Source organism: Salinicoccus halitifaciens, from assembly GCF_021026095.1.
GTDB lineage: Bacteria > Bacillota > Bacilli > Staphylococcales > Salinicoccaceae > Lacicoccus > Lacicoccus halitifaciens.
This window is the reverse complement of sequence record NZ_JAJNCU010000001.1, coordinates 690544-918502: the sequence shown is the minus strand read 5'-3', so window position 1 is coordinate 918502 and position 227959 is coordinate 690544. Positions and strand designations below refer to the sequence as shown.

226 protein-coding genes, 11 tRNA genes, 5 pseudogenes and 1 riboswitch (1 of these 243 cut by a window edge) are annotated in these 227959 nt (G+C 47.0%); of the genes and pseudogenes, 178 read left to right on the top strand and 64 right to left on the bottom strand.

Annotated elements, in window-relative coordinates; all coding sequences use genetic code 11:
• Positions 1–55: 55 nt before the first annotated feature.
• The 4 genes from LPW40_RS04690 to LPW40_RS04675 form a co-directional block, all read right to left on the bottom strand.
• Positions 56–1348, bottom strand: a complete 1293-nt coding sequence (locus LPW40_RS04690) for a dicarboxylate/amino acid:cation symporter (RefSeq protein WP_230821033.1) — start codon at positions 1346–1348, stop codon at positions 56–58.
• Between the two features lie 451 nt (positions 1349–1799).
• On the bottom strand, positions 1800–2843 hold the full coding sequence (locus tag LPW40_RS04685) for a peptidylprolyl isomerase (protein WP_230821032.1): 1044 nt from the start codon (positions 2841–2843) through the stop codon (positions 1800–1802).
• A gap of 95 nt (positions 2844–2938) precedes the next feature.
• Complete coding sequence (locus LPW40_RS04680; RefSeq protein ID WP_230821031.1) at positions 2939–3313, bottom strand: YtxH domain-containing protein; 375 nt, start codon at positions 3311–3313, stop codon at positions 2939–2941.
• Between the two features lie 56 nt (positions 3314–3369).
• Positions 3370–3798, bottom strand: a complete 429-nt coding sequence (locus tag LPW40_RS04675) for an HIT family protein (RefSeq protein WP_230821030.1) — start codon at positions 3796–3798, stop codon at positions 3370–3372.
• 87 nt (positions 3799–3885) lie between these two features.
• On the opposite strand from LPW40_RS04675, the gene LPW40_RS04670 reads away from it, so the two are divergent.
• Complete coding sequence (locus LPW40_RS04670; protein WP_230821029.1) at positions 3886–4638, top strand: ABC transporter ATP-binding protein; 753 nt, start codon at positions 3886–3888, stop codon at positions 4636–4638.
• The gene (locus LPW40_RS04665) at positions 4619–5821 is read left to right on the top strand and encodes an ABC transporter permease (protein ID WP_230821028.1); all 1203 of its coding nucleotides are present in this window, start codon (positions 4619–4621) and stop codon (positions 5819–5821) included. Before LPW40_RS04670 ends, LPW40_RS04665 begins: the two co-directional genes overlap by 20 nt.
• 5 nt (positions 5822–5826) lie before the next feature.
• Here the strand turns inward: LPW40_RS04665 and LPW40_RS04660 are convergent, their stop codons facing one another.
• A complete protein-coding gene (locus LPW40_RS04660; protein WP_230821027.1) occupies positions 5827–6369 on the bottom strand; it encodes a hypothetical protein in 543 nt (180 codons plus the stop codon).
• A gap of 167 nt (positions 6370–6536) precedes the next feature.
• On the opposite strand from LPW40_RS04660, the gene hemE reads away from it, so the two are divergent.
• The 4 genes from hemE to LPW40_RS04640 all read left to right on the top strand — a co-directional run bounded on the left by hemE (position 6537) and on the right by LPW40_RS04640 (position 10937).
• A complete protein-coding gene (gene hemE / locus LPW40_RS04655) occupies positions 6537–7562 on the top strand; it encodes a uroporphyrinogen decarboxylase (protein ID WP_230821026.1) in 1026 nt (341 codons plus the stop codon).
• A gap of 5 nt (positions 7563–7567) precedes the next feature.
• Entirely contained in the window at positions 7568–8482 is a 915-nt protein-coding gene (gene hemH, locus LPW40_RS04650) for a ferrochelatase (RefSeq protein ID WP_230821025.1), read from the top strand.
• Positions 8483–8504: 22 nt separating this feature from the next.
• On the top strand, positions 8505–9881 hold the full coding sequence (gene hemY, locus LPW40_RS04645; RefSeq protein WP_230821024.1) for a protoporphyrinogen oxidase: 1377 nt from the start codon (positions 8505–8507) through the stop codon (positions 9879–9881).
• A gap of 66 nt (positions 9882–9947) precedes the next feature.
• Positions 9948–10937 (top strand): lipoate--protein ligase, encoded by a 990-nt coding sequence (locus tag LPW40_RS04640; protein WP_230821023.1) that lies wholly within the window; start codon positions 9948–9950, stop codon positions 10935–10937.
• A gap of 77 nt (positions 10938–11014) precedes the next feature.
• Here LPW40_RS04640 and LPW40_RS04635 read toward each other — a convergent pair whose 3' ends face one another.
• On the bottom strand, positions 11015–11227 hold the full coding sequence (locus LPW40_RS04635) for an IDEAL domain-containing protein (protein WP_230821022.1): 213 nt from the start codon (positions 11225–11227) through the stop codon (positions 11015–11017).
• A gap of 208 nt (positions 11228–11435) precedes the next feature.
• On the opposite strand from LPW40_RS04635, the gene LPW40_RS04630 reads away from it, so the two are divergent.
• Both LPW40_RS04630 and LPW40_RS04625 read left to right on the top strand, forming a co-directional pair.
• Entirely contained in the window at positions 11436–12047 is a 612-nt protein-coding gene (locus LPW40_RS04630; protein WP_230821021.1) for a competence protein ComK, read from the top strand.
• A 39-nt stretch (positions 12048–12086) separates the two neighbouring features.
• Positions 12087–12260 (top strand): tautomerase family protein, encoded by a 174-nt coding sequence (locus LPW40_RS04625; RefSeq protein WP_230821020.1) that lies wholly within the window; start codon positions 12087–12089, stop codon positions 12258–12260.
• 53 nt (positions 12261–12313) lie between these two features.
• On the opposite strand, the gene LPW40_RS04620 is transcribed toward LPW40_RS04625, so the two are convergent.
• Positions 12314–13027, bottom strand: coding sequence for an MgtC/SapB family protein (locus LPW40_RS04620; protein WP_230821019.1), 714 nt, complete (start codon positions 13025–13027; stop codon positions 12314–12316).
• Positions 13028–13309: 282 nt separating this feature from the next.
• Between LPW40_RS04620 and LPW40_RS04615 the strand changes: the two genes are divergently transcribed.
• The 4 genes from LPW40_RS04615 to LPW40_RS04600 all read left to right on the top strand — a co-directional run bounded on the left by LPW40_RS04615 (position 13310) and on the right by LPW40_RS04600 (position 16554).
• Positions 13310–14521, top strand: a complete 1212-nt coding sequence (locus LPW40_RS04615; protein WP_230821018.1) for a CaiB/BaiF CoA transferase family protein — start codon at positions 13310–13312, stop codon at positions 14519–14521.
• Between the two features lie 16 nt (positions 14522–14537).
• Positions 14538–15443: a hydroxymethylglutaryl-CoA lyase gene (locus tag LPW40_RS04610; protein ID WP_230821017.1), complete on the top strand. Its 906-nt coding sequence runs from the start codon at positions 14538–14540 to the stop codon at positions 15441–15443.
• 160 nt (positions 15444–15603) lie between these two features.
• Positions 15604–15873 (top strand): hypothetical protein, encoded by a 270-nt coding sequence (locus LPW40_RS04605; RefSeq protein ID WP_230821016.1) that lies wholly within the window; start codon positions 15604–15606, stop codon positions 15871–15873.
• A gap of 39 nt (positions 15874–15912) precedes the next feature.
• Positions 15913–16554 carry a GH25 family lysozyme gene (locus tag LPW40_RS04600; RefSeq protein ID WP_230821015.1) on the top strand — a complete coding sequence of 214 codons (642 nt, stop codon included), beginning with the start codon at positions 15913–15915 and terminating at the stop codon, positions 16552–16554.
• Positions 16555–16607: 53 nt separating this feature from the next.
• Here LPW40_RS04600 and LPW40_RS04595 read toward each other — a convergent pair whose 3' ends face one another.
• Complete coding sequence (locus LPW40_RS04595; protein WP_230821014.1) at positions 16608–17549, bottom strand: aldo/keto reductase; 942 nt, start codon at positions 17547–17549, stop codon at positions 16608–16610.
• A 291-nt stretch (positions 17550–17840) separates the two neighbouring features.
• Here LPW40_RS04595 and LPW40_RS04590 point away from each other — a divergent pair, with 291 nt between their 5' ends.
• Entirely contained in the window at positions 17841–19226 is a 1386-nt protein-coding gene (locus LPW40_RS04590) for a PQQ-dependent sugar dehydrogenase (protein ID WP_230821013.1), read from the top strand.
• A 147-nt stretch (positions 19227–19373) separates the two neighbouring features.
• Here the strand turns inward: LPW40_RS04590 and LPW40_RS04585 are convergent.
• Positions 19374–19462 (bottom strand) — tRNA-Ser (locus LPW40_RS04585).
• A gap of 3 nt (positions 19463–19465) precedes the next feature.
• A tRNA-Asn gene (locus LPW40_RS04580) sits at positions 19466–19540 on the bottom strand.
• A gap of 118 nt (positions 19541–19658) precedes the next feature.
• On the opposite strand from LPW40_RS04580, the gene LPW40_RS04575 reads away from it, so the two are divergent.
• On the top strand, positions 19659–19814 hold the full coding sequence (locus LPW40_RS04575; protein ID WP_230821012.1) for a hypothetical protein: 156 nt from the start codon (positions 19659–19661) through the stop codon (positions 19812–19814).
• A 196-nt stretch (positions 19815–20010) separates the two neighbouring features.
• Here LPW40_RS04575 and LPW40_RS04570 read toward each other — a convergent pair whose 3' ends face one another.
• Positions 20011–20856 carry a VOC family protein gene (locus LPW40_RS04570; protein WP_230821011.1) on the bottom strand — a complete coding sequence of 282 codons (846 nt, stop codon included), beginning with the start codon at positions 20854–20856 and terminating at the stop codon, positions 20011–20013.
• Positions 20857–20985: 129 nt separating this feature from the next.
• Between LPW40_RS04570 and LPW40_RS04565 the strand changes: the two genes are divergently transcribed.
• Positions 20986–21333: a winged helix-turn-helix transcriptional regulator gene (locus LPW40_RS04565; RefSeq protein ID WP_230821010.1), complete on the top strand. Its 348-nt coding sequence runs from the start codon at positions 20986–20988 to the stop codon at positions 21331–21333.
• 50 nt (positions 21334–21383) lie between these two features.
• Here the strand turns inward: LPW40_RS04565 and LPW40_RS04560 are convergent, their stop codons facing one another.
• Positions 21384–21956 (bottom strand): thermonuclease family protein, encoded by a 573-nt coding sequence (locus tag LPW40_RS04560; protein WP_230821009.1) that lies wholly within the window; start codon positions 21954–21956, stop codon positions 21384–21386.
• Positions 21957–22077: 121 nt separating this feature from the next.
• Here LPW40_RS04560 and LPW40_RS04555 point away from each other — a divergent pair, with 121 nt between their 5' ends.
• Positions 22078–22806: a MerR family transcriptional regulator gene (locus tag LPW40_RS04555; RefSeq protein WP_230821008.1), complete on the top strand. Its 729-nt coding sequence runs from the start codon at positions 22078–22080 to the stop codon at positions 22804–22806.
• Between the two features lie 12 nt (positions 22807–22818).
• Here LPW40_RS04555 and LPW40_RS04550 read toward each other — a convergent pair whose 3' ends face one another.
• From LPW40_RS04550 to LPW40_RS04540, 3 genes are all read right to left on the bottom strand, one after another.
• Positions 22819–23358 (bottom strand): DUF1697 domain-containing protein, encoded by a 540-nt coding sequence (locus tag LPW40_RS04550; protein ID WP_230821007.1) that lies wholly within the window; start codon positions 23356–23358, stop codon positions 22819–22821.
• A gap of 21 nt (positions 23359–23379) precedes the next feature.
• Positions 23380–24351: a tRNA dihydrouridine synthase gene (locus tag LPW40_RS04545; protein WP_230821006.1), complete on the bottom strand. Its 972-nt coding sequence runs from the start codon at positions 24349–24351 to the stop codon at positions 23380–23382.
• 132 nt (positions 24352–24483) lie between these two features.
• Entirely contained in the window at positions 24484–26019 is a 1536-nt protein-coding gene (locus tag LPW40_RS04540; RefSeq protein ID WP_230821005.1) for an FAD-dependent oxidoreductase, read from the bottom strand.
• Between the two features lie 179 nt (positions 26020–26198).
• Here LPW40_RS04540 and LPW40_RS04535 point away from each other — a divergent pair.
• The 11 genes from LPW40_RS04535 to LPW40_RS04485 all read left to right on the top strand — a co-directional run bounded on the left by LPW40_RS04535 (position 26199) and on the right by LPW40_RS04485 (position 29194).
• Positions 26199–26270: transfer RNA gene (locus tag LPW40_RS04535), tRNA-Met, on the top strand.
• A 16-nt stretch (positions 26271–26286) separates the two neighbouring features.
• Positions 26287–26362 (top strand) — tRNA-Asp (locus LPW40_RS04530).
• A gap of 22 nt (positions 26363–26384) precedes the next feature.
• Positions 26385–26457: transfer RNA gene (locus LPW40_RS04525), tRNA-Phe, on the top strand.
• 9 nt (positions 26458–26466) lie between these two features.
• Positions 26467–26539: transfer RNA gene (locus tag LPW40_RS04520), tRNA-His, on the top strand.
• A gap of 13 nt (positions 26540–26552) precedes the next feature.
• Positions 26553–26623, top strand: a tRNA-Gly gene (locus LPW40_RS04515).
• Between the two features lie 11 nt (positions 26624–26634).
• Positions 26635–26709 (top strand) — tRNA-Asn (locus LPW40_RS04510).
• 1 nt (position 26710) lies between these two features.
• A tRNA-Glu gene (locus tag LPW40_RS04505) sits at positions 26711–26782 on the top strand.
• A 36-nt stretch (positions 26783–26818) separates the two neighbouring features.
• Positions 26819–26906, top strand: a tRNA-Ser gene (locus LPW40_RS04500).
• Between the two features lie 163 nt (positions 26907–27069).
• Positions 27070–27438: a hypothetical protein gene (locus LPW40_RS04495; protein WP_230821004.1), complete on the top strand. Its 369-nt coding sequence runs from the start codon at positions 27070–27072 to the stop codon at positions 27436–27438.
• A gap of 166 nt (positions 27439–27604) precedes the next feature.
• Positions 27605–28945: an MATE family efflux transporter gene (locus LPW40_RS04490; protein ID WP_230821003.1), complete on the top strand. Its 1341-nt coding sequence runs from the start codon at positions 27605–27607 to the stop codon at positions 28943–28945.
• A 178-nt stretch (positions 28946–29123) separates the two neighbouring features.
• Positions 29124–29194, top strand: a tRNA-Thr gene (locus LPW40_RS04485).
• 111 nt (positions 29195–29305) lie between these two features.
• Here LPW40_RS04485 and LPW40_RS13580 read toward each other — a convergent pair.
• Both LPW40_RS13580 and LPW40_RS04480 read right to left on the bottom strand, forming a co-directional pair.
• Complete coding sequence (locus LPW40_RS13580; RefSeq protein WP_269063201.1) at positions 29306–29440, bottom strand: hypothetical protein; 135 nt, start codon at positions 29438–29440, stop codon at positions 29306–29308.
• Positions 29441–29455: 15 nt separating this feature from the next.
• Entirely contained in the window at positions 29456–29746 is a 291-nt protein-coding gene (locus LPW40_RS04480) for a hypothetical protein (protein WP_230821002.1), read from the bottom strand.
• Positions 29747–30062: 316 nt separating this feature from the next.
• Here LPW40_RS04480 and LPW40_RS13675 point away from each other — a divergent pair.
• Positions 30063–31190 (top strand): annotated as a pseudogene (locus LPW40_RS13675) (thermonuclease family protein); the annotation flags it as partial.
• An 81-nt stretch (positions 31191–31271) separates the two neighbouring features.
• Positions 31272–31388: pseudogene (locus LPW40_RS13740) on the top strand (excalibur calcium-binding domain-containing protein); the annotation flags it as partial.
• Between the two features lie 42 nt (positions 31389–31430).
• Here LPW40_RS13740 and LPW40_RS04465 read toward each other — a convergent pair.
• The 4 genes from LPW40_RS04465 to LPW40_RS04450 are packed head-to-tail and all read right to left on the bottom strand — an operon-like array spanning position 31431 to position 34860.
• Positions 31431–32126 (bottom strand): ABC transporter permease, encoded by a 696-nt coding sequence (locus LPW40_RS04465; RefSeq protein ID WP_230821001.1) that lies wholly within the window; start codon positions 32124–32126, stop codon positions 31431–31433.
• Positions 32123–33064, bottom strand: coding sequence for an osmoprotectant ABC transporter substrate-binding protein (locus tag LPW40_RS04460; RefSeq protein ID WP_230821000.1), 942 nt, complete (start codon positions 33062–33064; stop codon positions 32123–32125). The genes LPW40_RS04465 and LPW40_RS04460 overlap by 4 nt, the downstream gene beginning before the upstream one ends.
• A gap of 21 nt (positions 33065–33085) precedes the next feature.
• Positions 33086–33721: an ABC transporter permease gene (locus LPW40_RS04455; RefSeq protein WP_230820999.1), complete on the bottom strand. Its 636-nt coding sequence runs from the start codon at positions 33719–33721 to the stop codon at positions 33086–33088.
• Complete coding sequence (locus tag LPW40_RS04450) at positions 33718–34860, bottom strand: betaine/proline/choline family ABC transporter ATP-binding protein (protein WP_230820998.1); 1143 nt, start codon at positions 34858–34860, stop codon at positions 33718–33720. Before LPW40_RS04450 ends, LPW40_RS04455 begins: the two co-directional genes overlap by 4 nt.
• A gap of 223 nt (positions 34861–35083) precedes the next feature.
• Between LPW40_RS04450 and LPW40_RS04445 the strand changes: the two genes are divergently transcribed.
• Together LPW40_RS04445 and LPW40_RS04440 are read left to right on the top strand one after the other, a co-directional pair.
• Positions 35084–36190: an alanine racemase gene (locus LPW40_RS04445; protein ID WP_230820997.1), complete on the top strand. Its 1107-nt coding sequence runs from the start codon at positions 35084–35086 to the stop codon at positions 36188–36190.
• A 20-nt stretch (positions 36191–36210) separates the two neighbouring features.
• Positions 36211–36696 carry a hypothetical protein gene (locus tag LPW40_RS04440; protein WP_230820996.1) on the top strand — a complete coding sequence of 162 codons (486 nt, stop codon included), beginning with the start codon at positions 36211–36213 and terminating at the stop codon, positions 36694–36696.
• Positions 36697–36783: 87 nt separating this feature from the next.
• On the opposite strand, the gene LPW40_RS04435 is transcribed toward LPW40_RS04440, so the two are convergent.
• From LPW40_RS04435 to LPW40_RS04420, 4 genes are all read right to left on the bottom strand, one after another.
• A complete protein-coding gene (locus LPW40_RS04435) occupies positions 36784–37047 on the bottom strand; it encodes a hypothetical protein (protein WP_230820995.1) in 264 nt (87 codons plus the stop codon).
• Positions 37034–37216 carry a hypothetical protein gene (locus LPW40_RS04430; RefSeq protein WP_230820994.1) on the bottom strand — a complete coding sequence of 61 codons (183 nt, stop codon included), beginning with the start codon at positions 37214–37216 and terminating at the stop codon, positions 37034–37036. The genes LPW40_RS04435 and LPW40_RS04430 overlap by 14 nt, the downstream gene beginning before the upstream one ends.
• Positions 37176–37934 carry a DUF5067 domain-containing protein gene (locus LPW40_RS04425; RefSeq protein ID WP_230820993.1) on the bottom strand — a complete coding sequence of 253 codons (759 nt, stop codon included), beginning with the start codon at positions 37932–37934 and terminating at the stop codon, positions 37176–37178. The genes LPW40_RS04430 and LPW40_RS04425 overlap by 41 nt, the downstream gene beginning before the upstream one ends.
• Positions 37935–38146: 212 nt before the next feature.
• On the bottom strand, positions 38147–39070 hold the full coding sequence (locus LPW40_RS04420) for a 1,4-dihydroxy-2-naphthoate polyprenyltransferase (protein WP_230820992.1): 924 nt from the start codon (positions 39068–39070) through the stop codon (positions 38147–38149).
• Between the two features lie 127 nt (positions 39071–39197).
• Here LPW40_RS04420 and LPW40_RS04415 point away from each other — a divergent pair, with 127 nt between their 5' ends.
• The 5 genes from LPW40_RS04415 to menE are packed head-to-tail and all read left to right on the top strand — an operon-like array spanning position 39198 to position 45268.
• Positions 39198–40559, top strand: coding sequence for an isochorismate synthase (locus LPW40_RS04415; protein WP_230820991.1), 1362 nt, complete (start codon positions 39198–39200; stop codon positions 40557–40559).
• The gene (gene menD / locus LPW40_RS04410; protein WP_230820990.1) at positions 40556–42217 is read left to right on the top strand and encodes a 2-succinyl-5-enolpyruvyl-6-hydroxy-3-cyclohexene-1-carboxylic-acid synthase; all 1662 of its coding nucleotides are present in this window, start codon (positions 40556–40558) and stop codon (positions 42215–42217) included. The genes LPW40_RS04415 and menD overlap by 4 nt, the downstream gene beginning before the upstream one ends.
• Entirely contained in the window at positions 42207–42992 is a 786-nt protein-coding gene (menH, locus tag LPW40_RS04405) for a 2-succinyl-6-hydroxy-2,4-cyclohexadiene-1-carboxylate synthase (RefSeq protein WP_230820989.1), read from the top strand. The genes menD and menH overlap by 11 nt, the downstream gene beginning before the upstream one ends.
• Positions 42993–43005: 13 nt before the next feature.
• Positions 43006–43824 carry a 1,4-dihydroxy-2-naphthoyl-CoA synthase gene (gene menB, locus LPW40_RS04400; RefSeq protein ID WP_269063200.1) on the top strand — a complete coding sequence of 273 codons (819 nt, stop codon included), beginning with the start codon at positions 43006–43008 and terminating at the stop codon, positions 43822–43824.
• 43 nt (positions 43825–43867) lie between these two features.
• Positions 43868–45268: an o-succinylbenzoate--CoA ligase gene (menE, locus tag LPW40_RS04395; RefSeq protein ID WP_230820988.1), complete on the top strand. Its 1401-nt coding sequence runs from the start codon at positions 43868–43870 to the stop codon at positions 45266–45268.
• A 2-nt stretch (positions 45269–45270) separates the two neighbouring features.
• Here menE and yidD read toward each other — a convergent pair whose 3' ends face one another.
• Positions 45271–45510 carry a membrane protein insertion efficiency factor YidD gene (yidD, locus tag LPW40_RS04390; protein ID WP_230820987.1) on the bottom strand — a complete coding sequence of 80 codons (240 nt, stop codon included), beginning with the start codon at positions 45508–45510 and terminating at the stop codon, positions 45271–45273.
• 83 nt (positions 45511–45593) lie between these two features.
• Here yidD and LPW40_RS04385 point away from each other — a divergent pair, with 83 nt between their 5' ends.
• Positions 45594–46052: an NUDIX domain-containing protein gene (locus tag LPW40_RS04385; RefSeq protein ID WP_230820986.1), complete on the top strand. Its 459-nt coding sequence runs from the start codon at positions 45594–45596 to the stop codon at positions 46050–46052.
• A 307-nt stretch (positions 46053–46359) separates the two neighbouring features.
• Here LPW40_RS04385 and LPW40_RS04380 read toward each other — a convergent pair whose 3' ends face one another.
• The 4 genes from LPW40_RS04380 to pckA all read right to left on the bottom strand — a co-directional run bounded on the left by LPW40_RS04380 (position 46360) and on the right by pckA (position 50966).
• The gene (locus LPW40_RS04380; RefSeq protein ID WP_230820985.1) at positions 46360–47277 is read right to left on the bottom strand and encodes a glycine betaine ABC transporter substrate-binding protein; all 918 of its coding nucleotides are present in this window, start codon (positions 47275–47277) and stop codon (positions 46360–46362) included.
• A 22-nt stretch (positions 47278–47299) separates the two neighbouring features.
• Positions 47300–48139: an ABC transporter permease gene (locus tag LPW40_RS04375; protein WP_230820984.1), complete on the bottom strand. Its 840-nt coding sequence runs from the start codon at positions 48137–48139 to the stop codon at positions 47300–47302.
• Positions 48129–49169 carry a quaternary amine ABC transporter ATP-binding protein gene (locus LPW40_RS04370; protein WP_330166171.1) on the bottom strand — a complete coding sequence of 347 codons (1041 nt, stop codon included), beginning with the start codon at positions 49167–49169 and terminating at the stop codon, positions 48129–48131. The genes LPW40_RS04375 and LPW40_RS04370 overlap by 11 nt, the downstream gene beginning before the upstream one ends.
• Positions 49170–49388: 219 nt before the next feature.
• Entirely contained in the window at positions 49389–50966 is a 1578-nt protein-coding gene (pckA, locus tag LPW40_RS04365) for a phosphoenolpyruvate carboxykinase (ATP) (RefSeq protein WP_230820982.1), read from the bottom strand.
• A 285-nt stretch (positions 50967–51251) separates the two neighbouring features.
• On the opposite strand from pckA, the gene LPW40_RS04360 reads away from it, so the two are divergent.
• Together LPW40_RS04360 and metK are read left to right on the top strand one after the other, a co-directional pair.
• On the top strand, positions 51252–52031 hold the full coding sequence (locus LPW40_RS04360) for an Ltp family lipoprotein (RefSeq protein WP_230820981.1): 780 nt from the start codon (positions 51252–51254) through the stop codon (positions 52029–52031).
• Positions 52032–52089: 58 nt separating this feature from the next.
• Positions 52090–52193: riboswitch (SAM riboswitch) on the top strand.
• An 88-nt stretch (positions 52194–52281) separates the two neighbouring features.
• Complete coding sequence (gene metK / locus LPW40_RS04355; RefSeq protein ID WP_230820980.1) at positions 52282–53475, top strand: methionine adenosyltransferase; 1194 nt, start codon at positions 52282–52284, stop codon at positions 53473–53475.
• Between the two features lie 41 nt (positions 53476–53516).
• On the opposite strand, the gene LPW40_RS04350 is transcribed toward metK, so the two are convergent.
• Positions 53517–53726, bottom strand: a complete 210-nt coding sequence (locus LPW40_RS04350; protein ID WP_230820979.1) for a hypothetical protein — start codon at positions 53724–53726, stop codon at positions 53517–53519.
• Positions 53727–54053: 327 nt separating this feature from the next.
• Between LPW40_RS04350 and LPW40_RS04345 the strand changes: the two genes are divergently transcribed.
• Both LPW40_RS04345 and LPW40_RS04340 read left to right on the top strand, forming a co-directional pair.
• A complete protein-coding gene (locus tag LPW40_RS04345; protein WP_230820978.1) occupies positions 54054–54962 on the top strand; it encodes a nuclease-related domain-containing protein in 909 nt (302 codons plus the stop codon).
• A gap of 118 nt (positions 54963–55080) precedes the next feature.
• The gene (locus tag LPW40_RS04340) at positions 55081–56493 is read left to right on the top strand and encodes an FAD/NAD(P)-binding protein (RefSeq protein WP_230820977.1); all 1413 of its coding nucleotides are present in this window, start codon (positions 55081–55083) and stop codon (positions 56491–56493) included.
• A gap of 26 nt (positions 56494–56519) precedes the next feature.
• On the opposite strand, the gene LPW40_RS04335 is transcribed toward LPW40_RS04340, so the two are convergent.
• A complete protein-coding gene (locus LPW40_RS04335) occupies positions 56520–57509 on the bottom strand; it encodes a proline dehydrogenase family protein (RefSeq protein ID WP_230820976.1) in 990 nt (329 codons plus the stop codon).
• 123 nt (positions 57510–57632) lie between these two features.
• Positions 57633–58136: a gamma carbonic anhydrase gene (locus LPW40_RS04330; protein ID WP_230820975.1), complete on the bottom strand. Its 504-nt coding sequence runs from the start codon at positions 58134–58136 to the stop codon at positions 57633–57635.
• An 82-nt stretch (positions 58137–58218) separates the two neighbouring features.
• On the opposite strand from LPW40_RS04330, the gene LPW40_RS04325 reads away from it, so the two are divergent.
• A complete protein-coding gene (locus tag LPW40_RS04325; RefSeq protein ID WP_230820974.1) occupies positions 58219–59019 on the top strand; it encodes an alpha/beta fold hydrolase in 801 nt (266 codons plus the stop codon).
• 12 nt (positions 59020–59031) lie between these two features.
• On the opposite strand, the gene mnmM is transcribed toward LPW40_RS04325, so the two are convergent.
• Complete coding sequence (mnmM, locus tag LPW40_RS04320) at positions 59032–59589, bottom strand: tRNA 5-(aminomethyl)-2-thiouridylate-methyltransferase MnmM (protein ID WP_230820973.1); 558 nt, start codon at positions 59587–59589, stop codon at positions 59032–59034.
• Between the two features lie 104 nt (positions 59590–59693).
• Between mnmM and LPW40_RS04315 the strand changes: the two genes are divergently transcribed.
• Together LPW40_RS04315 and leuS are read left to right on the top strand one after the other, a co-directional pair.
• Entirely contained in the window at positions 59694–60161 is a 468-nt protein-coding gene (locus tag LPW40_RS04315; RefSeq protein WP_230820972.1) for a methylated-DNA--[protein]-cysteine S-methyltransferase, read from the top strand.
• A 267-nt stretch (positions 60162–60428) separates the two neighbouring features.
• Positions 60429–62843, top strand: coding sequence for a leucine--tRNA ligase (gene leuS, locus LPW40_RS04310; RefSeq protein ID WP_230820971.1), 2415 nt, complete (start codon positions 60429–60431; stop codon positions 62841–62843).
• Positions 62844–62875: 32 nt separating this feature from the next.
• On the opposite strand, the gene LPW40_RS04305 is transcribed toward leuS, so the two are convergent.
• A complete protein-coding gene (locus LPW40_RS04305; protein ID WP_230820970.1) occupies positions 62876–63409 on the bottom strand; it encodes a DUF421 domain-containing protein in 534 nt (177 codons plus the stop codon).
• Positions 63410–63577: 168 nt separating this feature from the next.
• Here LPW40_RS04305 and LPW40_RS04300 point away from each other — a divergent pair, with 168 nt between their 5' ends.
• Positions 63578–63901: an antibiotic biosynthesis monooxygenase gene (locus tag LPW40_RS04300; RefSeq protein WP_230820969.1), complete on the top strand. Its 324-nt coding sequence runs from the start codon at positions 63578–63580 to the stop codon at positions 63899–63901.
• A 345-nt stretch (positions 63902–64246) separates the two neighbouring features.
• Here the strand turns inward: LPW40_RS04300 and LPW40_RS04295 are convergent, their stop codons facing one another.
• Positions 64247–65500, bottom strand: coding sequence for a BaiN/RdsA family NAD(P)/FAD-dependent oxidoreductase (locus tag LPW40_RS04295; RefSeq protein ID WP_230820968.1), 1254 nt, complete (start codon positions 65498–65500; stop codon positions 64247–64249).
• 78 nt (positions 65501–65578) lie between these two features.
• Between LPW40_RS04295 and LPW40_RS04290 the strand changes: the two genes are divergently transcribed.
• From LPW40_RS04290 to LPW40_RS04255, 8 genes are all read left to right on the top strand, one after another.
• Complete coding sequence (locus tag LPW40_RS04290; protein ID WP_230820967.1) at positions 65579–67213, top strand: putative polysaccharide biosynthesis protein; 1635 nt, start codon at positions 65579–65581, stop codon at positions 67211–67213.
• Positions 67213–67908, top strand: a complete 696-nt coding sequence (locus LPW40_RS04285) for a pseudouridine synthase (RefSeq protein WP_230820966.1) — start codon at positions 67213–67215, stop codon at positions 67906–67908. Before LPW40_RS04290 ends, LPW40_RS04285 begins: the two co-directional genes overlap by 1 nt.
• Positions 67909–67976: 68 nt before the next feature.
• Positions 67977–68627, top strand: a complete 651-nt coding sequence (locus tag LPW40_RS04280) for a hypothetical protein (protein ID WP_230820965.1) — start codon at positions 67977–67979, stop codon at positions 68625–68627.
• Positions 68628–68772: 145 nt separating this feature from the next.
• Positions 68773–70203 (top strand): dipeptidase PepV, encoded by a 1431-nt coding sequence (pepV, locus tag LPW40_RS04275; RefSeq protein WP_230821076.1) that lies wholly within the window; start codon positions 68773–68775, stop codon positions 70201–70203.
• The gene (gene dat, locus LPW40_RS04270) at positions 70184–71038 is read left to right on the top strand and encodes a D-amino-acid transaminase (protein WP_230820964.1); all 855 of its coding nucleotides are present in this window, start codon (positions 70184–70186) and stop codon (positions 71036–71038) included. Before pepV ends, dat begins: the two co-directional genes overlap by 20 nt.
• Before the next feature lie 214 nt (positions 71039–71252).
• Positions 71253–72044, top strand: coding sequence for a phosphotransferase family protein (locus LPW40_RS04265; RefSeq protein ID WP_097039387.1), 792 nt, complete (start codon positions 71253–71255; stop codon positions 72042–72044).
• Between the two features lie 26 nt (positions 72045–72070).
• On the top strand, positions 72071–72703 hold the full coding sequence (gene trmB, locus LPW40_RS04260; protein ID WP_230820963.1) for a tRNA (guanosine(46)-N7)-methyltransferase TrmB: 633 nt from the start codon (positions 72071–72073) through the stop codon (positions 72701–72703).
• Between the two features lie 83 nt (positions 72704–72786).
• The gene (locus tag LPW40_RS04255) at positions 72787–73986 is read left to right on the top strand and encodes a MalY/PatB family protein (protein WP_230820962.1); all 1200 of its coding nucleotides are present in this window, start codon (positions 72787–72789) and stop codon (positions 73984–73986) included.
• Between the two features lie 10 nt (positions 73987–73996).
• On the opposite strand, the gene LPW40_RS04250 is transcribed toward LPW40_RS04255, so the two are convergent.
• A complete protein-coding gene (locus LPW40_RS04250; protein ID WP_097039382.1) occupies positions 73997–74293 on the bottom strand; it encodes a hypothetical protein in 297 nt (98 codons plus the stop codon).
• A gap of 98 nt (positions 74294–74391) precedes the next feature.
• Between LPW40_RS04250 and LPW40_RS04245 the strand changes: the two genes are divergently transcribed.
• From LPW40_RS04245 to ccpA, 9 genes are all read left to right on the top strand, one after another.
• The gene (locus LPW40_RS04245) at positions 74392–75441 is read left to right on the top strand and encodes a M42 family metallopeptidase (RefSeq protein ID WP_413775983.1); all 1050 of its coding nucleotides are present in this window, start codon (positions 74392–74394) and stop codon (positions 75439–75441) included.
• A gap of 16 nt (positions 75442–75457) precedes the next feature.
• Positions 75458–76447: a PTS transporter subunit IIC gene (locus LPW40_RS04240; protein ID WP_230820960.1), complete on the top strand. Its 990-nt coding sequence runs from the start codon at positions 75458–75460 to the stop codon at positions 76445–76447.
• A gap of 20 nt (positions 76448–76467) precedes the next feature.
• Entirely contained in the window at positions 76468–77274 is an 807-nt protein-coding gene (locus LPW40_RS04235; protein ID WP_230820959.1) for a DUF1444 family protein, read from the top strand.
• Positions 77275–77868, top strand: coding sequence for a YtpR family tRNA-binding protein (ytpR, locus tag LPW40_RS04230; RefSeq protein WP_230820958.1), 594 nt, complete (start codon positions 77275–77277; stop codon positions 77866–77868).
• Positions 77869–77877: 9 nt separating this feature from the next.
• Complete coding sequence (locus LPW40_RS04225) at positions 77878–79575, top strand: DNA translocase FtsK (RefSeq protein WP_230820957.1); 1698 nt, start codon at positions 77878–77880, stop codon at positions 79573–79575.
• A gap of 25 nt (positions 79576–79600) precedes the next feature.
• A complete protein-coding gene (gene murC / locus LPW40_RS04220) occupies positions 79601–80899 on the top strand; it encodes a UDP-N-acetylmuramate--L-alanine ligase (protein WP_230820956.1) in 1299 nt (432 codons plus the stop codon).
• An 89-nt stretch (positions 80900–80988) separates the two neighbouring features.
• Positions 80989–81510 (top strand): DUF948 domain-containing protein, encoded by a 522-nt coding sequence (locus LPW40_RS04215; protein ID WP_230820955.1) that lies wholly within the window; start codon positions 80989–80991, stop codon positions 81508–81510.
• A gap of 39 nt (positions 81511–81549) precedes the next feature.
• Positions 81550–82032, top strand: a complete 483-nt coding sequence (locus tag LPW40_RS04210; RefSeq protein WP_230820954.1) for a YtxH domain-containing protein — start codon at positions 81550–81552, stop codon at positions 82030–82032.
• A 152-nt stretch (positions 82033–82184) separates the two neighbouring features.
• Complete coding sequence (gene ccpA, locus LPW40_RS04205; RefSeq protein WP_097039364.1) at positions 82185–83180, top strand: catabolite control protein A; 996 nt, start codon at positions 82185–82187, stop codon at positions 83178–83180.
• Between the two features lie 48 nt (positions 83181–83228).
• On the opposite strand, the gene LPW40_RS04200 is transcribed toward ccpA, so the two are convergent.
• Genes LPW40_RS04200 through LPW40_RS04190 form a run of 3 tightly spaced genes read right to left on the bottom strand, consistent with a single transcriptional unit; the run spans position 83229 to position 85671 of the window.
• Complete coding sequence (locus tag LPW40_RS04200) at positions 83229–84377, bottom strand: acetoin utilization protein AcuC (RefSeq protein ID WP_230820953.1); 1149 nt, start codon at positions 84375–84377, stop codon at positions 83229–83231.
• Entirely contained in the window at positions 84374–85018 is a 645-nt protein-coding gene (locus tag LPW40_RS04195; RefSeq protein WP_230820952.1) for a CBS and ACT domain-containing protein, read from the bottom strand. Before LPW40_RS04195 ends, LPW40_RS04200 begins: the two co-directional genes overlap by 4 nt.
• A gap of 20 nt (positions 85019–85038) precedes the next feature.
• Entirely contained in the window at positions 85039–85671 is a 633-nt protein-coding gene (locus tag LPW40_RS04190) for a GNAT family N-acetyltransferase (RefSeq protein ID WP_413775982.1), read from the bottom strand.
• 101 nt (positions 85672–85772) lie between these two features.
• On the opposite strand from LPW40_RS04190, the gene acsA reads away from it, so the two are divergent.
• Complete coding sequence (gene acsA / locus LPW40_RS04185; protein ID WP_230820951.1) at positions 85773–87485, top strand: acetate--CoA ligase; 1713 nt, start codon at positions 85773–85775, stop codon at positions 87483–87485.
• A gap of 203 nt (positions 87486–87688) precedes the next feature.
• Positions 87689–89356 (top strand): formate--tetrahydrofolate ligase, encoded by a 1668-nt coding sequence (locus tag LPW40_RS04180; protein WP_230820950.1) that lies wholly within the window; start codon positions 87689–87691, stop codon positions 89354–89356.
• 59 nt (positions 89357–89415) lie between these two features.
• Here LPW40_RS04180 and LPW40_RS04175 read toward each other — a convergent pair whose 3' ends face one another.
• The gene (locus LPW40_RS04175; RefSeq protein ID WP_230820949.1) at positions 89416–91935 is read right to left on the bottom strand and encodes a transglycosylase domain-containing protein; all 2520 of its coding nucleotides are present in this window, start codon (positions 91933–91935) and stop codon (positions 89416–89418) included.
• A 386-nt stretch (positions 91936–92321) separates the two neighbouring features.
• Between LPW40_RS04175 and tyrS the strand changes: the two genes are divergently transcribed.
• Positions 92322–93584, top strand: coding sequence for a tyrosine--tRNA ligase (gene tyrS / locus LPW40_RS04170; protein ID WP_330166170.1), 1263 nt, complete (start codon positions 92322–92324; stop codon positions 93582–93584).
• A 45-nt stretch (positions 93585–93629) separates the two neighbouring features.
• Here tyrS and LPW40_RS04165 read toward each other — a convergent pair whose 3' ends face one another.
• On the bottom strand, positions 93630–95120 hold the full coding sequence (locus LPW40_RS04165; protein ID WP_230820948.1) for an SLC13 family permease: 1491 nt from the start codon (positions 95118–95120) through the stop codon (positions 93630–93632).
• 123 nt (positions 95121–95243) lie between these two features.
• Positions 95244–96575 carry a YjiH family protein gene (locus tag LPW40_RS04160; RefSeq protein ID WP_230820947.1) on the bottom strand — a complete coding sequence of 444 codons (1332 nt, stop codon included), beginning with the start codon at positions 96573–96575 and terminating at the stop codon, positions 95244–95246.
• Between the two features lie 205 nt (positions 96576–96780).
• Here LPW40_RS04160 and LPW40_RS04155 point away from each other — a divergent pair, with 205 nt between their 5' ends.
• Positions 96781–97731: a dipeptidase gene (locus LPW40_RS04155; protein WP_230820946.1), complete on the top strand. Its 951-nt coding sequence runs from the start codon at positions 96781–96783 to the stop codon at positions 97729–97731.
• A gap of 21 nt (positions 97732–97752) precedes the next feature.
• Here LPW40_RS04155 and LPW40_RS04150 read toward each other — a convergent pair whose 3' ends face one another.
• Positions 97753–98244 carry a hypothetical protein gene (locus tag LPW40_RS04150; RefSeq protein ID WP_230820945.1) on the bottom strand — a complete coding sequence of 164 codons (492 nt, stop codon included), beginning with the start codon at positions 98242–98244 and terminating at the stop codon, positions 97753–97755.
• A gap of 125 nt (positions 98245–98369) precedes the next feature.
• Between LPW40_RS04150 and LPW40_RS04145 the strand changes: the two genes are divergently transcribed.
• From LPW40_RS04145 to LPW40_RS13670, 3 genes are all read left to right on the top strand, one after another.
• On the top strand, positions 98370–99515 hold the full coding sequence (locus tag LPW40_RS04145; protein ID WP_230820944.1) for an MFS transporter: 1146 nt from the start codon (positions 98370–98372) through the stop codon (positions 99513–99515).
• 34 nt (positions 99516–99549) lie between these two features.
• Positions 99550–99819, top strand: a complete 270-nt coding sequence (locus tag LPW40_RS04140) for a hypothetical protein (protein WP_230820943.1) — start codon at positions 99550–99552, stop codon at positions 99817–99819.
• A gap of 92 nt (positions 99820–99911) precedes the next feature.
• Positions 99912–101099 carry a DUF418 domain-containing protein gene (locus LPW40_RS13670; RefSeq protein WP_230820942.1) on the top strand — a complete coding sequence of 396 codons (1188 nt, stop codon included), beginning with the start codon at positions 99912–99914 and terminating at the stop codon, positions 101097–101099.
• A gap of 60 nt (positions 101100–101159) precedes the next feature.
• On the opposite strand, the gene LPW40_RS04130 is transcribed toward LPW40_RS13670, so the two are convergent.
• Entirely contained in the window at positions 101160–101723 is a 564-nt protein-coding gene (locus LPW40_RS04130) for a histidine phosphatase family protein (protein ID WP_230820941.1), read from the bottom strand.
• A gap of 94 nt (positions 101724–101817) precedes the next feature.
• On the opposite strand from LPW40_RS04130, the gene LPW40_RS04125 reads away from it, so the two are divergent.
• From LPW40_RS04125 to LPW40_RS04110, 4 genes are all read left to right on the top strand, one after another.
• Entirely contained in the window at positions 101818–102726 is a 909-nt protein-coding gene (locus LPW40_RS04125) for an alpha/beta hydrolase (RefSeq protein ID WP_230820940.1), read from the top strand.
• A 395-nt stretch (positions 102727–103121) separates the two neighbouring features.
• Positions 103122–103715, top strand: a complete 594-nt coding sequence (locus tag LPW40_RS04120; protein WP_230820939.1) for a GNAT family N-acetyltransferase — start codon at positions 103122–103124, stop codon at positions 103713–103715.
• A 19-nt stretch (positions 103716–103734) separates the two neighbouring features.
• Entirely contained in the window at positions 103735–104910 is a 1176-nt protein-coding gene (locus LPW40_RS04115) for a M20 metallopeptidase family protein (RefSeq protein WP_230820938.1), read from the top strand.
• 68 nt (positions 104911–104978) lie between these two features.
• Entirely contained in the window at positions 104979–105161 is a 183-nt protein-coding gene (locus LPW40_RS04110; RefSeq protein ID WP_097039331.1) for a hypothetical protein, read from the top strand.
• Positions 105162–105193: 32 nt separating this feature from the next.
• Here the strand turns inward: LPW40_RS04110 and LPW40_RS04105 are convergent, their stop codons facing one another.
• The 3 genes from LPW40_RS04105 to LPW40_RS04095 form a co-directional block, all read right to left on the bottom strand.
• Positions 105194–105562, bottom strand: coding sequence for a c-type cytochrome (locus tag LPW40_RS04105; protein WP_230820937.1), 369 nt, complete (start codon positions 105560–105562; stop codon positions 105194–105196).
• 176 nt (positions 105563–105738) lie between these two features.
• Positions 105739–106341 carry a 30S ribosomal protein S4 gene (gene rpsD, locus LPW40_RS04100; RefSeq protein WP_097039326.1) on the bottom strand — a complete coding sequence of 201 codons (603 nt, stop codon included), beginning with the start codon at positions 106339–106341 and terminating at the stop codon, positions 105739–105741.
• Positions 106342–106563: 222 nt separating this feature from the next.
• Positions 106564–107034, bottom strand: a complete 471-nt coding sequence (locus tag LPW40_RS04095; protein ID WP_230820936.1) for a GAF domain-containing protein — start codon at positions 107032–107034, stop codon at positions 106564–106566.
• Positions 107035–107139: 105 nt separating this feature from the next.
• Here LPW40_RS04095 and LPW40_RS04090 point away from each other — a divergent pair, with 105 nt between their 5' ends.
• From LPW40_RS04090 to thiI, 3 genes are all read left to right on the top strand, one after another.
• Complete coding sequence (locus LPW40_RS04090; protein WP_230820935.1) at positions 107140–108834, top strand: septation ring formation regulator EzrA; 1695 nt, start codon at positions 107140–107142, stop codon at positions 108832–108834.
• A gap of 71 nt (positions 108835–108905) precedes the next feature.
• Positions 108906–110033 (top strand): cysteine desulfurase family protein, encoded by a 1128-nt coding sequence (locus LPW40_RS04085; RefSeq protein ID WP_230820934.1) that lies wholly within the window; start codon positions 108906–108908, stop codon positions 110031–110033.
• On the top strand, positions 110030–111226 hold the full coding sequence (thiI, locus tag LPW40_RS04080) for a tRNA uracil 4-sulfurtransferase ThiI (RefSeq protein ID WP_230820933.1): 1197 nt from the start codon (positions 110030–110032) through the stop codon (positions 111224–111226). Before LPW40_RS04085 ends, thiI begins: the two co-directional genes overlap by 4 nt.
• 17 nt (positions 111227–111243) lie before the next feature.
• Here thiI and LPW40_RS04075 read toward each other — a convergent pair whose 3' ends face one another.
• Positions 111244–112044, bottom strand: coding sequence for an NAD kinase (locus tag LPW40_RS04075; protein ID WP_230820932.1), 801 nt, complete (start codon positions 112042–112044; stop codon positions 111244–111246).
• Positions 112045–112131: 87 nt separating this feature from the next.
• On the opposite strand from LPW40_RS04075, the gene sppA reads away from it, so the two are divergent.
• The 49 genes and pseudogenes from sppA to LPW40_RS03825 all read left to right on the top strand — a co-directional run bounded on the left by sppA (position 112132) and on the right by LPW40_RS03825 (position 156129).
• Entirely contained in the window at positions 112132–113136 is a 1005-nt protein-coding gene (sppA, locus tag LPW40_RS04070) for a signal peptide peptidase SppA (RefSeq protein WP_230820931.1), read from the top strand.
• Between the two features lie 11 nt (positions 113137–113147).
• The gene (locus tag LPW40_RS04065; RefSeq protein WP_230820930.1) at positions 113148–113735 is read left to right on the top strand and encodes an RDD family protein; all 588 of its coding nucleotides are present in this window, start codon (positions 113148–113150) and stop codon (positions 113733–113735) included.
• Positions 113716–114213 carry a thiol peroxidase gene (gene tpx / locus LPW40_RS04060; protein ID WP_230820929.1) on the top strand — a complete coding sequence of 166 codons (498 nt, stop codon included), beginning with the start codon at positions 113716–113718 and terminating at the stop codon, positions 114211–114213. Before LPW40_RS04065 ends, tpx begins: the two co-directional genes overlap by 20 nt.
• Positions 114214–114283: 70 nt before the next feature.
• Complete coding sequence (locus tag LPW40_RS04055; protein ID WP_230820928.1) at positions 114284–115198, top strand: class I SAM-dependent methyltransferase; 915 nt, start codon at positions 114284–114286, stop codon at positions 115196–115198.
• Between the two features lie 8 nt (positions 115199–115206).
• Complete coding sequence (locus tag LPW40_RS04050) at positions 115207–116406, top strand: acetate kinase (protein ID WP_230820927.1); 1200 nt, start codon at positions 115207–115209, stop codon at positions 116404–116406.
• A 134-nt stretch (positions 116407–116540) separates the two neighbouring features.
• Positions 116541–117563, top strand: coding sequence for a tyrosine-type recombinase/integrase (locus LPW40_RS04045; RefSeq protein WP_230820926.1), 1023 nt, complete (start codon positions 116541–116543; stop codon positions 117561–117563).
• A gap of 119 nt (positions 117564–117682) precedes the next feature.
• Positions 117683–118483, top strand: coding sequence for a helix-turn-helix domain-containing protein (locus tag LPW40_RS04040; RefSeq protein WP_230820925.1), 801 nt, complete (start codon positions 117683–117685; stop codon positions 118481–118483).
• Between the two features lie 221 nt (positions 118484–118704).
• Entirely contained in the window at positions 118705–119487 is a 783-nt protein-coding gene (locus LPW40_RS04035; protein ID WP_230820924.1) for a bZIP transcription factor, read from the top strand.
• A 1147-nt stretch (positions 119488–120634) separates the two neighbouring features.
• Positions 120635–120796 (top strand): hypothetical protein, encoded by a 162-nt coding sequence (locus tag LPW40_RS04030; RefSeq protein WP_230820923.1) that lies wholly within the window; start codon positions 120635–120637, stop codon positions 120794–120796.
• A 399-nt stretch (positions 120797–121195) separates the two neighbouring features.
• Positions 121196–121696 carry a hypothetical protein gene (locus tag LPW40_RS04025; RefSeq protein ID WP_230820922.1) on the top strand — a complete coding sequence of 167 codons (501 nt, stop codon included), beginning with the start codon at positions 121196–121198 and terminating at the stop codon, positions 121694–121696.
• A 2-nt stretch (positions 121697–121698) separates the two neighbouring features.
• Positions 121699–122535, top strand: coding sequence for a hypothetical protein (locus tag LPW40_RS04020; RefSeq protein ID WP_230820921.1), 837 nt, complete (start codon positions 121699–121701; stop codon positions 122533–122535).
• 77 nt (positions 122536–122612) lie between these two features.
• A complete protein-coding gene (locus tag LPW40_RS04015; RefSeq protein ID WP_230820920.1) occupies positions 122613–123470 on the top strand; it encodes a hypothetical protein in 858 nt (285 codons plus the stop codon).
• A gap of 208 nt (positions 123471–123678) precedes the next feature.
• Positions 123679–124911, top strand: coding sequence for a hypothetical protein (locus tag LPW40_RS04010; RefSeq protein WP_230820919.1), 1233 nt, complete (start codon positions 123679–123681; stop codon positions 124909–124911).
• Entirely contained in the window at positions 124889–125242 is a 354-nt protein-coding gene (locus LPW40_RS04005; protein WP_230820918.1) for an HNH endonuclease, read from the top strand. The genes LPW40_RS04010 and LPW40_RS04005 overlap by 23 nt, the downstream gene beginning before the upstream one ends.
• A gap of 55 nt (positions 125243–125297) precedes the next feature.
• Complete coding sequence (locus tag LPW40_RS04000; RefSeq protein WP_230820917.1) at positions 125298–125489, top strand: hypothetical protein; 192 nt, start codon at positions 125298–125300, stop codon at positions 125487–125489.
• 239 nt (positions 125490–125728) lie between these two features.
• A complete protein-coding gene (locus LPW40_RS03995) occupies positions 125729–126148 on the top strand; it encodes a hypothetical protein (RefSeq protein WP_230820916.1) in 420 nt (139 codons plus the stop codon).
• A gap of 86 nt (positions 126149–126234) precedes the next feature.
• Positions 126235–126804, top strand: a complete 570-nt coding sequence (locus tag LPW40_RS03990; protein ID WP_230820915.1) for a hypothetical protein — start codon at positions 126235–126237, stop codon at positions 126802–126804.
• A 107-nt stretch (positions 126805–126911) separates the two neighbouring features.
• Positions 126912–127304: a hypothetical protein gene (locus tag LPW40_RS03985; RefSeq protein ID WP_230820914.1), complete on the top strand. Its 393-nt coding sequence runs from the start codon at positions 126912–126914 to the stop codon at positions 127302–127304.
• A 21-nt stretch (positions 127305–127325) separates the two neighbouring features.
• Positions 127326–127568: a hypothetical protein gene (locus LPW40_RS03980; RefSeq protein WP_230820913.1), complete on the top strand. Its 243-nt coding sequence runs from the start codon at positions 127326–127328 to the stop codon at positions 127566–127568.
• Between the two features lie 29 nt (positions 127569–127597).
• Positions 127598–128047, top strand: coding sequence for a hypothetical protein (locus LPW40_RS03975; protein ID WP_230820912.1), 450 nt, complete (start codon positions 127598–127600; stop codon positions 128045–128047).
• A gap of 322 nt (positions 128048–128369) precedes the next feature.
• Positions 128370–128849 carry a phage terminase small subunit P27 family gene (locus LPW40_RS03970; RefSeq protein ID WP_230820911.1) on the top strand — a complete coding sequence of 160 codons (480 nt, stop codon included), beginning with the start codon at positions 128370–128372 and terminating at the stop codon, positions 128847–128849.
• A gap of 2 nt (positions 128850–128851) precedes the next feature.
• Entirely contained in the window at positions 128852–129049 is a 198-nt protein-coding gene (locus tag LPW40_RS03965; RefSeq protein ID WP_230820910.1) for a hypothetical protein, read from the top strand.
• A gap of 2 nt (positions 129050–129051) precedes the next feature.
• Positions 129052–130791 carry a terminase large subunit gene (locus LPW40_RS03960; protein WP_230820909.1) on the top strand — a complete coding sequence of 580 codons (1740 nt, stop codon included), beginning with the start codon at positions 129052–129054 and terminating at the stop codon, positions 130789–130791.
• Between the two features lie 13 nt (positions 130792–130804).
• A complete protein-coding gene (locus LPW40_RS03955) occupies positions 130805–131014 on the top strand; it encodes a hypothetical protein (protein ID WP_230820908.1) in 210 nt (69 codons plus the stop codon).
• Between the two features lie 82 nt (positions 131015–131096).
• Positions 131097–132368, top strand: a complete 1272-nt coding sequence (locus LPW40_RS03950; RefSeq protein ID WP_230820907.1) for a phage portal protein — start codon at positions 131097–131099, stop codon at positions 132366–132368.
• Positions 132361–132978 (top strand): HK97 family phage prohead protease, encoded by a 618-nt coding sequence (locus LPW40_RS03945; RefSeq protein WP_230820906.1) that lies wholly within the window; start codon positions 132361–132363, stop codon positions 132976–132978. The genes LPW40_RS03950 and LPW40_RS03945 overlap by 8 nt, the downstream gene beginning before the upstream one ends.
• The gene (locus LPW40_RS03940) at positions 132978–134171 is read left to right on the top strand and encodes a phage major capsid protein (protein WP_230820905.1); all 1194 of its coding nucleotides are present in this window, start codon (positions 132978–132980) and stop codon (positions 134169–134171) included. Before LPW40_RS03945 ends, LPW40_RS03940 begins: the two co-directional genes overlap by 1 nt.
• 103 nt (positions 134172–134274) lie before the next feature.
• Positions 134275–134481, top strand: a complete 207-nt coding sequence (locus LPW40_RS03935) for a hypothetical protein (protein ID WP_230820904.1) — start codon at positions 134275–134277, stop codon at positions 134479–134481.
• A gap of 2 nt (positions 134482–134483) precedes the next feature.
• Positions 134484–134810, top strand: coding sequence for a head-tail connector protein (locus LPW40_RS03930; RefSeq protein WP_230820903.1), 327 nt, complete (start codon positions 134484–134486; stop codon positions 134808–134810).
• On the top strand, positions 134800–135120 hold the full coding sequence (locus LPW40_RS03925) for a phage head closure protein (protein ID WP_230820902.1): 321 nt from the start codon (positions 134800–134802) through the stop codon (positions 135118–135120). Before LPW40_RS03930 ends, LPW40_RS03925 begins: the two co-directional genes overlap by 11 nt.
• Positions 135120–135524: an HK97-gp10 family putative phage morphogenesis protein gene (locus tag LPW40_RS03920; protein ID WP_230820901.1), complete on the top strand. Its 405-nt coding sequence runs from the start codon at positions 135120–135122 to the stop codon at positions 135522–135524. Before LPW40_RS03925 ends, LPW40_RS03920 begins: the two co-directional genes overlap by 1 nt.
• Positions 135521–135910, top strand: coding sequence for a hypothetical protein (locus tag LPW40_RS03915; protein ID WP_230820900.1), 390 nt, complete (start codon positions 135521–135523; stop codon positions 135908–135910). Before LPW40_RS03920 ends, LPW40_RS03915 begins: the two co-directional genes overlap by 4 nt.
• Before the next feature lie 22 nt (positions 135911–135932).
• Positions 135933–136523, top strand: coding sequence for a major tail protein (locus LPW40_RS03910; RefSeq protein WP_230820899.1), 591 nt, complete (start codon positions 135933–135935; stop codon positions 136521–136523).
• A 112-nt stretch (positions 136524–136635) separates the two neighbouring features.
• The gene (gene gpG, locus LPW40_RS03905) at positions 136636–136965 is read left to right on the top strand and encodes a phage tail assembly chaperone G (RefSeq protein ID WP_230820898.1); all 330 of its coding nucleotides are present in this window, start codon (positions 136636–136638) and stop codon (positions 136963–136965) included.
• A 338-nt stretch (positions 136966–137303) separates the two neighbouring features.
• Positions 137304–141752 (top strand): phage tail tape measure protein, encoded by a 4449-nt coding sequence (locus tag LPW40_RS03900; protein ID WP_230820897.1) that lies wholly within the window; start codon positions 137304–137306, stop codon positions 141750–141752.
• A 59-nt stretch (positions 141753–141811) separates the two neighbouring features.
• Positions 141812–143251, top strand: coding sequence for a distal tail protein Dit (locus tag LPW40_RS03895; RefSeq protein ID WP_230820896.1), 1440 nt, complete (start codon positions 141812–141814; stop codon positions 143249–143251).
• Between the two features lie 21 nt (positions 143252–143272).
• On the top strand, positions 143273–149683 hold the full coding sequence (locus LPW40_RS03890; protein WP_230820895.1) for a phage tail spike protein: 6411 nt from the start codon (positions 143273–143275) through the stop codon (positions 149681–149683).
• Entirely contained in the window at positions 149683–150063 is a 381-nt protein-coding gene (locus tag LPW40_RS03885; RefSeq protein ID WP_230820894.1) for a hypothetical protein, read from the top strand. The genes LPW40_RS03890 and LPW40_RS03885 overlap by 1 nt, the downstream gene beginning before the upstream one ends.
• Positions 150056–150223, top strand: coding sequence for a hypothetical protein (locus LPW40_RS03880; RefSeq protein WP_230820893.1), 168 nt, complete (start codon positions 150056–150058; stop codon positions 150221–150223). The genes LPW40_RS03885 and LPW40_RS03880 overlap by 8 nt, the downstream gene beginning before the upstream one ends.
• Before the next feature lie 19 nt (positions 150224–150242).
• Positions 150243–150512 carry a hypothetical protein gene (locus LPW40_RS03875; RefSeq protein WP_230820892.1) on the top strand — a complete coding sequence of 90 codons (270 nt, stop codon included), beginning with the start codon at positions 150243–150245 and terminating at the stop codon, positions 150510–150512.
• A 16-nt stretch (positions 150513–150528) separates the two neighbouring features.
• On the top strand, positions 150529–150954 hold the full coding sequence (locus LPW40_RS03870; RefSeq protein ID WP_230820891.1) for a hypothetical protein: 426 nt from the start codon (positions 150529–150531) through the stop codon (positions 150952–150954).
• A gap of 4 nt (positions 150955–150958) precedes the next feature.
• The gene (locus LPW40_RS03865) at positions 150959–151264 is read left to right on the top strand and encodes a hypothetical protein (RefSeq protein ID WP_230820890.1); all 306 of its coding nucleotides are present in this window, start codon (positions 150959–150961) and stop codon (positions 151262–151264) included.
• Positions 151265–151319: 55 nt separating this feature from the next.
• Positions 151320–151583 carry a hypothetical protein gene (locus tag LPW40_RS03860; RefSeq protein WP_230820889.1) on the top strand — a complete coding sequence of 88 codons (264 nt, stop codon included), beginning with the start codon at positions 151320–151322 and terminating at the stop codon, positions 151581–151583.
• Between the two features lies 1 nt (position 151584).
• On the top strand, positions 151585–152682 hold the full coding sequence (locus LPW40_RS13665; protein ID WP_330166169.1) for an N-acetylmuramoyl-L-alanine amidase: 1098 nt from the start codon (positions 151585–151587) through the stop codon (positions 152680–152682).
• A gap of 439 nt (positions 152683–153121) precedes the next feature.
• Positions 153122–153706, top strand: coding sequence for a PBECR4 domain-containing protein (locus tag LPW40_RS03845; RefSeq protein ID WP_230820888.1), 585 nt, complete (start codon positions 153122–153124; stop codon positions 153704–153706).
• Between the two features lie 458 nt (positions 153707–154164).
• Positions 154165–155049, top strand: a complete 885-nt coding sequence (locus LPW40_RS03840) for a hypothetical protein (protein ID WP_230820887.1) — start codon at positions 154165–154167, stop codon at positions 155047–155049.
• Between the two features lie 34 nt (positions 155050–155083).
• Positions 155084–155230 carry a hypothetical protein gene (locus LPW40_RS03835; RefSeq protein ID WP_230820886.1) on the top strand — a complete coding sequence of 49 codons (147 nt, stop codon included), beginning with the start codon at positions 155084–155086 and terminating at the stop codon, positions 155228–155230.
• A 191-nt stretch (positions 155231–155421) separates the two neighbouring features.
• Positions 155422–155538, top strand: a pseudogene (locus LPW40_RS03830) (hypothetical protein); the annotation flags it as partial.
• 135 nt (positions 155539–155673) lie between these two features.
• Positions 155674–156129 (top strand): hypothetical protein, encoded by a 456-nt coding sequence (locus tag LPW40_RS03825; RefSeq protein ID WP_230820885.1) that lies wholly within the window; start codon positions 155674–155676, stop codon positions 156127–156129.
• Between the two features lie 49 nt (positions 156130–156178).
• Here LPW40_RS03825 and LPW40_RS03820 read toward each other — a convergent pair whose 3' ends face one another.
• Complete coding sequence (locus LPW40_RS03820) at positions 156179–156700, bottom strand: universal stress protein (RefSeq protein ID WP_230820884.1); 522 nt, start codon at positions 156698–156700, stop codon at positions 156179–156181.
• A 159-nt stretch (positions 156701–156859) separates the two neighbouring features.
• Here LPW40_RS03820 and ald point away from each other — a divergent pair, with 159 nt between their 5' ends.
• Positions 156860–157972: an alanine dehydrogenase gene (ald, locus tag LPW40_RS03815; RefSeq protein ID WP_230820883.1), complete on the top strand. Its 1113-nt coding sequence runs from the start codon at positions 156860–156862 to the stop codon at positions 157970–157972.
• 36 nt (positions 157973–158008) lie between these two features.
• Here the strand turns inward: ald and LPW40_RS03810 are convergent, their stop codons facing one another.
• Positions 158009–158587 carry a hypothetical protein gene (locus LPW40_RS03810; protein WP_230820882.1) on the bottom strand — a complete coding sequence of 193 codons (579 nt, stop codon included), beginning with the start codon at positions 158585–158587 and terminating at the stop codon, positions 158009–158011.
• 125 nt (positions 158588–158712) lie between these two features.
• Here LPW40_RS03810 and cysK point away from each other — a divergent pair, with 125 nt between their 5' ends.
• The 4 genes from cysK to LPW40_RS03790 all read left to right on the top strand — a co-directional run bounded on the left by cysK (position 158713) and on the right by LPW40_RS03790 (position 162446).
• Complete coding sequence (cysK, locus tag LPW40_RS03805) at positions 158713–159630, top strand: cysteine synthase A (RefSeq protein WP_230820881.1); 918 nt, start codon at positions 158713–158715, stop codon at positions 159628–159630.
• A gap of 216 nt (positions 159631–159846) precedes the next feature.
• Positions 159847–160359 (top strand): GNAT family N-acetyltransferase, encoded by a 513-nt coding sequence (locus LPW40_RS03800; RefSeq protein WP_230820880.1) that lies wholly within the window; start codon positions 159847–159849, stop codon positions 160357–160359.
• Between the two features lie 57 nt (positions 160360–160416).
• On the top strand, positions 160417–161100 hold the full coding sequence (locus LPW40_RS03795) for a metal-dependent hydrolase (RefSeq protein ID WP_230820879.1): 684 nt from the start codon (positions 160417–160419) through the stop codon (positions 161098–161100).
• 80 nt (positions 161101–161180) lie between these two features.
• Entirely contained in the window at positions 161181–162446 is a 1266-nt protein-coding gene (locus tag LPW40_RS03790) for a DRTGG domain-containing protein (RefSeq protein WP_230820878.1), read from the top strand.
• A 191-nt stretch (positions 162447–162637) separates the two neighbouring features.
• On the opposite strand, the gene LPW40_RS03785 is transcribed toward LPW40_RS03790, so the two are convergent.
• Positions 162638–162994, bottom strand: a complete 357-nt coding sequence (locus tag LPW40_RS03785; RefSeq protein WP_230820877.1) for a YtpI family protein — start codon at positions 162992–162994, stop codon at positions 162638–162640.
• Positions 162995–163096: 102 nt separating this feature from the next.
• Between LPW40_RS03785 and LPW40_RS03780 the strand changes: the two genes are divergently transcribed.
• The 26 genes from LPW40_RS03780 to LPW40_RS03655 all read left to right on the top strand — a co-directional run bounded on the left by LPW40_RS03780 (position 163097) and on the right by LPW40_RS03655 (position 195667).
• Complete coding sequence (locus tag LPW40_RS03780; RefSeq protein ID WP_230820876.1) at positions 163097–164044, top strand: DHH family phosphoesterase; 948 nt, start codon at positions 163097–163099, stop codon at positions 164042–164044.
• Between the two features lie 15 nt (positions 164045–164059).
• The gene (locus tag LPW40_RS03775) at positions 164060–167200 is read left to right on the top strand and encodes a DNA polymerase III subunit alpha (protein ID WP_230820875.1); all 3141 of its coding nucleotides are present in this window, start codon (positions 164060–164062) and stop codon (positions 167198–167200) included.
• Positions 167201–167271: 71 nt separating this feature from the next.
• Complete coding sequence (ystJ, locus tag LPW40_RS03770) at positions 167272–168501, top strand: NADP-dependent malic enzyme (protein WP_230820874.1); 1230 nt, start codon at positions 167272–167274, stop codon at positions 168499–168501.
• Between the two features lie 3 nt (positions 168502–168504).
• On the top strand, positions 168505–168918 hold the full coding sequence (locus LPW40_RS03765; RefSeq protein WP_097039287.1) for a FadR/GntR family transcriptional regulator: 414 nt from the start codon (positions 168505–168507) through the stop codon (positions 168916–168918).
• A gap of 27 nt (positions 168919–168945) precedes the next feature.
• Positions 168946–169800, top strand: coding sequence for an acetyl-CoA carboxylase, carboxyltransferase subunit beta (gene accD, locus LPW40_RS03760; protein ID WP_230820873.1), 855 nt, complete (start codon positions 168946–168948; stop codon positions 169798–169800).
• On the top strand, positions 169800–170753 hold the full coding sequence (locus tag LPW40_RS03755; protein WP_230820872.1) for an acetyl-CoA carboxylase carboxyltransferase subunit alpha: 954 nt from the start codon (positions 169800–169802) through the stop codon (positions 170751–170753). The genes accD and LPW40_RS03755 overlap by 1 nt, the downstream gene beginning before the upstream one ends.
• 111 nt (positions 170754–170864) lie before the next feature.
• A complete protein-coding gene (gene pfkA / locus LPW40_RS03750) occupies positions 170865–171824 on the top strand; it encodes a 6-phosphofructokinase (protein ID WP_230820871.1) in 960 nt (319 codons plus the stop codon).
• 12 nt (positions 171825–171836) lie between these two features.
• Positions 171837–173597 (top strand): pyruvate kinase, encoded by a 1761-nt coding sequence (pyk, locus tag LPW40_RS03745; RefSeq protein WP_230820870.1) that lies wholly within the window; start codon positions 171837–171839, stop codon positions 173595–173597.
• A 107-nt stretch (positions 173598–173704) separates the two neighbouring features.
• Entirely contained in the window at positions 173705–174472 is a 768-nt protein-coding gene (locus LPW40_RS03740; protein WP_230820869.1) for a hypothetical protein, read from the top strand.
• 255 nt (positions 174473–174727) lie between these two features.
• Entirely contained in the window at positions 174728–175843 is a 1116-nt protein-coding gene (locus tag LPW40_RS03735) for a citrate synthase (RefSeq protein ID WP_230820868.1), read from the top strand.
• 33 nt (positions 175844–175876) lie between these two features.
• Positions 175877–177148, top strand: coding sequence for an NADP-dependent isocitrate dehydrogenase (gene icd, locus LPW40_RS03730; RefSeq protein ID WP_230821073.1), 1272 nt, complete (start codon positions 175877–175879; stop codon positions 177146–177148).
• A gap of 163 nt (positions 177149–177311) precedes the next feature.
• Positions 177312–178877: an AbgT family transporter gene (locus tag LPW40_RS03725; protein ID WP_230820867.1), complete on the top strand. Its 1566-nt coding sequence runs from the start codon at positions 177312–177314 to the stop codon at positions 178875–178877.
• A gap of 106 nt (positions 178878–178983) precedes the next feature.
• Positions 178984–181584, top strand: coding sequence for a DNA polymerase I (polA, locus tag LPW40_RS03720; protein WP_230820866.1), 2601 nt, complete (start codon positions 178984–178986; stop codon positions 181582–181584).
• Between the two features lie 8 nt (positions 181585–181592).
• Positions 181593–182456 (top strand): DNA-formamidopyrimidine glycosylase, encoded by an 864-nt coding sequence (gene mutM / locus LPW40_RS03715; RefSeq protein WP_230820865.1) that lies wholly within the window; start codon positions 181593–181595, stop codon positions 182454–182456.
• 21 nt (positions 182457–182477) lie between these two features.
• Positions 182478–183077 carry a dephospho-CoA kinase gene (gene coaE / locus LPW40_RS03710; RefSeq protein WP_230820864.1) on the top strand — a complete coding sequence of 200 codons (600 nt, stop codon included), beginning with the start codon at positions 182478–182480 and terminating at the stop codon, positions 183075–183077.
• A gap of 70 nt (positions 183078–183147) precedes the next feature.
• On the top strand, positions 183148–184155 hold the full coding sequence (locus LPW40_RS03705) for a glyceraldehyde-3-phosphate dehydrogenase (RefSeq protein WP_230821072.1): 1008 nt from the start codon (positions 183148–183150) through the stop codon (positions 184153–184155).
• 112 nt (positions 184156–184267) lie between these two features.
• Positions 184268–184741, top strand: a complete 474-nt coding sequence (gene nrdR / locus LPW40_RS03700) for a transcriptional regulator NrdR (RefSeq protein WP_097039260.1) — start codon at positions 184268–184270, stop codon at positions 184739–184741.
• Positions 184728–186071, top strand: a complete 1344-nt coding sequence (locus LPW40_RS03695; RefSeq protein ID WP_230820863.1) for a replication initiation and membrane attachment family protein — start codon at positions 184728–184730, stop codon at positions 186069–186071. Before nrdR ends, LPW40_RS03695 begins: the two co-directional genes overlap by 14 nt.
• Before the next feature lie 4 nt (positions 186072–186075).
• Positions 186076–187002 (top strand): primosomal protein DnaI, encoded by a 927-nt coding sequence (dnaI, locus tag LPW40_RS03690; RefSeq protein ID WP_230820862.1) that lies wholly within the window; start codon positions 186076–186078, stop codon positions 187000–187002.
• 302 nt (positions 187003–187304) lie between these two features.
• A complete protein-coding gene (gene thrS, locus LPW40_RS03685; RefSeq protein WP_230821071.1) occupies positions 187305–189239 on the top strand; it encodes a threonine--tRNA ligase in 1935 nt (644 codons plus the stop codon).
• 217 nt (positions 189240–189456) lie between these two features.
• Positions 189457–189987, top strand: a complete 531-nt coding sequence (infC, locus tag LPW40_RS03680) for a translation initiation factor IF-3 (RefSeq protein ID WP_230821070.1) — start codon at positions 189457–189459, stop codon at positions 189985–189987.
• A 24-nt stretch (positions 189988–190011) separates the two neighbouring features.
• Positions 190012–190212, top strand: a complete 201-nt coding sequence (gene rpmI, locus LPW40_RS03675; RefSeq protein ID WP_230820861.1) for a 50S ribosomal protein L35 — start codon at positions 190012–190014, stop codon at positions 190210–190212.
• 26 nt (positions 190213–190238) lie between these two features.
• Positions 190239–190598 (top strand): 50S ribosomal protein L20, encoded by a 360-nt coding sequence (gene rplT, locus LPW40_RS03670; RefSeq protein WP_097039250.1) that lies wholly within the window; start codon positions 190239–190241, stop codon positions 190596–190598.
• A gap of 456 nt (positions 190599–191054) precedes the next feature.
• Positions 191055–192158, top strand: a complete 1104-nt coding sequence (locus tag LPW40_RS03665; RefSeq protein ID WP_230820860.1) for a 5-methyltetrahydropteroyltriglutamate--homocysteine S-methyltransferase — start codon at positions 191055–191057, stop codon at positions 192156–192158.
• Between the two features lie 43 nt (positions 192159–192201).
• A complete protein-coding gene (locus tag LPW40_RS03660; RefSeq protein WP_230820859.1) occupies positions 192202–193545 on the top strand; it encodes an MFS transporter in 1344 nt (447 codons plus the stop codon).
• A gap of 451 nt (positions 193546–193996) precedes the next feature.
• Positions 193997–195667 (top strand): glutathione ABC transporter substrate-binding protein, encoded by a 1671-nt coding sequence (locus tag LPW40_RS03655; RefSeq protein ID WP_230820858.1) that lies wholly within the window; start codon positions 193997–193999, stop codon positions 195665–195667.
• Positions 195668–195748: 81 nt separating this feature from the next.
• Here LPW40_RS03655 and LPW40_RS03650 read toward each other — a convergent pair whose 3' ends face one another.
• Positions 195749–196756 (bottom strand): NADP-dependent oxidoreductase, encoded by a 1008-nt coding sequence (locus tag LPW40_RS03650; protein WP_230820857.1) that lies wholly within the window; start codon positions 196754–196756, stop codon positions 195749–195751.
• 90 nt (positions 196757–196846) lie between these two features.
• Complete coding sequence (locus LPW40_RS03645) at positions 196847–197167, bottom strand: four-helix bundle copper-binding protein (RefSeq protein ID WP_230820856.1); 321 nt, start codon at positions 197165–197167, stop codon at positions 196847–196849.
• 214 nt (positions 197168–197381) lie between these two features.
• On the opposite strand from LPW40_RS03645, the gene LPW40_RS03640 reads away from it, so the two are divergent.
• Positions 197382–198260, top strand: coding sequence for a DMT family transporter (locus LPW40_RS03640; RefSeq protein ID WP_097039229.1), 879 nt, complete (start codon positions 197382–197384; stop codon positions 198258–198260).
• 106 nt (positions 198261–198366) lie between these two features.
• The gene (locus LPW40_RS03635; RefSeq protein WP_230820855.1) at positions 198367–199551 is read left to right on the top strand and encodes an NAD(P)/FAD-dependent oxidoreductase; all 1185 of its coding nucleotides are present in this window, start codon (positions 198367–198369) and stop codon (positions 199549–199551) included.
• Between the two features lie 122 nt (positions 199552–199673).
• Here the strand turns inward: LPW40_RS03635 and LPW40_RS13715 are convergent, their stop codons facing one another.
• The gene (locus tag LPW40_RS13715) at positions 199674–200189 is read right to left on the bottom strand and encodes a DUF378 domain-containing protein (RefSeq protein ID WP_097039225.1); all 516 of its coding nucleotides are present in this window, start codon (positions 200187–200189) and stop codon (positions 199674–199676) included.
• A 133-nt stretch (positions 200190–200322) separates the two neighbouring features.
• Complete coding sequence (locus LPW40_RS03625; RefSeq protein WP_230820854.1) at positions 200323–201567, bottom strand: glycosyltransferase family 2 protein; 1245 nt, start codon at positions 201565–201567, stop codon at positions 200323–200325.
• Positions 201568–201958: 391 nt separating this feature from the next.
• Here LPW40_RS03625 and LPW40_RS03620 point away from each other — a divergent pair, with 391 nt between their 5' ends.
• The 3 genes from LPW40_RS03620 (at position 201959) to LPW40_RS03610 (ending at position 206408) form a co-directional block, all read left to right on the top strand.
• Positions 201959–203518 carry a flotillin family protein gene (locus LPW40_RS03620; RefSeq protein WP_230820853.1) on the top strand — a complete coding sequence of 520 codons (1560 nt, stop codon included), beginning with the start codon at positions 201959–201961 and terminating at the stop codon, positions 203516–203518.
• A gap of 136 nt (positions 203519–203654) precedes the next feature.
• Complete coding sequence (locus LPW40_RS03615; protein ID WP_230821069.1) at positions 203655–204698, top strand: C45 family autoproteolytic acyltransferase/hydolase; 1044 nt, start codon at positions 203655–203657, stop codon at positions 204696–204698.
• 72 nt (positions 204699–204770) lie between these two features.
• Positions 204771–206408, top strand: a complete 1638-nt coding sequence (locus LPW40_RS03610) for an alpha-keto acid decarboxylase family protein (RefSeq protein WP_230820852.1) — start codon at positions 204771–204773, stop codon at positions 206406–206408.
• A 57-nt stretch (positions 206409–206465) separates the two neighbouring features.
• On the opposite strand, the gene LPW40_RS03605 is transcribed toward LPW40_RS03610, so the two are convergent.
• Positions 206466–206888, bottom strand: coding sequence for a universal stress protein (locus tag LPW40_RS03605; protein ID WP_230820851.1), 423 nt, complete (start codon positions 206886–206888; stop codon positions 206466–206468).
• 197 nt (positions 206889–207085) lie between these two features.
• Between LPW40_RS03605 and LPW40_RS03600 the strand changes: the two genes are divergently transcribed.
• Complete coding sequence (locus LPW40_RS03600) at positions 207086–207283, top strand: hypothetical protein (RefSeq protein ID WP_230820850.1); 198 nt, start codon at positions 207086–207088, stop codon at positions 207281–207283.
• 25 nt (positions 207284–207308) lie between these two features.
• Here the strand turns inward: LPW40_RS03600 and LPW40_RS03595 are convergent, their stop codons facing one another.
• Positions 207309–208280 carry a sensor domain-containing diguanylate cyclase gene (locus tag LPW40_RS03595; RefSeq protein WP_230820849.1) on the bottom strand — a complete coding sequence of 324 codons (972 nt, stop codon included), beginning with the start codon at positions 208278–208280 and terminating at the stop codon, positions 207309–207311.
• Between the two features lie 170 nt (positions 208281–208450).
• Positions 208451–208687: a hypothetical protein gene (locus LPW40_RS03590; RefSeq protein ID WP_230820848.1), complete on the bottom strand. Its 237-nt coding sequence runs from the start codon at positions 208685–208687 to the stop codon at positions 208451–208453.
• A gap of 248 nt (positions 208688–208935) precedes the next feature.
• Here LPW40_RS03590 and LPW40_RS03585 point away from each other — a divergent pair, with 248 nt between their 5' ends.
• From LPW40_RS03585 to LPW40_RS03565, 5 genes and pseudogenes are all read left to right on the top strand, one after another.
• On the top strand, positions 208936–209496 hold the full coding sequence (locus LPW40_RS03585; protein ID WP_230820847.1) for a TetR/AcrR family transcriptional regulator C-terminal domain-containing protein: 561 nt from the start codon (positions 208936–208938) through the stop codon (positions 209494–209496).
• 64 nt (positions 209497–209560) lie between these two features.
• Complete coding sequence (locus LPW40_RS03580) at positions 209561–210025, top strand: thioesterase family protein (protein ID WP_230820846.1); 465 nt, start codon at positions 209561–209563, stop codon at positions 210023–210025.
• Positions 210026–210230: 205 nt separating this feature from the next.
• On the top strand, positions 210231–210728 hold the full coding sequence (locus LPW40_RS03575; protein WP_230820845.1) for a CopD family protein: 498 nt from the start codon (positions 210231–210233) through the stop codon (positions 210726–210728).
• Between the two features lie 15 nt (positions 210729–210743).
• Positions 210744–211625 (top strand): prenyltransferase, encoded by an 882-nt coding sequence (locus LPW40_RS03570; protein WP_230820844.1) that lies wholly within the window; start codon positions 210744–210746, stop codon positions 211623–211625.
• Between the two features lie 106 nt (positions 211626–211731).
• Positions 211732–211945 (top strand): annotated as a pseudogene (locus LPW40_RS03565) (fructosamine kinase family protein); the annotation flags it as partial.
• 2 nt (positions 211946–211947) lie between these two features.
• Here the strand turns inward: LPW40_RS03565 and LPW40_RS03560 are convergent.
• The 3 genes from LPW40_RS03560 to LPW40_RS03550 form a co-directional block, all read right to left on the bottom strand.
• Complete coding sequence (locus LPW40_RS03560; protein ID WP_230820843.1) at positions 211948–212841, bottom strand: RluA family pseudouridine synthase; 894 nt, start codon at positions 212839–212841, stop codon at positions 211948–211950.
• A 161-nt stretch (positions 212842–213002) separates the two neighbouring features.
• Positions 213003–213830, bottom strand: a complete 828-nt coding sequence (locus tag LPW40_RS03555) for an SDR family NAD(P)-dependent oxidoreductase (protein WP_230820842.1) — start codon at positions 213828–213830, stop codon at positions 213003–213005.
• Positions 213831–213866: 36 nt separating this feature from the next.
• On the bottom strand, positions 213867–214703 hold the full coding sequence (locus tag LPW40_RS03550) for a hypothetical protein (RefSeq protein ID WP_230820841.1): 837 nt from the start codon (positions 214701–214703) through the stop codon (positions 213867–213869).
• A gap of 350 nt (positions 214704–215053) precedes the next feature.
• Between LPW40_RS03550 and LPW40_RS03545 the strand changes: the two genes are divergently transcribed.
• Positions 215054–215557 (top strand): universal stress protein, encoded by a 504-nt coding sequence (locus LPW40_RS03545; RefSeq protein ID WP_230820840.1) that lies wholly within the window; start codon positions 215054–215056, stop codon positions 215555–215557.
• A gap of 313 nt (positions 215558–215870) precedes the next feature.
• Here LPW40_RS03545 and LPW40_RS03540 read toward each other — a convergent pair whose 3' ends face one another.
• Positions 215871–216947, bottom strand: coding sequence for an NAD(P)H-dependent flavin oxidoreductase (locus tag LPW40_RS03540; RefSeq protein WP_230820839.1), 1077 nt, complete (start codon positions 216945–216947; stop codon positions 215871–215873).
• A gap of 147 nt (positions 216948–217094) precedes the next feature.
• Here LPW40_RS03540 and LPW40_RS03535 point away from each other — a divergent pair, with 147 nt between their 5' ends.
• The 6 genes and pseudogenes from LPW40_RS03535 (at position 217095) to pheT (ending at position 223321) form a co-directional block, all read left to right on the top strand.
• Complete coding sequence (locus LPW40_RS03535) at positions 217095–218165, top strand: M42 family metallopeptidase (protein ID WP_230820838.1); 1071 nt, start codon at positions 217095–217097, stop codon at positions 218163–218165.
• Complete coding sequence (locus LPW40_RS03530; protein ID WP_230820837.1) at positions 218159–218902, top strand: TrmH family RNA methyltransferase; 744 nt, start codon at positions 218159–218161, stop codon at positions 218900–218902. Before LPW40_RS03535 ends, LPW40_RS03530 begins: the two co-directional genes overlap by 7 nt.
• 132 nt (positions 218903–219034) lie before the next feature.
• Positions 219035–219268: a hypothetical protein gene (locus LPW40_RS03525; protein ID WP_230820836.1), complete on the top strand. Its 234-nt coding sequence runs from the start codon at positions 219035–219037 to the stop codon at positions 219266–219268.
• Positions 219269–219306: 38 nt separating this feature from the next.
• Entirely contained in the window at positions 219307–219552 is a 246-nt protein-coding gene (locus LPW40_RS03520; protein WP_230820835.1) for a DNA polymerase V family protein, read from the top strand.
• 375 nt (positions 219553–219927) lie between these two features.
• A pseudogene (gene pheS / locus LPW40_RS03515) lies at positions 219928–220932 on the top strand (phenylalanine--tRNA ligase subunit alpha); the annotation flags it as partial.
• On the top strand, positions 220919–223321 hold the full coding sequence (gene pheT, locus LPW40_RS03510) for a phenylalanine--tRNA ligase subunit beta (RefSeq protein WP_230820834.1): 2403 nt from the start codon (positions 220919–220921) through the stop codon (positions 223319–223321). The pseudogene pheS and the gene pheT, both read left to right, overlap by 14 nt.
• Positions 223322–223600: 279 nt before the next feature.
• Here the strand turns inward: pheT and rnhC are convergent, their stop codons facing one another.
• On the bottom strand, positions 223601–224272 hold the full coding sequence (rnhC, locus tag LPW40_RS03505; RefSeq protein WP_230820833.1) for a ribonuclease HIII: 672 nt from the start codon (positions 224270–224272) through the stop codon (positions 223601–223603).
• A 119-nt stretch (positions 224273–224391) separates the two neighbouring features.
• On the opposite strand from rnhC, the gene zapA reads away from it, so the two are divergent.
• The 4 genes in view from zapA to LPW40_RS03485 are tightly spaced (at most 28 nt apart) and all read left to right on the top strand, a layout consistent with a single transcriptional unit that may run on beyond the window.
• Positions 224392–224667: a cell division protein ZapA gene (gene zapA / locus LPW40_RS03500; RefSeq protein ID WP_097039178.1), complete on the top strand. Its 276-nt coding sequence runs from the start codon at positions 224392–224394 to the stop codon at positions 224665–224667.
• A complete protein-coding gene (locus LPW40_RS03495; protein ID WP_230820832.1) occupies positions 224664–225197 on the top strand; it encodes a CvpA family protein in 534 nt (177 codons plus the stop codon). The genes zapA and LPW40_RS03495 overlap by 4 nt, the downstream gene beginning before the upstream one ends.
• A 28-nt stretch (positions 225198–225225) precedes the next feature.
• On the top strand, positions 225226–226920 hold the full coding sequence (gene polX / locus LPW40_RS03490; protein WP_230820831.1) for a DNA polymerase/3'-5' exonuclease PolX: 1695 nt from the start codon (positions 225226–225228) through the stop codon (positions 226918–226920).
• A gap of 10 nt (positions 226921–226930) precedes the next feature.
• On the top strand, positions 226931–227959 hold the beginning of the coding sequence (locus tag LPW40_RS03485; protein ID WP_230820830.1) for an endonuclease MutS2. Its footprint extends 1302 nt past the window's final position; the window shows 1029 of its 2331 coding nt (coding positions 1–1029); it begins with the start codon at positions 226931–226933; the stop codon falls past the right edge of the window.

Below are 227959 nucleotides of genomic sequence, written 5' to 3'. Positions count from 1 at the left end.
CCGCTTTTTTTACCTGTCGAAGGGCTTTATGTCCCAGCCCCGTTTTTTTGTTGGATCATTCAGCCTGGTGTGCGTTGCCGTCCGCCTCTTTTCTCACCTGCTGTTCATTCAGTACGACCGAGATTGCAGCATCCCCCGTGATGTTCACGGCTGTACGGGTCATATCGAGCAGCCGGTCGATGCCGAGGATGATGCCGATGGCTGCAGGGTCGAGGCCGACCGCAGTGAGCACCATCGCAAGCATGACCAGGCCGACACCCGGTACGCCTGCCGTACCGATGCTCGCCACCACGGCGATGAGGACGACCGTGATCATCTGTGTGACGGTGAGGTCAATTCCCGTGAGCTGAGCGATGAAGACCGTCGCAACACCCTGCATGATCGCGGTGCCATCCATGTTGATCGTCGCTCCGAGCGGCTGGACGAAGCTCGAGATGCTCTTCCTCACTCCGAGGTTATTCTGTGCGGTCTCCATCGAAACCGGAAGTGTTGCACTGGATGAGGATGTACTGAAGGCGACACCCATCGCAGGGAGGAACCCTTTAATGAACCAGATGAAGCTCCGCTTACCGAGGAACTGGATGACAGCCCCGTAAACGAATATCAGATGTATGAACAATGCAAGCAGCACACAGACGAAATACATGCCGAGCTGCTGGATGGCACCGAATCCGGCCTGGACGAAAGCTGTCGCCACAAGGCCGAACGCACCGATCGCTGCGAAGTATTTCATGATTGCAAGCACGATCCACATGATGACTTCATTCGCCTCTTCAAATATTCTAATCAACCCTTTTGCCTTATCCCCCACGGCGATGATCCCTATGCCGATGAAGACAGCGAATGCGATGATCTGAAGCATATTGGCCGTCGCCATGGCATCGATCACATTATCCGGGATGATATTGATGATCGTCTGGTCGAAAGTCTGCTCGACAGCTTCGCCTGTATCACCTTCAAGTTCGGTTTCACGGTATTCCTCCACCTCCGAGGAATTGAGCAGTTCCGACTGACCTTCACCCGGCTGCAGCACGAGTGCAATGATAAGCGCGAGGGTGATCGCGATTGCAGTTGTGGCCAGATAAAATGCCAGTGTCTTGATGCCGAGGCTTCCCAGCTTTTTCGGGTCCCCGACACCGACGACCCCCAGTACAATTGAAATGAATACGACAGGTACGACGACCATGAAAATCAGACTGAGGAAAATCTGACCGACGAGGTTGAAGACATACTGATCGAGCCATTGCACCCATGCCTGGTCAGATATCGGGTTCAGCACCGACCCGATGATGATACCTGCGATTAGACCGATGACGATATAGAGTGTTAAACGATTACCGACTTTCATATTACTCCCCCCTTGGATCAAAATAATAACGCTTTCATAAAACTTTGCAAATCCCCTTTAAACTTGAGCAGCTGGTTAACTTTATATGATTTTATTATATCACCAAAAGACAGAAAATTGAGAAAAGAATAAGAGTATTTGCTTTTTTTATTTTTTTGGAGGATTTGGGGGAAGATTTTAATAAAGTCCGATTTGAAAGGGTGGAAATCGTTGTCCAAATCGGAATAGGGGGTGGAATCCGATTTGAAGCAGCAGAAATCGTCATCCAAATCGGAATAGGAGAGGGAATCCGATTTGGGGCAGTAAAAATCGTCCTCGAGATCGGAATATAGAGGTGAATCCGATTTGGGGGACCGGAAATCGCAATCCAAATCGGCATCAACAACCTCTGGACAGAATAAACGCCATAAAAAAATCTGCACCGGGGTGCAGATCTCAAGTTAAATGAATTTTATTCTTCGTCTTCTTCCTCTGTATCCTCATCAGCATCTTCTTCTGCATCTTCTGCAGATGCTTCTTCAGCATCTTCAGCTTCTTCTTCCTCAGCAGCTTCTTCTTCGCCGTCCGTCATGTAAGTTTCCTGAATATATGATTCGATTTCATCATTTTCAAAGGAGACATTGTACTCGTCAAGGAGATCCTGGTAGAAAGTCAGGACCTGGCCCGGATCTTCCTGGATTCTCTGGTTGACCATCTGGCTCTTTACAGCATCAAGTTCCTCATCAAGGTTTTCTTCCTCGCCTCTTTGGATGATATGATAACCGAAGTCTGATTCTACAGGCTCGCTCGTCATTTCACCAGGTTCAAGTTCGAAGAGTGCTTCTTCAAATTCAGGCACCATCTGTCCTTCAGTGACAAGACCGAGTGAACCCTGTTCTGCGGCACTGCCCGGATCATCCGACTCTTCTTCGGCGACTTCACCGAAGTCTGCGCCGTCTTCGATTTCAGAAATCAGATCTTCAGCTTTTTCTTCAGCTTCTTCATCTGATAAACCGTCCTCATCCTCTTCATCCACCGCAATGAGGATATGTGCGCCTTCTGCTGCATTTTCCATAGCTTCTTCATCGGTGATGTCGAATCTTTCAGCGAAGAAGAGGTCATGGTATGTACTCGCTATACGCTGTTCCCTGTAATTTTCCGCTGTCATGCCCGGCTGCTGCTGGGCCATCATCATTTCGAACTGTTCCTCGCCGCCGTACTGCTTCATTTCGGCATCGACCTGTTCGTTGATTTCACTTTCATCAACTTCATCGCTGTATTTATCCTGCAGTATCTGGTCGAGCACAAGCTGGAAAGTTTGGTTTGCGACCTGGGTCGTACCCATTTCATTCAATATATCATCAACAGTGACGTCTCCTGCATCACTTGTTGCCAATACTTCCCCAAATTGTGTTTCGCCGTCCCCGCCGTTCGAACTGCTGTCTTCGCCGTTCCCGCATCCTGCGAGTCCGATCAGGCCCAGTCCGATAAGAACAGGCATCAATTTTTTCTTCATAAACACTTCTCCTTTAGTCATCCTACAAGTGATAATATCATACAAAAATGGCGGAACACAAATAGTATTGCGTTCCGCCATCAATCAGCATCATATTATTTTTTCTTCCTGCTCGTTATGTTGCCCGCAGTTTTACTGATTTCTTCCCCGCGGTTCGAGAGGTTATCCACATGGTTCTGGATGTTCTCGATATTGGGATTGATGTCCGCCTGGAAGTTGCTGATCATCGTCTTGATTTCATCACCCAGACTGCTGAATACTTCCTGGGACTCGTGTTTAGTCTTTAAAAATGAGGATTTGACAGCATTGGCTTCAATTTTCACCTGGTTCATCTGGGATTTGAAGTTGCCTGATTCCTCCTTTAAAGACTGCTGCAATTCCGAACCGGATTTCGGTGCATTCAGCATGGATACGAGCGCACCGCCGGTCACTCCGACAAGAAAACCGACTGCTATATTCTTAAGCTTCATTCATGACACGTCCTTTTAGCGAGTTTATATAAACCATTACCCATTAAGAATGAGTCCTACTCATCGAGCTCGGATTTGATGCGGTCTTCGAGTTCCTTGCGCTCATCATCCGAGCCGGGTTCCGAGACCGGGTCCCATTTGTAGGCGAAGCCGTCGTATTCATCGTCATATCTCGGTATGAGGTGGAAGTGCAGGTGGAATACGGACTGTGAGGCATAAGAGCCGTTATTTTGAACGACGTTCAGGCCCTTCGGATTGAAAGCGGCCCGGAGTGCCCTGGCGACTTTTGTCACTGCAGCCATCACTTCAGCACCGGTCTCATCATCCAGGTTATAGATGTTTTCAATCGGGCGCTTCGGAATGACGAGTGTATGGCCTTTCGACAAAGGAAATGCATCCATGAAGGCGAGGACCGTTTCATCTTCATAGACGATGTTTGCCGGGATTTCCCTGTCGACGATCTGTTCAAAAATTGTTTTACTCATTCATTGTACCTCCGTAGTTTTATTATGATATATTGTAACTTAGTATCAGTATACAAATAATTTTATTTAAATTAAAGGAAGTCGAATATGGTTCTGAATATAGAGAAATTGACAGGCGGTTATTCCAGGACCGCCGTCATCCATGATATCAGTTTCAATATCAAGGCAGGCGAGATCGTCGGCCTGATCGGGCTGAACGGCGCAGGCAAGAGTACGACGATCAAACATATACTGGGCCTTTTAAACCCGCAGTCCGGGCGCATCGAAGTCAACGGTATGGAGATCGCAGAAGATACGGAAGAGTACAGGCGCGCGCTCGCCTATATCCCCGAGTCACCGATATTGTATGAGGAATTGACGTTGAACGAGCATATCGATATGACCATCATGGCCTACGGGCTGGAGGAGGGGGCAGCGTGGGAACGTGCCGAAAAGCTTTTGAAAGTCTTCAGGCTGGATGAGAAAGGCGAAATGTTCCCGACGCATTTCTCGAAGGGGATGAAGCAGAAAGTGATGCTCATCTGTGCATTCATCGTCGAGCCGGACCTCTACATCATTGATGAACCTTTCCTTGGCCTCGATCCCCTGGGCATCGAATCACTGATCGAACTGATGGTGTCTGAAAGGGCGGAAGGCCGCTCGATCCTGATGAGCACACATATTTTATCCACGGCTGAACGTTACTGTGACCGCTATGTGATACTGGATGACGGCAGGCTGCTGGTCTCCGGTACGATTGATGAACTGAGGTCGGAACTCGGCATGCCGGGGGCTTCACTCGACGAGTTGTATTTGTCACTGACGGGGGGCGCGGGTTCCAATGAAAGCACCCCTTCATAAGAGCAGGATAGAAGATGACATCAGGACCCGTGCATATTACGGCAAATATATATTCAACAGCCACTTTTTGATATTCCTGACGATTGCGGCAGGGGTATTCCTGTATTCGCTCCTCGGGATGCTGTCGGTGATGGAGCCGAACATCTACCTGGACATCATCGCGGCACTGCTCATGAGCTTCACGCTGCTGCCGAAGTACCGCCCGCTTTTGAAGGAGGCGGACGTGCTGTTCCTGCCACCTTACGAAAAGCATATGAAAAGCTACTTTTCATCCATGGACAGGTATTCAATCTGGCTCGGAATCTACCTCCCGGTGATCGGGCTCGTCATATCGCTGCTGCTGCTCCGGGTCGGCCATCCGGGCTGGGTGATGGTTTTATTTGCAGGGATGTCAGTACTCTTATACATCATGGCATTTTTGATCAGGCGGGATGCAGTGAATTCGCCGGTGTCCCGGAACACTGTAATATCGCTGCTGATCATCATCCACTTTGCATCGCTTCTTTCACTGCTCATCCATCCGGCATTCATCATCCTCGGTCTTCTGCTGATCGGCGGCCTGTATCTCTGGATTCAGAAGAAGCAATATAAAAATCTGGACTGGCCGGAAATCATCGATTATGAAGCATCGATGAGGCAGAAATATTACCAGTATGTGTCGATGTTCACCAATGTCCGGCAGGCGTCGAAGCAGTATAAGAGGCGGAAGTACTTCGATTTTCTCCTGAGGCGGCCGAAGGCGGGCCGTTTCAATAAAGATCATATGTATGAATACCTCTTCAGAAGGACATTCTTAAGGGACAATGATCTGCCGATGATCATCCTGAGGCTTCTGGTGATATTCTCTATCGTCATCATATGGGTGGATCAGCTTGTATTATCGGTGATCGTCCTGCTGTTCGCACTTTATGTCATCGTCCTTCAGATGTCACAGCTCTACACCGCGCAGGCGTATTTGCTTTGGCCCAAAGTATGGCCGGTGAAAAGGGAGTATATACAGGACGGGTACATCCGCTTTTCCCATAAGATGATTTTCATGATTGCGCTGCTCCTTGCAGCCTTATTCATCCTTCTGCATCCTGTATATTTCTACATTGCGGCGGTCTTCCCCTTGTGGGGCTATATGCTGAACAGCTACTTCAGCAAAAATGTATATAAAAAAGAAAGATTACTGAGTGATTGAACCGCTCAGTAATCTTCTTCGTCTTCAGGCTGGTTTTTCAGCGCTTCTTCATTCTCCTGGACAGGCAAATAAATCTTTGATGCACTGTAGCTGTGGAACATGGCACCTGCATCACGGAATTTCTTCAGGACATCGGTCGTCAGGTAGTCCCTGTAGACGTCGGACGTTTTGAAGTCCCTTATCGTCGAGCTGGCCGGCCACTGCGTGAAGACGATGAAAGTATCCCTGTCATCGGAATGGCCGATGCGGTATGCAAGGAGCCCTTTCACATTCTGCAGCTTCTGATTCAGATCCGACAGATGCCCCAAAATGGACGCATTGCCGCTTCCCGAAACAGGTATATATTGTATATGGACAGTGCTTTCCTCATTCAATGAACCGCCGCTGTGCAAAATTTCATAGTCATACCCTGAAGCAAAAAGTGTTGCATCTTCGTCCTCAGTGTACAGCATGGCTTCCCGATCCCTGGCATTCATCATCAGCTCGGGGTTTTTTTCTTTCATGGAAGTCATATAGTCGAGAGTGCCTGTTGTCACGTGTAATTTCATTATGTTCACCTCTTATCATGTCTTATATCTACTATACCTTTCACTGTGCCGATTTAAACTTGAGCGCCCGGCAAATATCATTTTTTTGTCATTAATTTATCTGTTATGACACTGAATGTAAGGTATGATATTATAGTATGGGAAATTATGAGACGGAGGCTTTTGAATTGTTTAATGATACTTTGATTAGAGCGGCAAAAGGTGAGAAGACAGAATATACACCTGTATGGTTCATGAGGCAGGTGGGGCGCAGCCAGCCTGAGTATTTGAAGGTCAAGGAAAAGTATTCTTTGATTGAAATCACGAAGCAGCCTGAGCTGACAGCTTACTTAACGGCGACCCCGGTGGAGAATTACAATGTTGATGCGGCGGTACTTTACAAGGACATCATCACACCGCTGGCACCGATTGGCATCGATGTGGAGATCAAGGCGGGCGTCGGGCCGGTCATCCATAATCCGATCAAGGATATTAAAGATGTCGAGAAACTCGGGGAACTGGACCCTTATAAGGATCTCGACTACATTTATAAAACGATCGAAATATTGACGAAGGAAAAACTCAATGTACCTTTGATCGGCTTCTGCGGTGCGCCGTTTACAGTGGCGAGCTACATGATCGAAGGCGGGCCGACAAAAAATTTCCATAAAACCAAGCAGCTGCTCTACAACGAGCCTGAAACATGGCATAAGTTGATGGAGAAACTGACGGATATGAGCATCACTTATCTGGATGCCCAGATCGATTCGGGTGCAAGCATCATCCAAATATTCGATTCATGGAGCGGTGCGTTGAGCAGACCTGTCTATGCTGAACATTTGTCACCTTACATGAACAGGATCGCGGCCCACGTGAGGTCGAAAGGTGTGCCTGTCATCGTCTTCGGCATCGGCGCTTCCCATCTCATACCTGAATGGAACACGCTTGATGTTGATGTGATCGGACTTGACTGGAGGACATCCATCAACGAAGCGAGGGAGATGGGTGTCAAAAAAGCACTGCAGGGGAACCTTGAACCGGCATTGCTGCTGACAGACTGGGAAATCATCGAAGCGAAAGCCAAGGAAATCGTGGATCAGGGCAACAGGACCGGACATATATTCAACCTTGGACACGGCGTGTTCCCTGAAGTGGAACCCGACACTCTTAAGAGATTGACAGAATTAGTTCATACTTACAGTAAAGGATTGTGATTTTAGTGGCACAGAAAAAAGGATTATTGGTAATGGCATACGGAACGCCTTATAAAGAAGAGGATATCGAGCCTTATTACACCCATATCAGACATGGCAGGCCGCCAAGCGAAGAGGCACTTCAGGACTTGAAGGACCGTTACGAGGCGATTGGCGGAATCTCCCCTTTGGCTGATACGACTGAGAGGCAGGCGGAAGCACTGCTGCAGCAATATAATTCAAAATCTGAAGATGAATACCAGCTCTACATCGGCCTGAAGCATATCGATCCGTTCATCGAAGATGCAGTGAAGCAGATGTCGGAAGACGGTATAAAAGAAGCCGAGTCCGTCGTGCTGGCACCGCATTATTCCAATTTCTCCGTCGGCACCTACAACCAGCGTGCCCAGGAAGAGTGCGAAAAATACGGCATCGAGCTGAAATCCGTTGAGTCATTTTATGATGAGCAGCCGTTCCTGGATTTCTGGACGGAAGCGGTCAAATCTTCACTGAGTGAAATCGATGAAGCGGAGCACGGTGAGACGGCGATCATCGTGAGCGCACACAGCCTTCCGGAGAAGATCAAAGAACAGAACGACCCTTATCCGGGACAGCTCGAAGAAACTGCACAGCTGCTGAAAGAGCAGGCGGATCTTCAGAACGTCTTCGTCGGCTGGCAGTCCGAGGGCAACACGCCGGAACCATGGCTTGGACCCGATGTGCAGGATCTGACGCGTGATTTGTATAATGAGCATGGATTCAAACACTTCATCTACCTGCCGCTCGGATTTGTCTGTGAGCACCTGGAAGTACTTTATGACAACGACTATGAGTGTAAAGTGGTGTGTGACGAAGTTGGAGCCGGCTACCACAGGCCGACAATGCCGAACACAGATGAAAGATTCATCCAGGCGATGATCAATCAGCTCGAGAGACTATAATAGTAGCAAAGAAGGGTTTTAAATGACGAAAGTTGCCATTATCGGTGCAGGCATCACAGGACTGTCTGCAGGTTTCTATCTCACCAGGGACGGCCAGGATATTGAAGTGGACATCTACGAGAAAGCGGACCATGCGGGCGGCAAGATCAAGACATACCGTAAGGACGGCTTTGTCATCGAGCTCGGGCCCGAATCTTATTTGAGCCGCAAAGAAGCGTTGACGGACCTTGCAAAGGAAATCGGGCTTGAAGGCGATCTCGTGAGGAATGAAACAGGTCAGGCGTACATTTATGCCAGACACCAGCTGCATCCGGTGCCGCCCGGCACGATGCTCGGTGTTCCGACGGAGATCATGCCTTTCCTGACATCGAGCCTGATCTCTGTTCCGGGCAAGCTGCGTGCGTTGATGGATCTTGCGAAAGGCAGGACACCTTTATACACGGATGTCTCCGCTGGCAGCTTCTTCAGGGAGAGGCTCGGCGATGAGGTTCTTGAGAACCTCATCGACCCCCTGTTGTCCGGCGTATACAGCACGCCGATCGACAAACTCAGCCTGATGTCGACCTACCCTGATTTCAAGCATCAGGAACAGAAGTACGGCAGCCTGATCAAAGGCATGATCAAAGCGAAACAGCCTAAGAAGAACACAAAAAAAGTCGGGCAGTTCTTCCAGTTCAAAAATGGATTGAGCTCATTCATCGAAAGGCTCCAGGAGAGGGTGGCGTCACAGAATGCCAACCTGCACTTCAACAGTGACGTCGAAGCGATAGTGAAATCCGGTGAAGGTTACAAAGTGACGGTCAACGGCAAAGAAGCACATTATGACCAGGTGATCATCACGACCCCGCATTTCCAGTACAAGCGCTGGTTCGACGATAAAGAACTCGAGTATTTCAAGCATATGCCTGCAACGAGTGTGGCGACGGTCGTCATGTCCTTTGATGCCGATCAGGTGAAGAATGATATAGATGGAACCGGTTTTGTGGTCAGCCGCAATATGGATACTTCAATCACCGCCTGCACGTGGACCAATAAGAAGTGGAAGCATTCCACTCCCGAGGGCAAAGTGCTGCTCAGGGCATATGTCGGCAAACCGGGTGATTTCATCGTCGAAGAGAAGTCTGAAGAAGACATCCTCCGTCTCGCCCGTAAAGATCTGGACAGGATCATGGACATCGAGGGAGAGCCTGAACTGAAGATCGTCACCAAGCTCAAGAACTCGATGCCGAATTACAACGTCGGCCATAAAGAAATGATCGACGGCATCCATGAACATATGGAAGAGACGTACCCCGGCATACAGCTGATCGGAGCATCACACTATGCCGTCGGTCTGCCGGACTGTGTGAAAGGCGGCAGGGAAGCTGCTGAAAATGTTCTTTCCGGTTCAAGATCATAATGGACGCCATATGCCACCTGATTGATATATAATGGTCTCAGATCATTATTTATAGGAGGTCATACCGTGAAATTCATATCCAACAACAACATTACAGATCCCATGGTCAACCTGGCGATGGAGGAGTACGTACTGAGGGAAATCCCCACTGATGACTCATACTTTTTATTTTATGTGAATCAGCCGTCCATCATCATCGGCAAAAACCAGAACACCATCGAGGAGATCAATGAACCCTACATCCGTGAGCACGGCATCAAAGTGGTGCGGCGTGTTTCCGGAGGCGGTGCTGTATACCATGATGAAGGCAACTTGAATTTCAGCTTCATCACCGAGGACGACGGCGACAGTTTCCATAACTTCAAAAAGTTCACGCAGCCGATCGTCGATGCACTTCAGGATATGGGCGTCAATGCGGAACTGTCAGGCAGGAACGACATTGAAGTCGACGGAAAGAAGGTTTCCGGAAACGCGATGTTCACCCAGAAAGGCAGAATGTTCTCCCACGGTACTGTCATGCTCGACAGTGATATCAATGAAGTCCAGAATGCACTTAAAGTGAACCCAAAAAAAATTGAATCCAAAGGCATCAAATCAGTGAGCGCAAGAGTCGGCAACATCAATGACTTCCTGGATGAAAAGATAGATATAGAAGAATTCAAACGCCGTATACTGATTAAAATATTCGGTTCTCTGGAAGAAGTCGAAGAATACAAACTGACTGATGAAGACTGGGAAAAGATCAACAAGTTATCCGAGGAAAAGTACCAGACATGGGAGTGGAACTACGGCAGAAACCCCAAGTATAACTTCAATGCCTCCCATAAATTCCCGGCAGGACTTTTGGATATAAGATTCGAAGTCAATCAGGGCAGGATTGAACAGGCTAAGATCTTCGGGGACTTTTTCGGTGTAGGAGAAGTGGTGGATATCGAGGAGCGTCTTGAAGGTGTGGAACACAGCTATGAGGCGATCGACAATGCACTGAAAGATATCGACATCAGCCATTATCTTGGCAGGATCACGAGGGAAGAGTTCCTGGAACTTGCCGTATAAAATAAAATTAGCTGACTTTACTTATGTATGTTTATGATACAAAGTAAAGTCAGCTATTTTTTGTTGACGGGTGTAATTTATTCTTCATCTTCAGTGATCTCTCTCAACAGTTTAGTATAGGTATTGAACTTCTCTTCATCTCTTTCGATCAATGCTTCTTCAATCTTCTCTCTGTAAAGCTTAGTGTTGAAATCATCAAGCGCTTCCTGAAGCAGGATGTCCGCAGACAGGTCATTGATTGTGTTGATGAAAACGCGCAACTGGTTTACGGGATAGACTTGTTTACTCATAGTATTCCGCCCCCTTAATTTATCTTGTATAGAATTATAAAGGGTGCAATAAAGATTGTCAAATACGTTTTGAATATTTTGACAATTAAATATTGTAAAAATACTCTGTACAATATGTATTACAAATTTAATATAAATAGTCATTAAAAGTTAACAACTTAGTTAACATATGTTATATTATATTCATCAAACATAAAGGGGCAGGGCAATGAAACAATTTTATCACATCCACGATGAGACCATGTATATGTTGTCTGTAGGAAACAAAGGTTTGACTGAAACAAGGATAGGGGAGTTATTCGGCGGCGAAAGCGCCTTGTGTCTATCATCACCGAATAAGATCATGGAAAGGAACTGTAAGCAGTACTCTCAGAGCTACCCGGCCAGAAAAGAATTGACGAGGAAACTGACGGGGCTCAGTGCGAAATTGCCGATCATCATCGACCTTTTCGGTTCCATCATTTTCTTCTGCACACATTCGGACAGAGTGAATGAGAACAGCTGGTTCAATATAAAGCACATACATTCTTACAGGGACTATAATGGGAATACGAGGGTCAGATTCAATAATAATGAGGAAATCGAAGTCGATATATCATTCACTTCCTTCAACAACCAGTACCTCAATGCCCTGAAGCTGCATTATAAATTCAATCTGGAAAAAGAGAAGTATGAATTCAGTGAGATGGCGAAATATAAGAACAACAGCGCCGGCTATTACAGGGACGCTGCAGGGGACAGAGTCAGCGATGTTTCATACAAGGCTTACCTGCAGTATATAAAGGACGGCGAACCTCATAAGATGGACCACATTACATAAACAGCGTATAATGGACTTAAAACTACAGGAGTGGAAAGCATGCCATTTGTAAGAATCCAGCTGAAAGAAGGCCGTACGGCTGAACAGAAAGAAGCACTCGCACAAGAAATCATCAAAACGATGGATGCATCGAAATTTGCACCGAAAGAATCCGTCAGCGTCATTTTTGAAGACATGAAGCAGGAAGACTTTTATTCCGGTAAAAATATGTAATAAAGAACCCCTCATTTGAGGGGTTTTATTTTCCGATTTTCTGCAGTGAATGCTTACAGGCTTTGTATATCGAGCGCCAATACGCCGTCTATTTCCTTGGTCAGCTCATAGATTTCAGTCGTATACTGGCTCTCCGGCACCAACAGCCTCAGGTCGATCTTCTGGCTGCCACTTTCATAGCTTTTTATCTTAACATCCAAAATGGTGATATCCTTGCTCTCCTGTTGATTCTTCTCGTGCAATTTCTCCTCGACAATTTTAAGCACATCCGTCACCTTCAAGTTCTCATCGACATTCATTTTTAAAGACATCTCTTTATTCTGCAGTTTCTCAGGGCCGATCAACCTGAATATCCTCGGTATGAAATTGACGGCGATGATGAGGAAAAATACCGCAAAAGCAGCTTCAAAATAAAACCCGGCGCCCACAGCGATACCAAGCCCTGATGCGGCCCAGATCAAGGCTGCACTGGTCAAGCCTGATATGACATCATTTTTCCTGTGGAGGATGACACCTGCGCCAAGGAAACCGACCCCGCTTACAATCTGTGCCGCAAGACGCATTGGATCTATCGCATGGTAGGTTGGAGTGGCGAACTGCTCGAAGGACTGGATGGAAACGATTGTAACAAGACAGCTTGCTATACTGATCACCGAGCATGTCTTAAGGCCAAGCGGCTTATGTTTAAGCTTCCGGTCTATGCCGATCAGCATGCCGAAGATCAAGGCAAGGAATAATTTTAAAAGGACTTCCGAGTCAAAAAACATATGACTACCTCCTTCCGGCAGTGAAATACGAATAAACTCTCCAGGCACGATGTATGATGATAGAAACTGTAATCAGTCACTGTTTTAGTTTAATAATTATACCACTGCAGGAATCGACAGGGCAAAATGTAACCATCCTCAAATATATATAAAAGCTTTCCCCGTTGGTCATTGACAAAGAATTTTCTGAAATCCATACTATTATTAATAGTCAGCATTATTGGAGATGAAATCTTAAAAGCTTTGTTAGCAGCAGGAAAATAACTTTGTGGAGTGGATGAAATGTTTGATGAGAAATCAAAGGAATTACTGAGCGGCCTGCGTGTTCTGGAGATGGGGTCGCTGATCGCCGGTCCTTTCGCAGGCCGGCTGTTCGCAGACTTCGGGGCCGAGGTCATAAAAGTTGAAACGCCGGGTTCGGGTGATCCGATCAGGAAATGGCGGATGATGCACGAAGACACTTCACTGTGGTGGTACGTGCAGTCGAGGAACAAGAAGTCAGTGACGGTCGACTTGAAGTCGGAGGAAGGACAGGACATCATCAAAGACCTCATCAAGAGAACGGATATACTGATTGAAAACTTCCGTCCGGGCAAGCTTGAAGAATGGGGTCTCGGATATGAGGATCTTAAGAAAATCAATCCCAAAATCATCATGGTCAGAATATCGGGCTACGGACAGGACGGCCCTTACAGTAAGAAGCCTGGTTTCGGCAGTGTCGGCGAATCGATCGGCGGGATACGTAATATCACAGGGTATGAAGACAGGCCGCCGGTCAGGGTCGGCATCAGCCTCGGTGATTCAATTTCTTCATTATATGCGGTGATCAGCGCGATGATGGCAGTCTACAACAGAGACGTTGCAGGCACCGGAACCGGCCAGTTCATTGATGTGGCACTGTATGAAGCTGTGTTCAGCCTGATGGAGAGCATGGTGCCGGAATATGATTACTACAACTTCATCAGGGAACGCACCGGGAGTGCGCTGCCGGGCATCGTCCCATCAAATACATATCAGTGCAAGGACGGGAAGTATATTGTGATCGGCGGCAACGGCGACAGCATCTTCAAAAGGCTGATGACGGCGATAGGCAGGGAGGACATTAAAGAAGATCCGAAGTACCGCTCAAACGACGACCGGGCAAAATATCCGGAATTCCTGGACGGCGTCATTACGGAATGGACGCTTCAGCACACGCTCTCCGAAGCCCAGCAGAGGCTGGATGAATTCGACGTGCCGAACGGCCCGATCTACAGCATTGCGGATATTTTCGAGGATGCCCATTACCAGGCGAGGAACATGATTGAAGATGTGGAAGTCGAAGGCCTCGGGCAGTTGAAGATGCCCGGCATCATGCCGAAATTTTCCGAAACACCGGGTGAGATAAAGTGGGCGGGACCGAAGCTCGGTGAACATAATGAGGAAGTCTACAGGGACATCCTGAACTATTCTGATGAACATATGGATTATTTAACGGAGAAGGGGATCATTTGATGAGGAGTGAAAAAGCATGACCATACACATTCAGGAAGTCATACCGCGTGACGGTTTCCAGATGGAAAAAAAGTTCATAACGACGGAAGACAAGATAAAGACCATCAACCGGATCAACAGGACGGGGGTTTCGAAAATCGAGGTGACATCGTTCGTCTCCCCGAAGGCTGTCCCTCAACTGAGTGATGCCGAGGAAGTGGCGAAAAATATAGAAAGAAATGATGACGTCACTTACGTCGGGCTGGTGGCGAACCTGAGGGGCGCCGAGCGTGCTGCGGATGCCCGACTGGATGAAATCAACCTCGTCATGTCGGCAAGCGCCAGCCATAACAAAAAGAATGTAAACAAGACGCATGAAGAATCCTTAGCGGAATTCTCAAAAATAGCGGATTTCGTCAAAGGCAGCGGCATGAAGATCAATGGCACCGTTGCGACTGCATTCGGCTGCCCGTTTGAAGGTGCGATTTCAGAAGAAGCCGTGATGGACTTTATTAGGAAATACATTGACCTCGGCATGGACAGCATCACATTGGCGGATACGACCGGCATGGCCAACCCGAACCAGATCAAAAGGTTCATCACTGACGTGAAGGCGCATTTCGAAGACACGCCGCTGACGCTGCATCTCCATGATACACGCGGCATGGGCCTTGCCAATCTGCTTGCGGGCATAGAAGCGGGCGTGACCCGGTTCGATTCCGCCATCGGCGGCATCGGGGGTTGCCCGTTCGCCCCGGGAGCGAGCGGCAACATCTGCACAGAAGATGTAGTCCATATGCTCGGTGAAATGGGCATCCCGCACAATGTGGATTTGGATGAATTGATAGCCATCTCAAAAGATCTGCCGGATATCATAGGCAGATCGGACTATCCCGGGCAAGTCGTCAAAGCGGGCAAGGTGTCCGATCTCCATGAATTTTAAGTGAATTAAAGTTAAACTTATCAATATCTCAATCCCGCAGTGACGATACCATTGCGGGAGTTTTCATCTTCGGCGAAGGTTAAATATATGCAATGCAGGCTATTGATTATAAAGAGGCAGACCTTGGGATTCTCTCAATAGAAGTGAAGGGGATGGTATGATGCCTGATAAAAAACGTAATGAAGATATCGAATATATCATCGACAGGATAAGGAAACGAGAAAAAGAAAGGGCGGAGAATAAAGCTGCGAAAATGAAATCCCCAGGCCAGAAGCCAAAGGAAAGTGTATCCTCAAGTCAGCAGGTGCACAAAAGCAGTACTGAGAAAGAAGAAATACCGGATATGGAACTCGGATGTTACTTTTTCCTTATACTCCCTTTCGTCGCTTCCATATTATTTTTAATCATCTTGATCGCCCTGTTGAGATGAGCATCAAAGATCACCCAGTACAATAAAAGGAGTGGAATAATGGATTCAGGAAATTCATCAGTGGTGAAAGGGGAGGAGGCGATGATCATCGATGTCTCCCATCATCAACCCTCTGACTCGATTAATTATGAAGAATTGTCAAAACATGTGGATCACGTCATAATCAGAACGATGGACGCGGATGTTATTGACAGAGAATATGTAACACATCACAAAAATTTCAGGGCGCAAGGTGTACCGACGGCAGCCTATGCGTTTGTCCGCGGCCAGAATGACACCCATATGATCAATGAAGCAAAGATGTTCTGGGACAGGACTAAAGACCTCGAACCGACCTTCTGGTGGCTGGATGTGGAAGCCGTCACACATCCCGATATGAGAAAAGGCGTGAGCATCTATGTAAATGAAATGCGGAAACACGGGGCTGAAAAGATCGGCCTCTATATCGCCCATCATCTGTATGAACGGCTGAATCTGGATACCGGTGAAGCGGATGCCGTATGGATTCCGCACTACGGATCCGGCAGTGCATCAGCAGACAGCACCCCGAAATTTCCGGCGGATATCCATCAGTATACCGACCAGGGGAAGCTGCCGGGTTATATGGGGAATCTTGATTTGAACAGGATCATCAGTGATAAGCCGCTTGAGTACTTTACAGGAACCAAAAGGAATATTTAAAAAACACTTTAAAATAAAAACCTCCTGCCAATATCGGCGGGAGGTTCTTCTGGTTACGGCAGTATATGACCTGCAGCTTTATAGATCCGGTACCATTCTTCGCGGGTGAGTTTAGTATCGGCAGCTTTCGCGATGTCTTCAAGCCTCGATGTATCCGTCGTGCCGACGATGGTCTGCATATCGGCAGGGTGTCTGAGTATCCATGCGACTGCCACCGCATTTTTGGTGATGCCGTGGGACTGTCCGATGTCTTCCAGTACATCATTTAACACTTTGTATTTTGGATCATCCATGATGATGCCGTCGAAGTATCCGTAATGGAACGGTGACCACGCCTGCAGTGTAACATCATGCAGGCGGGCATGATCGAGCAGGCCGCCGTCACGATCTGCAGCACTCTCAAATGGCGTATTGGTCTGCATGCGGCTGTTGATCATATGCGGTGCACCGGCGCCGAACTGGACCTGGTTCGTGATGAGTTTATGGTCCGTGTGCTTCTGGACGAAGTCGAACTGAGCAGCATGGAAGTTGCTGAGGCCGAAATGCCTCACTTTTCCGCTGTCGTGCAGGTGGTCGAAAGCTTCTGCAATTTCCCTCAGCTCCATCAACGCGTCCGGACGGTGGAGCATGAGAATATCCAGGTAGTCCGTACCGAGACGCTCGAGGATGCCGTCGACGGAATCCAGTATATGTGATTTTGAAAGGTCGTAGTACTGATCTTCTTTCCTGGTACTGTTGCCGGCATGACGGATGCCGCATTTACTCTGTATCAATATATCTTCACGGTTCACTTCTGAAGCGAGAATTTTACCGAACTTGCGCTCACACTCACCGTCGCCGTAAATGTCTGCGTGGTCGAACAGGTTGATGCCGAGTTCAATCGCCCTGTTAACATGGGTGGCGAGTGCTTTATCTTCCATATCAGCGATGCGCATGCAACCGAGTACGATCTTTGAAGCTTCAAGTGTTGAACCGCCGAGCCTGATTTTTTCCATTTGTCTATCACCTCGGAATTATTCTATCATAGTTTGCCTGAGAGCAAATCGTAGAATGGAGAAGGTCTGTACAAGACCAATGACGGTGGATTTAAGCGCAGCAATCAGGGTATGTCAAAGATGAAAAAACAGATAGCTATTATGTTTTCAGATAATTATGATAAAATTACTTTAAGGATTTTTACATTTTGATTCAAGATTTGAAAGTCTCATTTGATTTTTGATTCTGGGTTTCAACGGCTGAATTTTAACATATTCAGTTCAATATCTTATAAAAGGGGAGGAAAAACAATGGAGAAAGTTTCGTGGTCAAGGGTAATGTTCATATTGATGCTGGTCTTTGTACTGGCTTTGGCGGCATGCGGCAATGATGAGGCGTCAGATGAACCAACCGATGAACCGGACGCTGCAACAGAAGAAACCGATGACTCGGATAACGCAACAGAGGAAACTGATGATTCGGTTGCTGAAACAGAGGAAAGTGCTGACGAGGGCGCTGATGAAAGTGCAGATACGGACGCACAAGCTGAACCGGCAGAAACTGAACCACAAGTGACTGATTTTGAACCGGCATTTCTAGAACAGACAAGAGCACCTGAAGTGGTGACTGAAGCAGAACTTGATGTGGAAGTGGTTGTTGAGGATCTTGGTGTGTCCTGGGGTATGGAGGAGTTTGATACAAACCGCTTACTTGTTACACAAAGGGATTCAGCAGAACTTCTTATTGTAAACCTTGAAGACGGTTCTGTTTCAGATCCAATCGAAGGTACGCCGGAAGTGAATAACGAAGACCAGGGTGGCTTGCTTGATGTAGCCATTGCACCTGATTTTGAGGAATCAAGGTTGGTATTTTTGACGTTTTCTCAAGATATTGAAGGTGGTACTGTTACTTCTGTCGGTAAAGGTGCTTTATCAGAAGACGAAGCCTCACTTGAAGATTTTGAAGTGATTTTCCAGGCAACACCGGCATATGATGGTACCTTGCACTATGGCGGACGTATCATCTTTGATGATGATGAGAATTTATTCTTAACAACTGGTGAACGTTCAGATGACCCGATCCGCGAACGTGCACAAGACTTGGATGCATACTTAGGTAAAGTCATTCACATTACACAAGATGGGGAACCAGTGGATACGAATCCATTCATCGAAGATGAAGACGCACTGGACGGGATTTACAGTTACGGTCACCGTAATACTCAAGGGGTGGACTTCCATCCTGAAACAGGGGACTTATGGATTGTTGAATTCGGTCCACAGGCCGGGGATGAACTGAATATCATTGAACCGGGTAATAACTATGGATGGCCGGTTGTTTCCTACGGTATCGAGTACACCGGTGAACTGGTCAATGAGGGCATTTCAGAACACGAGGCGCAGGGCTTTGTTGAACCAAGATATTATTGGGATCCGACAAGTGCACCAAGCGGTATGTCATTCTATGATAACGACGCAATTCCTGAATGGGAGAACAACTTGTTCATCGGTGGACTGGCGCCGAACTATATTGTACGTGTCATTATTGAAGATGACCTCATCGTTGGGGAAGAACGTCTTTTAACTGAAGAAGGCGAACGTTTCCGTGATATTCTAGTAACTGAGGATGGCGCGCTTGTTGCTAGCACTGATGGCGGGCTGATCTACAGAATTACTGCAGCAGGTGAAGGTGAATAATTTATTATTTTATTAATGCACTTTACAATATTAAAAAAGCAGGCATCCATGGAAATCCAGGAATGCCTGCTTCTTTTGCTGCCTGTGCAGAGCCAGGAAAAATAAAAAAGCCGCTAAACTTATCGTTTAGCGGGTATAAATTAGGAGCGGAGATGGAGGGATTTGAACCCTCGCGCCGCGCAATGCGACCTATACCCTTAGCAGGGGTACCTCTTCAGCCACTTGAGTACATCTCCATATGGCTCCACAGGTAGGATTCGAACCTACGACCGATCGGTTAACAGCCGATAGCTCTACCACTGAGCTACTGTGGAATAATAAATGTTTTTCAATCGAACATTATTAATTATAGCAACATGACCCTGCCTTTTCAATGGCAAATGCGCATTTATTAAGAGAAATTTACACCTTGTTAATAAAAGGAGGGGTTTTATGGATAATGGCAAGTCCGTCGTGAAAACGGGTGTGGGGTTCGGCACTGTGCTGGCGATCACGATATCATGGAGCCTGCACCAGTCGATCCTTTGGGCGATCATCCACGGTCTGCTGAGCTGGATTTACGTTATATATTATATACTGACGAGATGATGGGAATAAAAAAAGACCGGGAGTCCCGGTCTCAAGTTTCGAATATATTTTCTCGTAGTTGAAAATGATTTGATACAGTACTCAAGCGTACTAATTTTGGGGGGCCAATAATTATTAACTGATAATCATTTTCAATTAGAATTATATTATAAATGAGAATCGTTGTCAATTGAATATATAAAAATCCATAGGGAAATTATACACTAATCTTGACTCTGTTGCCTGCAGGGTCTTCGGAGAAGGTGCCTTCAGGTGTTTCTTCAACAATATAACCGAGGGATTTCAGATTGTTCACGGTCTCTTCAACCGCTTCCTCAGTATGGTACTTTATAATATAATGATTCAGTCCGACGCTGTTTTTGGCGGGTTTCGGTGCACCCACGCCATTCCATACGTTCACTGCGATATGGTGATGGTACTTGCTGAAGCCGAGGAACGCTGCCTGAGGGCCGAATCTTAAAATCATCTCGAGGCCGAGTCCTTCAGTATAGAATTTCACGGCATCTTCAATGCTGGAAACATGAAGGTGCAGGTGACCCATGACGGTTTCTTCAGGCAGGCCGTTGAAAGGCTGTCCTTTATAAGTCGACATCACGTCCTGTACATCCAATGGTTCCGTGACCATGTGGACTTCGCCATTGTTCCAGGACCATTCTTCCGGTGCACGGTCGCGGTAAACTTCAATGCCGTTGCCATCCGGATCATCAAGGTAGAGTGCCTCACTGACGGCATGGTCGGAAGCGCCGAGTCGGACATCCTTTTCCGCCAGGTGTTTGATGAAAGCCGCAAGGTCGGAGCGGTCGGGCAGAAGGATCGCAAAATGGTACAGCCCACTTGTACGGTGTCTGTTTATAGGGTTTGAAGGCTCAACCAGTCTGAGCAGTGTAGTTTTGCCGTCTGCAGTCAGCTCTGCCTCTTTACCCGTCTGGGACTTCACCTTGAAGCCGATTACCTCCTGATAGAAATCGAGGGATTTCTTTAGATCACTTACATTTATCGTTACTTCAGAAACATAATTTACAGGTGCTTTATGGAAATTCATTTATATCCTCCTCATTAACTTACTATACGTTAGTAAGTATAATATAAACAACAGATATAATCAAGTTATGTATTTATCTTTTAAAAGAAAGGTGCATATGATATAATACTTGAAAAGGAAGTGATAGCTATGAGGCAAGTTAAAAGTGAAATGTGCCCTCGTTTTGAAAAGGCTGTTAATATTTTAAGTCAGCGCTGGACGGCGCTCGTCATATATCAGATGCTGGACGCACCAAGGCGCTTCGGTGAAATACAGTCGGCAATCGGCGTAAGCGGTAAAGTTTTATCTGACAGACTGAAGCATATGGAGCAGGAAGGCCTGATCAAAAGGGACGTTTATCCTGAAACGCCTGTGGTCATTGAATATTCATTGACTGAAAAAGGTGAATCACTGGAGCCTGTACTGAGGGATATTGAGAACTGGTCGCAGGAATGGATCGAGACGCCGGACACTGAAAAAGAAACTGTCGAAAAGTGAAGATTTGTGAAATGAAAGAGCACCCGGGAGTGATTTCCCTGGTGCTCTTTTCATTCCGCCCATATGCCGGCATTCTCCAGCTGAGCGGCTGCTTCCGCCGCCTCCAGGCGATCCAGATAGCTCGTATTCGGCGGGTGTACATATCTCACCTCGGCGAGCCCTTCCCGGATGAGTATTTCATTGACCATCTCACCGTCTGCGTAGATGTAAGCCAAATATCTGCCGTAATCATCCGTCAGGGGACCGACATCAAATTCGACCTCCACAGTATCCGCGTCAGTCAGAAGTTCCCGCACCCTCTCCGACGCTTCGACGGCGTAGGGCTCGGGCATGCCGGAATTTGTCCGCACTTCAGGCGTGTCGATAATCAAATACCGGAAGCTTTCACTGCTGCCGTTGAAATTGAAACGCGTCGTATCACCGTCGATGAATTGATCGACAGTCACTTCATGGAATACACCGAGTGTATATTCCTCCGCATCATTCTCCGCCCCTGAAAAGAGATAGGTGATGCCGGCGATGACAAGGACCAGGATGAGTCCCGGCCAGCCGAGCTTTTTGATCATCCGCCGGTTCCTTTTATTATCGAGTGCGCTGACATCGAATTTTCGGTTCTGCCTCATATTGAACATCCTTCGTATGAAATCATTGCTTTTCATTATACTACATATACTTACAGTAAATAAAAAGTGTTGACCCTGACGCAGCGTCATAGTTTAAATTGTAATTAAGGGAGGTGCGGACATGAAAATAAAGGAAGCAGCGGCACTGACGGGGGTGAGCGTCAGGACCCTGCACCATTATGATGATATCGGTCTGATCAGTCCGGAGCGGTCGGGGGAGAATGCCTACCGTGAATACACGGATGCGGACCTTGCCAGGCTGCAGCAGGTTTTATTCTTCAAAAAGCTGGGTTTCAAGCTCTCCCACGTAAAAGAGATCCTCAGCCGGCCGGACTATGACCAGGAAGAGGCGCTGAGGATGCAGAAGGAAATGCTGCAGGAAGAGCAAGCGCGCATTACTGAGATGATTGAAACAATTGATCTGACGATCAGAGACTTGAAAGGAGAGATTGAAATGACGAGTGCGGATAAATTTAAAGGCATCGACTTCAGCCGCAACCCTTATGAAGCGGAGGCGAGGGAGCGCTGGGGAGATGAAGCGGTGAACCGGGCCGGGGAAAAGCTCGAACAGATGGGTCCGGAACATGCGAAGGAACGGTTTGATGAAATATATTCGAGGCTGGCCGAAATCAGGCATATGGATCCTGCATCGGTTGAGGCGCAGGGCAGGATAGGGGAGTGGTATCATTTCCTTAATGAAATGGGCGACTATACGCCGGAAATGTTCAAAGGACTCGGGGATATGTATGTCGAAGATGAGAGGTTTAAAAAGAAAATTGATCAATATGGCAGCGGCCTCGCTCGATTCATGCGGGATGCCATGGCTGAATTTTATGACCAAAATAAATAACCCCGTAAGGGGTTATTTTTCTGCCATCATACTGTGGATTTTTCGGAACGTGTTCACATTCCGTACTGTCATATGCTTGTAGATGTCGGTGCCGACCATTTTGGAGATGCCGCTCCTGCCCGCATCCCGCTTCCAGACGGACCAGAGCACTGCACCGGGGCTGTATATGACGGTGTCGATGCCCGGGCGTATCTTCAGGCTGTCCATAATGGAGGCGTCGTCTATCTCCTCCCATAAGAACATGACATCACTTTTCATCTCTTTATCATTTTGCCATGAATCAGGAAGGACTTCACCGATCGCCTCGATTTCCGGCCTGCTGCGCACGAGCACTTTGATATCCAGGCTGAAGTCCTCCTGGATCGCCGTTTCAAGTAGGCCGGGGAGTGCTCCTTTCGGTGTGCTGTCATCGGTGAAGATGATATTGCCGGAATTGATGTAGGTGACGACATCTTTCATGCCGGAATTCTCGAAAGTGGTTTTAAGGGTTTTCATATCAATCTTATTTCTTCCGCCGATGTTGATGCCGCGGAGGAGGGCCACATATCTCATGCACATCGCTCCTTTTAAGGTTTAAATGTCTGCAGATTCATGCTGGAAACTGTCGAGCAGTGCCCTTGCCTCGTCGGTCGACCGGGTATTCATGAGTGCATTCCTCAGTTCCGCAGCACCCCTGAACCCTTTGACATAAATCTTGAAGAAGCGGTGGAGCGGTGTGTATTTGCGCGGTTCGATCTCGGAGTACTCATCGAACAGATCGAGGTGGACACGGAGCAGGTTCAAGAGCTCCTCACTCGTATGCTCTTTTGCCTCATGCTCGAATGCGTAGGGATTTTTGAAGATACCCCGGCCGATCATGACGCCGTCCACGCCGTATTTCTCCGCAAGCTCAAGCCCTTTGGCGCGGTCGGGGATGTCCCCGTTGATTGTCAGAAGTGTGTCTGGTGCGACTTCATCACGCAGTTTCTTGATCTCCGGAATGAGCTCCCAGTGTGCGTCCGCCTTGCTCATTTCCTTCCTTGTCCTGAGGTGGATGGAGAGGTTCACGATATCCTGCTCCAGTATATGCTTAAGCCAGTCATGCCACTCGTCCACGTCGGTCATTCCGAGGCGTGTCTTCACGCTGACGGGGAGTCCGCCTGCTTTCGCAGCTTCAATCAGTTCCGCGGCGACGTCCGGACGCCGGATCAGGCCGCAGCCTTTTCCATCTCCGACGACGTTCGGCACCGGGCAGCCCATATTGATGTCGAGCCCTTTGAATCCGGCCTCGGCCATGCCGATGCTCATTTCACGGAAATGATCCGGGTTGTCCCCCCATATATGTGCAACGATCGGCTGCTCGTCTTCTGTAAACGTCAGGCGCCCGCGCACACTCGCTTTCCCTTCCGGGTGGCAGTAGCTTTCAGAGTTCGTGAACTCGGTGAAGTAGACATCCGGTGCCGCAGCTTCGGCCACGACATGGCGGAATACGACGTCCGTCACATCCTCCATCGGCGCCAGCACGAAGAACGGGCGGGGGAGCGCATGCCAAAAATTCTCTTTCATAATAGTACAATCCTCTCAATGGCTCCTTATATCCAATGATATACCAGCCTGTAAAATAACATATATATTATACCAGAATTTTGAAAGGAGAAAAATGACTTAACATAAAAATCCCCCGTAAAGGGGGATTGTTTATGAATCCAACCGTCTGATCTCCATATCGAGATCGTCGACGGCCGGTCCTTCGATCACTTTGCCGTCGTAGTTGAAGCGGGAGCCGTGGCAAGGGCAGTCCCAAGTCTTGTCTTCGCCGTTCCAGCCGAGGCTGCATCCCATATGGGTACAGCGGTTGGAGACGACGTAGTAGGAATCGTCTTCGCGGTAGACGCCTTTTTTCTTCATGCCTTCGCTGGCAACGGTGCCCTGGCCGCTGTCGAGCTCGATCGATTCGATGTCCGGATGGGAATCCGTCATCTTCTTCGCTTCAGATTCGATGATATGCAGAGGATTCGTGATGTGCTGCTTCAGATGCTGGAAGGCGGTCTGCTTCCTGTGCGGATCGAGCAAGTCTGCATACTCATTATCATCCCCGGTCATCAAATCTTTGATGATCATCGATGACAACACGCCGTTCGTCATCCCGAATTTATTGAAGCCGGTCGCGACGAAGCGGTTATCGTGCGATTTCTGGAACTTGCCGATGAAAGGCAGTGAATCCCCCGTCATCAGATCCTGCGCACGGTAGGCGTACAGGGTTTCTTCATTCATCGTCAGCTGATCTGCATACAATTTCAATATTTCAAGCTGCTTGTCCATATCTTTATCTTCATATGACATATGGCCGGCTCCGCCGAAGAGCACCGTCGGTGTCTCCTTCGATGGGTTGACGATATTACGTAAGGAAAGCCCCGGACCGTCATGACCGCTCATATTGATGTCTTCGGGCGGCGGGGTGGTGGTTGTGGTGACCAGGCCGTAACCGTAGCTGATTTTGAAACTGTTGAAATAAAAACCATCGAAATCAAGGAACGGGAAGTGGGTGGCAATCACAAGATTTTCAAAATTGATCTTTTGACCGTTTTCAGTATGGAGGGTGTTTTCGTCGACAGATTTTGCGCGTGTATGTTCATATACTTTAACGCCGCTGTCCACTGCGACATCCAGCACGCCCTTTAAGAATTTCAATGGATGGAATTCCGCCTGGTTCTTCATCACCAGTTCAGCAACGGTTTCAAACGGCAGTTTGAGCTCTCCTTTGGAGAGGTGGCCCTCGATGCCGAGTGAGTCATACATCTCCGCTTCCTTTTCCAGCTCTTTTATGGATTCTTCATGGACCGCATATATTACAGTGTCCACACGTTTGAAGTCGCAGTCGATATCGTGCTTCACAGCCACGTTTTCCATCTCGGTGATGGCCGCCATCTGGGAGTCGTAATATTTACGGGCGGACGCTTCATCCATCTGTTTTGCCAGCTGTCCGTAAAGCACCCCCTGCTGTGCAGTGACCCTCGCGGTGGTGTTCGCTGTCGTGCCGCTTAAGATTTCATTACCTTCAATGATAGTCACGTCATAACCTTTCAGCATGAGCTGATAGGCATTCATGATACCGGTGATGCCGGCACCGACGACAAGCACCTCGGTGTCGATATCCTCCTTCAGTTCCGGGAATTCGGGGAGATCAACAGAAGCACTCCAAAAAGACATTTTGACATCCTGATTCTTTTCCATTCTCATCCTCCTAACATTTTTATATATGCAATACCCATAATGGCGGTTGGATAATTATCACCGGCAATAATTAAGAAAGTGTAAATTTGTTATTAAAACATGGTGAATAACACTTGAAAATCCGCCTGAGAAAGTATAATATAATATTCAGGCGTTAAATAACGCATTAATAATATTACCGCGGGATGGAGCAGTGGTAGCTCGTCGGGCTCATAACCCGGAGGTCGTTGGTTCAAATCCAACTCCCGCAATTTTTTTATTTTCAGTGGTCCCGTGGTGTAGCGGTTAACATGCCTGCCTGTCACGCAGGAGATCGCGGGTTCAATTCCCGTCGGGACCGCCATATTTTTTTGAGTACATATGCTGGTCCAGTAGCTCAGTCGGTAGAGCAAAGGATTGAAAATCCTTGTGTCGGCGGTTCGATTCCGTCCTGGACCATTCAGAATGGCGGTTGTGGTGAAGTGGTTAACACACCGGATTGTGGTTCCGGCATTCGTGGGTTCGATCCCCATCAGCCGCCCTTAAAGCACCATGCGGGTGTAGTTAAATGGTATAACCTCAGCCTTCCAAGCTGATGTTGTCGGTTCGATTCCGATCACCCGCTTTTGTTACTATTCCACAGTAGCTCAGTGGTAGAGCTATCGGCTGTTAACCGATCGGTCGTAGGTTCGAATCCTACCTGTGGAGCCATGGCCCCTTGGTCAAGCGGTTAAGACACCGCCCTTTCACGGCGGTAACACGGGTTCGAATCCCGTAGGGGTCATATTAGAAGTGTACATCACACTTCTATTTTTATTGTGGACAGCTGGCCGAGCGGCTTAAGGCGCACGCCTGGAACGCGTGTATACGGCAACCCCGTATCGAGGGTTCAAATCCCTCGCTGTCCGTACTTTTTCTTGAAACCATCCGATCTTAGGTGATCGGATGGTTTTTTGTATATTAGAGAGTGAATCCTACTTTAAGGTCCCGCTGGGGTACACGCAAACCATAAAAGCCTCTTTTGTATCATTATTTGATATACTTGATAAGTATGATACTAGGAGGAGACTAATGGAGAGATCGACTCATAAAAGCAACTTGGACCGTATAATAGAACTCGCGAAGGATATGAAGGGGAACGAGAAGTCGAATGCGCTCGTTGAAATGGTGAATGAAGCGGATCTGCATCAATATGATCTGATGCGGGATCACGGGCTCGCTGAATTTGAGTGCAGCGCCGCCGGCGGAAACTGGCATTTCCTGAGCCAGGCACATCTCACCGAAAGGGGACAGCTGTTCATCAACATATTCGGTGACGAGGAGAATCATGCCGGTGTCAAAAAGTTGGCCAAAGCGCAGGATGAGAGGCTGAATGATCTGTCCCTCGATGATGTGATGGAACTGGGGACAGCTCATCTGGAAGATAAATCAGAAACGTGAAATTGATATTTTAGGTTTCACATGATTAATAAATGGAGGTGCAGGCCATGCACTTCTATTTTTATTGAGAAGAATCGCATTTTATATATAAACCGGTTCTTTAGCATTAAATGGCTGAAGGTCTTATAATATAACATTGTACTTAAAAGTTTTTGTGGGTGAAAAGATGAAAAAGAACCAATATGACTTTACGACAGGGCCGATTTTAAAGCCCTTGATTTTATTCTCAGGGCCTATAATGCTGACGAACCTTCTGCAGACATCATTCCAGATCGTCGACAGCCTTTGGGTCGGGAACATCCTCGGAGCGGAAGCGCTGGGGGCCGTGGCGGTGGCGACGACGATTCTTGTGACGGTGCTGTCGTTCATACTCGGTCTGAACAATGCGGCCCTCACCATATTGTCCCAGCAGTACGGACGGCGGGATGATGCGGGGCTCCGGAATTATTTGAATGCTTTCATCGTCATCATGTCGATGATGTCGGTGGGCTTCGGGATTGCCGGCTACATATCTGCAGAACCTCTGCTGCGCCTGATCGGCACGCCGGAAGCCATCATGGACATGGCCGTTACATATTTGCAGATCAGTTTCCTCGGCATGTTCTTCCTGTTCGGATATAACTTCATCAATACGGTGCTCCGCGCACTCGGCGACAGCAAGACGCCGATGAGGATCGTCCTGATTGCGGTCATCATGAATGCTGTACTCGCACCGCTCTTCATGTTCGTGCTTGACCTTGGCATCGTCGGTGCGGCGCTTGCGACCGTCATTTCCCAGGGGCTCGCCTTCCTATACAGCATCCAGCATTCATTCAGGCACAGGCTGATTCCGTTCAGCCGTCCAACACTGCCGAAGAAGCACGAGGTCAGCCTCATACTCTCACTAGGCATACCGGGCGGCCTGCAAATGGCCGTCATCCATGCCGGCATTGCCGCGATACTCAGCGTTGTGACAGGCTTCGGCAGCGACACCGTCGCCGGCTTCAGTGCAGCACAGAGACTGGACAGTCTGATCATGCTGCCGGCGATGGCACTCGGCACCGCAGTGAACAGTATGGCGGGGCAGAATATCGGCGTCGGCAACTGGTCGCGGGTGAAGAAGATCGCAAGATATGCATCACTGTACAACTTCGGCCTGATGGTCAGTGTCGCCATCCTCGCAATCATATTTGCAGAGCATGCCATCCGGCTGTTCATCCAGGATGAAGCGGCTGTGGCATTCGGCACGACCTACTTGAGGACAGTGGCACTGTGTTATCCGTTCCTCGGTTTGAATTTCGTGCTGAACGGCATCGTGCGGGCATCCGGTGCGATGTATCAGGTGCTGATACTCAACATCATTTCATTCTGGATACTGAGGTTCCCGCTCGCTGACATCTTCTCCTCATTATATGGGGAGACCGGCATCGGGATCGGCATGGGCGTCAGTTTCATCATCAGCAGCGGATTTGCATATCTGTATTATAAATTCGGCGGCTGGAAGAGGAAAGTTCTGTTCAAAAATTGACAGATGCACCGGTCCCCATGTCCACTGGAGGAGGGGTCCGGTGCTTCTGTACTTTGCCGCCAAGGATTTCGTGGATTTTTACCATATTATTTAATGAAAAATTGCAAAAAGGTATTTATGATTTTGACATTCACTGCTATAATGTATAAGTAATGCAATCAAGCCATTGCAACTTTTCGCCGACATAGTTTAATGGTAGAACACAGCCATGGTAAGGCTGCGATGCGAGTTCGATTCTCGCTGTCGGCTTATCTTAAAATCAGAGCGCTATTCATTCCATATGGAACGAGTAGCGCTTTTTTGATATCGTTATGAGTACAAAGAAGCCCGGGAGAATGTCACTTCCGGGCACTGATGGTTTTATACCAGCAGCCATATGAAGCCGCCGACCAATACAGCAATACTTACAATGAGTACAATCCAACTGAAACCCACTGCATTTTTCTTCTCATCTTTTTCAGGGTGGACTTTTCGCTTCTCGGCCAATATCATCAACCCCTTATGATTTTATCACTCCGAGTCTTCTTCATCCGGATTTTCATCACCGGCATCTTCTACAGTATTATCCGCTTCAGTTTCCGTCTCTGTGCTGTCATGGTCTATCTCATCTTCGTCAACACTTTCACCTGAATCCTGGATGGTATCAAGAGCGTCCTCTGAACGATCAGCATCATCCACTTCGGTGCCGCCTTCAGTATCGGTTGTTTCCTCAGTTTCATCCGGCGCGTCATCTCCACCGCAGGCACCTAATACCAATACGGAAGCCAAGCCGCCGGCAAGTAAATATTTCTTGAAGTTCATTTATAAATCCTCCCATTATTAATAGATTTATATCTACTATACCCATTGCCGGGGATATTAAAAACGTATTACATACCAAAACCATGTAATAGGACACTGTATCATTTTGACAATTATATTTAATTTTACTCAATCATCACTATAATATATGCTGTATAATTATATTAATAACATATTATAGGAGGCGGGAGCAGTGGGTATTATTTTTTTACCTTTAATAATCATCGGGGTGCTGGTCACTTTCGGGATTTATCTGGGGGCGCTTTACAGAAGAAGCGTGGACGGTGACTCGCAGAATGATTTATGGAAAGGCACCATGATATCTGCATCGGTGACAATCTTGCTTATGCTCTTATATGCTGCAATGAGCAGCAGTGTCGGAATGGCGGATATATTCACCGGCATACTTTTATTGGCGTCTGCCGGCCTGGTACTGTCTCTTTTGTTCAACAAGAACTATAAAAATAAATATAATGAAAGAGGCAAATTCAACCGTACGACGGGCATCACGCTCGGTTTGATGGTGTTGTCATTTGCCGTGATTGGTCTGTCTGCAGATCCGGAGGGAAGAGAAGAGCACCTGGACAGTGGGGAAATCGCTGTTGAGGCGGGCATCGATGAAATGACTGAGGAAGAAGAGGCTGAAACCGAGCAGCCGGCCGAGGAAGAGCAAGCTGCAGAAGAAGCCGAAGCCGAGAAACAGGCAGAGGAAGAAAAAGCTGCAGAAGAGGCCGAAGCCGAGAAACAGGCTGAGGAAGAGCAGGCTGCAGAAGAAGCCGAATCTGAGAAACAGGCGGAGGAAGAGCAAGCGGCCGAGGAAGAAGATGCCGTCAAAGATGGTTTGATACCTGTTCAGCTGTACCGTGTAGTGGACGGCGATACGGTTCATGTCATCGACGAGGATGGCAATAATCTGAACTTGAGGTTACTGTTGATCGACACACCGGAGACCGTCCATCCGAATGAGCCTGTGCAGCCATACGGTCCGGAGGCTTCTGAAAGGCTCACGGATCTCCTGAGTGGGGCGGATCAGCTGTATATAGAATACGATGAGGGCGATAAACAGGACCATTATGGAAGGGAGCTTGTCTATCTTTATGCAGACGATGTGAATGTCCATGAAGTACTGCTTGAAGAGGGGCTGGCCAGGGTCGGTTACATCTATGAGCAGCAGCGGTATCTGGATGATTTCAGGGCTGCCGAGCAGTATGCGAAAGATAACGGACTCGGCATCTGGTCCATTCCGGGTTATGTGAATGAAGACGGTGAAGGGTTCAACTACGAAGAGGAACCGGCCGCAGAAGAGCCTGCTGATGATGGAGCGGGCACCGGCACGGGATCCTATAATTTCGCCAACTGCACCGAGCTGCGTGAAGTCTTCCCGGACGGCGTGGCATCCGACCATCCGGCATATCAACCGCAGATGGACAGGGATAACGACGGTCATGCATGTGAGACAAGTTCTTCCAGTCCGGCGGAATCTTCCGTTGAAGAGCCTGCCGATACTCCGGCAGATTCAGGGAATTATAACTTCGCCAACTGCACCGAGCTGCGTGAAGTCTTCCCGGACGGTGTGGCATCCGACCATCCGGCATATCAGCCGAAGATGGACAGGGACAATGACGGTCATGCATGTGAATAAATAAAAGGGCTGACGGATTATTTTCCGTCAGCCCTTTTCCATTTAATTGATGGTCTGCACGCGATGGTTCGTCTCACTCGGAGCTTTCTTCCTTCTTGTGGGATCGAGTCTTCTTTCAATGAGTCTCAGGATGATATCCACAATCACTGCAATGATTGCAATCGGGACCGCACCGGCGAGTATGAAGACCGTACCGTCGGAAGCATTCGTTCCGCGGATGATGACGTCTGAGAGGGTGGTCGCACCGATGAATGAACCGACAGCAACAACACCGATTGCGACGACAAGTGCAATCCTTAAGCCGCCGATGATGACCGACAGTGCAAGCGGCAGCTCCACCATGGTCAGCACCTGGTTGCGTGTCATGCCCATACTTTTACCGGCATCCTTGATGTTCGAATCGACGTTCGATATGCCGGTGTATGTGTTCTTGATGATGGGCAGGAGGGCATAGAAGAATACGGTGACCACTACCGTGGTGCTGCCGAGCCCCATCACGAGCATCATGATGGCGAGCATCGCGATGACGGGGATCGTCTGAATGATGTTTGTCAATGTGATGACCAGTCCGGAGAGCTTTGAAAAGCGTGCGATCAGTATCCCGACGGGTATGCCGACTATGGAAGCGAAAATCACTCCGTATACTGACATCAGCAGATGATTGAAAAACAGCTCAAACATGTATCCGCCGTTCACGATATAGTAATTGAAAAAGTCCGTAATGATATTTCCAGTCATGAATGATCCTCACTTTCCAGATTCTCGAAATAATCGTTTGCTTCCAAAAATTCCTCGGCGACGATCGCAGGCTCTTTGCCCTGGCCGTCTGCTTCATAATTCAGCTGCTGCATCACGTCCGTCGTGATGATGCCATCAAGCTTGCCCATGGTATCCGTCAGTTCCGGATATTCATCGAGCAGCTCTTTTGTGGCAAGGGGTGCAGCGTCATAAGGCGGGAAGAACTGTTTGTCATCTTCCAGGACGACGAGATCGTAAGCTGCGATGCGGCCGTCGGATGTATAGCCGAGTGCCACTTCCAGGCTTCCGGTGTCAAGTGCATCATACACGAGGCCGATCTGCATCGGGCTGATACTGCCGAATGAAAAGCCATAATGCTCCGTAAACCCCTCATAACCGTCACCGGGGCGGTTCAGCCATGTGGTATCCACGCCGAAACGCAGTTCATCGTTGTATTCCTCGAGGTCGGAAGTCGTCTCGAGGTCATATTCCTCGGCTGTCTCCTTCGTCACCATGAAAGCGTAGGAATTATCAAAACCGTATGAATCGAAATATATCTGATCGAACTCTTCTGCGAATATTTCTTTTGCAGTCTGCATCGCAAGCTCAGGGTCATTGATCGGTTCCTGACCGAGCGGGCCGGTCATTTCCGTCCCCGAATACCTGATTGCAGACATATTGGCATCACCATTCAATACTGCGTTATGCTGCAGTGTGGATGCACCGAGGTTGTTGATGATCGTCGGGTTCAATTCACCATCCGAATCATGTTCAATCATGAGTCTCACGATATGTGCCATAATCTGCGATTCACTTGTATCGAGTGAAGTGATCCTAATCGGGTCATCCGCGCCTCCGCCGAGACCCGGCAGGCTGCATCCGGACAATACCAGCAAAGCGGTCAGCACCATGATGAAAACTTTCTTGAATTGTTCCACTGTAATAAAACTCCTTCCTTTTTATCTGGATACTTTAAGACCTTTCGGTACCGACCATTTTTCAACGAATGACAAAACCACATCTGTAATGAGTGCAATGGATGTAACCAGTACGGCGGCGACGATGATCATCATCGGCTCATATAAGTTCAGCCCCTGGAAAACATAGTCACCGAGCCCGCCTGCACCGATATAGCTTGCGAGTGTCGCCCAGCTGATGACATACACGCTCGATAAGCGCACGCCAGACATGATATAGGGCAGGGCCAGCGGGAAATCGACGGAACGCATGAGCTGCATGTTCGTCATGCCCATGCTTTTTGCGGCCTCCTTCACTTCACCTGAGATGCTCTGCACACCGATGATGGTGTTGTTCAGCATAGGGAGGAGGATATATGCCGCAAGCGCAATGATCGCAGGTGTTTTTCCGATGCCGAATAAAGGTATCATCAAAGCGAGCAGGGCAAGTGTCGGGATCGTCTGCAGGACGCCTGCGGTCGTCAGTATGATGCCGGCAAGCCTTTTATTCTTCGCGATCAGTATGCCGAGCGGCACCGCTATGACAATTCCGATCACAAGCGCAAAAATTGAAATGTAGAAGTGCTCCAAAGTCTTCTCAAGCAGTTCAGTCCTGTTTTCCATTATGAAATCCATCATCGGCTATCAGCTCCAATGATTTCATCTTCTCCCCATATGGATTCATAAACGATGTCGACCAGGTTGGAGCGGGTGATGAGCCCTTTAAGTATATTATTTTCATCCACGACTGGTATGTTGCGCACGTTCCGCTTCAGGATGGTGCGGATGGAATCCTGGAGTTTGGAATCCAGTCTCACCCTGTAAACATCGCGTTCCATGATGTCGATCAGCTCCGTGTTTTTGCGTACGCCTTCCTGGATGTCCTCTATATCCAAATAGCCCAGGAGCTTCTGCTCGTTATTCACCACGAAAATCGTGTCGATCCGCTTATCCCGCATGATTTTGACCGTGCTGCTTAATGACTCGTCGACTTTGACGGTGACCGGCACTTTCATCACTTCTTTTACTGTACGTATATTAGGACGGTCCTGCAGCAGGCGGTTCTCACCGATGAAGTCCCGGACGAAGTCATTGGCGGGGGCCCGCAGTATATTGTCCGGCGTGTCGAACTGCAGCACTTTGCCTTCAGACATGATGCATATCCTGTCTGCCAGTTTGATTGCCTCATCCATATCGTGGGTGACGAAGATGAATGTCTTGTTCAGTTTTTTCTGAAGTTCTTTGACGAGATCCTGAAGCGTGTCACGTGTAATTGGATCGAGGGCGCCGAAAGGCTCATCCATCAGGATGATATCCTGTTCCGCTGCGAGGGCGCGTACAACGCCGATGCGCTGCTGCTGGCCGCCTGACAGCTCGGATGGATACCTGTCCAGGAATTCTTCCGGGAGATCGACCAGCTTGATCAGTTCCCTCGCTTTTGCCTCTTTCTTCTCCTCGGGCCATTTCAATAATTTCGGCACGAGTACGATATTTTCCTTGATCGTCATATGGGGCATCAGGCCGATCTGCTGCAGCACATAACCGATCTTCCTGCGCAGCTCCACCGGATTCATCTTACTGGCATCCTTGCCGTTGATCATGATGGTGCCTGAGGTGGGCTCTATCATCCTGTTAAGCATTCTTAAGGCAGTCGTTTTACCGCTGCTTGATGTACCGATGAAGGCAATGAATTCCCCATGTTTAATATCCAGGGAAAGATTATCCACAGCTTTTGTGCTCCCCTGGTAAACTTTTGTTAATCCTTTAATACTTAACATATGCTTTCTCCTTTTAGTGAAATTTGTTACATTCTTCTTATTATACCAAATATACGCTCAATTTTGAAATTCGCTTACAAATAATGTGTATGTGAAATGCAACTAAATGGATGTTTATTTCAGCTGATGCCGTTCTTTGAAATGACAGAAATGGCCGTATGGATTTTTCAGCCGAATAAATATATAGTGGAAGTATGTAATCAATGGACAGGAGAGAATGAGGATGAGAAACATTCAAGTGGATACGCCCGCACTGTTGATCGACCGTGAAATCTTGAAGCAGAACATCACTTCCATGCAGGAGTATGCCGACCGGAAGGGTGTTAATTTAAGGCCGCATACCAAAACCCATAAGATGCCGAAGTTAGCCAAAATGCAGATGGAGGCGGGTGCAACCGGCATCACGGTGGCAAAAGTCGGGGAAGCGGAAGTCATGGCCGAATCCGGCATTCGTGACATCTTCATCGCGAATCAGATCATCGGCAGATCGAAGGTGGAGCGGATACGTAAGTTATCCGAATCCGTCAGCATCTCCTTCGGTGTGGACAGCAACTACAGTGTGAAGGAGATCGATGAAGTATTCGAAGGTGCGGATGAAAAAGCGAATGTTCTGATTGAAATCGAAGTGGGGGAGAAGCGTTCGGGCATCATTCAGCCGGATGATTTCACCGCCCTGCTGGATGAAATAAAAAACAGCCGGAATGTGAGCTTTAAAGGAGTCTTCTCGCATGACGGCCATACGTATAAAGCAGCCACAATCGACATCCTGAAGGAACTGTACGATGACAGCACGGCCAGGACACTGCACTTTGCAGGTCTTGCACGTAATCATGGGATGGCATGTGAGGTGGTGAGCATCGGTTCCACGCCGCCGTTCGTACTCGGATTCGACATCCCGGAAGGCATCACTGAAATCCGTCCGGGCACTTATATACTGATGGATGGCTCCCAGGCCAATGTACTCGGCCATAATGACACGTGTGCCGCAACAATCCTCACGACCATCATCAGCAAACCGACAGATAAACGTGTGATCACCGATGTCGGAGCAAAGGGCATCACCCAGCAGCACAGGAAGGTCGGGCTGACCGCAACGAAGGGGCTCGGTAAAATCGTCGGATTCGATGATGTACATGTCGACAGTGTCTTTGATGAACATGCTATCATCTATGATAAGAATTTCAGTGATGCAGTGGAAATCGGCGAAAAAGTCGAGATCATAATGAATCACATCTGTCCGGTCTCGAACCTTTACGAAAAAGCATATATTGTGGAAAATGGTGAAGTGGTGGATGAAGCTGAAGTTTCTGCGAGAGGGAAGCTGCAGTAGTCTGGAAGAAAAGGCAGTCGATGCTTATGGATATTGGTTCTGTAATTTTAATCATCGCCGCAGCGGTGCTGATTGGAATCCTGATGCAGATATTCCTTGTAAAACGGAAGTCGGAAGTGAAGCTCAAACTGAAGGATGAGCAGATCACAGAAGATGAGATGGACGGTGAGAAATTGTACCGCTTCAAAGTTTTAAACGACTCGGACCAGTCTGTGGTCATGACAGATGTCAGATTATATTCGAACGGCACGGAAATTTTCGACAACGGACACCACCCGAGCTTCAAGGCACCTGAAGAGGCGGACGGTGATGTCGTCCGGATTGATTCAAAGCGCATCCGCGACGTCAGTCATCTGCTCAGCATGAATTTCCTCGGCACGACCGTGGTGCAGCCGAAAGAAGAGATGACTTATTCATATTACCTGGATGAAATGCCGGACGAGATCAAAATCACCGTGAGGGAAAACAAGGATGTCGACATCATATTGAAGCCGGTGTTTGAATGACCGGTCATATAAAAGGCATGAAAAATGGCGTCTCATCGGATATCACGATGAGACGCCATTTTTGGTTTCAGAAGGCCGGGGCCATATTCATATTCTTTCGCTCAGGCTGTGGAGCAGCTCTCTGCTGTACTCCAAATAGCATTCTGAATCCATTTCTTCCGAATCTTTTTTCACCAGTTCGATTTTGATCAGTTTTTCGTCTTTTTCAAAGAAAGGCACGGATTGTTCCGCATACTCCTCGGTCAATTTATAATACAGATCTTTCGCTTCTCCCTCATCCTGGAAAGAATGATTCTTCACGATGACTTCTTTCTCAGATTCATCAATTGTCTTAAGATTAATATCCACCATCTTTTACCCCTCCAATTAGCTCTGAATTCATTATAACAACATGTGAGGTGTAAAAATCAAGCAGAACGATATTGGAAAAAGGCCCGGGTTCACAAACCCGGGCCTGGAGGATGACTGCAAATTCAATTTTACTCTTCGGAATCCTCTTCTTCCTCTTCTTCTTCGTCATCGGTGTCTTCATCAGTGGCGTCAGCTGCATCCGACTCTGCTGGGTCGCTCTCGATATCTTCAGACTCTTCAAGTTCGATCGTCTCATCCAGCTCATCGTCATTACGGCTCTGGATGACCAGCTCCTGTGATGTATCCACCGGTCCGTAGGCGACCACGGCTGATGCAGACTCTCCAGGCTCAAGCAATTCCGTGGAGGCTTCGACAAGATCAGCATGCTCATGGTCCTCAGGCAGATCCATCGTCAGGTTGTCCAAAGTGACCTCGCCATCTTCAGTCATATGTCTGACAGCAAGCTCCAGGCCAAATGCTTCTTCAGCAGAAGTCGGCACATCACCGTTGTTGGTATATACGAATTCGATCAATACCAGCTCCGTCGGCTCCGCTTCCTCAGCCTCCTCAGCTTCTTCCTCCTCTTCCTCTTCTTCGGCTTCCTCAGGTTCTAAAGTATATTGTCCAAATGATTCTATTGAGAATTCACCATATTCACCCGAGTAATAAACTTCTTCATCCCCAGTTCCTTCGCCGCCTTCTGTATCTTCGGCTTCGCTTTCTTCTTCCTCTTCTTCCTCGTCGTCAGCAGTGTCTTCTCCAGTTTCCCCGGATTCTTCTGTTGCAGCATCATCAGTTTCTTCTTCGGTGGTGTCGTCCCCGTTACACGCTCCAAGAAGCAGAACTGTGGAAAGTCCGCCCGCGAGCAAATATTTTTTTAGACTCATCTTTAGTTTCCCCCTAATTTATAGATACATCACAATTATAATAATATTGCGACAAATAATCAATTTTTATTCCGGAATTTGAAGTAATGAAGCGGGATTCCCCTTAATTCATAGGGAATCAGCCATTTCCAGCAGCTTTTCATATGCTCCGGCCAGGATTTCTGATATGTTGGGGGAAATGAAGAACCCTCTTCATTTAAAGAGGGTTTTCATCATATGCCGGTGATGCCGTAGATCAGGAGACCAATCGACAGCAGCAGTCCGAACATCGTATTCAATTTGCCCATGGAGGCCATTGCCGGAATCAGCTCTGCCGGAGTATCGCCATTTTTCCACTTCACGACGGTCTTGATGGCGAGCGGTATGGACAGCAGCGGCAGAAGCAGGAATATCGAGCCGAAGGATTCGAAAAGCGCAATCCATATCAAAAAGACGTAGCAGAAGGCGAGCAGTGCCGCAGACGTGAGTACCGCGACCGGCTTGCCGACGAGGATGACGAATGTTTTACGTCCGCTTTCCTTATCTTTTTTACGGTCCCTGATGTTATTTGCCATATTGAGGAGCCCGATGGTGATCGCGACCGGTATGGACATCAGCAGCGGGAAGTAGTGGAGCGTGCCCGTATGGATGAAAAACGTGATCATGATGATGACGGTGCCCATGAAGAGCCCGGCAAAGACTTCCCCGAAAGGTGTCCAGGAAATCGGGACTGGGCCGCCGGTGTAAAAATAGCCGACTGCCATCGAAATCACCCCGATGACGAGTATCCACAACGATGAATTGAATGCGATGTAGAGCCCGATCGCTGCAGCGATGATGTAGAATATGACCGCGATATTGAAGACGGACCGCGGGGACATGCCGTTCCTGACGATTGCACCTGCGATGCCGACGGAATCACTGGTGTCGAGCCCGCGCTTGTAATCGAAGTATTCGTTGAACATATTGGTTGCGGACTGTATCAGCAGCGTTGCAATCAGCATGGCTATGAACATGTCCCACCTTATCGGACCGAACAGCAGAACGCTGAATGTACCGACGAGGACGGGGACGAAACTTGCAGTCAGCGTATGGGGCCTCGTTAAGCTTATGTATTTTTTAATGCCTGTATGAGTATCTGGACCTTGCACATTCATCTTCCTTTACCTTTAAGTTGACGAGTTAATATTATCATATTTGTCGCCTTAAATGATAACTCTGGATACACAGTATAGGCAATAAATGATAAAATATGAGTATCTATGGAGAAAGAAGTGTAAAAGAATGAATTTGGTAGAATATGAAGATTTAGTCGAGGAAGTGATTATAGATTCTGATTCAAAATACATCACTTTACATATACCGATTCACGAATATGATATCAGACATGCCCAGTTGTTCACTTATTTCAAGGATTATGCGGGCGAGCGCTACTGGTTCCAGTCGAAAGACGGCGGATTTGACAATATCGGTATAGGATACAGGAAGAGTATCTCCAGAGACAAATTCAAAGCGGCATCCTTAACTTCCGAGAAAAATGAACTTTACAACAGTATACAGATGGTACCGGTCAATGATGATTTATCATCACGCCTGAGCTTATTCGGCGGGGTGAAGTTTGATGATAAAGACACAAATGATGAATGGTCGGATTTCCAGATGGTCGAATTCCATCTGCCGGTCTATCAGTTCGACCTGGTGCGTCAGGAAGTTTTTTATACCATCCCGCAGCATTCGCAGAAGCTGACGGACGCATTGGCGGATTTGTCGGAGGTCCTGAGTGGGCTATCACAGACGGAACCCGACGCTTATGAAAAGGCCGAAGTCAGCATCATCAAGGACATCTTCCCGGATGAATGGAAAGAACTCGTTGATGAGGCGGTGGAAGTGCTGGATGAGGAGACTTTCATGAAGGTCGTCCTTGCCAGGCAGCGCCTGATCACATTCAAATCCGGCATCGATCCGCTGTTCATACTGGACCGTTTGAAGGATGAGAAAGAAACCTACACCGTCTACTATGAAAAGGGCACCAGCGCCTTCGTATCTAAATCGCCCGAGCGCCTGTTTGAAATAGAAGACAACCAGCTCTGGACGAATGCGATTGCGGGTTCTGCGCCGAGGACGGATGATGAGGATGATAATACGTACCAGCAGAATTTTCTCCTGCACGATGAGAAGAACCGATATGAGCATGAACTGGTGAGGCAGTCGATTGTTGAAGACTTAAAGCCTTTCAGTTACATCATCGAGTACGATGAAGTGCCCCATATATTGAAAAATAAATATATATACCACCTGCACACCCCGATCAAAGTCAGCCTGAACGACGGCATTGAAGTATTCGATATACTGCAGGCGATCCATCCGACACCTGCGGTCGGCGGGCTGCCGAAAAAAATCGCAAAAGACTACATCAAGGAGCAGGAATACGGCACACGGGGGCTGTATGCGGCACCGATCGGGCTCATCCATGACAATAATGACTCGGAGTTTGTCGTGAGCCTGCGCTCGATGCTCGTGTCGAGGACAAGTGCGACCCTTTTTGCCGGATGCGGCATTGTGAAAGGTTCGTCATCGGAAAAGGAATTCCAGGAAACGGACGTGAAATTCACACCGATGATGAATGTTTTGGAGGTGGAGAATTGAATCACCAGGAAGCATTGACTACGCAGGTCTTCACTCTGATCGACTGCCTTTACGCACGTGGCATGGAAGAAGTCGTCATCTCACCGGGCTCAAGGTCCACGCCGCTCGCGCTGGCTGCAGAGATCCATCCGGGGATCACAACTTACATTCATCCGGATGAGCGGAGCGCCGCGTTTTTCGGCCTCGGGCTCGGGAAGAAAGACAGGAAGCCGGTGGGGCTGATATGCACTTCAGGGACTGCTGCTGCAAACTATACGCCGGCGGTCGCGGAAGCGGGCCTCAGCCGATCACCGCTCGTGCTCCTGACTTCGGACAGGCCTGCAGAACTTCAAAACATCGGTGCGCCCCAGGCGATCGACCAGGCGGATATGTACAGCAATTATGTATCATACTACACGGAGCTGCCGGTTGCCGAGGGGACGCAGGATTATACGGGCCTCGTAGAGACGAAAGTGATGCAAGCTGCACAGTTCTTTACAGGTACGAATACAGGACCGGTCCATTTCAACATACCGATCCGTGAGCCGCTGATGCCGGACTTGAGCCGGACGGATTTATTCCACAGGGAAAAGAACGAAACGGCGGAACGGACGATCCATAACAATGTTGAAAAACTGACGGGTGACATAATGATCATACTCGGTGAGACGTCACGCCCACTTGATGATTTGGAGGCGGTCTTCAGCCAGGAAAATGTAACAGTGATCGCAGATCCGAGGCAGCATGCACGCCTCGGCAGTGAACATATCGTCACGACGCACGACCTGATGTTTTCAACTTTTTCAGAAGAACAGCTGCAGCAGCTCGAAAACGCACTCGATTACATCGTGCGTGTCGGGGAGCCCGTCACATCGAAACTGACGAACCGTTTCCTGAGCAATGCTTCAGTTCCACAGATACTGGTCAGTGAATACGACGGCCTGAAAACATTCCCGGTGCCGCCAGGCGCGGCTTACACGGGGGATGCCGGTGAGATACTTAAAGACCTGATCGGAGCGGGTGAAGCGTCACCCGTGAAGGAGATGTTCACCCGGCTCGACCGGGAGATAAAGAATCATATCGAAGAGAAAATCGGGGACTACGATGATGAAGGGCGTTTCATGCATGAAGTCCTCAGGCGTTCACCGGACGAGATCGTCTTCGCCTCGAGCAGCATGCCGATTCGGGATGTCGAGCGTTATGACACGCGGCTCAAGCACAAAATCTATGCCAACCGCGGTGCGAACGGGATCGACGGCGTGGTTTCAACTGCGATTGCGATGGCTGCGAGTGACAGCGTCACGCTCGTCATCGGGGACATTGCACTTTATCATGATATGAACGGGCTCGTCATGGCTAAATTGAATGATATCGACATCAACATCGTCGTGTTCAACAATGACGGCGGCGGCATATTCAACTTTTTGCCGCAGTACGAAAATAAAGACCATTTTGAGCGGCTGTTCGGCACACCGCTCGGCCTGGACTTTGAACATACCGCAAAACTTTATGACTTCAATTACTCCAAGATCGAATCGACGGCCGACCTTGATGAATTGGTGATTCCGCAATCCGGTAGGAACCTGATTGAAATCATGACGGACCGCACCGATAACCTGAACTCACATCAGGCACTCAAAAAAGAAATCGGACAGCTGGTGAAAAAATTTGAAATTTAAATTGCATCATCACTTCATCGGTAACGGCCGTGACGAAACCGTGCTGCTGCTGCACGGCTTCATGGCCGACTCAGGCAGTCTTGCAGGTGTCGGTGCCGGCCTCGGCGGGCGGTTCAATATACTCTATGTTGACCTGCCGGGTTTCGGGGGCACGCAGAGCACGGGACATGACTATGATATGGAAGTGCTCTCCGGCGCCCTTGAAAATAAGCTGGATGAGCTTGAACTCCAAAAAGTGCATGTCTTCGGTTACTCCATGGGCGGCAGAGTCGCCTTATCGTTCGCGATATACCATCCGGAGCGTGTCCGTTCATTGATACTGGAAAGTGCATCCCCTGGACTCAGGACCGCGTCTGACAGGGAAGCGCGACAGGAGATTGATGAAGCGCGTGCAGTGAAGATCACGGATGATTACCGGGCTTTCCTCGATGAATGGGAGAGCATGGGTTTATTCCAGTCGCAGCAGTCCCTGCCGAAAGGGACATTCCAAAAACAGCGGAAGATGCGCGAATCGCAGATACCGGAAGAAGTGGCGGACAGTCTCAGGAAATACGGCACAGGCGTCCAGCCGGCGTATTGGGACAGGCTGTCAGAACTCAAGATGCCGGTGCTGCTGATCGCCGGGGAGCGGGACTCTAAGTTCGTCTCCATCAACGAAGAAATGCAGGAAAGCATACCCCATGCAAGATTTGAGGTCGTGGAAGGTGCCGGACACAACATTCATTTAGAATCACAGGAAAAATTTGATACAATGATATCAGAGTTTTTAACTTAGGAGGCAAATGATTATGGCAGTAGAATGGCAAACGTTAAAAGAATACAGAGAGATAAAATATGAGTATTACAACGGCATCGGCAAGATCACGATCAACCGTCCGGAAGTGCGCAATGCATTCACGCCGCTCACGGTCCAGGAGATGATCGACGCATTCACCCGTGCACGCGACAATCAGGATATCAGCGTCATCGTTTTGACGGGTGAGGGCGACCTTGCATTTTGTTCAGGCGGAGACCAGAAAGTGCGCGGTCACGGCGGTTACGTCGGGGAAGATGAGATTCCGAGACTGAACGTGCTCGACCTTCAAAGGCTGATCCGCGTCATTCCTAAACCGGTTGTGGCAATGGTTGCAGGTTATGCGATCGGCGGCGGTCATGTGCTGCATGTCGTCTGTGACCTGACGATTGCTGCTGACAATGCGAGATTCGGACAGACCGGTCCAAAAGTCGGTTCATTCGATGCAGGCTACGGTTCAGGGTATCTTGCAAGGATCGTCGGCCATAAGAAAGCACGTGAAATCTGGTACTTATGCCGCCAGTACAATGCGGACGAGGCGCTTGAAATGGGTCTTGTCAACACGGTGGTGCCGCTTGAGAGCCTGGAAGACGAAACGATCAAGTGGTGTGAGCAGATGATGGAACACTCACCGACCGCACTCCGTTTCCTGAAAGCTGCCATGAACGCCGACACGGACGGCCTCGCCGGTCTCCAGCAGATGGCGGGCGATGCGACGCTTCTATACTACACGACAGAAGAAGCGAAAGAAGGCCGCGATGCATTCAAAGAGAAAAGGAAACCGGATTTCGATCAATTCCCGAAATTCCCGTAAAAATCAAACCCATCCGAGTGATGGGTTTTTTGAGGTGTCAAATATGGAGAACTGGCTGAAAACAGCAAGTGAAGCGGCGCCGGAGAAAACCGCCGTCAAGTTCAATTCCGAAACGATCACATATTCAGAACTGTACAGGGAGGCCCGCACGCTTGCCGGGAAGATAAAGTCCCTCGGCGTGGACAGGATCGGCGTCTTCATCTACAACTCATCCGAATCGTTGAAGCTCATCCATGCAATGATGCAGGCCCGCATCGAAATGGTCCTCATCAATACAAGGCTCACGCCCCATGAAATCGAGCAGCAATTGAATGATGTCGGGGTCACGATGATCATAACGACAAAACCGCTTGAAATGGACGGCTTTGAAGTGGTCCGTTTCAAGGCGTTGTATGATCTGAAGCCTGTCCCGCTGGAAGAGCGTCCCATCAACGGGGATGATATACTCTCCATCATGTTCACATCCGGGACGACCGGCCGTGCAAAGGCCGTCAAGCAGACGTATGCCAATCATTACGCTTCCGCCGAAGGCTGTGAGAAGCGGTTCGGTTACGGTACAGACAGTGTATGGCTGCAGGTGAACCCGATCTTTCATATATCCGGTCTGTCGATCGTTTTGAGGTGCGTCATCGCACAGTGCACGAATATCCTCGTGGATAAATTTGATGAGGAAAAGATATTTGGACTTATGAAAGAGGAAAAGGTCACCCATACGAGCCTCGTCCCCATAATGCTGCAGCGGCTGCTGAAAGTCGGCAGCGATTTCGGGACGCACCTTGAAGGGATACTGCTCGGCGGGGCGGGCGTCACGAAAAAGGTGCTCAAGGAAGCGCTCGATAACGGACTTCCGGTATACAACTCATTCGGCATGACAGAGACATGCTCGCAGATTGTCTCAATTCCATATACTGATGGCAAGATTCTGGACGGCACCGTCGGAAAGGCGCTCCACAATGTCGAGTTGAAAGTGGATGCAGGCGGTGAACTGCTGGTAAGGGCGGAAAATGTCACCCCGGGATATTTGAATGCGGAGATGGAAATCATAGACGGTTATTTCAGGACCGGTGATCTCGCCCGGCTGGATGAGGAAGGCTACCTTTATATACTGGACCGGCGCAGGGATCTGATCATCAGCGGCGGTGAAAACATCTATCCAAAAGAGATAGAGGACAGGGTACATGAAGTGGACGGCGTGGAAAATTGTGTCGTCATCAAGGCGAGTGACGCGCAGTGGGGCGAGACCCCGGTCCTCCTGGTCCAGGGTGATGCCGGAATCAGAGAAGATATCCTGAAGCATCTCACTGAGACGCTCGCAAGATACAAGATGCCGAGGGAAATCCATTTCGTGGATGAAGTCATCATGACATCGACGGGCAAAGTCTCGCGGCAGAAAAATTATAAAAAGTATATAAAAAATCACCAGTCCGGGATTCCGGACCAGTGATTTTATTTTCCATCAGGATAGTTTTTGGGATTCAGGGGTACAGGATCATAACCGCCCGGGTGGAACGGATGGCATTTCAATATACGCTTTACAGCCATCCAGCTCCCCTTCAGCGCCCCGTGCTCCTGAACCGCTTCTATGCCGTAATTGCTGCATGTCGGGTTGAACCTGCATGAAGGCGGGAACATCGGCGAAATGGCTTTTTGATAGAAACGGAATATATATATGACGATCTTTTTCATGATTTCACCAGATTTTTTATTATTTTATACATAATAATGATAAAGGGTATACCGAGATTAGGCAAATAAAGGATGCTGATGATATGAAGGAATTTACGGATTTTGAAGGCAGAAGAGTGACGTTCACTGAAGACCGGCTGGATGATACGAAACATGTGCTTGCAATACCGAAGTTCAATCATAAGTACTTGTTCACACGCCATAAAGTCCGCGGCGTGGAATTCCCCGGCGGAAAAGTCGAAGCGGGGGAGACGCTGGAAGAAGCGGTGCAGAGGGAACTGTTCGAAGAGACCGGCGCCTCCGTGGAGGACTTGAAGTTCGTCGGCACCTACACGGTGCATGCGGAAAAGCCGTTCAACAAGGCTGTCTTCCATGTTGAAGTGCGCGATCTCACCTTCAGGTGTGAGTATATGGAGACACACGGACCTGAGATGTTTGATGCCGTCGACGACATCCCGGGTGAGGAGAGAAGCGTGCTGCTGGAGGATGAGTGCATCCTTTATTTATATGAGGAGAGCAGGGGAGATGCGTTCTTCGGATAATGAGTTTTCCGATTTGAATGGGAATAAATACCCTCGCCAAATCGGAAAGTCGTTCGAAAAGCGATCTGGGCGCCCATATTTTGTGGCTCAAATCGGATATGCTTATTCAAACCGATCTCAGGCAGCAAATCAGGCTCTGCAAATCGGATAAGCTTGCGAAAAACGATCACACGGGATAAATAAAGGCCTGCAAATCGGATTTACCTGCAAAAACCGATCAAACGCGATGGAAATCTCCGTTCAAATCGAATTACTGTAGAAACAAAAATCCCCTGACATCTCAAAAAGATGCCAGGGGGTCTTTGTTTTACTCAGTCCACTCTGATACTAAATCGGCGTTGTCTTCAACCCAAGTTTCAGCAGCTTCCTGTGGAGAAGCGCCCTGCTCGATTTCAAGCATCACTTCTTCCATGTGGTCGGTTTCCCAATAGAAATTATCGAGTACACTGTATGCATGCGGGCTGTCCGCTTCAAGGTCCTGTCTTACGATCGTGTTGATCGTCTCAGCTTCCCCGAAGGAACCTTCCGGATCTTCAAGATATTTGAGGTCGAATTCCTGGAACTTCCAGTGCGGTGACCATCCGGTCACGACGATTTCTTCACCGTTCTCGACGGCACTTCTGAGTTCAGTCGCCATGGCGCCTGATGAGGAAGTCTGTACTTCCCAGTCACTCAAGTTTTCATAATCTTCGTCAACAGCTCTTTCAGCTGCCTGGACGACGCCTGCACCCGGTTCGATGCCCGTCACCGTCTGGTTCGCTTCATCGCCGAGGTCGGCGATTGAATCGACAGGGAAGTCTTCAGGGACGACCATGCCGATTGCGGCACCTTCAAGGTTCGGCCCGAGGTCGACAATGTCGCCTTCGTATTCATCGTACAGGTTACCGTGTGTCAGCGGCAGCCATGCACTGACCATCGCATCCGCCTCATCCGTTGCGATGGACTGCCACATTACGGCGTTGTCCAAAGGTGTGATTTCAACGTTGTAACCTTCATCCTGCAGGACTTTCTGAATCACGTGTGTGGACGCGATCTCCGAATCCCACTCCACATATGAAAGTGTGAGGTCTTCCTCACCAAGGTCGCCTGTTGCTTCAGAACCTTCTTCTCCGGTGCTGTCTGCACTGTCTTCTTCGCCAGTGTCTGTTTCTGCACCCTCATCACCACATGCAGCAAGCACGAGTGTCAGAGCGGCTGTAAGAAATAAAAGATGCCATTTCTTCATAATAAATCCTCCTGTATATATTTTATTTATTTGTACTGCCGGACTGGGTGAATCGGTCAATGATGATTGCCAATATGACGATTCCAAGTCCCGCAACAAATCCTGGTCCAACTTGAGCCCTTTGGAGCGAGCTCAATACTTCTGTACCCAATCCCGGCGCGCCGATCATGGATGCGATGACGACCATCGAAAGTGCAAGCATGATCGTCTGGTTGATGCCTGCCATGATGGACGGTCTTGCCAGGGGCAGCTGCACTTTGAGCAGTTTCTGCATCGGTGTCGTACCGAATGAGTCACTCGCTTCAATCAATTCTGTAGAAATTTGCCTGATGCCGAGGTTGGTCAATCTGATCGTCGGTGGTGAGGCAAAAATCACCGATGCAAATACACCCGGCACCATACCGATCCCGAAAAATGCCACTGCCGGTATCAGATAGACGAAAGCCGGCATCGTCTGCATCAGATCGAGTATCGGCTTCATGATCGTTTCAAAAACATCGCTCTTCGACATCAATATGCCGAGCGGCACACCGATCACAATCGATATCAATCCACTGATGATGACGAGCGTCGTCGTATCAATAAAGTTCTCCCATAAGCCCTGGTTCTGTATGAACAAAAGGCCGATGCCTATAAGTATTGGGGAGAGGATCTTCTTCTTCATGAAGATGACCGACAGGCCCATCACGATCAGTATGAATATTAAAGGCGGTATAAACTCCAGTATATTGATGATCCAATTCATCAAAGTGCCGAGATAATTGTTGATCGGATCGAAAATGAAGTCGAAGGCGCTGGTGACCCATCTGACAAAGTCCGAAGTCCATTCAGAAAGGGGGAGGCGGGGGAGATTATCTAACATCTTCTTCCACCTCATTTCCTATGGATAAGACTTCGAATACATGCTCGAACTCCACGATGCCGGCGACTTCGCCCTTATCTTTTACAGTGAGCTCCCTCACGCCGTTCTTGAATGAATAGTATGATTCATATAAGAGCGCCTCTGCATCTATCGCCGGATTGGCATCGGTGTTTTCCTGCGGATTCGCCGGACGCATGATGTGTTTGACTTTCAGCACTTTCGAACGGTCGATGTCCTTCACGAAGGCCTTGACGTAGTCATTGGCCGGATTGGTCACAATCTCCTCAGGTGTGCCGACCTGTGCGATCTCCCCGTCCTTCATCAGGGCGATCCGGTCCCCGATGCTCAATGCTTCATCGAGGTCATGGGTGATGAAGACGATGGTCTTCTGCATCTTCTGCTGGAGCTGGAGCAATTCCTGCTGCATTTCTTTCCGAATCAGGGGATCGAGGGCTGAGAATGCTTCGTCCATCAGCAGAATGTCGGTGTCGCTTGCGAGCGCACGGGCGAGCCCCACACGTTGCTGCATGCCGCCCGACAGCTGATTCGGCTTTTGATTCTCATAACCGCCGAGGCCGACCAGTTCAAGCGCATGCCGCGCTTTTTCAAGACGGTCTTTTTTAGGGATGCTGCGCACTTCAAGGCCGAATGCGGCATTCTCCAATATAGTCTTGAAAGGGAAGAGGGCGAAGTTCTGGAAGACCATGCTCAGGTTTTCCCGTCTGAAGTTCCTCAGTTCCCCGGCGCTCAGTTTCGCAACATTTTTCCCTTTGATCATCAGATCACCGACGGTCGGTTCGATCAGCCGGTTGATCAGCCGGATCAAAGTAGACTTGCCGCTGCCTGAAAGGCCCATGACGACGAAAACCTCACCTTGTTCAATCTTCAGGTTTGCGGATTTTACGGCGACGGTGGCGCCGGTCGCATCCAGTATTTCATCTTTGGATGCATTATTATGTAATAATTGTTCCACTTCTTTGGTGTATGTCCCAAACACTTTGGTGACATCTTTAATTTCTATCACACTCAAAATACCCATTCCTTAATTAAGCTTTTATGTGCTTTATTTTTAATACGACATTATCAACGTTAACATAACGGAATATATTAAGCAAACCACCTAATATATGGTTCTATAATATTTATATGTAATAGACTTAGTAAAAGTAACCAAAGATGATGGATTTCCACATGTAATGTAAAAACCCATCTGAGAAAACTCAGATGGGTTTCATATTCTTGAAAAGTATTATTGGAATCCGCCTTTTTCAGCGATTTCTTTTGATTCTTCACCGAATTTGGAGAAGTTTTCTTTAAACAGTTCTTTCAGTTTATTCGCACGCTCGTCGTAGCCGTCTTCATCCAGCCATGTATTTTTAGGCATGAGGAGTTCGTCGGGTACACCTGTGATCGTGACAGGTACATTCAGGCCGAATACTTCATCCTTTTCAAATTCGCCGAGTTCGAGCTCTCCGCTGATTGCGCGGCGGATCATCGTGCGTGTATGTTTGAGGTCCATGCGGCGTCCGACACCGTAACCGCCGCCGGTCCATCCGGTGTTCACCAGGTAGACGTTCACGTCATGTTTTTCAATCAGACGGCCGAGCATCTTCGCATAGACGGTCGCTTCCAATGGAAGGAACGGGGAACCGAAGCAGGAAGAGAATACCGGCTGCGGCTCTGTGACGCCTCTTTCAGTACCTGCGAGCTTGGAAGTGAAGCCGCTTAAGAAATGGTACATCGACTGATCCCGGTCGAGTTTGCTGATCGGGGGAAGTACGCCGAACGCATCTGCCGTCAGGAAGATGATCGTCTGCGGGTGGCCGGCCACTGAAGGGATGCGTGCATTGTCGATATGGTGGAGCGGGTAGGCTGCACGTGTGTTTTCAGTCAGTGAATTATCTTCATAGTCCGGTGTACCGTCTTCATCGAGCACGACGTTTTCAAGAACGGCACCGAAACGGATTGCACCGTGAATCTCAGGTTCTTTTTCCGCTGAGAGGTCGATGGTCTTCGCATAACAGCCGCCTTCGATGTTGAAGACGCCTTCGTCGTTCCAGCCGTGCTCATCATCACCGATGAGGTCACGGTGGGGATCGGCTGACAATGTCGTCTTGCCTGTTCCGGACAAGCCGAAGAAGAGGGCGACATCCTTGTTCTCACCGACGTTTGCAGAGCAGTGCATGCTCATGACACCCTGTTCCGGAAGCAGGTAGTTCATGATCGAGAAGATGGATTTCTTCATTTCTCCTGCATATTCGGTACCGCCGATCAGGATGATACCTTTCTTAAGGGAAACGATGACGAATGCCTCTGAGTTTGTACCGTCCGTTTCAGGATCGGCCTTGAAATTCGGGGCGGAGACGATGGTGAATTCAGGATCGATGTTCAAAGCTTCCTCTTTGGTCTCTGGTCGGATGAAGAGGTTCTGCACGAAAAGGTTGTGCCAGCTGAACTCATTGATGACCTGCAGGTTCAGGCGTGTGCTTTCATCGGCACCCGCATAACCTTTGAATACGAACGTCTCATCTTGACTGTTCAGGTGGTCGATCACTTTTTCGAAGAGGTTGTCGAATACTTCTTCGGAGATCGGCTGGTTCACTTCACCCCAGTCGACCTTATGGTCCGAAACGTTATCTTCAACGATGAAGCGGTCTTTGGGACTGCGCCCGGTGTACTTTCCAGTTTCTGCCCTGAGTGCGCCTGTGTCCGTCAGTGCGCCTTCGCCTCTTCTGAGTGAAGCGGTGACGAGATGGGGAGTGGAAAGTTGAACTTTTGTGGTATCTTTGGATACCAGCTTGGAAATTAATTCAGAATGGTTGACCATATGTATGCCTCCAGGAGTAGAATTTGATGACTATTCGCAAGTAGTATAACACATTATCAAATGATGTAACACATTAAAAATGGGACTATTCGCGTTTACCTTTCATCATACTATCTGTGAAATAAAATGTTAAGACAACCTTTCATAAAAGGTACATTTTACACTTATTATATAATATTATTTATAGACTATTCGTAATATTTGAAATAAAACGTTTTTTACCCTTACTTTACGAAAGAAATGTTATATACTTATATGTAAATATTTAGAAGGGGAGTAAAAGTCATGAAAAAATTCTTTATAGGGTCCGGCCTTGGAATAATGATGATTTTAAGCGGCTGCAGCCCCGAAGCAGAATCGGATACCGCAGCTGACGAACTATCTGAGGCACTCGCCGAGACCGAAGCTGAAAACGAGCAGTTGAATGAGGCGATTGGAAGCCTGGAAGAGGAAAATCAGGAATTGAGGGAACAGGCTGAAGAAGCTGCCGGCGGTGAAGGGGATGATGAGGAAATTGATGAACTGAAGAATGAGAATGAAGAACTTCAAGGCATGAATGCCGAACTGCAGGAAGAAAATGAGGGCCTGGCATCTGAAGTTGAAGCACTGGAAGCGAAAAATGATGAATTGAATGGTGAAATCGCGTCACTTGAAGATGACATATCTTCCCTGCGTGCAGAAGATGATGAAGCCGAGACTGAGGCGGACCTCGGCACCGGTGATATCGGTGACAGTGAGGATGCGGCATCCGGGGACGATGTACCGGCGGAATGGCGGGCGGCGCTGGACAGTGCCTACACTTATGCCGAAGTCCTGCATATGTCAAAGGCTGGCATCTACGATCAGCTTGTCTCTGAATACGGAGAGAATTTCCCGGCTGACGCAGCACAGTATGCTGTGGATACCATGGAGTGGGACTGGAATGCGAATGCGCTGGAGTCTGCGAAGACTTACCGTGAAGTCATGAGCATGTCGAATGCCGCAATATATGACCAGCTGATATCAGAGTACGGGGAGCAGTTCACGGCGGAAGAGGCGCAGTACGCAGTGGATAACCTGGACTGATAAAAACGGAACCTCTTGTATTGTCGCAGCCATTCTAGTATATTATAACCTGAGTTATCTCTTATCCAGAGCAGGTGGAGGGAACAGACCCGTTGAAGCCCAGCAACCTCTTTTTATTAAAGAAAGGTGCTAAAGAACGCAGAGTATTCTGAGCGATAAGGGGAAGAGCGGAGTCTTTTCTCTATGTTTGAGAAAAGACTTTATTTTGTTTTAAGAGATAGCCAATAACTTAAAGGAGCAATATACAAAAATGGGCGAAAGAATTTTATTTACATCGGAATCGGTGACCGAAGGTCATCCTGATAAGATAGCGGACCAGATTTCGGATGCGATTCTGGATGAAATCCTCACACGGGATAAGGATGCACGTGTGGCATGTGAGACAGTGGTCAACACAGGTCTTGCATTGATCGTCGGTGAAATCAGCACAGAGACTTACGTGGATATCCCCAAAATTGTGAGGGAGACGGTGAAGGGCATCGGCTACATCGATGCAAAATACGGTTATGACTACAAGACGATGTCGGTCCTGACAGGCATTGATGAGCAGTCTGAAGATATCGCAGTCGGCGTGGACAACGCGATAGAGACGCGGAAGACCGATGAAGTGACGACAGGGGCGGGGGATCAGGGCCTCATGTTCGGGTATGCTTCAAATGAAACGGCTGAACTGATGCCGCTGCCGATCTCCCTTGCACATAAGCTGTCGAAACAGCTGGCTGAAGTGAGGAAGAACGGCGCACTGGATTACTTGAGGCCGGACGGCAAAACGCAGGTGACGGTCGAGTATGACGAGGAGGATAATGTGAAGCGGGTGGACACCATCGTCATTTCCACGCAGCACAGTGAAGGCGTCTCGACCCAGCAGATCTACGATGACCTGCTTGAGCACGTGATCGAAGCGGTGGTGCCGCAGCATCTTCTCGACTCGGAAACACGTTACTTCATCAACCCGACCGGCAGGTTCGTCATCGGCGGACCGCAGGGTGACGCAGGCCTGACCGGCCGGAAGATCATCGTGGACACTTACGGCGGGTATGCACGCCATGGCGGCGGTGCCTTCAGCGGAAAAGACCCGACGAAAGTCGACCGCTCGGCTGCCTATGCTGCAAGGTACATCGCGAAAAACATCGTGGCAAGCGGCATATGCGATAAATGTGAGATACAGCTCGCATACGCGATCGGCGTCAGCCAGCCTGTATCCATTGCAGTCGACACCTTCGGCACTTCGGAGGTCAGTGAAACGGAAATCGTCGAGGCGATCCGGGCATTGTTCGACTTATCACCCGACGGCATCATCAGGATGCTGGACTTGAAGCGGCCGATCTATAAGGACACGGCAAGCTACGGCCACTTTGGTCGTGAAGATCTGGACGCACCGTGGGAAGCAGTGGATAAGGTCGCGTATATAAAAGAATATTTAAACCATCCAATACAAAAATAAACCCGGGGGAATTCCCCCGGGTTTTAATTTCATGAAAGAGATTAAACTTCGTCGTCTTCCTCTTCCTCTTCTTCTTCATCTTCTTCAAGTGGATCTTCAGCTGCTGGATCCTCTGCACCTTCTTCTTCAGTGCCTTCTTCCATTGCCGGATCTTCGGCTGCTGGATCTTCTTCAGTTTCACCTTCGCCACATGCTCCAAGTACGAGTACTGACGCCAGTCCGCCTGCCATTAGATACTTCTTCAAGTCCATAGTAAAAGCCTCCTAATTTAATTTCCTAATATATTTTATGGGTAATACCTGCTAACTCTCTTTGTCTATGCAGCAAGTCATACTCTCTATTACCCATGTTGCATTCATTAAAACATATATCCATATAAATGTTAAACGAAAAGGTGGAAAAATCAGATTTTTAAAGTGAAAACTTTCAATTTATTAAGTGTATTCTGTCAACATAGAGGAACATTGAGGGAGATCCCCAGTGAGGATTTTTATCTTTTCTGTCGAAAACCATTTACAGTATTGTTATAATATCAATGGAAAGATTTGTGGAACTATAATCGGATAGGAGATATGCGAATGAACACAGAAATTTTTACAGACCCGGTCTTTATAGCGGTTGCTGCATTGCTGGTGATTCTGGCAATCGTGTTTCTGGTCTATTATTTAAAGCACCGTAATGATATCAGCAAAGTCCAGAATTCATATGAAGATCAGAAAAAATCACTGGTCGATAAATATGAAAGTGAACTTGAAGAAGAGCATCTGACTCGTAAAAAAGAAGTTTCGACGCTCAATGAGAAATATCATAATGATACGAGTCTCTTGAACAATAAACTTACGAGCCTCCACCAGTTCACGGTGGATAAAGGAGAATATCTGACGGATCTGGCTTTGTTCCAGCTGAAGGAGAAACTGGTCAGGGAAGAAAAGATCCGCAGCTCGGATATGCTGATTTTATCGAATGTCTTCCTCCCGAGCCGTAACTACACCAACACCCGCAAGATCGATCATCTCGTGCTGACCCGTACCGGGCTGTACCTGATCGACTCCAGGTACTGGAGCGGGCATATCCTTCACGGTGTGAACGAGAATAACTTCGAAGAATTACCATATATTGAATCTTTCTTCGAGCTCCTCGACCTTGATAAGAAGCAGGAACAGACCCTCATCTTCGATAAGTCGGATGATAAGAACATTTCGGTGAATCACTATAATCAGGTGATTGATGAAACGAAGGTCTCTGCCGAGAAACTTCGGAACATCCTGAAGCTCCAGTATGATGTGGTGCCGATGATATACTTCAATCCAAAGGATGGCGGCGGATATTCCATCGCGAATTATTCGGAGGATGACAGTGTGAAAGTTCTGGTCGGAAAAGAGGAATTGGAGGAATTCTTCCTCAAATATATTTTCCATGGCAGATTCCAGTATACTGTGAAGGAACTGGCAGAAATTGAAGATGCAATCCTGTCACTGAACCCTTGATCTTCGCAGATGGACTAAAACCCTGTACTTCATGTACAGGGTTTTGTCAATATATGAAAGCTTTCAGGGTGATGCTCCAACGCTATTCACCCGGCGGTTTTCGCAGGGAGGCAAAAAGATGAATCTGAGAATAGCGATCATAGGCGGGGGTGTCGCCGGTGTCAATATCACCCGGCGCCTCATTTCACATCATGGCTGCCATGATGGCTGGAAGATCGACATTTATGATACGGAGGAGAAGATGGGGCGGGGCAAGCCGTATATGGATGACAATGAACATCTTCTACTCAATATACCGACTGATGAGATGAGAATCACCGGTGACGGTGATTTCACTGACTGGCTGAAAGCCCGGTCGATTCCTGTCCATGACTACAATCCGAGGAAGCATTTCGGGGCATACTCTTTGGACATATTGCGGGGGCTCATGGCTTCAAACGAAGGCGTCCGACCGGTCTATAGGGAAGTCACAGATATCGTATATGATGCCGAAGAGGCTTCCTACAGGGTCGATACAGACACCTCTTCTGAAAAATATGAACTCGTATTTCTGGCAATGGGACAGATGGACTACGCAGACCCTTACAGCCTGGAAGGCATGGAAAAATTCGTCCATAATCCTTATCCCGTCAGGGAGCACCTGAAAGATGCCGATGGAAAAATCGGCATCCTCGGCACCGGGTTGTCGGCGATCGACTGCGTCAGATACCTGCTGCTGGAAAGGGGGAAGGATCAGGTCCATCTCTTTTCAAGAAGCGGGGAAATGCCTTCCGTACGAGGAAAGAGTCATCAATTTAAAATCCGGCATTTCACGGAAGAAGCGCTGGATGCCTTGATAAAAGATGATCTGATTCCATTAGAGGAGGTCGTCACATTATTCAGAAGGGAAATGGCTGCACAAAACATCGGAGAATCCCTTTTCTACAGGCAGTCCGGCAATACGCTTGAAGATTTGAAGTATGACATTGCCAACAGCGGCCAAGTAGGGAAGCTGCAGTATCTCATCATTGCGCTGAATCCTTTATTCAGCAGGGTTTTTCCTTACTTTTCCAAAAAAGATAAAGAGCTTTTCATGGAGGAGATCCATCCTTACATCGATAAAAATCATTCACCCATGCCCGCAGAAGTTGCGGAGCAGCTTGTGGAGTGGGCCGATGCAGGGCGGATTATAATCATAGACGATATTGAGGAAGTGCAGCCGGGCAGCGGCTTCACTGTCAGGACAGATGATGCATCATACGAAATCGACTGGCTGATCAACGCAACAGGGCCCGAAAAAGACATCACCAAAGAAGATTCGCCCATCATCGTCAATATGCTGGACCGTATGCTGATCGCCCCCGGCAGCCTCGGCGGCATACTGGTCGACAGGGCACACCGGGTGATCAGCCCGAGATACGGCACTTTGAAGGGCATGTATGCCATCGGCCACCTGACATTCGATTCGGACTATCTGTCAAATACGGTCCGCATCCTCGTTGAAAACATCAACAGGATGGTGGACGGGGCGATGAAAGATCTGAACGAATAAAACCCCCGCAGATGCGGGGGTTTCTTCTATTGATTTTTGACGAGCCTGTAGGCGGCAAGGAGTGCGCCGGAAGCGGCAAGCACTGCAGCACCGGTCTGGATCCGCTTGTCTCTCGTCACACCTTTTACGACAAGGTTGATGTTCTGCGGCCTTTCCGCAAGACGTCGCATGAAGTAGGCATACCAGTCCTTGCCGAACGGCAGGTAGACCACCGTCCTGTAGCCGCGGGACACTAGATTCCTCTGATAGTCCTTCCTGAATCCATACAGCATCTGGAATTCAAAAGAGTCATCGGGGATATCATTTTCCTTGATGAAGTCGATCGTCTCTTCTATTATATTGTGGTCATGCGTCGCGATTGAAGTATAGCCGCTGCCTTCCAGCAGGTGGGTCTTGATCAGCCTCATATACGCCGCATCAATATCCTTCTTCGCCTGGAAAGCGACTTCCGGTGCTTCTTTGTAAGCCCCTTTGACGAGACGCAGGCGCATATCCTTATATTTGATGATGTCTTCCCTTGAATTGAATAAGTATGACTGGATCACCGTGCCGACATTATCGAATTCCTCCCTCACGGTATCAAGCAGACGGATGGTATCGCCATATGATGCGTAATTCTCCATATCCAGGTTGATGAACATATCCGCCTGCTTCGCCACAGTGAGGATTTCCCTTACGTTCTGAAGGCAGAAGTCATAATCGATGTGCAGGCCGATCTGTGATAATTTGACCGAGCCGTGGGCATCCAGTCCATGCTCATCAATCGCTTTGATCATTTCTATGATATTGCTTTTTTCCTGGAGCGCTTCCGACTTTTCAGTGATGAACTCGCCGAGGTTGTCGAATGTGACCCCCATGCCCTGACCGTTCAAATCTTTGATGCGCTCAATCGTGTCCTCGACTGTAATGCCGCCGACCACTTTGTCGGCACCGAATTTCAGGCCGATTTTCTTTGTTGCCTCATTAAGTACTTTATTTTCTGAAAGATGTATGAAAAAATCCCGTAATACTGGCATAAAACCTCTCCTACTTTAAATGTATTCAGTATCCCATATCAATATACAGTCTACCCGTAAAGATAAAGCGTTAACAATAAAATCATGAAAAATTTTGTATAAATTTAGAATTTTTAAAGCGTACTATTTCTTATAGTGGGGGATGTGGCCGGTGTAAGTTTCATTGATCCGCTGCATTTCTTTTATATCCGCTTCGGTCAGATCCCTCACCACTCTTGCCGGTCTTCCGAACGCAAGCTTCCTGGGCGGGATCTTGGTGCCCGGCGTGACCAGGCTTCCGGCACCGATGAATGCCCCTTCGCCGATTTCGGCTCCGTCAAGTATCGTCGAATCCATCCCGATCAATGCGTTGTCCCCGATCGTGCAGCTGTGCAGCGTCACTTTATGGCCGACGGTGACATGGTCTCCGATGATGAGCGGCATATCCGGTGATTCATGCAGGACGGAGAGGTCCTGGATATTGCTGTGCCGGCCGATCGTGATGGGTGCGATGTCCCCCCTCAGCACGCTGCCGAACCAGACCGAAGCATATTCTTCGATGACGACATCCCCGATGACCGTTGCGTTCGGGGCTACAAAAGCGCTTTCATCAATCTGTGGTTCAATTCCTTTGTAATCGAGTATCATTTGCACTATCCTTTCATTCAATTGTTGTTATAATAATTGTATCATAGTGAATTATAAAAGGACTTAAGGAGACTTGCGTTAAATGTGGAAATGGGAAACGGAATATGAACCGAAAGGTGTCGTCGTCGTCATACATGATATGCTCGAACATCATGAATATTACACCGGCCTGATCAGCCAGCTGAGAAATGCAAATTATCATGTCGTCACCGGGGATCTGCCGGGACACGGACAGACTACAAGGGTTCATAAAGGACACATCACCGATTTCTATCAATATATCGACCGGGTCATGGAATGGTTTGAAATGACCAGGGGCTACCGGCTGCCGACGTTCGTCATCGGGCAGGGCCTCGGTGGACTGATTGCGATAGAATTGATCAAACAGCATAATATTCATATTGACGGCATTGCACTGTTGAATCCGTTGTTGTCATTCAAACAGTCGTTCATCAACCGCAAGAACACACTGATCACGAGTGTCAGGACTTCGAGTGATGAAACCAGGTTCAATCCCGGCATCAGCATGAAGGACTTCACGACCGATAAAAATTATCTGGACCGCTACGAGAACGACGAACTGATTGTGGGCAAAGTCAGCTACCACTGGTATAAGACCGTGATCAACCAGATGAAGAATACGACTGAAAACATGGATGAATTCCCCGATGTGCCGGTCCTCGCCATATTCACGGAAGGCAATGAAATCATCGAACCATTCATATCGGCTGCTTATGTAAAGAAGATCGAGAATAAAGATCTCCACATCATCATGCTGGACAGTGAAGATCACAGCATCTTCCAGCGGGAGGATATAGAGGTCCCATTTTATCACCTTGAGAAGTTCTTCGATGCCCAGCTGTTCAGGATCGGCCTGCTTTAAAAAGGGGAGCCGTCAGGCTTTCCGAGCCTTCTCCAGGCACAGTATGAACGGTGCGTTGTTCCTCTGGTTGATGAAGCGGTACTCGAGTATGTCCGCCTCTTCCTGGGGGAAGCCGGACAGGTATTCATACAGCGCATCCCTTTCCTCTTTCCCTTTTTCATGCCCGTGGTAGACGACGATGACGATGCGGCCGCCCGGCTTCAACAGTTCAAAGAGCTGCCTGAGGGCTTCGATGGTCGATTCACCTTCCGTCGTGATGGACTTGTCGCCCCGCGGCAGGTAGCCCAGATTGAACATGGCGGCCTGGATGGGCGCTTCAATATATTCTTCGGCACGGGCGTGCGAATCATGTATGAATTCAATGTTGCAGGATCCTTTGGTCAGCTCCCGTGCATTGTCGATTGCAGCCTTCTGTATGTCGAAGCTGTACACTTTTCCGGCAGGGCCCGTCAATTCCGAGAGGAATTTTGTATCATGGCCGTTGCCGCATGTGGCATCGACGACCGTGTCACCTGGGGAGACGGCTTCCTCCATCATTTTTTTGGCGGCCGGCAGTATTTTCATCAGCATATGATCACCTCCTAAAGATGATACCATATCAGTTGCGGCACATTCGTAAAAAATATAAAGTTTTTATCATGAAGAAGAGGTTCAGTTTAAAGGGGGGACAGTGGATGGAAGAGACGATCTATTACGACAGTCCGGTCGGATGGCTTGAGATACGGAGTGCAGACGGGGAGATCACTGGGCTGGATTATACGGATGCACCGGGGGAACAGGGCAGCGGTAACGATGTCCTCAACCGGTGCAGGGAAGAGCTCAGAGAGTACTTCGAAGGAGAGCGGACGGAGTTCACCGTGCCGGTGAACCTTTCTTTCAAAGGGACGAAATTCCAGCAGAAAGTATGGAATGAACTGAGCAAAATCCCTTACGGGCAGACCATCAGCTATAAGGCGCTCGCGCTCAGGTGCGGCGGCGTCAACTATTCAAGGGCGGTGGCGAATGCCAACGGGAAGAACCCGGTCTCAATCATCGTCCCATGCCACAGGGTGATCTCAAGCGACGGCACCCTCGGCGGCTATACGGGCGGGCTGGATAAGAAATCGACGCTGCTCACGATTGAAGGGCTGCAGCTCATATAATTCCCGATTATGCTTGCTAATATTTTTCAAATGACATATATTAGTACTTGTACAGAAGTAGTAGTATGACACTGTTCCAAGAGAACCGGTGGTGGTGCAAACCGGCAGCAGTGCAGTATGAACTCGTCTGTATATCATTCAAACGAATATTCAAGAGATGCACTTTCAAAGTGAATGCGGGTGGTACCGCGGTCAGATAGATCGTCCCATGTTTTTTATGAACATGGGATTTTTATATACTTTTTTACATATAATAGGAGGAGCCAAATGACTTATAACCACAGAGAAATCGAGAAAAAATGGCAGGAATACTGGGAAACCAACAAAACTTTCAAGACCGAGGAAGAATATGATAAGAAGAAGTTCTACGCACTGGATATGTTCCCGTACCCGTCCGGTTCAGGGCTTCATGTGGGTCACCCGGAAGGTTATACGGCGACCGACATCGTTTCAAGGATGAAGCGGATGCAGGGTTATAACGTCCTCCATCCGATGGGCTGGGATGCATTCGGCCTCCCTGCAGAGCAGTATGCCATCGATACCGGCAATGATATACGTGAATTCAACAAGAAGAATATCGACAACTTCCGCCGTCAGATCAAAGAGCTCGGCTTCAGCTATGACTGGGACCGTGAAATCGATACGACGGATGCCCATTACTACAAATGGACACAGTGGATCTTCATCCAGCTCTACAATAAAGGTCTCGCATATATCGATGAAGTGCCTGTGAACTGGTGTGAGGCGCTGGGCACGGTGCTTGCGAACGAGGAAGTCATCGACGGGCTGTCTGAACGCGGCGGCCATCCGGTCGTCAGGAAGCCGATGAGGCAGTGGATGCTCAAGATCACCGAATATGCCGACCGTCTGCTCGAAGACCTTGACGACCTCGACTGGCCGGAGTCGCTTAAAGATATGCAGCGCAACTGGATCGGCAAATCCGAAGGTGCGAACATCGACTTCAAGATAGAGGGCACCGATGAACAGTTCACGGCGTTCACGACACGTCCGGATACGATCTACGGGGCGACTTACGCCGTTTTTGCACCTGAGCATAAGCTTGTGGAGAAGATCACGACGGATGAACAGAAAGATGCGGTGAAAGCCTATCAGGATAAGGCGGCGATGAAGAGTGAGCTTGAACGGACGGACCTTGCCAAGGATAAGTCCGGTGTCTTCACAGGCGCTTATGCAATCAACCCGTTCAACGGTGAAAGGCTGCCGATCTGGATTTCGGATTATGTGCTCGCATCATACGGTACAGGTGCAATCATGGCGGTTCCGGCGCATGACCAGCGTGACTATGAATTCGCAACCAAGTTCGACCTGCCGATCGTCGAAGTGGTCGAGGGCGGCAATATCGACGAGGAAGCCTACACAGGCAACGGCCCGCATATCAATTCAGGCGAGCTCAACGGACTTGATACAGAAGAGGCCATTGAAAAGTCACTTCAAATACTGGAAGAGAAAAATTACGGTGAGAAGAAGACCACCTACAAGCTCCGCGACTGGCTGTTCTCACGTCAGCGTTACTGGGGCGAACCGATTCCGGTGATCCACTGGGAGGACGGCACGATGTCCACGGTGCCTGAAGATGAACTGCCGCTTGAGCTGCCGGTGATGGATGCCATCAAGCCGTCGGGCACGGGCGAATCACCGCTTGCGAACAATCCGGAATGGGTGGAAGTCGTGAGGGAGGACGGTGTCAAAGGGCGCCGCGAGACGAACACGATGCCTCAGTGGGCCGGCAGCTGCTGGTACTACCTGCGTTTCATCGACCCTCATAATGAGGACGCGCTTGCAGACCCTGAGAAACTGAAGCACTGGCTCCCGGTCGACCTCTACATCGGCGGGGCGGAGCATGCGGTGCTGCACCTGCTGTATGCACGTTTCTGGCACAAAGTGCTCTACGATCTCGGCGTCGTCCATACGAAGGAGCCGTTCCAGAAATTGTTCAACCAGGGCATGATCCTCGGTGAGGGCAACGAGAAGATGAGTAAATCCAAAGGGAATGTCATCAACCCGGATGACATCGTCTATTCACACGGTGCGGACACACTCAGAATGTATGAAATGTTCATGGGGCCGCTTGATGCGTCAATCGCATGGAGCACAACCGGTCTTGACGGGTCAAGACGCTTCCTTGACCGTGTATGGCGCCTCGTCATCAATGAGGATACGGGTGAGGTCAATGCGAAGATCGTGGATAAGGAAACACCGGAGCTCGACAAAGTCTACAATGAGACGGTCAAGAAAGTGACTGAAGACTATGCCAACCTTGACTTCAACACGGCGATTTCACAGATGATGGTATTTGTGAACGAGTGTTATAAGAAAGAAGAAGTCTCAAAGACTTATATCGAAGATTTCGTGAAGATGCTTTCCGCCATCTCACCGCACATCGGTGAGGAATTATGGGACAGGCTCGGGAACACTGATACGGTTGCTTATGCGGAATGGCCGGAATACGATGAATCCAAACTCGTTGAAGATGAAGTGGAAATCGTCATCCAGGTCAACGGCAAAGTGAAGGAGAAGCGAAATGTCCCTGCTGATGCATCGAAGGAAGACCTTGAAAGGATCGCAATCGAATCCAACAGGATCCAGGATGACCTCCGGGACAAGACGATTCGTAAAGTAATCGTCGTACCGGGCAAACTGGTGAATATCGTCGCAAACTAAAAAAAGTGAAGCGGGGTCTCTGGACCCCTGCTTCACTTTTTTACATGTTGCATGATGTCATTTTCATCATTTTTTGAAGGCCCGTCACTTTTTGGGATGACGGAGATGCTCCCGTCACTCTCCAGGATGACCGCTTCAACCTTTTCAAGGTTGGCGGTGCCGCTTGACCGCACCGCCTGATGGATTTCGGATTTGTTCAGCCGTTCTTTCTTCAGATTTCCCTCAAGGTACTGATCCTTATAAAAGAGCAGCCTCGGTTCGGATTTCACCAGGTCATCGAATGTATTACTCGCCAGTGTGAACCTCGTGATCAAATACTGCATCAGGACGAGCACAAGGTAGGCGGTGACGCCCTGAAGCAGCGACACGCTGCTGTCGAGGATGATGGTCGCGAGTATCGAGCCGAGGGCCACCGTCACGATGAAGTCGAAGGCGTTCAGCTGGGATAATGTACGCTTGCCGCTGACTCTCACGATGACGACCAGGGCGATATAGGCGAGCAGACCGACGACCAGCGTGCGTATAATGGTTTCAAAATCACCTAAAAACATATCTTCCAATGACATATGTACGCTCCTTTGGTTTTTATTGTGGAAACTGTACTTTAAAGCCAATTCCTTTATATTGCCATGTTCAAACTTTTCGCCGTCGCTTTTTTGTAACCTTTCCTATACGGAGTGCCGGTGGAAATATGATATTGTTTATGTAGGTATATCATGAAAGGATGAGAATGAATGATTAAAGTGGTGAATGCGCTGAGCATTAAAAAGGGCCGGATCGATGAGGTTGCGGTAAGATTCCAGGAACCGAAGGCCGTCCATACTTTTGAAGGTTTTGAGCTGATGGAAGTGCTGAAGAATGAAAAGCTTGAAGATCATGATGAGCTGCTGGTCGCGACGACTTGGAAAGACCATGCATCCTTTGAGGCATGGAGGGACAGCAGGAAGAACCAAAAAGCCCACGGTTCAAGACCGTCCGGGGATAAACCTGCAGACAACCCGATCATAGATAATGAAATACGAATTTATGACATCGCCTACCGGCACCTGCCGGAATAAGAAGAGACCCCGCAGTTCTAGTGAACTGCGGGGTTTTGGCGTTGTGGTGAAGAAGGTGCGTTTTGAGTTTGGAATTCGCACCACTGATGGCCTTCTTATGAGCAGGTTGCGGATTTTGGGTCCGGTTTCGCAACGTTAGCCGGGTTTGAAGGCGAAGGTTACGTTTTCTGTGCCTGATTTCGCAACGTTGACTGGGTTTTCATTCAAAGGTTGCGGATTCCATGTCTGGTTTCGTAAGGTGGACCTTGCTTTCCCGTGAAGGTTACGAATTCAGTGCCCGATTTCGCAACATTACCGCAATTTTCGACTGAAGGTTACGGACGTCATCAACAATCAGCTGCACCCTTACTTCATCCCGGCGCTGTGGCCCGCGACATAACCCGTGACGAGCGCGCTCGTTATATTATAGCCGCCGGTGTAGCCGTGGATGTCGAGGACTTCGCCGGCAAAATAAAGTCCTTCGACGAGGCGGCTTTCCATCGTCTGGGGCGTGATTTCTTTTAAATTGACGCCGCCTCCGGTGACGAATGCCTTTTCTATGGACTGGGTGCCGTCGACTTTGAAGGTGAAGCCTTTCAGGAAGTCCACAATCTTCTGCTTATCTTCATTTTTCAGATGGTGGCTGTTCGCTTCACGGTCGATGCCGTTATAGTCGATCAGAAATTCGGCGAGCCGGTCCTGCATCATGGTCTTCAGTATATTCCTGATGGATTTATTGGGGCTTTCCTTGATCAGGGCGTCGAGTTCCTCCTGGAGTGCGCCTTTCCCCGTATCGGGATAAAAGTCGATCATCATGCTGATGTCGGTGCGCTTCTGGCTCTTCTGCTCCTTATACACGAACTGGCTGCATCTGAGGGCGGCGGGACCGGAGATGCCGAAGTGCGTGAATATCATATCCATCTGATGGGTGATGCGCGGTTTGCCGTTCTTCCGGAGCACGGACAAAGCGATGTTGGAGAGGCTCAGGCCTTTTAAGGTGCCCGCCCTGATGAAGTCCTCGGAAGAGGTGATGGGCACTTCCGTCGGGAAGAGTTCAGTGATGGTGTGCCCGGCCGTTCGTGCGAATTTATGGCCGTCGCCGGTGGATCCGGTGTTCGGCACACTCCGTCCGCCGGTGGTGATGATGACGTTCTGGGCTTTGATGACTTCGCCGTCCGTCAAGGTGACGCCGGTGATTCTGCCGTCTTTGGAAGTCACTTCCTCAACGATTGTATTGTAGCGTATGGTCACATTATTTTCCTCCAGTTCCCGGAGGAAGACATTCAGTACATCGACGGCCTTGTTGCTGACGGGGAACATGCGGCCGTGGTCTTCCTCTTTCAGTGCCACACCGCGGGACTCGACAAAGTCGATGATGTTTTCATTATCGAAGATGCTGAAGGGACCGTACAGGAATTTGCCGTTGCCGGGGATATGACTGATGATCTCGGCGTAGGGCAGGCGGTTTGTGACATTGCAGCGGCCGCCGCCCGAGATGAGCAGCTTCTGCCCGAGTTTTTTATTTTTTTCGATGAGGATTACTTTTTTGCCATTTTTGGAGGCGGAATAGGCTGCCATCAGGCCGCTCACACCGCCGCCAACCACAATTACGTCATACATGATTTTCTCCTTTTGGTTTGAAAGTGATATTATATTGATTATAATGTAGTTTAGTATAAAATAAGAAGGTTTTAAAACATGTCAGATTCCAATAAATTAGTCAGAGGGACATTCTTTTTAACTTTGGCGACACTCATCACAAAGATTTTGGGTATGCTTTACCTGATTCCATTCTACGCAATAATGGACGGGGAGGAAAACCTGGCCCTCTACGGGTACGCCTATACGCCGTACACGATCATGCTGTCCATCGCAGCAGCAGGAGTGCCCGGCGCCGTATCGAAATACGTGGCCAAGTATAACGCACTCGGCGCCTATCAGACCAGCCAGAAATTGTACCGGTCGAGTCTATGGGTCATGATCGGTTCGGGATTGCTGGCATTCATCGCATTATATATCGCAGCCCCTTACATAGCCAATCTCCAGACGCTGGCGGCAGGGAGCGGGGAAGGCAGCTGGTCGGCCGAGGATATCACACGCATCATCCGCATCATCGGGATTGCCGTGATCATCATCCCGTTCATGGCGACTTTCCGGGGCATCTTCCAGGGCTTCGAATCATTCGGCCCGACCAGTGCTTCATCCGTCGTTGAACAGGTCGTGAGAATCGCAGTGCTGCTCGGCGGTGCATATATTGTCCTGTACGTGCTCGGTGGCACGGTCCAGACGGCCAACGAAGTTGCGGTGTTCGCCGCATTCATCGGCGGTCTCGGTGCAATCGCCACACTGCTGTACTTCTGGAGGAAGAGGCGCCCGCACATTCAAAAACTGGTGGATTCGGATGAAACAGGATACGATTTCAGCTACAAGGAGATGTATGGTGAGATCATCCGCTACGGCATCCCGTTCATCATTGTGGGAATCAGCATCCCGGTCATCATATTCATCGACCAGCTGACCCACAACAACGGCCTTGCACTGGCGGGCGTGCCGGCGAGGTACCATGATACATGGTTCGGCATGCTGAATCTGACGACGCATAAGCTCGTCATGATACCGACATCACTGGCAGCGGCATTCGCAATAACGATCCTGCCTTTCATCACGAAGAACTTCCAGCGCAAGCAGATGGATGATGTGCACCATCAAATCAAACTGATGATCATGATGCTCCTGTTCTTCGCGGTTCCGGCCGCTGCAGGCATGATGATACTGTCCGCGCCGCTTTACACATCATTTTTCGAATATAATGAAGTGGCTATACAGATTCTCCTGTTCTATGCACCGGTGAGCATCATCATTTCATTATTCTCGATCACCTGCTCAATCGTCCAGGGCATCGACAAGCAGAACCTGACGCTCTACGTGGTGCTCGCGGTGATTGTCGTGAAACTTGCGGTCAATATCCCGCTGATCATGCAGTTCCATACGGTCGGCGCCGTCATGGGGACGGCACTTGCGCTCGGCCTCGGCGTCGTGCTCAACTTGTGGATCATCAAGAAATACGGAAAATTCCATATCCGTCCATTGATGAAGCCGCTCTTACAGATCGGGTTCTATACGATCGTCATGCTGCTTGCAGTGGAAATCGTCTATCTGGTTCTCATGTTCTATCTCGATGTCGAGCAGAAGCTTGATTCCGTGATCATCCTGGCCATCACCGTACCGATCGGTGCGTCGGTCTATATACTGCTGTCATTCAGAAGCGGTCTTGCAGATGAAATCCTCGGTTCAAGAGCGGATAAAATCAGACGGAAATTGAGGTTTTTATAATGCGTTTGGATAAGTTTCTCTCTAATGCCGGCATCGGCAGCCGTAAGGAAGTTTCCAAAATGATCAGGAACGGCCGTGTCAAAGTGGAGGGGGCGGTCGTGAATAAACCCAACCATCATGTTTCGTACGACTCCCATGTTGATTTGGATGACGAGCGGGTGATCCTCGAAGAATACATCTACCTCATGCTCAACAAACCTGAAGGCGTCATCTCCTCCACCGAGGAGGGGCCGACCCAGACGGTGATGGAACTGATCGACCATCCGCAGATCGATGAACTGTTCCCGGTCGGCAGGCTCGATAAAGATACGACGGGCCTGCTGCTCATCACAAATGACGGCAAGTTTTCCCATGCGCTCCTCAGCCCGAGGAGCAGGGTCGGCAAGACTTACAAAGTGACGCTGAGGGACGACGTCACCGACGCGGATATTGCGGCACTCGAGGCAGGTATCCCGCTTAAGGACTTCACCAGCTCCCCGGCGGTCGCGAAGCGTACCGGCAGCAGGAAAGTAAGCCTCACCATATATGAAGGGAAGTTCCATCAAGTCAAAAGGATGTTCTCATACCTCGGCAATGAAGTGACTGCCCTGAAGCGGACCCGGTTCGGAAACCTCCCGCTCGATGAATCGCTGGAACCCGGTGAAAGCAGATACCTCACCACTGCTGAAGTGAAAAAATTAATGCAACTTGTTTAAATCATTTTAGAGTGGGTAAATATTGATTAGTATTCAAAAGAAACTAAATTCAATAGAGGTGTATATCAATGGGAAGATTAATTAGTGGTTTACTCAGAATTGCAGCATTGGTCGGTATCGCAGCAGCAGTCAAGAAGTTATCCGAAAAGGAAAACAGGGATGCCGTCATGAACGAGTATCAGAAAGCGAAGGAAAATCCTAAGGAATATGCTCAGAACGTCCAGAGCAAAGTGACTGAGAAAGCCCAGGAAGTCCAGGGCAAGGCGAAGGAAGAGTATTCCAAAGCCAAGGACGACCCTAAGAGCTACGCACAGGATGTACAGTCCAAAGTGACCGAGCAGGCCAAGGATTATCAGAGTAAGATGAGCGAGCAGGCTCAGCAGTACCAGGAACAAGCCAAAGAAGAGATTGAAAAGATGAAGGATGAATCAGAGGAATCCGAATCCGACAGCTCCGGTGGAAACACTGAAAATGAGGAAGATAAAAATAATGATTCCGATTATGATGTGAAGCCGGATGCAGAAGACGGCGACGGCCACCTTACGACCGACCAGGAGGAAGGCAACTTCGATTCCGAAGGCGGAATACTCCATCCGGAGGAGACACCGGGTGCAGAAGTGGTCAGCGATAAAGGCGAAATAAACGACAACCACAATATCCATGTCGTCTACGACGAAGATTCCGATGAAAACTCAGACAAAAATAAAGACAATAAGTAAGTCATTCTGCAATGACTCGACCGGTTCTTGGGAACCGGTTTTTTTATTTTCAAAAAAATTCCCAAAACAGCTGATGAACACTTGTGTTCAGAGGCAAATGTATTTATCATGAAGTACAAATAACGAATGGGTAGGGATGAACGTCATGGATTTTCAGGCACTTGTCATGCAGCATAAAGATTCACTGATTGAAGATTTGACCGGATTGCTTAAAGTGGAAAGCGTCAAAGGCGACCCGTCGGAAAATGCGCCGGTTGGTGAAGGGCCGAAAGCGGCGCTGGACTATATGATGGAACTTGGTGAAAGGGATGGTTTTGCGACGAAGGAAGTGGATGGACTGGCAGGGCATATTGAAATAGGCTCGGGTGAGGAACTGTTCGGCATACTCGGGCATGTGGACGTCGTACCGCCCGGAAGCGGCTGGAACCACCCGCCGTTCGATCCCCTCATCACGGATGAGACGATCACGGCACGCGGTGTGCAGGACGACAAGGGACCGACGATGGCGGCTTATTATGCATTGAAGATCTTAAAAGAGCAGGGTTTTGACTTCAAAGTGAAGACACGCCTGATCATCGGCACCGATGAAGAGTCCGACTGGGAATGCACGAAAGCTTATTTCGACAGTGAGGAGATGCCGGATGCGGGTTTTGCGCCCGATGCGTCTTTCCCGCTGATCTACGGGGAGAAGGGGATCACCTCCTTCAACATCGTCCAGAAACATACGCATCTTGATGAGGTGGAGCCGAACATCGAATTGAAAGTGCTGATTTCAGGGGAGAGGTACAACATGGTCCCCGAAGAGGCCGAGGCGAAGCTGAAAGTGATACAGAATATGACGGAAGTCATCCAGTCATTTGAGGATTTCCTGAGGAGCAATAAGGTGAAGGGGGATTATGAAGTCGACAACGGCTTCCTGATCATCCGCACCGAAGGGCAGAGTGCACACGGTTCGACGCCTGAAGCGGGCGTCAATGCCGGTTTCATACTGATTGAGTTCCTGAGCACGCTGGAACTCGACGACAACGCGAGGAATTTTGTGCAATTTGCCCAAAACTATATTATCGACCACTATGACGGCAGCCGGTTCGATATGGCACATAAGCATGAAGAGATGGGTGAAGTCAGTGTCAACACGGGCATGATCAATTATACGGAGGTGGACGGGGCGAGCTTCGGTGTGAACCTGCGGTATCCGGAAGGTCTGGATTTCCAGGGGAAGATCGAGGCATTCAAAGAAAAGATCTCGGATGAAGGATTCATGATCGAAGACGTGACGGACGAGCCGCCGCATTTCGTGGATCCGGCGGACCCGCTGGTCAGGGTGCTGCTCGACAGTTACCGCAACCATGTGGATGACCCGTCGGAACCTTTCACCGTAGGCGGGGGCACCTACGCGAGGACGCTTGAACGGGGTGTTGCCTTCGGGGCGATGTTCAAGGATACCAAAGACACGATGCACCAGAAGAATGAAACGATGAAGATCGAGGAACTGCTGAAGGCGACAGCCATTTATTTAGAAGCGGTTTACAGAATATGTGTAGAGGGTGAGATCAGTGAGGATAAGTTATTATAATGGGGAATATGTCAATCATGACGAGATGAGGATCAAAAGCGGGGACCGTGCATTCTACTTTGGTGACGGCGTCTATGAAGTGGTCCGTATATACGACGGCCGTTTTTTCACACTGGATGAACATACCGACCGGCTGATGGCCAGTGCAGAAGAAGTGATGATCAGAGGCCTGGAACGGGAGAAGATTGTTGAAATACTCCATGAAGTCAGGGAGAGGAACGCCATCACAGACGGCGCCCTGTACATTCAGGTCTCAAGGGGCATCGCCCCGCGCGACCACAGTTTTCCTGATGGCAGCAACCCTGTAATCTATGCGAGCATCAGGGGAGCGAAGCGGCCGCACGCCCAGATGGAGGAAGGCGTCAGGGCAGTGACCACGGAGGACTACCGCTGGCTGAAATGTCACGTTAAAAGCCTGAACCTGCTGGCGAATGTCATGGAGAAGCAGTATGCGGTGGAAAATGGTGCCAAGGAGACGATCATGCACCGTGACGGTGTGGTGACGGAAGGTTCCTCGACCAATGTGTTCATGGTGCGGAACGGGACGCTTTTCACCCACCCGGCGGACAACCTCATCCTGAATGGGATCACCCGCCAGGAAGTGCTTAAACTGGCTGAAGAAAATGAAATACCTTTCCGTGAAGAAGGCTTCACGGTTCCCGACATGAGCGAAGCGGATGAAGTGTTCTACACGAGCACGACGCAGGAAATCACACCGGTCGTCAATATCGACGGGAGACAGGTCGGGGACGGCTCGGTCGGCGGTACGACGCGTAAACTGCAGTCACTCTTTAATAAAAAAATCACACAATTAAAATCAGTTAAACAAAGTTAACGGGAGATATTACACATATATTTTTAAAAGAGGTTGAAGCCTTATACAATGTGACTTTGAGAGCTGTTTTTTTCGAGTTGTCATTTGAAGAAATGGATATGAGTCTTGAAATTCGTCCATAAACACTATATTATTTTAATCACGAAACAAAAAAGCGCTAATCTGTCCTCAATTATTTTAGCGCTTTTTTTAAGGACGAAAAGAGGTGTGGAATTTGGAGCATTTCTATCAGCTCGGCTGGACACTGGACCCGGTGGGAGGCGCCTCAGGTGAAGCCTACAAGGCGGAACAGGATGGTCGCAAACTCTTTCTTAAACGCAACGCCAGCCCTTTTCTTGCTGCACTGTCTGCAGAAGGCATAGTGCCGAAGTTGGTTTGGACTAAACGCATTGAAACGGGAGAAGTCGTAACAGCACAACATTGGAAGAATGGCCGCGAGCTGACCCATGAGGAAATGACTTCAAAAAGGGTGGCAGCACTGATGAAGAAAATCCACTCATCACGCCCTTTGTTGACCATGCTTAAAAAGATAGGCATGAAACCCATGCTCCCTGATCTGCTGTTGAATAAAATCCAGTCTTCATTATCCCCGAAAGTGAATGCCCATCACACTGTGAGGAGCGCCATCCAATACCTGGAAAATGAAATCCCAAAGCTTGACCAGTCATTGTGCACGGTCTGCCATGGGGACGTCAACCACAATAATTGGCTGCTCTCCGATCAGGACGAGCTTTACCTGGTGGACTGGGAAGGCGCCATGATCGCCGACCCGGCCATTGATATCGGTATGATTTTATATACTTATGTCAAGCCCGAAGACTGGGACGCGTGGCTCGAATCATACGGCATCGAATATACACGGGACCTGCGGAAACGCATGAAGTGGTATACCCTGGTGCAGGCGATCACGATGGTCCAGTGGTATGAGGACCATAAGCGTTTCAAAGATATGAATGACTGGATCTTATTCCTGAACCATGTGATCAGGAGAGACCGTTTCATCTAGCCGTAAAATTGAAATGGAGTAACGAAATGAGAATCCGCAACAAACCATGGGCGATGGACTACCTGGAAGAACATAGTCACATCGTCGACATAACAAATGCCTATGAAAAAAACATCCATGATTTCTTTGAAGAGGAACAGCCCCTTCATATTGAGATCGGGACGGGGATGGGCACGTTCATCACCGAACTTGCAAAAAGGAACCCCGACATCAACTACCTCGGCATCGAGCTTGATAAGAACATCATCATCCGGGTCGTCGAGAAGATCGTCGAGATGGATTTGAAGAACGTCAGGCTGGCACTTTTGGATGCCAATTTCATCAGTGACTACATCTTGCCGGATACGGCTTCAAAGATTTACCTTAATTTTTCGGATCCATGGCCGAAGACCCGCCATGCGAAAAGGAGACTGACGCATCAGACTTTCCTCAGCCGTTATGAAAGCATTTTAAAGCCGGGCTGTGCAATCCAGTTCAAAACGGATAACCGCGGACTTTTCGAATACAGTCTGCAAAGCCTCAATGCATACGGCATGAAATTTGAAGAAATCATCCTGGATCTCCATGAAGAAGAGCCGGAGGACAATATCCGGACGGAATATGAGGAGAAATTCTCCGGGAACGGCAGCAGAATATTTTTCCTGAAAGCATCTTTTTAAGGTGCTTTTTTTCTTTGCAATGTAATTCTCATTAAAGAATGCTAAAATACATTATGAGCAAATTTATTGTGGAGGGAATGCAGTTGACTAAGTTTAATTTCGAAGAGGAAACAACAAGGGAAGGCACTTTCAGCATTCAATATGAAGGTACGGAACCGGTTTTCGGAAGGACTGGCCTTGCACCTTTCTGGATTGCCGATATGGACATCAAAACCCCTGAGGCAATCACTGAAGCAATGAAGAAAAGGCTGGACAACGGAATCTTCGGCTACACGATATGGAAGAACCCGAAATTTTACGGCCCTGTCAAGCAGTGGTGGAAATCGCGCTTTGATGTGGATCTGACAGATGACATGATCACTTATGCGCCTTCCGTGCTGTATACGGTGAGTGAAGCCATCCGCCTGAATTCCGAAAAGGGCGACGGAGTGATCCTGACCATGCCGACGTATAATGCATTTTTAAAAGTATTGAAAGGGAACGACCGTAAAGTGGTCTCCTGTCCGCTGATTGAAGAAGATGACTATGCATTTGACTTTGAACAGTTCGAGGCACTGTGCCGCGAGCCGGAGAATAAAGTCTATGTACACTGCAACCCGCATAATCCGACGGGCAGGGTGTGGACAAAGGAAGAGCTTCAGAAGATGAAGGACATCTGCATTCAAAATGACGTCTTTTTCGTCAGTGATGAAATCCATATGGATTTTGTGAGGCCGAAGGAGGATTTCGTCTCCATGGTGGAGCTGATGGAGGAGGATGATCCGATCCTCGTCACGACCGGCCTTGGGAAGACGTTCAACCTGGCAAGCCTTCCTCACTCATATTTCATTACAAAAAATGAGCCGTTGAAGGAGAAAATCGTGCGTGAATTCGACCACCGCTATAATGTCGGTACGGCAAACAGCCTTGTACTCGCTGCAATCGAAGCGGCCTACATGGAGTGCGGCGACTGGGTGGATGAATTGAACGACCACCTGGAAGGGAATTTCGATTATATATCCGACTACATCGATGAACACCTCTCTGAACATCTTTCATTCAAAAAGCCGGACTCGACATATCTTGCCTGGATCAGTTTCGAGAAGTCCGGCATCCCGGATGCGGTCATGCATAAGGCGCTCGTGGATATCGGGGAGATTGCGGTATCGCCTGGCCATATGTACGATTTGTCCGAAAACGGCCGTTTCAGGATGAATGTCGCCTCCAGCAGAAAAAGGATCGAGGAAGGCATGGAGCGGATCCACAGGACGATTGAACGTCTGAAAGAAGAAAGCAAGGTATAAAAAAAGGAGATTACTGGTTAGTAATCTCCATGATTTCACCTGTGTAGGCATCAGCGGTGAATTCGTATTTGGAAGTCTCTTCGCCTTCACCGACGTGCACGATGCCGTTGATGACTTTCGATTTCATGCCGAGCAGGTTCCTTTCATCCGTATGGTAATCCAGAGAAATGAACGATACATCGTCAAACTGTAAATGCAGTCCGTCAATCACTTTTTGTGCATCCACCGTTCTGTAAAGGAAGAACCATATCAGGAATGGAACTGTGGTGATGACTGATAACAATAGAAACATTGATCTTTTTGACATAAAACTACCTCCTTGAATGTAGTTTACCATATGGATTATATGAAAATCATAATTAAAGGGGATTTATCATGAATTTATCACAAAAAACATTGGATAGAATGAAAACATTGACCGAGCTGCACGGTGCACCGGGTTTTGAAGATCTCGTCAGGAATTATTTGAGGAAAGAGCTTGAACCGCTGTCCGATGAAATCATCACTGATGGACTGGGCGGTATTTTTGCCGTCAAAAAGAGCGGGAAGGCAGATGCACCGAAAGTCATGATCGCTGCCCATATGGATGAAGTGGGCTTCATGGTGACGGAAATCAAGAAGAACGGCATGCTGAAATTCGTCCCGCTCGGCGGCTGGTCGAGTGATGTCCTGCTCAGCCAGAAACTGAAGGTCCGCACAAGGGACAACAAGGAAATCACCGGCATCGTCGGCAGTGTACCGGTGCATTTCCGAAAAGGCGGCAAAGATAAAAAGACTGAGATCAAGGACATGCTCCTCGATGTCGGCGGCGACAGCCCGGAGGAAATCGAAAAGATGGGCATTGCAGTCGGCGATTCCATCGTCCCGGATGTGGAATTCGAAGTGATGGAAAAAGAGGAAAAACTGCTGGCCAAAGCTTGGGATAACAGGTACGGCTGCCTGATCGCGGTCGAAGTATTGGAATCATTGAAAGACGCAGAGCTCGACTGTGACTTATATGTGGGTGCCACTGTCCAGGAAGAGGTGGGCCTCCGTGGCGCCAAAGTGAGCAGCAACATGGTCAAGCCGGACATAGCTTTCGTTGTGGATTGCTCACCTGCCAATGATATGATGGGTAAAAGCGACGATGTGGGCAGGCTCGGTGAAGGTACATTGCTTCGCCTCATGGACCGTTCAATGATACTGTCGAAACCCATGAGAGATTATATGATTGAAATCGCCGAAGATAATGGGATAAAATATCAATATTACACATCGCCCGGAGGAACGGATGCAGGAAGCATCCATATATCAGGTGAAGGTGTGATCTCGGGTGTCGTCGGAATCTGCGCACGCTACATCCACACTTCGCACTCGATCATCAATTACAACGATTATTTAGAGGCGCGTAAATTTTTGAAAGAGTTGATCCGGGGCATTGATTCCGGAGTGGTCAATACGCTGAAAGGCGACTGATCAGGCGGGGACGATTATGAGAAAACTCTTGAGAAGATGGTTTATAGACGGTATGGGCTTCATGGCGCTCGGGCTCTTTTCATCACTGATCATTGGATTGATCATGGATACGATCGGAACTTATATACCTTTTTTATCATTCATGACAGAAATCGGCGCTGTCGCCATGACATTGACGGGAGCTGCAATCGGGGCTGCAATCAGTTACGGTTTGAAGGCACCGCCGCTCGTCATTTTTTCCACAGTCGTCGTGAGCTACGCCGCCTATGAATTTGGGGGCGCCGCCGGCAGTTTCATCGCGAGTGTCGCTGCGGTTGAAATCAGCCGCCTCTACAGCGGCAGGACGAAAATCGATATCATCATCACACCGCTGTTGACCATCGTTGCAGGTTACCTTGTGGCGCAGTCCGTCGGCCCGTGGATCGGGGATTTCATGACGAATGTCGGGGAATTCATTGTATTCGCCACCGAACAGCGCCCATTCGTGATGGGTATGCTCGTTGCGGTGGTCTTCGGCCTGATGCTGACCGCCCCGTTGTCGAGCGCGGCCCTTGCCCTCATGCTTGAAATCAGCGGCCTTGCAGCAGGTGCTGCCGTAATCGGGTGCTGCTGCCATATGGTCGGCTTCGCGGTCCAGGGCTACAGGGATAACGGCGTGTCGGGACTCATATCATTGGGCATCGGCACATCGATGCTGCAGGTGCCGAACATCTTCCTGAACCCGTTCATCATGGTGCCGCCGACGCTTGCAAGTGCGATCATCGCCCCGGTCATGACAGTGTTCTTCCCGATGGAGAATAATGCAGCCGGTGCCGGAATGGGCACAAGCGGCTTTGTCGGACAGATCATGGCAATCGAAACGATGGGGCCTTCTGTGGATGTGGTGGTGCTCATCGCAGTATTCCACATCATATTACCGGCGCTCGTCACGTATGTCATCTATGCTCTGATGCGTCAAATGAACATGATCAAAGACGGTGACCAGGTCATCGGATTAAATAAGTAGAAATTAATGGAGGCATTCGCATGAATGTTTTTAAACTGAAAGACATAATCATTGAAAAACTGGATTCGAAAAGGAACGACTTCGATTTCAAATTCAACCGGAAAGATGAAGCTTTGAGGGTTGAAAGGAAAGACAATAAAAAAGGCGTGGATATTGAACTCGCCAAAGCGGTCCAGAAAGCAAAGAACAACGAAAATTTCATCGATGAAATCATTTACTATATCGATGAAACACTGAGCCGCATGGCCGATGATCCCGTAAACCTGGATCAGGCGATGATCTATCCGGTCGTCAGGGCCACAAGTTTCCACAAGGAGACGAAGGAGGGCAATGTCTTCATAACGGATGATCATACGAATGAGACGAGAATCTATTATGCGATCGACCTCAAGAACAGCTACCGGCTGATCGACGAGGCACTTGCAGCATCTTTCGATATGAGTCATGAGGACATCAGGGTGCTTGCATTCAACAACCTTGAAAACCTGAAGATCGACTATAAGAAGCAGACCGTCCAGGAAAATGATTTTTATTTCGTGAACCATAACGACGGGTACGATGCATCCAGGATTTTGAATGAAAAATTCTTAAACGAGATGTATGATATATGTGAAGGTGAGATGATGGTCGGCCTGCCGCACCAGGATGTGCTGATCATTGCGGATGTGAAGAACCAGGTCGGCTATGACATCATGGCACAGATGATGATGCAGTATTTCGCAGAAGGCCTGACACCGATCACATCCTTATCATTCTCATATATGGACAAAAAATTACAGCCGGTGTTCATACTCGGCAAACAAAAGAATTCAAAAAGAGGGAAATAAATGAAACTGACATATAATGAAGCGCATGTAGGCGATGTTTTATTCGTATCATTGGAAAGTGCCGAATCACCGTCATACACCCATCACGGTGATGTGACGGTGATAAAAGAAGGTGATAAGATCACCGGACTGAACATATTCAAAGCAGCCGAAAAGTTCGACCTTGAAGGAGGTGCCGTCAATGTCACACCGACGGAAGCACACCTCGATAAAATCAATGAGATCCTGAAATCTGTCGGCGAACCGGAAATTGATGCGGACTTGAGTCCGAAGTTCATCGTCGGGCATGTCGAAGAGAAATCCCAGCATCCCGATGCGGATAAGCTCAGCGTCTGCAAAGTCGATGTCGGCGATGAAACACTCAATATAGTATGCGGTGCACCGAACGTTGAAGCGGGCCAGAAAGTCGTCGTTGCCAGAGTCGGGGCGTGGATGCCGGACGGACTCCATATCAGGCCTTCAAAATTAAGAGGTGTCGAATCAAGCGGGATGATCTGTTCAAAAAAAGAGCTCAATCTTGAGGACGACGGCGTTGACGGCATTTATGTCCTGGGCGATGACTATGAAACCGGCCAGCCATTCGAAGTGAAATAGGGTGAGACTATGTCCAGATCAAGGAAAAGAAGAGAATTCAAGCCGGCGGATGACAGAAATTTATCGGACGACCGTTTCAGGTTTCCGATGGATTTGGGGAGCGACTTCATCAATGAACCGCCAAAGCCTGCCCGGGACGACGCCCACGGGAGCGATGAGTTCATGAAGCGGCCTGAAAGACGTGATCCCCGTCCATCCACACGTCTGCCCGGAAGAGACAATTCCGGCTTCATATTGAAAAAAGCGCGGGAAATCCCTTCAGCGATACACGGACTGAAGAAAAGGGACACTGAAGTGCCTGCCTCGCCACGCGGTGAAAAGGCTGCTGAGGAGACGTATGAAGACGATATCAACTATGATGCCATCCAATCCAATATCGTGAGGGAGATCGTCAGGGAGAGGAACCGTAAAAAGGCCCGGGATGAAAGACGGAAAAGGGAAAGTGCCGAAAAGCACGCTAAAAAGGCGGAAGAGACGTACAATCTGAAACCGGCTAAAAAGCCGCTCGGGAAAAAGAAAGATACTCTGCTGGATGAAAAAATACCGATACGGACCATGGGCACCGAGGTCAAAATCAAGGAACGTTCCACAGAGAAACGCTTCGGTCCGACGCAGAGCCTCCCATCCATGAATATGCTCGGGAAGGCCCAGGCAGCGGATTATGCCGAAGAGGACAAAGAGCTGAGCGAAGCGCTCGTTCAGGCTTTTAAAACTGCCGGCATCCCTGCGGATATTAACCGGTATATTTCCAATGGTGTGATCGGCACCCATGAAATCCAGTTGAGCAGGAGTTTCCGGGTCAATAACATCCCGAAGCTGAAGGCACATATCCTGCCTCATCTGCCTGTCGACCACATGCGGATCGTCGCCCCGATAATCGGAACGAGCCATATCGGCATCGAAACGCCCGTCAGGGAACCGAAGCCTGCTTATTTCAGCACTTTGTTCCAGAAGAGCAGCCTGAAGCTCAGGAAAAATGATTATAAATTCGCTCTCGGAAAGATTGCCGATGACCAGATTTTCAGTTTTGAACTTTTAAAAGCCGGCCACCTGCTCGTGCACGGCGGGGCAGACTCTGAAGCCGAGCATTTGATCGATAATATAATCATGTCGCTTTTGATGAACCATACCCCGCATGATCTGAAATTTGTTTTCGCCCTCAGCGGTGAAGGGTATGAGGATTATAAAGGCCTGCCGCACCTGTTTTCTGATTTTCAGAGCCTTAAGTCGGAGGATTGCCTGAACGATGTCATGCAGGAGCTGAACTCAAGGCAGAATCAGTTCAGACGGGCGCATGTACGCAATATTTCAAGCTTCAACCAGCGTGTCAGCCACGCCAACAAGAAAAGTGTGATCATGGTGGTGATCGATGATTTCAGCGATCTGGTCCAGAGCACCAATACCGCCACGATGAACATCATCATCCAGATATTGAAAGTGGGTAAACCGCTCGGAATCCATCTGGTCATACGCCACGGCAGCCTGTCGGCGAAAATCCGTTATGAACTGCTCCAGATGATGCAGACGAGGATTTCCTACAAAGATGACAGGAACCAGGTGGTCAGCGGGGCTGAAAATCTGATGACCGGCAACGATATGCTGGTCCAGATCCCGACTTCAAACAAACCTCTCAGAGTGAACAGGGGAGAAATCGAGCAGCAGACTAAAGATGAGATTCTGAAGTTCATTCGTGAGCAGCAGTCTTAATATATTGAGAAAGTGTGGTGACCCCGTGGAAAAATTTCATTTTATTGGTATTAAAGGTGCAGGCATGAGTGCTTTGGCGCAGGTGCTCCACGATCTGGGCCATGAGGTCCGCGGTTCCGATATTGATAAGGAAGTATTTACAGAATTTCAGTTGAGGGATAAAGGGATTGAAATCCTTCCTTTCGATGCGGACAATATTGTGGAGGGGTATACTTATATTGCAGGCAATGCCTTCAAGGACGATCATATAGAAATAAAAAAAGCGCTGGACATGGGATATAAAGTCGTGCGCTATCATAAATATCTGGCCGACTTCATGAAGGGCTTCACATCCATCGCCGTCACCGGAGCGCATGGCAAGACATCGACCACGGGTCTGCTCAGCCATGTCATGAACGGCGATGTCGAGACGACCTTCCTGATCGGTGACGGTACAGGGTTCGGCATAAAGGAGAGCAGCTATTTCACATTTGAATCATGTGAATATAAGAGGCACTTCCTCAGCTACCACCCGGATTACGCAATCATCACCAACATCGATTTCGATCATCCGGATTATTTCAAGGATCTGGATGATGTCGTCGATGCGTTCGACGAAATGGCCTCCCAGGCGGGAAAAGCGGTCATCGCTTACGGTGGTGACGGCAATATTTCAAGGATCGATGTCGATGTGCCGCTTTATACTTACGGCATAGAAGGCGACTATGACATCGTCGCATCGAACATCAGATTTGCAGAAGGCGGCACACAGTTTGATGTGACCATTGGCGATGAGTACCGGGATACGTTCAAGATTCCGATGTTCGGGGATCACCATGTGCTGAACTCACTGTCCGTCATCGCGGTATGCTACCTCGAGTCGCTGAACATGGAAAACATCAAGTCTGCGTTCCTGACTTTCGGCGGCGTTAAACGGCGTTTCAGTGAAACATATATCAATGAGATGGTCATCGTGGACGATTACGCCCACCATCCGAAAGAGATCAGGGCGACGCTCGAAACGGCGCGGAAGAAATATCCGGAGCGGGAAATCGTCTCGGTTTTCCAGCCGCATACTTTTTCAAGGACCGAGAAGTTCCTGAACGAGTTTGCAGAAGCGCTGAATGGTTCCGATAAGACATATATCGTGGACATATTCGGCTCTGCAAGGGAATCTGCAGGCAACCTGTCCAGTGCAGACCTGGTGGAGCTCATCCCGGATGCGACGGTATTGAATGATGACGATATCAGTCTTTTGAATAATCATCCGGAAGCAGTCATCATCTTCATGGGTGCCGGAGATATCCAAAAGTATGAGAAGAGATTCACTGAATTATTATCATAATTATTGAAATTAATGTTTACAGCGTAAGGATTTAGGCTATTTTAAATAATGAATAAAAAATTGACAGAAGAATATGGAGGCGTTTAATTATGGATTGGCAGCTTATACTCGCTATAGCCGCAGGCATAGCAGCAATCGCACTGCTTGTAGTCGCAATTGCTATTGCTTATGTTTTAATACCTGTTAAAAAGAATCTTGATCATATTGCAAAAACACTTGATGGTGTCGAAGGTCAGATTCAGGGGATCACAAGAGAATCCACCGACTTACTTCATAAAGCTAACCGTCTGACTGAAGATATCCAGGGTAAATCCCAGAAACTGAACTCAGTCGTCGAAGCAGTTCAGGGTATGGGTGATTCAGTGAACAACCTGAACAGTTCAGTGGACAGGGTGACGAATTCCATCACTCACAACATCTCGCAAAATGAGGAGAAAATCTCCCAGGTTGTCCAGTGGTCGAACGTCGCAATGGAAGTTGCAGACAAGTGGCAGATGAGGCAGAGAAGGAACAAAGCCTACAATACGAACACACGCCCTGCCGGTGATGATGAAAATCTGCCGGTCGCTGTAAACTCACCGAGCACAGACAATCAGAATCAGAACAGATGATACTCGTTTTAAAATCGAAAAGGGAGGTCTTCAAAGTTTATGGAAACTTATAATAGAGATCGCCACCTGCACGGTGTGGAAGAATATGAAGAGCAGATCAACACTACAACCGGACGCGATTTCTCGATCGGTCTGGTGATCGGCCTGATTGTCGGTACAGTGGGAGGCTTGTTCCTGGCTCCGAAATCCGGCGATGCCCTCCGGGATGATATTTCTGACACAACCAACAAATTCACCGGGACATTCAACTCCAAACAGGACGACAGTTCCGGCGACGATTCACTGAAAGCGAAAGCAGAACAGAAAACCGAAGAGCTGCGTGAAAAGCTCGAGGGGAAAAAAGATGATATGGTCGTCAAGAAAAGCGAAAGCGAAGAAAAGAAGCGCATAAAAGAGCTGGATGAAAAAGAGATACAGGCGCAGAGAAGGGCCATCCAGGACGATGTTGCAGATGAAGGGACACAGGATCCGCGCAGAGTGGATATGTCCAAGTATGCAGAAAAGCCGGATGAAGAAAAATAGTATCATGACAACCACATGCTGATGCATGTGGTTTATTTTTTGCCGCTTTTGTGATTTTTAGAACAAACAATCAAATTATGGTGTATCCTTCGGTCTTTTCGTGGTATTATTAAAAACAAACGCTTACATTATTAACTCGGGGGTGTATATATATGACGGTAACTATCTATGATGTGGCGCGTGAAGCGAAAGTTTCCATGGCCACAGTGTCTCGAGTACTTAATGGCAATCCAAACGTCAAACCAGAGACCAGAAAAAAAGTTAAGGAAGTCATAAAAAGGTTAAATTACAGGCCCAACGCAATTGCCCGTGGACTTGCAAGCAAGAAAACGACAACTGTAGGGGTGATCATACCGGATATCTCGAATCTCTATTATTCTTCACTGGCCAGGGGTCTTGATGATATCGCGGAAATGTACAATTATCAGACCATCATCACAAATACGGACAACAATCCTGAAAAGGAAAGGGATTCGTTTTTGAACCTTGTCAGTAAACAGGTGGACGGCATCGTCTTCCTTGGAGGCACGATAAATGACGAAACCATCGAGGACATCAAAAACTCGAATGTGCCGGTCGTCATTTGCGGGACCAGTGAAAAAGATGCGAATCTGCCATCCGTGAACATCGATTATTTCAAGGCGATCAAAGAAGTGGCGACCCATCTGCTCGATAAAGGTGCCAAGGACATCTATTTCATCAAGGCACTGTACTCAGAGCAGCTTGAGCGCCATATCGAAGACGGCTTGAAAGAAGCTTATAAAGAGTACGATCTGCCTTTCAAGGAAGAGTATACCCGGGAAGTTGCGACGCATTACCATGCGGGCAGGGAAGTCTTTGACAGGCTGATCGACGAGGATGATAACGTGGATGTCCTCCTCACGATGAGCGATGAAGCGGCTGTCGGCATGCTCCACGGGGCGCTCGACCGCGGCATCAGCTTCCCGAACAGGCTGCAGCTGGTCAGCTGCAGCAACACACGGCTTGTGCATATGATGCGGCCGCCTGTGACGAGCATAGCGATACCGCTGTACGATATCGGCGCTGTCGGCATGAGACTTTTGACCAAGTACATGAAAGATGAGCCGGTGGATGAACCGAATGTGATCCTGCCGTATGCCATCGAGTACAGGGCTTCCACAAAATGAATGAATAAAACCTCTGAACGGAGTGAAATTGCTCCGGACAGAGGTTTTTTATATTTGATCCAGATACATCAAAATCCTCTGGAGCATATTATCATTCTTCTCGGTGATGTCGCTGCGGCGGGGGATATCTTCAAAATCGCTTAAATCATCCTGCCATTCAACCGGAAACTCGACTTTGCATCTGGGGCGGTACTTGTCGATGAATGGCTCGGGGAGGCGCCCTGAAGGCGGCTCTTCACCGAGCATGGCGAGCCATATCTGCGCCCACATGCGCGGCACGACCTGCCATATGTTGTACCCGCCGCCGCCCACGGCGATCCATTTGCCTTCCGTATACTTATCACTCAGCCTGTTCACGATGCGGGGGATCTCTTCATATGATTTCGAGGTCAGTGAAAGGTGGGTCATCGGGTCGCGGTAATGTGCATCGACCCCGTTCTGGCTCAGGATGATGTCCGGTTTGAACCGGATGATCGCTTTTTCTATACTCTGCTCGAATATGCTTAAAAATGAATCGTCTTCGGTGAATGCATCGACAGGCAGGTTGACGGAGAAGCCGAAGCCGTCATCACTGCCCCGCTCAGTCGTGGAACCGGTCCCCGGAAAGAGATATCTTCCCGTCTCATGGATGGAGTAGGTCATCACTTCATTCGTATTATAGAACGCCCACTGGACGCCGTCCCCGTGGTGGGCATCGGTATCGATGTAGAGGACTTTCATGCCGTAATGTTTCCTCATATATTCTATTGCGACGGCGGAATCATTGTATATGCAGAATCCGCTGGCCCTGCCTGTAAACCCGTGGTGCAGGCCGCCGGCGAGGCTCAGCACCTTTTTGGCATTGCCTTTCATCACTTCATCGACGGCAGCGAGGGTGGCGCCGACGAGCATACTGCTCTTTTCATGCATATCGTCAAAAGTCGGGGTGTCGTCGGTGTTCAGACCGTAGCTTTCAAGCTGGGAGTCGGAAAGCCCGCCATTACCGGCCTGCTTCACCGCTTCGATATAATCCGGCTTGTGCACGAGCAGAAGTTCTTCATCAGTGGCCGGTCTAGGTTTGATGATGTCCTCATCTTTTAAAAAACCGGCATCCATCAGTAAATCAGTTGTCATCTTCACACGCATTTGATTAAAGGGGTGTTGATCATTGAACCGGTATTTCAATAATGATTTGTCGTACACGTATAATGGTTTCATCGTGTACCCATCTTATCAGGTGTCAGGACATTGAAGCCTTCATCCTGTAATTTCTGTATGGCGAATCTCGGGTTCATGGCCCGGATGCGCAGTACGATGATTTTATTCCCTTTAGTCTCTTTGTTGCGGTAGACCGACACACTGATGATCCTGATGTTCAAATCCTTGAAAATCTTCCCGATGTCATAAATGACGCCGGTCCTGTCCTCGATATCAATCTCGATGATGGAACCGGGCTCTTTGATGCCGGTCAGCTCGAGGAATGTGTTCAGCATATCCTTCTGGGTGACGATGCCCACTATGCTGCCGTCACGGACGACGGGGATTGCACCGATTGAAAAATGATAAAAATCCAGGGCGATCTCCTCGACGAAATCGAGTGGGTGACAATATGTCACATTGGTCCTCATGATCCTCGACAACGGCTGGCCGAGATTCATACCTGGATCCTCATCCGATAATACGGAGGGCAGGGTCATCTTGATGTCCCTGTCGGATACGATGCCTACGAGTTTTTCCTCTTCATTGACGATCGGCACATGCCTGAATGAATGCCGGGCCATCATATCCAAAGCGTCTTCTATAGTATTTCCGGGTGACAGGGTGCGCACCGGAGATGTCATAATTCTTTCTACCAACATATTTTGAATCCTCCTTGACATTAAAAAAAGAAACGGTTTTTGAATCGGATCTTATCGAATTCCATCATCTGGTCCCTTGTGATGTTTTTCCCCACGCGGGCCATCAGGGTGTTCGCCGGATGCGCCGAAATTTCCGGATCGTTCGTCTGGTACACTTCAAAGCCTGCACTGGCCATCAGTCTGATCATGATATCTTTATATTCATACACATCGAGGCCTGTGTTTTTCAGGTCCCAGTGCCAGTAATATTCAGTCGTTATGATGATATAGTTCTCAACGAAGGGGTCTTCCATGGACAGCTGGATCATTTTCTTTCCGATGCCGCCGCTGCGGTGGTCGAGTGTTATTTCGACCGCACCGAGCTCAAGAAGGTAGGGCAGGTTGCCGTCCGACCATCTTTCCATCGGGTCGGGGTAATGGTAAGTGACATAACCGACGATATGGGTGCCTTCACGGGCGATGATGACCCGGCCTTCTTCAAGTTCGGATATCTCCAGAAGCGCCTCGTACTGCTCTTCCGGCACCCTGAAAGCATCCAAACCTTCATCAAATGTACAGGAGGAGAGCATCTCATGGGACGCCGGCCCCTCTACGGTGATTTCCCTGCCGTCGATGCTCATCTTCTCCTGATGATACGTTTTTTGGTGCTGCACATTCACACCTCCCGGAACTTTAGTTTTAAAAATTTTGAAAAGTACGTTAACATTATTATATACTATGAATAGAAAACATAAAACTTATAGGGGGATGTAGTATGAAAGTAGAGTTATATCAAGCCACGGATGAAAATCCGAATATGAAAAATTATGATGAGGTTTATGAAAATTTCGACTGGGATGAGATCAAAGAGAATTTTTCCTGGTCAAAAACCAATAAATTCAACATGGCATACGAGTGCATCGATAAACATGTGGATGAAGGCTACGGAGACAAGGATGCACTGTATTATAAAAACGGGGATGAAAAATCATCCTATACATTCAAAGATATGAAGGAAGCTTCCAACAAGGCGGCGAATATACTGAAAGATGAAGCCGGCGTTGAGAAGGGTGACAGGGTGTTCATTTTCATGGCACGCTCACCTGAACTTTATTTCACCCTGCTCGGTGCTCTGAAAGTCGGGGCGATCGTCGGTCCGCTATTCGAGGCATTCATGGAGAAGGCGGTCAAGGACAGGCTTGAAAACAGCGATGCGAAAGTGATCGTGACGACACCTGAACTGGTGGACCGCATACCGGAGAAAGACCTGCCGAACCTTGAAAAAGTGATCGTGGTCGGGAAGGTTGAAGATGAAAATCATCTGGATTTCAACGCTGCTTTTGAAAACGCTTCAGAAGAATTCGATATCGAATGGCTGGATAAGGAAGACGGCATGATCCTGCATTACACAAGCGGATCCACCGGACAGCCAAAAGGTGTTTTGCATGTGCATTATGCCATGATCCAGCAGTATATTTCAGGCAAATATGTACTCGACCTTAAAGAGGACGATGTCTACTGGTGCACAGCAGATCCGGGCTGGGTGACGGGGACGTCCTACGGCATCTTCGCTCCATGGCTCAACAGGGTGACGAACGTCGTCGTCGGCGGGAGGTTCTCCCCTGAAGCATGGTATGGTGCGATTGAAGACCTTAAGGTCACAGTCTGGTACAGTGCCCCGACGGCATTCCGCATGCTGATGGGTGCAGGCGATGAAATCGTCAAAGATTATGATTTGAGCTCACTGCGCCATCTGCTGTCAGTGGGTGAACCGCTGAATCCTGAAGTAGTGAAGTGGGGCATGGAAGTCTTCAACCTGAGGATACATGACACATGGTGGATGACTGAAACCGGTGCACATATGATCACCAACTTCCCTGCCATGGATATCAAGGGCGGTTCCATGGGCAAACCGATCCCGGGTGTGGAGGCGGCCATCATCGATGATGAGGGCAACGAGCTGCCGCCGAACAGGATGGGTAACCTGGCGCTTAAGACAGGGTGGCCTGCAATGATGAGGGAAATCTGGAAGAACAAGCCGAAATATGACTCATACTTCATCGGGGAATGGTATGTATCCGGAGACTCCGCATACAAGGACGAAGACGGCTACTACTGGTTCCAGGGACGTGTGGATGACGTCATCATGACAGCGGGTGAAAGGGTCGGGCCGTTCGAGATCGAATCGAAGCTGGTGGAGCACCCGGCAGTCCAGGAAGCGGGCGTGATCGGCAAGCCCGATCCTGTCAGAGGTGAAATCGTCAAAGCCTTCATCGCTTTAAAGAAAGGGCATGAGGCTTCCGATGAATTGAAGGAAGAAATCAGGAAGTTTGTCAAAGAGGGTCTGGCTGCACATGCTGCACCGAGGGAAATCGAATTCAAGGACAAGCTGCCGAAGACGAGAAGCGGTAAGATCATGCGCCGTGTACTTAAGGCATGGGAACTGAACATTGATGCCGGCGATTTATCGAGCATGGACGATGACTAAAGTGTTCCAACCCTAAATCAGGGGGGAGATGTATAACTAAAAGGCAGGAGAGGCGTGTGAAAACGCCTCTTCAAGCCGTTATATTGTCAGAATTATTTTTAAATTCCTTGTTTGTGGAATACTTCACTTGAATATGTCATAATAAGGTCTGTAAGTGTTATGCCTCAGCATAACTCAATATTTTTCATTTAGGAGATGAGATAATGGCACATTTAACAGATCAGGAAATTGCTGCTAAAGCGGATATCCAGCCGATAGAAGATATCGCAGCTAAAGCGGGCATTCCTAATGAGGCCTTGGAACTTCATGGTAAACATAAAGCGAAAGTGGACATCCATCAGCTTGAGGGGGACGAAAGCAACTCTAAGATTGTTTTGGTTTCCGCGATGAACCCAACTCCTGCCGGAGAAGGTAAATCCACTGTAACTGTCGGTTTATCAGATGCTTTCAACAAACTTGAGAAGAACGTAATGGTAGCATTGCGTGAGCCATCATTAGGTCCTGTTATGGGTGTTAAAGGTGGAGCGACCGGCGGTGGTCAGGCACAGGTATTGCCGATGGAGGAAATCAACCTTCATTTCAACGGTGACCTGCATGCGATCACTACTGCGAACAACGCTCTGTCCGCGTTCATTGACAACCACATTCACCACGGCAACAAACTGAACATCGACCCGCGCCGCGTTTCATGGAAGAGAGTCCTCGACATGAACGACCGTGCACTGCGTCAAGTAGTTGTAGGTCTTGGCGGACCAAGCCGCGGAGTACCGCGTGAAGATGGTTTCGATATCACTGTTGCAAGTGAAATCATGGCTGTACTTTGTCTGGCTACAGACATCATAGATCTGAAAGAAAAACTCGGTGAGATGGTCATCGGTTACACGTACGACAGAAAACCTGTAACTGCAAAAGAACTTGAAGTTGAAGGTGCACTTGCACTTCTTCTTAAAGAAGCGATCAAACCAAACCTTGTACAGACTATGGAAGGTACACCTGCACTGATCCACGGTGGACCATTCGCAAACATTGCACATGGATGTAACTCACTGATTGCTACAAACACAGCACGTAAACTTGCTGACATCGTAGTGACAGAGTGTGGTTTCGGTTCCGACCTCGGCGGAGAGAAGTTCATGAACATCAAATCACGTAAAGGCGGCTTCCAGCCGGATGCAATCGTGCTTGTTGCAACAATCCGTGCGCTCAAGATGAACGGCGGCGTTGCTAAAGCTGACCTTGGTGAAGCGAACGTGGATGCTCTTAAAGAAGGTATTGTCAACTTAGGCAAACACATTGAAAACGCCCGTAAATTCGGTGTCGAGCCGGTTGTTGCCCTGAACGACTTCGTTACAGACACTGATGAAGAAAGAAACTTCGTCCTCGACTGGTGTAAAGAGCAGAACGTACGCGTTGCACTTACACAGGTTTGGGAAAAAGGCGGAGAAGGCGGCGTAGAGCTTGCCAACCAGGTTCTTGAAGTTCTTGAAGAGCCACAGGACTTCAAACACCTTTACGACCTTGATCTTCCAATCGATCAAAAGATCGAAACGATCGTTAAGGAAGTTTACGGCGGCGACGGCGTAATCCTTGCAGACAAAGCTAAGAAGCAGCTTGCAGAAATCGAAGCGAACGGCTTCGGCGACCTGCCTGTTTGTATGGCGAAATCACAGTACTCACTGAGTGACGATCCGACTAAACTCGGCCGTCCTGAAGGCTTCACTGTGACTGTAAGAGAACTTAACGTCAAAGCTGGTGCTGGTTTCGTTGTTGCCCTCACAGGTGACATCATGACTATGCCTGGCCTGCCGAAGAAACCATCTGCTGTTAACATGGATGTTGACGCTGACGGTACTTCAAGAGGTTTATTCTAATAGAGAAACAAAAATACCGGCCATCGGCCGGTATTTTTTTATGCTTTAATTTAATTGTTTCAGTCGTCGTCATCATCGCTTGATGAAGAGCTGGATGATGAGCCGCCGCCGACTCTGTAACGGTCGTCGTAGGTGTTTGTGACGACACCTCTGAGTGACGAGTTGGACAGGCTCGAATCAAATGCCGCACCCATCCTCAATTGGATTTCAGGGTCATTCAGACTGCTTTTATCGTTCAGTCGTGTATCTTCTGCCACAAGACCTTCAATCGGCTGATCGAGGTTCTCCTCACAGTCGCTTTCAGTTTCCATCGTCAACGCACAGTATTCGATTTCTCTCACCGAATCCGGCTGCTGGAATGAAGCGCCGCGTCCCATCTGATCGGGTACGAGTGCCAGAAGTTCCTGGGTCAGGTTGCGCCAGTTATAAATATGAAGATACTCTTCACCTTCATAACCTGAAACCTGAGGGATGTTCGCATCATAGCCCATCCACAGGCCAAGGGTGACTTCAGGGTTGTAACCCATGAACCATGAGTCGACGAAGCTGTTGGATGTACCGGTCTTCGCTGCAAAGTCATAATCATTGCTGATGCTGTCATAAAAATCACTGATGTGATATGCGGAACCTGTCTGGAATGATTCCGTCAGCATATCTGACATGAGGAATGCAGTGGAATCTTTCCAGACTTCATTCACGACCGGCTCATGTTCGTAGACCACTGCACCGTCCGGGCTCGTGATACTTTCAATCATGTAGCCTTCCGTCATCGTGCCGTCCTGTGCAAAGCTTGAGAAGGCATCGACGTTCTGCTCGACGCTCAAGTCATTCGGGCCGAGCGGCAGGGCCGGGTTCATGTCTTCCTGCAGCGGCAGGTTCATACGTTCGAAGTATTCACGCGGATTTTCTTCCCTGACGTCCGCCCACAATCTCAACGTACTCAAGTTGTATGAGTTGCTGAGTGCGTGCTTTGCGGAAATGAGGCCGAACTCCTCTTCATAGTCGTAGTTTGCCGGCGCCCAGTTCAATTCAGGGATTTCGAATTTCTCATCCAGCAGGACTGTATCCGGTGCGATAATGCCCTTGTCGAGGGCCGGACCGAATGTGATCAGCGGTTTCATCGTCGAACCGACGTTCCGGGACGTCTGCGTGGCATGGTTGATCGATGATTCATCATGATCCCGTCCGCCGATGAATCCGAGGATCTTGCCTGTATCATTTTCCTTCAATACGGCCCCGACTTCATGCTGCATCACTTCGTCTTCTGCATCGGAGTCATCCGCATCGATTGCATCTTCGGAGCTCCTGTCGCCGTAATAATAGAAATTGCTGTCTTTGACGTCCTGCATCAGATCGTAGATGTCCTTGTCGATGGTCGTGGTGATATGATACCCCTGATATCTCAGTGCCTGATTGGCCTGTTCCGTATAGTCCTGGTTGATGAGTGGAGTCGCGTCGACTTCCTCACGGGTCAACCCGTCTTCTTCAGCCAGTATATACTTTAATATCTGTACACCGCGTCGCTCGACTTCATCCGTCAGGAACGGATAGTTCTGGTTCGGCACGACGACACTGTCGGTCAGGTTGGCGTATATATCATACTCAAGTGCTTCTGCATGCTCTTCCTCGTCGATTTTACCTTCGAGCAGCATACGATCGAGTACAAATTCCTGCCTGTTTTTGCCTGGCTGGAGGTATTCCTCATCCTTGACCGCACCGCCCTGCATGAACGGCGTATATGCATAAGGGTTTTGGGGCATTCCCGCAAGGAAGGCGCTCTCTGCAAGGTTCAGGTCTGCGGCGTCTTTGCCGAATACACCTTCTGCAGCGGCCTGTATGCCTGCGATGTTCTGGCCGTTGGAGTTACGCCCGAATGAGACGGCGTTCAGGTATGCTTCCAAAATTTCATCTTTGTCGAGAAGCTTTTCGACGCGGAAGGCAAGCAGGAGTTCGATCGCCTTTCTGTCGAATGTGGTCTCATTGGTGAGGAGCTGGTTCTTGACGAGCTGCTGGGTCAGCGTACTGCCGCCCGTGCTGTCGTCACCGCCGGCGAATACCTGCAGCGCTGCACGCATGAATGCTTTCGGCACGACACCGTTGTGCTCGTAGAAATGTTCATCCTCCGTTGCAATGACCGCATCCTTCACATAGGGGTTGATATCATCAGAGTCCACGCGTTCCCTGATCAGGTCTGCACGGAGCGTGCCGAGGGATTCTCCGGAGCCGAAGGCGACGGTGGTGCTCTCGGTCATCTCTGTCAGAGCAACTTCAAGTTCCTCATTGGACTGGATCTCTTCATCATTCACCAGGGCTGCAAAATAGCCGAGGCCGACACTGAAGGCGAGCAGTCCCAATAATGAGATGGTCAGGATGAAAAACAGGATGACATTCCAGACTGTCTCATATGTAGCAAAGAATCCCGTCCTGAGCGGAGAACCGGTTTTTCTCATCCTGGCACCTATGTTGGAAAACTTCTCCTTGAAGGTGCCGCCGGTCACTTTATCTTTCTCGCTGCCAGGTTCACTTCTTGTGAACATTTTCTTTATATTATTTGTAAAATCATTGATATATTTCTTCATTTGTACCTCCTATCAACGGACATTATACCATAGATAAAATAATTATAGATAGTGATATCAAACGTTTCAAGATTTAAAAACCCGCACGCCGAACAAACTTTTCATTCCATAAAAGACCTTTGAAAGTTGACAATTTCAAAGGAAGTGTTATTATAACATTAAATTAATATCATCTGGATAATTGGGAGAAGTAGTGATGTCATTCTGATACAGAGAGCCGGTGGCTGCTGAAAACCGGTGAGGAATATGTCATGAATACACCCAATGAAGTATCCGGACGCCCGGGCAGCGTATGCCCTTCAGCGAAACCGTTTGGTGGTACCGTGCTCTGCACCCATACTTTGACAGTAGGGTGTTTTTTATTTGAATTTTAGGAGGAGTTGCAAGTGAGTGCACTACTTGAAGATTTGAAATACCGTGGAATCATTTATCAGATGACTGATGAAGAAGAAATCAAAGAACTGCTGGAGAACGAGCAGGTGTCGATATACTGCGGGGCGGACCCGACCGCGGACAGCCTGCATATCGGCCATCTCGTGCCTTTCCTCACTTTGAGGAGGTTCCAGGATTACGGCCATCGTCCGGTCGTGCTGATCGGCGGCGGTACGGGCATGATCGGGGACCCTTCGTTCAAGGCGGAGGAGAGGAAGCTCCTTACAGAGGAACAGATCGACCGTAACGTCGAGGGCATCAAGGAGCAGATGGGACGCGTGTTCGATTTCGAGGACGAAAACAGCGCAGTGCTTGTGAACAATAAAGACTGGCTGAAAGAGATATCCTTGATCAGTTTCCTGCGGGATTACGGCAAGCATGTCGGCCTGAACTACATGCTTGCAAAAGACGCGATCCAGTCACGTCTTGAAACGGGAATCTCCTATACGGAATTCACTTATACGATACTTCAGGCGATCGATTTCGGCCATCTGAACAAGCATTATAATGTGAAGATGCAGATCGGCGGATCGGATCAGTGGGGGAACATCGTAAGCGGCCTCGATCTGATGCGGAGGATGTACGGGGAGAACGATGCCCAGGGCATGACGATACCGCTGATCACGAAGGCGGACGGCAAGAAGTTCGGCAAGACCGAATCCGGCAACATCTGGCTGGATCCGGAGAAGACGTCACCGTATGAATTTTACCAGTTCTGGCTGAACCAGAGTGATGAAGATGTCATCAAGTTCCTGAAGCTCTTCACGTTCATCGAAAAAGAAGAGATCGAAGCACTTGCGAAGTCGGTTGAAGAAGAGCCGCATCTGCGTAAAGCCCAAAAGACGCTGGCCGAAGAGACGACAAGGTTCCTTCACGGCGAAGAAGCGCTCGAGGATGCGAAGAGGATCACTGAAGCCCTGTTCCATGGGGATATCAAATCGCTCACTTCATCAGAAGTGAAGAATGCATTCAAAGACGTGCCGACGGCAAACTTCGACGGCGATGATGAAAATCTCGTCAATGTGCTCGTCGAGACGAAGATTTCGCCTTCGCGCAGGCAGGCGAGGGAAGATATCACGAATGGTGCGATCTACATCAACGGCGAACGCCAGCAAGATGTGAATCATGTAATGACTGCGGAAGACAAGCTCGATGGCGAGTTCACGGTCATCCGCCGCGGCAAGAAGAAATATCATATGGTGACTTACAATAAGTAAAATAAAAGACCCGGGATCCCGGGTCTTTTTTCATATCATTTAAAGTTAAAAATCGAATATGACAGGCATCCAGAAGTAGACGGCCAGGGTGATGACGATGACGGAGATGATATTCAGCCATACACCGGCCTTTGCCATGTCACCGACCGTCAAATAACCTGCACTGAACACTGCGGTGTTCGGCGGGGTGGCGACCGGCAGCATATAACATGAACCCGCTGCGAGGGCAGCGCCCGCCATAAGCGGCAGCGGGTCGACGCCGACTGCAATGCCAAGGCCTACGGTGAGCGGCAGCACAAGGTTGGATACGGCCGTATTGGACAGTATTTCCGTTATGCTGAGTACAAAGACCACAAGCAGCAGTAGGATGAAGATGTATTCAAGGCCTTCAAGCAGTCCGAGCACATCTGCAATCGATTCATTCAGGCCCGAGGCGCCGAATGCTTCAGCAAGTGACATGCCGCCGCCGAACAGCAGCAATACACCCCATGGCAGTTCTTTCATATCCTTCCATGCAAGTATGCGTTCCCCTTTTTTTGAGCTCGGAAGGAAGAAGAGCATCACAGCCCCGAAAATTGCGATGGTGCCGTCATGGAGTCCCTCAAAGAATATACCGACCGGTTCAGGTATGAACGGTATGCTGATGATGAACGGCGAAAGGATCCATAAGCTCACTGTGATGAGGAACACGGCAGCAACTTTCATCTCATCGGAGTTGAATTTGCCGAGGTCATCCAGTTCATCGTCGATGAAGTCCATCGTACCTGATTTCTCATCGGACTTATCGACTTTGAACTGCACCTTCGTCAAATAAAAATACAGAATGATGAGCATCACCAAGGCCAGGGGTCCTGCGAAGAACAGCCACTGGGCAAACGTGATTTCACGGTCCAGCTGTGAGCTCGCGATGCCGGCGAGCAGCGCGTTCGGGACGGCGGCGACGAGAGTGGCCAGGCCGCCGATTGTCGCTGAGTAGGCGACGGTCAAAAGGATTCCTTTTGAGAACTTTTTAAGGTTTTCCCCCTCCAGGATGCTTTTATCACGGACTTCATTGATCAGCGCCACCGCGACCGGGAGCATCATCAATGCTGTTGCAGCGTTTGAGACGAACATTGAAATGCCGGCGGTTGCGATCAATATGCCAAGTATCATCCTGTTGCTTTCAGAGCCGATCATTTTGATGATGTTCAATGCGATCCTCCTGTGCAGATCCCATTTCTCAATGGCGAGTGCAATGACGAACCCGCCGCCGTACATGAAGATGACGGGATTGGTGTAGGCCGGCGCAATCGTTTCAATATCCACACCGTAAAAAGCAGGTATGAGGATAAGCGGGATTAACGAGGTCACCGGCAAAGGCACCGGTTCAGTCACCCAGTAAGTTGCAACAAGCAGTGTGACACCCAGCACGATTCGCGGCTCGTAAGCCAAAAGATCCTGGGGGATGAAAAAGAATGTCAGGGCAAACAGCAGGGGGCCGAGAATCAGGCCGATCCAGTTCCGGACAGTATATTGCTTCTCGGATTGGGAATCCATTTGACCACTCCTCTTATGAAATTGTTTCAGGCGACACCAATCAAATAACTGATATGCTCCAAAGTTATCAGATTTTTCCAACAAAAGAAAGAGCCGGATATTAATCCGGCTCTTTGTGGAATATTAAAAGATGATATGTGCCATCACAACAATGATCGGCAGGGTGATTGCCGTCCTCAGCAGGAAGATGATGAAGAGCTTCCCGAGGCCGACCGGTATTTTGGAACCGAGTATCACACCGCCGACTTCAGATAGATAAATCAGCTGGGTGATGCTCAATGCACCGATGACGAAACGCGTCATATCCGATGCGACACTTTCAATGAGGATGGCGGGGAGGAACATGTCGGTGAATCCGATGAACAGTGTCTCGGATGCGGCCTGTGCCTCTTCCAGTCCCATCAGTTCAAGGAGGGGTACGAAAGGCGCCCCGATCCATGTGAACACCGGTGTATATTCAGCGACGATCGTACCTAGTGTACCGATGGCCATGACGATCGGGAGTACCGCAAACCACATATCGCCGACGGTCTTCAAAGCGTCCTTGATGTACTCTCCAAAACCGGCCGCTCTTTCAGCCTGTCCCATCGCCTGCTTATATCCCCATGTCCCCGGGTTGTAGCCTTCAGGCACTGTTTCGTCAACATCCCTGTCCTCACGGTAGTATGTATCTTCGATTCTGGACAGGGGCGGTATCCTCGGCATGATGAATGCCGCTGCAAGACCTGCAACCAATATGGTCAGGTAGAACGCGCCGAAGTAGCTCATCAGGCCGATAAGATCAAGTATGACCACTGTAAATGTGATGGATACGACAGAGAAGGTCGTCGCAATGACGGTTGCTTCCCTTTTCGTGTAATAACCGTCTTCGTACTGCTTACTGCTCAACAGGACACCGATCGTACCATCACCCACCCATGAGGCGAGGTTGTCGACGGTTGAGCGGCCGGGCAGCGTGAACAGCGGACGCATGATTTTGGCGAACAATGCACCGATGAATTCCAGCAGCCCGTAATTCAAAAGGAGCGGGAGCAGCAGGCCGGCAAATAAAAACACCGACAGCAGTGTAGGCATCAGGTCATTGAAGATCATGCCGCCTGTGACTTCCGAGATGATGGCTTCAGGACCGATGCTGAAATATGTCATCAGGACGAAGATCGCTCCGAGCAATCTGGTGACGACCCATACCGGCGTCACTGTGAACAAGTCTGCCAGCATTTTGGATTCCGGACGGGTGATCCAGCTGAAGACAACCGTCAGCAGTGCGGACAGGACGATTATGACCATGATGATGATCAAAGCTGTTTCATGCCCGATTATATCGAGCAGCAGCCCTGCGAGATATGCAATCGGTATAGTGGTATTGCCATCTGCATCCGTCATCGGGAATAAAAACATGAAGACACCAATCAGCGAAGGTATCAGAAATTTTAATAAAGTTGCAGTTTTATTCATAAATATCCCTTCTTTCAATATGATTATACAATTTTTAATTGTAAAGTAAATAGAAAATATTTAAGGAAGCGTTTTCATTTCTCGTTTTAAGTTTATACGCTGCTTCATATTAATTCAATACTTATTTAACGGCGTATAAAGATTTTTAATTTTTGTGGGAGATCAAATAGTCTGTATAATGAGAATTAAAAGGGAGGCGGAAAAGTTGAAAATAATCGATACACACTGTGATGCACTGCTGAAGCTGCAGAAGCATGAAAGGAATGCGCTCGGCTTCATGGATGAGCAGAAGCCGATGCGGTACCTGGATGCGGATGAAATTGATACGAATTATGAACGGCTGAAGGAGGGCGGGGTCAAAGTGCAGTTTTTTGCGATCTTCATTTCTCCAAGGATTCCGGATAACGAAAAATGGCAGCACGCACTCGAACAGGTGGATATATTCTACAATGAGGTGCTGACCTGCGAAAATGTCGTACATATCAAAGATTTAAAAGGCATCAGCAGACTGGGAGAACATGAAATCGGTGCTGTACTGACACTGGAAGGTTCTGATGCGTTCGGAAACGATCTGATGAAGCTGCGCACTTTGATCAGGCTCGGCGTCCTGTCGCTCGGACTCGTCTGGAACAATGCGAACCTGGTGGCGGACGGCGTCGGAGAGAAAAGGGGAGCGGGACTCACGAATTTCGGCCGGGAAGTGATCGAGCTATGTAATGCGCATGGCATACTCATCGACGTCAGCCATTTGAATGTACCCGGCTTTGACGACATCATCGGCATGGCCGACCGGGTGTTAGCCAGCCACTCGAATGTGAGGGAAGTGCACGATCATCCCCGCAACCTCACGGATGAGCAGATCGAACGGATCATTGCGGGGAACGGGATGATCAACATCGTGTTCTGCCCGCCATTCATCGGGGAAGGGAATATCGTCATCAGGGACCTGTTCCCGCATATCGACCGGATCATCAGTCTGGGAGGTGCGGATAACATTGGCATCGGATCGGATTTCGACGGCATCGCAACATATGTCGAAGGCCTGCGTCATTCAGGGGAATATAAGAACCTGGTGGATGCGCTCGATGCGGAGTACGGCAAAGCATTCACAGAGAAGATTACACACAAAAATTTCATCAATATCTTCGGACGGTGATAAAAGGCTGGAAACAGCCTTTTATTCTTCCGTCAATGCATCGTACTGGGCCTCCACCGCTTCATATTTCTCCTCGGTTTCGGCTTCAAGCGTCCTGATTGCATCAAGTTCTTCTTCGAATGATGTGGAGAAGTCCTCATCATCCATCGGATTGGCCACATGGAAGTTCAGATTGAACTGTCCGTACATACGCGTGAGTTCTTCCAGGCTGTCGATATAGGCCAGCATGGTCTCCTGCAATTCAAGGTTTTCTGTACTGCCGAACTCAAAATTATTGATGACCGCCTTGAAGTCATCGAACTTCGGGAGAAGGTTGTTATAGTAGATATCGAGCTGTTCTTCGCGGTTATCCGCATTCCGGACGGCATCCAGCTCCCTTTCCACATCGTTCCTCAATTCTTCATGGTTCCTGTTGAAAGCTTCGTACATTTCTTCCATCTCAGATGTTTCACCATTATTGCACGCCATCAGTATGAAACTGACGGCCGAAATCATTAAAATTAATTTTTTCACTTCGTCACCTGCTTTCTTTTTATTTTACTTTCACCAGGGAGTGGTGTAAAACAATTAGTTTCAAATCCCTCATTAGTATTGTATAATACTCGAGTTGATTATTTTTAGGATTGATGGGTGAAATTATGAATAAAAAGTTATTGGTCACATTCACTGTCGGCGTATTCCTGCTGGGTATGATGGAATTGATCATCTCCGGTATCATCGAGCTGATGAGTGACGACCTTGGAATGAGTGTTGCCGTGACGGGACAGCTGATCACGGTGTATGCAGTGAGTTTTGCATTTTTCGGCCCGCTGCTGGTGAAGCTGTCGGAGAAATATAAACCGAAACCGGTCATCCTGCTGTCCCTGGTCGTCTTCATCATCGGGAATGTCATCTTCGGACTGTCCAGCACGTTTTTGATGCTTGCCCTGGGCCGGGTGATCACGGCGATGGCGGCTGCGGTCTTCATAGTCAAGATACTGGATATGACCGTGCTGCTCTCGGAGCCGAGTACCAGGGGTAAGATGATTGCACTTGTATATATGGGGTTCTCCGCTGCCAATGTGTTCGGCATACCGCTCGGAACGCTCGTCGGTACGATGTTCGGATGGAGGATCATCTTCCTTCTTGTGATCGTACTTGCGCTGGTCGTCGGCCTCGCCCTGGTTCTGCTCGCACCGGATAAGGATGCCCCTGATAAGGAAAGCACGTCGAAAACGCATATCAAAAATATGAAGAATGTCATTTTCTACATCGGCGTGACCATGTCCGTGCTGATCGGCAACTATATCGTCCTCGGCTACATATCACCGCTGATGACTTCAAACGGCTACACGCTTGCCAATGTCTCCGCCGCCTTATTCATTGCGGGTGCCGGCGGGATGGCCGGTACGATGCTCGGCGGGAACCTGGTCGACCGCTTCGGACCGAAGCGGACGATCCTCGCGATGCTCTCATTGTTTGCAGTTACGATGCTCATCATGCCGCTGCTTTACGGCACGCCGGTGTTATTCTATATGAACCTGTTCATATGGAGCCTCTTCCAGTGGAGTACAAGTCCGGCGGTCCAGTCGGGCCTTGTGGATTCGGTGGAAGGCTCCGCTGCAAATGTCTTCAGCTGGAACATGTCGGGCCTGAACCTCGGCATCGGCATCGGCGCCGTCATAGGCGGGGTCTTCATCAGCCGTTTCGACATCAGCTACGCACCGTGGCTCAGCTTCTTCATCATTTTGATCGGCATCATATTCGCTCTGTTAGTAAAAGATGAAAAAAGATTGTATACTTAAATAAGATAAGATGAACGTATTGTGAGGGATTTTTATGGTGATGAGAATTGTCTTGTATGCTGCAGTCGGGTTGTTATCCATATATCTGCTGAATTATTTTGAAGTGGCGGCGATCGAATACACTTTCGTGAACATACTGCTTGCGGCCGGGGCGGTTGTACTGCTCAGGATTTTATATTCACTGTTCACGAGACTGCTCAGGGTGTTCGTATTCGCGTTCGTATTCCTGCCGCTGATTGGCCTGTTCGTGTATTATTTGTATTCATATTTTACGGGACAGTCCATAGACCTTGTATTATGGTAGAAAACTGGACGGCAAATCAGCCGTCCGGTTTTTTATTTTTCAAGGAAAGTTTATAATGGGAAGGCAGTTAAAATAAAATTCGAGGTGAGCATGTGAACAACAGTCATCAGCCGACGGTCTTTACCGAAAGGATTCATGAGATCGACGGCATCAGAGGTTTTGCTTTACTCGGCATCTTGATGATGAACATCATGTCCTTTGCCACACCCATGATGCAGGATGCCATGGAAATGCGGCAGACGGAGCGGTTTGCCGGGCAGTACAATGAATGGACGATTTTCTTCATCAACACTTTCGTGACCGCGAATTTCTATACGATGTTTTCATTCTTATTCGGGCTCGGGTTCTACATATTCCTCTCCAGGGCACAGGAGAAGGTGCAGTCGGTCAATGTATTGTTTCTGCGCCGTATGGGCATGCTGCTCATATTCGGCATACTGCACGGTGTGTTCCTGTGGTATGGGGATATTTTATGGACATATGCGGTGACCGGGGTGCTCCTGCTGTTCTTCTACAGGCTGCACCCCAAGGTGAACCTCATCATCAGCATCATCATCCTGTCCGTCTTCACGGTATTTCTGCTGATGATGGCGGTCTCAATGTTTGCGGTGGACATCCCGATGGAAGGGGCTTTCCCGCTGTGGTTCGACATGACGGAGACGATCCATAACAATGACTATCTGGGGCTGCTCGGCATCAATGCCGCGTTCCTCGGGCTCAGTGTCATGAATGTCGTGTTCCTTGTCCCTGTCATCCTGGCGATATTCCTGCTTGGATTATATGCAGGACAGAAAGGCATATTCAATGATCTGGAAGGGCACAGGCGCCTGATCAACAGGATGGCCGTGGTCGGCATCGGCCTCGGGCTGCCCGTCAAGATCGTCACCGGCTATGCCATGACTTATGAAACACTGCATGGCGGATGGAACATGCTGTCGCTGATCGCAAATACGCTCGGCGGCCCGTTGATGTCGCTCGGCTATATCGCGGTGTTTCTGATCATCGTCCGCCGGCTGCCGGGACTCGTCAAAATCCTTCAGCCGGTCGGACAGATGGCGCTTACGAACTATATCATGCAGACGGTGATTATGATGGTGATCTTTTACGGCTTCAACCTCTTCAACCGTGTGGATGCCGTCTGGTTCATCCCGATCGTGCTTGCCGTGTTCATCATTCAGGTGATCTACAGCCATTTGTGGATGAAAGCGTTCCGGTTCGGACCGCTGGAATGGCTGTGGCGGACGGTGACGTACCTGAAAGCCATCCCGATAAAACGCTGATTTTTAATATGCTGGACGGAAGCGGTTCAAAACCGCTTCCGTCCAGTTTTTCATGTTGAATCAGGCCTGAGTATCGATGTTGTAGTCTGTGACGATCCATCCGCCGTCACGATGCTCGATCATGCTGAGTGAACAGTTGTGGAGTTTGGTGAGAACCATGTGTATCTCCTCGGTATAGTGTGACAGGAAGGATTTGATCGTCCGGGAGTGGGCTGTGATCATCACATTCTTACCCATATGGTTCTCTTCGATGTAATCCATCATTTTGGAAGTGCGGTTTGCAAGGGACTCGAAGGATTCGACGCCCGGCAGGTCGCCCTGTGGATATTTCAGTCGGATATGTTCGATGTGCTCGCCTTCCAGCGGCCCGAAGGACTGCTCCTCCAGCTCATCGAACACTTTAATCTCCAGGTTATGATGCGCATTGATGATTTCTGCAGTCTTATAGGCACGCGACAGCGGGCTGGATAGGAGGACGTCGAGCTTTTCCTCCTTGAAGAATTCCCGTGCTTTTTCAGCCTGTCTGATCCCCGCCTCATTCAGCGGTATGTCGCTCGATCCCTGCAGCCGGAGTGATTGGTTGTATTCCGTCAGTCCATGTCTCACTAAAAAAATCTTCGCCATTTATAACACCTCAGGATAAAATTATTAAATTATATGATACCATTAATATGACTGTAATTCGTCTTTGTTTCAAATTATTGAGAGGGGTTAAATCATGAACTTGCAAAGTTTCTATATCGGGGATCACCATGCCGAAGTGACGATGATGCTCGGTGCACAGGAAAAGACGGCAAAGGGGCATCCGGCTGTGGTGATCTGCCCGGGCGGAAGTTATATGTACGTCTCCAAAAGGGAAGCCGAACCTGTCGCATACCAGTTTTTGGCACAGGGGTATCATGTCTTCATACTGAATTATTCAACGATCGGCAGCGCCATCGAGAAGGAAGGCAGGACACCGACACGGGATGAACTTTATCAGCTGGCGGCGATGGTGGAAGACGATAAAGAGCTCGGATCGGAATTTCCGACGCCCTTGACGGAGCTTGCCATGACGATGACCTTCATACGTGAGAACTGCCATGAATTCAATATCGACCCGGACCGGATCGGTGTCGCCGGATTTTCGGCGGGCGGACACCTTGCAGCGAGCCTCGGTGTGCACTGGTCGAGCGACTGGCTGAGTGAGGCTGCAGGTGCGGACAACAGATGGTTCAGGCCGAACTTTCAGGTCCTGAGTTATCCGATACTCGACTATCTTCTCAATAAGGAAATTGCAGAGGAGCGGGGGATGGGCGACCCGAAATTCATGGAAATCGCTTCGAGGATGATCTACGGTGCGGTGCCCGATGAAGAGACCGTGAACCTGAGCCGGCTGAAAGATTACGTATCGTCCGACACACCGCCGACATTCATCTGGCATACGATGGAGGATAAGCTTGTGTTCGTCCAGAATTCACTGGATTTTGCAAAAGCGCTCGATGAGCATCAGGTACCGTGGGAACTGCATACTTTCCAGCAGGGTGAGCATGGCCTCAGCCTTGCGACGGAACTGACGGGCAGAGTGGATGAGCGGGCGAGCCGTTGGCTGGATCTGATGTTCACATGGCTGAAAGTCAACCTTTAGACAAAAAAATTACAGGAGACGCTAGGAAGGTCTCCTGTAATTCAATTCGTAAATTTTCACGCGTTCGGTATGATACGGATATATGATTTCTATCATATTATATGCCGGATCATCACAGCGACTGACTTTTTTCATATAGTGTTTTTTTATGTGCTCTGTATCACTCGGGTTGTTCACCAGGTGATACTTCGTTTCGTTATTCTTGGTGTCACTATACTTGACTAAAATTGTCATGATACACCAACTCCCTCGCCATTTATATAGCCGGAGCGGGCGTGCAGTAAACATTTTTCACTCAAAACATTTTACAGAGTAAAGTAATTACAGAATATAAATTGAAAGCTGGTGCAGTGTTGGAATATAGACATATCACTCCGGATGAACTGGAGGACGTAATGGAGTTACAGGGTTTCGTTTACGAAAACCTGGAAGATAAGGAGGTGCTCGAGACCATCGGACGCGGTGAGTTCAGCGAGATGATAGAGCAGGGCTTCATCATCGGCCTCTTTGAAGGGGAAGAGCTCAAAGCTGTCCGGGCAATGTACATACCGCCGCTCAATGACCCCGAGCATCTGGCCGAAGACGGCGGTGTGGAAAACAGGGAAGAGGTCATCTACTCTGAAATCACATTCATCCACCCCGAGTGGCGCGGACAGGGCTTTCAGACGAAGCTCGGCCGGGAACTGATTGAGAAGGTCAGGGCCGACGGCCGTTTCAAATACATCTTCACGACAGTGATGCCAACGAATCTGCCGAGCTTGAAAGATAAATTGCGGCTCGGCTTCAAAATCATCAATACGAAGTATATGTACGGCGGTAAACTCCGGCACGTGCTGCAGCTGAACCTGGAAGAACCCCTCGAGGTCTCGGGAGCTGCGGAAATAATCGACTATCGGGATACGGACTGGATGCTTGAGAACGGGCACAGGCACATCGGCACGAATTTCAACGGTACGGACATTGAGTACTATTTGAAGCATGATGAGTGATTAATTTAAGGAGGATATTATGAATATCGATCAGATTACAGAAGAAGCCATTGAATTCAGACGTGAACTGCATCAATTTCCCGAACTGAGTGATGAGGAGTTTGAAACTTCCAAAAGGATCCAAAGGCAGCTGACGGCGCTCGGCATCCCTTTTGAAACCGGCTTTGCCGGTACAGGCGTGCTCGGCATCATCGAAGGGGCACATGAAGGGAAGACGGTCGGCCTCAGGGCGGATATCGATGCGCTTCCCATCAATGAAATTTCAGGGGAGCCGTTCAGCTCAAAAAATGAAGGCGTGATGCATGCATGCGGCCATGATGCGCATACATCGATGCTTGTGGCCGTCGGCAAGGTGCTGATGGAAAGGCGCGATGAGATCCACGGCACCGTCCTTCTGATATTCCAGCCTGCCGAGGAGAAATCGCCGACCGGCGGTTCACAGCGTATGATGGATGAGGGCATATTCGACGGACGGGAGCCGGATGTGCTGATTGCACAGCATGTCTGGCCGGGTCTCCCGGTCGGCCAGTTCGGTGTGATGGCCGGGCCGGTCATGGGGAATTCGGACCGTTTTAAATTGGTGATCAGAGGGTCGGGGGGCCATGCCTCCATGCCGAATGATACGGTGGATGCGATCGTAGTCGGCACCCAGGTCGTCAATGCGCTGCAGACGATCGTGAGCCGTAATGCCGATCCTTTCGAACCGTCGGTTGTGACCGTCGGAAAATTCCAGGCGGGTTCGCAGCACAATGTCATCGCGGAGACGGCGGAAATCGTCGGTACGATCCGGACACAGTCCAATGAAACTAAAGAGATGGTGAAGGAAAGGTTCCATAAAATCGTCAATAATGTGACCGAGGCGATGGGCGCATCCGTCGACATCGAATACCTGGACGGCTATCCCGCCACCATCAATTCAGAAGAGTGGGCGGATCAGATGCATGAGACCATTTCGAAATTATACGGGGAGGCTGCACTGCCAAAAGTCAGGCCGAGTCTTGCCGGTGAAGATTTCGGCAGGTTCCTCCTGAAATATCCGGGAGTCTACTACTGGCTCGGGACATCAGTCGGGGAAGGGCAGAAGCCGCTCCACAACCCTTCTTTCAGATTGAATGAGGACGCCTTCAAGTACGGCATCGAAGCGATGAGCCAGGGTGCGGTCGATACGCTCGTTAAACTGAAAGCCGGGCAGTGATAATCCTCACTGTCCTGTAATATTTGTGGTAAAATTGATATTACATTTTAAAGATAAGAGGTCAGAACATGTCTAAAATTGAAATCGTTTATAAGTCGGGGAAAAAAGAGACTTTGGAAACTGAAAGCCATACGGCGGAAACTTTGAAGCGGGAACTTGAAGTGGCGGCTGCCCATAAGAAGTCTTATATGGAAGTCGACGGCTTTTCGATTTTCCCTAATCTGATAAAAGAAGTGCGTGAAGTGAAATAACAAAAAACCGTCCGGAAGGACGGTTTTTTTCATCAGTATTCACTGAAGTAAGTGTATAGTGCAGACAATTCCTCATCGTTGATGTGGTCTTCACTGTAAGCAGGCATGGAGCCCTCGCCGTTCCTTACAATCTCGGTAAACTCTTCTTCACTGAGGTCGGTGCCTGCAAGGGCCGGACCGACAGCGCCTGAAAAGTCTTCACCGTGGCATGAAGCACACGTGGCCTGGGCGATGCCTTCTGCATCCACATCCCCGCTTGAAGCGCCGCTGTCTTCTTCAGTCGTCTCCTCTTCAGCTGCAGGTTCCTCGGACTCCTCAGCACCCTCTTCACCGCCGCCGCAAGCGCCGAGTACGAGTACAAGCGAAAGGCCGCCCGCCATCAAATACTTCTTAAAATCCATGACTTCACCCCTCAAAATTGAAATATTAATACAGATTAAATATATCACAAACATATATATTTAAAAAGAATACTTATCATGGCAGGGGTTCCCGGAACGGCACCGGTCCATCAAAAAAAGGCCTATGCACCATCGAAAATCCGATGGGCATAAGCCTTTTAAAAGAATCTTACCTATTATCTTGAGTAGTACTCAACGATAAGCTGTTCGTTGATCTCAGCAGGCAGTTCAGAACGCTCAGGGAAACGTACGAATGTACCTTCCATTTTTTCCTCGTCGAAAGTCAGGTAGTCAGGTACGAAGTTGTTCACTTCAACTGCTTCTTTGACGATGTCGAGGTTACGTGATTTCTCACGAAGTCCGATTGTCTGACCTGGTTTCAGGTGGTAGGAAGGGATATCGACGCGGCCGCCGTCAACAGTGACGTGACCGTGGTTGACGAGCTGGCGTGCCTGACGGCGTGTACGCGCAAGACCCATCTGATAAACGACTGCATCAAGACGTGATGCGAGGAGGATCATGAAGTTCTCACCATGAACACCTCTCAGTTTGCCTGCACGTTCGAAAATCGTGCGGAACTGACGTTCGTTGATTCCGTACATATAACGAAGCTTCTGCTTCTCCTGAAGCTGAAGACCGTATTCCGAAATTTTCTTCCTTTGCGTCGGACCGTGGTCACCTGGTGCGTACGGACGACGTTCCAACTCTTTGCCTGTGCCTGTCAGGGAGATACCCAAACGACGGGACTTTTTCCAAATTGAACCTGTAAAACGAGCCATTTTGACTCCTCCTTATTGTGTTTTATTTATGCAATAAACATCATAAGGTAACAACCGCCCATATGGGTATATGATTTTAAGTGCCTTCGCCTCATAGCATTGGTTACACAACACACCAACTGATGGGAACCACATACGGACACATGATGATTGTAAGCTACTTAATCCGTTCATTTACACAATAGTATATTCTACATATTATCTATGTATAAGTCAAGGGTGTCAGATGTATTTTTTCAATACCTCTACGAATTCGATCAGTCCAAGGCGGTCTTCCTCACTGAAGCGGTCAAAGACAGGGGAGTCGATGTCAAGCACACCAATGGGCTCGCCATCTTTATAGATCGGGACGACGATTTCTGAATTACTGTTGGCATCACATGCGATATGCCCCGGGAATTCATGGACGTTGTCGACGACGAACACATCATTGCCCCTGAATGCCGTGCCGCAGACGCCTTTTCCGTTATCGATCCTGACACATGCAGGCAGCCCCTGGAAAGGTCCGAGGACAAGCTGATCGGATTCTTCCTCATAAAGGTAGAAACCCGCCCAGTTGATATCTTTCAAAGTCTGGTTGAGGAGGCTTGAAGCGTTGGAGAGGTTCGCGATCCTGTTCGTTTCATCTTCGAGGAGGCTCTCAAGAGTCTTGTTCAGCATTCTGTAATCTGTAATATTTGTTTCTGTAATCATGTCAATCACCCTTCATTCATCAAATTAATTATAAATTATATTATTATATGTTTTTTGTTTCAAGCTTTTAGGCTATAATTGATAATATATGTAGGAGGTAAGCGTATGTGGGTCTATCTACTTATCGGGATCATTGTACTAATAGCAATTTCAGTTGCTGTCGTTTTTTACATAAGAAACACTAAACTGGAAGATATCAATAATAAGTTCAATAAATTGGAAGATGTCAAAGCACTTCCTTTCCAGGATGAATTATTCAAAGTTAAAGATTTGAACCTTCACGGTGAGGCTAAAAAGCTGTACACCGGGTGGCAGAAAGAATGGCAGGCTTCACTCAAAGATTCACTTGATACCTCTGAAGGCAGGCTTTCGGAAGCAAAGAAAGATCTTGAAAAATTCAAATTCGGTGCCAGTGATGAGAAAGTGAAACAGGGCGAAACCGGGATTGCCCGGGTCGAGTCCAAATATGACCAGTTGACATCGGAAATCGATGAACTGGTTCAGATGAGTGAAAAATCAGCGATCGCAAGGGCGGAAGCTGAAAAACTGCACAGGGAGGCAAAGCGTGATGTTCTTGCCAGTGCGTATCAGTTCGGCGACGCCAGCGGGCCGCTTGAAGAGCTGATCGACAGCTTTGAACCTGAAATCAAGGAATATGATGTCATGATCAACGACGGCAACTACGTCAGTGCGGGGCGTCATATTGAAGATGTGCGCAGCGATCTCCGGACACTGAAGGAGAATATGGATGATATCCCTGTTTTGATCAGGGAAGTCCAAAAAGACCTGCCGGCACAATTCCAGGAGATCCGGTTCGGCTGCCGTGATCTGAAGGCGGAAGGGTACGACCTCGACCACATCAAGGTCGAAGGCAAACTATCCACGCTGAAAGGCAAGCTGAATCTTGTCGAGCCTTTGATTTCAAGGCTGGATCTGGATGAGGCGCGTAAAATACTGGATGACATCAACACACAGGTCGACGATATACTCGAGCTGATCGAAGTTGAAGTGAAGGCGAAGATCAAAGTCGATCAGGATCAGCCGCTCATCACCGATGAGCTGTTCCATGCAAGGACTTCGAACTACACGCTCAGAACAGAGATCGAGTATTTGAAGGATCAGTTTTATATCAATGATGCTGACATCCATTCAGTGCAGAAATTCGAACATGAGATTGAAAGCCTTGTGGATGTATATGATGAGATCGTGACGGAGACATCGAAGACGAACGCAAGGTTCAGCGAAGTTGAAAACAGAATTTCACATATCAAGGATCAGATTCTGCAGATCAATGACGAGCAGGAGAAAATCCAGGAACATCTCATTAACTTAAGGGAAGATGCCGAAGAGGCAAAAGAGAACACAATTTATATCCATGACAAAAAAGAGAAGGTTTACCGCAAACTTGTGACTTCAAACCTGCCTGAAGTCCCGGAACGGTTCATCATCATCAAAAACGAGCTGGATATCAATCATCGTAAGATCGAGGACTATTTCAGCAAACGTCCGTTGAATGTCCAGTACATCAAGGATAAAGTGAATCAGACGGTGATGGATTTGAACGAGTTCGAGCAGGAAGCCTATGAGTTGCTCAGAGATGCGGAACTCACCGAAATCATGATACAATACGGTAACAGATACCGCAGGGACGATCATGCATTCGATGCGCAGATACGCGAGTCCGAGCGGATGTTCAAGGAGAGCAGATACAAACGTGCCCTTGAAATCATCAAAGGTGCGCTTGAAAAAGTGGAACCCGGCGCCGCCCGGAAGATTGAAAACGATTATGACGAAAAGTGAATCTATAAGTTGGCCGAAATGACTTAGAATATTAATATTCTAAGTCATTTTCCATGGAAGGAGAGAATTGGATGCATTATTTTGATAATGCCGCCACAACAAAACCGTATGCAGAAGCGATGCATACTTTCAATAAAGTGAACGAAGAATATTACTTCAACACCGCAAGCATCCATAAAGCCGGGCGGGACAGTGCGAAACTTCTGGAAGCTTCAAGGAAGCAGATTCTTCAGGTTTTCGGGCTGCCGCACTACCAGTGCGTATTCACATCCGGTGCGACGGAAAGCAATAACATCGCCCTGCAGGGCATGTTGAGGAGGAAGAAGCGGTTCGGCCGCACCATCCTCGTCAGCGAGCTCGAGCATCCGAGCGTGATCAACATCCTCGACCATCATCAGAAAGAAGGCTTCAAAGTGAAGTTCATCCGGACGACTGAAGCAGGCCGGGTGGATGTCGACCATCTGAAGTCACTGCTCGATGAAGATGTCATATTGGTCACCGTCATGGCAGTCAATAATATCATCGGTTCCGTACAGCCGGTGGAAGAGATCAGGGAAGCACTTACGGATTATCCAAAGGTCCACTTCCATGTTGATGCCACCCAGGCGGTGGGCAAGGTCCGCTTCAATTATGATGGTGTGGATTCAGTGAGCATATCCGCCCATAAATTCCACGGTGTCAAAGGTGCAGGGGCACTGATGCTGAAGGAGATCAAGGCTGCAGAACCGATCCATTACGGCGGCGGCCATGAATTCGATATACGGAGCGGGACGGTGAACCTGCCGGCGGTCACGGCAATGGCGAAAGCTTTGAGGCTCTCTGTTGAAGGCATGAGTAATGATAAGGAAAGGCTCAAGGATTTCAACCGCATGATCAGGGAAGAGATGGAAGCTTTAAGATCCATCACCATCCAGCCGTCCGGTGTCCCGCATATCATCAATCTCTCATTCACGGGGGCGAAAGGTGAAGTCGTCGTCAATGCACTCTCGGAGAAAAATGTCATGGTATCGACGACGAGCGCCTGTGCTTCAAAGCGCGCCACGTCGAACGAGACACTCACTGCCATGGGCGTGGATAAAGAGGTGATCGACGGCAGCATACGGATCTCGATGTCTAAAGACACCACACACCGGGACGTCAAAATGCTGATCCGGTCGCTGAAAGAGGTATACGAAGAAATAGGAGATGTTTTAAAATGAAATACGATCATATATTAATCCGCTACGGTGAAATGACTTTGAAGAGCCGGAACAGGAAAATGTTTGTCAGCGCTTTGAGGAAGCGTCTCAACCGGGCGCTCGATGGTATGGATGTCCATATAAAGACGACGAGGGACCGGGGCTACATCGATCTGCTGGATGCAGATGCTTATCAGGTCATTGAAAAATTGAAGCATATCAGCGGGATACTCAGCGTCTCGCCGGTGGTGAAGATTGAAAAGTCCGAAGAGGCGATGAAGGAGACTGCCCTGCAGTTTGCAGAAGATTTCGGGACGGGCCGCACCTTCAAGATAGAAGTGAAGCGTTCCGATAAGACTTTCCATCTTGAGACGTTCGATATCCAGGACATGCTCGGCGGCCATGTGCTTAAAAATACGGACCACCTGTCTGTGAACGTCAGGAAGCCCGACCATACGATCACTGCGGAAGTGCGGCAGGATGCAGTCTATATGTACCATGACACTGTGCAGTGCCTGGGCGGACTGCCGCTCGGCACCGGCGGCAAAGGGCTCTTGATGCTCTCCGGGGGGATAGATTCCCCGGTCGCGGGACTCGATGTCATGAGAAAGGGCGTTGAAATCGAAGCGGTGCACTTCCATTCACCGCCTTATACAAGCCCTGAAGCCACTGAGAAAGTGAAGAAGCTCGTCGATATCATGAGTGAACGGACGGGATATGACATCAAACTGCATATCGTGCCATTCACCGAGCTGCAGACGACTTTGTACGACCGCATCCCGGACAATCTGTCAATGACGTCGACGAGACGCGTCATGCTCAAGATCGCTGAAAAGCTTGCCGGGGCGACCGGGGCGGAAGCGGTGATCAACGGGGAGAACCTCGGACAGGTCGCCTCCCAGACGCTGACGAGCATGCATGCGATCAACGAAGTGACGAACATGCCGGTGCTCCGGCCGCTGCTTACTTTGGAGAAGAATGAAATCGTCAATATGGCGAAGCAGTTCGGGACTTATGAAACTTCCATCCTCCCTTATGAGGACTGCTGCACGATCTTCAAGCCGAAGTCGCCGAAAACGAAACCGTCGCTTGAGAAGGTCAGGAAGTTCGAAGAGAGAGTGGATTTCGGTCCATTGATCGAGAAGGCACTCTCGGGAATAGAAACATATACTCAGAACAGTGAAGAAGCCGAGGAATTCGGGGAACTGTTATAAAAAAGAAACTTCCTGGTTTACAGGAAGTTTCTTTGCGTTTTGTGCCAGAAAGTGTTGTTCGGGAGCTTCAATGTCTTGATGACCCTGTCGGAGACGCGTATTTGGACCTCTTCGGTATTCTGCAGGCTGAGCGCTTCATTGTCGAGGGACATGATGGGGTAGTAATCACGCTTCTTATCGATCATCAGCGTGAGCGGGCGGTCTTTATTGAGCAGGAAGCTCGTGCCGAGCGTCCTGTACTTGTTGTTGTTGACGCTCGCAAGTTCCGTGACCTGAATCGCTTTCAGCAGCGGGTCGACGACGGCGCCGCCCAGGGATTTGTTGTAGCCGGTCGAACCAGTCGGGGTGCACACCAGAATGCCGTCCCCGTGGAACTGCTCGAAGAGAAAGTCATCGATGTAGACATCCATCATGATCGTCTTCACGATGCTTGACCTCAGCGTGAATTCATTCAGGCAGTAGCTTTCCTGGTTGTCGTTGATTTTCACTGCGATGGTCGGGTAATTGCGCACATGGGTCTCCTCGGAAGTCAGCGCCTCTTCGATCATGCGGCTCTCTTTGTAGCTGAAATCCACATACATATAGTCATCTTCTTCGATTGCGATGCCGATATAGACACAGTCATTCCGGAACCCGGTCTTCCTTACGGCCTGCAGGAACGTGCCGTCCCCTCCGATTGAAGCGATCAGGTCCGCCTCCGCACTTGAATCGACAGTGCTGATACCCATATTTTTGAAGACTTCGACCAGGTCTTTCCTGATCCTTTCCGTATCCTTACCGAAAGGGTCGAAGAAGTAAACATTCTTAAATTGCTCCACGTGTGCCACCCCTCAAATATTATTTGAATCGATCATCTATATGTTATCATAAAAAGGGAATAGGATTAAATAATAGGGAGTGAGATTATGAAACGTATAATAGCTGCAGTCATTGCGGGGACACTGCTCGTTTTCGGCATATTCTTTTCGATTTTCACGAATTTATGGGCCAGTGACTTCCAGGAGACCTTCGATCAGTTTGCGGGCGGAGACTTCCCACCGGCGCAGGTCGTTGAACAGGGGGATCCGGGCAGTAAGATCGCCATGATCAATATTGAAGGGACGATCATCGACACGGGCAGCGAACCCGGCATGTTTTCACCGGACCAATATAACCACCAGCTTGTGATCGAATCATTGAAGCAGATCATTGAAGACGATACAGTCCAGGCTGTCCTTTTGAATGTGGATTCACCCGGGGGCGGGGTGTACGAATCAGCTGAAGTACATAAATACCTTACAGAAGCAAAAGAAGCCGGCAAGATCATCTACAGTTCAATGGGCGGCATGGCTGCCTCGGGAGGATATTATGTGTCTGCACCGGCCGACCAGATATTTGCTTCGAATGAAACCATGACCGGCTCGATCGGCGTCATCATGCAGTCGTTGAACTTCGAACAGCTTGCTGAAGATCTGGGTGTCGAATTCAACACTTATACAAGCGGTGATATGAAAGAGATGCTGAGTGCGACAAGGGAACCGACCGAAGAAGAGACCGAATATGTCCAGGGCATGGTCGACAGCATGTTCGATGACTTCGTCCAGGTCGTGGCAGACGGCCGCGGCATGAGCGAGGACGAAGTGAGGGACATCGCAGACGGCCGAATCTACCTTGGTGAAGATGCGCTGGATAACGGGCTTGTCGATCAGATCGGCTACATCGAAGATGCGACGGCCGCATTGAAGGAAGAGATCGGCGGCAACCCGCAGATCATCGAATATGGCTACGCGACGAACTTCGCCGGCATCAACCTGAATTACGGCCTGGGCAGCCTGATCGGCGACATCACCGGCCGCAATGATATTGCACGCATGGAAAACCTGATCAATAACCGCCAGGGTCTTCAGCCGATGTACCTGTATGAAAGATAAGGAGGGACAGTATGGAAAACGCACAAAATGAAAGCATCCGATATGAGCCTGAACGCGACACATGGGCGGATAAGCTCGATTACATGTCGACTGCCTCCTTTCTGAGCCGGGCCGTGGCATTCATCATTGACGGCCTTGCGATATGGGGGCTCAGCCAGATCATCATCCATCCGGTCCTCCAATTGGCAGGGGTGGGGGATGTATACTTCCTGACACCGATGCTGAGTGTGGCAAACATCGCCACGGGGCTCCTTTATTACCTGTACTTCATACTCATGACGTACTTTGCACAGGCGACGCTCGGGAAAATGATCACCGGCATCACGGTGGTGGGCAGGGACTCGGAAAAACTTTCACTGTCCCAGGTGATATTCCGTGAGCTCGTCGGCAGATACATCAACAATACATTATGGTACCTGCCGTACCTTGTTGCGCTCTTCACCGAGCGGAGGATCGGCCTGCATGATTACTTCGCGGATACTTATGTGGTGAAGAACAGTTTCAATCTGTACAAAAAAGAGATCAAAGCGCGTATAATCGAAGATGAACGACATAATTACCAGGAGGATGATTTGTACAATGGCAGAAGTCACGTTTAAAGGCAATCCGGTCTCACTCAGCGGGAAAGAAGTGAAAGTCGGCGACACAGCGCCTGATTTCACGGTTTTGAACAACAGCCTTGAGGAAGTCACACTTTCCGACTATCAAGGTAAAAAGAAATTGATCAGCGTGGTGCCGTCACTCGATACGGGTCTGTGTTCAAAACAGACGAGGAAGTTCAACGAGGATGCGTCATCAGTCGATAATGCGGTCATTCTGACGATATCGAATGACCTGCCTTTTGCGCAGGCGAGATGGTGTGCAGCGGAAGGCCTCGATAATGTCATCACTTTAAGCGACCACAGGGACCTTTCCTTCGGTGAAAATTACGGCACCGTGATGGATGAGCTCAGGCTGCAGGCACGCAGCGTGTTCGTTCTCGATGAAAATGATAAGGTTGTCCATGCGGAATATGTATCCGAAGGCACGGAAGCGCCGGACTATGACGCAGCTGTTGATGCTTTGAAATCTTTATAAAATGTAATATAATGTGTGAAAAGGACTGTCCGGCAATGGACAGTCCATCTTTTATGTAAGTGGGGATATAATGGCGAAAAGTGATTTGGAGAAAGTTTATCAGCTGATTGTAGATCAGACTGAAGCAGTTTTAAAGGAAAACAGTGACATGTCGCGGATCGAAGCGATGTCTGAAGCATTGCTGTCCATCGATATTGATGAAGGCAAGTACGCCTATTCGGATATGCGGAAGGGTGTGCAGTTTGCATACCTTTACCAGCTGAATAAAGAAAGCGTGCAGCCGAACCATCAGCTCACGCCGGACTCGATCGGCTACCTGATTGCACACCTTGTCGAGCTCTTCAAAGAGGAGGATGGAATCAATGTACTTGATGCAGGCAGCGGCACCGGCCATCTGTCCATGACGATCAGGGAGCATGCAGAAAACGTGAACCTGTACGGCGCGGAAGTGGATCCCGTGCTTGCAAGATTCAATGTCGCATTATGCGAATTCCTCAAAGTCCCGATGGACATCTATCCTCAGAACATCATCGAACCTGCCATGCTGAGTGATATGGACATCGCCGTCGGGGACCTTCCGATCGGATATTATCCGCTCGATGTTGAAGGTTTTACAACTGCCTTCAAAGAAGGCAGGAGCTTTGCACATCTGTTGATGATTGAAGCGGCAATGAATTACGTGAAAGAGGACGGCATCGGCATCTTCGTCGTACCTTCGAACATCCTGGAAGAAAACAATGAGACGATTAAAGAGTATATATCGACGGAAGCGACGCTGCTGATGTTTTTGAACCTGCCGGATACGCTGTTTAAGACGGAAAATATGCATAAATCGATTATTGTCCTGAAAAAAGGATATAAACCAATTGAGGACATTGAAGTGCTCCTCGGAGATGTGCCTGATTTCAAGAACGCGGAACAGATGAAATTGTTCCTCGACAGGACGGATGCATGGCACGATAAATATGCTGTTAAGAAAAAGTAGGTGAAAATGTGGCTAAAATTATAGCGGTCAACGCAGGAAGCTCCTCATTCAAATTCCAGCTTTTTGAAATGCCCGAAGAAACTGAGATCGCCAAAGGGCTGGTCGAACGGATCGGCATGGATAATGGTGTGTTCACCATTACGGTCGGCGGTGAGAAGATAACCAGGAACCGGAATTTTGAGACGCATGAAGAAGCGGTCGACCTCATGCTGGAAGAGCTGGTTGAACATGGTGCGGTCGCCGACATCAATGAGATCGTCGGCTCGGGCCACAGGGTGGTCCACGGCGGTGAGAGTTTTGATGACTCTGTACTGATTACGGATGAAGTGGTGGAGAAGATCGAGAACCTGAGTGAACTCGCACCGCTCCATAATCCGGCCAACCTGATGGGCATCAGGGCATTTATGGAGCACCTTCCGGATGTGCCCCATGTGGCGGTATTCGACACCGCCTTCCATCAGACGATGCCGGAAAGCTCATATCTGTACAGTCTGCCTTACGATTATTACAAGGAATACGGCATCAGGAAGTACGGTTTCCACGGCACAAGCCATAAGTATGTGACCCAGAGGGCAAGTGAGATGCTCGGCAGGCCGCTGAAGGAACTGAAGCTGATCAGCTGCCACCTCGGCAACGGCGCGAGCATCGCAGCTGTGAAGGGCGGGGAGTCGATAGACACGTCCATGGGCTTCACGCCGCTTGCCGGCGTCACGATGGGGACCCGCTCCGGGAACCTGGACCCCGCGCTCATCCCGTTCATCATGGAAAAGACCGGGAAAACCGCAACGGAAGTGCTGAACGTCCTGAATAAAGAATCCGGCCTCCTCGGGGTCAGCGGATTTTCAAGCGACCTCCGCGATATCGAAGAAGAGGCGAGGAAAGGCAATCAGCGTGCCGAACTCGCACTGGATGTCTTCGGCGAACGGATCCACAAATACATGGGGTCCTATGCAACGAGGATGGGCGGACTTGATGCGATCATCTTCACGGCAGGCGTCGGCGAGAATTCCGACATAATACGCGAAAAAGTGCTGAAAGGCCTCGAGTTCATGGGTGTTTATTTCGATAAATCACTGAATGATGTGAGAGGCAAGGAAAAATTCATCAACTATCCTTATTCCCCGGTGAAGATCCTCATCATCCCGACGAATGAGGAGATTGAAATAGTTAGAGATGTGATGAGGATTGCTGATATACCAAGGGGTTAGGTAGTATATTGTGAATTGTTCACAAGGGAAAATTCTTATATTCAAGGTTGTGCAATCTCTACTACTAAAAGTTGGGGTTGTACAATCTACTAATTAATCACTTTTTATCAAATTTTTGATGAGGAGTGATTTTTTTGTCTTTAAAAAGAAGAAAATCAAAGAAGCCAGCTGCCATTAGATTTAGCGATATGAAAGAAATTGTCTACTCTCAGAAATTGGGTACAACCTCAAAAGAAACAGCAGATAACTATATCAAAGCGTTGAATGAACTCATTTATTTCTTTGATGATGGATATGTAAAAGACTTAACAATTGAGGATGCATACGACTACTTAGATTATTTGTTGAATGACAAACCTCATTTCAGAGGAGATAAGAATAGAAGTAGCAAAGTTGGATTAGCTCGCAGAAGTGTGAATACCTACCTCACACTCACAAAAGGAGCTTACACAGTCCTTCTAGAACTGGGTTACATCAAGTCTAAACACGATGTATTCAGAGATATTAACCAGCTGAAATATCAAAAGCAGAGTCCTAAAGTGATCAAACCGAGTGAGCTGAATAAACTAATCAAATCTTTGGATGAAAGATACTACACAGACTTAAGGATGCTCACAGCGATTCATTTATTTTTAGAATCATTCGGAAGAGTAAGTGAAGTATTAGAGCTTACTGAAGATGATATTGATTTTGATAGAAATATCGTTACTTTCAACAAAACAAAGAATAGCTTATTCAGAAGTGTACCAGTGTCTCAGAAGACAATTGATTTAGTAGATAGGCTATTAGATCACAATGAGAGCTTCACTAAGAATGAGGGGAGAATATTCCTTACGAATGTTGGTAATCCTCTCAAGCGAGATTCATTTGGTGCTCACTTAGAGAAGTGTCTGAAAAGAGCAGGTGTGAAGCAACATATCACTAATCATATGTTCCGACATACAGCGGCAACTGCTTTTATGGAGCAAAAAGGATCATTAAAAACACTTCAATATTATTTGGGTCACTCAGATATATCAGTCACAGAAATCTATCTGCACATAGATGAGGTGAAGAACATACGGAATCAAGCGAAGCACTCACCTCTAAATATTTTGAAAGAAAACAAAGTGAAAACTAGAAGAAATATTAGATCACACAGAAGATATGTAAAATAAAAAAAACTCGTGCCCACCACTAAAAAAGTAGCAAACACAAGCCCTAGACAAGTTTAGTGTACTATTTAACTGCTTATAAATCAAGTGGTAGGTCATGAGCTCAAAAGGAGCAAACTATCATGTCCACCCTCAAATTGGAGCAGTATATCAATTTTGAATCTCTTGAAGAAATGAATCATCATGTATCACTTCATGTTAAAAATAATAATCTTAATGATACTCAGTATAAACTTCTTACTGTTCTTGCACAGTATTCATGTAAATACCTTGGAGCAAGCTATCTAAAGCTAGATACTTTAGCTGGCTTATTAGATGTGTCTAAAAGAACTGTACAACGCAATCTAAATGTATTAGTAGAGTTAGAAATCATTGAGAAAGTCCATTGCTTCAGGAAGATTAGGGGAGGATTCGGAGCTTCTATTTTCATCATTAAAGAGTATATAGAAGAAGATGACCACTCGGATTTGTCTACTCGTAACAACTCTCAGGACACAGCAGGGGAGCGACTTAGAGAGCGATTAAAGAAAACAAACACTACCTTTTCTAAATCTAAATACAATAATTCAGTAGTACCCAATAGTTCTGATGCACAGCGTGAGTATAATTTAAGCTATAAAGATGTTGTGCCTTCCTTTATCCCGACTCGACTAGGCGAATATATGATTAAATTCTTTGATTCTGCTACTGTCACAAGACTCTATAACTCAATGAGTAACGCTTTGAGGGTTTACAAGGGTAGAGAAGAGTTTGGCTCAGAACACATAGTAGACTGGATGTACAGAGCAACAAACGCTTTGATCTTAGCTATTAAGAATCATAGACATAATCCTCAGAAGTATTCTGCTGTGAAGAATATGTATAGCTATGTCTATCAGACAGCATTGAACATAGCTGTTAAAGATGAGTTTTCTTATGTATAGTTTATTTGAGCTGTATGCTTAGTCGAAGCTCTTCGTGACTAAAGTAAGTGAAATATTTTTCTTGATAAATATAAAACTAAAATTAAAGGTACTAGAATTCAATATTTAAGTAAGATATAATACTTATAAAGAATAATCTGGTAATTTAATACTAAATTGGTAATAGTAATTAGAAATTCAAATGAAGTAAAGATAATATAATTTAAAGGAGATAATTAACTATGAAAAAATATTTACTTGCAGGCGGGCTTTCAACAGTTCTGCTTCTCGGAGCATGTGGTGAAGACACTACTAATGAAGAAGAGAGCACAGAAGAAACGACAGCAGAAGAGTCTTCAGAGAGTGCTGAGAGCTCAGGAAGTTCTGAGGAAGTAGATCAATTACAAGCTGAGAATGAAGAATTACAAGCTGAAAATGAAGAGTTACAGACTCAAGTAGAAGACTTACAAGAGCAATTAGATAATACTAGTGATGTAGCATCAGAAGAGTCTACAGATAGTTCAGAAGGCGATTCTGAAGACTCTGAGAGTGCAGGTAATGATAGTAGTAGAAGTAACCCTTTAGCACTAGGAGAAACGGCTGAGGTTAGCGTAGTGACCTATAATGATGAAGGTGAAGAGCTCACTGGTACAGCCAGTGTAACGATTGATAATGTTTTAAGAGGTCAGGAAGCTCTTGATGAAATGGAGGGTGAATATTCTTACTATGAACCATATGAAGAAGAAGGTTATGAGTGGGTTGTATTTGATTTATCTTATGAATTAACAGAATTTGAAGATACTGACACACCTCTGTTTGTTTCTGATGATATACGAATTTATCATGAAGATGGATCTCAAGCACCTTCAGAGATGGCTGTATTAGATGATGACTTCCAGTCAGGAAATATTTACGAGGGTGGGAGTGCATCTGGTAAAGTAGCGAGACCTGCTCCAGAAGGAGAGTCATTCTTGATTAAATTTGACGATTATATGGAAGCAGAAGCTTGGTATCTAGTAGATTAATCACATAAAATAAGTTATTTAGTAGCTACTTTGAGTAGCTACTTTTTACTATATGTATGTTTTTTCTATACAAGCATCTCTAAATTCATAAACTTTTTACACTTTTTGACCAAAAACCACGCAAACCTTCGCCAAAAGTTGACTTAATGCTACAGTATAGTGAGAGGTGCTTTTTAGATACTTGTCTATATAAAACATACAAGAACTCTAAAACCCATTGTAATATTATACTATTCACTCCGAATTACGACAAACCTTCGCCAAAAGTTGACTTAATGCTACAGTATAGTGAGAGGTGCTTTTTTGACACTTGTCTATATAAAATAGACAAGCGTTCTAAAATTCATTGTAATATTACACTTTCTGACCTAAAACCACGCAAACTCTTTCTAAAACCAGACTTATTGATACAGTATAGTGAGAGGTACTTTTTTGACACTTGTCTATATAAAATAGACAAGCGTTCTAAAATTCATTGTAATATTACTCTTTTCACCCGATTTACGACAAACTCTTTCTAAAACCAGACTTATTGATACAGTATAGTGAGAGGCATTTAAAATTCGGAAAAATGTTGCCTATTCCCGGCATTATAGATGAGAGAGCTAATAAGACAATTTAACTAATAGTATATCAGTAGCAGAAGAAGTGCTATAAGCTCTCATATTAAATTTAATTCCTTTCCACTCAGCAGAAATGTTGAGTGGTTTTTTTATGTAAAACTAAACGAATAATCATTAGTTAGAAAGGATGAAAGATAAATGAACTACGCAATAAAAGCAGAGAACGCTGTTCTAAGAAGACTATTCAACGAATGGTACGAACTCTCTAACAAGCCAAATTTGAGATTAGTCTCAGAGGGTATCGGATTGAATTACAACACTTTTGTCAGCTGGAAGACAGGTAAGCATGATTATTCTAGAAATTCTCTTAGAGAGATCAGAAAGTATTTTTATAGGTTAAGCATTAGACAAGAACAAATTAATCAACTCTATGAGAAAGTACTACAAGAAAGATCATAAGCTTAATCCAGCTATCCTCAAGTCGATTTGTAGAGCTGTCAATGCTAAATGAGTAGTTTAAGTATAGAGAGAAATATAAAGCTCTCACAGAAGAATATAGAGCATTTAAAAGGAGATTATAAATCATGAGTATTGAAAAACTAGAGAAGAATATTGAAAGTATAAAGCAGGAGCATGAGAAACAAATTAAGATACTAGAAGAGATTAATAGTCTTACAGAAGAGAGTGCAATGATAATTAAAGACATAAAAGAGCGTAGACAAAAGAAGACTTGCTATAAGAAGTGAAGTGTGATATAATGGATTATTGATTTGTGTCTATAAAATAATACATATAATCATTCATAATACTATATTAATTCTTATTTGCAATAAAGTCAATAGAGTTTAGAGATAAATAAAAAAATAATGAGAGCAATCACTTACTTGAGCGATAGCGATAAGTTAAGTGATTGCTCTCAAAAGAGAGCGAAGCGAACGCTGTCTGAGCCGAAGGCGAGTAAATCTTTCTGTAGAAGGTCTTTATGTTGTATGTCCAATTAGTGTTCATTTTTGAGCATTAATTGGACATACAGCGGGTAGTAAAGTTTTTGTTCAATTTTAAACATCAAATGGACTACTTAAAAATATACACTCAATTTTGAACAGAAATTGGACTACTAAAATAAAATCAAAAGGATGATCTAAATGAAGCTATACATTGATAAAAATATATTTAATAAAGATGACTTGTACTTTTTAAATGAAAAAGAATTCTACTTACTTATTCATTTATATGCTTTGAGTGATAACAACATCGTAAAGATTAAAACGAGTGACTTTCTAGAAGAAGCAAATATAGACTTATCCGACTTAAAAGATGTGCTGGAGACTCTGAGAATGATGAGAGTTAAAAGAGTTATTAAGTATATCGAGAAGCCAGATCTCAATGAGATTATATTAGAGCTTCCAAATACTAAAGTGAGAAGCATAAATAGTTTTGAGATAGATACAGACTTCTTTAAGAAGTTTTCTAGATCATACAATTGTTTAGCAATCTATTTATATTACTACTTAGAACAAGCAAATGAACCAGTTCAATTGTATAAGTTTGCTAGACAGCTCGACAACATTACTGATGAAGAGATTGAAGAAGCATTGGAACTGTTAATTGAAAATAAATTCATTGCAAAAGAAAAAGGAGAATAAAAATGGAATTAAGTACAGAAAGAAAGAATAGAGCTTTTATAAGAATGTTTAATTGTTTTACAGATAGCAGAGAAGGACATAATCAATATCATTTAACAGTAGATGAGCTGGAAGCTTACATACTGCTTGAGAGAAGTAGAAGTGTATCAGATAGAACAGACTATATCATGTCTCTTGAAGTGATGCTATTTCATGCAAGAAAAGAGATAAATAGCAGAAATAAAAATAAACTTTTAAAGTCATTAAAAGGATTAGAGGCTAAAGGAATTATAGATATATTTCACGAAGAAAAAAGCATCATTGGTATAGATCCACTTTACAACGGATGGACAGGATTTGAACCAATTTCTTTAGATGAAATAGATGAGCTCTTAGAGATGACTAACAACTTTAAGATGGTTTACTTCTATGCGCTTCTTGAAACTAGAAGAAAATATGACTCAGTGCACTTAGCAACAAGTATTATCACAGATGTTATGAAGATCTCTAAGACAACATTGTATAAGTATATAGAAGAGCTTGAAGAACTTAAGATTATTAAGGTAAAGAGAACAAAAGAAAATGGTGTGAATTTCACTAATCATTATCAAATTGATGATCAATTCTTGAGAAAATGTGGACTACTAGAAGAAGAGGTAAGTGAAGAAGCTGAAGTAAGAGTAATAAAGTCGAGCGGCAAAGATGCTAGAAAAAAGACTAAAGAGAAGGAAGAGGTAAACGAATTCTACAAAATCGTAGACGGTGAGAAAAATTTTCATTCGGAAGAATCTTACTTCAAATATCAAACACACTTAGCACAAAGAAAGAAAGAAGAACAAATAGAGAAGTTGCCATTTTGATTTAAAGAGAGTCTGAAGGAGAGATCGGACTATAAACCATGGGAGGGAAACATTAAAAGATAAAGGATGTTTCTCAATTGATAAAAGAAAAAGTAAGAAAGTTAAATTATGATGATTTTGTAGCACAAGTCAAAGAAGACAAGTTTAAAGTGGAAGAGATTAGCTATAACAATCTTATTCATGACATGCAGTATGCAAGAATGATGCATCCAAGGACTAAGAAGGATGCAGATAGATTTAATGTGACTTCTGTACAGGATTTATTCAATGAACTATGTGCAGAACATAAAGAAATCATAGATATACATACATATTTAGAAGAGTACATGAATAGAGTAGAAGAAGCACTCGAAGATAGTGATAAGATCCAAAGTTTGCAGAGTGAAGAGATAGAAGTATACAGAATAATAATGCGTTTACGAGGATACTCGGCTTATAAATCTAATTTAGCCGAGATTTCTTTTAAGTTAGTCGTTCAGAATATTCTGAACGAAAAATATGAAGTGAAAATGAGTGATGATCTCGACAGAATCTTAGCTGTTGATTTAGCTGTGCTTAGTAGAGATGAAGATGTAGCACATTATGTTCATGTCACTAAAGATTCTCAGTTTGCTCATGAAAAGCTAAAGAGAAAAAGTGGTCAGGTAGTCACAGTACTCGATAGTCGTGAAATTGACTTCTTTAACTCCGATGGTACAACTCAGTACTACAGAAACACAAAAGGACATGTTTTAGCACTCTATGATGATAAAGGAAAGAACAATCACATCATAAACGGTGTATATATCTTCAAAGATGATTATGTGAGAGAGCTATTAGAAGAAAACTACGGTGAGTGCGATAAGAGTCAATATGAAGAGTTGAAATACATAAGAAGAAGCAAGAGACAAACAAGAAAAAGAGGATTCGGTACTGTGAGCTGGATAGAAGATTAACAAGCTAATTAGATAGCTTCAGAGTGCGATAGCGAGCGATTAACACATACATAATACTAACTGTTCTCATGAGAAGGAGAGGGCTCAGAGAGCAGTATACAGGTGAAATACAGCTTACATAAAAAGCTGAAATACAACTATAAATAAGTGCGACAGAGCACAAAAAAAGGGAGAGAACTACTTAAAGAAAAAAGGAATGGAATAGTAATTGAATAAAGAGAAATATATTAGTAAAGATGCAGAAATGTTCATTGAGAGCCTGTTTGTGAAGCAAGAAGTTAAAGATAAAACACTAAGCGGATCAAAATTAAAGTTTGCAGGTGAGCAATTCAGAAATAAAAAAGGCTATGAACATGACTACAGAGTGTTTATATTCACTCACTTTTTGAAGTTCTATAAGAAGTACAGTAGAAACTTCAACTATGAAGAATTTATCGGAGTATATTCAGTAGCTCTTACAGAAGCCTGTGCTGCTTTGGGTGAAAGATTCCCCGACTTCAGAGACTTCAAGTATGACAAGAAGGTACAAATGGAGACTATGAGATATCTGAAAGTAGTTATTGAAAACAGCTTATACAGACTGAACAATCCTGACTCAATCCAAACTAAAGCAAAAGGTAAGAATGTGTTTGTTCATGCTGATATATCAAGCTTAGATGCTATACAAGATGCTTATAGAAAGCATGATAATGAGTTTGAACTGAGTGATGAGAACAGATTGTTCAATCTCAATATAGATGAAGATAAGCTTTATGAATTCAATTATTACATACAGCACTTTTTAAAGAACAAGTCTAGAATTCTGACGAAAAAACAATTGGATTACTATGAAAAAATTAAAGAAGTCTATGTACCTAAGAGCTCTGAAGTGACTAAGAAAGAGATGCTAGCTGAAGCAGGATATACTCAATCACAGCATCACAAGTTTATGCAGAACATAGCTAAGAGAGCTGAAACAGACTTTGAAAAATTCGGTAAGAAGAAAGCAGTTAATGAGGATCTTCGCTCTAATCTTTATAGAGTGATGAACAACTTCATTAAGATAGCTGACAGTGATGAGAACTTAAATAATCAGCAACTAAATCTAACAAGGATCATACAAGAAAACTATGAGACTGAAGACTTTGAGATTGTGATCCTTAAAGATATGAACACTGAAGAAAAGATACATATTGTAAGAGCTGTCAAAGGTCAGCACTATGTGAGTAATAAAGTGCTGTATAAGATTTATAACAACATACATACATATTTAGAAGAGAATGAAATGATCAAGGTAGAACCTTCAGAAGCAAAGAGTACATACTCAGAAAATATTCTAGGTGAGTCCACTGGACAGTCTGCTCACTTCTTCATCAATGCCAAGGGTTATGTACATGCTACGAGCTTTGAAGACATAATAGAAAGTGAGCACGATGAAGTTGAATATAAAGAAGCGTTGTAATGAAGTCGGATGCAGGGAACTTATAGAGAGACGAGAGACTTATTGTGAGAAACATAAGGGAGTTGTGGATAAGAGATATAACGATTATAGAAATAAATATGATAGAGAGTACATAAGCTTCTATAGAAGCCCAAGCTGGAGAAAGAAGAGGAAGGAAGCTCTGAGACGAGATAACTGGATATGTAAAGACTGTGAGCAGGCAGGCCTCTATCAAATTGCTGAAGAAGTGCACCATATCATCGAAGTTAAAGACGACTGGAAGAAGAGACTAGATATAGATAACTTAGTTAGTCTGTGTAAGCTATGCCATAACAAGAGACACAATAGATAAGAGAATATAGCTAATAGTAATAAGGTGAGAGATTAAGTTCTCTCACTTTTTTGTTATGGAAAGGAGCAATAAGAATGACATGAAACACTATTGTGTAGAAGAGAAATTAAAATATGTGACTGAGTTACATGATGAAATTATAGATTATTTAGAATTAGTTCATGAGTATGATGAGCTAGATGAAGATGAATATTTAATGGCTTATCAAGAAGCTGAGTACAAAATCAGGAACGGAGAAATTGATTAGATGAGTTTGAGTCACATTAGTTTTTTAAACTGGATAACACTATTCCTATTGATATTAAGGCTGTTTGATTTCATTCAGATCAGCTGGTGGACAGTATTTCTACCGACTATCGCATGGGCAGGAATAATAGCATTGATGCTTATTTTTATAACTGTATTGCTGGTAACAGGAGTACTAAGATCAGAAGAGTTTTTGAATAGAATTATAGAGATGAATGAAAAGAAAGGGAAACTTAAATAATGGTGGATTATAGAGAACTATTTGATACTAAGCTCAAAGAGAAAGCAGAGGTTAATAGTTTATTACATATAAAAGGTGAGAAGGTTAGAGCTGATCTAGAAGAGTTGTCTGAAATACTTAAAAATATTGTAGAGGATATTGAAGGTGTCGAGTCTGAGTATATAGATGAAAATAAGGAAGTCATAGTTGGAGATAGGGATAACATTAAAGTTAAACTATATACTGAATCTATGAGAGTAACAGTAGAAAAGTTTAAAGTGAGATTTGACATGGATGGCAATATAGAAGTAAATGAGACTGTGCTGAAAGAGTATGAAATACATAGTTTGAATGACAAGATAGTATATAGTACTGAAGCTAAAGAAGACATGTTTAAATTTGTTGTAGAAGCTGTTGCTGAGATGGTGGCTGAAGGGTAATAAGTAGAGAATATTCATTGAGAAGTTAGAAGATAGTCATGTATAATATAAGTTGGATTTACAATATTATACAAAGGGTGATTGGTTTGACGGATTTTAAGAGGATTTTTGATGAAGCATATCAAAGTAAGAAAGAAGAACTTGAAAGGGAAAAGAATGAAGTATTAGTTGTCCAAGAAGAGGTTGTACGAAGAGATTTTGAATCTATTGGAAATAAAATAAGTGAGTTACTTTATGAAGCACCGACATCTAGTAATATTATTCGCAAAGACTTTGTAAGTTTTGATAATGAGGGCATGAAACTGGAAGTAAGATTTGAGGGTGAAAACATTCTTGGTTATGAGTTTAAATATGATAACTCAGAAACAAATAAGTATAGGATTCTAGTATATTCTCAATTTGGTTTACCTCACTTGTTTTTAAGATATTTAGATAAAAATAACTATTATTATCAAGAGGAAGAAGAGTACAGGGTGGACGAGGGAGAAGAGTATATAGATGCTCCTGCTCGTACTATTGATGATGGAGTAGAAGATAATAACTTGAATAAAGTAATGATTAAGCATGTAAAATATATTGCTAATTATATAGCAAAAACTCATCATGGAATTAAAGACGAGCCAGAAGGTGGAAGAGTAGCGAGGGTAGATTGGTAATTAATATAGACTGAATGATAAGGCATCTCTAATGAGAGACTTCTTTTTTTATTTGCATAGCCATTGTATAATATAGATGTAAATATTATACAATGGGGGATGGAAATTTGTATGAATTGATGATTGCGTTAACACCAGCTACTATATCTGCTATTGTAACTGTGATGGTTATGGGCAATAAAAACAAAACTAAGCTGGAATTAGCAGAAAAGCAGTATGCAAGGGAAATCGAAAAGTATAAAGTTGAATTAGAAAAACAAGAGGCGAAGCACAAGCATGAGCTTGAAATAAAAGATAAAGAACATAGGCATGAAAAAGAAAGAATAGAATTTCAATCTACTGTTCAATCAAAGAGTAACAGTGATACACAGATAAATGAGTTAGCAATGAAAGTTTTTACAGGAGAAATAAGTTTTGATGAAATAGAGCGTTTAGCCGAGAAGACGAAGAAAACTCAGTATAATAAACCAAAAAATAGAAAATCTAGAAGAAGGAAATGAAAATAACAGGAGTGTTGAAGCGTGTTGGAGCAATCTGAAATACCGGAAACTTTAGAGGTGGGGCAAGTATACACAGTAAATGTTATTAAACAATATTTGCAAACTCATAAAGCAAGCTATATAGGAAGTAGTATTTATGATAGTAGAGCATCTGATATGTGTAGGATAGAAGATGCTTTAAAAGGTAACTTACATTCTTATGAAGATGGTTATACTCATTTTAGCAAAAATTATCAAGAAATTTATAAACTGTCGAAAGTTTAGTTATCGAAAAATTATAAAGGATGATGGTAATGATTAGAGAAGAGTTATTTGATTCCATAAAAAATAATTTACAAGTTGATGACAATATTGAAAAGCCGAAAGAAGAGGCAATTTTTGTTGTAATGGATAAACTATATAACGAGTATAAGAAATTTGAAGACGAATTTAGAGATAGAGATATACCTTATAGTGTGGGCTCTTTTCCTACAACTAATGCGAAGACAAATAAAATTGTAAGTTATAATAACATTACTGTATCTGTAGGAAAAGATAGTGAGATAAGAGTAAATTACAATCAAATGAATAAAGCTGGAGTGATACATGTCAATCTTTCTGAAAGAATTGATGCTGTGAAATCAGATGTTAATACAATAGTATTTACCGATGGCACTAATGAATCTTACCAAGAACATGTGGTACGAATGATTGAAAAGGGCAATGCTCTACTTGAAGAAAGCAATAAAAGATATAAGAAATAGTAATGAGAAAGACAACTGGCTGAACAAGTCGGTTGTCTTTTTTGTGTGGAAAAAAGAAACGCTGTAACCCTTGTCCCCCAAGGGATTGAGGGGGTAGGGGTCAGTCTCTAATGAAACGGCGATGCATGTTTCCCGCAAAAATTGCTCGATTCGAAAAGTTTACGATTTACAAATTCCCTCGTAGAGCCTCTACAAGCGATATAACTGGACAACTACCCATCTAACTCTTCTAACTTGCCTCTAAATCGCTCTCTCAGCATCGAATATACCCGAACATACCCAGTGTTTACAACTAAAATATAAAGAAAGGAAAGGATGCAAATTGTCAGGCAGAAAACGAAAACTAAATGTTTCTCGCAATGAGTCAAATGAAGAAAAAGCTCAACGAGAAGCTATCAAGAATAAATTAAATGATTTTGAAAAAATCCAAACAACCCCTCCAGTTTACCTCAATAAAACAGCTAAAGCTGAATGGCGAAGAATCACTCCTCTTTTAAATGACCTCCCTATATCAAACCTCGATAGAACCTCTATTGCAACATACTGTAATCTTTATTCAATTTATAGAGAATTAGAAGAAGAAATCAATGAAACAGGCGAGATGATCAATACATACTTTGCAGACGGCACACTCAAAGAAAGAAAAGCTAACCCAGCTATCCATGAAATGCTGAAAGTCACCAAAGAGATTAGAGCAATCTCAGCTGAACTTGGAATGACTATCAACTCCCGTATGAAGTTAATTGAGCCGACTATAAATGAAGATGATCCATTTGCTGACCTCTTTGAAGAGGATGATTGATCATGAAGAAAGTGATATATGTACTTGAAAATCAAAACGGTGTGGAAGGTGCATTTACTAGTCTTTCAGAATTAGTCAAGCTTGCGAACAATACAGAAGATGAGGAACTGTTAGCCTGTGTTGTCATGAGCTTTGCAGAGGACAGCACTGATGAAGTCGATAAATACAGCCACCTCATTGACTACAGAGGGGTTGATTGATCATGACTACAGCAAGACCAGCAGTGGGTAGACCTCCTAAGCACTATGACTGGGCGACAGAGTATGCTAAAAAAGTAGTTTCTGGTGAGATTATAGCTTCTAAAAAGAATATTCAAGTTGCTAAAAGACATTTAGATGAGATTAACTTGAAAGTATTGAATTATCACTGGAAGCCTGAAAAAGCATCACATGTTATTAGGTTCATAGAGAAACTACCTGATACTAAAACAGGGAAGCCAATGCCACTCATGCTCTTTCAGAAGTTTATAGTCGGTTCACTATATGGCTGGGTTGATAAAGACGGCAACAGAAGATTCACAAAGGCCTATATCTCAATGGCGAGAAAACAAGGGAAGTCGATCCTAAGTTCAGGTATAGCTCTATACGAATTATTATTTGGAAAATCACCTGCGGAAGGCAGAGAGATATACATATCCAGTTACACATTGAGCCAAGCGAAGACGATTTATAATATGGCTTATAGACAGCTTAATATTATCAAAGCTAACTCTAAGACTCTTAGAAATAGACTAGAGATGAGAAAGACTGACATAGTAGATAAACCATCAGATTCAAAAATGATGGCTCTAAGTAATAACCCTGATGCTGTAGATGGTAAGAACCCTGCTGTAGTCCTGCTGGATGAGTTAGCTAGTGTACCTGATGACGAGATGTATTCGAGATTAAAAACAGGTATGGGTCTACAAGAGAACCCTTTGACATTATTGATTTCTACAGCTTCAGACAACTTAACCAGTCCGATGTTTGAAGAGTATCAATACATAACTCGCTTGTTAAATGGTGAAATAAAGAATGATAGATACTTTGTATTCTGTGCAGAGATGGATTCAGAAGAAGAGATAGAGAATGAAGGCTTATGGATGAAAGCTATGCCGCTCTTAGAAAATAAGAAGCATCGTCCAACCATTCTTAAGAATATCAGGCAGGACATTGAAGAGCAAAGAGAGAAAGGTGAAACTACTAAGATCCTCATCAAAAACTTTAATCTCTGGCAAGCAACAAACGAGAAAAACTATCTATCATTAGATAGGTGGGAAGCTTGTAGAACAGATAAGCAAATTGATATTACAGGAACAGATGCTTTTGTCGGCTTGGACTTATCTAAGATCCATGACTTATCTGCTTTCTCATTTATTCATATGCTAGAAAACAAGAAGATGTATGTAGATACTCATGCTTTTGTCAGTACAGTTGAAGATATAGAAGTGAAGTCTAAGAGAGATAAGATTGATTATATGAAGCTTGCTCAAGAAGGCTATGTAACAATGTCGAATAATGAGCTCTCAGGCATCATTGATTATGAACAAATGATTGAATGGCTACTTGAATATGAGAAGAAGCACAATCTAAATATCAAGTATATAGTATATGATCCTTATAACATTGATGTTTTCATCAAAGCGGCTGAAAGAAAAGGAGTCAAATGGGATTTCATTGAGTTAAGACAAGATTATAAGAACTTGTCACCTAATATCAAAGGCTTCAGATATGCAGTATTTAATAAAGAGATTATTCATAATGATAATCCAGTGCTCAATAGAGCAATTTATGATGCAAGAGTAAAAGAGTTCAATAATAACTTGAGAATAGTCAAAGAGAAGAGAACAGACAAAATTGATAGTCTGATGGCTCTGTTTAACGCTTTTTCAGAAGCTAAAGAGTATGAGTATGCACCTGAATCTATCTCAGAGAAAATAGCAAAAGGTAAATTTAGCTTTTAAGAAGGAGGATAACATGGAAAAGTTCAACAACAAAATACTAGAAGTACTACAAGCAGTCGTTGGATTTGTGTTTAGCTTAGACACATTTATAACACTGCTATTTTTATTGGGAATGGGAGTAATCCTCTACACAATTTACTCGATCAGTTTGACTGCATTCGGTTTCTCACTAGGTATTGTGTTAATAGCTGTAGCTTTATTGCTATATCAAGCTCAAAAATAGCTTAAAAGACAATTCAACTAATAATACTGTAATTGAGAAAAGAAATATGAATTCCCAAGAGAACGGGGTGAATTAAAATTTAATGGCAGGTTTTAATATATTAAAAGCATTTGAAAAAAGAGAAGCAGTGAATAACGATTTTTCACCCTTCCGTAGTTTTAATGAAGTGATGAAAGCTGTCGAGTACAGCCCTGTTTCTGCTATTGAGAACAGTGCAGTGTTTACAGCTATCAGAACAATTGCAGGAGATATATCAGCTCTACCGATCAAAGTTAAAGATTCAAAGTATGACTATAACGAAGAGCTTGAATACCTACTGAATGTTGAACCTAACAGTGTGATGACAGGTAAAGATTTGAAATACATATTAATTGCTAATGCGATTTTGAATGGAAACTCTTATGCAGAAATAGAAAGAGATTCTAATGGTGTGCCAGTTGCTTTACATCATATTACTAATGACAAAGTAGTAAATATCAAGAAGAAAAGCACGACTAAATATTTAGTAGAGCTAGAGTACGAAGTTCAAAAGATTGGAAAAGGCTCTGGAAACAGAAAAGTTAATGGTGAAGATATGATCCATATTAAGCCTTTTACTTTAGATGGTTTAATCGGTAAGTCACCTTTAATTGCTCTGAAAGAAGAGATTGAAACTGAGAAGCACAGTAAGCGATTCTTCACTAACTTCTTTAAAAATGGTACTCAAGCAGGCTCAATTCTTAATGTTCAAGGTAACTTAAATGCCGATGACAAAGAGGTTATCAGAGAAAAGTGGCAAGAAGCTAATGCTGGGTCTGATAATGCTCATAAAGTCATTGTACTTGATGATGGTACTTCTTATGAGCCAATCAAAGTGGATACTGAAATACTCAAGTTGATTAATGAGAGTAAACACAGCGATGTGAAAGTTGCTCAAGTTTTAGGTGTTCCTTTACATAAGATGAAGATTGAAACTCATTCAATGAGTCTCGAACAAGCTAACAGTGACTATGTGATCAATACTTTAAATGATTATATCTCAAGTTTTGAAAGTGAATTAAACAGAAAGCTATTCAATGTGAAAGCTATGAGACAAGAGAACAAGATTTCATTTAATACAGATGTTTACAAGTATGTAGATGCAAAAACGAAGCGAGAAATTGTTAAAGCTGACTGGGAAATGGGTCTCATTGACCTGAATGAAGCCAGAGAAGAAATTGGCAAACCTCCAGTTGAAGGTGGAGACAGAAGAATTCAATCATTGAACTATATGAATGTTGATTTGATAGATGAATACCAGCTCAAGAGAGTGGATTCAGTTCAGAACAATACAGTAGATGAAGCCACTTTAGAAGGTGGTGAGAATGATGAGTAATGTAGAGAAAAGATTTATTGATGTAGAAGTCAGAGCTGAATCAAACGAACAAGAAAAGATGGTTATTGAAGGCTATGCTCTTAAGTTTAATACAAAGAGTAATCCTCTTCGAAGCAATGATATTAGCTTTGTTGAAACTATCTCGCCTGAAGCCCTAAAGGATGCTGACATGGAGGATGTTAGAGCACTAATTGATCATAATCCTTCATTAGTTCTAGCTAGAACTACAGCAGATACATTAAAACTTGAAGTTGATGAAGTCGGCTTAAAGTTTAGAGCTGAGCTTGCTGATACTACATATGCAAGAGATCTTTATAAAAACATTGAGGCTGGAAACATTAATCAGTGCTCATTTGCTTTTGAGCTCGATGAAAAAGGTGATTCTGTTCGATACAACAAAGAAACAAGGATGTATGAACGAACACTGAACTCATTTAAGAAGATCATTGATGTTTCAGCTGTTACTTATCCAGCTTATAGCGACACTGATGTTGCTCCTGCTTTGAGAAGTATCGAAGAGGCAGATAAAGAAGCTGAACAACTTAAAGAACAGCAGAAAAGAAAGTTACAACTCGAATTAGAGTTGATGCAAATGAAAGGAGAACAATAATGACTGTCACTGAATTAAGAAGTGAGGTAGAAGCTAAATTCGAAGAAGCTAATGAAGCTCTTGAGAATGATGACCTGAGCAAAGCTGAAGAAATCAAAGCAGAAATTCAGGCACTTCAAGAAAAGATTAAAGAGCTTGAAGCTGAATTAGCTGAAGAAGAAGCTGAAGATCCTGAAGAGGAAAAATCTGAAGAAGTTTCAGCAGAAGAAGTAAAAGAAGAAAGAACTGAATCAGAAGAATCTGATGAAGATAGTAACGATGGCACTGAAGAAGCGCAAGAAAACATTGAAATCGAAGGAGAAAGAAAAATGACAGAAGTAATTGAGGAAGTAGTATTAGATAACAAAGAAGAAGTTCGCTCTAATTTTCAGAACTTTATTATGAACAACGAAGTAAGGGATCTTACAACTGAATCAGGTGCAGTAGTAATTCCTGAGTATATTGGTACAGAAGTTAAAGATATGACTGACGAGGTAGTATCTCTTGATAAGTATGTAACTATTGAACCTGTTAGCACTCCAGCAGGCACAAAACCTGTATACAAAGGTGATTCAGCACCAATATTGCAGACAACTCAAGAGCTACAAGATAACCCGAAACTCGGAGTTCAGCCTTTGGATGAAATTGATTACAAAGTAGCTACATATCGTGGTTATATTCCAGTTTCTCGTGAAGCTATCGAAGACGGCATTGGCGCTGAGAAGCTAGTTAAAGACATTCTCTCTGAAGCAGTAGTTAACACTCGTAATGCTCATATTCTTGAGATTGCAAATGGTTTCGAAGCTGTAGAAGCTGACTCACTCGATAAACTTAAGGATATTATTAATGTTGATTTGAAACCAAAATTCAAGAAGCACATGATCATGTCTCAGTCAGTCTATAACACAATTGACAAGATGAAAGACGGTAATGGTCAGTATCTGCTTCAGAATTCTATCTCTGCTGCATCAGGTAAACAACTGTTTGGTATGGAAGTTGTAATCTTTGAAGATGACCTTATTGGTCAAGATACTATGTATGTCGGTAACTTTGCTGAAGCTGTTGTACTGTTTGATCGTAGTCAGTATCAAGCACAGTGGACTAACTACATGCAGTACGGTGAGTGTCTGATGGTTGCTATTCGTCACCAAGTTAAAGAGCTTAATGCTGATGCAGTTCGTAAAGTAACTTTCACAGCTCCAGTAGAAGCTTAATAAATAAATACATAAACATAATATTTTGAATGAGGACAGCATTATTCATAGTGCTCCTGTCCAATACTGAGCACTATGAACATATTGAAGGAGATGAGAATGTTTGAAGAAGTTTGAAGTACTTAAAGAATTTAAAGACATTCACTCTAAAGAAGTATACAAAGTAAGTTCTGTTCAGGAAGTCTCTGATGAAAGATTTAAAGAGATTCAAAAGAACTTAGCTAAACATGATGGTGAATTCATTAAAGAAATCAAACAACGCAAAAGAAAGAAGAAAGCTGAGCAACCGTCTGAAGAAGAAGGTGCTTAAAAATGGAATTAGAAACAGTAAAGAAACACTTAAGAGTCATAGATGATTTTGAAGATGATGTTATTGAAATGTATCTAGATTGGGCTAAACAGAAAGTAAAAGACTCTGTAACCAATGATCCAATGCCTTATGAATTATTCTTCACTGAAAACACTCACTACAAAAGAGCTGTAGCACTTCTCACAGCTCACTACTTTAGAAACAGACTACCCCTGGTTGATAAACCTCAACACAATCTCACTTATGGACTTAGAGATGCCCTATCTCACTTACAAGTCGATTTCATACACTACAAAAAAGAACTAGAAGCTGAATACGATGAATATTAATAAGATGAATCAAGTCATTGAATTTCAAGAGAAGCAAAGAATCAACGACAAAGGAATATCAAAAGAAGTTTATAAGACTGTTTTTAAAGCTTATGCACACATAGACACAGTTTGGGCGAAAGACTATCAGACGGCTGTTAGTTCAGGTACTCAAAATAGATTGAAGTTTACTATCCGTTTTATACCTGTAGAGATCACTAACAAAATGCATATCCATTTTAAAAATCAAACCTATGACATTAAAGAAGTTTATCCAGACTTCACTAATCATGAAGTAATCACAATCATGGCTGAAAGAGTTGGATTGTAATGTCTCTTAAAAGAGATGGTTTTGAAATTAAAGGATATGAAGAGCTGATGATTGAAATTGAAAATCTTGGTCAGAAAGCTAATAAGGCTTCAAGACAAGCATTGAGAGAGAGTGCTCAAATCGTTCAGAAAGAGCTGACTAAGAACACTCCAAAGGGCTCTTATCTTTCTAAAGAACATGCGAAACATAATGTAGTGATTTCAAATGTGAAGACAAATAAAAGCACAGGCGACAAATACATAACGGTTGGATATCCCAAAGACATTAAGTGGAGGATTCACTTCATTGAATTTGGAACGATCAGACAACCACCAAAATTGTTTATGACAAGAACAATCAATAACACAAAAGATGCAGTGAGAGAAGAGATAGCAAAACATCTGAAAGGAGCATTGGACTTATGACACAAGAAATATATCTAGAAGACATGCTAGAAGTTCTAAGAGCTAATCTAGCTGAGAAACTTACTGAACTAGTTGATGAAGATAGGATCTATAAGTTTAGTGTGCCTGATGAGCTTTCAGATGCGGAACTATCTCCATGCATTCGATTAAATCTTGCTGATATGAGGCCAAACAGATGGGCTGGGGATAAGGTAGTTGGTTATTACTATGAGTTTCTCATAGACATATGGCATGAAGATTATCACCAAGCTTTCGTCATTGGTCAACATGTTCAACAAGTACTAAGAGAAATGAATTTCAGACAAACAAGCCCTGTGTTTGAAGAGGATGAAGATACTGATTTGTATCGAGATTCCAGAACATATGCAGGCAATATATTAATTTAAATATTTAAGGAGAAATGAAAAAATGGCATACACTAACGATTACCAAGCAATCACTGGATTAGCACGAGTGTACATTGCAGTACAAAATACAGATACAAAAGAAGAGGTTTCATACGGTGAAATTCACGAAGTAGACTCTGTTCGATCCTTCGGTGTTACACCTGAGTCTTCATTGGATAAAGCTTACGCAGGTAACAGAGTTGTACAAACAGCTCAAAGCCGTTCTGGTGCTACATTCAATATGACTTTCCACTCTCTGCCTGAAGATCTACAAGCAGAAATTCTGGGTGAAGAAAAGCGTGAAGATGGACTCACATACTCTAACTCTACTCATAAATCCCCGTATTTGGGTATTATTGCTGAGTTTACTAAGGAAGATGGAACTTCTCGATTCGTTGGTCTTACTAAAGCAGTATTGACCCCAGCGGCTGAGGAAGGCTCTACTAAAGAAGATGGAACTGAATTCGGAGAGCTGGCATTCGAAGGTGAAGCGATGGATAGGCTGTTTGATGGCGAGCGTAAAATCTCTAAATCATCTGCTGATGAAGACTACGACTTCTCAATACTATCTAACGCAGTATTTAAGAACGAAACAGGAACTCCAGAAGCTTAATAGATTACATAGAAAGCACATTCTTTATTGAGTGTGCTTTCATATTTTTACTAATTAAAAAATCATATTATCGAATAATTACTAAACCCAAAATTGAAGGAGAAATTACAAGATGGCTAAACAAACACATAGAAAAATTACATTGCTTATAGATGGTAAAGAGAAAACATTCTATTCTAAGTTTGCAAGTGCAAGGAATGTATTTAAAGCACAAGATATGTTTAAAAGAATGGAACAAGAACCTGATAAAGAAATGGAGATCATTGATGAGATTTTAGACTTTATTGCTAAAGATATCTACCATAGTGAGTTCACGAAAGACGATATCCTCGATGGTATTGATGCAGCTGACTTCATGGAAGAACTGCAAACACAGTTGATCATGGTGATGACACGGGATGTAGATAGTGTAAAGAAACAAGCTTTTCTGAGTCAGAAATAGACGAAGAGGATTACTCAATAGAAAAGCAACAACAGTATCTAACTGATTTCATGGATTATATGTTAAGTAGGGAAGATGGTAAACATATGTCTCACAGTGAATTCATGGAATCAGATATATTTTCATTAATGGAAGCTGAAATGAGAATTTATAACAAGAAGAAGAAAGAAAAAGAAATTGATGCTGAAACAGCATTTGATTTGATTTAAGAATTACCCCTTGATGACTCCCCTCATCGAGGGGTCTTTTTTTATGCCATTTTTTAATGATTTTTTAATTAGTAAAAGTAAAAGGAAGTGAAGTAAATGACAGGAAACACCCCGTTGGGAAATATGGTTGTGGATTTGGATTTAAATACTACGAAACTCAATAGTTCTGTTACAGGCCTACAAAGACAGATGCGGATGGTTAACTCTGCATTGAAAGCTAACCTGTCAGGATTGAAGGACAGTGGTTCAGAGTCAGACAGATTAGCAACTAAGATAGATGGTTTAAACAAGAAACAAAAGATTCAGGAAGCAATAGTTGAAGAAACAGAAAAGAATTATCAAGAGTTAGTAAAAACAAAAGGTGCGGCTTCTAAAGAAGCTGAAGCCTATGCAAATAATTTGAATAAAGAACAAGCAAAATTAAGAGATGTAACTGCTGAGCTTGAAGAGATGGAAAGACAGCACAAGGTTATGACCTCCCCTTGGACGAAGCTGAGTCAAGGTTTAGATGATTATGGTAACAGGTTGAAGAGCATTGGCGATCACACTATGCAAATCGGTAAAACTGGTATGAAGTGGATTACAGCTCCTGCTGTAGCTCTCGGCACAGTCGGTGTTAAATCAGCGATGGATTATGAGTATGCAATGAGTAAAGTACAAGGACTACTTAATGCTACTGATGAAGACATGAGTAAACTTGATGCCAGTGCCAAAGAGTGGGGTGGCTCTACATCTTATTCAGCTACAGAAGTAGCGAATGCCTTTGAATTCATGTCGCTTGCAGGCTGGGATGTTGAACAGCAAACTCAATCAATCGGTGGAGCTCTTAAATTTACAGAAGCTACAGGGTTAGAGTTGGCTCATGGCGTTGACCTCATCACAGACTCGATGGGCGCTTTAGGTATAGAGACAGCAGACTTAGATGGGTATCTGGATAGTTTGGTAGCCACTCAGTCTAACAGTAACACTACAGCTGAAGAAATGATGCAAGCTTATATCAGAGCAGGTTCTACTATGAATGCAATGAACTTCTCTGTAGATGAAACAAACGCAATGCTTGGTGTGCTTGCGGACAACGGTATTAAAGGTGCTGAAGCAGGTACTAAGCTGAATAGTATTTTTGCTAAGCTTGTTAACCCAACAGGACAAACTGCTCAAGCATTTGAAGACCTTGGTATCTCAATGGCAAATGCAGACGGTACGATGAAGTCTTCTGATGAAATTCTACAAGAAATAAAAACTAAAACTGAAGGCTTAACAGATGCAGAGAGAAACAGGTATATCAGTATGATAGCTGGTACTGAGAACTTGTCTTCCATGAATACACTATTAGATGCATCAGGCGGTAAGTTAGAAGAATATACAAAGCTGAATGAAGAATCAAACGGTGCACTAGATGAACTGCACACTATTATGAAAGACAACTTGAAAGGCGACTTTGAAGAGTTTGTATCTTCTCTTGAAGCAACTGCTTTGAGCATAGGAGAAATGTTGTTACCTGCTGTTAGAAATATCATTCAGTGGATGACAGATATGATTAATAAGTTTAATGATCTGTCTGACGGTACTAAAGGTGCAATTGTAGCCTTTGGAGGAGTAGCAGCTGCAATACCTCCTGTGTTAGTAGGTGTTGGTGGATTCATTAAGATAGTTGGAAGTGCTATGACCTCATTAGCTCCCTTGGCTTCATCCATTGCTAAGAATGGGGGTTTACTTAAAACACTTGGATTAGCATTTAGAGGACTTACGGGGCCGATTGGCTTAGGTATTACTATCATAGGTGTACTAGTTACTGCCTTTATGACAGCTTACACTAATTCAGAGACTTTCAGGAATGGTATTCAAGCAGTTGGAGACAAAGCTAAAGAAGTTTGGGATTACATAAAAGAATTTGGATCTGGAGTTAAGAATCTTTTCACTGGTTCAGAAGAGAATGGTAAGAAGATACTATCTGCTATAGGTGTGACTGATGACAACATCAGTCGAATCACTGGGTTAAGAGATAACATTCTCGAAGTAAAGGATAGAGTGCTGGAACTAGGTAATTCTATTGCTGATAGAGTGAGACCTGCACTACAAGGTGTAATGGACTTTATTGATGAAGTAGGCACTTCATTAACCTCAATGTGGGAAGATAATTCAGCTAATATTATTCCAATAGTAACCAACATAGGCAACGGAATATCTAATGTATTTAAAGGTATTTTAGCAACTATAGAATTCATTATGCCTGCTGTGGAATTCATTATAAAAATGGTCTGGGAGAATATTCAAGGAGTTATAAGAGGCGGTCTCAAGGTCATAGATGGACTTGTAAAATTGTTCTCTGGAATCTTTACAGGCGACTTCTCCAAAATGTGGGAAGGTGTAAAATCCATTTTTACTGGAGCTATTCAAGCGGTATGGAATGGATTCCAACTTCTCTTCTACGGAAGAATCATTAAAGGTGTAGGATCACTCGTAAAACTATTTACAGGCTCTATTAGAGGTTTGTGGACTAGTGTAACAGGATTCTTTAGGAATTTATTTGATGATGGTGTCATAATCATCGGACAGCTTAACACCAGAATCAATAATATTGTTTCAAGGTTAGTAAGCTCTGTTATCAATTTCTTCAGAAGAATGTTCAATAACACTATTGATACAGTAAGAAGACTAGGATCTAGAGCTTATGAATTATTTAGAAATATGGGTACTAGAGTATCTAATACCGTAGGTAACCTATTCCGTTCTGTGCGAAATTTCTTCACTAATATGAGATCGAATGTCACTAGTATCACTACTAGACTTCGTGACACTGCTGTAAATCTATTTAATGCTCTTAGAACGAGAGTTACTAATACAGTACGAAACCTCTACAACTCTGTACGAAATCTCTTCTCAAATCTACTTAGTAATGTAAGAAGCACAGTAACTAATCTGAGAAACAGAGTAGTTAATCTTTTCACGAATATGAGAACGAGAGTTGTTTCAGGAGTACAAAATCTAAGAGATAAGGTATCAAATCTCTTCGGGAGAATTCGAGACAGGGCTACTGATATCTTCGATAAGATGGTCGATGGAGCTAAAAAATTACCTCGCAGACTGGGAAATGCTATTAAAAATGGTGCTTCTAAAGCTGTAGATGGAGTCAAATCGCTTGGAAATAGTATCATCAATCAACTTGAAAAAGTAATCAACAGAGTAATCGGTGGACTCAACAATATCACTGGAAAACTAGGTATAACATCTACAATCAGTGAAGTTAGCATCAATAGATTCTCTAAAGGAACAGGAGCTCCTTCAAGTGCAACTAAGAACGGTGCAATAGCTCATGACATGCTTGCAACAGTCGGAGACAGAGGTATCGGCAACGGTAAAGGTACTAGAGAGCTTGTACAATACCCAGACGGTACAGCAGGCTTATATGATAATGATGCTACGATCTTTGCTCCTAAAGGCACTATCATTTACAACAACAGGCAAACAGAAGAGATTCTAGATAGCCTACCAAGGTTCAGTAAAGGTACAACTAATGCTGGATCAGGCACTAAAAATGGGAATAATAAGAAGGATAAGAAGGGCTTATTTGGAACAATTGGAGATGTACTCTCGAACACATGGGATTACATTAAAAACCCAGGGAAAGCTCTGGATGCTGTTATTGATAGTATCGCTCCTGATTTCAGTGGATTTTCAGGATTTGCAGGCGCACTCTTAAGAGGTGGCTTTAACTTCTTCAAAGACAAGGCTCTGGATTGGATCACAGGCATCTTTAAAGATAACGAAGGTGGAGAGGTAAGTGGCGGTAGTATACTGAACAGAGCTATCACAGCTCGTTTCGGTAGATACCCTGCACACATAGCTAGACAATTGGGCGTTACTCGCCACTATGGACTAGATACGGCTCATAGATACGAGAGACTCACTTCACCTGTCACAGGTAAGGTAACAAGAGTGTGGCATGACAAATACGGTGGTAACTCTATCCAGATCAAATCGGGTGAGCTTAACTGGTGGTTCATGCACATGCAATCTATTGCTCGACAAGTCGGAGACATGGTTAAAGCTGGTAAGACTAACCTAGGTGTTACAGGAAACACAGGACTTCGTACAACTGGTTATCACTTACATACTCAAGCGATGAGAGGCGGTATAGGTAACGCATTTGCTATTGACCCTCTACCACTGCTTAAGAAAGCTGGATATGCAACAGGAGGCTTTGTAACTGATGGTCTCTACAGGCTCGGAGAAGAAGGATATGGTGAATGGATCATACCTACCGATCCTAAAAGAAGAACAGATGCTATGAAACTCCTAGCATATGCTGGTAAATCACTACAGAAGAACAATGGTAACTTAAGACCTAATAACTTGCCGAACATAAATACGAGCAATGAGGTAAGTGAGCTTAAACAGCTTATCAATAAGCAACAAGAACAGTTAGACCAGAACAATCAGATGATTGAGCTTCTAGCTAAGATAGCTGAGAAAGAGTATGTAGCTCTTTATGATAAGCGAAAATTGGCTAAAGAATTAGAGCCTGAAATCACTAAAAGAGCAGAATATGAAAATGGTAGAAGAGCTAGATTCTCATAAGAGTCTAGCTTCTTTTTATAAAGGAAGTGAAGTAATTGCAGTTTTATATAAATAATATTATGAACGACAATCTATATATTGAGGATGAATTTGAAATTCCTTCCTTGAATACAATGATAGAGACAAGAGAGATCAAAGGCAGAGATGGGTTCCTGCTTGGAGAGAGGAAAGTAGAGGGATTTAACTTTCCTATTCCTTTCATATATGTAAATCATGAGAATAAAGAATATCAAGATATCGTCAATGAGCTAGTTGAATTCTTCAATAGAGAAGAAGAAGTAAGACTAAGATTTGAAAATGAATATTGGTACTGGAATGTAGTATTTACAGGGACTATTCAATTCAAACAAGAAACTGATGGCTTTGTAAGGTTTGAGCTTAATTGTATCATTGCTGATCCTTATAAGTATTCTAATGAACGGTATAGCACAGTCTCTGAAGATGATCATTTAACTATTTATAACAGAGGTACAGCTCCTACTTATCCTGTCTTCAAGGCTACTGCTAAGAGAGATAGCACAATGATTATGATATCAAAGAATGATGAAGAGTACTTCATGTTGGGCGAGGGTGCTGATGTGTTTCAAGAGACTAAAGACTTATCTCCTGTAGTTTACTCAACTGATCATTCGTCTATATCAGGGTGGACTAGAAGAACAAATAGTATTGACGACAACATTACAGGTGGAGCAGTCGGTGGCAGCTTAACATCAGATGGTGAATCATTTATTGTTTCTGACTACGGAGAGAGTACAAATGGTTGGTACGGTGGAGCTTTACAAAGAAGCTTAAGCAGTACTTTAAGTGACTTTGAGATATCAACTGTTATAGAGATACACCCAGATTTGAACCGCAGAAGGAAAGGCTTGATTAAAGGCACTGTACACTTAGCTGATGAAACTGGAAACCTTGTAGCCAGCATAGGTCTGATTGATACTCAGTTATCAGTTAAAGATACAAGAGTTGTAGTGAGGATCTATGATCGAAATGGAAATGCAAAAAACATATACTATGCAAGACAATCACCCAATGCTTTCAGATTCGGGAAAGTACATATCACATTGAAGAAGCAAGGCAATGCGTTTACAGCTAGTGCCTTTAAGTCTACCGAGGAAAATGGTAGCACTAAGATTTCTTCAAGAATGAATAGAAAGTTTATAGATACGACAGGTGATTATGATAGAAGTGTAAGACAGTTAATCACATATGTATCTAAATACACTGGTGAAGATAATGAAGTACCATTATACATATATGAAACGAAAGTAAAAAGAATACTACCTGATGAAGCAGGAGTCATCCCTCTAGCTATCAAAAGAGGAGATATTATCGAGATAGATAATCAACAAGAGATCATGCTGTTAAACGGTGCACCTGCTACAGAGCTTAAGGACTTTGGTGCTACATACTTTGATGTGCCTGCAAGTTTAACAGAAATCTTCATTCATCCTGAAGACACATTCGATGTGACAGCGGAATGGAGAGATAGATACCATTAAAAAAGAGAAAGGTGAACTATATTGAGTCAAATACATATACTGGATAGATACTCTGAAAGAATAAAAGAGGTGCTATCTAACAGACAAAATTCTAAAATTGTTTTAGATGATTTACACATAAGAAACATTGAGAACAACTCAGAAACATTTGATTTTGTTATTGATTATAAAGCATCTGAAAACATTCAAGAGAGAGACAGAGTACTCATTCCTGACGAAGAGTTAGGCAATTATAGAGAGTTTATAGTCGATGACATTAACATAGATACATATGAGGGCGAGGCTGAGATTAAGACAACTTCTTCATACCTTGAAGATTTGCAGAAAGCTAAACCAATCGAACCACAAACGATTGATCAGCATACTGCACAGCAAGCTGTAGAATTTGCGCTATTTAATGTAGCAGGCTGGGAGGTTGGAGACATTGAATATGCTGGCTTCAGAACTATCAGCTGGACAAGTTACAACTCTCCTTATGAAGTGCTTAAAATAATTGCTAACAGATTTGATTTACAATTAGATTTCACTATTGAGACAAATGGTAATAGAGTAACTAGAAGATATGTTCATATGAGAGAGAAAACAGCTCTATTCAGTGGTAAAGAAGTTAGAAGAGGCAAGGACTTAGCTGATCTACAAGTACAGAGAAATGCTACTGAAGTAGTCACAGCTTTACTTTGTTTAGCTCCTGAACCTGAAGAAGAAGGTCAAGAAAGACTTACTACTATTGTAGTTGATGACGAAGCTCAAGCATTGTACGGCAATCCACGAGAGTATATCTGGGGTATTTACGAGCCAGAGTCAGACGACTCAGACATGACTCTCAACAGGCTTAAAACTTTAGGCAGAACAGAACTCAATAAGAGAAATAAGCCTAGAATTGATTATACTATTGAGGCTGTATACTTAGATGAATTTTTAGATCATGAGAGAGTCTTAATCGGTGATAAGATTAGAGTTAAAGATGATTTGAAAGAACCTTATTTTTATGTTGAAGCTGTAGTTAAAGAGATTAGAAGAAGTATCTTCAATCCTGAGGACAAGACTTATACTTTAGGTGAAATCATCGAGTTCACTCAAGAAGATATCACTAAAAGATTTGAAGACTTGAGAGCTCTATTCACTCAAAGAATGACTGAAACTAGAAGCAACTTTGATAACATAGTAACAATCATAGATACACAAGTTGAAAGAAGAATCTTCAAGCAAGATACCCCTCCTGATAATCCTATTAATGACCAACTTTGGTTAGATACCTCAAACCCCGAAAAACCTATTCTAAAAAGATACTTCAATGGCTATTGGAATACAGAGATCAAGGCAGTAACAGAAGCTTCTGATATTGATGCTGTTACAAGAGAAGAAGCTATGTATGAAGCTGTACTGTCCTCCCTTGCGAACATTGAAGTTAACCACCTGACACTTCTTACTGAAGCTAATCAAGTCAAAGAAAATCAATATATCAATGATTCTCACAGAACTACTATCGACAATAATGTTCAAATTGTTATTGAAACATATGACACTCTAATGTCAGAAGTTGAAAGATTCAAAGAAGATAGAAGACTTAATCTAGAGCAATCTAATATTATTCATCAAATGATGCTTGATTACAGTAGTGCTATCAATGAGCTCAGAGAAACAATTGTTAAAACAACTGAATTTGCAATGGATCACTTAGCATACTTACAGTCTCAGTACAGTGATGAGCAGTATGAGGGTGCTATGCAGGAAGTCGCTAGTAAATTTGGACTTACTTTTGAAGATGGTGTATTGAGAGGCGATCCTAGGTTAGCTCAAGATTTAGAAGGTACTAGGTTAGAGCTTGAAGACAAGATAGAAAGTGCTAGAAATACTCTCAATGACATGATTGAAGAGATTACAGGCGATAGTAGAAATATGATCGTAGGTACTTCTCTTATAGATGAATCTCACTTTACAGTAGTAGGTGGCTACACGATTCTAGATGATGAAGAGCTAGAATATGTAAGAATTAATAAAGAGGATGCTAGTAGAGATGAAGCATTCATACTCTTCCATAACAAAATGGACTACCTTGCAGAAGAAACATACACACTAGCATTAGACTTCAGAAGTGATGTAGTCGATGAGTTAGACTATATATTCTTATCTACTGATTCTACAAAGCACATTCTTCATGACACAATGATCCCTCAACCACTCAATCTAGAAGCAACAGGTGAGTGGAATAGGTATTACATGCAATTCACCCCAACTGAAGATATTCTGAGAGCACAGTTAAAGGTAGGTACTGACTACACAGACGATATCGTTGGAGAGTTTGATATTAGGCAGATTCACTTATACAAAGGTACAAGTGAAATGGCATGGCAACCTGCTCCAGAGGATAACAGACAATATATCACTCAGTTATCAAGAGAGATTACAAAATTAGAGAATCAGCTATCAACTAAGATGACTAGAGATGATTATGATCTTCTTGAAGGGCAAATTGAAAGTGTAAGCACTGAAGTTACCCAAACAGCTAAAGCTATCACTCAAAAAGCAGATAAAAGTGTGGTAGACACTTTAAATAACACAGTCACAACTCATGGAACTCAGATTGAGACTCATGCGGAAGGTATAGATAAACTTATTGAAAAGACAGAAGCTACTGATGAATCTCTCACTGTTGTAACTAACAAAACAAATGAGACAGCAGGAGGTTTAGAGCAGACTATCACTAAAGTAACTGAAACTGAGAGTGCTTTAGAAGATGCTGAGAAACAGATTAAGCAAGCTCAAGCTGATATTAAAACTAATGCTGAAGAGATTAGTACTAAGCTATCAACTGCTCAATATAACACTGATCAAGAAGGTATTATATCAAGTATTGACACAGCTACTAGTGAAAGAGTTCAGTTAGCAGAAGAAATTAAAGACAAAGTGACTCTGACAGAGTATGAGAACTACAAGGTTGAAACTGGTACTCTAGGAGATGCTAATAGAGTATTAAATATTACTACTGACAAAAAAGGCAAATGGTTAAGACTAGCTATGAATGCAGGAAACAGAGCATCAGCTAGATTCATCATAGCCGATAGAACTTCCTCCCAACACGGTACTGTTGAATTCAACGCCTCAGTATTCTTCAATAGGGCAAATAATGCAGAGTTTATTGTAAATAGCTTTGCTAAAATGACCTCATTCCCCTTCACAAAAGCAAGATTCCTCACTAAAGATACATATGATGAGCAATATCTAGACTTATATTTCAATCCTACAAGAGACTCAACTAACAGCATCTCGATTTGGATGAAAGACAACATTCAAACTACGGGTTGGGTACTACAAGACCTTCCTGAAGCAGAAATCCCACACGGATACAAAGCAACTGAATATGATATCAACGAAGAAGCTTCCACAAACGGCATTTTAAGAAAGCATGAGGCCTCAATTACGAACAATGGTAAAGAAATCTCACTTAAAGCTTCTCAAGAAGAGCTTGATAGTGTTAACAAAACACTTAGTGAAAAACAAGCAGAGTTATCTCTTGATGCAGAAAATATCAAAGGTGAGGTCAAAGGTGTATCAGATAGACTATCTGAAGTATCTACTACAGTAACTCAAAATAAAGAAGAGTTTGATGTTTCTGTCAGGGAGAACACTAATAAATTTACTCAGATAGATGGGGAAATGACTGAGAAGGTCGGAAAGACTGAAGTAGTAGCTTCTATCAATGCCTCCACTGAAGGTGTCAAGATTAACGGTGATAAGGTAGATATCTCAGCAGGTTCTTCTATCAGAATCGCTATTGATGATGCTAAAAGATATGCAGATAATGTATCTTCCACAGCAGAGTCTAATGCTAAAAAACATGCTGATAACAAAGCGAAAGCCGCTCAGGAAGCCGCTGAAGAATATGCTCTTGCTCAAGCTAAAGCAGAGAGAGTGAAAGCAGAGTCATACGCAGATGGCGAAATCACTAAAGAAGAAGAAGCTAGAATAGCAGATGTAAAGGCTAAATTGAAAGAAGCAAAGGATCACGCTAACGAAACTGCTCAAGCGGCTGAGAAAGCGGCTAAAGATCATGCTAATTCTAGAGCTAACACTGCTGAAAACAACGCCAAGAGACATGCTGAAACAAAGGCCAATGAAGCAGAGAAGGCGGCTAAAGATCATGCTGATGCTAAAGCAAGGGCAGAGCGTATTATTGCAGAGGCTTATGCAGATGGGAAAGTAACTGCTGAAGAGGAAGCTAGAATTAAAGATGCTAATGCTAAACTTCAAGAAGCTAAGACTCATGCTGATACAAAAGCGAGAGAAGCTGAAATTGCCGCTAAGAAAGTAGCTAATGTTGCTCAGGACACTGCTGATGAAGCGACTGAGAAGCTGGATGATATGGCTAAAGGTGGGAGAAACCTACTACTTGATTCTGGTAGAAAAGTATCTACTAGCAGATACAATATCGCTGATTACTATCTGACAGAGAAAATAGCTGAAGGAACTGAAGTCACAGTATCATTTAAAGCTAAGCTTGCTACAACAAAAACTCACTTCAGACTTTACAATTCAGGAGGATCTGTTTCTATGGGTAGAAACTTCTATCCTTCTAAATCAGGAGAGTTTGAAGTATATACATACACATTCAATTGGAGAGTAGGATCTTCTAATAACACTTTCTTAAGGCTCTATCACATGCCTAGTGCTACTACCACAACAAGTGAAGTCGAGTGGATGAAGCTGGAATACGGTAAACAAGCCACGGGATGGAGCCCAGCACCTGAGGATAATGTGGAAAAGAAAAAGATAATCTCTGAGATTAACTTATCTGATGAAGCTGTAAAAATCAAAGCAGAAAAAGTAGATATTGATGGAAGAACAATCAACATCGGTTCTAATCCAACTGTTACAAGTTTGAACTCAGCTGTTGATAATGTTGATACAAAAGCAACTAACGCTAGAAATCAAGCAAATGCCGCAAGGGACGGAAACAATATTGCTAGAGCTCTTAATGCTTCAACTACAACAGTCAACATTGCGGCTAGCAAGATTAACCTGTCAGGTTATGCAACCTTTAATGATCTTTCCACTTCGGGAAGAACTACCATTAGCGGAGATAATATTAGAACTGGGTTGCTTCAAAGCTCTAACGGAAGGACTTCATTTAACCTTAACACTGGAACAATCAGTGTAGATGGGGGTAATGGTCTCATAGTGAAAAACTCAAATAGTTCTAGAAGGATTGAAATGGTTAATGGTGAAATCAGTAGCTATGCAGGTGGCGACCTAACTATGAAGTTTGGCGGTTATAATATGGAATTCTATAACCATGCCGATGACCCTATTGGTCGAATTCAACCTATCTACTCTACTGGTTCAAGCAGGCCAGGCTTAGGAATTATTGCACAAAGTGATGTAATCAATATCGGTTATAGAGCACATGGTCTATACAGAGCTGTGCTTAGGTCTGACTTTGCCGCTAATGAGACGGTTGTGAGCGGCCCATTTAATAGTGCAAATGCAGGCTCAACTCTAAGATTGTATGCTAACAGGCGAATAGTCTCAAGCGACACTGACTATGCTAATGAGTACACAGCATACGACCAGCCTACTATCATTTTGGATCAGAGTAACTCGACTAATCATATTACGCAGTATTTTGGCGGGGTTAATAACAGAAACAGTGCGCAATGGAGAGTGAGATTTAGAACATCTACCTCAACTTGGCAATCTAAAATGATTATCGAATCAAATAGAGTTCGTTTTAGAGATAGCGTTCAAGACTGGAACGGCAACGAGTTTTATGCGAACGGCACAGGTTCCAACTCACTGAACAGAGATACTGCTTTACATGCTGGAGGCTTGAGAACTCTTTCAGGATGGAGCCATTTATACCTTGGCACACTGAGCGGTGGAGAAGTAAGAATCACAAATGGTTATGGTCGAAACCAAGATGGTCTAGGCAATGGTGGAATTACCTACAGAGACCTTAGAGCGGCAAAACTTTACAGTGATAGTGTTTGGTCTCATCAGTATGACAATTACTGGGTGAGAACGCCTAGTGAGCTGAGGATCACCTCAAGAGGTAGCACAAGCAACTACCGAGATATCCGATTCAGAAACTGGAGATCTGTTTCTAGTGAAAAATATAAGACAGATATAAGCGAGTGGAATCTAAATGTTCTTGATATCCTGAAGGACGAAGTAACAATTTATCAGTACAAATACAAAGTGGATGAGGAAGATGCTGATGATGCAAAAGATGATGCAAAAGACTTCTACCAGCGAGGTCTTATTGTTGAAAGAAATACACCTTCAGAATTCGTTTCTGGTGATGGGATTAACCAATACGAGGTTATTTCATGGGCTCTCAAAGGTATTCAAGAGCTGGCTCATGAAAATGCTAGTTTGAAAGAAAAATTAGACAGTCTAGAAGATAGACTGAGAAGCATTGAGGAGAATAAATGATGGAATTATCAATAGAAAAATTATATGCGCTAGTAGAGGGTTTAAATAGCTTAGTAGAGAAGGAGCTGCCAATTTCGGCAGCTTTTTCTATTCAAAAAAATATATCAATAGTGACAGCCGAGCTAGAAACAAGTGACAAATTAAGAGACAAAATTATACAAAAGTTCGCTTCTGAAATCAGAGAGGATGGTTCAGCTGATATTCCTCATGAAAACTTAGAAGAATTTCGCAAAGAATATGATGAACTAATGCAACATAAAGTAGAGATTGAATTGACTTCAATCAAACATTCACAACTTGGAGAAACTATCACACCTCTAGCATTAGGGCAGTTAATGCCTATCTTAGTAGAGGATGTGGAGGAAGATAAACATGTTTAACCTGAAATACAAAATTTATATTCCTTCACTTAATGAAACCTCTGTAATCATTGTGAGCACAGAGCCTTTTATCAGAATTGAGAGAAGCCTTGAAGGAGACTGGGAGGGCAAGAGCGATGAGGACATTATTTCTGAGGTTCTAAAGAGTTTATTAACATAAGAAAGAAGTGAGTCGCATTGTGATTAAGAAATTTATAGATAAGGTAGAAAGCTTATCCACACATGCTTGGATAGCCATTCTCTCTTACATTGATGAAACGCTTGATGATCATAATGATAGATTGGACACCCTAGAAGAAAAATTAGAAAAGTTTGAGAGTGATTTTGAGCCTACAAAAGCAGAGGTAGAGAACAAAGCAGAAACTAGAAAACTTATAAAGAAGACTGGTTTAACAGTTGTAGTTACTACAGTCGTAACATTTATTTTAAGGCACTTTGGAATAGTTTAAGAGAGGAGGCAGTACTATGAGAAAACCTCGAATGAACGAGTTAGCAACAATGATGTTTGCTTGTTCAATATTTTTCACTTTACTTGTCGCTCCTGATCTATTCGCTGAAATGATTGCTGATAATCCAGAGTCTTTATATGTAGGCTATATAGCAATAGTGGGCTCACAACAGAATTTAGCCTTTATTTCTTTAGGAGTCGGAGTGATTATATTCTCATCATTTTTCACGAAGAATTATACTTTGAGGATTATGACGAATATCGCAGGAATTACATATACAACTTTTATTACAGCATCATATGTATTCGACTACCCTAACTTAGTTCTGGGGTTATTAGTCGTTATGATCATCTGGCAGATTCATGAGACATATCAACTAATTGACGAGAGCGAAGATGAGAAAGCTAAGAAGATACTAGTGAATAGCTTGAAGGAGAATTAAGAGGATGGAAGAGAAACACATGAAAACTCAAACAACAAATGATGTTCAAATAGAAAATGAAGTTAAAAAAGATAAGGTGAAAGGCTTAATCAATCAATTCGGAGGTATGCTACTAGCCTTTTCAGCATTTAGTGGGGTTGTAGGCTTCCAGATGGAATGGTTAAACGAAGAAGTAGTTAACTCATTTACAGTGCTTTTATATGCAGTAGCAGGCTTCAGCTACACCGCTTATACAATCTATAAAAACTGGTACTCAGGAAAGAAAGCACAGAAGCAAAATAAGAAGTTGAAGGAAGCAGAACTAAAATAACTTTAATAACAAATAAGAAACAAACCAAGAACACCTTAACGGGTGTTCTTTTTTTATGCCTACTATAGAAATTTTATTTCAAATAAATTATGGAGATGAAGAAATTATGGCAAAAAGAAAAGCAACTAAAGCAGAACTGGAATACGGAATTGGTATTCCTGAAATCGAAGAAGACGGTTACGAAGTAGAAGAGGCAGATGATGAATTATTCACCTGCTTTGCATCCGATGAAGAGAACGATATTGATGATGATGAACTAATTGCAGAGTTCGAGAAACATCTTAAAGACCTCCCAAAAGAAGTAAGGGAGGTGAAATAATATGAGCTACAAGATAGTTAACATGTGGGTGAGTCCTAGCAAGTACAACATTAAGGCGACTTATGCTATGTCTCCTACGACTATTACAATCCACAATACAGCGAATGTAGCACCAGCCAGAAACGAAGTAGCTTACATGAGGAACAATAATAATATGACTTCATATCATGTTGCTATTGATGACAAAGAAGTAGTTCAGGCTATTCCATTCAACCGTAACAGTTGGGCAGCTGGGGATGGCCTTAATGGTACTGGTAACCGTAGGAGTATCCATATTGAGATCTGCTACTCTATGGATAATGGTTACAGTGGCGCTTACTCTAACCGCTATGCACAGGCTGAAGAGAATACTGCACTCTACACTGCCTATGTCCTGCATCAGTATGGCTGGGGAGTTAATCGCCTTCGTCAGCACTATGACTGGTCAAGGAAAGATTGTCCTCATAAGATGAGAGCGCACGGTCGCTGGAATGCCTTCAAGAATAGGGTTCAGGCACACCTGAATGCTATCAAGAAAGGTAACACTTCAGCTACTAAGAAAACTACTACTAAGAAGAAAACAACTCAGAAAGCAAAAGGGTCTACATACACTGTTAAGAGTGGAGACAGCCTGTGGGCAATCTCTAAGGCTAGCGGAGTTAGCGTAGCCAACCTCAAGTCTTGGAACAACCTGAGCAGTAACACTATTCATGTTGGTCAAAATCTGTCTCTCAAAAAACCTGCTAAGAAATCCACTAAGAAGAAATCTTCTAAAGGTAAGGGCACAGGTGGCGTTAAGAATATCAGATATCATGGCGATTGGAGATACAACAGCAATACAGGCGCTTATTGGGTTCCTGTCACTGTTGATTTCATTGTTGGTGATCAGCCGATTTACGCTTATGAACATGTACCCAAGAGAATCCACAGAGCGCCTAGTATGGCGAAAGCTGGTGCTAGAATTAAAGTTGTAGAGCTTTGCCGTTGTGATGGCCATGTCTGGGCAGTATACAGGACTGGCTCAGGTCGCTTGAGATACCTCCCTATCAAGAAGTGGAACGGTAAAGGTGGACGAGTTACTAATAAAGGACTTTTTGGATACTTTAGTAAAGCAGATTGAAGAACCTTGACAAAAGGAAAAGCATGTGGTAAACTAAGGAGTACATACGAAGCTGTACTCCTGGTTTTCCCAACGGAAATTTTGAGCATATAACTTGACATAATTTGTGTGAGATCTATAATGTACTTAAGTAGAGGTTCAAACCTCTACTTAAGTACATTATAGATCTCAGTCAATTTTTGTTTTTCAAATTCTTATTAAGTTGACAGTTATTTAAATAAAGTGCTATAGTAATATTAGTAATAAGGAGGCCTAGCTCCTGATAATAACCTGAAATTAATGTGAGACTTGAGGGCTCACTAGTTGGTAGGCAACAGAAAAACCTAAAATTAATGCGAGACTTAAGGGCTCGTTAGTTGGCAGGCAACAGAAAAACTAGGATCTTATATAGAAGAGGGGGAAACCCCTCTTTTTTTATTATATAGGAGTGGTTGTAGTAATGAAGTTAAAAAAGAAAGATCTTGAAACAATAAAAGAGGCTCATTCATACTATGACCAATTAATAGGAGAACCTTTGATTTATGTTTATGTTGGTGATAAAAATAAATATAAATATTTAAAAGTAGATTTTCGCAGTAGTAATTTCATGCATTTATGTGGGGTGAACTATTATCATAAAGGTAGGATTAGCCCTAAGGAGTTCTATAATGCATTATCCCACAACAACTTAGATTTAGATAAAGTGGACATCAAAAAAGATGGAACTACTCAATTAAAATTACAAGTTATAAAGGATATTAAGTTCTTAAATACATGTCAAATGAGGGTAGTTGATAATCAATTAACTTTATTTCATGCAGAATTTGAAAAATCTTTAAAGCGAAAAAACTTTTTACTGTTGGGTCTTAGATATACTAAAGAATTTTATGTTCCGTCCTCAATATTCAATGCAAGGACTGTTAAGCTCAAAACTAATTTGTGTGAGGTTTTAGCCGTATTTAGAGGTGAAATATCAAAAGACAAAAAGTTAGATGCTAAACCAAGCTTTGATTTAGAAAAGGCGTTAAAATTAAATGTAATATGATACTATATTTACAATAAGTATTAGGTGATTTTATTACTTCCGAATTTTTTTGTGCCTGATTTAGGATTCAAAAGCAAGGCATAAAAGGAACATTTTATTCAGGTGATTTCTAAGCTTTTTAGTTTAGTGATTATATAGATAATGATGACTTGGGTGGACACTGTGGAGGTGTTCATCCGTTTTTTTATGGGTAATTTTAACAGTTAAAAATGTTATAATAGAGATATTATAAAGAATAAGGTGATAAGATGTTTTACTCTTATGAAAATAAGCACTATAAATATCTTAAAAAAAACTTTCCAGATTATAATTACTTTATAACATTCAGGTATATGATTCCATTTCGATTACCGTTCACAGGAGCAACTCATATAGAGTTAGACGGTGTATTGTTCACTTTTTTACATAGGGTTTATAAACACTATGCTAAAGGAGAATTTCCTCTAGATGATAATCTGATGAGACATACTGTTGTTGAGGCGACACTACCACTTACTAAAAAGAAAAGTGACAATATGATTAGAGAAATGAGGAAAAAATCTACTACCTCTGATGATATAACTTCTGAAAAATTTGATCATCAATTAAATGTTTTAAATGATTATTGTCAAGTGCTCCTAGTTATGCATAACCTTTATAATATTGAATACCTCTCTTTAAACAAGATAGTAGGGATTCCAGAATATATGATTTATAAAGAAGAAGAAAAGCCGAAATTGTTGGGCCCTTTTTTCATTAAGAACAACGAATATCTAACTAAAATTCATCAGAAGAAGTTTACTGCTGCAGAATTAGAAAACTCAATACAGAACTATAATACATTTAAAAATCATCCACTGCATATGCACATTATTTACGGCAGAAGAGGTGAAAAAGCTAATCGTGAAGAAGACTTTAATCAAGCTATAATATACTTCCAAACCTCTATGGAGATTTATGTTCAACACTTTATTGTTGAATGCTATAGATTGATGAAATGGAAACCAGAGCATAAGATAGAGAATCTTGAAAAAAAGAAGGAGTTTAGTAAGCATGTGGATCATCATTTTATAAGGTTATTTGATGACCTAAATTTAAAGAATGCAGATCTGTTAGTCGATATGGTCAAAAGATATAAAGAAACTTCTTTTCAATATAGAAATAATATAGTTCATGAAGGAATGCATTATAGTAGATATGAAGCTAGCCACACTAAACAATTGTCTGCGGATATATTCAACTTATTGTTACATGATATCAGAAAAGCTCCAAGCAATGCCTTTACAGAGTATTTTACCCATCTCTATAATAGTGCTGAAGTAGATATTGCTGACCTTAAAAAAAGGCACGATGTAATAATTTAATGCTAATTACTTAGAATCAAAAGGAGGGGTTATTGTGGCTAAGAAAAATGACTCTAAGAACAAAAAGAAGAAAGAAATGAAATTCATTAGTACACCTGAATATGAGAAGCAAAAGAAGGAAGCAAAGCTACCTGATGAAGTCGTTAGCAATATTGCTAAAGTGATTTCGAAACACTATTAAAATTTGATAAGACGAATGAGATTTTCTTGTTCGTCTTTTTTATGTATATTCTCCCTGATGATTGCATGACTTTTACCTCCTTGAAGACAACACCAACTTCTTTACAATCTTGAATATAAGAGCTATACTGATGTTAAATATTATGTGATTAATTAGTTAAGATTAGCTAAAACCCTTGAGAAGCCTCTGATGTGAGAGGCAAGGAAAAATTCATCAACTATCCTTATTCCCCGGTGAAGATCCTCATCATACCGACGAACGAGGAAGTGATGATCGCAAGGGATGTCATGCGCATCTCCGGGATGTAAAACTCGCTATCATTTCAAATCACTCCAGTCACCGGCTGGGGTGATTTTTTATTTCCTATGATAATGGTTTGCCCGGGCCCAAATCGGGAAATATACATAAGAGCAAAACAGATGACTTTCTAAGGAGGAATCATTTTGAATAGAGAAGAAATAATAAATAAGTTTGATGAGAAGATCAAATCCGGCAATGAAGATGCTGAAACTACCGAGGATGTTGAAAGCTCTGAGAATAACCATGAGGCAGGCCAAAAGCTGCTTGACCGCATCCTTGAAGAAATTGAGGACTATAAAAAGAGCCTTGAAGGAAAGGATATCGACCTGCACATCAATTCAGGCGGGGAAGATGATATGGAAACTTCCATCAACATATCAGGACTGAAGGAAAACGTCGTCATCTCCTATACCGGCTCCGTGGACGCATTGGAAGTGAGTGTCCGGAACGAGAGGTTCATCCTCCCGCTCGATAGATATACGGAAGATGAAGTGTATGTCGTCGAAGGCACGTGGGAGATCAACAGCATGGGCTATGCAGAATTTGCGGACATGGTGATGGTGAAAATGCTGGGCGAAGAGTATATTCATAATGAATAAAAATGGAATTTAAAAAGCCCTCGGATGAGGGCTTTTTTCATTTGAAATTTTAACGGTTGGTTTCTTCATCGATTTCCTGGCCTTCGGCAACGAGTTCTTCCGTCGCAACGGTCGTTTCGAAGTCTGTCGGGATGTTTTCAGTCCTGACGACCAGAACATCCACCCGTGCGTTCCTTACAATCGCTTCGGAAACCGAGCCGACGATGAACCTTTCCACCGCGTTAAGACCCGAGGAACCGCAGACGATGATGTCCGCACCTGTTTTTTCAACTGCTTTTTTAGGAATGATCGCTTTCGGGGAACCATAGTCGATAATTTTGTCTACATCTTTGACGCCCTGTTCATGTGCCAGAGCTTCGTATCCATCCAATAATTTTTTGGCAAACTCATTTGCACGGTCTGAGATGGAACGGTCGTATGCTTCAACAGATGCAAATGAACGAGTGTCGATAACATTAATGATGGTCAGTCTCGCGTTGTTACGTTTTGCTGCGCCGAGTGCTTTATGGAATGCCCATTCTGCTTCCCTGGACCCGTCGACGGCGATTAAAAAGTTTTTGTATTCTATCATTTTGTGTAACCCCTTTCATCTAACGATGATGTAAAATGTCTTCCTTACTTATATTATACCCAGAATTGAGAAAATTGACAATAATCCATATGTATTAATCATGACGAATTTAAAAACTCGTGATACAATTGATGCAATACAGAAGGGAGATGTTTTAGATTGATAATCGGGGTACCTAAAGAGATAAAAAATAATGAAAGCAGGGTAGGACTGACACCCGGGGGCGTCCATGCATTCGTCAATGCGGGCCATACCGTGAAGGTTGAAACCGGTGCCGGATCTGCCTCTTATTTTGAAGATCAGGATTACATAGATGCCGGCGCCGAAATTGCAGGTTCTGCAGATGAGGCCTGGGATGCCGAGATGATCGTCAAGGTCAAGGAGCCTTTGAAGGAAGAATACGATTATTTCAAAGAAGGCATGATTTTATATACATTCCTCCATCTGGCGCCTGAAGTCGAACTGACTAAAGCCCTGCTGGATAAAAAGGTCATATCGATTGCTTATGAAACCATTCAGGCACCGAACGGCTCGCTGCCGCTGCTTGCGCCTATGAGTGAAGTGGCGGGACGTATGGCCACACAAATTGGAAGCGAATTCTTACAGAAGACCAAAGGCGGAAAAGGCATACTGCTCGCAGGCGTTCCGGGGGTGGAGCGTGCGACGGTGACGATCATCGGCGGGGGCATGGCCGGTACGAATGCCGCCAAGATGGCGATCGGCCTTGGTGCGAGGGTGAACGTCCTCGACTTGAATCCTCAGAGGCTGAGGGAGCTGGATGACTTGTTCGGTTCCGGGGTGCAGACGATGATGTCTTCACCAATGAACATCTCGAATGCCGTCAAAGAAAGTGACCTGGTCATCGGCGCAGTACTGATTCCGGGAGCGAAAGCACCGAAACTGGTCACTGAGGAGATGCTGAAATCAATGAGTCCGGGATCGGTGGTCATCGATATCGCGATCGACCAGGGCGGCATCTTTGAGACGACCGACAAAGTCACGACACATGATGATCCGACTTACATCAAACATGATATCGTCCACTATGCGGTAGCAAACATGCCGGGTGCCGTGCCGCGCACGTCGACGATTGCGCTTACGAACGCCACGATGAACCTCGGCGTCCAGATCGCAAGCAAGGGGTATAAGAAGGCGGCAGAGGACAATCCGATGCTGCTCGGCGGATTCAATACGCTCGACGGCCATGTGACCTACAAGGCTGTCGCAGAAGCGCAGAACCTTGAGTATAAGGATATAAATGAACTGCTGTAAACGAAAAATCGGGATGCTTACGGCATCCCGATTTTATTATGCGTGTATATAGACGATTTCAAAAGGAATGCTTTTCAAAAGCTCTTCCTGCCTTTCCGGGGATTCGACGACCGGAATGATCTGGATCCTCTTTTTGGCGTGAATCTTCAGTTTGGCCAGGGGCTGCAGCTCGCTGTAGTTTTTGAAGTCGGTGCCGCGGAGGTCGTACATCACACCCGATACATCATATTCGATCAGTTCATCGAGTATGTGGCTCTGTCTGAAGTAGGGGATTTTCGCAAAATCCGGACCGATGATGAAATGTTTGTCACCGATCAGCTTCGACAGTTCGCTCACGAACATGGAATCCAGGTGATGGTGGCGGTCCGTGAACACCTGGTCCGTAATATATCCGTCTGCAGACGTGAAATGTTTGATTGTTTCAAAGATGATGTTTTTATGCATGAACGGATCATCTTCCTCCTGATGGTTGACGCTCGCAAAAATCTCCATATCAGGTTTCAAAGCCTTCAGCATATCCGGAAGCACAGGGTTCGGTGCATTGAGATTGTGCTGGGACATGACGACGGACTGATGATCTGTATTCAAATCATGACTGTGGAATATTGTTTTCATTTTTTCACCTCGAGATTATATTAACATAATTGAAGATTGTTTTTCGGAGGAGCAATTCCTACTTGTTTGATATGCAAAATGTTTTCCTATATACTCTGTATGACTCTAACTTAAAGGTGATAAACATGACAAGATATAATGATATGACGGAATTGATCGGCGGGACGCCCGCTGTAAAACTGAATAAAGTCGTGCCTGATGACTGTGCGGACATCTTCGTGAAACTCGAGATGTTCAACCCTTCACGCAGTGTGAAGGACCGTGCGGCTTTCAACATGATCAAACAGGCCGAAGAGGATGGCCTGATCAAGCCGGGGGATACGTTGATTGAACCGACAAGCGGCAACACGGGCATTGGTCTTGCGATGAATGCCGCCGCAAAAGGCTACAAGGCAATTTTTGTGCTGCCGGACAATATGACCGAAGAGCGCATCAACCTGCTGAAGGCCTACGGTGCCAAAGTGGTGCTCACACCGAGTGAGGAAAAGATGCCAGGTGCGATCAGGAAAGCGGAGGAATTGAAAGAGGAGATCCCGAACGCTTTCATACCGCAGCAGTTTGAAAACTATGCGAACCCGGACATCCATAGGACGACGACCGCCCTTGAAATAATGGAGCAGATGGAAGGCGATTTGGATGCGTTCGTTGCGACTTCCGGAACGGGCGGGACGATCACCGGCACCGGTGAAACGTTGAAGGAGAAACTTCCGGGACTCCACGTTGCAGTGGTGGAGCCGAGCGGCTCACCGGTACTATCCGGCGGCAAGCCTGGCAAGCACAAGCTGGTCGGGACCTCCCCGGGCTTCATACCGGTCATACTGAATGAAGATGTTTATGATGAAATCATCCAGATCGATGACGATGATGCCGTGAACATGTTCAGGCGTCTCGCAAAAGAAGAAGGCCTGTTTGTCGGCCCTTCCGCGGCGGCGGCTGTCCATGCAGCGATCCAGGTCGGCCAAAAACTCGGCAAAGGCAAGCGGGTGCTCTGCATCGCTCCGGACTCCGGTGAAAGGTATTTAAGCATGGGACTGATCGAATAGCGGCAGATGCCGATCCGGATGGAATGCGCAATAAAGTGCATCCGTCCGGATTATTCTTTTATATCCGGATTGTCGGCTTGATCTGTGGTGCGCCGTCCGGAAAAAGGGCGGAAACCCGGAGGGTTCCCACTGCATTTGAGGCTGCATCCGGATTTTGTCTGATTTTCCGGACAGATTCAACAGAAGGACACGGTCCGTCTGAAGGAGAGTTTATATATGCTTGAAGAACTGAAGAAAGAGGACTTTGAAGAGGTTTATGCCATCATGGAGCGCAGTTTTCCCGAAAGTGAGATCCGGACGAAGGAAGGGCAGAGGCAGCTGCTTGATTTGAAGGCCTACCGCCTGTACGGGTTGAGGGAAGACGGGGAGATCAAGGGCTTTATTGCGGAATGGGAGGCACCGGACCACCGCTTCGTCGAACATTTCGCGGTAAGTGTGCATTCGAGGGGTGGCGGCACAGGGACAAGACTCCTCCATGCCTATCATGACTTGAGTGATAAGCCCGTCATTCTGGAAGTGGAGCCGCCTGAAGATGAGTTGCAGAGAAGGCGGATAGCGTTCTATGAAAGGAACGGTTATCACCTTTCAGAATACGGCTACATCCAGCCGGTGATCAACAACAATCATGAAGGCGTGCCGCTTGTGCTGATGAGCACTCCGGATGTTTTGACGGAAGAGCGGTTTTTATTGTTCAAAGACTGGATTTTCAATACGGTGTATGATGATTAACGGCAAGTGGTTAAGGGAAGAGGGTAAATAAACAAATCTCTTGGAGGGGAAAAATTCATGAATATCAGTTTTCATGGCCATTCTGTAGTAATGTTCGAAAATGACGGAAAGAAAGCGATTGTCGATCCATTCATAAACGGCAATGGACTTACGGACCTCGAAGTAGAAAATGTGGAAGTGGATTACATCATCCTGACCCATGGGCACAATGACCATGTGGGGGATACGGTCGAGATTGCAAAGAAAAATGATGCGACGGTCGTCGCACCTGTGGAGCTTGCAGACTTTTTGGGGGCCCAGGGTGTTGACGCAGTGGGCATGAACATCGGCGGCACCTATGATTTCGGATTCGGCACAGTGAAGATGGTCCATGCGTTCCATTCGTCGAGCTTTACACAGGAGGACGGCACCATCCAGTATACGGGCATGCCGACGGGCCTGATCTTCAACATCGGCGGCAAGACGGTGTATCATACGGGGGACACCGGCCTGTTCGGTGATATGAAACTGATCAGCGATGTCAACGGTCCGATTGATTTGATGTTCGTGCCGATCGGCGACCACTTCACGATGGGCATCGAGGATGCGGCATATGCAGTCAATGAGCTGGTTAAGCCTGCGGCCGTTGTGCCGATACACTACAATACGTTCCCGCCGATTGAAGTGGATGCGGAACAATTCAAGGACAAAGTGGATACGGACTGCCAGGTGCTGAAACCCGGCGAATCCGTCAACTTTTAAATGAAATGATTCAGATGACCTGCTCCGGCAGGTCTTTTTTATTTTGCGGATAAAGCGGTATAATGGAACAGGGTGATATTATGACGAAGACGAAAGCGGAGAAGATAATAGAATACATAAAAGGGCTGCCGGAAGGGACGAAGATTTCCGTCCGCCAGGTCTCGAGCCACCTCGGTGTGTCTGAAGGCACAAGCTACCGTGCGATCAAGCAGGCTGAAGAGGAGGGGCTCGTCAAGACGATCGAGCGCGTCGGGACGATCAGGGTCATCAAGAAAGAAGATCATATCGTCGGCGATCTGACGTTTGATCAGGTGAACCGCGTCATCCAGGGGGCGGTGCTGACGGGACATCAGTATCTGGACCGTGAGATCAGCCGGTTCATCATCGGGGCGATGCGGACCGAGGAGATCGGAAAATATTTGGAGGATGGTGCGTTTTTGATCGTAGGAAACAGGGAAGATGCACAACTCAGGGCGATCAACAGCGGTGCAGGGATTCTGATCACCGGAGGTTTTGGTGCCAGCCCGGAAATACTGAAGAAGGCGGAAGCGCATAAAGTCCCGGTCATTTCAACCGAGCATGATACGTTTTCGATCGCCTCGCTCATCCATCGTGAGCTGTACAGCCTGTCGCTGATTAATGAGGTGACAACGGCGAATGACCTGATGCTGAAGCAGGAAGGGTATGCTACAGATGTGACGGCAGACCTTTCACGTTTCGTCCCCGGTGAATCCGTCACTTTCCTGCTTGACGGCGACAGGTTCCTCGGCACCGTGAAGTCCCGGGACCTGCCCCATATCAACAAAAGCAATTATAGGAAATACCTGTATCAGGACATCTACGTGCCGGCACATACGACGATCCAGAGCATGAGGCAGATGATGACATGGCACCAGCTGAACATCATCCCGGTCGTCGGCAGTTCACGCGAATTCCTGGGCGTCGTCCACCGGCGGGAAGTCTTCAAGGATGTGGCTCCCCATACGCTTCAGACGGGCATGTCGACCGAGGAGATCATCGACCGTGAGATCACAGTCAGGGAAAATGAACTGCATATCAAGGTGATGCCTTTCATGACCGATGAATTCGGTACACTGACACAGGCCGGGTTCATGCGCCTCGTCGAGAGGATGGTCATGATGGTGGCGAAAGAGCGGGATATCAAGAATTACCACATCGACTCGCTGAATGTGACCAACCTGAGGCTGGTCCAGATCAATCAGGCAATCCAGCTTAACGGCGAAATCCTGGACATCGGCGATCAGTACATCAAGATGGAAGTGAGGACGATGAGCGACGGCGTGCTCTACAGCAAAGTGGGGCTCATGGTGCAGTATTTCAAATAAAAAGCGGACAGAGACGCCGGAAATCATGGATGAGATCGGAATTAAGGGAGAGATCCGATCTCAGTAGGTTCCAGGCGGCCTGCAAATAGGAAACGCAAATCTAATCCGATCACAGGCACCCTGAACGTCAATCCAGATCGGATCAACCGTCAGCAATTCCAGCAAATAAAAAAACCGGCATCCCTGCCGGTTCATTTGGTACTTGTCTTCTTCTTCTTTTCAAATTCTTCCCATGCTTTTTCCTCGATCGGGAGGTTGCCCTTGAATTTCCGGCGGGCTTTATTGAAATACCAGATGTTGTAGCCGCCGACGGCTATGAAGAGGAGGCCGATTATGTAGGAGACGGCCGTGCCGAACTGGATGATTGAATTCAATCCGAAAGAGACCATGAGGATGCCGAACCAGATCCTGGAAATGCTGTTGTAGTAAACGGTCCGCACTTCACGGTTGGTCCTGACCTGCCTGATTTTATAAACCAGGAACATGAAAAAGGAGACGAGCAGTATTGTGACAAGTAATGAGACGGTGATTTGGTACATTAGCTCCATCAGTTACAACTCCATTCCTCATGTAGTATAATATTTGGTAATTACCTGCGTCAAATCTTTTTAAGGGGAGATCATATTTTGCACACAAATTATATAAACGAATTGACATCTTTGAAAGAGAATTATAAGGAAATCCTGAACATGATCAATCAGCACGATGACATCTTCATATACAGGCATATCAGGCCGGATCCCGACGCCTACGGCGCCCAGCTGGGTTTAAAGGAGATCATCAGGAAACTCTTCCCGAACAAAAACGTCAGTGCACTCGGGACGGAGGAACCGAGCCTGTCGTTCCTCGGACAGATGGATGAAGCAAAAGCGGGTGAGGATGCGCTCTGCATCGTGGTGGATACTGCGAATAAAGACCGCATCGACGGCCATATCCCGGAAGGTGCGAAAGTGATCAAGATCGATCATCATCCCGATTTCGACCCGTTCGGTGATATCAACCTCGTGGAGACGAAAGTATCCTCGACGTCTGAACTGCTCTACCTGATTGCGAACATGTGGGGCTATGAGAACGATTATATCAACGATGAATCGGCGAAGCTGCTGTACATGGGCATCGTCGGGGACACGGGGCGTTTTCTGTTCGACAACACGACAAGCAGGACGCATTACGTCGTCTCGGAGCTGAAGCGGTATGATTTCGATGCGACCGGGCTGATCCAGGAGATGCAGAAGACGTCGATTGAATCATTCAGGTTCAAGGGGTATCTGATCAGCAACTTCACCCTGCGCCCAAGCGGGCTGCTTTACACTTTCGTCAGCCGTAAGGATCTGGAGGAATTCGGGGTGAGTGGCAATGAAGCGAGCCTCAGCGTCAACCTTTACAGGGACCTCGACGAAGTCGATGTGTGGTTCATGGCGATCGAGGAAGAGGATGAGATCAGGGTCAGGCTGCGTTCGAAATCGACGGTGATCAATGAAGTGGCACGTGATTTCGGCGGCGGCGGCCACCCGCTCGCCTCAGGCGTAAAGCTCGACCATAAGGATGAGATCGACACACTCATCCGGGCACTTGAAGAAAAAATGAAAAAGAAATGATCAGGAGGGGATGAAATGATCAATTTTAACGTCCATTCGAGTTACGAATTTTTGAACAGCAACATCAAAATTGATCCTCTTTTAAATCTTCTGAAGGAAGATGGCCAGACGGCCGTCGCCGTGACGGACCTCAATCATATGCACGGCATCTACCAGCTGCTGGCCAAAGCACCCGCTTACGGCATCAAGCCGCTCGCCGGCATGGAGATCCTCGTCGACGACGGCCTGGGCGGCATCCCGTTCATCCTGCTTGCAAAAAATGAGGAGGGGTACCGCTCCCTCATCAGGATTTCTGCGATGCTTTCCTATAAAAGCATCACAAAAACCCCGAAAGATTTCTTCCTCAAAAATGTCCAGGGCTGTGTCTGCATCGCCAAATCCGATGCAGGCATTGCTTTACTGGATGCGCTTCCGACGGACTGGGATGACAGGTATGCGGCCCACACCATCGAAGACACGGATTACAAGCGTGCCTTCATCCATACTTCGCGCTATATGCGTAAGCAGGACAGGAAAGCATTGAAGGTGCTGAATGCCATCCGGGATAACGACCGGCTGGAGCTTCATGAGCTGACTGAAATATCCGGGGAAGAATACATATTGAAAAAAGAAGACATTGGGGAGGATATGCAGCCGTTCCTCCGGGTGAATGAGGAGATTGCCGCAAAATGCAATGTGTCCGTGCCGAAAGTGCGTACGACGCTGCCGCATTTCCCGCATCCGGAAAACGATGATTCTGATGCGTTCCTCCGGCGCCGGCTGGACAGGCGGCTCAAGGAGAAGACCGATGGCAGTGATGCGTACACCGAAAGGCTCGAGTATGAGTTCGATGTCATAAAAAACATGGGATATTCCGATTACTTCCTCATCGTCAGTGATGCCGTCAACTATGCAAAGAACAATGATATATACGTCGGTCCGGGCCGTGGCTCATCCAGTGCGAGCCTCGTTTCGTTCCTGTTGAACATCACCGAAGTCGATCCGCTCAAATACAACCTGCTGTTCGAACGTTTTCTAAACCCTGAACGCGTGACCATGCCGGATATCGATATCGACTTTGAAGATACGAACAGGGACAAGGTCGTCAGCTACCTCATAGAAAAATACGGGCAGATGAATGTGTCGAATATCATCACTTACGGCACACTCAGTGCGAAGATGGCGGCAAGGGATGTCGGCAGGGTGCTGAAATTCAGTGATGAGGAGCTGAAATACATTGCAAACATCATCGGACCCGAGCTGAATGTCACGCTCGATAAGGCATTCAGCAGCGACGCATTCAAAAGGCTGATGGCCGGGGATGACAAGTATAAGCTCTATAAGGATATATGCCTTTCCGTCGAAGGGTTGCCAAGGCATGCATCCACACATGCAGCGGGTGTGCTCGTCAGTGAGGCGAAGCTCACGGAGAACATTCCAATCATGTTCACCGAAGGCCATACGATCAGCCAGTGGCCGATGAACGAAGTGGAAGGGGCCGGGCTGCTCAAGATCGATGTGCTCGGCCTCAGGAACCTTTCCCTGATCAGAAGGATGGTGAACATGGTGAGGTACAGGGGGGATGAAATCGACATCCACAACCTTGAGGAGGATCCGAGGGTCTATAAGATGCTCGGGCATGGTCTCGGCCTCGGCGTCTTCCAGCTGGAATCCGCCGGCATCCGCAATGTGCTGAGGGAAGTGCGGCCGACCGTCTTCATGGACCTTGCCGCGGTGCTCGCCCTGTACAGGCCCGGTCCGATGCGGGAGATTCCGAACTTCGTGCGCGGCAAGCACCAGCCGGAAATCGTCACATACCCCCATGAAGACCTTGAGGAAATACTGCGTGAGACGAACGGCGTCATCGTCTATCAGGAACAGATCATGCAGATCGCAAGCCGGATCGCCGGCTACACCTACGCCCAGGCGGATATACTGAGGCGGGCGATGAGCAAGAAGGACCGGCCGACGCTCCTTCGGGAAAAGGAGAACTTCCTGAACGGCGCGAGAAATAAAGGCTATGAGGCGTCGCTTGCCGAACACATCTTTGATTTGATTTTGAAGTTTGCAGATTACGGTTTCCCGAAAAGCCATGCCGTCGCGTATTCCAGGATTTCATACATCATGGCCTACATCAAAGCGCGGTATCCGGATATCTTTTATTCGGTCATATTGATGCAGAACATCGGCAACCATGGAAAAATCAATGAATTGATTGAAGAGATGAAACTATTGAAGGTGCGCATGCATCCGCCGGACATCAACCGCTCAAGATACGCCAACACGGCGGAGAAGGGCGTCCGGCTCGGGCTCGGCATGATAGAGGGCGTCACTTATAAAATCGCGGAGTCCATACTGAAGGCAAGGGAAGACGGGGCGTTCAAGGATATATACGACCTGAAGACCCGGGTGGAGGCGAACCTGTCCGAGAAGGTGCTGAGGAACCTGATCCTGTCGGGGGCGCTCGACGGTTTTGAGGAAAACCGCAAAACCATGCTCCAGTCGATGGCCCATCTGAAGGATATCAACGCAGAGGAATTTTCAAATGAATCCTTTTTGAGCGCACTCGGCTTCAATGTCAAAAAGGAATATGAATATGTGGAAGAGATGTCGCAGATGGAGAAGATCGAAGGGGAGAAGGCATCACTCGGCTTCTACTTATCCAGCCATCCGATCAACCTGCTCCAGCGCGAAAACCAGTCGATCCCGTTCAACCTTTTCAGCCAGCAGAAATTATACGGGACATATCTCGTGTTTTTCGAAGAGCTGAAGGTCATCAAGACGAAAAAAGGCCAGAACATGGCATTTGCCAAAATTACGGACGGCATCAGTGATATGGATGCGGTGATCTTTCCGAGCGTCTATTTCACGGAACACCAGAAGCTTGCGGAAAAGGCGCTTGTCATCAGGGGAAAACTTGATGAAAGGAAAGGCCAGCCGCAGATGATTGTGGAAAAAGTGGAGGAACTGGAGAGCTTCAAAGAAGATTATTTGAAGCGGGTCAAGAAGATTTATGTGAGGAATGAAGATAAATACGATTTCGACCACCTTCTGGGGGATTCCGGCATAACGGTATTTTCATTTGAACAGAACCGGATCCTCGGAAGGGTGGCAGGTGCGAGCCTCGAAAACCTCCAGAATATCATCGCGCCGTCGGATTTGAGATTTATGTCGTAAGTTTGTTGTGTAAAGTAATATAATTTGATAATATACAGTGGTATGACCACCACGTGAGGAGAGATAGTCGAATGTCTTTAAGAGATGACGCACTGCACATGCACAAGATCAACCAGGGAAAACTCAGCTTAACTTCGAAAGTCGAACTGAAAACGAAAGAAGATTTGAGTCTGGCCTATTCACCCGGGGTGGCTGAGCCATGCAAGGAGATATATGAAGACCCGAGGACTTTATTCGATTATACGATCAAGGGGAACACTGTCGGAGTGGTGACGGACGGTTCTGCGGTACTCGGCCTCGGCAATATCGGCGCGGAGGCGAGCCTTCCGGTGATGGAAGGCAAAAGCGTGCTGCTCAAGTCATTTGCAGGTGTCGATTCTTTTCCGATTGCTTTGAAGACGAATGATGTCGATGAAATCGTCAATACGGTGAAACTCATGACCCCGGTCTTCGGCGGAATCAACCTCGAAGACATCTCCGCCCCGCGCTGCTTTGAAATCGAAGAACGCCTGAAAAGGGAGACGGACATCCCCGTCTTCCATGACGATCAGCATGGTACGGCGATCGTCACTTTGAGCGGCCTGCTGAATGCAATGAAACTGACGGACCGCTCATTCAAGGATATTAAAGTGGTGCTGAACGGTGCGGGTGCTGCGGGTGTGGCCATCGTCAAACTTCTGCACAGCTTCGGCGTCAAGGATATGATCATGTGCGACTCGAAAGGCGCGATCTATGAAGGGCGCCCGAACGGTATGAACCCCATCAAGGAAGAGATCAGCAAGTACACGAACATGGACAACCTTGAAGGCCGGCTTGAAGAGGTGATTGAAGGTGCGGATGTGTTCATCGGTGTGTCCGTGGCCGATGCATTGACGGAGGACATGGTGAAGTCGATGGCGGATGAAGCGATCATCTTCGCCATGGCGAATCCTAACCCTGAAATCATGCCGGATGCGGCATTGGCCGCAGGTGCCGGCGTGATCGGGACGGGCCGCAGTGATTTCCCGAACCAGATCAACAATGTGCTTGCGTTCCCGGGCATCTTCAGGGGGGCGCTCGATGTGCGTGCAACCCACATCAATGAAGAAATGAAAAAGGCGGCGGTGCGTGCAATCGCGGACCTGATCCCTGAAGATGAACTGAGCAGCGAATATGTCATCCCCGATCCCTTCAACCCCCTTGTTGCGCCGTCGGTGGCGAAAGCGGTCGCTGAAGCGGCGATGCATTCGGGAGTGAGCAGGATCAAGGTGGATCCTCAGTACGTTTATGACAGAACGCTCGAATTAACAGAATCGGAGTAAAATATGAGTGAGAAAAAAGGACTTGAAGCTGTTATAGAGGAAATATATGCAATCATAGACTCTAAAGACATCCAGGTCGGACAAAAGATTCCAAGTGAACGATATTTAAGTGAAAATCTGAATGTCAGCAGGCAGAGTGTCCGTGAAGCATTGAGGGCCCTGGAATTCCTCGGCATCATCTATGTCAGGAGAGGCGAAGGCACCTACCTTGCAGACATCGACAGCCATCAGCTGTTCGAACTGATCGCCAAATATCTGATCCGTACGGATAAGCAGCGGCATGAACTCGGCGAAGTCCAGCACATGATGGAAGAATACGTGGACAGGAAAACTGGCAGTGAAGACACTGTCCTCACATACGACAATAAGATCATGAGAAAGATCTATGTCATCTTAAAAAAATATACAGGACGGTAAGCTGTGTTATAAATGGGGAATTCAAATATGCTAAGGGATTTATTTTTCAAGTTGAATAAAAAAGTGAACGACACTAAAGAGGAACCCGGCGTGTTCCAAAATAACGAATCGATCATCACGAAGTGTCCAAACTGCAAAAAGATACTATATTCAAAAGAGCTGTATAAAAGGCTGAATGTCTGTTCGAACTGTGATCATCACCTGATGATCTCGAGTACGGACAGGATGGAGGCCCTCCTTGATGAAGGTTCGGAAACAAGACTGTTCGAAGGCGTCACTTCGGTGAACCCGCTGGATTTTCCGAACTACGAATCGAAGCTTGAGAGCGACAAGGAAAAGACGGGGCTGAATGAAGCTGTGATCGTGAGTGAAGGCACCCTGGACGGCTCTCCTGTGGTGATCGCCATCATGGATGCGCGGTTCCGCATGGGCAGCATGGGCTCGGCAGTCGGTGAGAAGCTCGCGCGTGCGTTCAATCATGCAACCGAGAAGCGCCTGCCCGTCATCGTCTTCACGGCAAGCGGCGGTGCGAGGATGCAGGAAGGCATCATCTCCCTGATGCAGATGGCGAAAGTGAGCGTTGCGGTGGAGCGGCACAGCAGTGCGGGGCTGCTCTACATCGCCTACATGACCAATCCGACGACCGGCGGTGTGTCGGCGAGTTTTGCCTCGGTCGGTGACATCAACCTGGCCGAAAGCGGTGCCCTGATCGGCTTTGCCGGCCGCAGGGTCATCGAAGAGACGATCAAAGAAAAATTGCCGGATGATTTCCAGACTGCTGAATTCTTGCTTAAGCACGGGCAGCTTGACGATGTTGTGGACAGACGCAGCATGCGTGACTATTTAAGTCGGATCTTATCCATGCACAGCGAGGTGAAGTAATGGCTTTCGATTTTGAGAAACCACTGGAGGAACTTCAGGACAAGATCAGGGAATTGGAGAAATATGCCGCTAAGAATAAGCTGGACCTCTCCAAGGAGATCAGTTTCCTTGAAGACAAGGTGGAAGAGAAGAAAAAAGAGATCTATGAGAATTTGACGCCGTGGCAGAGGGTGGAGATCGCAAGGTATGCAAAAAGGCCGACGACCCTCGAATATATCGAGACGCTGTTCGATGACTTCATCGAGTTTTACGGCGACCGGGTATACAGCGACGATGCGGCGATCGTCGGCGGGATTGCGATGTACAAAGGCGCCCCCGTCACGGTCATCGGCCATCAGAGGGGCCGTGATACGAAAGGGAACATCAGGCGCAATTTCGGCATGGCGCATCCCGACGGCTACAGGAAAGCGCTCAGGCTGATGAAGCAGGCTGACAAGTTCAACCGGCCGGTCATATGCTTCATCGATACGAAAGGTGCATATCCGGGGAAAGCGGCGGAGGAACGCGGACAGAGCGAATCCATCGCGCGCAACCTGGTCGAAATGGCAGGCCTTAAAGTGCCGGTGATCAGCATCGTGATCGGTGAGGGCGGCTCGGGCGGTGCACTCGCGCTCGGCGTCTGCAACCGTCTTCTGATGCTTGAAAATGCGACTTACTCGGTCATTTCACCGGAAGGTGCCGCGAGCATACTTTTCAAGGATGCCTCCCTGAAAGAGATCGCAGCGGAATCGTTGAAGATCACCGCGGACAACCTGAAATCGCTCGGCATCGCCGATGCGGTCATCAAGGAACCGGACGGCGGCGCGCATAACGACAAGGAATATGTGTTCAAGAGCCTTGATGAAACATTGGCCGATTACCTTGAGGAACTCAGGAAAATGCCGGGTGATGCCCTGGTCGAGGACAGGTTCCAAAAGTACATGGCAATCGGTGAATATGAGGAACAGACTTAAGCAGCCCACAGGGCTGCTTTTTTTTGTGCGCCAAGTTTTGTAATGATAAATAATGGCTAGAATAAAGGGTATGTGATATTTTTAAAGTAAGTACCAGATGGGGGACTAATTATGAAGAAACTTGCAGTTTTGACAAGCGGCGGGGATTCGCCCGGCATGAACGCGGCGATTCGTGCGGTCGTAAGGAAAAGCATTTTTGAAGGCTATGAAGTTTATGGCGTCTACCAGGGCTTCCAGGGTCTGATCACGGATAATATAGAGAAGCTTGAACTCGGGGATGTCGGCGATATCATCCAAAGGGGAGGCACGAAGCTTTTCTCTGCGAGATGTCCGGAGTTCATCGATGCGGGTGTCAGGAAGAAAGGGGTCGAAAACCTGAAGAAGCATGGGATTGACGCCCTTGTCGTCATCGGCGGCGACGGCAGCTACAGAGGTGCCGAGAGGCTGAATGGTGAAGGCATCCGTACGATCGGCGTTCCGGGGACGATAGATAATGACATCAACGGCACGGATTTCACGATCGGCTTCGACACGGCATTGAATACGATCGTGGATGCGGTGGACAGGATACGGGACACCGCGACCAGCCATGAGCGTACGTTCATCATCGAAGTGATGGGCCGCGATGCAGGGGATCTTGCCCTCTGGGCCGGTGTCGCAGGCGGTGCCGAAACGATACTCATCCCTGAAGATGCATCCGACATCAAGGCGGTGGCGGAACGTATCGAGGCCGGGATGAACCGGGGCAAGAAACACTCGATCATCATCGTTGCCGAAGGTGTGATGTCTGCACAGGAGTGCGGCAAAGAACTCAGGAAGTACATCAATGTCGATACGAGGGAGAGTGTACTCGGTCACATGCAGCGCGGAGGCAAGCCGACCGGCAATGACCGGGTGCTCGCATCCAGGCTCGGTGCATTTGCGGTGGACCTTTTGAAGGATGGTGTTTCCGGCTGCGCAGTGGGCATAGAGAACAACAGGCTGATCGAGACGAAGTTTGATAAGATATTTGAAGAGGAACATCAGATCGACAGGGCTTTATACAAGTTATCACAAGAGTTATCAATTTAGGAGGATCATTCAATGAGGAACACTAAGATTGTCTGTACCATCGGACCAGCTTCAGAATCACCGGAAATGCTCGAGAAATTGATGAATGAAGGGATGAATGTCGCCAGGCTGAACTTTTCACACGGCGACCACGAGGAGCATGCGGCACGCATCAAAAACATCCGTGAAGTCGCAGAAAAACTGGATAAGACGATCGGCATACTGCTGGATACGAAAGGTCCGGAAATGAGGACCCACTCGATGGAGAAAGGTGCAGTCGAACTGAAGAGGGGCCAGGACATCATCGTCAGCATGGATGAAGTCACCGGAACTTCCGAGAAATTCTCGATCTCTTATTCAGGGCTGATCGATGACGTCGATTCCGACAGCAGGATCCTGCTGGATGACGGGCTGATCGAACTGAAGATAAAGAACATCGATAAATCATCAAATGAAATACTGTGCGAAGTGCTGAACGGCGGCATCCTTAAAAATAAAAAGGGCGTGAACGTCCCCGGCGTATCGGTCAATCTGCCGGGCATCACCGAAAAGGACGAAGGCGACATCATTTTCGGCATCGAGCAGGAAGTGGATTTCATCGCGGCAAGCTTCATAAGAAGGAACAAAGATGTGCTTGAAATACGCGAGCTCCTTGAAAAGCATGATGCGACACATATCAACATCATTCCTAAAATTGAAAACCAGGAGGGGATCGATAACATCGATTCCATCCTTGAAATATCGGACGGCCTGATGGTGGCGCGCGGGGATCTTGGTGTGGAAATCCCGCCGGAGACGGTGCCTATGGTCCAGAAAGATCTGATCAAAAAATGCAACATCATCGGCAAACCGGTCATCACCGCCACACAGATGCTCGATTCGATGCAGGTGAACCCGCGCTGCACCCGTGCCGAGGCAAGTGATGTGGCGAACGCTATCTACGACGGCACGGATGCCGTGATGCTGAGCGGTGAGACGGCGGCGGGCGACTACCCTGTGGAAGCGGTGCGGACGATGGCCTCCATCGCGGTTTCCGCCGAAGCGGCACAGGATTATAAAAAGCTGCTGTCGGAGCGGACGAAAGTGCAGCAGACCAACCTTGTAACAGCGATCGGCGTTTCCGTCGCCCATACGGCACTGAACCTGAACTCGAAGGCGATCGTCGCTGCGACGGAATCCGGCCATACGGCACGGATGATCTCCAAATACCGCCCGCACTCAGATATCATTGCCGTCACCCCTTACGGATATGTCGCAAGGCAGCTTGAGCTCGTCTGGGGCGTCCATCCGATCGTCGAGGATGCGACGAAGGATACAGATACACTGCTCAACACCTCCGTTGCCGTCACCCTTGAAAAAGGCTATGCGAACAATGGAGATCTTCTGATCATCACCGCCGGTGTACCGACCGGACACGCGGGGACGACCAACCTGATGAAGCTGCATGTCGTGGGTGATGTGATATTGAAAGCCCAGGGCATCGGCAGAAGGAGTGCCGTGGGGGAAGTCGTCACGGCGCATGACCTCGAAGAACTGAAGTCGAAAGATTTGAAGGATAAAATCGTCGTGCTCCAGTCTGTAGAGCCGGAGATGACGACGCTCCTCGAAGAAGCGGCGGGCCTTGTCACGGTGGAGGGCGGACTCACCTCACACGGTGCGATCATCGGTCTGAACCTCGGGCTCCCGACGATTGTCGGTGCAGTGAAAGCATTCGATGTCCTGGAGGATGATAAACTGGTGACGATAGATGCAGAACAGCATTCCATCTACAGCGGACATGCGAACGTGCTTTAAGAATTTAAAATGGGCCCGCCGGCTTGAGTGAAGCCGGCGGGCATTTTTGATGAAGTTATTGTTTCCCTCTTAAAATTACACTGGTATAATGATTCTGAGGTGTTCATATGAAGATGCGTTTTTTATTGATGATCATGTTTACTTTTGTACTGATACTCACGGCCTGCAACGGGGATGAAGCGGCGCCGGCAGATTCCGGTGAAGAGGCGGACGATACAGCTGACACCGCTGAAGAGACATCCGATGAAGCTGACGAAAGCCCCGACGCCGATGAGGCGCCTGCGATTTCAGCCGATGAATTGATCGATTCAGCCCAGGAGGAATGGGGAGGAACCGACAGTTATGAACTGAATCAGGTTTATATGATCGAAGGTAATGATATGTCCGAATCCATCCGGACGATCACGACACACAGCGATCAGAATGAACTGAAGGTGGAGATCAACCGTGATGACGCGACTGTGACCCATTACATCGTGGATGACAGCCATCATATATACAGCGGGCATGAAATGGAACCGCAGGCAGAAGCACCCGATATAGAGGGCACCACATACGGCGATCTGATCAGCCAGCTGGATCCTTACCGTTCCGGTGAAGTGGAGGGTACGGATGAAGGCTACACACTGACCATGCAGGTTGAAAATATGGAGGATGCCGAAAACCTCCTGTCCGGTGAGATGAGCGGACTGCTGCAGGAGGCGGAGGACATTACAGGTGAAATCAATCTGACCTTCGATGAAGAATACCGGTACACCGGCGGCGAAATGACGGCCGTGCTGGTGAGCGGGGGCGAAGAGATCGACTTGTCTTCAAGCATGACGATTGAAGATATCAATAATATACCTGTCATAGAAAAGCCGAACGGCATGTAAAAGACCAATCATTCAATGATTGGTCTTTTATAATTAAAACTTATCATCTACCATAAGATAATTAAACGTTTCTTATCATACAAATTTATAATGCATAAAGAATGCATAAAAGCTTTGACCGCAACGTTTGAAAGCGTTTTTGTAAATGCTTTCACAAGGTTGGTCCTTATAATCATTCATTCACAATACTTTATAATTTGATATAATGAATGAAACTATGAATATTAGTAATAGTAATTTAGAGGAGGATTTAAAATGCCTGAAAACAAAGGTTTAGAAGGGGTAGTTGTTGCTGATTCCAAGATCAGTTCCATCATCGGGTCACAATTGACGTACGGTGGATATGAAATTGACGATCTTGCTGAAAATGCACTGTTTGAAGAGGTGGTTTATCTGCTGTGGAATGATAAGCTGCCGAACCAGCAGGAGTTGGATGCATTCACCGATGAATTGTTCAATTTGATGACTTTGGATGACAACATCTACAAGCATTTTGAATTATATCCGGTTGACAAAGTACATCCCATGTCAGCCTTAAGGACTGGAGTGTCACTTTCGGCACACTTTGATGAAAATGCCGAGGACAGCTCGGTTGAAGCATCAAGGAACAAAGCGGTCCGCATACTTGCACAGATGCCTGCACTGGTTGCTGCATTTGCACGCATCAGGGACGGCAAAGAAGTCATCAAGCCTCAAAAAGGCCTGAGCTATGCTGCGAATTTCCTTTACATGCTGAACGGCGAGGCGCCGACGGATGTCGAGGAGGAAGCGATGAATAAAGTGCTTGTGCTGCAGGCGGACCACGAATTGAACGCTTCCACCTTCACTGCCCGCGTCTGTGTGGGCACGGAATCGGATGTCTACTCCGGTGTGACTGCTGCAATCGGCGCACTCAAGGGGCCGCTGCACGGTGGTGCGAACGAACAGGTCATGGAGATGCTGAAGGAGATCGGCACTCTGGACAATGTAGAAGGTTACTTACAGAAAAAGTTCGATAATAAGGAAAAAATCATGGGAATCGGCCACAGGGTATACAAAGACGGGGATCCGAGGGCGAAATATCTGAAAGAGATGTCGAAGAAACTCACAGAGGAAAGTGGTTACAGTGAGCTGTTCGATATTTCCACTAAAATCGCAGATATCGTCAAAGAGGAGAAAGGCCTGCTGCCGAACGTGGACTTCTACAGTGCAACTGTCTATCATTCACTGGGCATTGAATCCGACCTTTTCACACCAATATTCGCAATGAGCCGCGCTTCAGGCTGGACGGCCCACATACTGGAACAGTATGCCGACAACAGGCTGATCAGACCGAGGGCTGAATATGTCGGTGCTACAGGCAGAAAATACGAACCGATCGAAAGCAGATAACATCAAAACATATAATATAATCTGGAGGAATAAATAATGGCTGGCGAAAAAATCGCAACAAACAATGGAAATTTGACTGTACCAAACAACCCGATCATCCCTTTCATCGAAGGTGACGGCACGGGGCCGGATATATGGAATGCAGCACAGAAGGTGCTAGACGGTGCTGTTGAAAAAGCATACAACGGCGAAAAGAAAATCGAATGGAAAGAAGTGCTTGCAGGTCAGAAGGCATATGACAAAACAGGCGAGTGGCTGCCGCAGGATACACTGGATGCGATCAATGAATACCTCATCGCGATCAAAGGACCTCTGACGACACCGATCGGCGGCGGCATACGTTCATTGAACGTTGCGCTGCGCCAGAAGCTGGACCTGTTCACATGTCTGCGCCCGGTGAGATATTTCGACGGCGTTCCTTCGCCGGTGAAGCGTCCGGAAGACACGGACATGGTGATCTTCAGGGAGAACACTGAAGACATCTATGCAGGCATCGAATTCCAGGAAGGTACGGACGAAGTCAAGAAGGTCATCGATTTCATCCAGAACGAAATGGGCTCTGAAAACATCCGCTTCCCTGAAACTTCAGGCATCGGCATCAAGCCGGTTTCAAAAGAAGGCACCGAGCGCCTGGTGCGTGCGGCGATCAACTATGCAATCGACAACAACCGTCCGTCTGTGACGCTCGTCCACAAAGGCAACATCATGAAGTTCACGGAAGGCGCGTTCAAGGCATGGGGTTACGACCTTGCGGAAAGGGAATTCGGCGACAAAGTGTTCACATGGAAAGAATACGATGAGATCGTTGAAAAAGACGGCCGCGAAGCAGCGGATAAAGCCCAGGGCGAAGCTGAGGACGCAGGCAAGATCATCATCAAGGATTCCATTGCGGACATCTTCTTACAGCAGATCCTGACACGCCCGAAAGAGTTCGGCGTCGTGGCGACGATGAACCTGAACGGCGACTACATCTCCGATGCGCTTGCAGCACAGGTCGGCGGCATCGGCATCGCACCGGGTGCGAACATCAACTATGAAACAGGACATGCGATCTTCGAGGCGACACACGGTACGGCGCCGAAATACGCAGGACAGGATAAAGTGAACCCTTCATCCGTCATCCTTTCAGGTGTACTGATGCTCGAGCACATCGGCTGGACCGAAGCGGCTGAACTGATCACGAAATCAATGGAGAAGACGATTGCTTCCAAAGTCGTCACTTACGATTTTGCCCGCCTGATGGACGGCGCGAAGGAAGTCAAGTGTTCCGAATTCGGTGAAGAACTCGTTAAAAACATGGGATAATCCAAATATCATATGAAAGCACGGCTCAAATTGAGCCGTGCTTTTTATTCGTTTACCGGAGACTCCCCGGAAAATTATTTGAAAATTTGGCCGCAAACATATATACTGTAACGCGTTGTCTTTTTATTAAGACCACTTATACATTTTGGGAGGAGAGGAAAGAATGGAAAATGGTAAAAGAAAAAATAGTTTCTTCCAAAAATTTCTCGACTTTGTGGAGTGGCTGGGCAATAAACTGCCGCATCCCGTCACATTGTTTGCGATACTGGCGGGCCTAACACTGATCGGTTCCTGGATTTTCTCGGCACTCGAAGTGTCCGTGGAGCATCCGGGGGAGGAAGGTACAGTTGCAGTCACAAACCTATTAAGTGCGGAAGGGATCAATTACATATTCCTTAATATGACTGATAATTTCATCAACTTCGCACCGCTCGGCGTCGTCCTTGTGACGATGCTCGGCATCGGGGTGGCGGAGCACTCTGGACTCATCAGTGCAGCACTCCGAGGTTTCGTTTTATCCATACCGAAAAGCCTGATCACAGGCGGGCTTGTCTTTGCAGGCATCATGTCTTCACTTGCATCCGATGCAGGTTATGTCGTGCTGCCGCCGCTTGGCGCGGTCATTTACCTCGCGCTCGGCAGGCATCCGCTTGCAGGGCTTGCCGCAGCATTCGCCGGTGTATCCGCAGGGTTCTCTGCGAACCTGTTCCTGAGCGGGACCGATGCGATGCTCGCAGAACTCAGCACCGCGGCAGCCGCAACGATCGACCCTGCATATGCCGAAACGATGAACGTCGCGATGAACTGGTACTTCATCGCAGTGAGTGTCTTTGTACTGACGCTCGTCGGCTGGTTCGTCTCGGATAAGATCGTCGAACCGCGCCTCGGGAAATTCACCCTCGGTACCGGTGTCGATACGGACGAAGAGGAAGAGGACTACATGGCGCCGCTTACGAAGCTGGAAAAAAGAGGGCTGCTGCTGGCGTTCATCTCGGTCATCATCGGCCTGATACTTGCAGCTTCACTCGTCGCCTTCCCGGCTTCACCGATGCGCGGGGACGAGGGCTCATACCTCGATACGATCATCCAGTCGCCGTTCATGAATGCGCTTGTGCCGATCATAGCGATCCTGTTCTTCATACCGGGGCTCGTCTACGGCATTGTGACACGCTCCATCAAAAACGATAAGGATGTTGCAAATCAGATGTCGAGGACGATGGCAGGCATGGGCATGTTCATAGTGCTCGCTTTCACAGCCGGCCAGTTCGTCGCCTACTTCAACGAATCCAACCTCGGGCTGGTCATCGGCGTTTACGGCGCGGACCTGCTTGAGAACATGAATCTGACGGGCATTCCGCTGATCATCGGGTTCGTCCTGGTCACGGCGTTCATCAACCTGTTCATCGGAAGTGCCAGCGCCAAGTGGGCCATGATGGCGCCGATATTCATCCCGATCATGATGCAGCTTGGTTATTCGCCGGAACTGACGACGATGGCATATCGTGTAGCGGACTCATCGACGAACATCATTACGCCGCTCATGACATACTTTGCGATCATCATCGCATTTGCGCAGAAATATGACAGGAACATCGGCATCGGTACATTGATTTCGGTCATGTTGCCGTACTCGATCTTCTTCCTGGTCGTATGGAGCCTGATGCTGATCGTCTGGATGCTCACAGGTCTGCCGCTCGGTCCGAATGCACCAATTCATTATCCGGGTTAGACGGTTTTTCAAAGACACAGTTTACACTGTGTCTTTTTTCTTTTCATTATCAATTTAAGACATGTATAATTCAGTTGAGGATAATACATTCTGAGGAGACTATTTCATGAAAAAATTAATTTTGATTGATGGCAACAGTGTGGCCTTCAGGGCCTTTTACGGACTGCCTTTATTATCCAACCAGAGCGGTCTGCATACGAATGCGGTCTTCGGTTATGCAAGGCTCCTGGAGCGGATCATAAAAGAGGAGGAACCGACTCATTTCCTCGTTGCTTTTGATGCAGGGAAGTCCACTTTCAGGCACAAGGAGTACAAGGACTACAAAGGCGGCAGGCAGTCGACGCCGCCGGAGCTCGGGGAGCAGTTCGCCCCGATCAGACGGCTGATCGACGCCTACGGCATCAAACGTTTCGAGCTGGATGAATACGAAGCGGATGACATCATCGGGACGCTCTCCAGGATGGCGGACGAAGAGAAGATGAAGACGATCATCATCACCGGCGATAAAGACCTGACCCAGCTTGCAAGCGACCATACCGCCATCTACTTCACCAAAAAAGGGATCAGCGACATCGAGGAATATACACCTGAACACATACGGGAAGTCTATGACCTCGAGCCCGGGCAGATCATCGACCTGAAAGGCCTGATGGGGGACAAGTCCGACAATATACCGGGCATACCGGGCGTCGGCGAGAAGACGGCGCTGAAGCTCCTGCATCAATTCGGCACGGTCGAGAATGTGCTTGAAAATGCCGATTCAGCAGGCGGCAAAAAGCTCCAGGAGAAGCTGAAGGAGTTCAGCGAAGAGGCGCTTATGAGCAAGAATCTTGCCACGATCCACAGGGAAGTGCCCGTGGATTTTGAAATTTCAGATCTTGAATTCAGGAATGACTCCGAAGAACAGAAGTACGAACTCTTCAAAGAGTATGAGTTCAATTCCCTGCTGCAGAACATGGATGCACAGGAAACGGAGGATATCAGCGACTTCGATGTGACATTGACGGACGATCTTGATGAACTTGGTGAAAAAGTCTCGATCCACCTGGAAGTCCGCGCGGACAATTATTTATACAACAGGCCCGAATACGCCGCCGTGACCGATGGCGAAAAGGCCTGGATCAAAAAGATCGAAGACATCGATGCTGACAGGCTGGAGGCGTTCTTGGACAGCCGAAACGAAGTGAATGCCTATGACATCAAAAGGCAGATCGCGCTGCTGCGCCAGCTCGGCATCGGCTTCACCGGCTTCACACATGACATCATGATGGCAAGCTTCCTTCTGGACCCGTCCAAGAAGATCGTCGATGTGGCCGAGACGGTCAGCCCGTACGGCATCAACATCAACAGCGACGATTTCCACTACGGTAAGGGGCGCAATAAAAAAACGCCGTCCGAAGAAGAAATGACCGAGTTTCTGACGGACAAGGTGATGGCGGTCCACACCGCTAAAGATGAAATGGTGGCCAAACTTGCCGAGGATGAGATGGCGGACCTGTATCACGATCTTGAAGTGCCGCTGTCCAAAGTGCTCGCAGAAATGGAGCTTAGGGGGATACGCGTCCTGCCCGAACGCCTTGTTGAGATGGAAGAGGAGATCGAAGGCCGGCTCGAGGAGATGAAGGCGCGCATCTATGAACTGGCCGGGGAGGAGTTCAACATCAACTCCCCGAAACAGCTCGGCGTGGTGCTGTTTGAAAAGCTCGGTCTGCCTGTCATCAAAAAGACGAAGACCGGATATTCAACGGCTGTGGATGTGCTGGAGGCGCTGCAGGACAAACATGAAATCATCCAGCATCTGCTGGATTACCGCACGATATCCAAGCTCCAGTCGACTTATGTAATCGGCCTGCAAAAGGAAGTGCGGGAGGATTCGAGGATCCATACGCGCTTCAACCAGACGCTTGCACAGACCGGACGGCTCTCATCAGTTGAGCCGAACCTGCAGAACATACCGATCCGCCTGGATGAGGGACGGCTGATCAGACGGGCATTCGTACCTAAAGATGAAGACCATGTACTGCTCGCGCTGGATTATTCACAGATTGAACTGCGCGTCCTTGCTGCGATCACGGGTGATGAGACGATGCAGGAGGCATTCACGAGCGACCTCGACATCCATACGAAGACGGCGATGGAAGTGTTCAATGTGGCACGTGAAGATGTCACACCGACAATGAGGCGGAATGCCAAAGCGGTGAACTTCGGCATCGTCTACGGCATCAGCGATTACGGGCTCAGCCAGAGCCTCGGCATCACCCGTAAGGAGGCGAAGACTTTCATCGACAATTACCTTGCCTCCTTCCCTAAAGTGAAGGCATTCATGAGTTCGATCATCCAGGATGCAAAGCGGGACGGCTACGTGAAGACGCTATTGAACAGGCGCCGTTACATCCCGGACGTCCACAATAAAAACTTCAATGCACGGAGTGTGGCCGAGCGGACAGCGATGAACTCGCCGATACAGGGCAGTGCCGCGGACATCATCAAGCTTGCGATGGTGAACTATGCCAAAGATGAAAAAGCACAGAGCTTCAATGCAGAGCTTCTGCTGCAGATCCACGATGAATTGATCTTTGATGTTCCGAAAGATGAAGTGGAAGATTTCATCCCGGTGATCAGGGATATTATGGAAAATGCGCTTGATATCGGTGTGCCGCTGAAGGTCGAACATGGCTACGGCAGCGACTGGTATCAGGTGAAGTAGGTGAGGATGTGCCGGAATTACCGGAAGTTGAATTAGTCAAAAGGGAACTGTCGACTGTACAGGGCCTGACGATAGAGCGCGTCGAAGTGTCGGAGAAGGTCACCCTGGGCCATAACGCCGGGAAGCTGACGGTCGTCAAGGAACCGGTCGATGTGTTCATGAAGAATACGGAAAATATGAAGATCATTTCCCTCGGGCGCCGCGGGAAGTATTTATACTTCATCCTTCAAAACGGCGACCGGGTGAAATATCTGATCGGGCATCTCGGGATGAGCGGGGCGTTTTTCCACCTCGACAGCCTGGATGATATCGTCGAGTATAATTTCAGGAAGCACTGGCAGGTCATATTCCGCCTCTCGGACGGCTCTATGCTCGTCTATGCGGATATCCGCCGGTTCGGCGAACTCAGGACGATCGACAGGCTGTCCGACTTCCTGCCTGTCGTCAGGATGGCGCCGGAGTATGACGATGAAGCAGCAGCCGAGCATTTCGTCGGTGCGGTGAGGCATCCGGCCAATGCCGGGAAGGCAATCAAGGCAGTGATAATGGACAGCACCGTCGTGACCGGTGCCGGCAACATCTATGCCTGCGAAAGCCTGTATGATGCCGGTATACTGCCGACGAGGAAGGCCGGGAACGTGTCGGTCAAAAGGCTCCGGGACCTGTTCCAGGCAATCGTGGATGTTTTCGAGCTGTCTTTATCCCAGGGCGGTTCGACGATATCCGACTACCGGAGCTCCACCGGCGGAAGCGGTGAGATGCAGAACCGTTTCAAAGTCTATCAGCGGAAGATCTGCCCGGAAGGGCACGACATAACAACCAAAGTCATTGCCGGGCGCAATACATTCTACTGTACGAAGTGCCAGCGGTAGGCTTTCAGGAGAGGATTGCAAATGTATAAAGTGATCGGTTTGACAGGCGGCATTGCGAGTGGCAAGTCCACGGCATCCGCTTACATAGAGGAACAGGGTTTCAAAGTGCTGGATGCGGATGTGTATGCACGGAAGGTGACCGAAAAGGGGAGCCCCGGCTACCAAAGAATCATCGAAGCATTCGGCACCGGCATACTCGATGAGGACGGGAACATCGACCGGCCCGCACTCGGCCGGATCATCTTCAACGATCCGGACGAACGGCAGAAACTCAATGACATATCCCATCCGGAAATCCGGCGGATGATGAATGCGGACAGGGATGAGTATGTGAAAGAAAACCATGTCTTCCTGGACATTCCGCTGCTTTTTGAAAACGGCCTGGATGAACAGTGTGATATGACCGTCACCGTCTATGTGACGGAGGAAAACCAGATGGAGAGGCTGATGGCGAGGAACGGGCTCACGAAAGAGGATGCTGCAGCAAGGATCAAGAGCCAGATGCCCCTTTCCGAGAAGAAAAAGCTGAGCGACCGGGTATTCGACAACAACGGTGATAAAGCGGAACTGTTCAGGCAGATTGATGAATTCCTGAAAGAATTACAAAATGATGAAATGTAATAAATAACACTTTTTTAAGAATTTAAATGTGTTATACTATTTATGAAAAAGTATAACTTGAAGGAGATTTATCATGAAAAAAGTTGCGATTAACGGGTTGGGCAGGATCGGCAGAATGGTTTTCAGGATTGCATCGGAATCTGAGCACCTGGAGGTAGTTGCGGTGAATGCAAGCTATCCGGCTGAAACGCTTGCCCATTTGATTAATTACGATTCAACCCACGGGAAGTGGCAGAAACAAGTGGAACCCAAAGAGGGTGCACTGCTCGTTGACGGTCATGAAGTGAAGATCACAAGTGACCGCAACCCTGAGAATTTACCATGGGCCGACCTTGGCGTGGACATCGTCTTCGAGGCGACCGGTAAATTCAATGATGAAGAAAAAGCCTCCGGCCATATCAAAGCAGGAGCCAAAAAAGTGGTCCTCACCGGCCCGACGAAGGGCGGCAGCGTCCAGACGGTCGTCATGGGTGTGAACGATGAGAATTTGAGTGTGGACGACTATACAGTATTTTCAAATGCTTCATGCACAACAAACTGTCTTGCGCCCGTCGCAAAAATACTTGATGATGAATTCGGCATCGTCAGCGGCCTGATGACGACGGTCCATGCCTACACCAATGACCAGAAGAGCATCGACAACCCGCACAAGGACCTGCGCCGTGCACGCTCGGCTGCAGAAAACATCATACCGACTTCGACAGGTGCCGCAAAAGCGCTCGGCGAAGTGCTGCCACAGCTGAAAGGCAAACTTGACGGCATGGCCCTGCGTGTGCCGACACCGAACGTCTCCCTCGTCGACCTCGTGGTGGACCTCGAGAAGGATGTAACGGTGGAAGAAGTGAACGAAACTTTCGAAAAGTATGCTGAAGGCGATATGAAAGGCGTTCTCGGCGTGACCCACGAGCCGCTTGTTTCAAGGGACTTCAATACGGACCCGAGAAGCTCGATCGTCGACGCAAGCCTCACCATGGTCATGGATGACAACAAAGTCAAAGTGCTCGCATGGTACGACAACGAATGGGCGTACTCTAAGCGCACTGTTGAGCTTGCTGAAAAAATCGCAGAAAAATTATAGGTTGTATACAGCCCGGATATCTTCCGGGCTTTTTTATTTCAATCGCTATAGAGAATATATAAAATTTGATATAATATAAAGGAATAAAAACCGAGAGAAGGGGTGATCATTTATGAAATGTCCACAATGCCGGCACAGCAGCTCAAAAGTGGTCGATTCACGCCATACCGATGAAATGGCTGCCATCCGGCGCCGGCGTGAATGTGAAAGCTGCGGATTCCGCTTCACCACATTCGAACGGATAGAAGTCACACCTCTGGTCGTCGTGAAAAAAGACGGGACAAGGGAAGTTTTCAACAGGGATAAAGTGCTCGCAGGGCTGCTCCGTGCATGTGAAAAGCGGCCGATACCGTACAAGGAACTTGAAAAGCGCACGGATCAGGTCGAGGCAAGCCTCCGGAACCTGAACAAAGCGGAGATTTCATCAAATGATATCGGGGAGTTCGTCATGCAGGAGCTCATGACCCTTGACCAGGTGGCCTATGTGCGGTTCGCCTCCGTTTACAAGGAGTTCAAGGATATAGATCAGCTGATGGAAGCTTTGAACCAGCTGACAAAAGGCAGTAATAACGATGAACATCAATGACCGGCTGAAACCGAACACCGAGTTCATCATCTACCGCCCGATGCGCCTCGGTGCCGATCATATGGCCTGCCTTAATGAGCTCTATATGCCGCTGATCGGACCGGATGCTGTGATGGTCTACATCTATATGTTCGAATCGACTGAACATCACTCACCGCTCGCAATCCGCTTCCACAAGGAGTTCATGGACGCACTGTCAGTCCCGTTATCCGACCTGATGACGGTCATCCGCAGGCTCGAAGGCATCGGGCTGCTGAAGAGCTATGTCTCGAATAATGCCCATGAGGACCTGTTCGTCTACGAACTGCTGCTCCCGGTGAGCCCTGCTGCATTCTTCAACGATCCGATGCTCAGCATGTACCTTTACGGAAAAGTGGGCAGTGCACAGTATAAGATCAAAAAGGAGCGGCTCATCTATCCAAAACTCCCGGAAAACATCACGGAAGTGACTTCGAAGTTCACCGAAGTGTTCAACCCGAATAATGATCTCGCCTTCACGCTGCCGAAGGAGAACTTCAAAAAGGAGACGGTCTCATCAGGTATCAATGTGGACCTTGATGATTTCGACTTCGATGTTTTATTCACACATCTGAAGGGCACCATCATAGACCGCAAATACTTCACGAAGGACATCCGTATGCTGATCGTGAAGCTCAGTGTGCTGTTCGGCCTGAATGCATATGACATGAAGAACATACTGCTCAAATCGACTTCGAACTACCACGGCATCGATGCGGCGAAGCTCAAATATGAAGCGAGGAAGTACTTCCAGATGGAGTCGAAGAAGGTCAGTCCCGTGCTTGAGGCATCGGCCGACAAAGGCACCGGACCGGAGAAGACAGAGGAAGATGAATACATCCGCATGCTGAATGAGACGAATCCGATCGACCGCCTGCGGGACCTCCGGCAGGGCATGCCGACGGACACCGAATTGAAGCTCGTCACCGACATCATCGTCAATACGACGCTCAGCCACGGTGTGATCAACATACTGCTCGAATATGTTTATTTGAAATTGGACGGTGAACTGCCGTATAATTACACGATGACGATTGCGAAGGACTGGGTGGAGAAAGGGTACCAGACGCCGGGTGAAGCGATCGCCTCGATCAAGGAACGCAAGGCGCAGCAGGAGAAGCGGAAGCGGCGTTATGTGCCTTCCGAGCGCCAGGGCGAAAAGGCTCCGAAATGGATGACGAAGAAGAAAGATGCACCGGTGGAGCAGAAGCAGCCGGAAAAAGAAGTGAAGCAGTCCGGCGGTGTGAAGAAGACTGCAAAAGACGACCCGGAATTGCAGAAAATGATAGAGGAATTCAGAAAAAACAGGTGATATCATGGAGCCGATCAATCAATTCATTAAAAATAACAGGAAAATAGAAGAAAATAACGAGCGGATCTATCAGGAACTCATCCGCAACCCGAAGATAGTGGGGCTGATCAATGATGCGGAAAATCCGCTGACCGCTTCGATGATCAAAAACGACCTGATCACCTTGAAGCATTATGCAGATCAGCCGGTCGAATGCAGTGAAAACAGCGCAGGCGGATGTGACAACCATCCCGACGGCTACATCATCAACATCGATATCCGGAACGGACGGGCGAACATGTTCTACACCCCTTGCCCGATCAAAGTGAGGAACGATGAATTCAAGAAGCGCGAAAGCCTGATCCAGTCGTATCACGTGCCTGAAGACATCAAGAACGCGACGTTCGATACGATCTACCTCGATGAAAATTCCAACCGGGGCGACGTGCTGAGAAAAGCGATCCAGGTGACGGAAGCGGTCGCTTCCGGTGAAAATTACCGGGGGCTCTACATCCACGGGGAGTTCGGCATCGGCAAGTCCTATATACTCGGCTGCATTGCGAACGAACTGAAGGAGAAGGCCGTCTCATCCCTGATCGTCTATGTGCCTGAAATCATCCGTGACCTGAAATCCGGCTTCCGGGACGGCACCACGGACGAAAAGTACAGGGCCATCAAAAGTGCGCATGTCCTCATACTGGATGACCTCGGAGCGGAGGATGTGACTCCGTGGGCGCGTGATGAAGTGATCACCGGCATACTGCATTCCCGCATGGTGGAAAAGCTGCCGACATTCATCAGCTCCAACTTCTCGATCAATGATCTCGAGTACCGTTATGCACGGACGAAGGAGAACGGCATAGAAGAAACGAAGGCGCGCCGGATGACGGAGCGTATCCGCGCCCTGTGCGAAGAGGTCCAGCTGACGGGTGAGAACTACAGGACAAGGTGAGTATTGCATTCACCACAGCTTTAAAGTATAATTAATCTGTAAATTTCATTGATTAAATTCCAAGGACGAGACACTTTCGTGTTTTTTCAAAGAGAGCGCATCATCTGCTGAAAGATGTGCATCAAACCGACTGTTGTTACTACCTTTTGATCTGCCGGTTAATACCCGGCCGGTTCGGACCGTTATATCCGGACTTGAGATGATGGGCATTTGCCCGTCATGAATCAGGGTGGTACCACGGTCATTCCGTCCCTCTAACTTATTTAGAGGGGCGTTTTTTATATTATGGGAGGATGAGCATGATGACAGAAGCGATTAAAATCAAATTTCCGGATGGCAATGTGAAGGAATACGACTTCGGCGTGACGCCGGAAGAGGTTGCGGCGTCAATCAGCCCGGGGCTGAAGAAAGCGGCGGTCGCCGCCAAAGTGGACGGCGAAATGTACGACCTGCGCCGGCCGATCGAATCAAGCAGTGATATCGAGTTATTCACAAATAAGAATGAAGAGGGACTTGAAGTGCTGAGGCACTCGACGGCCCACCTGATGGCCCAGGCATTGAAGCGGCTCTACGGCGATGTGAAGTTCGGCGTCGGCCCGGTCATCGAGGAAGGGTTCTACTACGACTTCGATATGGAGGAGAGCATCTCCACGGAGGATTTCCCGAAAATCGAAAAAGAGATGCAGCGCATCGTCGATGAAAATGTCGAGATCGAGCGCCGCGTGCTCTCACGTGATGAAGCGAAGGAGCTCTTCAAGGATGACCCTTACAAGCAGGAACTGATCGAGGCGATCCCTGAAGATGAAAGCGTCTCTGTCTACTCACAGGGTGAGTTCACCGACTTATGCCGCGGGGTACATGTGCCGACGACATCGAAGATCAAGTCGTTCAAGCTGCTGTCCACGGCAGGTGCGTACTGGCGCGGTGATTCGGACAACAAGATGCTCCAGAGGATCTACGGCACTGCGTTCTTCAACAAGAAAGATTTGAATGCATACCTACAACTGCTCGAAGAGCGTAAAGAGCGTGACCACCGCAAGATCGGCCGCGAGATGAAACTGTTCCAGAACAGCCAGGAAGTGGGCGCGGGACTGCCGCTCTGGCTGCCGAACGGCGCGACGATCCGCCGCGAGATCGAAAGGTACATCGTCGATAAGGAGATCGCGCTCGGATACGATCATGTGTACACCCCAATCATGGCGAACGTCGACCTGTACAAGACGAGCGGCCACTGGGATCACTACCATGAAGACATGTTCCCGCCGATGGACATGGACGGCGAGGAGCTCGTGCTCCGTCCGATGAACTGCCCGCATCATATGATGATCTACAAGAATGAAAAGCATTCCTACAGGGAACTGCCGATCCGTATCGCGGAACTCGGCATGATGCACCGGTATGAGGCGAGCGGCGCGGTCAGCGGCCTGCAGCGTGTGCGCGGCATGGTGCTGAATGATGCCCACGTGTTCGTGAGACCCGACCAGATCAAGGAGGAGTTCATCCGCGTTGTGCAGCTCATCATCGAAGTGTATAAGGACTTCGGCATCGAGGATTATTCCTTCCGTCTGAGCTACCGTGATCCGGAAGACACCGAGAAGTATTTCGACGACGATGAAATGTGGCAGAAGGCGGAAGCGATGCTGAAGGAAGCCGTCGATGAGATGGAACTTGAGTACGTCGAAGCGGAAGGCGAAGCGGCATTTTACGGCCCGAAGCTCGATGTGCAGGTGCAGACGGCACTCGGCAAGGAAGAGACGCTCTCGACCGTACAGCTCGACTTCCTGCTGCCTGAGAAATTCGACCTGACTTACACCGGCAGTGACGGGGAAGCGCACCGTCCGGTCGTCATCCACCGCGGTGTCGTCTCCACAATGGAACGGTTCGTTGCATTCCTGACTGAAGAATACAAGGGTGCCTTCCCGTTATGGCTGGCACCACAGCAGGTGGAGATCATCCCGGTCAACCTCGACCTTCACTATGACTACGCAAGGGCCATCCATGACGAGATGAAATCACACGGCGTCCGCGTCCATATCGATGACCGTAATGAAAAGCTCGGCTACAAAATCCGCGATGCGCAGATGCGCAAAGTCCCTTACCAGGTCGTCATCGGTGATAAGGAAATCGCAGAGCAGGAAGTGAACGTCCGTAAATACGGCGAAGAGAAACAGAACACCTTCGAGAAGGAAGAATTCATCTGGCACCTCGTCGATGAAATCAGGCTCAAAAAAGTTTGACAAAATAAGATGGAACCTGTATAGTAGTAAGAGTTGATAAGAACGGACAAGAAGAAGCACCCGCTTCTCACCCGCAAACGCCTTTAAGGCAGTGACCGGGTTTCAAAAATACAGCACACATATGTGATAAGAAGTATGTGGGAGAATGTATTGATGGTGATCAGCGGGTGCATTTATATGCACCCGCTGTTTTTTGTTCGTCTTAAATATTTTGGAGGTGTCAAAGATAGCAAAAGACCAGACAATAATTAATGATCGTATTCGCGCCAAAGAGGTTCGATTAATTGCACAAGACGGTGAACAGCTCGGTGTCAAACCGACTAAAGAAGCTATGGAAATGGCAGAACGTGTGGAATTGGATTTAGTCTTGGTTGCACCAAAAGCCAAGCCGCCTGTCGCCCGTATCATGGATTACGGCAAGTACAAGTACGAGCAGCAGAAGAAAGACAAAGAAGCACGCAAAAAGCAGAAGACAATCAACGTAAAGGAAATCAGACTGTCCCCGACAATCGAGGAGCATGATTTCAATACGAAGTTGAAGAATGCGAAGAAGTTTATTGCCAAAGAAGATAAAGTTAAAGTTTCCATACGTTTCCGTGGCCGTGCAATCACCCATAAAGATATCGGTCGGAAAGTATTGGAACGTTTTGCTGAGGAACTCAAAGATGTTGCGACAGTCGAGCAGAGACCTAAGATGGAAGGCCGTTCCATGTTCCTGGTTGTTGCACCCATCACAGAAAATAAATAACCATTAAATTCGGAGGTCAGAAAAATGCCAAAAATGAAAACACACAGAGGTTACGCAAAGCGCGTTAAGAAAACCGGTACAGGTAAATTCAAACGTGGCAGAGCATTCACAAGCCACTTATTCGCAAACAAGACGACAAAACAGAAGCGTCATTTAAGAAAGGCGACACTTGTTGCCAAAGCAGATTCTAAAAGACTGAAACACCTACTGGCACGCGCCAAATAATACACATTTTCAAGGAGGAATAAGCGATGACACGTGTAAAGAACGGATTGACGTCACGTAAGAGACGTAAAAAAGTATTAAAACAGGCTAAAGGGTACGTCGGTTCCAAGAGTACTCTCTTCAGAACAGCAAAACAACAGGTAATCAAATCAGGTCAGTATGCATACCGTGACCGTAAAAATAAAAAGCGTGAATTTAGAAAGCTCTGGATCACACGTATCAATGCAGCAGCACGTCAAAACGACATCAGCTACAGCCGTCTGATGAACGGACTGAAAGTTGCCGGCATCGATGTGAACAGAAAAATGCTTTCAGAAATCGCGATTTCTGACGAAGCGGCATTTGCTGAACTTGCAAACAAAGCAAAAGACGCTCTTGCTAAATAATTAATATAATATATAGGTATTGGAACCCCGCTGAACAGATGCAGCGGGGTTTTTCTTATGGATTTTTTGGGGGCGGCCGATTTGGATTCTGCCGGGGCACAGCCGAAGTGTTAATTATATGGCACTTCGATTAAGTCAGGCCAATTCATGAAGATAATCGAATATCACCTCAATATTCGATTAAGTTGATGAAATCTATGAAGTTAATCGACTTTGGCCCCTGAAATCGATTAAGTTGGATGAATTCCAAGAAGATAATCGAATATCATCCCTAAAATCGATTAAGTGAGAAAAATTGGTGAAGATAATCGACTTTCAGAATCATTCCTCTAAAAAATGTAAGCGCAGCCATCCATGATATAGCCAAAAGCTATATCAGGCTATGAAGAAATACTGTTATTCTATATCTCATATACATGATAGTATTTATCCAATACATAAATTGGAGTGGTGGTCATGACAAAGGTAAATACTAAAAACATATATCGTGCCGATCAGGTGGGGAGCCTCCTCAGACCTGAGAAAATCAAGAATGCAAGACGCAAACTTGAAGCGGGGGAGATTACCGCAGACGCGCTCAGACAGATTGAGAACGAGGAAATAAAGAGAGTCGTCGAGAAGCAGAAGGAAGCGGGCCTTGGCGCCGTCACGGATGGTGAATTCCGCCGTGCATGGTGGCATTTCGATTTCCTTGAAAACCTGACGGGTGTCGAAGGTTACTGGAGTGGCGACGGCATCCAGTTCCAGGGAAAGCAGACGAAGTCGCGTGCAATCAGAGTCACCGGTAAACTCGGCTTCGATGATCATCCTTTCCTGGAGGACTTCAAATTCCTGAACGAGCAGGCAGGGGAGCACACGGCAAAAGTGACGATCCCGAGCCCGAGCATGCTGCACTTCCGCGGTGAAGTGGACCCGGCGGCCTACCCGGATGAGGCAGTCTTTTTCGAAGATCTTGCCGCGGCATATAAAACGGCGATCGGGAAATTTTATGAGGCTGGCTGCAGATACCTGCAGCTGGATGATACGGCCTGGGCCTACCTCTGTTCTGATGAGCAGAAAGAGAAGCTTAGGGAAAAAGGCCTCGATCCGGAATACCTCGTCGAAAAATATCTTGAGACGATCAACAATGCAGTGGCGGACCGTCCGGATGATATGACGATCACAATGCACATATGCCGCGGGAACTTCCGTTCCACATGGATTTCATCAGGCGGCTATGAGCCGGTGGCTGCAGAAATTTTCGGAAAGCTCAATATCGACGGTTTCTTCCTCGAATATGATACGGAGCGTGCCGGCGGATTCGAACCGCTGCGTCATGTCAACCGGGATGACCTGACGATCGTCCTCGGCCTCATCACTTCCAAGCACGGTGAACTGGAAGACAAGGAGGAAGTGAAGCAGCGCATCGAGGAAGCGTCCAAATATGTGCCGCTCGATCAGCTTGCGCTTAGTCCGCAGTGCGGCTTCGCCTCGACAGAGGAAGGCAACCTGCTGACGGAGGAAGAACAGTGGGAAAAGATCAGGCATGTCGTCCAGATCGCAGAGGAAGTATGGTCATAAACAGCCGATAAGCCGATAAATTTTTATATCAGGAGGGGTTAATGTGCGGAAAGTGCAAGTGGAAGAGGCCATCGATAAAAGCCGCTTCAATAAATTTCATCTGCTCGTGTTTCTATGGTGTTTCTTTGCCATCGCTTTTGACGGATTCGATATCGCATTATATGGAATAGGACTTCCGCACATGATGGAGGACTTCGGTCTATCCGCTGCCGAAGGCGGTGCCATCGGGAGCTATGCCCTGATCGGCATGATGCTCGGCACTTTCGTGCTCGGTTCCTTCTCTGATGTCATCGGCAGGAAACGCATACTGATCATCTGCCTTGTGCTCATCAGTGTATTCAATGCACTCGCGGGTCTTGCGACAAGTGCGGCTATGTTCCTTACATTCCGTTTCATCGGTTCCATCGGGATGGGCGGCCTCATGCCGGTGGTGATCTCATTCATGAGTGAATACTCACCGAAGAAGAACCGGGCACTGACTGTCGCAATGATGTACACCGGCTACTCGATCGGTGCCATCATCGCCTCGGTCACCGCAATCTACTTCATTGAGAGCCTGGGCTGGCGGTTCATGTATTTACTGAGTGCCTTGCCGCTCCTTGCCTTGCCGTTCTTGATCAAACAGTTCCCGGAATCGATTTCCTACCACCTGCCGAGAGGGCATAAGGAAAAAGTTGCCGAAATCCTGAACAGGGCAAACCCCGGAGGCAACTACAGCCCGACGGATGAATTCGTGTATACGGCCGCCAAAAAGGATGCGAAGGGACTGCCGATCGGGCAGTTGTTCACAGGCAACCGTGCAATCACGACCATCGCATTCTGGATCATGGTATTCAGCTGTCTGATGATGATCTACGGCCTGAACACATGGCTGCCGACGATGATGCAGGAATCCGGCTTCAATGTCGCCTCCAGCATGTCGTTCATCATGATACTCGCAGTCGGGCAGATCATCGGGTCCCTCACCGGCGGCTATATGGTCGACCGGATCGGCCATAAGAATGTACTGCTCACGATGTACCTGCTCGGCGCGGTGTGTTTCGTCGCCTTGAGCATCACGCAGCAGCCGCTGCTCATCTATGTGCTGATCGCCATCGGCGGGGCATGTACGGGCGGTACGCAAAATCTGGTGAACCCTTACATCAGCGCATTCTACCCGTCGGATATCAGGGGAACCGGCCTCAGCATGGCCGTCGGCATCGGCAGGCTCGGCTCCATCACCGCACCGGTCTTGATCGGTCTGGTACTTATGACGAACCTGGAGCCGCAGACTGCATTCATGGCATTCGCCATACCAAGCCTCCTCGGCGGCACTGCATTATTGTTCGTCCGTGAAAGAAGCGGTAAGACGGTGCAGACTGCAGCCCCCGTTGCCGGAGAGTCTTAAAATAAAAAATTCATCAAGTATACAAGTGGCTTCCTTTATATATAGGAAGCCACTCTTTAATTTGTCAGGTCAGACTAAAATCCCATTATACCGAATCATTATAATGAATGTTTAAAATGTAAAAAGAAGGTAATGGTTTCATAACAGTACTAAAGGGGGAGTCGTTATGAAAAGTTCAAATTATCTGATTATATTCATTTTGGGTATCATTGCCGCTGTCATTCTGATATACCTGTTCGGCAACCCATTTACATGATTTTCCGGAGCGGCCTGAAGGCTGCTCTTTCATTTCTGAGGGTTATTGCCACAGGTACTTCAACGGATGAAAATGCGATTACATCTGGCAATTTTTTTATTCTAGTTGGCTCATGCCCTTGCATTCGGCATCGTTCTTTTATACCATACTTTGTGAGTATGAAATATATGCCATCAATTATGGAAGGTGAATGTGATGAATAAAAAGCTCTCACTATTATTGCTGCCGGTGCTTCTGCTGCTTGCGGCCTGCACGGATGACGGGGATGTGGATCCGGAAGCGGAAGAGGGGACGGACGGCGAAGCAACAGGCGGGGATTTCGTCGTCTCCTACGGAAGCGATCTGACATCCCTTGATCCTCACGCGACAAGTGACCTGCCGTCCGATCAGGTCAACACGAACATTTATGAAACGCTGCTCACGCAGGATGAGGAGATGGAGATCGAGCCGCTCCTCGCCGAGGACTGGGAGCAGACGGATGACAATACATGGATCTTCCACCTGCGTGAAGATGTGACATTCCATGACGGCAGCGCGTTCAATGCAGACGTGGTCAAGGCGAATTTCGACCGTCTGTTGGATCCTGCGACCGCATCAGCAAGGATGAACCTGTTTGAAATGATAGAGGAAGTGGCGGTCATCGATGAGTATACGGTCGAGATCACCACTGAATATCCATTTGCACCGCTCCTCAATCATCTGACAAGTGATGGTGCGAGCATGATCAGCAAGGAGGTCATCGATGAAGATTACCAGTCCGCCCTTGATTCAGCAGGTCTCGATATGACTGTGGAAGACTATTATGACTTGAGGGAAGCCGGCGGTGAGGATTATGAAGATGTAGTGGACGACATCTCCGGTGAAGTGGGGAGCGTGGTGGAACAGCAGCCCATTGGCACGAACTATGCCCGATTCGAAGAACGCAGCCCCGGTGAAAGCACGACATTATCGAGGTTCGACGACTACTGGGGCGGGCCGATGAATCTGGATACAGTGACCTATAAGGTCGTCTCGGAGACCGGCTCAAGGATCGCAGAACTTGAGACGGGCGACTCCCATATGATCGGCGGATTCGAACCGAACCACCTGCAGCGTATTGAAGACAATGCGGAAACCGAGCCTTATACGCTTTACAATATCGCGACGGAATTCATTGGATTCAACACGCAGAAAGAACCCTTGGATGACAAGAGGGTGAGGCAGGCGATTTCGCATGTCGTGGATAAAGAAGAAATCATCAATGGTATATACAGCGGCACAGGCAGGATACCTGCAGGGCCCATCCAGCCCGAACTGCTCGGACATGACGAGGACCTGGAAGGAATTGAACATGATGTGGAGCGTGCGCAGGAACTGATGGCGGAAGCGGGTTATGAAGACGGCTTTGACATCACCATCATCACCAATGACGCGCCGGAGCGTGTCGATGTCGCAATCTACCTGCAGGAAGCACTGCAGGAGATCGATGTGGATGCGACCGTCGACCAGCTGGAATGGGGCGCCTACCTTGAAGAGACCGGCACGGGAGATCATGATATATTCATCCTCGGCTGGCCGAACCCGACGGGTGACCCGGACCAGTCCGTATGGCCGCTGTTCCATTCATCAATGGAAGGCAGCCAGGGCAACCGCACCTTCACCGATGATGAAAGAGTCGATGAACTGCTTGAAGCGGGAAGGACGACGACCGATGAGGCAGAACGTGTGGAGATCTACCATGAGCTGCAGGAAGTCCTGGTGGATGAAGCACCGATGATCTATATGAGGCAGGCGCTCAGCATGAACGCCCAGCGCAGTGACGTGGAAGGATTGTACATCAACAATTATAATAAACCGGATTTCCGTAATGTGACTTTAAGTGAATAAAACAATTTGAAACAGTTAAACCCACCAGTCTATGCTGGTGGGTTTAACTTTGATCAGAATTTTTAAAAGTGTTCAGCTGTTTCAATCCAGCGCATCCGACACTTTGACGATCTGTTTGCCTAAGTTCTCTCCGGTGAATAAATTCCTGAATGCCTTCGGCAGCTTATCAAAGCCTTCCTCAATGGAGACTTCGGATTTGATCTTCCCTTCTTCTATCCATTTCGCGAGCTGCTCGCTGGCGTTTTTGGCATCATCCTTGAATTGGCCGACGAGGAACCCCTGCATCAGCGCCTGTGATTTAATCAGCTTGGTCTGTACGCGCGGGCCGTTGTCTTCTTTGCTGTTGTAGGCCGAAATTGCACCGCATACTGGTATTCTGGCAAAACGGTTCAAATGGTTGAACACCTCATCCGACACGGAGCCGCCGACATTTTCGAAATACACATCTATCCCGTCAGGGACAGCTTCAGCAAGCCTTTCGGCATAATCATCGGCCTTGTAGTCGACACCTTCATCGAACCCGAGATTGTCGGTGAGGTGCTTCACTTTTTCAGGACCGCCTGCAATACCGACGACTCTTGCGCCTTTGATTTTGGCGATCTGTCCGACGACGGACCCCACGGCACCGGATGCTGCCGAGACGACGACGGTTTCGCCTTCCTGAGGCTTTCCTATATTCAATAAACCACCGTAGGCGGTGTGTCCCGGCATGCCGAGCGTGCTGAGGTATAAATACAGCGGCACTTCCGTCGACGGCACTTTATCGACCGAATCTGACGGGACGGTATTGAATTTCTTCCATGGCAATGCCCCCGTCACGACATCCCCGCTTTCAAAACCGTCCGCATTGGATTCTGCGACTTTGCCGACAACATGGCCGGCCAGCGGCTCATCGATCTTGAACGGTTCCGCGTAGGACTTTGCATCGTTCATCCTTCCGCGCATGTATGGATCGACTGATATATAGACACTTTCTATCAGCAGTTCCCCGACACCGGGTGAGTCCGTTTCAACTTCTTCATATCTGAAAACTTCATCGCCGGGCACCCCGTCCGGGCGCTTAGCCAAAACAATTTGTTCATTCTTCACGATAATCCCCCTCTAAAAATATGATCATAATTTCATAAAAACAGGCCACTTGTGTGGCCTGTGAACCGGATTGATAATTTCTGTTTGGGTCTATGCTGCCCTGCATGCTTCGGCGCATCTGAAGCACGCTTCGGCACAGCGCTGGCAGTGGTCATGGTCATGCTTCTCACATTCCTGGCCGCATGCTTCACAGATGGTCGCACAAACTTGCGTGAGTTCGGTCACGAACGGTGAATCCCTCGTGATCGCCTGTTCAAGATAGGAACATATATCCGCACATTCCCTGTCCATGCGTATACATTCAGCCATCATGCCCACATCATCTTCCTTCAGGCATGCGTCATAACAGTTGTTGCATGCCTCCATGCATTCATGCACCACCTGCAGCAGCTTCTCATTTGCTTGAGCCATATCGAATCCTCCTTGAAATATTTATGGATTTAAATTCCATGTTCCCTTTGATGGCAGAAATTAAACAGCCGGCGACACCTCCCCGCAGCTTAAAGATGGCAGGATGGGTGCTGCATGCGGCAAAACTGTCGCAAAATTCAATCATTGTCTGATATCATTAAAGGGATTGAAGTCCGCTTAAAAAAGAGTATGCGGAAGGGGGATGAGATACATAATGAAGAAATCCGTGATCGTCTTACTCGGCATCTCCGTCGTCTGCATCGCGTTTGCCGCAATTTTCGTAAAGCTTTCAGGGGCACCGGCAAGCATCATCAGCATGTACAGGATGTTCTTCGCAAGCCTCCTGCTGCTGCCGGTCGTCTATAAATACAGGCAAGAGTTCCTGAAATTGACGGTGCGGGAGTGGGGGGCGCTGATTTTTGCAGGGTTGTTCCTCGCCATGCATTTCGGCTTCTGGTTCGAATCCCTGCATCTGACGTCTGTGGCAAGTTCGACGGTCATACTTGCACTGCAGCCGATCATTGCGATGGTGGGGGCGTACCTGGTCTATAAAGAGAAAGTGAGCCTCAGGGCGGCGGTTTCGGTGTTCATCTCATTCCTCGGGGTCGTCCTCATCAGCTGGGGGGATTTCAGTTTTACGGACTTGAGCGCCATCACCGGCAACTTCCTTTCATTCCTCGGCGCGGTGGCCGTCGTATGCTACTTCATGATCGGACAGAATGCGGTGCGCAATCTTAAACACTGGGTCTACAGTTTCATCGTATTCGCCATTGCCGGTGTATTTTTATTGATCTACAACATCATCACCGGGACCGCCCTGACGGCATACCCGCCGGTGGAGTGGCTGTTATTCATACTGCTTGCGATTTTCCCGACCATTGCACACGTCATATTCAACTACCTGCTGTATGATGTGAGCCCGACCACCGTGTCCATGGCCATGCTGCTTGAACCTGTGGGCGCATCCATACTCGCCTTCTTCATATTGTCGGAAACACTGGGGCCCCTTCAGCTAACGGGTGGAATGATCGTGCTTATCGGTGTCTACATCTTCCTTTGGAGTGAACGGCGGGAGGAATATGCAAAAACTTAAGCAATGGAGTTATTTATTGTGCAGTGCCCTCGGATCACGAATGATTTCATCAATATACGGGTATGAAAGTTAAGATAAGGATTTTCTATCTTAATGGAGGTGCACTATGAAGAGTCATTTTCGTCTGATCGTCCTCGGCGGGGGTGCCGGGGGCATATCGACTGCAAGCCGCATATTGAGCAAGAAGAAAGATTTGAAAAATGAAGTACTCATCATAGAGCCGGGTGATTACCACTTCTTCCAGCCGGGCTGGCCGCTCGTCGGCAGCGGGGAAGTGAAGAGTGAGGCGACGAAGAAACCGATGGAGAAGGTCATCCCGAAAGGTGCCAGGTGGATGAAGGCCTTTGTTGACAGTGTGGATCCGGTGAAGCGTGAAGTGACTGCAGGCGGTAAGACCGTGAGCTACGATTTCCTGATCGTCGCGATGGGTCTTGAGCTTGATTTTGACGCCATCAAGGGTGCGAGGGAGTCACTCGGCAAAAACCGGGTGTGTACGAATTATGTCTATAATTTAGTGGACTACACTTATGAATCCCTGAAAAGTGTAAGGACAGGGAATATAGTTGTGACGAAACCACTGTCCCAGATCAAAGGCGGGGTCTCGGCGGAAAATTCCATATTCACGATGGATGACTTCGTCAAAAAGCACGAACGCGATGTCAATGTCGTCTTCAGAAGCGGGCGCCCGGAAATATTCGAAGTGAAGAAATACAGCGACAGCCTGGTCGAACAGCTTGAAAAGAAGAATATAGATTATAAGCTGAATGAAGAGCTGATCGAGGTAAGGGGCAGGGAAAAAGAAGCAGTCTTCCAAAATCATCAGACCGGTGAGACACATGTCGTGCCTTTTGAAATGCTCGTCATTACACCGCCGATGCACGGCCCGGATGCTTTGAAGGGGTCCGGACTGCTGGACGCGGAAGGGTGGGTGGACGTCGATCCCCATACGATGATGCACAAGACTTATACGACGGTCTTCTCTTTGGGGGATGCTTCCAATCTGCCGACGGTGAAGATGGGCGGTGCCGTGAGGCAGCAGCTGCCGATACTCGTAGACAATCTGATCCAGCGCATGAATGATGAAGATCCGACCCATATGTATGACGGCAAGACCGCCTGTCCGGTCGCGACGGAATACGGTGAACTGATCCTGGCTGAGTTCGGCTACGATAAGATTCCAAAAGAGACGACGTTCCTGGATCAGTCGGATGATAAGAAGCTCTTCTATCAGTTCAAGAAAAACATGCTGCCGTATATGTACTGGTACGGCATGCTGAACGGAAAATCATAAAAAGATAGCATTTCATCCAGGAAAGTGACTCGAATCATTTAAAACCTGAATTAAAAAGCCCTGTCCGGTCGATTCCCGGGCAGGGCTTAAAAAGTATCAAATATCAGGAATACATTTCACTCTTATCTTCTGTCCGTATCATCAAGATCCCTTGTATCAGCGCCTGTGCGCGTATCAACATCTACAGGTTTGTTTTTTGTGGAGCCTGTTGTAGGGTCGACTTCCTCGGACATACCAGTGGTCCTTGTATCAGTGCCTGTGCGTGTGTCGGCATCCATAGGCTTGTTTTTAGTGGAACCCGCTGTAGGGCCGACTTCCTTGGATTCGTTGGATATACCGGCAGTCCTGGCATCAGCACCTGTCGTCCCGGTTGTTCTGTCAGCGTCTGTGCGCGTCGTACCTGTCCCCGTCACTCTGTTGGTGTCCTCAGCGCGTTCATGATGATCGTTGATATGACCAAAGAACTTTAAGGAGTACAGAGCTGCGAGACCGACCAGGATGTAGACTATTTTGGCACCGATGTTCTCCTGACTTCCAAAGATGGAGGCTACAAGGTCGAATTCAAACAATCCCACCAGAAGCCAGTTCAAGCCGCCTATGATCACAAGTGCCAAAGCAGCCATGTCCAATGCTTTCATAAATTCTCCTCCTTATTATTTCATGTTACTGAAAGTATTCCCTCATAATAAGGCGCTAAACGCCAATATATTTATTTAGCTTATAAATCAAGACGTCAAAAGAAAAAAACCGTCCCACTGGACGGTCGTCTCCCTATTGCATTTCCTCGATTGATTTTGCTTCGGTATGGGCGATCGGCTGCCATTCGACATCTTTGAAAAGAGCTGTAAGGGCAATCGGTATATAAGTCAGCATGAAAAGCGGGAAAGTGAAAGTGTAGGCCACTTTTTTCCACCCGGCACAATGGACTTTACTCCTCTCACTCATCATCGTGATGGCACCTATGATGAAGAGCATGAGGTAAATCCACGAGATGGTGCCGAGGAATGCAGTGGATGTCGCCAGTATGATCGCCTTGTTGCCATCGAGATCCCAGATCAGCAGACCGGCAAGGAAGAAGAAGCCGTTGATGGCGACGCTGAAAAAAGTGAGCAGCAGGGCGGGCATGATGGTCATTGCCATATCAAAGCATGAGAAGCTGTTGCCTTTGCCGCTGAAGATGCCTTTGGCCCAGCGCATCCTCTGCCTCCAGGACTGATTGAAGGTGACGGGCTGTTCATCGTAGAACATGGCATCGCTGTAGCCGATCTTCTCGCCCCTCAGCACCTGGGAAACCGTGAATTCGATATCCTCCGTCAGCAGGTGATGCACCCAGCCGCCGTTCTCCCGGAATACATCCGCACCGACGAGGAAGCCGGTGCCGGAGATTGCGCCGCTGTTATTCAGCTGCATCCTCGGCCGGTTGACGTATTCCGCCTCGTGCAGGAACCAGATGGAATAGCCGGAGGAAATCCAATTCGTGTCGAAGTTTTTGGAGTTCCTGTAGCTCGTGACGATCCTGTAATCCCGGTTGAAGGTGTCGTTCATCTTCGCCACATAGTTTTCCTCGAGGAGGTTGTCGGCGTCGAAGATGAAAAAGCCGTCGTACTGCCTGTCGGAGTATTCATCTTCGATGATTCCGAGCATGTGGTCCAATGCATAACCCTTGCCGACCTTCTTATCATTGAAACGTTCCCTGACGATTGCGCCCGCCTTTTCTGCCACTTCTGCCGTATTGTCAGTGCAGTTGTCAGCAATCACGAATATATCGATGTTTTCAGCGGGATACTTTTGATTTTTGATGCTTTCGATGAGCTGTCCGATGACGAGGGCTTCATTCCTTGCGGCGATGATCACGGCGTATTTATTGAAATGGGAGACGGAGACGGCTTCAGGGCGGTGCCGCCTTTTCGCCCGGATTGCGACCAGTATATAGATGATTTTATAACTGTACAGCACAGTGAAGAAGATGAGCATGAATGTATTCAGGTAAGTGATGAAAGTGACTGCATTGTCCATTGTATGACCTCCATTATTGAAGAACTGATTGTGTAATGTACAGGTATGTATTGTGTTGGATGGAACATACTGACGAAATGGACAATATTAAAATTATTATGATATTTTATTTCGAAAACGATATAAAGTGTTGAATGGGTATTTATCCGCATAAAGGTGTAGTTTAATATAGAACACCTTTGATATGCTCTCAATTATTAATTAATTATAGTCGGATTTTCCTGAATAGCAAGTTTAATATACATTATGCATATTAATTTTATAAAATTTAAATGAAATAATATTCCATTTAAGGTGATTGGTTTCCATGAATCCGTGAAATTCATTGACTCGGGAAGTGAATTATGGAAACCTTGAAGAAGAACAACCATACATGGAAAGGGGTTTACATATGTTTGAAGTGACGGGTACATTAATTGTCATTATAGGCATCATCGCCCTGCTGCTGATCGCCGCGGTCGGCTGGTATCTCTTCATGAAAGCGAGATACCGCACGGTGCCTTCCAACGAAGCACTGATCGTCACGGGTCCGAATCTCGGAGACGAGACGAAGGAGACCAATATATACAAAGACGATCAAGGACGTTATATGAAAGTCATCCGCGGCGGCGGGCACAGGTTGAAACTGTTCCAGACAGGGACGAGGGTCTCGCTGAAATCATTCCAGCTGCAGATCTCGACGCCGAAAGTCTACACACTGGAAGGCGTCGGCATCTACGGTCAGGCGGTGGCGACCGTCAAGGTGGCCGATGACCTGGACGGCATCGTCAAATATGCCGAGCAGTTCCTCGGCAAGGAGCAGGAGGATATCGAGCATGAGATCTCCGAAGTGCTGAACTCGAATCTCCGTGCGATATTATCCAAAATGACGGTCGAACAGATCAATAAAGACCGTGAGAGCTTCAACGAGCAGGTGCGTGAAATCGCACAGGACCAGCTGAACCGGATGGGCTTCAAAATCACATCACTCGGCTTATCCGACCTCAGGGATGATGAGAATTACCTTGAAAACCTGGGTCGTCCGCAGATTGCCAGGGTCAAGAAAGAAGCGGAGATCGCGGAGTCCGAAAACAGGCGTGAAACGGAAATCCAGCAGGCGAAGGACAACGAGGACATCTCCAATGAACAGTATAAGCGGGAGATGAACATCGCAGAGAGCCGTAAGGAAAAGGATCTCAAAGATGCGAAGATTCTTGCTGAAACAGAGAAGGAAAATGCGGCCGCGAGGGCAGCGGGTATGCTCGAGGAGGAAGAACGCCGCCTGGAAGTCGAAAGGCAGCGTCTTGAAATCCGCGAACAGGAGAAGCAGAACGAATTGAAGCTCCGCCAGATGGAACGTGAAAACGACGTCGAGCTTGAACGTCAGCAGGTCGCCATCAGAAGGCAGCAGGCCGAGGCGGACTACTATGCACAGACGAAAGAAGCTGAAGCAAGGGCGGAAGCCCGCATGGCCGAAGGTAAGGCCGAAGCGGAAGTCATCAGGGAGAAGAGCCTCGCCGAAGCAGAAGCGATCGAGCGCCGTGCGAAGGCGATGGCCGAGCATAAGGATGTCATCATCCTTGAGCAGCTGATCGCAATCATGCCTGAATTCGCAAGGGCCGTGAGCGAATCCCTGAGCAATGTGGAATCCATCCGCATCCTGGACAGCGGCAAGGGCGAGCAGATAAACTCACTGCCGAACACCGTCACCGGCACGATGGCAAAACTCCAGGAAAGCATGGGGCAGATGACAGGTTTTGACCTCGAAGGCTTCCTGAATAACTTATCCACTTCAGCCGGACAGGGCGAAGCGGAGTACAGGGAAGTGGAGGATGACGGTACGGACAGTGAGGAATCCGCATCCGAAGACACCGGAGAAGCAGAGGCTGCGGACGCAGAAGACGGCCTGGAGCCGCCGGCTGAAGACCGTCCGGAAACCGATCCGGCAGACGATTACTATAAGGATTATTAAAGAAATGACTCTTCGGAGTCATTTTTTTATTGGTTTGCAGCCATAGTGCCATGGGCTTACAGGCTGTTAATTTCACCTTAAAGGTCGAATCACGTACACTTATATAAAGAAAAAAGCAGGAGTGAACGAATATATGATGAAACAGTACTACAGCGATGTCATCCAATTTAGAGGCACACATTACGATTTCGGTTATCATCAGGGGATGATGCTCAGGCATTCATCCATACTGCCGAACCGTGAACGTCAGTGGAAGCCCCGGCAGCATCGCCACTTCATAGTGGATGAAAATAGATTCATCAAAATAATGACCAGCCTTTCCCCGATGATTTTAGAGGAGATTGAAGGCCTTGCCGATGCTCTCGGAATGGAGGCGGAGGAAGCGATCCGCCAGTTCGGGGGATTTTATATGGAATATGTCACGAGCGGCTGCTCGATCTTCACCGGCGACGACTTCATGATCCGTAATTATGACAGCCATCCGAAAGGCTATGAAGGCCGGTATACATTCTACCAGCCGACCGACGGGGGCTATGCGGTGATCGGCCCGTCGATGCAGATTACAGGCCGCATTGACGGCATGAATGAAAAAGGGCTTGCGATGGGATACAACTTCACCCACAGTAAAAAATCCGACGATGGCTTCATATGCAACATGATCGGGCGGCTGATCCTTGAAAACTGCGCCGATGTACATGAAGCGGCCGAACTGTTGAAGGAGATCCCGCACAGGCATTCATTCAGCTATCCGATACTGGACCCGAGCGGCATCTCATATGTCGTCGAAGCGTCTCCCCGGAGGGTCGTCATAAGGGAGGCGAATGTATGTACCAACCATTTCCACATATTGAATGAGGAGAACCGGTACCGCCAGGAGGAGACACGCGGGCGTGAGGAGAGGATTATGGCCCGCCAGCAGGATGCAGGCAATGCATATGAGTCATATAAAGTCATGAACGACCCTGCATACGGAATATTTTCAAATAAATACGACGCCTCTGCCGGAACGATCCATACTTCAGTTTATTTCCCGAGGGAATTGAAGGCATGGTTTGCGATGGGCCCGGACCGTGAGCCGGTCATATTCGATTTCGGCAGGTGGCTCTCCGGGGAAGACGTGTACGTGAAACAGATCAAAGGCATGCTGGAGTTCGACCGGCCGTTCGTCAATATGGGCTGATTGCAATTGATTAACAAAGTCCCTTACAGGGAAGACTTAGTTAACGCATCTTACGATAGGAGTGGTTGATCAATGGCTAAAACAGTCGGGGAATTTTTATTCGACACTTTGAAGGAAGAGGGCATCACTGAAATTTTCGGCGTGCCCGGGGATTTCAATTTTTCCCTCCTCGATACACTGGAGGATTATGAAGGCATCGACCTGATCGATAACCGGAATGAACTGAATGCGGGGTATGCGGCGGACGGATATGCACAGGTGAAGGGCATCGCTGCAATGATCACGACATTCGGCGTCGGTGAACTGAGCGCATCCAATGCCGTCGCCGGAGCATACAGTGAAAATATACCGGTGATACACATTGCCGGTTCCCCGGACCTCGAGACTCAAGAGTCGGGTGAGAATGTCCACCATACTTTGATGGACGGCAATTTTGAAGTGTTCAGACATATGTATGAACACATCACCGCCTATGCCGTTAAAGTGACGAAAGACAATGCAGGGTTCGAGATCCCGAAAGCGGTCCGCATCGCAAAAGAAAAGAAGAAGCCGGTCTATATCGATATTCCGATCGATCAGGTGACGGAACCGGTCGGGGAGATGGAGACTTCGGAATCTGAAGAAAAGTCGGACGATAAAAACCTTGAATCTGCCCTCGCGCATGCGAAGGAACGTATGAAGGGTGACACGGTGATGCTCGTCGATTTCAATACGCTGCGTTACGGCCTCGAGCCGGAAGTGCAGTCGCTTGCCGAGGCGCTCAATGTGCCGGTGGCACAGATGATGCAGGGGAAGGGCGGTTTCAATGAGCAGCATCCCCAGTACATCGGCATGTACGGCGGTGCATTCGGCGACTCTGAAGTCCAAAAGATCGTCGAGGAAGCCAACTGCATCATCGCTGTCGGTATGCTCTGGTCCGACTTCAATCTCGCAAAATACACCGCAGACCTCGACACCGGGAAGATGATCATCATCCATCCGCATTCAGTCGAGGTCGCGGGTGAGAAGTATGACGGCATCCAGGCAACAGATGCTCTGGAAGCACTTCAGAAATCCGGTTATCGGAGGGAAGGGGAAGTGGAGACGCTGCCTTCCATCTACGATGATATCGCCGGCGGACCGGAAGAGGAAATTGCGGCGGAGTCCTATTACCCGCGCTTCCAGAGGATGCTTGAAAAAGATGATATACTCGTCGTCGACACCGGCACGCTTTCCTACGGCATGAGCCAGGTGAAGCTGCCCGAAGGCGCAACATTCGTCTCCCACGGCGCATGGCAGAGCATCGGCTACGGCACACCCGCTGCACTCGGCGCTTCAGCAGCAGCAGACCGCCGTGTACTGCTCTTCATCGGCGAAGGCGCCTTCCAGTTCACGGCCCAGGAACTGAGCACCATCATCGACAAAGGCTATCAGCCGATCATATTTTTACTGAACAACCAGGGCTATACGATTGAACGGTATTTGAACACGGAACGTCCTTATGCCGACTATAATGATGTGCCCAAGTGGGATTATATGACTTTGATCGACGGTTTCTCCGCTGCTGGAGAAGTGTTCAAGGCCAGTGTGCGGACGAACGGCGAGCTGGATGAAGCGATTGAAAAGGCTGAAAGCTTCGATGGCGTATCCTTTATAGAGCTCGTCGTCACCGATCCCATGGATGCACCGCTGTATCTGCATAAATTAAGGGAATACGCAAAAGATGATTAAAACATTCAATAAACTTAAAAAACACCCTTACGAGGGTGTTTTTTAAGTAATGTCATATTATTTTACGATCAGGACAGGGGTGTTCACACGTTTTGCCACCTTATGGGTGACATGCCCGAGCACGTGTTTCAGTTCCCTTCTTGCACGCTGGTTGCTCATGACGACGATCTCGTAATCATTTTCATTGATTTCCCGCAGCAGTTCAGTGATGACACGGCCTGTTTTGATCACTATATTGTAATTCACATCCAGCTTGTCAAGTTCATCCGTGAACGGCTTCAAGTCCTCCACTTTATCTTTCGTGATGTCGTCAAAATGCTTGCCGTGATACTTCACGTTATCCGCCATTTCATTTTCCGACATGATATGGAATATCGTGACCACGGCTTCCGGGTCTCCGTTCGTGAGTTTAGCCAGCTGTTCTGGAATATTGTAGAAAGTGTTGCCGAAATCGAAAGGCAGTAAAATCTTTTTGTACATATTCACACATCCTTTTAATTCTTAAAATATTGCCTAAATTAAAAATATCAGTTTTTACGTATCTATGCCATCCTTTATATATATTAGATTACCATTTAAATTGATTGTAAAACCTAATCCTCACAATTTCTGTGGCGTTTAAGCCCGGTGAGGCCGGGTAAGCCTCTAATGAGGCTAAATCCATAGGGGGTGTAAGATTGTTCAGCTTGAAACTGAGGTATTTCAGGATACTGGCCGTTTTTTTATTTTTGGGAGTTTTAGGGTTAATCTATTTCCTGAATCCGGAGTTGATGTCGATGGGTTTCTTCATCACCGCAGTGATCATTTATGTGGTGCTCGATTTCATCATCAGCTCGCTCATCGTCCGCAGCAGGCGGTCCGACGGTGAAAGATGACAGGTAGCGTTTTGCCTCCTTACGCTCAGCCAATGATCCGGTTGCCGCCCTGTCTCTGGGCTGCGACCAATTTTTCCGTGACCGTGTGGATCAGTTCACTGACCGTCTCACCTGGTACATATTCAGCGACACCGCCGCTGATGGTGATGTCGCGGGGCACTTCAAATACGGTGTTCATGACAGTCTTCCTCACTTTTTCAGCCAATGCGTAAGCTTCCTCTTCACGGGTATCATCAAGCAGAATCATAAATACCGTCTCCCGGTAGCGCCCCGCGAAATGATCCTCACCGGCCGCATCTTTAATGATCTTCCCCGTCGTCTTCAAGATGTTTTCACTCATGAAGACGCCGAGTTCCTCTTCGTATTTTGCATAATCGTCAACGCGCAGCACGATGATGGACTGCGGATCCTCCCTTTCTTTCAAATAGGAAAGCTCCAGGAGCACACCCTGTCTTGCATACAGGGAAGTCAGTGCATCAATCCTCATCTGGCTTCTCAGTTTGCTGTTCTTCACCTTCAGCTGTTCTTTTTCCTCTTCTTCGTCCGTCACGTCGAACACGATGCCTTTTAAGAAGAGAGGCGCACCATCTTCCGTCCGTTCCGTGACTTTTCCGCGGTCCTGGTAGACTTTCCATGAGCCATCCTTTGCCTGGATGCGGTATTTCACTTCCCATACGGGTATCTTCCCCTCCAAATGATCACGCATCATCTGCATGACATGTTCGTAATCATCCGGATGCAACTTTTCGGTGAAAAACTCGTACGGCACCTTTTCCGGCAACTCCTCCTCAGTGTAGCCGAGGGCTGTTGCCTTCATCGGGTTGTATGTAACTTCATTGATCGTGAAATCCCAGAACCACTGCCCGAGATTGCCCGTCCAGCCGAACTCCAGCTTCTCAGTTTCGTGGAAGGTCGCCAGCAGCTGCTTATTCAGACGCTTCAGTGAATCGATTTCCCTGATCAGTTCTTCTTTTGAGTACTCTGTGTCGCTTTGCATCATGTGCCTCCTGTGAAGTCTTTATATTAACAGTCTAATCTACCGGTAAAATACATTCAATTGCAGACAGAACAAATTTACAACGATTTTGAATAAAAAATCAGCCCGAGCCTTTAAAAAGGCCGGGCTGTTATCATTCATATCTTAAATTCGCGTCATGACATATCAGGTTATAATATGGCTATGCCGTATATCAGCACGATGACACCTATTGCCAACGCGATTCCGTTAAGTGCTTTCTGTGGGGAGAACAGACCGATGATTCCAAGGATGATCGCTGCAATACCAAGGAAGATTGGCTGCCAGAAGAAACCGATGATTCCAAGGATGAGACCGATCCATCCAACCCACAGTCCTGTCGTATTGTTAAGACTGCTTTCCGATTGTCTTTCAGTATGTTCACTCATGAAATTACCACCTTTCCGTTGTTAGAATTTAAGGAGGAAGACGTCCAGGGGATTCAGCCTTCCTCTGTTTTTCTTTCTACTTATAAATTAACCATTACCGGCGTATTCATAACAAACGTATCGGGGAAGGTGTGTGGATTTGCATACATTCAGATTAGATTTGTCGGGATTCGGGAACAGAATGGATGAATTGTCATATAAAAAACAGGAATCAATTGTTTTGGAGGACCATAACGGGAGGGAAATGCATGGCAGAACAGAAAAATGTACGACCGCTGTTGATCGAGAGTTTTAAAGCGCTGCTTCCGCAGTATCCATTTGAGAAAATCACCATACAGATGATTGCCGAAGATGCCGGTGTGAAACGGGCGACATTCTACAATCATTTTCTGGACAAATATGAATTGTTTTCGGTGATTCTGGAGGAAGAGCTGTTCCAGGCGATACATACGATGATGGAGTCGGATATGGAAAGGGAAGCGCTGAAGATGATCTTCAGTTATTTTGAAAAGAACCGGGATTTTTATAAGCAGGCATTCCAGGTGCGCGGACAGAACTCATTTGAAGCGGTCCTCGAGGGTAAGATGCAGCTTTTCTACCGTAAAGTGTATGAGAAGCACGGCTTGAACCTGGATGATAATCTGTCCGCCCTCACACAGACGGTGGTCGAGAGGTACCATGCTTCGGGACTCGTCTATATTTTGGAGAAATGGATCACTGAAGAAGCGGCGACACCGGCTGATGAAGTATTTGAAGCATATGTCTACCTGATATCCAACTCGATACTGGATTTGACGTCAGATGATTGAATGCCGTTTGAAATTTCATATACTGATGGTAAAGTGGATATAATACTTGAAAAGGAAGATGACTATGGGTTTATATGAATACCGCACTACGGTGCCTGAATCATGGCTTGACTACAACGGACACATGAATGACGGCCAGTACAGCCGCGCATTCAGTGACGCCGGCCTCGAATGGATGTCACATCTCGGGCTCAGCGCGGAGAAAGTGAAGGAACTGTCCTTCACCATCTTCACTCTGGAGAATCATATCGTATACCAGAACGAAGTGTTTGCCGGTGAAGAGATCACGATCAAAATCAGGATATACGACTTTGATGCTAAGCGGCTGCATGTCTTCATGACACTGCATAACGCACAGAGCGCACAGTCTGCCACTTACGAAGTGATGTACATGGGCATGGACACTGAGACCGGCCGCCCGGGTGAGTTTCCGGCAGCGATTGGTGAAGCCGTCAAAAATTATTACGAGGCCCAGGGCGAAATGGATGAGCCGAAGGAGATCGGCCGTACAATCGGAATCAGAAGATAAGGGACTGCCGGAGGATCCGGCAGTCCTTTTTTATTACTCAGTTAAACAGTTCATAATCCATGTTACATGTATCGTTTTCCATCTTTTACATTCTTCAGGTTTCCTCTGACTCTCCCTTAACCAGGTTTACATAAATAAAACTTGATTTATGTCAAGGAAATCAGAAAAAGGGGGGTGCATAATGGAAAAGAGGAGATGAAGAACGATGAATTGGACAGTTTACCAGACGGTACTTTGGATTCATATATTCCTTGCCATAAATTGGGTGGGTGGTTTGCTTTTTGTCGGCTGGGGCATCTTTCCGGCTCTCCGGCTGTTCGAACTCCAGGATACGAGACGGGTATTGAGGGCTGTCATGAAGCATAGCCATTATCTTTTCACCTTTTCCGGAACCGCCGTCATCTTAACAGGGGTAATTTTGGGAACATGGCTGGGTCCGCTGGACAGCTTCGAAGCAGTTTGGCATACAACTTATGGAAATTTGTGGTTTGCCGCGCTCATCATCGGTATCGTGACATTGCTGTGGGGTACTTTCATCGGATATCCTCATGCAATGAGAGTGCTTTCTGATAACCATCTTTGGGATGCGGCTGAAAGAGGGGACCGCCGGCCGCTGAACCGCTCCCTGGTTGTTCTGGTCCTTGTGGAAAGTGTTGAGGGTTTCGGCTTCGTTTCTCTGCTGACACTTATGATCATGCTCTAGGAAGGAGATGTTGTTATGGTTCAATTATTGGGTTACAGAAATATGACGTCGGAGTATCAGTATTATTCGAATTGGTTTCGCATCATCCGGCCGGTCACTTTGACCGCTTCCGTCATGCCGGTGACTGCCGGGACGCTTTTGGCCTCTCAAGTCATGGATTTCAGCTTATTCCGTTTCGGCATTCTTCTTGTAATCAGTGTACTCATACAGGCAGCTGTGAACATGCTGAATGATTATTTCGATTTCATGAAAGGTCAGGAGGAAGGGAAATGGCAGAATAGGGATCCATATGCCTCTTTTCTGACACCGCAGTATAAACAGGTGCCTTATGTTTCTATTTCCCTTGTCGCTGTCGTTTCCATTTTAACGCTGTGGCTTGCATCAGAAAGCAGTTTTTGGATCATTCCACTTGGCGTCGCCGGCCTCGTCCTCGGTTATTGTTACTCTGCTGGAAAACGCTCGCTGTCGAGTCTCGGCCTTGGTGAAGTCGCAGCAGCTGTGTGCCTGGGACCTCTGCCACTCATCATCGCGATGCTTGTTCAAGGTGTGTCAATGAGCTGGGCAATATTAATATTTCCGATTCCATTTTCACTGCTGATGGCCACTATGGTGCTGACCAATAATATACGTGATATTGAAAAAGATAATAGTACACGGCGGACGGTTGCGATACGCCTTGGAAGAAAAAAAGCCGTATACCTGCTTACTGCTATACTGGCTCTGACTTATATCAGCAGCATACTGATCTTTTCATCGGGATGGGTTATTGTGTCATTGCCCGTCGCAATTGAGCTCATCCATCGTTTCTATCAACCGGATGGCCAAAACCATATGGGCATGGCCGCCCTGCACCATTTAATCCACAGCTTGGCGATTATTTCAGCCATTATATTGTAGCGGGGATGGCGGGTTTCATGGATGTCCTTCAAAATTGCAAGGTGCCAGCAAAAAGAAAAGATGTCCACATTGGATTTTAAGCCAATATGGGCATCCTTTATTTCAACTGTACGGCGACCGTGAATTCGACCTCGGTGTTCGGCGGCCTCGATAAAGGTTTTTACGATGCCTATGACGAAAAATATCCGCTCACCGGTGGGGCATGGGAGCGGATAAGGTTTTATAAATTGTATTTGCTGATGGTCCATCTCGTGAAGTTCGGCTCTGTTTATGCCGGAAGCGTCAATGAGACGATGGATGAAATTCTGGATGGAAAATGAATTTAGTTTTTAAACAGCCGTGAAAATGAAGCGGGTGCCGTGGATTCGAAACGTACATATTCATCGGTCGCCGGATGTTTGAATTCAAGCGCCTGCGCATGCAGTCCCATCCTTTTGATCGGATTCGTCTGTGCGCCGTATTTCTTATCACGGACGATCGGATGGCCGATATCCTGCATATGCACCCGTACCTGATTTTTGCGTCCGGTCTCCAGGTTCACCTGAAGCAGGGAGAAATTATCGTTCGATTTCAGCACTTTGTAGTGGGTGATCGCTTTTTTGCCTTTTTCGGGATTCTGGCTGGAACGCATGATCAGTGCCTTGTTTTCCGAAAGCCAAGAAGTGACGGTGCCGTCCTGTTCGACCTTCCCTTCGACAAGTGCAATGTACGTCCGTTCCGAAACGATGCTGCCCCAGTCATTCTGCATTTTCTGCTGGACCTGCTTGTTCTTTGCGAACACCATCACACCGGATGTATCCCGGTCCAGGCGGTGGACGATGAAAATGCGGTTCTTCGGATGAATCGTCTGAAGATAGTCGGACAGCTGACGGAAAGCGGTCATCTGCTTTTCCTTTTCGGATGCGATGGACAGAAGGCCTGCTTCTTTATCGATCACGATGATATCTCTGTCTTCATGTAAGATTTTCAAACCCCTGATCTTCGCATCATGCTTGCCGGTGCGTGTTTCAATCTCCACGCGGTCACCCGGTTCAAGCATGTCGTTGAACTGGCTTGTAGCCCGGCCGTTCACGCTCACCTGGCCGCGGCCGAGGATGCCTTTTACGGCTTTACGGCTGCGCGCGGGCATCTTTTCAAACAAATACTCCAGCAGTTCCGTGGATTCCTCCACGATCCATTCCGCCTCAGGCTTATTTATGATATTTCTTTTTTTCATTATACTTCCTCCATATCGTTTTCCTTCAAATACCGGTTTCCATTACAAGAGAAAGTCTTCCATACTTCCACAGTCGGTCATGATATTGTATTCCCCATTCTACTACATCAATGGGCCAGTCATCACTTAAAGTTTGTCATTTCCATTGATTTTCACAAAAGTTAAACGTATCCGCTTAAAACCTCTTCGGTCCAGGTCTTCAGCTTTTGCCTCGCTTCACGGTCATAAGCCTGGCCGAGCGCTTTTGAACGGCGCCTGCCGTCATAGAATTCTCCCGTGATGCCTTCCGTTTCTTCAGAGGATGCAAGAAACACAAGCGCCTCAAGTCCTTCTTCCACAGATGACTGTGACCTGCCGAAATGTTCATTCACCATATTCGTCTCCATCAGCGTAGCAGGGTGGATGGCATTGACCGTGATGCCCTGATCTTTAACTGCTTCGGCAAGGTCGAAAGTGAACATGATCAATGCAAGCTTGCTCCTCGAGTATGCGAGGAAGCCGTCATACCGCTGCTCGATGTTCAAATCATCGAAGTCGATCTCAGCCTGGCCGATGGATGCGACGTTGACGATCCTTGAGCCTTCTTCCAATAAAGGCCGAAGCTTCCTTGTGAAGAGCACCTGTGCGATGTAGTTCACCGCCCATATCTCCTCAAAGCCGTCCCGGCTGGTGCTGCGCCTGCCTCCTGATTTCGGTCCGCCGCCGATGCCTGCATTATTGATCAGTATGTCGATTTGGTCTTCACCGGCAAGTATCTCTTCTGCAGCCTTTGAGACGGAGTCGAGGGATGAGAAGTCCCCGTTGTAATATTTCAGATCCGCATTACCTGTGACGTTTTTAATCTCTTCCAGTGTCCGTCTGCCTTTCTCTTCGTTTCTGCCGTGCAGCCGGACTGATGCGCCTTTCTCTGCGAACCATCGTGCAGCCGCTTTGCCGAGTCCATCTGTCGATCCGGTGATTAAAACTGTACATTCCGATAAAGGTTTCATAAGCATCTCCTTCCGAAGATAATATACGATCGTCTTTTATGCTTTTTTCTGCCTGCGGATGTAGCTCACCAAAACAGGCGCTTCATCCTTCACGAATTCATTGAAGAATCCGTATGCATATTCATCGGTCGTGTCGACCTCCAGGTTGATATGTTCATAACCATTCTCCTGGAGCTTGTTCAGTGTTTGCCCGAACGCTGAAGCAAGACGCTGCTTTGCCTCAGAATCCGCATAATAGCAATAGCCGAAATCTTTGGATGTGTCCTCACCTTCGTAAATCAGCATATAGGCGGTGATTGCCTCGTCCTCATCGTAAATGACGATTGAACTTTCAAAATCAATGTCATCAGTGATGAGGTCCCGCCATTCAGCAAGGCTCATTTCCCTCAGCGGGATGGTATCATGGACGGATGCATACACCTGCCTTGAGAGATCTGAAAGACCTTCAGTCATTTCAAATGCGCTTTCCAACCGGTTCTCTTCTGTGCTGCCGGTATTAAAATGACTGATCATTCTGCTGATCTCCACTTCGGTTTCATAAGTCCTCCTGAACTCTTTGAAATCATATGTAGTGATGAGCTTTTCGTACAGGTTGTGGTGCCGGTGGATTTCCAGGATGATGTCCGACATCGGCAGGGTGGTCTTCAATTTTTCGTACATTTCCACAATCGTCTCCGGTTTTACGCTGTCATCCAGCACCGCGAACCTCAAATATGGCGCAGAAGGATGGTAGGGATCAAGGGAGTAATACACATAGGCGAGCCATTCTCCATGCGCCTCACAAGTCACCCCGTGTCCGGATGAAAGGTAATTCGGGATTATATTTTTCTCCTGCAGATAAGCAGTTATGTTTTCATGAAGTATGATTTCCATGGCGGCCTCCGTGTCTTTATTTTAAGGATTATTGATTCAATTATAGAGTATCACAGCCCGATTTTATAGCAATAAACTGCATGAATTTTGAATATTGAGTCGCCGTCCCAAGCTGCAAAAGGGAATGCCGCCTTAACATTCTTTTAATTTAAAGTATTCACAATTATGTGATGGACAATACATTGTGGAGGTGCTAATCTATATTAAAATCAGCTGATGTATAAATGAGGTGTTTTTCAGGATATAAAAATCACGGGGGGACAATTTACAAAAATAATACTCAATTTTTTAAGGTACGATCATCATGTTCATTTATTTCAATAAAAGTTATCTCAAGGGGGAATCTAATTATGTCATCGGTTTATAAGCAAATTTTAGTGGCGATAGATGGCTCAAAAGAAGCGGAAGGGGCATTCAAAAAATCCATCGGCATTGCAGAGCGAAATAATGCAACATTGAATTTAGTGAATGTAATAGATACCCGTTCCTTTGGAGCGATTGAAGGTTATGATCGTTCGATAGCACATCAGGTTTATAAGTCTGCAGAAGAACTTCTGAGTGAGTATAAGAAAGAGGCTGCAAATGCCGGAATTGAAAATGTGAATATTGTAGTGGATTATGGGTCTCCGAAAGTCATGATACCCCGGAATATTGCCCAGAAAGTTCATGCGGACTTAATCGTTTGTGGTGCTACAGGCTTGAATGCAGTAGAACGTTTTGTTATGGGAAGTGTTTCGGAACGCATCGTTCGTTCAGCCAAATGCGATGTGCTGGTTGTCCGTACCGATCAAGTGCAGGATGATGCACCTTCAGACTCCTATACCCCTGGAGAAGCGAAATCCCACACTGAATAAGAATATATTCAGAGCTTTACTCTTCAATGGACGGTATAGTTTAGAGATAATATATGAGAGGCTCAATGTACAAAAACAGGCGAGACGAAGCTAATCAAAGTGCTTCTCCTCGCTTTTTTGTATGAAAAAGTATCCTTTTACGAACACTGCATAGGTGCGAATAGAAAGAAAAAGGTATTGAAGTACTAAACGCTAAAATAACAATGTCGGGAATATTTTAGAAAATGAAAAAACTGATGATAGTTAATCCTTTTTAATACTATAAAATCCCTCTCATTAAGGAAGCACAACATTATCATATTATCGCGTGGTTTCACTTATGATAACTTTCATTGCCTGCAATTTTATTCACTTCCTCAACAAGCTCCCGGAAAAGTTCCGCAGCCTCCCCGTCACGGGCAAGCCTCACGCCCTGGCCGCTCCAGAGGTGCAGCAGGTCGCTCCTCCCGGCCTTCGCCGCCTCGCTCCGCATCCTTTTCGTCATTTGGTTTTGGAACGGGTAGGGCAGAATGTCATCTTCATATACTGATATATCTTCGATGAAGTCATTTCTGATGCCCCTTGCATATTTACCGCTGAAAACGGTGGTCAATACGGTATCCGCTTCTTCGGCGGCGAGTATGACATTCTTATGGATGTCCGGGGCGGCGCTTTCTTTTGTCGTGAGGAACGCCGTGCCGAGCTGTGCGGCATCGGCGCCGAGGATGAGGCTTGCATAGATGCCGCGGCCGTCCATGATGCCGCCAGCGGCAATCACCGGTATATCCACCGCATCCGTCGCCTGGGGGACGAGCGCCATCGTCCCGACGGTGGAGTGGAGGGGGTTCTTCAAAAATGACCCCCTGTGAGCGCCCGCTTCAAAGCCCTGGACGACGACCATGTCCATGCCGGCCTGGGCATTGATCACGGCTTCTTCCACGGTGGTGGCGCAGCCGATGAGTGTCATACCGGCCTGTTTAAGCTTTTTGATCACTTCGGTATCCGGTATGCCGAAAGTGAAGCTGCATATCTTCACATTCGATTCAATGATGATGTCGATTAGGCGGAGGAACGTATCATCCCTTGAGACGGCCGGGTCATCCGGGGTGATGCCGAGTGCTTCATGGTAGGGTGCGAGTATTTCCTTCATATGTTCAATCTGTGTAAACGTCACTTCATTGTATTCGGGGACGAAGAGATTCACCGCAAACGGCTTATCGGTGAGCGCCTGCGTGTCTTCGATGTCCCGACGCAGTGTTTCCGGGGTGTAGTAGCCTGCGCCGATGCTGCCGAGCCCGCCCTGGTTGGAGACCGCCGCGACGAGTTCAGGCGTGGTCGAGCCGGCCATCGGTGCCTGGATGATCGGATACCGGATATTGAGGATCTGAGTCACTTCCGTCTGATGCCACATATATACCACCTCTTCATTAGGGTTGCAAATGTAATAATGCACTTCAATATTACCACGTTGCCGGCATTTTGAAAGCGATATTATTATTTCGACTATTGAAATGGTTATGATAAAATGGTGGGGAATACAAGATAAAGGAGACTCATAATGGATAAACAACTGACATTGATGAAAAGTTTGACGGATGCCCACGGCATTTCGGGGTTCGAATATGATGTGAAAAGGCTCATGAAAGAGTACCTCGAGCCGGTGAGCGATGAGATTGTGACAGACAACCTCGGCAGCATCTACGGCAGACGCAAGTCCTCAGGCAATAAAACGATCCTGATCGGCGGCCATCTGGACGAGATCGGCTTCATGGTGACCGAGATCGACGATAACGGCTTCATCAAATTCACACCGATCGGCGGCTGGTGGAACCAGGTCATGCTCTCACAGCGCATGAACGTCATCACCGACGACGGGATCCTCACAGGCGTCATCGGTTCAAAACCGCCGCATGCACTCTCACCGGAAGAGCGCAAGAAGCCGGTTGAAATCAAAAACATGTTCATCGATATCGGTGTTGCGGATAAGGAGGAGGCGCTGAAGGCAGGCGTGAAGCCGGGTGACCAGATCACACCGCATATGGAATTCACGGAGATGGCGAACAAGAACTACCTTCTTGCGAAAGCTTGGGATAACCGCATGGGCTGTGTCGTTGCCGTTGAAGTGCTCCAGAACCTTGAAGGCGAAGATCTCGGCATCGACGTTGTGAGCGGTGCGACCGTCCAGGAGGAAGTGGGGCTGCGCGGTGCGAAGACTTCAGCGAATACGGTGAAGCCGGACCTCGCGATTTCTGTCGACGTCGGCATCGCATGGGACACGCCGGGCATGAAACCGGAAAACGGACAGGGCAAGCTCGGCGACGGCCCGCTGATCGTCCTGATGGATGCATCCAATATCGGCCATGTCGGCTTCCGCCGCCATATCCAGAAAGTTGCAGAGGAAAACGGCATCCCGTTCCAGTTCCAGGCGGTGCCGGGCGGCGGTACGGACTCGGGCGGCTTCCATGTCGCAAATGAAGGTGTGCCTTCCGTGAACATCGGCGTGCCTTTGAGGTATATGCACTCCAACGTCTCCATCCTGCATAAGGAAGACGTGAACAATGCGGTCAAACTCATCACGGCGATCGTCAAGTCGCTGGATGACGAAGCGGTGGAGAACATCATTTGGTAAGAGAGGTCATCACTTCAAAGGACAACCCGCGCATCAAAGAGCTGCGTAAGCTGCATAAGAAGAAAGCACGCAGCAGGACGGGCATGTTTTTAATCGACGGGGAACATATGGTGGAGGAGGCGGTCGGATCCGACCAGGTGATCCATTATATCATCGCGCTCGAGGATTACAGCTTCACTTTCGATGCTTCGCGTTTTGAAGTGATCCTTGTAAGTTCTCCGGTGATGAAGACGTTATCCCAGCTTGAAACGCCCCAGGGCATCATGGCGGCGGTCTCTTATGCCGCGCCTGAAGCGTCGGGGAATAAAGTCCTTGTGCTGGATGATGTGCAGGACCCGGGCAACCTCGGCAGCCTGATCCGCACGGCGGATGCTTTCGGGTTCGACCGGGTGGTGGCGTCCCCGGGTACGGTGGACCCTTTCAGCGATAAAGTGCTCCGCAGCACACAGGGCAGCACATTCCACGTGAGCATAGAAGTCGCTGATATCAAACCCGTCATCGAAAATTTCCAGGGGCTCTCCATCGGCACGAGCCTCGCACAGGCGGACTACCTGGACGATGTTGTGCAACAGGACCCGCTGCTCATCGTCCTCGGCAACGAAGGCCGGGGTGTGAGTGAGGAAGTGCTGGACCTCGTCGACCGCAAGGTGAAGATCCATATGCCGGGCCGTTCGGAAAGTCTGAACGTGGCGATCGCAGGCGGCATCCTCATGCACCATTTCAAAGCGCAGAAATGACCCCGGGGCGGCATGACTTCACGGTCATGGGGTCTTCATTTTTATAAATACCGGGTTGTATAAATAATATGCCTGCAGTTGGGGTAAACAGATGTTAACAGCAGTTATTTATGATCATTGAGGAGGGTGACTATGAAGAAGTATCTTTTGGCCGGCGGCCTGGCATCAATCCTGATGCTCGGCGCATGCGGCGGGGAGGAAGAACCCGAAATGAGCGATGACGCCGTGGACACGGATCAGGAAGTGGAACAGGACGGCACGGCGATCGATGCGGATAACGGTGAAGAAGAGTCTGAAGACGACAGTTCCGACCGCCAGGAGAGCCTGGGCGAAGAGTCGGATGTGGATGAAGCAGAATCGGAATAGTACCTGTATGATGACAACAACCATTTAGGAGGATTATGATGAAAAAGTTTTTACTGGCCGGCGGTCTGGCCTCTGTATTGGTGCTCGGTGCGTGTGGCGAGGATGAGCCGAACATCGGGGAAGACGAAGAACTCGGCGAAGATGCAGAAGATATGGATCATGGCACAAGCGATCAGGATGAAGCGGATAATGAAACAGGCGAAGAATCCCAGGATATTGATGAAGGCGCTGCAGATGAAACTGCCGAGGGACAGGATGAGGAAGAAGCGGAAGATGCCCAGTAGCCTCAGCCTTTTAAAATTTCGCGGAAGCTTGATTTTTTAATTTTTTGACTTATAATGATTCTATAAATGAAAATGCAGGCTTCACATGAAGACAGGAATAAATGATCCCGTCATTTACCTCCAGGGAGCACGGTACACGACTGGAAGACCGTGCGGTAAATGGGATCAGGTTCACCTGACGGATGAAGTGACGGGTAAAACCCTTATCTTTTGAAGTGTCTGTATTTAGCCATGCAGAAAAATAGGTGGTACCGCGGAATCCCGTCCTTGATATTTCAAGGGCGGGTTTTTTTATTTTAAAGGAGTGGAAAAATGGATACATCACAAATGACACATATTCAGGATGAATTCGACGTGTCGCTTGAGACAGTTGAAGATGCAAGAAGCCTCCAGGACCTCAAAGTCCAGTATCTTGGTAAAAAAGGCAGAGTGACCGGCCTGATGAAGGAGATGAAGAATCTTTCGAATGAGGAACGTCCGGCCTATGGCCAGAAGGTCAATGAACTGCGCCGGAACATAGAGGCATCGATCGAGGAGAAGAGTGCGGAAATCGAGGCGGCGGCACTTGAAGAGAGATTGAAGAATGAAACGATCGATGTGACCCTGCCGGGCAGAAAGTTCAACATCGGCTCCCAGCATCCGATCTCTCGGATCATCGAGGACATCGAAGACTTCTTCATCGGCCTCGGCTATGAGATACAGGAAGGCTATGAAGTGGAGACGGACTACTACAACTTTGAGGCGCTGAATCTGCCGAAATCCCACCCGGCGCGTGATATGCAGGATACATTCTACATATCGGAGGAGCTCCTGCTCAGGACGCACACCTCACCGGTGCAGGCCCGTGTGCTTGAAGACCGTAAAGGCAAAGAAGCGGTGAAGATCATCTGTCCGGGCAAGGTGTACCGCCGTGACAGTGATGACGCGACACACAGCCACCAGTTCACACAGATCGAGGGACTGGTCGTCGATAAGAATATCCATATGAGCGACCTGAAAGGCACGCTCGAGCTGTTTGCCAAGGAGATCTTCGGCACGGAGCGTGAAATCCGACTGCGCCCGAGTTTCTTCCCGTTCACCGAACCGAGTGTGGAAGTCGACATCTCCTGCTTCAAATGCAAAGGTGCGGGATGCAACGTATGCAAGCAGTCCGGCTGGATAGAAATACTCGGTGCGGGCATGGTGCACCCGAATGTCCTCAGGATGGCAGGGTATGACCCGGATGAATACAGCGGTTTTGCATTCGGCATGGGTCCTGACAGGGTGGCGATGCTGCGCTACGGCATCGAGGATATACGCCACCTGTATACAAACGATTTAAGGTTCATCAATCAATTCAAACAGACGGAAGACGGAGGTGAAAACGTTGAAAGTATCTAAAGAGTGGTTAAGCGAGTATATAGATGTGGAAGCGGACGTATATGAATTATCGGAACGCATCACGCGCGGCGGCATCGAGGTGGATGACATCATCGACTATACGTCGGACATCAAAAACCTCGTCATCGGCCATGTCGAGGAAGTGAAGCAGCATCCGGATGCGGATAAGCTGAACCTGTGCCGGGTGAATACCGGGGATGAAGTGAAGCAGATCGTCTGCGGTGCAGATAACGTTGCAGCCGATACGTACGTGATCGTCTGCCAGGTCGGCGGAAGGCTGCCGGGCGGCATCAAGATCAAAAAGGCGAAGCTGCGCGGGGAAGTCTCGGAAGGGATGATATGCTCACTTGATGAGATCGGCATACCAACCGATTATGTGCCGAAGGAATATCAGGATGGCATCTTCATTTTCAGTGAGGATCAGGAAGCCGGTGCACCGGCACTGCCTGCAGTCTATCTCGATGATGCGGTGATGGAGTTCGACCTCACACCGAACCGGAAGGATGCACTATCAATCATCGGGGCGGCCTACGAGACGAAGGCGCTGTATGGCGGGGAAGTGACGCATCCTTCAACGGACCTCACCGAGACAGGAGAGGCAGTGGACGTCACCGTACGCAATGAGGACAGTGAAGCGGTCCCTTACTACGCCCTCCGGGTCGTGAAAGACGTGGAAATAAAACCTGCACCGACATGGATGCAGATCCGCCTGATCAAAGCGGGTATCCGTCCGATCAACAACGTCGTCGACATTTCGAACTATGTGATGCTTGAATACGGCCAGCCGCTTCATATGTTCGATTATGACCAGCTCGGTTCGAAGGAGATCGTGACGCGGTTTGCTGAAGAGGGCGAGAAGATGACGACGCTCGATGGTAAAGAGCGCACGCTCAAGGGCAGCGACATCGTCATCACCAACGGCAAAGAGCCGGTCGCGCTTGCAGGTGTTATGGGCGGCGATTTCTCCGAAGTGACGGACGAGACGACGAACGTCATCATCGAGTCGGCAGTGTTCAATCCGGTCTCCATCCGGAAGACGAGCGGCAGGCTGGATCTGCGGAGTGAAGCGAGCAGCCGTTTTGAAAAGGGCGTCTCCCATGAATTCGTCCTCCCGGCATTGGAACGTGCGGCATACCTGCTTGAAAAATATGCAGGGGGCAAAGTGCAGATTGGATATAATTCCGACGGGGCACTCGATACAAGTGATTCAATCATCAAAACGTCAAGGGACTTCATCAACAACAGGCTCGGCATGCACCTTGAGACGTCTGAAATCGAAGAGACATTGTCAAAACTCGGCCTGGAGACCATCGTGAGCGGTGACGATCTTGAAATCCATGTACCGTCACGCCGGGACGACCTCCAGATCCCGGAAGACATCACTGAGGAAGTGGCAAGAATATACGGCTATGATGCACTGCCGTCCTCACTCCCGAAATTTGAGACGATCACACCGGGCAGGCTGACGGATGCACAGGAGAAGCACCGCATCATACGCCATCAGCTCGAATCCCTCGGTCTGTCGCAGTCCATCAACTATGCGCTGACGAGCGAGGAGAAGGCTTCACAGTTCACGGACCGCAAGGAAGCATTGCGCCTGATGATGCCGATGAGTGAGGATCGTGCGGTGCTCAGAAACAGTCTGGTGCCTCACCTTGTGGACAATGTGGTGTACAACACCAGCCGCCAGCAAAAAGACGTCCAGCTGTTCGAAGTGGGCAGGATCTTTATTTCCAAAGGGCAGGATGTACAGCCTGAGGAAGTCGAGAAGCTTGCGGGCATCCTGACAGGCAGGATGAACAATACGGATTGGCTTGGCAGCCATGTGCCCGCCGATTTCTATGCGGCAAAAGGCATACTCGACAGCGTGTTCGAAAAACTCGGGCTGACTGATGATATCCATTATGTGCCGTCGGAAGGATATGCGGAGATGCATCCTGGACGTACGGCGGATATCACGCTCGGCGGAAAATATATCGGATTCGTCGGCGAGCTGCATCCGAAATATGAAAGGGACCATGATCTGGATCAGACGATCGTATTCGAAGTGGATCTCGACGCACTGCTTGCCGTGAAGTCCGGCACCATTGAATACGAAGTGCTGCCGAAGTACCCGTCGGTCACAAGGGACATCGCACTTGTCGCGGACAGGGATGTTACTGCGGGCACACTCGTCGATATCATCGAGAATGCTGCTGAGAAATATCTGATCGATGTCTATGTGTTCGACGTCTATGAAGGAGAGAACATAGAATCGGATAAGAAATCCGTCGCGATCCGCCTCACTTACCTGAACAAGGAAGAGACGCTGACCGATGAAGCGGTTGAGGAAATCCATCAGCCGGTGCTCGAAGCGCTGAAAGATAAAGGATTCGTATTGAGAGGATAATAAAAAAGCTGCAGGAGATTTGAATGTCTCCTGCAGCTTTTTGTTTGTGAATTTTTTGATGGTCCCGATTATCTTTGCGTTTTTTACGGATTTAATCGATTTTCAGGGCTGTTTTCGATTATCTTACTGGTTCCCGGCACACTTAATCGAATATGCCGCTCAATTTCGATTATCTTTTGAGATATTCAGGACTTAATCGATTTATCGGCGTTTATTCGATTATCCTTGAAGTTTACACCGACTTAATCGAACACCCTGCCCATCCACATGGTCCGCCGGCTATTTCAGCAGCGCCTGCACCTTCTCGCGTGTCTTGAAGTGCTTCTTCGTGAGGCTGTCGACGTAATCCATCCCATGCTTTTTGGCAAGCCGTGCAGCGAAGGCGTCGACCTGCTTGCTTGCACCCCGTGGCACTTTATCTTTCAGTGTCTTATCGAGGTTCGCCATCTGTTCTAGGTACTTTGCCCGTGCAATGATGCTTGCTGCGGCGACGGCGAGGGATTTGCTTTCGGCTTTCGTCTCCTGGTGGATTTTCTCTATCATGAACGGATCCGGCACATATTTGTTGTAGGCATTCAGTGTCGTGAACTGGTCGATGACGATCTTCTCGATGTTGCCGCGTTCATCTTCATCCAGCTTGTCATGGACGTTCCTGATGCAGTGGTCATGGAGCACCGCCTTCAGCTTCACGATGTTCCATCCTTCATCTATCTTTTTGTTGTAGGATGGATTGTCCAGTACAACAAGCGAATAGGTGACCGTATGGATCAGGTCGCCGGCGATTTTAATCACCGTATTGTTGGAGAGGTTCTTCGAGTCTTTCACGCCGAGTTCCTTCAGCAGGGCAATCTTGTCTTTTGGCACGTATGCAGCGCAAACGGTCATCGGTCCGAAATAATCGCCGACGCCCGCTTCATCACTGCCGATGGTGTTATATTCATCATAGTTCATATATCAAATTCCCTTTTCCCTTTTCTAATTACTTTACTTGTGAAATCCATTCCCGATAAGTATAATAAATTAATGATAACATAATTGTAAACAGTTTGGATAAAGGAGGCGGAGACGCCATGACTGAATACAGGAACCGTATATATGTCGATATCTACGATCAGCAGTATACGATCATCGGCAGGGACGAACCTGAACATATCCGGCATGTCGCACATCTCGTCGACCAGAAAATGCGTGAAATAGGCTCAAAGAGTGCGGGCCTGGATACGACGAGGAAAGCAGTTTTAACGGCAGTGAATGTAATGGACGACTACGTGAAGCTGCAGCACAAGTATGAGGCGCTCTTGAAAGAGCAGTCCGAACATCAATCTGATCAAGGAAGAGACGTATGACTTTAATTCTTTTAATTTTACTTATAATCGGAATGATTGTCGGGTACCGCAGAGGTTTGATATTGCAGTTCTTCCATCTTATGGGGACGCTTGCCGCAATCATCATTGCCGCACTGAACTACGAAACTCTCGCTGCCCGTCTGGATTTGATACTGCCGTATCCATCGACGACGGAGACGCTGTCGAATCCGATATTCCCATCCATTGCCAATGCAGAATATGCATACTATGACATGTCAGCGTTCTTCATGATATTCATAGTCGCCAAAATACTGATTCAGCTGGTCGTCAGCGCATTCGATTATTTTCAGCAGATTCCTGTATTCAATATCGTCGGGGAAGTGGCCGGTGCCGTCCTCGGACTGATCGAGATGATTTATATTTTAGCCGTGGTATTATTCATGCTGGCATTGATTCCTTTAGACTTTATCCAAACGCCTATTGAAGATTCGGGATTGGCAAATTTCATACTGGAGCATACATTCATCCTCTCCGACAGGTTCATGGAGTGGTTACAAATCGAGTCATAGTGATATGGCTCTTTTTTTGGAGGAAATTATGACGAAAAAAGATATCATCAGATTACTTGAGAACATCGCAACATATATGGAACTCTCGCTTGAGAACCCGTTCAAGGTGTCGGCCTACAGAAAAGCGGCACAGTCACTGGAGACCGACCCGAGATCCCTTTCAGAAATCGATAAATTTCTGGATATCAAGGGCATCGGCAAAGGTGTGAACGAGGTGATCGTTGAGTATGTGGAGAACGGCGAATCGACGGTTTTCAAAGAACTTCAGGAAAGTGTGCCGGCAGGTCTCGTAAAGATGACGAAGATTCCATCGCTCGGCCCGAAGAAGATCGCGAAGATCTACAAAGAGCTCGGCATCGATACATTGGAAGGGCTGAAGAATGCGTGCGAAAACGGGGAAATCAGCGCGCTTTCTGGATTCGGCAAGAAGACGGAGGAGAACATCAGCAAGGCGATCGACGACATATTGGTCCGTCCTGAGAGGTATGCGATCAACCAGATACTCAAATTCAGGGAGATCATTGAAAGCCATTTATCCGGAAGCGATCATGTTGAGAGGTTCGATGTGGCGGGAAGTGCACGCCGCATGAAGGAGACGAGCCGGGACATCGACTACATCGTGATCTCCAAAGATCCGCAGGCATTCACCGAGGAGATCACCCAGGCGGATTTCGTCAAGGAAACCGTTGTCTCTGGAGATAAAAAACTTTCGATCATCATCGAGGACGACCTTCAGGAAATCAACGTCGACTTCCGTTTCGTGACTGAAGCAGAATATTACTCCACGCTGCACCATTTCACCGGCTCCAAGGAGCATAACGTCAAGATGCGCCAGATCGCAAAAAAGCGTGATGAGAAAATCAGCGAGTACGGGGTCGAAAAGGACGGCGAGACGGTCACCTTCGATTCCGAGGCAGACTTCTACAGCCACTTCGGGCTGGAGTACATCCCGCCCGCAATGCGCGAGACGGGTGAAGAGACCGAACTCGATGTCGGTGACATCGTGACGCTGGAGGACATCAAAGGCGATATCCATATGCACACCGTGTACAGCGACGGTGCATTCTCCATACGCGAGATGGTCGAGGCCTGCATCGAAAAAGGTTACGGCTACATCGTCATCACCGACCACTCCAAAAGCCTCAGGGTCGCCAACGGACTGGATGAGAAGCGTCTGATGGCACAGCTTGAGGAAATCAGGGCAATCAATGAGGAGTACGATGAGATCGATGTGTATTCAGGCACAGAGATGGACATATTGAAGGACGGCACACTGGATTATCCGGATGAGATATTAAAAGAACTGGACTATGTCATTGCCGCGATCCATTCCAGCTTCCAGCAGACGGAGGAAGAAATCATGCACAGGCTTGAATCCGCCTGCCGCAATCCGTATGTGCGCCATATTGCGCATCCGACAGGCAGACTGATCGGGAGGCGTGAAGGCTATCCCGTCGATATGGACAGGCTCATCAGCCTTGCCGCCGAGACCGGCACGGCGCTTGAAGTCAATGCGAACCCGATGCGGCTCGACCTCAGCGCGGAGGCGATCCGGCATAAGGATGTCATGCTGTCGGTGAATACGGACGCCCACCATACCGATCATCTGGAGTTCATGAAGTACGGCGTGGCCACACTCCAAAAAGGGCTCATACGCAAGGATCAGGTGATCAACACGATGACGCGGGAGGAATTCCGGGAATTTATAAATAAGCAAAAATAGAGGTTTTAATATGAACGAAAGAACATTCAGGACACTCGAGTTCGATAAGATACTCTCACAGATGCAGAATCATGCCGTGAGTGAAAAGACGAAGCAGGCGATCAACCACAGCCTTGTCTCCAATGATATAAACGCCGTGCGCACCATGATCGCCGAAGTGGATGATGCATCCACCATCCTCCGCTACCGCAACGTTGAAATGGCCGGCGTCACGGACATCAAGGGGCATGTCAACAGGGCGGTCATCGGCAGCATGTTATCGATCAGTGACTTCAACGCAATAAAAGGCATGCTTTTCAGAAAGCAGGGTCTGAATAAATTATTCGAAGAGTTCGAAAGTGATGAAGTGGAGGTCGGCCGGATTTCCCACTACATTTTGGATCTGCCCGACATACATCACTTGTATAAGAAGATTGCAGGCACCGTGGATGAGACCGATGTACTGGATCACGCCTCGGACAATCTGCTCAGGATACGCAGAAGGATCAATTCCGAAGAAGGGAAGATCCGGGAGAAGCTGAACGATTTGATCCGGGGCAGTCAGCAGCGGAAACTGAGCGACGGCATCATCACGATGCGGAACAACCGCTATGTCGTCCCGGTCAAAGTGGAGCACCGCTCCGAATTCAACGGCATCGTCCATGATATGTCCCAGAGCGGGCAGACGGTATATATGGAACCGATGGCAGTGGTACAGATGACGAACCGCATCCAGAGCCTGAGGGACGAGGAAGCACTTGAAATAGAAAGGATACTGTACGATTTGAGTGCAAGGACCGCAGAAGTTGCAGACGAACTGACGATGACGGACGATAGCCTGCATCATCTGGATATGGTCTTTGCGAAAGCCAAATACGGCATGAGCATCGGAGCGACGAAACCTGAAATCAGTGATACCCGGAGAATCTATCTTCCGGCATCGTTCCATCCGCTGATCGACAGCGAAGAGGTCGTCAAAAACGACATCATCGTGGATGAAGAGACACAGGCCGTCATCATCACCGGACCGAATACGGGCGGTAAGACGGTCACACTGAAG

What these genes read in the sequence shown, in the direction of transcription:
- LPW40_RS04210 (WP_230820954.1), top strand. Translation starts at nt 81,550, where the DNA reads ATGGAAACTTATAATAGAGATCGCCACCTGCACGGTGTGGAAGAATAT.
- LPW40_RS04325 (WP_230820974.1), top strand. Translation starts at nt 58,219, where the DNA reads ATGTGGAAATGGGAAACGGAATATGAACCGAAAGGTGTCGTCGTCGTC.
- LPW40_RS03950 (WP_230820907.1), top strand. Translation starts at nt 131,097, where the DNA reads ATGGCAGGTTTTAATATATTAAAAGCATTTGAAAAAAGAGAAGCAGTG.
- LPW40_RS04160 (WP_230820947.1), bottom strand. Translation starts at nt 96,575, where the DNA reads ATGAATAAAACTGCAACTTTATTAAAATTTCTGATACCTTCGCTGATT.
- LPW40_RS03810 (WP_230820882.1), bottom strand. Translation starts at nt 158,587, where the DNA reads ATGAAAACAATATTCCACAGTCATGATTTGAATACAGATCATCAGTCC.
- LPW40_RS03885 (WP_230820894.1), top strand. Translation starts at nt 149,683, where the DNA reads ATGGAATTATCAATAGAAAAATTATATGCGCTAGTAGAGGGTTTAAAT.
- sppA (WP_230820931.1), top strand. Translation starts at nt 112,132, where the DNA reads ATGAAACGTATAATAGCTGCAGTCATTGCGGGGACACTGCTCGTTTTC.
- LPW40_RS03640 (WP_097039229.1), top strand. Translation starts at nt 197,382, where the DNA reads ATGAAGAAATCCGTGATCGTCTTACTCGGCATCTCCGTCGTCTGCATC.
- LPW40_RS03560 (WP_230820843.1), bottom strand. Translation starts at nt 212,841, where the DNA reads ATGAAAAAAAGAAATATCATAAATAAGCCTGAGGCGGAATGGATCGTG.
- LPW40_RS04300 (WP_230820969.1), top strand. Translation starts at nt 63,578, where the DNA reads ATGATTAAAGTGGTGAATGCGCTGAGCATTAAAAAGGGCCGGATCGAT.
- trmB (WP_230820963.1), top strand. Translation starts at nt 72,071, where the DNA reads ATGAGAATCCGCAACAAACCATGGGCGATGGACTACCTGGAAGAACAT.
- LPW40_RS04680 (WP_230821031.1), bottom strand. Translation starts at nt 3,313, where the DNA reads ATGAAGCTTAAGAATATAGCAGTCGGTTTTCTTGTCGGAGTGACCGGC.
- LPW40_RS04330 (WP_230820975.1), bottom strand. Translation starts at nt 58,136, where the DNA reads ATGATACTCGATTACAAAGGAATTGAACCACAGATTGATGAAAGCGCT.
- LPW40_RS04625 (WP_230821020.1), top strand. Translation starts at nt 12,087, where the DNA reads ATGCCATTTGTAAGAATCCAGCTGAAAGAAGGCCGTACGGCTGAACAG.
- LPW40_RS04110 (WP_097039331.1), top strand. Translation starts at nt 104,979, where the DNA reads ATGTCTAAAATTGAAATCGTTTATAAGTCGGGGAAAAAAGAGACTTTG.
- LPW40_RS04340 (WP_230820977.1), top strand. Translation starts at nt 55,081, where the DNA reads ATGAATCTGAGAATAGCGATCATAGGCGGGGGTGTCGCCGGTGTCAAT.
- LPW40_RS04000 (WP_230820917.1), top strand. Translation starts at nt 125,298, where the DNA reads ATGGAAAGGAGCAATAAGAATGACATGAAACACTATTGTGTAGAAGAG.
- LPW40_RS04065 (WP_230820930.1), top strand. Translation starts at nt 113,148, where the DNA reads ATGGAAAACGCACAAAATGAAAGCATCCGATATGAGCCTGAACGCGAC.
- LPW40_RS03535 (WP_230820838.1), top strand. Translation starts at nt 217,095, where the DNA reads ATGGATAAACAACTGACATTGATGAAAAGTTTGACGGATGCCCACGGC.
- LPW40_RS04490 (WP_230821003.1), top strand. Translation starts at nt 27,605, where the DNA reads ATGAAAAAGAACCAATATGACTTTACGACAGGGCCGATTTTAAAGCCC.
- ystJ (WP_230820874.1), top strand. Translation starts at nt 167,272, where the DNA reads ATGTCTTTAAGAGATGACGCACTGCACATGCACAAGATCAACCAGGGA.
- yidD (WP_230820987.1), bottom strand. Translation starts at nt 45,510, where the DNA reads ATGAAAAAGATCGTCATATATATATTCCGTTTCTATCAAAAAGCCATT.
- LPW40_RS03580 (WP_230820846.1), top strand. Translation starts at nt 209,561, where the DNA reads ATGGGTTTATATGAATACCGCACTACGGTGCCTGAATCATGGCTTGAC.
- LPW40_RS04245 (WP_413775983.1), top strand. Translation starts at nt 74,392, where the DNA reads ATGAAAACATTGACCGAGCTGCACGGTGCACCGGGTTTTGAAGATCTC.
- LPW40_RS04600 (WP_230821015.1), top strand. Translation starts at nt 15,913, where the DNA reads ATGGATTCAGGAAATTCATCAGTGGTGAAAGGGGAGGAGGCGATGATC.
- rpmI (WP_230820861.1), top strand. Translation starts at nt 190,012, where the DNA reads ATGCCAAAAATGAAAACACACAGAGGTTACGCAAAGCGCGTTAAGAAA.
- ytpR (WP_230820958.1), top strand. Translation starts at nt 77,275, where the DNA reads ATGAAACTGACATATAATGAAGCGCATGTAGGCGATGTTTTATTCGTA.
- LPW40_RS04440 (WP_230820996.1), top strand. Translation starts at nt 36,211, where the DNA reads ATGCTTATGGATATTGGTTCTGTAATTTTAATCATCGCCGCAGCGGTG.
- LPW40_RS04420 (WP_230820992.1), bottom strand. Translation starts at nt 39,070, where the DNA reads ATGAATGTGCAAGGTCCAGATACTCATACAGGCATTAAAAAATACATA.
- LPW40_RS13665 (WP_330166169.1), top strand. Translation starts at nt 151,585, where the DNA reads ATGAGCTACAAGATAGTTAACATGTGGGTGAGTCCTAGCAAGTACAAC.
- ccpA (WP_097039364.1), top strand. Translation starts at nt 82,185, where the DNA reads ATGACGGTAACTATCTATGATGTGGCGCGTGAAGCGAAAGTTTCCATG.
- menE (WP_230820988.1), top strand. Translation starts at nt 43,868, where the DNA reads ATGGAGAACTGGCTGAAAACAGCAAGTGAAGCGGCGCCGGAGAAAACC.
- LPW40_RS03655 (WP_230820858.1), top strand. Translation starts at nt 193,997, where the DNA reads ATGAATAAAAAGCTCTCACTATTATTGCTGCCGGTGCTTCTGCTGCTT.
- mnmM (WP_230820973.1), bottom strand. Translation starts at nt 59,589, where the DNA reads ATGCTGATGAAAATACTGCCGGCCGCCAAAAAAATGATGGAGGAAGCC.
- LPW40_RS04200 (WP_230820953.1), bottom strand. Translation starts at nt 84,377, where the DNA reads ATGAAACCATTATACGTGTACGACAAATCATTATTGAAATACCGGTTC.
- LPW40_RS03880 (WP_230820893.1), top strand. Translation starts at nt 150,056, where the DNA reads ATGTTTAACCTGAAATACAAAATTTATATTCCTTCACTTAATGAAACC.
- LPW40_RS04685 (WP_230821032.1), bottom strand. Translation starts at nt 2,843, where the DNA reads ATGAAGAAAAAATTGATGCCTGTTCTTATCGGACTGGGCCTGATCGGA.
- LPW40_RS03775 (WP_230820875.1), top strand. Translation starts at nt 164,060, where the DNA reads ATGATCAATTTTAACGTCCATTCGAGTTACGAATTTTTGAACAGCAAC.
- LPW40_RS03975 (WP_230820912.1), top strand. Translation starts at nt 127,598, where the DNA reads ATGATTAGAGAAGAGTTATTTGATTCCATAAAAAATAATTTACAAGTT.
- LPW40_RS03960 (WP_230820909.1), top strand. Translation starts at nt 129,052, where the DNA reads ATGACTACAGCAAGACCAGCAGTGGGTAGACCTCCTAAGCACTATGAC.
- nrdR (WP_097039260.1), top strand. Translation starts at nt 184,268, where the DNA reads ATGAAATGTCCACAATGCCGGCACAGCAGCTCAAAAGTGGTCGATTCA.
- LPW40_RS04605 (WP_230821016.1), top strand. Translation starts at nt 15,604, where the DNA reads ATGCCTGATAAAAAACGTAATGAAGATATCGAATATATCATCGACAGG.
- LPW40_RS03635 (WP_230820855.1), top strand. Translation starts at nt 198,367, where the DNA reads ATGAAGAGTCATTTTCGTCTGATCGTCCTCGGCGGGGGTGCCGGGGGC.
- pyk (WP_230820870.1), top strand. Translation starts at nt 171,837, where the DNA reads ATGAGGAACACTAAGATTGTCTGTACCATCGGACCAGCTTCAGAATCA.
- LPW40_RS04280 (WP_230820965.1), top strand. Translation starts at nt 67,977, where the DNA reads ATGGGAAGATTAATTAGTGGTTTACTCAGAATTGCAGCATTGGTCGGT.
- LPW40_RS04120 (WP_230820939.1), top strand. Translation starts at nt 103,122, where the DNA reads ATGGAGTTACAGGGTTTCGTTTACGAAAACCTGGAAGATAAGGAGGTG.
- LPW40_RS04090 (WP_230820935.1), top strand. Translation starts at nt 107,140, where the DNA reads ATGTGGGTCTATCTACTTATCGGGATCATTGTACTAATAGCAATTTCA.
- zapA (WP_097039178.1), top strand. Translation starts at nt 224,392, where the DNA reads ATGACTGAATACAGGAACCGTATATATGTCGATATCTACGATCAGCAG.
- LPW40_RS03925 (WP_230820902.1), top strand. Translation starts at nt 134,800, where the DNA reads ATGAATATTAATAAGATGAATCAAGTCATTGAATTTCAAGAGAAGCAA.
- LPW40_RS03945 (WP_230820906.1), top strand. Translation starts at nt 132,361, where the DNA reads ATGAGTAATGTAGAGAAAAGATTTATTGATGTAGAAGTCAGAGCTGAA.
- LPW40_RS04055 (WP_230820928.1), top strand. Translation starts at nt 114,284, where the DNA reads ATGGCGAAAAGTGATTTGGAGAAAGTTTATCAGCTGATTGTAGATCAG.
- LPW40_RS03625 (WP_230820854.1), bottom strand. Translation starts at nt 201,567, where the DNA reads ATGGACAATGCAGTCACTTTCATCACTTACCTGAATACATTCATGCTC.
- LPW40_RS03740 (WP_230820869.1), top strand. Translation starts at nt 173,705, where the DNA reads ATGAAGATGCGTTTTTTATTGATGATCATGTTTACTTTTGTACTGATA.
- LPW40_RS04635 (WP_230821022.1), bottom strand. Translation starts at nt 11,227, where the DNA reads ATGAGTAAACAAGTCTATCCCGTAAACCAGTTGCGCGTTTTCATCAAC.
- LPW40_RS04130 (WP_230820941.1), bottom strand. Translation starts at nt 101,723, where the DNA reads ATGGCGAAGATTTTTTTAGTGAGACATGGACTGACGGAATACAACCAA.
- LPW40_RS03795 (WP_230820879.1), top strand. Translation starts at nt 160,417, where the DNA reads ATGAATATCAGTTTTCATGGCCATTCTGTAGTAATGTTCGAAAATGAC.
- LPW40_RS03910 (WP_230820899.1), top strand. Translation starts at nt 135,933, where the DNA reads ATGGCATACACTAACGATTACCAAGCAATCACTGGATTAGCACGAGTG.
- LPW40_RS03765 (WP_097039287.1), top strand. Translation starts at nt 168,505, where the DNA reads ATGAGTGAGAAAAAAGGACTTGAAGCTGTTATAGAGGAAATATATGCA.
- gpG (WP_230820898.1), top strand. Translation starts at nt 136,636, where the DNA reads ATGGCTAAACAAACACATAGAAAAATTACATTGCTTATAGATGGTAAA.
- pepV (WP_230821076.1), top strand. Translation starts at nt 68,773, where the DNA reads ATGGATTTTCAGGCACTTGTCATGCAGCATAAAGATTCACTGATTGAA.
- LPW40_RS03585 (WP_230820847.1), top strand. Translation starts at nt 208,936, where the DNA reads ATGGCAGAACAGAAAAATGTACGACCGCTGTTGATCGAGAGTTTTAAA.
- LPW40_RS03790 (WP_230820878.1), top strand. Translation starts at nt 161,181, where the DNA reads ATGACGAAGACGAAAGCGGAGAAGATAATAGAATACATAAAAGGGCTG.
- leuS (WP_230820971.1), top strand. Translation starts at nt 60,429, where the DNA reads ATGACTTATAACCACAGAGAAATCGAGAAAAAATGGCAGGAATACTGG.
- hemY (WP_230821024.1), top strand. Translation starts at nt 8,505, where the DNA reads ATGACGAAAGTTGCCATTATCGGTGCAGGCATCACAGGACTGTCTGCA.
- LPW40_RS13715 (WP_097039225.1), bottom strand. Translation starts at nt 200,189, where the DNA reads ATGAAAGCATTGGACATGGCTGCTTTGGCACTTGTGATCATAGGCGGC.
- LPW40_RS04315 (WP_230820972.1), top strand. Translation starts at nt 59,694, where the DNA reads ATGGAAGAGACGATCTATTACGACAGTCCGGTCGGATGGCTTGAGATA.
- LPW40_RS03590 (WP_230820848.1), bottom strand. Translation starts at nt 208,687, where the DNA reads ATGAGTGAACATACTGAAAGACAATCGGAAAGCAGTCTTAACAATACG.
- thiI (WP_230820933.1), top strand. Translation starts at nt 110,030, where the DNA reads ATGAAATACGATCATATATTAATCCGCTACGGTGAAATGACTTTGAAG.
- LPW40_RS04195 (WP_230820952.1), bottom strand. Translation starts at nt 85,018, where the DNA reads ATGTTGGTAGAAAGAATTATGACATCTCCGGTGCGCACCCTGTCACCC.
- LPW40_RS03965 (WP_230820910.1), top strand. Translation starts at nt 128,852, where the DNA reads ATGAAGAAAGTGATATATGTACTTGAAAATCAAAACGGTGTGGAAGGT.
- LPW40_RS04145 (WP_230820944.1), top strand. Translation starts at nt 98,370, where the DNA reads ATGAATAAAAAGTTATTGGTCACATTCACTGTCGGCGTATTCCTGCTG.
- LPW40_RS04670 (WP_230821029.1), top strand. Translation starts at nt 3,886, where the DNA reads ATGGTTCTGAATATAGAGAAATTGACAGGCGGTTATTCCAGGACCGCC.
- LPW40_RS04180 (WP_230820950.1), top strand. Translation starts at nt 87,689, where the DNA reads ATGGCACATTTAACAGATCAGGAAATTGCTGCTAAAGCGGATATCCAG.
- dnaI (WP_230820862.1), top strand. Translation starts at nt 186,076, where the DNA reads ATGGAGCCGATCAATCAATTCATTAAAAATAACAGGAAAATAGAAGAA.
- LPW40_RS04025 (WP_230820922.1), top strand. Translation starts at nt 121,196, where the DNA reads ATGAAGCTATACATTGATAAAAATATATTTAATAAAGATGACTTGTAC.
- LPW40_RS04590 (WP_230821013.1), top strand. Translation starts at nt 17,841, where the DNA reads ATGGAGAAAGTTTCGTGGTCAAGGGTAATGTTCATATTGATGCTGGTC.
- LPW40_RS04675 (WP_230821030.1), bottom strand. Translation starts at nt 3,798, where the DNA reads ATGAGTAAAACAATTTTTGAACAGATCGTCGACAGGGAAATCCCGGCA.
- LPW40_RS04615 (WP_230821018.1), top strand. Translation starts at nt 13,310, where the DNA reads ATGTTTGATGAGAAATCAAAGGAATTACTGAGCGGCCTGCGTGTTCTG.
- LPW40_RS04480 (WP_230821002.1), bottom strand. Translation starts at nt 29,746, where the DNA reads ATGAACTTCAAGAAATATTTACTTGCCGGCGGCTTGGCTTCCGTATTG.
- thrS (WP_230821071.1), top strand. Translation starts at nt 187,305, where the DNA reads ATGACAGAAGCGATTAAAATCAAATTTCCGGATGGCAATGTGAAGGAA.
- LPW40_RS04285 (WP_230820966.1), top strand. Translation starts at nt 67,213, where the DNA reads ATGCGTTTGGATAAGTTTCTCTCTAATGCCGGCATCGGCAGCCGTAAG.
- LPW40_RS04445 (WP_230820997.1), top strand. Translation starts at nt 35,084, where the DNA reads ATGAGAAACATTCAAGTGGATACGCCCGCACTGTTGATCGACCGTGAA.
- LPW40_RS03845 (WP_230820888.1), top strand. Translation starts at nt 153,122, where the DNA reads ATGAAGTTAAAAAAGAAAGATCTTGAAACAATAAAAGAGGCTCATTCA.
- LPW40_RS04565 (WP_230821010.1), top strand. Translation starts at nt 20,986, where the DNA reads ATGAGGCAAGTTAAAAGTGAAATGTGCCCTCGTTTTGAAAAGGCTGTT.
- LPW40_RS03755 (WP_230820872.1), top strand. Translation starts at nt 169,800, where the DNA reads ATGGCTTTCGATTTTGAGAAACCACTGGAGGAACTTCAGGACAAGATC.
- LPW40_RS03955 (WP_230820908.1), top strand. Translation starts at nt 130,805, where the DNA reads ATGGAAAAGTTCAACAACAAAATACTAGAAGTACTACAAGCAGTCGTT.
- LPW40_RS03645 (WP_230820856.1), bottom strand. Translation starts at nt 197,167, where the DNA reads ATGGCTCAAGCAAATGAGAAGCTGCTGCAGGTGGTGCATGAATGCATG.
- LPW40_RS03525 (WP_230820836.1), top strand. Translation starts at nt 219,035, where the DNA reads ATGAAGAAGTATCTTTTGGCCGGCGGCCTGGCATCAATCCTGATGCTC.
- LPW40_RS03895 (WP_230820896.1), top strand. Translation starts at nt 141,812, where the DNA reads ATGAACGACAATCTATATATTGAGGATGAATTTGAAATTCCTTCCTTG.
- LPW40_RS04215 (WP_230820955.1), top strand. Translation starts at nt 80,989, where the DNA reads ATGGATTGGCAGCTTATACTCGCTATAGCCGCAGGCATAGCAGCAATC.
- LPW40_RS03860 (WP_230820889.1), top strand. Translation starts at nt 151,320, where the DNA reads ATGCCTACTATAGAAATTTTATTTCAAATAAATTATGGAGATGAAGAA.
- LPW40_RS03725 (WP_230820867.1), top strand. Translation starts at nt 177,312, where the DNA reads ATGGAAAATGGTAAAAGAAAAAATAGTTTCTTCCAAAAATTTCTCGAC.
- LPW40_RS04450 (WP_230820998.1), bottom strand. Translation starts at nt 34,860, where the DNA reads ATGTTAAGTATTAAAGGATTAACAAAAGTTTACCAGGGGAGCACAAAA.
- tpx (WP_230820929.1), top strand. Translation starts at nt 113,716, where the DNA reads ATGGCAGAAGTCACGTTTAAAGGCAATCCGGTCTCACTCAGCGGGAAA.
- LPW40_RS04425 (WP_230820993.1), bottom strand. Translation starts at nt 37,934, where the DNA reads ATGAGTCTAAAAAAATATTTGCTCGCGGGCGGACTTTCCACAGTTCTG.
- LPW40_RS04225 (WP_230820957.1), top strand. Translation starts at nt 77,878, where the DNA reads ATGTCCAGATCAAGGAAAAGAAGAGAATTCAAGCCGGCGGATGACAGA.
- LPW40_RS04380 (WP_230820985.1), bottom strand. Translation starts at nt 47,277, where the DNA reads ATGAAGAAATGGCATCTTTTATTTCTTACAGCCGCTCTGACACTCGTG.
- acsA (WP_230820951.1), top strand. Translation starts at nt 85,773, where the DNA reads ATGAAAGTAGAGTTATATCAAGCCACGGATGAAAATCCGAATATGAAA.
- LPW40_RS04575 (WP_230821012.1), top strand. Translation starts at nt 19,659, where the DNA reads ATGGATAATGGCAAGTCCGTCGTGAAAACGGGTGTGGGGTTCGGCACT.
- LPW40_RS04240 (WP_230820960.1), top strand. Translation starts at nt 75,458, where the DNA reads ATGAGAAAACTCTTGAGAAGATGGTTTATAGACGGTATGGGCTTCATG.
- LPW40_RS03840 (WP_230820887.1), top strand. Translation starts at nt 154,165, where the DNA reads ATGAGACATACTGTTGTTGAGGCGACACTACCACTTACTAAAAAGAAA.
- LPW40_RS04305 (WP_230820970.1), bottom strand. Translation starts at nt 63,409, where the DNA reads ATGTCATTGGAAGATATGTTTTTAGGTGATTTTGAAACCATTATACGC.
- LPW40_RS04610 (WP_230821017.1), top strand. Translation starts at nt 14,538, where the DNA reads ATGACCATACACATTCAGGAAGTCATACCGCGTGACGGTTTCCAGATG.
- LPW40_RS03920 (WP_230820901.1), top strand. Translation starts at nt 135,120, where the DNA reads ATGTCTCTTAAAAGAGATGGTTTTGAAATTAAAGGATATGAAGAGCTG.
- LPW40_RS04465 (WP_230821001.1), bottom strand. Translation starts at nt 32,126, where the DNA reads ATGACTGGAAATATCATTACGGACTTTTTCAATTACTATATCGTGAAC.
- LPW40_RS04545 (WP_230821006.1), bottom strand. Translation starts at nt 24,351, where the DNA reads ATGAAAGAGAATTTTTGGCATGCGCTCCCCCGCCCGTTCTTCGTGCTG.
- LPW40_RS03865 (WP_230820890.1), top strand. Translation starts at nt 150,959, where the DNA reads ATGGAAGAGAAACACATGAAAACTCAAACAACAAATGATGTTCAAATA.
- LPW40_RS04105 (WP_230820937.1), bottom strand. Translation starts at nt 105,562, where the DNA reads ATGGATTTTAAGAAGTATTTGATGGCGGGCGGCCTTTCGCTTGTACTC.
- LPW40_RS04020 (WP_230820921.1), top strand. Translation starts at nt 121,699, where the DNA reads ATGGAATTAAGTACAGAAAGAAAGAATAGAGCTTTTATAAGAATGTTT.
- LPW40_RS04030 (WP_230820923.1), top strand. Translation starts at nt 120,635, where the DNA reads ATGAGTATTGAAAAACTAGAGAAGAATATTGAAAGTATAAAGCAGGAG.
- pfkA (WP_230820871.1), top strand. Translation starts at nt 170,865, where the DNA reads ATGAAGAAACTTGCAGTTTTGACAAGCGGCGGGGATTCGCCCGGCATG.
- LPW40_RS04595 (WP_230821014.1), bottom strand. Translation starts at nt 17,549, where the DNA reads ATGGAAAAAATCAGGCTCGGCGGTTCAACACTTGAAGCTTCAAAGATC.
- LPW40_RS04540 (WP_230821005.1), bottom strand. Translation starts at nt 26,019, where the DNA reads ATGGAAAAGAATCAGGATGTCAAAATGTCTTTTTGGAGTGCTTCTGTT.
- LPW40_RS03575 (WP_230820845.1), top strand. Translation starts at nt 210,231, where the DNA reads ATGAATTGGACAGTTTACCAGACGGTACTTTGGATTCATATATTCCTT.
- LPW40_RS04435 (WP_230820995.1), bottom strand. Translation starts at nt 37,047, where the DNA reads ATGGTGGATATTAATCTTAAGACAATTGATGAATCTGAGAAAGAAGTC.
- LPW40_RS04570 (WP_230821011.1), bottom strand. Translation starts at nt 20,856, where the DNA reads ATGAATTTCCATAAAGCACCTGTAAATTATGTTTCTGAAGTAACGATA.
- polA (WP_230820866.1), top strand. Translation starts at nt 178,984, where the DNA reads ATGAAAAAATTAATTTTGATTGATGGCAACAGTGTGGCCTTCAGGGCC.
- LPW40_RS03570 (WP_230820844.1), top strand. Translation starts at nt 210,744, where the DNA reads ATGGTTCAATTATTGGGTTACAGAAATATGACGTCGGAGTATCAGTAT.
- LPW40_RS04550 (WP_230821007.1), bottom strand. Translation starts at nt 23,358, where the DNA reads ATGAGATATGTGGCCCTCCTCCGCGGCATCAACATCGGCGGAAGAAAT.
- LPW40_RS03995 (WP_230820916.1), top strand. Translation starts at nt 125,729, where the DNA reads ATGGTGGATTATAGAGAACTATTTGATACTAAGCTCAAAGAGAAAGCA.
- LPW40_RS03550 (WP_230820841.1), bottom strand. Translation starts at nt 214,703, where the DNA reads ATGGAAATCATACTTCATGAAAACATAACTGCTTATCTGCAGGAGAAA.
- LPW40_RS04295 (WP_230820968.1), bottom strand. Translation starts at nt 65,500, where the DNA reads ATGTATGACGTAATTGTGGTTGGCGGCGGTGTGAGCGGCCTGATGGCA.
- LPW40_RS04125 (WP_230820940.1), top strand. Translation starts at nt 101,818, where the DNA reads ATGAACTTGCAAAGTTTCTATATCGGGGATCACCATGCCGAAGTGACG.
- LPW40_RS04660 (WP_230821027.1), bottom strand. Translation starts at nt 6,369, where the DNA reads ATGAAATTACACGTGACAACAGGCACTCTCGACTATATGACTTCCATG.
- LPW40_RS03595 (WP_230820849.1), bottom strand. Translation starts at nt 208,280, where the DNA reads ATGCAAAGCGACACAGAGTACTCAAAAGAAGAACTGATCAGGGAAATC.
- rpsD (WP_097039326.1), bottom strand. Translation starts at nt 106,341, where the DNA reads ATGGCTCGTTTTACAGGTTCAATTTGGAAAAAGTCCCGTCGTTTGGGT.
- LPW40_RS04620 (WP_230821019.1), bottom strand. Translation starts at nt 13,027, where the DNA reads ATGTTTTTTGACTCGGAAGTCCTTTTAAAATTATTCCTTGCCTTGATC.
- LPW40_RS03540 (WP_230820839.1), bottom strand. Translation starts at nt 216,947, where the DNA reads ATGTGGCATCAGACGGAAGTGACTCAGATCCTCAATATCCGGTATCCG.
- LPW40_RS04690 (WP_230821033.1), bottom strand. Translation starts at nt 1,348, where the DNA reads ATGAAAGTCGGTAATCGTTTAACACTCTATATCGTCATCGGTCTAATC.
- menB (WP_269063200.1), top strand. Translation starts at nt 43,006, where the DNA reads ATGGCAGTAGAATGGCAAACGTTAAAAGAATACAGAGAGATAAAATAT.
- LPW40_RS04085 (WP_230820934.1), top strand. Translation starts at nt 108,906, where the DNA reads ATGCATTATTTTGATAATGCCGCCACAACAAAACCGTATGCAGAAGCG.
- LPW40_RS04555 (WP_230821008.1), top strand. Translation starts at nt 22,078, where the DNA reads ATGAAAATAAAGGAAGCAGCGGCACTGACGGGGGTGAGCGTCAGGACC.
- LPW40_RS04290 (WP_230820967.1), top strand. Translation starts at nt 65,579, where the DNA reads ATGTCAGATTCCAATAAATTAGTCAGAGGGACATTCTTTTTAACTTTG.
- LPW40_RS04235 (WP_230820959.1), top strand. Translation starts at nt 76,468, where the DNA reads ATGAATGTTTTTAAACTGAAAGACATAATCATTGAAAAACTGGATTCG.
- LPW40_RS04415 (WP_230820991.1), top strand. Translation starts at nt 39,198, where the DNA reads ATGAATTTGGTAGAATATGAAGATTTAGTCGAGGAAGTGATTATAGAT.
- LPW40_RS03620 (WP_230820853.1), top strand. Translation starts at nt 201,959, where the DNA reads ATGTTTGAAGTGACGGGTACATTAATTGTCATTATAGGCATCATCGCC.
- LPW40_RS04165 (WP_230820948.1), bottom strand. Translation starts at nt 95,120, where the DNA reads ATGGATTCCCAATCCGAGAAGCAATATACTGTCCGGAACTGGATCGGC.
- LPW40_RS04455 (WP_230820999.1), bottom strand. Translation starts at nt 33,721, where the DNA reads ATGATGGATTTCATAATGGAAAACAGGACTGAACTGCTTGAGAAGACT.
- pckA (WP_230820982.1), bottom strand. Translation starts at nt 50,966, where the DNA reads ATGGTCAACCATTCTGAATTAATTTCCAAGCTGGTATCCAAAGATACC.
- LPW40_RS04560 (WP_230821009.1), bottom strand. Translation starts at nt 21,956, where the DNA reads ATGAGGCAGAACCGAAAATTCGATGTCAGCGCACTCGATAATAAAAGG.
- LPW40_RS03545 (WP_230820840.1), top strand. Translation starts at nt 215,054, where the DNA reads ATGTCATCGGTTTATAAGCAAATTTTAGTGGCGATAGATGGCTCAAAA.
- LPW40_RS04385 (WP_230820986.1), top strand. Translation starts at nt 45,594, where the DNA reads ATGAAGGAATTTACGGATTTTGAAGGCAGAAGAGTGACGTTCACTGAA.
- LPW40_RS04430 (WP_230820994.1), bottom strand. Translation starts at nt 37,216, where the DNA reads ATGACGAAGAAGAAGAGGAAGAAGAGGATTCCGAAGAGTAAAATTGAA.
- polX (WP_230820831.1), top strand. Translation starts at nt 225,226, where the DNA reads ATGACGAAAAAAGATATCATCAGATTACTTGAGAACATCGCAACATAT.
- LPW40_RS03870 (WP_230820891.1), top strand. Translation starts at nt 150,529, where the DNA reads ATGAGAAAACCTCGAATGAACGAGTTAGCAACAATGATGTTTGCTTGT.
- rplT (WP_097039250.1), top strand. Translation starts at nt 190,239, where the DNA reads ATGACACGTGTAAAGAACGGATTGACGTCACGTAAGAGACGTAAAAAA.
- LPW40_RS03800 (WP_230820880.1), top strand. Translation starts at nt 159,847, where the DNA reads ATGCTTGAAGAACTGAAGAAAGAGGACTTTGAAGAGGTTTATGCCATC.
- LPW40_RS03555 (WP_230820842.1), bottom strand. Translation starts at nt 213,830, where the DNA reads ATGAAACCTTTATCGGAATGTACAGTTTTAATCACCGGATCGACAGAT.
- LPW40_RS03615 (WP_230821069.1), top strand. Translation starts at nt 203,655, where the DNA reads ATGAAACAGTACTACAGCGATGTCATCCAATTTAGAGGCACACATTAC.
- LPW40_RS03520 (WP_230820835.1), top strand. Translation starts at nt 219,307, where the DNA reads ATGAAAAAGTTTTTACTGGCCGGCGGTCTGGCCTCTGTATTGGTGCTC.
- LPW40_RS04375 (WP_230820984.1), bottom strand. Translation starts at nt 48,139, where the DNA reads ATGTTAGATAATCTCCCCCGCCTCCCCCTTTCTGAATGGACTTCGGAC.
- LPW40_RS03940 (WP_230820905.1), top strand. Translation starts at nt 132,978, where the DNA reads ATGACTGTCACTGAATTAAGAAGTGAGGTAGAAGCTAAATTCGAAGAA.
- LPW40_RS03665 (WP_230820860.1), top strand. Translation starts at nt 191,055, where the DNA reads ATGACAAAGGTAAATACTAAAAACATATATCGTGCCGATCAGGTGGGG.
- LPW40_RS03915 (WP_230820900.1), top strand. Translation starts at nt 135,521, where the DNA reads ATGACACAAGAAATATATCTAGAAGACATGCTAGAAGTTCTAAGAGCT.
- LPW40_RS04345 (WP_230820978.1), top strand. Translation starts at nt 54,054, where the DNA reads ATGAACACAGAAATTTTTACAGACCCGGTCTTTATAGCGGTTGCTGCA.
- LPW40_RS03610 (WP_230820852.1), top strand. Translation starts at nt 204,771, where the DNA reads ATGGCTAAAACAGTCGGGGAATTTTTATTCGACACTTTGAAGGAAGAG.
- LPW40_RS03495 (WP_230820832.1), top strand. Translation starts at nt 224,664, where the DNA reads ATGACTTTAATTCTTTTAATTTTACTTATAATCGGAATGATTGTCGGG.
- LPW40_RS04335 (WP_230820976.1), bottom strand. Translation starts at nt 57,509, where the DNA reads ATGCCAGTATTACGGGATTTTTTCATACATCTTTCAGAAAATAAAGTA.
- LPW40_RS04095 (WP_230820936.1), bottom strand. Translation starts at nt 107,034, where the DNA reads ATGATTACAGAAACAAATATTACAGATTACAGAATGCTGAACAAGACT.
- LPW40_RS04495 (WP_230821004.1), top strand. Translation starts at nt 27,070, where the DNA reads ATGGAGAGATCGACTCATAAAAGCAACTTGGACCGTATAATAGAACTC.
- cysK (WP_230820881.1), top strand. Translation starts at nt 158,713, where the DNA reads ATGACAAGATATAATGATATGACGGAATTGATCGGCGGGACGCCCGCT.
- LPW40_RS04140 (WP_230820943.1), top strand. Translation starts at nt 99,550, where the DNA reads ATGGTGATGAGAATTGTCTTGTATGCTGCAGTCGGGTTGTTATCCATA.
- coaE (WP_230820864.1), top strand. Translation starts at nt 182,478, where the DNA reads ATGTATAAAGTGATCGGTTTGACAGGCGGCATTGCGAGTGGCAAGTCC.
- LPW40_RS03735 (WP_230820868.1), top strand. Translation starts at nt 174,728, where the DNA reads ATGCCTGAAAACAAAGGTTTAGAAGGGGTAGTTGTTGCTGATTCCAAG.
- LPW40_RS04040 (WP_230820925.1), top strand. Translation starts at nt 117,683, where the DNA reads ATGTCCACCCTCAAATTGGAGCAGTATATCAATTTTGAATCTCTTGAA.
- LPW40_RS03785 (WP_230820877.1), bottom strand. Translation starts at nt 162,994, where the DNA reads ATGGAGCTAATGTACCAAATCACCGTCTCATTACTTGTCACAATACTG.
- LPW40_RS04115 (WP_230820938.1), top strand. Translation starts at nt 103,735, where the DNA reads ATGAATATCGATCAGATTACAGAAGAAGCCATTGAATTCAGACGTGAA.
- rnhC (WP_230820833.1), bottom strand. Translation starts at nt 224,272, where the DNA reads ATGAACTATGATGAATATAACACCATCGGCAGTGATGAAGCGGGCGTC.
- LPW40_RS04360 (WP_230820981.1), top strand. Translation starts at nt 51,252, where the DNA reads ATGAAAAAATTCTTTATAGGGTCCGGCCTTGGAATAATGATGATTTTA.
- LPW40_RS04630 (WP_230821021.1), top strand. Translation starts at nt 11,436, where the DNA reads ATGAAACAATTTTATCACATCCACGATGAGACCATGTATATGTTGTCT.
- accD (WP_230820873.1), top strand. Translation starts at nt 168,946, where the DNA reads ATGCTAAGGGATTTATTTTTCAAGTTGAATAAAAAAGTGAACGACACT.
- LPW40_RS03695 (WP_230820863.1), top strand. Translation starts at nt 184,728, where the DNA reads ATGAACATCAATGACCGGCTGAAACCGAACACCGAGTTCATCATCTAC.
- LPW40_RS03820 (WP_230820884.1), bottom strand. Translation starts at nt 156,700, where the DNA reads ATGATAGAATACAAAAACTTTTTAATCGCCGTCGACGGGTCCAGGGAA.
- metK (WP_230820980.1), top strand. Translation starts at nt 52,282, where the DNA reads ATGGGCGAAAGAATTTTATTTACATCGGAATCGGTGACCGAAGGTCAT.
- LPW40_RS03605 (WP_230820851.1), bottom strand. Translation starts at nt 206,888, where the DNA reads ATGTACAAAAAGATTTTACTGCCTTTCGATTTCGGCAACACTTTCTAC.
- LPW40_RS04350 (WP_230820979.1), bottom strand. Translation starts at nt 53,726, where the DNA reads ATGGACTTGAAGAAGTATCTAATGGCAGGCGGACTGGCGTCAGTACTC.
- LPW40_RS04175 (WP_230820949.1), bottom strand. Translation starts at nt 91,935, where the DNA reads ATGAAGAAATATATCAATGATTTTACAAATAATATAAAGAAAATGTTC.
- LPW40_RS04035 (WP_230820924.1), top strand. Translation starts at nt 118,705, where the DNA reads ATGAAAAAATATTTACTTGCAGGCGGGCTTTCAACAGTTCTGCTTCTC.
- LPW40_RS04665 (WP_230821028.1), top strand. Translation starts at nt 4,619, where the DNA reads ATGAAAGCACCCCTTCATAAGAGCAGGATAGAAGATGACATCAGGACC.
- LPW40_RS04250 (WP_097039382.1), bottom strand. Translation starts at nt 74,293, where the DNA reads ATGTCAAAAAGATCAATGTTTCTATTGTTATCAGTCATCACCACAGTT.
- LPW40_RS03930 (WP_230820903.1), top strand. Translation starts at nt 134,484, where the DNA reads ATGGAATTAGAAACAGTAAAGAAACACTTAAGAGTCATAGATGATTTT.